254 protein-coding genes, 3 pseudogenes, 4 riboswitches and 1 other annotated feature (1 of these 262 only partly in view) are annotated in these 225509 nt (G+C 35.3%); of the genes and pseudogenes, 178 read left to right on the forward strand and 79 right to left on the reverse strand.

The genetic code is table 11. The features are described 5' to 3' along the window. Window positions 1-186 precede the first annotated feature (186 nt). The 7 genes from AC0IXC_RS10865 to AC0IXC_RS10895 all read left to right on the forward strand — a co-directional run bounded on the left by AC0IXC_RS10865 (window position 187) and on the right by AC0IXC_RS10895 (window position 3174). A complete protein-coding gene (locus tag AC0IXC_RS10865) occupies window positions 187-372 on the forward strand; it encodes a DUF5659 domain-containing protein (RefSeq protein ID WP_471652888.1) in 186 nt (61 codons plus the stop codon). A gap of 32 nt (window positions 373-404) precedes the next feature. Then, a complete protein-coding gene (locus AC0IXC_RS10870) occupies window positions 405-1538 on the forward strand; it encodes a hypothetical protein (RefSeq protein ID WP_471652889.1) in 1134 nt (377 codons plus the stop codon). Window positions 1539-1670: 132 nt separating this feature from the next. Beyond that, window positions 1671-1910 carry a hypothetical protein gene (locus AC0IXC_RS10875; protein WP_471652890.1) on the forward strand — a complete coding sequence of 80 codons (240 nt, stop codon included), beginning with the start codon at window positions 1671-1673 and terminating at the stop codon, window positions 1908-1910. Between the two features lie 31 nt (window positions 1911-1941). After that, on the forward strand, window positions 1942-2190 hold the full coding sequence (locus AC0IXC_RS10880) for a hypothetical protein (RefSeq protein WP_059037417.1): 249 nt from the start codon (window positions 1942-1944) through the stop codon (window positions 2188-2190). A gap of 22 nt (window positions 2191-2212) precedes the next feature. After that, window positions 2213-2428, forward strand: a complete 216-nt coding sequence (locus tag AC0IXC_RS10885) for a hypothetical protein (protein ID WP_471652891.1) — start codon at window positions 2213-2215, stop codon at window positions 2426-2428. Further along, window positions 2425-2619, forward strand: a complete 195-nt coding sequence (locus tag AC0IXC_RS10890) for a hypothetical protein (protein WP_471652892.1) — start codon at window positions 2425-2427, stop codon at window positions 2617-2619. The genes AC0IXC_RS10885 and AC0IXC_RS10890 overlap by 4 nt, the downstream gene beginning before the upstream one ends. 207 nt (window positions 2620-2826) lie before the next feature. Next, on the forward strand, window positions 2827-3174 hold the full coding sequence (locus tag AC0IXC_RS10895) for a hypothetical protein (protein WP_471652893.1): 348 nt from the start codon (window positions 2827-2829) through the stop codon (window positions 3172-3174). A gap of 162 nt (window positions 3175-3336) precedes the next feature. Here the strand turns inward: AC0IXC_RS10895 and AC0IXC_RS10900 are convergent, their stop codons facing one another. After that, entirely contained in the window at window positions 3337-4074 is a 738-nt protein-coding gene (locus tag AC0IXC_RS10900; RefSeq protein WP_471652894.1) for a hypothetical protein, read from the reverse strand. Between the two features lie 257 nt (window positions 4075-4331). Between AC0IXC_RS10900 and AC0IXC_RS10905 the strand changes: the two genes are divergently transcribed. The 7 genes and pseudogenes from AC0IXC_RS10905 (at window position 4332) to AC0IXC_RS10935 (ending at window position 9913) form a co-directional block, all read left to right on the forward strand. Next, window positions 4332-4982 carry a hypothetical protein gene (locus tag AC0IXC_RS10905; RefSeq protein ID WP_471652895.1) on the forward strand — a complete coding sequence of 217 codons (651 nt, stop codon included), beginning with the start codon at window positions 4332-4334 and terminating at the stop codon, window positions 4980-4982. 132 nt (window positions 4983-5114) lie between these two features. Next, entirely contained in the window at window positions 5115-5516 is a 402-nt protein-coding gene (locus tag AC0IXC_RS10910) for a hypothetical protein (protein ID WP_471652896.1), read from the forward strand. A 225-nt stretch (window positions 5517-5741) separates the two neighbouring features. Next, window positions 5742-6347: a hypothetical protein gene (locus AC0IXC_RS10915; protein ID WP_471652897.1), complete on the forward strand. Its 606-nt coding sequence runs from the start codon at window positions 5742-5744 to the stop codon at window positions 6345-6347. A 201-nt stretch (window positions 6348-6548) separates the two neighbouring features. Next, complete coding sequence (locus AC0IXC_RS10920) at window positions 6549-7181, forward strand: DUF2971 domain-containing protein (protein WP_471652898.1); 633 nt, start codon at window positions 6549-6551, stop codon at window positions 7179-7181. 40 nt (window positions 7182-7221) lie between these two features. Continuing rightward, the gene (locus tag AC0IXC_RS10925) at window positions 7222-8526 is read left to right on the forward strand and encodes a hypothetical protein (RefSeq protein ID WP_471652899.1); all 1305 of its coding nucleotides are present in this window, start codon (window positions 7222-7224) and stop codon (window positions 8524-8526) included. Between the two features lie 457 nt (window positions 8527-8983). Then, window positions 8984-9052 (forward strand): annotated as a pseudogene (locus tag AC0IXC_RS10930) (sporulation initiation factor Spo0A C-terminal domain-containing protein); the annotation flags it as partial. Between the two features lie 297 nt (window positions 9053-9349). Then, window positions 9350-9913 carry a PRK06770 family protein gene (locus AC0IXC_RS10935; protein ID WP_002033955.1) on the forward strand — a complete coding sequence of 188 codons (564 nt, stop codon included), beginning with the start codon at window positions 9350-9352 and terminating at the stop codon, window positions 9911-9913. 240 nt (window positions 9914-10153) lie between these two features. Here AC0IXC_RS10935 and AC0IXC_RS10940 read toward each other — a convergent pair whose 3' ends face one another. Continuing rightward, the gene (locus AC0IXC_RS10940) at window positions 10154-10300 is read right to left on the reverse strand and encodes a YycC family protein (protein ID WP_001247671.1); all 147 of its coding nucleotides are present in this window, start codon (window positions 10298-10300) and stop codon (window positions 10154-10156) included. Window positions 10301-10350: 50 nt separating this feature from the next. Here AC0IXC_RS10940 and AC0IXC_RS10945 point away from each other — a divergent pair, with 50 nt between their 5' ends. Further along, window positions 10351-11079: a glycerophosphodiester phosphodiesterase gene (locus AC0IXC_RS10945; RefSeq protein WP_002033957.1), complete on the forward strand. Its 729-nt coding sequence runs from the start codon at window positions 10351-10353 to the stop codon at window positions 11077-11079. Window positions 11080-11130: 51 nt separating this feature from the next. Here AC0IXC_RS10945 and AC0IXC_RS10950 read toward each other — a convergent pair whose 3' ends face one another. Continuing rightward, complete coding sequence (locus tag AC0IXC_RS10950; protein WP_001190193.1) at window positions 11131-11364, reverse strand: DUF2627 domain-containing protein; 234 nt, start codon at window positions 11362-11364, stop codon at window positions 11131-11133. A 137-nt stretch (window positions 11365-11501) separates the two neighbouring features. On the opposite strand from AC0IXC_RS10950, the gene AC0IXC_RS10955 reads away from it, so the two are divergent. The 19 genes from AC0IXC_RS10955 (at window position 11502) to AC0IXC_RS11045 (ending at window position 30134) form a co-directional block, all read left to right on the forward strand. Beyond that, window positions 11502-13574 carry a sigma-54 interaction domain-containing protein gene (locus tag AC0IXC_RS10955; protein WP_044442647.1) on the forward strand — a complete coding sequence of 691 codons (2073 nt, stop codon included), beginning with the start codon at window positions 11502-11504 and terminating at the stop codon, window positions 13572-13574. A gap of 195 nt (window positions 13575-13769) precedes the next feature. Continuing rightward, window positions 13770-14669: a phosphate butyryltransferase gene (gene yqiS / locus AC0IXC_RS10960; protein WP_002033959.1), complete on the forward strand. Its 900-nt coding sequence runs from the start codon at window positions 13770-13772 to the stop codon at window positions 14667-14669. Window positions 14670-14704: 35 nt separating this feature from the next. Beyond that, window positions 14705-15805: a leucine dehydrogenase gene (locus AC0IXC_RS10965; protein WP_002015088.1), complete on the forward strand. Its 1101-nt coding sequence runs from the start codon at window positions 14705-14707 to the stop codon at window positions 15803-15805. Between the two features lie 87 nt (window positions 15806-15892). Continuing rightward, the gene (buk, locus tag AC0IXC_RS10970; RefSeq protein ID WP_002088555.1) at window positions 15893-16996 is read left to right on the forward strand and encodes a butyrate kinase; all 1104 of its coding nucleotides are present in this window, start codon (window positions 15893-15895) and stop codon (window positions 16994-16996) included. 4 nt (window positions 16997-17000) lie between these two features. Beyond that, the gene (gene lpdA / locus AC0IXC_RS10975) at window positions 17001-18422 is read left to right on the forward strand and encodes a dihydrolipoyl dehydrogenase (RefSeq protein ID WP_002033960.1); all 1422 of its coding nucleotides are present in this window, start codon (window positions 17001-17003) and stop codon (window positions 18420-18422) included. Between the two features lie 27 nt (window positions 18423-18449). After that, window positions 18450-19451 carry a 3-methyl-2-oxobutanoate dehydrogenase subunit alpha gene (gene bfmBAA, locus AC0IXC_RS10980; RefSeq protein ID WP_002033961.1) on the forward strand — a complete coding sequence of 334 codons (1002 nt, stop codon included), beginning with the start codon at window positions 18450-18452 and terminating at the stop codon, window positions 19449-19451. Window positions 19452-19464: 13 nt separating this feature from the next. Then, window positions 19465-20448, forward strand: a complete 984-nt coding sequence (bfmBAB, locus tag AC0IXC_RS10985; protein ID WP_471652900.1) for a 3-methyl-2-oxobutanoate dehydrogenase subunit beta — start codon at window positions 19465-19467, stop codon at window positions 20446-20448. Between the two features lie 15 nt (window positions 20449-20463). Further along, window positions 20464-21789: a dihydrolipoamide acetyltransferase family protein gene (locus tag AC0IXC_RS10990; protein ID WP_340813200.1), complete on the forward strand. Its 1326-nt coding sequence runs from the start codon at window positions 20464-20466 to the stop codon at window positions 21787-21789. Window positions 21790-22129: 340 nt separating this feature from the next. Then, window positions 22130-23308 carry an FtsW/RodA/SpoVE family cell cycle protein gene (locus tag AC0IXC_RS10995; RefSeq protein WP_000831201.1) on the forward strand — a complete coding sequence of 393 codons (1179 nt, stop codon included), beginning with the start codon at window positions 22130-22132 and terminating at the stop codon, window positions 23306-23308. A 106-nt stretch (window positions 23309-23414) separates the two neighbouring features. After that, a complete protein-coding gene (locus tag AC0IXC_RS11000) occupies window positions 23415-24119 on the forward strand; it encodes a DUF421 domain-containing protein (RefSeq protein WP_088040116.1) in 705 nt (234 codons plus the stop codon). Window positions 24120-24192: 73 nt separating this feature from the next. Continuing rightward, on the forward strand, window positions 24193-24657 hold the full coding sequence (locus AC0IXC_RS11005; RefSeq protein WP_002190637.1) for an NUDIX hydrolase: 465 nt from the start codon (window positions 24193-24195) through the stop codon (window positions 24655-24657). Window positions 24658-24778: 121 nt separating this feature from the next. Continuing rightward, window positions 24779-25186, forward strand: coding sequence for a YjdF family protein (locus tag AC0IXC_RS11010; RefSeq protein ID WP_471652901.1), 408 nt, complete (start codon window positions 24779-24781; stop codon window positions 25184-25186). A 143-nt stretch (window positions 25187-25329) separates the two neighbouring features. Then, complete coding sequence (locus AC0IXC_RS11015) at window positions 25330-25743, forward strand: BrxA/BrxB family bacilliredoxin (RefSeq protein WP_002015097.1); 414 nt, start codon at window positions 25330-25332, stop codon at window positions 25741-25743. A 250-nt stretch (window positions 25744-25993) separates the two neighbouring features. Beyond that, window positions 25994-26773 carry a transporter substrate-binding domain-containing protein gene (locus AC0IXC_RS11020; protein WP_002192550.1) on the forward strand — a complete coding sequence of 260 codons (780 nt, stop codon included), beginning with the start codon at window positions 25994-25996 and terminating at the stop codon, window positions 26771-26773. A 36-nt stretch (window positions 26774-26809) separates the two neighbouring features. After that, complete coding sequence (locus AC0IXC_RS11025) at window positions 26810-27469, forward strand: amino acid ABC transporter permease (protein ID WP_002067073.1); 660 nt, start codon at window positions 26810-26812, stop codon at window positions 27467-27469. Next, complete coding sequence (locus tag AC0IXC_RS11030) at window positions 27462-28184, forward strand: amino acid ABC transporter ATP-binding protein (RefSeq protein WP_471652902.1); 723 nt, start codon at window positions 27462-27464, stop codon at window positions 28182-28184. The genes AC0IXC_RS11025 and AC0IXC_RS11030 overlap by 8 nt, the downstream gene beginning before the upstream one ends. A 100-nt stretch (window positions 28185-28284) precedes the next feature. Next, window positions 28285-29253: an aromatic acid exporter family protein gene (locus AC0IXC_RS11035; RefSeq protein ID WP_002033971.1), complete on the forward strand. Its 969-nt coding sequence runs from the start codon at window positions 28285-28287 to the stop codon at window positions 29251-29253. 16 nt (window positions 29254-29269) lie between these two features. Further along, window positions 29270-29830 (forward strand): L,D-transpeptidase, encoded by a 561-nt coding sequence (locus tag AC0IXC_RS11040; RefSeq protein WP_002067076.1) that lies wholly within the window; start codon window positions 29270-29272, stop codon window positions 29828-29830. Window positions 29831-29894: 64 nt separating this feature from the next. Beyond that, entirely contained in the window at window positions 29895-30134 is a 240-nt protein-coding gene (locus tag AC0IXC_RS11045; protein ID WP_002088543.1) for a DUF3894 domain-containing protein, read from the forward strand. 90 nt (window positions 30135-30224) lie between these two features. Here AC0IXC_RS11045 and prli42 read toward each other — a convergent pair whose 3' ends face one another. Then, a complete protein-coding gene (prli42, locus tag AC0IXC_RS11050; protein ID WP_000549036.1) occupies window positions 30225-30317 on the reverse strand; it encodes a stressosome-associated protein Prli42 in 93 nt (30 codons plus the stop codon). Window positions 30318-30505: 188 nt separating this feature from the next. Between prli42 and AC0IXC_RS11055 the strand changes: the two genes are divergently transcribed. After that, complete coding sequence (locus tag AC0IXC_RS11055) at window positions 30506-31051, forward strand: GNAT family N-acetyltransferase (protein WP_002015105.1); 546 nt, start codon at window positions 30506-30508, stop codon at window positions 31049-31051. Between the two features lie 127 nt (window positions 31052-31178). Then, complete coding sequence (locus AC0IXC_RS11060; protein WP_002015107.1) at window positions 31179-32297, forward strand: tripeptidase T; 1119 nt, start codon at window positions 31179-31181, stop codon at window positions 32295-32297. Between the two features lie 51 nt (window positions 32298-32348). Here the strand turns inward: AC0IXC_RS11060 and AC0IXC_RS11065 are convergent, their stop codons facing one another. Next, window positions 32349-32555: a hypothetical protein gene (locus tag AC0IXC_RS11065; RefSeq protein WP_000809197.1), complete on the reverse strand. Its 207-nt coding sequence runs from the start codon at window positions 32553-32555 to the stop codon at window positions 32349-32351. 142 nt (window positions 32556-32697) lie between these two features. On the opposite strand from AC0IXC_RS11065, the gene AC0IXC_RS11070 reads away from it, so the two are divergent. Beyond that, on the forward strand, window positions 32698-33936 hold the full coding sequence (locus AC0IXC_RS11070) for a DNA polymerase IV (RefSeq protein WP_471652903.1): 1239 nt from the start codon (window positions 32698-32700) through the stop codon (window positions 33934-33936). Between the two features lie 41 nt (window positions 33937-33977). On the opposite strand, the pseudogene AC0IXC_RS11075 reads toward AC0IXC_RS11070, so the two are convergent. The 7 genes and pseudogenes from AC0IXC_RS11075 to AC0IXC_RS11105 form a co-directional block, all read right to left on the reverse strand. Then, a pseudogene (locus AC0IXC_RS11075) lies at window positions 33978-34187 on the reverse strand (MgtC/SapB family protein); the annotation flags it as partial. A gap of 243 nt (window positions 34188-34430) precedes the next feature. Then, window positions 34431-34940, reverse strand: coding sequence for a hypothetical protein (locus tag AC0IXC_RS11080; RefSeq protein WP_113769827.1), 510 nt, complete (start codon window positions 34938-34940; stop codon window positions 34431-34433). Between the two features lie 12 nt (window positions 34941-34952). After that, complete coding sequence (locus AC0IXC_RS11085) at window positions 34953-35597, reverse strand: ATP-binding cassette domain-containing protein (protein WP_002143084.1); 645 nt, start codon at window positions 35595-35597, stop codon at window positions 34953-34955. Further along, window positions 35584-36444, reverse strand: coding sequence for a hypothetical protein (locus AC0IXC_RS11090; protein WP_002192555.1), 861 nt, complete (start codon window positions 36442-36444; stop codon window positions 35584-35586). Before AC0IXC_RS11090 ends, AC0IXC_RS11085 begins: the two co-directional genes overlap by 14 nt. Before the next feature lie 732 nt (window positions 36445-37176). Continuing rightward, window positions 37177-37968, reverse strand: a complete 792-nt coding sequence (locus AC0IXC_RS11095; RefSeq protein WP_002143079.1) for a hypothetical protein — start codon at window positions 37966-37968, stop codon at window positions 37177-37179. Window positions 37969-38085: 117 nt separating this feature from the next. Further along, window positions 38086-38496, reverse strand: coding sequence for a hypothetical protein (locus AC0IXC_RS11100; protein WP_002033980.1), 411 nt, complete (start codon window positions 38494-38496; stop codon window positions 38086-38088). Between the two features lie 396 nt (window positions 38497-38892). After that, window positions 38893-39144: a DUF3932 family protein gene (locus tag AC0IXC_RS11105; protein WP_000665712.1), complete on the reverse strand. Its 252-nt coding sequence runs from the start codon at window positions 39142-39144 to the stop codon at window positions 38893-38895. A gap of 189 nt (window positions 39145-39333) precedes the next feature. Between AC0IXC_RS11105 and rnz the strand changes: the two genes are divergently transcribed. The 3 genes from rnz (at window position 39334) to sdaAA (ending at window position 42560) form a co-directional block, all read left to right on the forward strand. Next, entirely contained in the window at window positions 39334-40257 is a 924-nt protein-coding gene (gene rnz, locus AC0IXC_RS11110) for a ribonuclease Z (protein ID WP_002014952.1), read from the forward strand. 746 nt (window positions 40258-41003) lie between these two features. Further along, a complete protein-coding gene (sdaAB, locus tag AC0IXC_RS11115; protein ID WP_002088527.1) occupies window positions 41004-41663 on the forward strand; it encodes an L-serine ammonia-lyase, iron-sulfur-dependent subunit beta in 660 nt (219 codons plus the stop codon). 18 nt (window positions 41664-41681) lie between these two features. Beyond that, on the forward strand, window positions 41682-42560 hold the full coding sequence (gene sdaAA, locus AC0IXC_RS11120) for an L-serine ammonia-lyase, iron-sulfur-dependent, subunit alpha (RefSeq protein ID WP_002033842.1): 879 nt from the start codon (window positions 41682-41684) through the stop codon (window positions 42558-42560). Window positions 42561-42617: 57 nt separating this feature from the next. Here the strand turns inward: sdaAA and proI are convergent, their stop codons facing one another. Continuing rightward, entirely contained in the window at window positions 42618-43457 is an 840-nt protein-coding gene (gene proI, locus AC0IXC_RS11125) for a pyrroline-5-carboxylate reductase ProI (protein ID WP_002066991.1), read from the reverse strand. A gap of 166 nt (window positions 43458-43623) precedes the next feature. Here proI and AC0IXC_RS11130 point away from each other — a divergent pair, with 166 nt between their 5' ends. Continuing rightward, entirely contained in the window at window positions 43624-44577 is a 954-nt protein-coding gene (locus AC0IXC_RS11130) for an MBL fold metallo-hydrolase (protein WP_002014957.1), read from the forward strand. Between the two features lie 9 nt (window positions 44578-44586). Then, the gene (locus AC0IXC_RS11135; RefSeq protein WP_002143077.1) at window positions 44587-45381 is read left to right on the forward strand and encodes an SDR family oxidoreductase; all 795 of its coding nucleotides are present in this window, start codon (window positions 44587-44589) and stop codon (window positions 45379-45381) included. A 29-nt stretch (window positions 45382-45410) separates the two neighbouring features. On the opposite strand, the gene AC0IXC_RS11140 is transcribed toward AC0IXC_RS11135, so the two are convergent. Further along, complete coding sequence (locus AC0IXC_RS11140) at window positions 45411-45596, reverse strand: YqzH family protein (protein WP_002033845.1); 186 nt, start codon at window positions 45594-45596, stop codon at window positions 45411-45413. A 224-nt stretch (window positions 45597-45820) separates the two neighbouring features. On the opposite strand from AC0IXC_RS11140, the gene argC reads away from it, so the two are divergent. The 9 genes from argC (at window position 45821) to AC0IXC_RS11185 (ending at window position 54305) form a co-directional block, all read left to right on the forward strand. After that, window positions 45821-46858, forward strand: coding sequence for an N-acetyl-gamma-glutamyl-phosphate reductase (gene argC, locus AC0IXC_RS11145; RefSeq protein ID WP_215590164.1), 1038 nt, complete (start codon window positions 45821-45823; stop codon window positions 46856-46858). Window positions 46859-46868: 10 nt separating this feature from the next. Beyond that, window positions 46869-48092, forward strand: coding sequence for a bifunctional glutamate N-acetyltransferase/amino-acid acetyltransferase ArgJ (argJ, locus tag AC0IXC_RS11150; RefSeq protein ID WP_012261678.1), 1224 nt, complete (start codon window positions 46869-46871; stop codon window positions 48090-48092). An 11-nt stretch (window positions 48093-48103) separates the two neighbouring features. After that, window positions 48104-48871 carry an acetylglutamate kinase gene (gene argB, locus AC0IXC_RS11155; protein ID WP_001286776.1) on the forward strand — a complete coding sequence of 256 codons (768 nt, stop codon included), beginning with the start codon at window positions 48104-48106 and terminating at the stop codon, window positions 48869-48871. Continuing rightward, a complete protein-coding gene (locus AC0IXC_RS11160; protein WP_215590162.1) occupies window positions 48868-50028 on the forward strand; it encodes an acetylornithine transaminase in 1161 nt (386 codons plus the stop codon). The genes argB and AC0IXC_RS11160 overlap by 4 nt, the downstream gene beginning before the upstream one ends. A gap of 12 nt (window positions 50029-50040) precedes the next feature. After that, window positions 50041-50991 (forward strand): ornithine carbamoyltransferase, encoded by a 951-nt coding sequence (gene argF / locus AC0IXC_RS11165; protein WP_061674752.1) that lies wholly within the window; start codon window positions 50041-50043, stop codon window positions 50989-50991. A gap of 364 nt (window positions 50992-51355) precedes the next feature. Further along, window positions 51356-52348 (forward strand): WXG100 family type VII secretion target, encoded by a 993-nt coding sequence (locus AC0IXC_RS11170; RefSeq protein ID WP_340778018.1) that lies wholly within the window; start codon window positions 51356-51358, stop codon window positions 52346-52348. 22 nt (window positions 52349-52370) lie between these two features. Continuing rightward, window positions 52371-52832, forward strand: coding sequence for an Imm30 family immunity protein (locus AC0IXC_RS11175; protein WP_002190613.1), 462 nt, complete (start codon window positions 52371-52373; stop codon window positions 52830-52832). 656 nt (window positions 52833-53488) lie between these two features. Continuing rightward, complete coding sequence (locus AC0IXC_RS11180) at window positions 53489-54040, forward strand: DUF2062 domain-containing protein (RefSeq protein ID WP_000858888.1); 552 nt, start codon at window positions 53489-53491, stop codon at window positions 54038-54040. Window positions 54041-54098: 58 nt separating this feature from the next. Further along, entirely contained in the window at window positions 54099-54305 is a 207-nt protein-coding gene (locus AC0IXC_RS11185; RefSeq protein WP_002167706.1) for a hypothetical protein, read from the forward strand. A 24-nt stretch (window positions 54306-54329) separates the two neighbouring features. On the opposite strand, the gene AC0IXC_RS11190 is transcribed toward AC0IXC_RS11185, so the two are convergent. Continuing rightward, window positions 54330-54776: a MarR family winged helix-turn-helix transcriptional regulator gene (locus tag AC0IXC_RS11190; protein ID WP_002088507.1), complete on the reverse strand. Its 447-nt coding sequence runs from the start codon at window positions 54774-54776 to the stop codon at window positions 54330-54332. A gap of 72 nt (window positions 54777-54848) precedes the next feature. Then, window positions 54849-55628 (reverse strand): GDSL-type esterase/lipase family protein, encoded by a 780-nt coding sequence (locus AC0IXC_RS11195; protein ID WP_159147054.1) that lies wholly within the window; start codon window positions 55626-55628, stop codon window positions 54849-54851. A 261-nt stretch (window positions 55629-55889) separates the two neighbouring features. Between AC0IXC_RS11195 and cpdB the strand changes: the two genes are divergently transcribed. Further along, complete coding sequence (gene cpdB, locus AC0IXC_RS11200; protein WP_215590159.1) at window positions 55890-58259, forward strand: bifunctional 2',3'-cyclic-nucleotide 2'-phosphodiesterase/3'-nucleotidase; 2370 nt, start codon at window positions 55890-55892, stop codon at window positions 58257-58259. 49 nt (window positions 58260-58308) lie between these two features. On the opposite strand, the gene nhaC is transcribed toward cpdB, so the two are convergent. Next, window positions 58309-59682 carry a Na+/H+ antiporter NhaC gene (nhaC, locus tag AC0IXC_RS11205; RefSeq protein WP_215590158.1) on the reverse strand — a complete coding sequence of 458 codons (1374 nt, stop codon included), beginning with the start codon at window positions 59680-59682 and terminating at the stop codon, window positions 58309-58311. A 277-nt stretch (window positions 59683-59959) separates the two neighbouring features. After that, window positions 59960-60179: a binding site (T-box leader), on the reverse strand. A 142-nt stretch (window positions 60180-60321) separates the two neighbouring features. On the opposite strand from nhaC, the gene AC0IXC_RS11210 reads away from it, so the two are divergent. The 8 genes from AC0IXC_RS11210 (at window position 60322) to AC0IXC_RS11245 (ending at window position 67084) form a co-directional block, all read left to right on the forward strand. Beyond that, window positions 60322-60678 (forward strand): hypothetical protein, encoded by a 357-nt coding sequence (locus AC0IXC_RS11210; RefSeq protein WP_002128995.1) that lies wholly within the window; start codon window positions 60322-60324, stop codon window positions 60676-60678. Between the two features lie 77 nt (window positions 60679-60755). After that, complete coding sequence (bioA, locus tag AC0IXC_RS11215; RefSeq protein WP_002033857.1) at window positions 60756-62189, forward strand: adenosylmethionine--8-amino-7-oxononanoate transaminase; 1434 nt, start codon at window positions 60756-60758, stop codon at window positions 62187-62189. Beyond that, window positions 62189-62917, forward strand: a complete 729-nt coding sequence (gene bioD, locus AC0IXC_RS11220) for a dethiobiotin synthase (protein ID WP_215590156.1) — start codon at window positions 62189-62191, stop codon at window positions 62915-62917. The genes bioA and bioD overlap by 1 nt, the downstream gene beginning before the upstream one ends. Then, the gene (gene bioF, locus AC0IXC_RS11225) at window positions 62883-64070 is read left to right on the forward strand and encodes an 8-amino-7-oxononanoate synthase (RefSeq protein WP_215590155.1); all 1188 of its coding nucleotides are present in this window, start codon (window positions 62883-62885) and stop codon (window positions 64068-64070) included. Before bioD ends, bioF begins: the two co-directional genes overlap by 35 nt. Next, complete coding sequence (locus AC0IXC_RS11230) at window positions 64067-64807, forward strand: alpha/beta fold hydrolase (RefSeq protein ID WP_016100653.1); 741 nt, start codon at window positions 64067-64069, stop codon at window positions 64805-64807. The genes bioF and AC0IXC_RS11230 overlap by 4 nt, the downstream gene beginning before the upstream one ends. Further along, on the forward strand, window positions 64773-65582 hold the full coding sequence (gene bioC, locus AC0IXC_RS11235; RefSeq protein ID WP_012261666.1) for a malonyl-ACP O-methyltransferase BioC: 810 nt from the start codon (window positions 64773-64775) through the stop codon (window positions 65580-65582). Before AC0IXC_RS11230 ends, bioC begins: the two co-directional genes overlap by 35 nt. Window position 65583: 1 nt before the next feature. Then, window positions 65584-66582: a biotin synthase gene (gene bioB, locus AC0IXC_RS11240; RefSeq protein ID WP_002014986.1), complete on the forward strand. Its 999-nt coding sequence runs from the start codon at window positions 65584-65586 to the stop codon at window positions 66580-66582. A gap of 181 nt (window positions 66583-66763) precedes the next feature. Beyond that, on the forward strand, window positions 66764-67084 hold the full coding sequence (locus tag AC0IXC_RS11245) for a hypothetical protein (RefSeq protein ID WP_002088493.1): 321 nt from the start codon (window positions 66764-66766) through the stop codon (window positions 67082-67084). Between the two features lie 23 nt (window positions 67085-67107). Here AC0IXC_RS11245 and ribH read toward each other — a convergent pair whose 3' ends face one another. From ribH to AC0IXC_RS11270, 5 genes are all read right to left on the reverse strand, one after another. After that, window positions 67108-67569: a 6,7-dimethyl-8-ribityllumazine synthase gene (gene ribH / locus AC0IXC_RS11250; protein WP_000230892.1), complete on the reverse strand. Its 462-nt coding sequence runs from the start codon at window positions 67567-67569 to the stop codon at window positions 67108-67110. Between the two features lie 18 nt (window positions 67570-67587). Then, window positions 67588-68781 (reverse strand): bifunctional 3,4-dihydroxy-2-butanone 4-phosphate synthase/GTP cyclohydrolase II, encoded by a 1194-nt coding sequence (ribBA, locus tag AC0IXC_RS11255; protein ID WP_341087470.1) that lies wholly within the window; start codon window positions 68779-68781, stop codon window positions 67588-67590. 12 nt (window positions 68782-68793) lie between these two features. Next, window positions 68794-69438, reverse strand: coding sequence for a riboflavin synthase (gene ribE, locus AC0IXC_RS11260; RefSeq protein ID WP_471652904.1), 645 nt, complete (start codon window positions 69436-69438; stop codon window positions 68794-68796). Beyond that, on the reverse strand, window positions 69420-70532 hold the full coding sequence (ribD, locus tag AC0IXC_RS11265) for a bifunctional diaminohydroxyphosphoribosylaminopyrimidine deaminase/5-amino-6-(5-phosphoribosylamino)uracil reductase RibD (protein ID WP_471652905.1): 1113 nt from the start codon (window positions 70530-70532) through the stop codon (window positions 69420-69422). The genes ribE and ribD overlap by 19 nt, the downstream gene beginning before the upstream one ends. Before the next feature lie 309 nt (window positions 70533-70841). Further along, a riboswitch (FMN riboswitch) is annotated at window positions 70842-70985 on the reverse strand. A 190-nt stretch (window positions 70986-71175) separates the two neighbouring features. Next, window positions 71176-71382, reverse strand: coding sequence for a CDGSH iron-sulfur domain-containing protein (locus AC0IXC_RS11270; RefSeq protein WP_001151582.1), 207 nt, complete (start codon window positions 71380-71382; stop codon window positions 71176-71178). Window positions 71383-71521: 139 nt separating this feature from the next. On the opposite strand from AC0IXC_RS11270, the gene AC0IXC_RS11275 reads away from it, so the two are divergent. Next, entirely contained in the window at window positions 71522-71767 is a 246-nt protein-coding gene (locus AC0IXC_RS11275) for a DUF2552 family protein (RefSeq protein WP_471652906.1), read from the forward strand. 10 nt (window positions 71768-71777) lie between these two features. Here AC0IXC_RS11275 and AC0IXC_RS11280 read toward each other — a convergent pair whose 3' ends face one another. Continuing rightward, window positions 71778-72701, reverse strand: coding sequence for an alpha/beta hydrolase (locus tag AC0IXC_RS11280; protein ID WP_002033868.1), 924 nt, complete (start codon window positions 72699-72701; stop codon window positions 71778-71780). A gap of 82 nt (window positions 72702-72783) precedes the next feature. On the opposite strand from AC0IXC_RS11280, the gene AC0IXC_RS11285 reads away from it, so the two are divergent. After that, entirely contained in the window at window positions 72784-73260 is a 477-nt protein-coding gene (locus tag AC0IXC_RS11285; protein WP_471652907.1) for a GNAT family N-acetyltransferase, read from the forward strand. A gap of 114 nt (window positions 73261-73374) precedes the next feature. Next, a complete protein-coding gene (locus AC0IXC_RS11290; protein ID WP_002143052.1) occupies window positions 73375-74301 on the forward strand; it encodes a LacI family DNA-binding transcriptional regulator in 927 nt (308 codons plus the stop codon). A 25-nt stretch (window positions 74302-74326) separates the two neighbouring features. On the opposite strand, the gene AC0IXC_RS11295 is transcribed toward AC0IXC_RS11290, so the two are convergent. Continuing rightward, window positions 74327-75646: a Na+/H+ antiporter family protein gene (locus AC0IXC_RS11295; RefSeq protein ID WP_002014950.1), complete on the reverse strand. Its 1320-nt coding sequence runs from the start codon at window positions 75644-75646 to the stop codon at window positions 74327-74329. 119 nt (window positions 75647-75765) lie between these two features. After that, the gene (locus AC0IXC_RS11300; protein ID WP_215590151.1) at window positions 75766-76764 is read right to left on the reverse strand and encodes an alpha/beta fold hydrolase; all 999 of its coding nucleotides are present in this window, start codon (window positions 76762-76764) and stop codon (window positions 75766-75768) included. A gap of 131 nt (window positions 76765-76895) precedes the next feature. Here AC0IXC_RS11300 and AC0IXC_RS11305 point away from each other — a divergent pair, with 131 nt between their 5' ends. Further along, the gene (locus tag AC0IXC_RS11305; RefSeq protein WP_002014948.1) at window positions 76896-77372 is read left to right on the forward strand and encodes a ribbon-helix-helix domain-containing protein; all 477 of its coding nucleotides are present in this window, start codon (window positions 76896-76898) and stop codon (window positions 77370-77372) included. 49 nt (window positions 77373-77421) lie between these two features. Here AC0IXC_RS11305 and AC0IXC_RS11310 read toward each other — a convergent pair whose 3' ends face one another. Beyond that, a complete protein-coding gene (locus AC0IXC_RS11310; RefSeq protein WP_002033873.1) occupies window positions 77422-77568 on the reverse strand; it encodes a hypothetical protein in 147 nt (48 codons plus the stop codon). Between the two features lie 169 nt (window positions 77569-77737). After that, window positions 77738-79327 carry a bifunctional metallophosphatase/5'-nucleotidase gene (locus AC0IXC_RS11315; protein ID WP_016100659.1) on the reverse strand — a complete coding sequence of 530 codons (1590 nt, stop codon included), beginning with the start codon at window positions 79325-79327 and terminating at the stop codon, window positions 77738-77740. A 201-nt stretch (window positions 79328-79528) separates the two neighbouring features. Here AC0IXC_RS11315 and AC0IXC_RS11320 point away from each other — a divergent pair, with 201 nt between their 5' ends. The 3 genes from AC0IXC_RS11320 to AC0IXC_RS11330 all read left to right on the forward strand — a co-directional run bounded on the left by AC0IXC_RS11320 (window position 79529) and on the right by AC0IXC_RS11330 (window position 81343). Then, window positions 79529-79792 carry a YqkE family protein gene (locus tag AC0IXC_RS11320; protein ID WP_002014945.1) on the forward strand — a complete coding sequence of 88 codons (264 nt, stop codon included), beginning with the start codon at window positions 79529-79531 and terminating at the stop codon, window positions 79790-79792. A 68-nt stretch (window positions 79793-79860) separates the two neighbouring features. Continuing rightward, complete coding sequence (locus AC0IXC_RS11325) at window positions 79861-80385, forward strand: GrpB family protein (protein ID WP_002143048.1); 525 nt, start codon at window positions 79861-79863, stop codon at window positions 80383-80385. Window positions 80386-80515: 130 nt separating this feature from the next. Further along, window positions 80516-81343: an aldo/keto reductase gene (locus tag AC0IXC_RS11330; RefSeq protein ID WP_002143047.1), complete on the forward strand. Its 828-nt coding sequence runs from the start codon at window positions 80516-80518 to the stop codon at window positions 81341-81343. A 58-nt stretch (window positions 81344-81401) separates the two neighbouring features. On the opposite strand, the gene AC0IXC_RS11335 is transcribed toward AC0IXC_RS11330, so the two are convergent. Both AC0IXC_RS11335 and mciZ read right to left on the reverse strand, forming a co-directional pair. After that, on the reverse strand, window positions 81402-82316 hold the full coding sequence (locus AC0IXC_RS11335) for an aldo/keto reductase (RefSeq protein ID WP_016096157.1): 915 nt from the start codon (window positions 82314-82316) through the stop codon (window positions 81402-81404). A gap of 53 nt (window positions 82317-82369) precedes the next feature. After that, a complete protein-coding gene (gene mciZ / locus AC0IXC_RS11340) occupies window positions 82370-82498 on the reverse strand; it encodes a Z-ring formation inhibitor MciZ (RefSeq protein ID WP_000870295.1) in 129 nt (42 codons plus the stop codon). A 74-nt stretch (window positions 82499-82572) separates the two neighbouring features. Between mciZ and AC0IXC_RS11345 the strand changes: the two genes are divergently transcribed. Beyond that, entirely contained in the window at window positions 82573-83112 is a 540-nt protein-coding gene (locus tag AC0IXC_RS11345; protein WP_088040095.1) for an NUDIX domain-containing protein, read from the forward strand. 23 nt (window positions 83113-83135) lie between these two features. On the opposite strand, the gene AC0IXC_RS11350 is transcribed toward AC0IXC_RS11345, so the two are convergent. Then, window positions 83136-83687 carry a GNAT family N-acetyltransferase gene (locus AC0IXC_RS11350; RefSeq protein ID WP_002033881.1) on the reverse strand — a complete coding sequence of 184 codons (552 nt, stop codon included), beginning with the start codon at window positions 83685-83687 and terminating at the stop codon, window positions 83136-83138. Window positions 83688-83813: 126 nt separating this feature from the next. Here AC0IXC_RS11350 and spoIIM point away from each other — a divergent pair, with 126 nt between their 5' ends. The 9 genes from spoIIM to corA all read left to right on the forward strand — a co-directional run bounded on the left by spoIIM (window position 83814) and on the right by corA (window position 91994). Then, a complete protein-coding gene (gene spoIIM / locus AC0IXC_RS11355) occupies window positions 83814-84461 on the forward strand; it encodes a stage II sporulation protein M (protein WP_002014939.1) in 648 nt (215 codons plus the stop codon). Between the two features lie 106 nt (window positions 84462-84567). Then, complete coding sequence (gene fur, locus AC0IXC_RS11360; protein ID WP_000392654.1) at window positions 84568-85023, forward strand: ferric iron uptake transcriptional regulator; 456 nt, start codon at window positions 84568-84570, stop codon at window positions 85021-85023. A gap of 103 nt (window positions 85024-85126) precedes the next feature. Continuing rightward, a complete protein-coding gene (locus AC0IXC_RS11365) occupies window positions 85127-85357 on the forward strand; it encodes a YqzK family protein (protein ID WP_215590150.1) in 231 nt (76 codons plus the stop codon). Window positions 85358-85363: 6 nt separating this feature from the next. Then, window positions 85364-86254: a site-specific tyrosine recombinase XerD gene (gene xerD, locus AC0IXC_RS11370; RefSeq protein ID WP_002143042.1), complete on the forward strand. Its 891-nt coding sequence runs from the start codon at window positions 85364-85366 to the stop codon at window positions 86252-86254. Between the two features lie 144 nt (window positions 86255-86398). Then, a complete protein-coding gene (locus AC0IXC_RS11375) occupies window positions 86399-87127 on the forward strand; it encodes a FixH family protein (protein WP_002088470.1) in 729 nt (242 codons plus the stop codon). Window positions 87128-87491: 364 nt separating this feature from the next. After that, window positions 87492-88676 (forward strand): phosphopentomutase, encoded by a 1185-nt coding sequence (gene deoB, locus AC0IXC_RS11380; protein ID WP_002014935.1) that lies wholly within the window; start codon window positions 87492-87494, stop codon window positions 88674-88676. Window positions 88677-88688: 12 nt separating this feature from the next. Next, window positions 88689-89510: a purine-nucleoside phosphorylase gene (locus AC0IXC_RS11385; RefSeq protein WP_471652908.1), complete on the forward strand. Its 822-nt coding sequence runs from the start codon at window positions 88689-88691 to the stop codon at window positions 89508-89510. A 7-nt stretch (window positions 89511-89517) separates the two neighbouring features. Then, window positions 89518-90822 carry a pyrimidine-nucleoside phosphorylase gene (locus tag AC0IXC_RS11390; protein WP_044442729.1) on the forward strand — a complete coding sequence of 435 codons (1305 nt, stop codon included), beginning with the start codon at window positions 89518-89520 and terminating at the stop codon, window positions 90820-90822. 209 nt (window positions 90823-91031) lie between these two features. Beyond that, window positions 91032-91994 (forward strand): magnesium/cobalt transporter CorA, encoded by a 963-nt coding sequence (corA, locus tag AC0IXC_RS11395; RefSeq protein WP_002067031.1) that lies wholly within the window; start codon window positions 91032-91034, stop codon window positions 91992-91994. 34 nt (window positions 91995-92028) lie between these two features. On the opposite strand, the gene AC0IXC_RS11400 is transcribed toward corA, so the two are convergent. Further along, complete coding sequence (locus AC0IXC_RS11400) at window positions 92029-93318, reverse strand: NCS2 family permease (protein WP_002033892.1); 1290 nt, start codon at window positions 93316-93318, stop codon at window positions 92029-92031. 134 nt (window positions 93319-93452) lie between these two features. Further along, a complete protein-coding gene (locus tag AC0IXC_RS11405) occupies window positions 93453-94124 on the reverse strand; it encodes an SIMPL domain-containing protein (protein WP_002033894.1) in 672 nt (223 codons plus the stop codon). Between the two features lie 160 nt (window positions 94125-94284). Here AC0IXC_RS11405 and AC0IXC_RS11410 point away from each other — a divergent pair, with 160 nt between their 5' ends. Together AC0IXC_RS11410 and AC0IXC_RS11415 are read left to right on the forward strand one after the other, a co-directional pair. Next, the gene (locus AC0IXC_RS11410) at window positions 94285-94704 is read left to right on the forward strand and encodes a MarR family winged helix-turn-helix transcriptional regulator (protein ID WP_002088468.1); all 420 of its coding nucleotides are present in this window, start codon (window positions 94285-94287) and stop codon (window positions 94702-94704) included. Between the two features lie 100 nt (window positions 94705-94804). Beyond that, window positions 94805-95350 carry a hypothetical protein gene (locus AC0IXC_RS11415; protein ID WP_002033896.1) on the forward strand — a complete coding sequence of 182 codons (546 nt, stop codon included), beginning with the start codon at window positions 94805-94807 and terminating at the stop codon, window positions 95348-95350. Between the two features lie 17 nt (window positions 95351-95367). Here the strand turns inward: AC0IXC_RS11415 and AC0IXC_RS11420 are convergent, their stop codons facing one another. Genes AC0IXC_RS11420 through AC0IXC_RS11435 form a run of 4 tightly spaced genes read right to left on the reverse strand, consistent with a single transcriptional unit; the run spans window position 95368 to window position 98789 of the window. Further along, window positions 95368-96453, reverse strand: a complete 1086-nt coding sequence (locus AC0IXC_RS11420; RefSeq protein ID WP_078177777.1) for an ABC transporter permease subunit — start codon at window positions 96451-96453, stop codon at window positions 95368-95370. 12 nt (window positions 96454-96465) lie between these two features. Further along, window positions 96466-97533: an ABC transporter permease gene (locus tag AC0IXC_RS11425; protein ID WP_215590149.1), complete on the reverse strand. Its 1068-nt coding sequence runs from the start codon at window positions 97531-97533 to the stop codon at window positions 96466-96468. Further along, window positions 97523-98404 (reverse strand): ABC transporter ATP-binding protein, encoded by an 882-nt coding sequence (locus AC0IXC_RS11430; RefSeq protein WP_341087476.1) that lies wholly within the window; start codon window positions 98402-98404, stop codon window positions 97523-97525. The genes AC0IXC_RS11425 and AC0IXC_RS11430 overlap by 11 nt, the downstream gene beginning before the upstream one ends. Then, window positions 98370-98789, reverse strand: coding sequence for a GntR family transcriptional regulator (locus tag AC0IXC_RS11435; protein ID WP_002033900.1), 420 nt, complete (start codon window positions 98787-98789; stop codon window positions 98370-98372). The genes AC0IXC_RS11430 and AC0IXC_RS11435 overlap by 35 nt, the downstream gene beginning before the upstream one ends. A 166-nt stretch (window positions 98790-98955) precedes the next feature. Here AC0IXC_RS11435 and dacF point away from each other — a divergent pair, with 166 nt between their 5' ends. From dacF to AC0IXC_RS11505, 14 genes are all read left to right on the forward strand, one after another. After that, window positions 98956-100146, forward strand: a complete 1191-nt coding sequence (gene dacF / locus AC0IXC_RS11440; protein WP_002088461.1) for a serine-type D-Ala-D-Ala carboxypeptidase DacF — start codon at window positions 98956-98958, stop codon at window positions 100144-100146. Between the two features lie 165 nt (window positions 100147-100311). After that, entirely contained in the window at window positions 100312-100662 is a 351-nt protein-coding gene (spoIIAA, locus tag AC0IXC_RS11445) for an anti-sigma F factor antagonist (RefSeq protein ID WP_002128957.1), read from the forward strand. Further along, the gene (spoIIAB, locus tag AC0IXC_RS11450; protein ID WP_001243400.1) at window positions 100663-101103 is read left to right on the forward strand and encodes an anti-sigma F factor; all 441 of its coding nucleotides are present in this window, start codon (window positions 100663-100665) and stop codon (window positions 101101-101103) included. 12 nt (window positions 101104-101115) lie between these two features. Continuing rightward, a complete protein-coding gene (sigF, locus tag AC0IXC_RS11455; RefSeq protein WP_002014922.1) occupies window positions 101116-101874 on the forward strand; it encodes an RNA polymerase sporulation sigma factor SigF in 759 nt (252 codons plus the stop codon). 139 nt (window positions 101875-102013) lie between these two features. Further along, window positions 102014-103540: a sodium-dependent transporter gene (locus AC0IXC_RS11460; RefSeq protein WP_002143036.1), complete on the forward strand. Its 1527-nt coding sequence runs from the start codon at window positions 102014-102016 to the stop codon at window positions 103538-103540. Continuing rightward, a complete protein-coding gene (locus tag AC0IXC_RS11465; RefSeq protein ID WP_000016829.1) occupies window positions 103540-103638 on the forward strand; it encodes a methionine/alanine import family NSS transporter small subunit in 99 nt (32 codons plus the stop codon). The genes AC0IXC_RS11460 and AC0IXC_RS11465 overlap by 1 nt, the downstream gene beginning before the upstream one ends. A gap of 116 nt (window positions 103639-103754) precedes the next feature. After that, window positions 103755-104375 carry a stage V sporulation protein AA gene (locus AC0IXC_RS11470; protein ID WP_471652909.1) on the forward strand — a complete coding sequence of 207 codons (621 nt, stop codon included), beginning with the start codon at window positions 103755-103757 and terminating at the stop codon, window positions 104373-104375. Next, window positions 104368-104784 (forward strand): stage V sporulation protein SpoVAB, encoded by a 417-nt coding sequence (gene spoVAB / locus AC0IXC_RS11475; protein WP_012261650.1) that lies wholly within the window; start codon window positions 104368-104370, stop codon window positions 104782-104784. Before AC0IXC_RS11470 ends, spoVAB begins: the two co-directional genes overlap by 8 nt. Window positions 104785-104796: 12 nt before the next feature. Then, entirely contained in the window at window positions 104797-105255 is a 459-nt protein-coding gene (gene spoVAC, locus AC0IXC_RS11480) for a stage V sporulation protein AC (protein ID WP_088040088.1), read from the forward strand. Between the two features lie 13 nt (window positions 105256-105268). Beyond that, the gene (gene spoVAD, locus AC0IXC_RS11485) at window positions 105269-106285 is read left to right on the forward strand and encodes a stage V sporulation protein AD (RefSeq protein ID WP_215590147.1); all 1017 of its coding nucleotides are present in this window, start codon (window positions 105269-105271) and stop codon (window positions 106283-106285) included. Between the two features lie 3 nt (window positions 106286-106288). Then, window positions 106289-106639, forward strand: a complete 351-nt coding sequence (gene spoVAE, locus AC0IXC_RS11490; protein WP_002143033.1) for a stage V sporulation protein AE — start codon at window positions 106289-106291, stop codon at window positions 106637-106639. 5 nt (window positions 106640-106644) lie between these two features. Beyond that, on the forward strand, window positions 106645-107214 hold the full coding sequence (gene spoVAEA, locus AC0IXC_RS11495) for a stage V sporulation protein SpoVABEA (RefSeq protein ID WP_002088445.1): 570 nt from the start codon (window positions 106645-106647) through the stop codon (window positions 107212-107214). Beyond that, entirely contained in the window at window positions 107201-108673 is a 1473-nt protein-coding gene (spoVAF, locus tag AC0IXC_RS11500) for a spore germination protein SpoVAF (protein ID WP_002143032.1), read from the forward strand. The genes spoVAEA and spoVAF overlap by 14 nt, the downstream gene beginning before the upstream one ends. 95 nt (window positions 108674-108768) lie before the next feature. Next, window positions 108769-109572 carry a Cof-type HAD-IIB family hydrolase gene (locus tag AC0IXC_RS11505; protein ID WP_002067045.1) on the forward strand — a complete coding sequence of 268 codons (804 nt, stop codon included), beginning with the start codon at window positions 108769-108771 and terminating at the stop codon, window positions 109570-109572. A 31-nt stretch (window positions 109573-109603) separates the two neighbouring features. On the opposite strand, the gene AC0IXC_RS11510 is transcribed toward AC0IXC_RS11505, so the two are convergent. Beyond that, entirely contained in the window at window positions 109604-110470 is an 867-nt protein-coding gene (locus tag AC0IXC_RS11510) for a DUF1002 domain-containing protein (RefSeq protein WP_002143030.1), read from the reverse strand. 187 nt (window positions 110471-110657) lie between these two features. Here AC0IXC_RS11510 and AC0IXC_RS11515 point away from each other — a divergent pair, with 187 nt between their 5' ends. Beyond that, the gene (locus tag AC0IXC_RS11515; RefSeq protein ID WP_002190570.1) at window positions 110658-111095 is read left to right on the forward strand and encodes a peptidylprolyl isomerase; all 438 of its coding nucleotides are present in this window, start codon (window positions 110658-110660) and stop codon (window positions 111093-111095) included. 485 nt (window positions 111096-111580) lie between these two features. Next, window positions 111581-111949 (forward strand): GNAT family N-acetyltransferase RibT, encoded by a 369-nt coding sequence (ribT, locus tag AC0IXC_RS11520; protein ID WP_000908403.1) that lies wholly within the window; start codon window positions 111581-111583, stop codon window positions 111947-111949. A 20-nt stretch (window positions 111950-111969) separates the two neighbouring features. Here ribT and AC0IXC_RS11525 read toward each other — a convergent pair whose 3' ends face one another. Together AC0IXC_RS11525 and AC0IXC_RS11530 are read right to left on the reverse strand one after the other, a co-directional pair. After that, window positions 111970-112488: a DUF309 domain-containing protein gene (locus AC0IXC_RS11525; RefSeq protein ID WP_012261646.1), complete on the reverse strand. Its 519-nt coding sequence runs from the start codon at window positions 112486-112488 to the stop codon at window positions 111970-111972. 99 nt (window positions 112489-112587) lie between these two features. Then, window positions 112588-112683, reverse strand: coding sequence for a YjcZ family sporulation protein (locus AC0IXC_RS11530; protein WP_000510194.1), 96 nt, complete (start codon window positions 112681-112683; stop codon window positions 112588-112590). Between the two features lie 169 nt (window positions 112684-112852). On the opposite strand from AC0IXC_RS11530, the gene AC0IXC_RS11535 reads away from it, so the two are divergent. The 6 genes from AC0IXC_RS11535 (at window position 112853) to phnF (ending at window position 118109) form a co-directional block, all read left to right on the forward strand. Further along, entirely contained in the window at window positions 112853-113596 is a 744-nt protein-coding gene (locus tag AC0IXC_RS11535) for a segregation/condensation protein A (protein ID WP_002143025.1), read from the forward strand. A gap of 156 nt (window positions 113597-113752) precedes the next feature. After that, complete coding sequence (gene scpB / locus AC0IXC_RS11540) at window positions 113753-114325, forward strand: SMC-Scp complex subunit ScpB (RefSeq protein WP_012261645.1); 573 nt, start codon at window positions 113753-113755, stop codon at window positions 114323-114325. A 78-nt stretch (window positions 114326-114403) separates the two neighbouring features. Beyond that, window positions 114404-115306 carry a ComEC/Rec2 family competence protein gene (locus AC0IXC_RS11545; RefSeq protein ID WP_002143023.1) on the forward strand — a complete coding sequence of 301 codons (903 nt, stop codon included), beginning with the start codon at window positions 114404-114406 and terminating at the stop codon, window positions 115304-115306. 206 nt (window positions 115307-115512) lie between these two features. Beyond that, window positions 115513-116655, forward strand: a complete 1143-nt coding sequence (nagA, locus tag AC0IXC_RS11550; protein WP_471652943.1) for an N-acetylglucosamine-6-phosphate deacetylase — start codon at window positions 115513-115515, stop codon at window positions 116653-116655. A 4-nt stretch (window positions 116656-116659) separates the two neighbouring features. Beyond that, window positions 116660-117448, forward strand: a complete 789-nt coding sequence (gene nagB / locus AC0IXC_RS11555) for a glucosamine-6-phosphate deaminase (protein ID WP_471652910.1) — start codon at window positions 116660-116662, stop codon at window positions 117446-117448. Next, window positions 117378-118109 carry a phosphonate metabolism transcriptional regulator PhnF gene (gene phnF / locus AC0IXC_RS11560; RefSeq protein ID WP_012261644.1) on the forward strand — a complete coding sequence of 244 codons (732 nt, stop codon included), beginning with the start codon at window positions 117378-117380 and terminating at the stop codon, window positions 118107-118109. The genes nagB and phnF overlap by 71 nt, the downstream gene beginning before the upstream one ends. A gap of 73 nt (window positions 118110-118182) precedes the next feature. Here phnF and AC0IXC_RS11565 read toward each other — a convergent pair whose 3' ends face one another. Then, window positions 118183-118989, reverse strand: a complete 807-nt coding sequence (locus AC0IXC_RS11565; RefSeq protein ID WP_016100674.1) for a Cof-type HAD-IIB family hydrolase — start codon at window positions 118987-118989, stop codon at window positions 118183-118185. 165 nt (window positions 118990-119154) lie between these two features. Between AC0IXC_RS11565 and glcT the strand changes: the two genes are divergently transcribed. From glcT to ptsP, 4 genes are all read left to right on the forward strand, one after another. Continuing rightward, window positions 119155-120003 carry a glucose PTS transporter transcription antiterminator GlcT gene (glcT, locus tag AC0IXC_RS11570; RefSeq protein WP_002143016.1) on the forward strand — a complete coding sequence of 283 codons (849 nt, stop codon included), beginning with the start codon at window positions 119155-119157 and terminating at the stop codon, window positions 120001-120003. Window positions 120004-120343: 340 nt separating this feature from the next. Beyond that, complete coding sequence (gene ptsG / locus AC0IXC_RS11575) at window positions 120344-122407, forward strand: PTS glucose transporter subunit IIABC (protein WP_002014901.1); 2064 nt, start codon at window positions 120344-120346, stop codon at window positions 122405-122407. A gap of 135 nt (window positions 122408-122542) precedes the next feature. Next, entirely contained in the window at window positions 122543-122806 is a 264-nt protein-coding gene (ptsH, locus tag AC0IXC_RS11580) for a phosphocarrier protein HPr (protein WP_002033915.1), read from the forward strand. Then, a complete protein-coding gene (gene ptsP / locus AC0IXC_RS11585) occupies window positions 122806-124518 on the forward strand; it encodes a phosphoenolpyruvate--protein phosphotransferase (protein ID WP_002128938.1) in 1713 nt (570 codons plus the stop codon). The genes ptsH and ptsP overlap by 1 nt, the downstream gene beginning before the upstream one ends. Window positions 124519-124614: 96 nt before the next feature. Here the strand turns inward: ptsP and AC0IXC_RS11590 are convergent, their stop codons facing one another. From AC0IXC_RS11590 to AC0IXC_RS11600, 3 genes are all read right to left on the reverse strand, one after another. Then, window positions 124615-124995, reverse strand: coding sequence for a DUF3915 domain-containing protein (locus AC0IXC_RS11590; RefSeq protein ID WP_341087483.1), 381 nt, complete (start codon window positions 124993-124995; stop codon window positions 124615-124617). 196 nt (window positions 124996-125191) lie between these two features. Further along, a complete protein-coding gene (locus AC0IXC_RS11595) occupies window positions 125192-125410 on the reverse strand; it encodes a hypothetical protein (protein ID WP_002088422.1) in 219 nt (72 codons plus the stop codon). Between the two features lie 234 nt (window positions 125411-125644). Beyond that, window positions 125645-126262: a nitroreductase family protein gene (locus AC0IXC_RS11600; RefSeq protein ID WP_002033918.1), complete on the reverse strand. Its 618-nt coding sequence runs from the start codon at window positions 126260-126262 to the stop codon at window positions 125645-125647. Window positions 126263-126572: 310 nt separating this feature from the next. Between AC0IXC_RS11600 and AC0IXC_RS11605 the strand changes: the two genes are divergently transcribed. The 4 genes from AC0IXC_RS11605 to AC0IXC_RS11620 all read left to right on the forward strand — a co-directional run bounded on the left by AC0IXC_RS11605 (window position 126573) and on the right by AC0IXC_RS11620 (window position 130366). Next, window positions 126573-127865 carry a GGDEF domain-containing protein gene (locus tag AC0IXC_RS11605; protein ID WP_002033919.1) on the forward strand — a complete coding sequence of 431 codons (1293 nt, stop codon included), beginning with the start codon at window positions 126573-126575 and terminating at the stop codon, window positions 127863-127865. Window positions 127866-128014: 149 nt separating this feature from the next. Continuing rightward, window positions 128015-129145: a serine hydrolase domain-containing protein gene (locus tag AC0IXC_RS11610; protein ID WP_340777911.1), complete on the forward strand. Its 1131-nt coding sequence runs from the start codon at window positions 128015-128017 to the stop codon at window positions 129143-129145. A 4-nt stretch (window positions 129146-129149) separates the two neighbouring features. Further along, window positions 129150-130028 carry an NAD(P)-dependent oxidoreductase gene (locus AC0IXC_RS11615; RefSeq protein ID WP_002033921.1) on the forward strand — a complete coding sequence of 293 codons (879 nt, stop codon included), beginning with the start codon at window positions 129150-129152 and terminating at the stop codon, window positions 130026-130028. Between the two features lie 5 nt (window positions 130029-130033). Beyond that, window positions 130034-130366, forward strand: a complete 333-nt coding sequence (locus tag AC0IXC_RS11620) for a DUF3909 family protein (RefSeq protein ID WP_002014892.1) — start codon at window positions 130034-130036, stop codon at window positions 130364-130366. 111 nt (window positions 130367-130477) lie between these two features. On the opposite strand, the gene AC0IXC_RS11625 is transcribed toward AC0IXC_RS11620, so the two are convergent. The 6 genes from AC0IXC_RS11625 to AC0IXC_RS11650 form a co-directional block, all read right to left on the reverse strand. Next, complete coding sequence (locus AC0IXC_RS11625) at window positions 130478-130753, reverse strand: hypothetical protein (protein ID WP_002033923.1); 276 nt, start codon at window positions 130751-130753, stop codon at window positions 130478-130480. 319 nt (window positions 130754-131072) lie between these two features. After that, the gene (locus tag AC0IXC_RS11630; protein WP_002111583.1) at window positions 131073-131585 is read right to left on the reverse strand and encodes a 1,2-dihydroxy-3-keto-5-methylthiopentene dioxygenase; all 513 of its coding nucleotides are present in this window, start codon (window positions 131583-131585) and stop codon (window positions 131073-131075) included. Beyond that, entirely contained in the window at window positions 131563-132201 is a 639-nt protein-coding gene (locus AC0IXC_RS11635) for a methylthioribulose 1-phosphate dehydratase (protein WP_012261637.1), read from the reverse strand. The genes AC0IXC_RS11630 and AC0IXC_RS11635 overlap by 23 nt, the downstream gene beginning before the upstream one ends. Continuing rightward, on the reverse strand, window positions 132198-132857 hold the full coding sequence (locus tag AC0IXC_RS11640) for a 2-hydroxy-3-keto-5-methylthiopentenyl-1-phosphate phosphatase (RefSeq protein WP_002128925.1): 660 nt from the start codon (window positions 132855-132857) through the stop codon (window positions 132198-132200). Before AC0IXC_RS11640 ends, AC0IXC_RS11635 begins: the two co-directional genes overlap by 4 nt. After that, the gene (gene mtnW, locus AC0IXC_RS11645; protein ID WP_471652911.1) at window positions 132854-134098 is read right to left on the reverse strand and encodes a 2,3-diketo-5-methylthiopentyl-1-phosphate enolase; all 1245 of its coding nucleotides are present in this window, start codon (window positions 134096-134098) and stop codon (window positions 132854-132856) included. Before mtnW ends, AC0IXC_RS11640 begins: the two co-directional genes overlap by 4 nt. Window positions 134099-134162: 64 nt before the next feature. Beyond that, a riboswitch (SAM riboswitch) is annotated at window positions 134163-134268 on the reverse strand. Between the two features lie 64 nt (window positions 134269-134332). Continuing rightward, window positions 134333-135511 carry an aminotransferase class I/II-fold pyridoxal phosphate-dependent enzyme gene (locus AC0IXC_RS11650; protein WP_471652912.1) on the reverse strand — a complete coding sequence of 393 codons (1179 nt, stop codon included), beginning with the start codon at window positions 135509-135511 and terminating at the stop codon, window positions 134333-134335. Between the two features lie 14 nt (window positions 135512-135525). Here AC0IXC_RS11650 and AC0IXC_RS11655 point away from each other — a divergent pair, with 14 nt between their 5' ends. The 4 genes from AC0IXC_RS11655 to AC0IXC_RS11670 all read left to right on the forward strand — a co-directional run bounded on the left by AC0IXC_RS11655 (window position 135526) and on the right by AC0IXC_RS11670 (window position 139347). Beyond that, complete coding sequence (locus tag AC0IXC_RS11655) at window positions 135526-136389, forward strand: carbon-nitrogen family hydrolase (RefSeq protein ID WP_002131202.1); 864 nt, start codon at window positions 135526-135528, stop codon at window positions 136387-136389. A gap of 71 nt (window positions 136390-136460) precedes the next feature. Beyond that, a riboswitch (SAM riboswitch) is annotated at window positions 136461-136601 on the forward strand. Window positions 136602-136689: 88 nt separating this feature from the next. Then, window positions 136690-137868, forward strand: coding sequence for an S-methyl-5-thioribose kinase (mtnK, locus tag AC0IXC_RS11660; protein ID WP_471652913.1), 1179 nt, complete (start codon window positions 136690-136692; stop codon window positions 137866-137868). Further along, the gene (gene mtnA, locus AC0IXC_RS11665) at window positions 137865-138920 is read left to right on the forward strand and encodes an S-methyl-5-thioribose-1-phosphate isomerase (protein ID WP_471652914.1); all 1056 of its coding nucleotides are present in this window, start codon (window positions 137865-137867) and stop codon (window positions 138918-138920) included. The genes mtnK and mtnA overlap by 4 nt, the downstream gene beginning before the upstream one ends. A gap of 289 nt (window positions 138921-139209) precedes the next feature. After that, window positions 139210-139347 carry a YvrJ family protein gene (locus AC0IXC_RS11670; RefSeq protein WP_002014881.1) on the forward strand — a complete coding sequence of 46 codons (138 nt, stop codon included), beginning with the start codon at window positions 139210-139212 and terminating at the stop codon, window positions 139345-139347. A gap of 150 nt (window positions 139348-139497) precedes the next feature. On the opposite strand, the gene AC0IXC_RS11675 is transcribed toward AC0IXC_RS11670, so the two are convergent. Continuing rightward, window positions 139498-140274: a 3-hydroxybutyrate dehydrogenase gene (locus AC0IXC_RS11675; RefSeq protein ID WP_471652915.1), complete on the reverse strand. Its 777-nt coding sequence runs from the start codon at window positions 140272-140274 to the stop codon at window positions 139498-139500. A gap of 196 nt (window positions 140275-140470) precedes the next feature. On the opposite strand from AC0IXC_RS11675, the gene AC0IXC_RS11680 reads away from it, so the two are divergent. The 4 genes and pseudogenes from AC0IXC_RS11680 to AC0IXC_RS11695 all read left to right on the forward strand — a co-directional run. Continuing rightward, window positions 140471-140803, forward strand: a complete 333-nt coding sequence (locus AC0IXC_RS11680; RefSeq protein ID WP_002014879.1) for a PadR family transcriptional regulator — start codon at window positions 140471-140473, stop codon at window positions 140801-140803. Beyond that, the gene (locus AC0IXC_RS11685) at window positions 140803-141570 is read left to right on the forward strand and encodes a DUF1129 domain-containing protein (protein WP_215590140.1); all 768 of its coding nucleotides are present in this window, start codon (window positions 140803-140805) and stop codon (window positions 141568-141570) included. The genes AC0IXC_RS11680 and AC0IXC_RS11685 overlap by 1 nt, the downstream gene beginning before the upstream one ends. Before the next feature lie 13 nt (window positions 141571-141583). Further along, window positions 141584-142348: a DUF1129 domain-containing protein gene (locus AC0IXC_RS11690; RefSeq protein WP_002143001.1), complete on the forward strand. Its 765-nt coding sequence runs from the start codon at window positions 141584-141586 to the stop codon at window positions 142346-142348. A gap of 8 nt (window positions 142349-142356) precedes the next feature. Continuing rightward, window positions 142357-142494 (forward strand): annotated as a pseudogene (locus AC0IXC_RS11695) (DNA-binding protein); the annotation flags it as partial. Between the two features lie 15 nt (window positions 142495-142509). Here the strand turns inward: AC0IXC_RS11695 and AC0IXC_RS11700 are convergent. After that, a complete protein-coding gene (locus AC0IXC_RS11700) occupies window positions 142510-143127 on the reverse strand; it encodes an ImmA/IrrE family metallo-endopeptidase (RefSeq protein WP_326996582.1) in 618 nt (205 codons plus the stop codon). Window positions 143128-143304: 177 nt separating this feature from the next. Between AC0IXC_RS11700 and AC0IXC_RS11705 the strand changes: the two genes are divergently transcribed. From AC0IXC_RS11705 to AC0IXC_RS11715, 3 genes are all read left to right on the forward strand, one after another. Continuing rightward, a complete protein-coding gene (locus AC0IXC_RS11705) occupies window positions 143305-143598 on the forward strand; it encodes a DUF3928 family protein (protein ID WP_002088390.1) in 294 nt (97 codons plus the stop codon). A 261-nt stretch (window positions 143599-143859) separates the two neighbouring features. After that, complete coding sequence (locus AC0IXC_RS11710) at window positions 143860-144309, forward strand: NUDIX hydrolase (RefSeq protein WP_012261633.1); 450 nt, start codon at window positions 143860-143862, stop codon at window positions 144307-144309. Between the two features lie 139 nt (window positions 144310-144448). After that, window positions 144449-145624, forward strand: coding sequence for an acetyl-CoA C-acetyltransferase (locus AC0IXC_RS11715; protein ID WP_002128911.1), 1176 nt, complete (start codon window positions 144449-144451; stop codon window positions 145622-145624). A 29-nt stretch (window positions 145625-145653) separates the two neighbouring features. On the opposite strand, the gene AC0IXC_RS11720 is transcribed toward AC0IXC_RS11715, so the two are convergent. Together AC0IXC_RS11720 and AC0IXC_RS11725 are read right to left on the reverse strand one after the other, a co-directional pair. Continuing rightward, window positions 145654-146379, reverse strand: a complete 726-nt coding sequence (locus tag AC0IXC_RS11720) for an AAA family ATPase (RefSeq protein ID WP_002165131.1) — start codon at window positions 146377-146379, stop codon at window positions 145654-145656. Between the two features lie 10 nt (window positions 146380-146389). Beyond that, window positions 146390-146659 (reverse strand): hypothetical protein, encoded by a 270-nt coding sequence (locus AC0IXC_RS11725; protein WP_016100683.1) that lies wholly within the window; start codon window positions 146657-146659, stop codon window positions 146390-146392. Window positions 146660-146805: 146 nt separating this feature from the next. Between AC0IXC_RS11725 and AC0IXC_RS11730 the strand changes: the two genes are divergently transcribed. Together AC0IXC_RS11730 and AC0IXC_RS11735 are read left to right on the forward strand one after the other, a co-directional pair. Continuing rightward, window positions 146806-147534 (forward strand): DUF4184 family protein, encoded by a 729-nt coding sequence (locus AC0IXC_RS11730; RefSeq protein WP_471652916.1) that lies wholly within the window; start codon window positions 146806-146808, stop codon window positions 147532-147534. A 36-nt stretch (window positions 147535-147570) separates the two neighbouring features. Further along, the gene (locus AC0IXC_RS11735; protein WP_215591315.1) at window positions 147571-148329 is read left to right on the forward strand and encodes a hypothetical protein; all 759 of its coding nucleotides are present in this window, start codon (window positions 147571-147573) and stop codon (window positions 148327-148329) included. Between the two features lie 44 nt (window positions 148330-148373). Here AC0IXC_RS11735 and AC0IXC_RS11740 read toward each other — a convergent pair whose 3' ends face one another. Next, on the reverse strand, window positions 148374-148805 hold the full coding sequence (locus tag AC0IXC_RS11740; protein WP_215590135.1) for a DUF3997 domain-containing protein: 432 nt from the start codon (window positions 148803-148805) through the stop codon (window positions 148374-148376). A 131-nt stretch (window positions 148806-148936) separates the two neighbouring features. Between AC0IXC_RS11740 and AC0IXC_RS11745 the strand changes: the two genes are divergently transcribed. The 3 genes from AC0IXC_RS11745 to AC0IXC_RS11755 all read left to right on the forward strand — a co-directional run bounded on the left by AC0IXC_RS11745 (window position 148937) and on the right by AC0IXC_RS11755 (window position 150365). Next, window positions 148937-149392: an RDD family protein gene (locus AC0IXC_RS11745; protein WP_002033806.1), complete on the forward strand. Its 456-nt coding sequence runs from the start codon at window positions 148937-148939 to the stop codon at window positions 149390-149392. A gap of 299 nt (window positions 149393-149691) precedes the next feature. Then, on the forward strand, window positions 149692-149790 hold the full coding sequence (locus AC0IXC_RS11750; RefSeq protein ID WP_002142992.1) for a hypothetical protein: 99 nt from the start codon (window positions 149692-149694) through the stop codon (window positions 149788-149790). A 65-nt stretch (window positions 149791-149855) separates the two neighbouring features. Further along, complete coding sequence (locus AC0IXC_RS11755; RefSeq protein ID WP_471652917.1) at window positions 149856-150365, forward strand: SDR family NAD(P)-dependent oxidoreductase; 510 nt, start codon at window positions 149856-149858, stop codon at window positions 150363-150365. A gap of 69 nt (window positions 150366-150434) precedes the next feature. On the opposite strand, the gene AC0IXC_RS11760 is transcribed toward AC0IXC_RS11755, so the two are convergent. After that, window positions 150435-151535, reverse strand: a complete 1101-nt coding sequence (locus AC0IXC_RS11760) for an ABC transporter ATP-binding protein (protein WP_215590134.1) — start codon at window positions 151533-151535, stop codon at window positions 150435-150437. 277 nt (window positions 151536-151812) lie between these two features. Here AC0IXC_RS11760 and malL point away from each other — a divergent pair, with 277 nt between their 5' ends. After that, a complete protein-coding gene (gene malL, locus AC0IXC_RS11765) occupies window positions 151813-153489 on the forward strand; it encodes an oligo-1,6-glucosidase (protein ID WP_088034418.1) in 1677 nt (558 codons plus the stop codon). A 38-nt stretch (window positions 153490-153527) separates the two neighbouring features. Here malL and AC0IXC_RS11770 read toward each other — a convergent pair whose 3' ends face one another. Next, entirely contained in the window at window positions 153528-155288 is a 1761-nt protein-coding gene (locus AC0IXC_RS11770) for an alpha-glycosidase (RefSeq protein ID WP_215590133.1), read from the reverse strand. Between the two features lie 324 nt (window positions 155289-155612). Between AC0IXC_RS11770 and AC0IXC_RS11775 the strand changes: the two genes are divergently transcribed. The 4 genes from AC0IXC_RS11775 (at window position 155613) to malR (ending at window position 160395) form a co-directional block, all read left to right on the forward strand. Then, window positions 155613-156872, forward strand: a complete 1260-nt coding sequence (locus AC0IXC_RS11775; RefSeq protein WP_002142987.1) for an extracellular solute-binding protein — start codon at window positions 155613-155615, stop codon at window positions 156870-156872. A gap of 64 nt (window positions 156873-156936) precedes the next feature. Then, a complete protein-coding gene (gene malC / locus AC0IXC_RS11780) occupies window positions 156937-158238 on the forward strand; it encodes a maltosaccharide ABC transporter permease MalC (RefSeq protein ID WP_002033812.1) in 1302 nt (433 codons plus the stop codon). Then, on the forward strand, window positions 158239-159081 hold the full coding sequence (gene malD / locus AC0IXC_RS11785; protein ID WP_002088365.1) for a maltosaccharide ABC transporter permease MalD: 843 nt from the start codon (window positions 158239-158241) through the stop codon (window positions 159079-159081). A 282-nt stretch (window positions 159082-159363) separates the two neighbouring features. Then, window positions 159364-160395 (forward strand): maltose operon transcriptional repressor MalR, encoded by a 1032-nt coding sequence (malR, locus tag AC0IXC_RS11790; RefSeq protein ID WP_002014809.1) that lies wholly within the window; start codon window positions 159364-159366, stop codon window positions 160393-160395. Window positions 160396-160399: 4 nt separating this feature from the next. Here the strand turns inward: malR and AC0IXC_RS11795 are convergent, their stop codons facing one another. Together AC0IXC_RS11795 and AC0IXC_RS11800 are read right to left on the reverse strand one after the other, a co-directional pair. Beyond that, entirely contained in the window at window positions 160400-161563 is a 1164-nt protein-coding gene (locus AC0IXC_RS11795) for an aminotransferase A (RefSeq protein ID WP_471652918.1), read from the reverse strand. Between the two features lie 234 nt (window positions 161564-161797). Next, a complete protein-coding gene (locus AC0IXC_RS11800; RefSeq protein ID WP_000929276.1) occupies window positions 161798-161998 on the reverse strand; it encodes a hypothetical protein in 201 nt (66 codons plus the stop codon). Between the two features lie 309 nt (window positions 161999-162307). Here AC0IXC_RS11800 and AC0IXC_RS11805 point away from each other — a divergent pair, with 309 nt between their 5' ends. Then, window positions 162308-163582 (forward strand): sensor histidine kinase, encoded by a 1275-nt coding sequence (locus AC0IXC_RS11805; RefSeq protein ID WP_002014814.1) that lies wholly within the window; start codon window positions 162308-162310, stop codon window positions 163580-163582. Between the two features lie 59 nt (window positions 163583-163641). On the opposite strand, the gene AC0IXC_RS11810 is transcribed toward AC0IXC_RS11805, so the two are convergent. Then, a complete protein-coding gene (locus AC0IXC_RS11810) occupies window positions 163642-164385 on the reverse strand; it encodes a DUF3967 domain-containing protein (RefSeq protein WP_002033817.1) in 744 nt (247 codons plus the stop codon). Window positions 164386-164621: 236 nt separating this feature from the next. On the opposite strand from AC0IXC_RS11810, the gene nucA reads away from it, so the two are divergent. Continuing rightward, the gene (gene nucA / locus AC0IXC_RS11815; protein ID WP_098776661.1) at window positions 164622-165056 is read left to right on the forward strand and encodes a DNA-entry nuclease; all 435 of its coding nucleotides are present in this window, start codon (window positions 164622-164624) and stop codon (window positions 165054-165056) included. A gap of 39 nt (window positions 165057-165095) precedes the next feature. Continuing rightward, entirely contained in the window at window positions 165096-165485 is a 390-nt protein-coding gene (gene comJ, locus AC0IXC_RS11820) for a competence protein ComJ (RefSeq protein ID WP_002088359.1), read from the forward strand. Between the two features lie 40 nt (window positions 165486-165525). On the opposite strand, the gene metE is transcribed toward comJ, so the two are convergent. The 3 genes from metE to AC0IXC_RS11835 all read right to left on the reverse strand — a co-directional run bounded on the left by metE (window position 165526) and on the right by AC0IXC_RS11835 (window position 170546). After that, window positions 165526-167814, reverse strand: a complete 2289-nt coding sequence (metE, locus tag AC0IXC_RS11825; protein ID WP_471652919.1) for a 5-methyltetrahydropteroyltriglutamate--homocysteine S-methyltransferase — start codon at window positions 167812-167814, stop codon at window positions 165526-165528. Window positions 167815-167944: 130 nt separating this feature from the next. Continuing rightward, a riboswitch (cobalamin riboswitch) is annotated at window positions 167945-168132 on the reverse strand. Between the two features lie 223 nt (window positions 168133-168355). After that, window positions 168356-168913 (reverse strand): PadR family transcriptional regulator, encoded by a 558-nt coding sequence (locus AC0IXC_RS11830; RefSeq protein WP_002128898.1) that lies wholly within the window; start codon window positions 168911-168913, stop codon window positions 168356-168358. A 91-nt stretch (window positions 168914-169004) separates the two neighbouring features. Next, window positions 169005-170546: an MDR family MFS transporter gene (locus AC0IXC_RS11835; RefSeq protein WP_002014821.1), complete on the reverse strand. Its 1542-nt coding sequence runs from the start codon at window positions 170544-170546 to the stop codon at window positions 169005-169007. A 551-nt stretch (window positions 170547-171097) separates the two neighbouring features. Here AC0IXC_RS11835 and AC0IXC_RS11840 point away from each other — a divergent pair. Next, the gene (locus AC0IXC_RS11840; RefSeq protein WP_002033821.1) at window positions 171098-171598 is read left to right on the forward strand and encodes a hypothetical protein; all 501 of its coding nucleotides are present in this window, start codon (window positions 171098-171100) and stop codon (window positions 171596-171598) included. Window positions 171599-171629: 31 nt separating this feature from the next. Here the strand turns inward: AC0IXC_RS11840 and AC0IXC_RS11845 are convergent, their stop codons facing one another. Next, window positions 171630-171863, reverse strand: a complete 234-nt coding sequence (locus tag AC0IXC_RS11845; RefSeq protein ID WP_002014824.1) for a phage holin — start codon at window positions 171861-171863, stop codon at window positions 171630-171632. Window positions 171864-172025: 162 nt separating this feature from the next. Here AC0IXC_RS11845 and AC0IXC_RS11850 point away from each other — a divergent pair, with 162 nt between their 5' ends. After that, window positions 172026-172679 (forward strand): diguanylate cyclase domain-containing protein, encoded by a 654-nt coding sequence (locus AC0IXC_RS11850; RefSeq protein WP_215590131.1) that lies wholly within the window; start codon window positions 172026-172028, stop codon window positions 172677-172679. Between the two features lie 550 nt (window positions 172680-173229). Beyond that, entirely contained in the window at window positions 173230-173892 is a 663-nt protein-coding gene (locus AC0IXC_RS11855; protein WP_002014826.1) for a YkyA family protein, read from the forward strand. Between the two features lie 32 nt (window positions 173893-173924). Here AC0IXC_RS11855 and AC0IXC_RS11860 read toward each other — a convergent pair whose 3' ends face one another. Continuing rightward, the gene (locus tag AC0IXC_RS11860) at window positions 173925-174383 is read right to left on the reverse strand and encodes a YkyB family protein (protein ID WP_215590130.1); all 459 of its coding nucleotides are present in this window, start codon (window positions 174381-174383) and stop codon (window positions 173925-173927) included. 141 nt (window positions 174384-174524) lie between these two features. Between AC0IXC_RS11860 and AC0IXC_RS11865 the strand changes: the two genes are divergently transcribed. Further along, complete coding sequence (locus AC0IXC_RS11865) at window positions 174525-176099, forward strand: Ppx/GppA family phosphatase (RefSeq protein WP_044442827.1); 1575 nt, start codon at window positions 174525-174527, stop codon at window positions 176097-176099. 108 nt (window positions 176100-176207) lie between these two features. Then, entirely contained in the window at window positions 176208-178316 is a 2109-nt protein-coding gene (locus AC0IXC_RS11870; protein WP_002014829.1) for a polyphosphate kinase, read from the forward strand. Between the two features lie 166 nt (window positions 178317-178482). On the opposite strand, the gene AC0IXC_RS11875 is transcribed toward AC0IXC_RS11870, so the two are convergent. Beyond that, window positions 178483-178719, reverse strand: coding sequence for a hypothetical protein (locus tag AC0IXC_RS11875; protein WP_002014830.1), 237 nt, complete (start codon window positions 178717-178719; stop codon window positions 178483-178485). Between the two features lie 97 nt (window positions 178720-178816). Then, on the reverse strand, window positions 178817-179674 hold the full coding sequence (locus AC0IXC_RS11880; RefSeq protein WP_215590129.1) for a metallophosphoesterase: 858 nt from the start codon (window positions 179672-179674) through the stop codon (window positions 178817-178819). Between the two features lie 195 nt (window positions 179675-179869). Here AC0IXC_RS11880 and fadH point away from each other — a divergent pair, with 195 nt between their 5' ends. The 3 genes from fadH (at window position 179870) to AC0IXC_RS11895 (ending at window position 182780) form a co-directional block, all read left to right on the forward strand. After that, window positions 179870-180634, forward strand: a complete 765-nt coding sequence (fadH, locus tag AC0IXC_RS11885) for a 2,4-dienoyl-CoA reductase (protein WP_002142976.1) — start codon at window positions 179870-179872, stop codon at window positions 180632-180634. A 256-nt stretch (window positions 180635-180890) separates the two neighbouring features. Further along, entirely contained in the window at window positions 180891-182108 is a 1218-nt protein-coding gene (locus tag AC0IXC_RS11890) for an EAL domain-containing protein (protein ID WP_002033827.1), read from the forward strand. Window positions 182109-182291: 183 nt separating this feature from the next. Next, window positions 182292-182780 (forward strand): DUF3993 domain-containing protein, encoded by a 489-nt coding sequence (locus AC0IXC_RS11895; RefSeq protein WP_002014834.1) that lies wholly within the window; start codon window positions 182292-182294, stop codon window positions 182778-182780. Window positions 182781-182805: 25 nt separating this feature from the next. On the opposite strand, the gene AC0IXC_RS11900 is transcribed toward AC0IXC_RS11895, so the two are convergent. Further along, on the reverse strand, window positions 182806-183042 hold the full coding sequence (locus tag AC0IXC_RS11900; RefSeq protein WP_002014835.1) for a glutaredoxin domain-containing protein: 237 nt from the start codon (window positions 183040-183042) through the stop codon (window positions 182806-182808). Window positions 183043-183274: 232 nt separating this feature from the next. Between AC0IXC_RS11900 and AC0IXC_RS11905 the strand changes: the two genes are divergently transcribed. The 10 genes from AC0IXC_RS11905 to AC0IXC_RS11950 all read left to right on the forward strand — a co-directional run bounded on the left by AC0IXC_RS11905 (window position 183275) and on the right by AC0IXC_RS11950 (window position 190308). After that, on the forward strand, window positions 183275-183511 hold the full coding sequence (locus AC0IXC_RS11905; RefSeq protein WP_000055151.1) for a YkuJ family protein: 237 nt from the start codon (window positions 183275-183277) through the stop codon (window positions 183509-183511). 185 nt (window positions 183512-183696) lie between these two features. Continuing rightward, window positions 183697-183846: a hypothetical protein gene (locus AC0IXC_RS11910; protein WP_002033828.1), complete on the forward strand. Its 150-nt coding sequence runs from the start codon at window positions 183697-183699 to the stop codon at window positions 183844-183846. 74 nt (window positions 183847-183920) lie between these two features. Then, the gene (locus AC0IXC_RS11915; protein WP_002033829.1) at window positions 183921-184439 is read left to right on the forward strand and encodes a ribonuclease H-like YkuK family protein; all 519 of its coding nucleotides are present in this window, start codon (window positions 183921-183923) and stop codon (window positions 184437-184439) included. Between the two features lie 127 nt (window positions 184440-184566). Next, window positions 184567-184758, forward strand: a complete 192-nt coding sequence (abbA, locus tag AC0IXC_RS11920) for an antirepressor AbbA (protein ID WP_002145987.1) — start codon at window positions 184567-184569, stop codon at window positions 184756-184758. 169 nt (window positions 184759-184927) lie between these two features. Continuing rightward, window positions 184928-185371, forward strand: a complete 444-nt coding sequence (gene cbpB / locus AC0IXC_RS11925; RefSeq protein ID WP_002014839.1) for a cyclic-di-AMP-binding protein CbpB — start codon at window positions 184928-184930, stop codon at window positions 185369-185371. Between the two features lie 177 nt (window positions 185372-185548). After that, a complete protein-coding gene (locus AC0IXC_RS11930; RefSeq protein WP_002014840.1) occupies window positions 185549-186433 on the forward strand; it encodes a LysR family transcriptional regulator in 885 nt (294 codons plus the stop codon). Between the two features lie 71 nt (window positions 186434-186504). Next, entirely contained in the window at window positions 186505-187227 is a 723-nt protein-coding gene (gene dapD, locus AC0IXC_RS11935) for a 2,3,4,5-tetrahydropyridine-2,6-dicarboxylate N-acetyltransferase (RefSeq protein ID WP_002014841.1), read from the forward strand. Between the two features lie 61 nt (window positions 187228-187288). Next, window positions 187289-188419, forward strand: coding sequence for an N-acetyldiaminopimelate deacetylase (locus tag AC0IXC_RS11940; protein WP_002033831.1), 1131 nt, complete (start codon window positions 187289-187291; stop codon window positions 188417-188419). A gap of 273 nt (window positions 188420-188692) precedes the next feature. Next, window positions 188693-189559, forward strand: a complete 867-nt coding sequence (locus AC0IXC_RS11945) for a hypothetical protein (protein ID WP_002014843.1) — start codon at window positions 188693-188695, stop codon at window positions 189557-189559. A gap of 83 nt (window positions 189560-189642) precedes the next feature. Continuing rightward, window positions 189643-190308, forward strand: coding sequence for a potassium channel family protein (locus AC0IXC_RS11950; protein WP_000504033.1), 666 nt, complete (start codon window positions 189643-189645; stop codon window positions 190306-190308). Between the two features lie 38 nt (window positions 190309-190346). On the opposite strand, the gene rnjA is transcribed toward AC0IXC_RS11950, so the two are convergent. Then, a complete protein-coding gene (gene rnjA / locus AC0IXC_RS11955; RefSeq protein ID WP_002033834.1) occupies window positions 190347-192014 on the reverse strand; it encodes a ribonuclease J1 in 1668 nt (555 codons plus the stop codon). A gap of 4 nt (window positions 192015-192018) precedes the next feature. Beyond that, entirely contained in the window at window positions 192019-192231 is a 213-nt protein-coding gene (locus AC0IXC_RS11960; RefSeq protein WP_000576436.1) for a DNA-dependent RNA polymerase subunit epsilon, read from the reverse strand. Between the two features lie 548 nt (window positions 192232-192779). On the opposite strand from AC0IXC_RS11960, the gene AC0IXC_RS11965 reads away from it, so the two are divergent. Further along, the gene (locus AC0IXC_RS11965; protein ID WP_002014845.1) at window positions 192780-193553 is read left to right on the forward strand and encodes a Cof-type HAD-IIB family hydrolase; all 774 of its coding nucleotides are present in this window, start codon (window positions 192780-192782) and stop codon (window positions 193551-193553) included. A 62-nt stretch (window positions 193554-193615) separates the two neighbouring features. Here the strand turns inward: AC0IXC_RS11965 and def are convergent, their stop codons facing one another. Then, on the reverse strand, window positions 193616-194170 hold the full coding sequence (def, locus tag AC0IXC_RS11970; protein ID WP_002014846.1) for a peptide deformylase: 555 nt from the start codon (window positions 194168-194170) through the stop codon (window positions 193616-193618). A 167-nt stretch (window positions 194171-194337) separates the two neighbouring features. Continuing rightward, entirely contained in the window at window positions 194338-194487 is a 150-nt protein-coding gene (locus AC0IXC_RS11975) for a YjcZ family sporulation protein (RefSeq protein WP_002014847.1), read from the reverse strand. Between the two features lie 513 nt (window positions 194488-195000). On the opposite strand from AC0IXC_RS11975, the gene pdhA reads away from it, so the two are divergent. From pdhA to AC0IXC_RS12000, 5 genes are all read left to right on the forward strand, one after another. Beyond that, on the forward strand, window positions 195001-196116 hold the full coding sequence (pdhA, locus tag AC0IXC_RS11980) for a pyruvate dehydrogenase E1 component subunit alpha (protein ID WP_000536893.1): 1116 nt from the start codon (window positions 195001-195003) through the stop codon (window positions 196114-196116). A gap of 3 nt (window positions 196117-196119) precedes the next feature. After that, window positions 196120-197097, forward strand: coding sequence for a pyruvate dehydrogenase complex E1 component subunit beta (gene pdhB, locus AC0IXC_RS11985; RefSeq protein WP_002033837.1), 978 nt, complete (start codon window positions 196120-196122; stop codon window positions 197095-197097). Window positions 197098-197190: 93 nt separating this feature from the next. Further along, window positions 197191-198483 (forward strand): pyruvate dehydrogenase complex dihydrolipoyllysine-residue acetyltransferase, encoded by a 1293-nt coding sequence (gene pdhC, locus AC0IXC_RS11990; protein WP_002033838.1) that lies wholly within the window; start codon window positions 197191-197193, stop codon window positions 198481-198483. Window positions 198484-198488: 5 nt separating this feature from the next. Next, window positions 198489-199901, forward strand: a complete 1413-nt coding sequence (lpdA, locus tag AC0IXC_RS11995; protein WP_471652920.1) for a dihydrolipoyl dehydrogenase — start codon at window positions 198489-198491, stop codon at window positions 199899-199901. Between the two features lie 212 nt (window positions 199902-200113). Next, the gene (locus AC0IXC_RS12000; protein WP_002088334.1) at window positions 200114-200341 is read left to right on the forward strand and encodes a hypothetical protein; all 228 of its coding nucleotides are present in this window, start codon (window positions 200114-200116) and stop codon (window positions 200339-200341) included. A gap of 1 nt (window position 200342) precedes the next feature. On the opposite strand, the gene AC0IXC_RS12005 is transcribed toward AC0IXC_RS12000, so the two are convergent. Further along, window positions 200343-200735 (reverse strand): DUF1885 family protein, encoded by a 393-nt coding sequence (locus AC0IXC_RS12005; protein ID WP_002014853.1) that lies wholly within the window; start codon window positions 200733-200735, stop codon window positions 200343-200345. Window positions 200736-200869: 134 nt separating this feature from the next. Between AC0IXC_RS12005 and AC0IXC_RS12010 the strand changes: the two genes are divergently transcribed. From AC0IXC_RS12010 to AC0IXC_RS12025, 4 genes are all read left to right on the forward strand, one after another. Further along, window positions 200870-201166: a DUF3055 domain-containing protein gene (locus AC0IXC_RS12010; protein WP_000462037.1), complete on the forward strand. Its 297-nt coding sequence runs from the start codon at window positions 200870-200872 to the stop codon at window positions 201164-201166. A 195-nt stretch (window positions 201167-201361) separates the two neighbouring features. Beyond that, complete coding sequence (locus tag AC0IXC_RS12015) at window positions 201362-201490, forward strand: GapA-binding peptide SR1P (protein WP_000536778.1); 129 nt, start codon at window positions 201362-201364, stop codon at window positions 201488-201490. A 59-nt stretch (window positions 201491-201549) separates the two neighbouring features. Continuing rightward, window positions 201550-201678 carry a GapA-binding peptide SR1P gene (locus AC0IXC_RS12020; protein WP_002033839.1) on the forward strand — a complete coding sequence of 43 codons (129 nt, stop codon included), beginning with the start codon at window positions 201550-201552 and terminating at the stop codon, window positions 201676-201678. A gap of 44 nt (window positions 201679-201722) precedes the next feature. Further along, a complete protein-coding gene (locus tag AC0IXC_RS12025; RefSeq protein ID WP_002142969.1) occupies window positions 201723-201851 on the forward strand; it encodes a GapA-binding peptide SR1P in 129 nt (42 codons plus the stop codon). A gap of 37 nt (window positions 201852-201888) precedes the next feature. Here the strand turns inward: AC0IXC_RS12025 and AC0IXC_RS12030 are convergent, their stop codons facing one another. Together AC0IXC_RS12030 and speA are read right to left on the reverse strand one after the other, a co-directional pair. Continuing rightward, window positions 201889-202719, reverse strand: coding sequence for a protein-glutamine gamma-glutamyltransferase (locus AC0IXC_RS12030; RefSeq protein ID WP_002066931.1), 831 nt, complete (start codon window positions 202717-202719; stop codon window positions 201889-201891). A gap of 618 nt (window positions 202720-203337) precedes the next feature. Next, window positions 203338-204810 carry an arginine decarboxylase gene (speA, locus tag AC0IXC_RS12035; RefSeq protein ID WP_002128878.1) on the reverse strand — a complete coding sequence of 491 codons (1473 nt, stop codon included), beginning with the start codon at window positions 204808-204810 and terminating at the stop codon, window positions 203338-203340. Window positions 204811-205193: 383 nt separating this feature from the next. Between speA and AC0IXC_RS12040 the strand changes: the two genes are divergently transcribed. Then, entirely contained in the window at window positions 205194-205463 is a 270-nt protein-coding gene (locus AC0IXC_RS12040) for a UPF0223 family protein (RefSeq protein WP_002014862.1), read from the forward strand. 80 nt (window positions 205464-205543) lie between these two features. Here the strand turns inward: AC0IXC_RS12040 and AC0IXC_RS12045 are convergent, their stop codons facing one another. Continuing rightward, entirely contained in the window at window positions 205544-206170 is a 627-nt protein-coding gene (locus tag AC0IXC_RS12045) for a YktB family protein (protein WP_002014864.1), read from the reverse strand. A 205-nt stretch (window positions 206171-206375) separates the two neighbouring features. On the opposite strand from AC0IXC_RS12045, the gene AC0IXC_RS12050 reads away from it, so the two are divergent. Next, entirely contained in the window at window positions 206376-206564 is a 189-nt protein-coding gene (locus AC0IXC_RS12050; RefSeq protein ID WP_002121995.1) for a hypothetical protein, read from the forward strand. An 88-nt stretch (window positions 206565-206652) separates the two neighbouring features. Next, window positions 206653-207444 carry an inositol monophosphatase family protein gene (locus AC0IXC_RS12055; protein ID WP_471652921.1) on the forward strand — a complete coding sequence of 264 codons (792 nt, stop codon included), beginning with the start codon at window positions 206653-206655 and terminating at the stop codon, window positions 207442-207444. Window positions 207445-207488: 44 nt separating this feature from the next. Here AC0IXC_RS12055 and AC0IXC_RS12060 read toward each other — a convergent pair whose 3' ends face one another. Next, the gene (locus AC0IXC_RS12060) at window positions 207489-207668 is read right to left on the reverse strand and encodes a DUF5325 family protein (RefSeq protein WP_000400127.1); all 180 of its coding nucleotides are present in this window, start codon (window positions 207666-207668) and stop codon (window positions 207489-207491) included. A gap of 140 nt (window positions 207669-207808) precedes the next feature. Between AC0IXC_RS12060 and typA the strand changes: the two genes are divergently transcribed. The 3 genes from typA to AC0IXC_RS12075 all read left to right on the forward strand — a co-directional run bounded on the left by typA (window position 207809) and on the right by AC0IXC_RS12075 (window position 210404). Further along, window positions 207809-209653 (forward strand): translational GTPase TypA, encoded by a 1845-nt coding sequence (gene typA, locus AC0IXC_RS12065; RefSeq protein WP_002014867.1) that lies wholly within the window; start codon window positions 207809-207811, stop codon window positions 209651-209653. Between the two features lie 158 nt (window positions 209654-209811). Continuing rightward, the gene (locus tag AC0IXC_RS12070; protein ID WP_000893662.1) at window positions 209812-210114 is read left to right on the forward strand and encodes a YlaH-like family protein; all 303 of its coding nucleotides are present in this window, start codon (window positions 209812-209814) and stop codon (window positions 210112-210114) included. A 14-nt stretch (window positions 210115-210128) separates the two neighbouring features. Further along, complete coding sequence (locus AC0IXC_RS12075; protein ID WP_002033723.1) at window positions 210129-210404, forward strand: hypothetical protein; 276 nt, start codon at window positions 210129-210131, stop codon at window positions 210402-210404. Window positions 210405-210439: 35 nt separating this feature from the next. Here the strand turns inward: AC0IXC_RS12075 and AC0IXC_RS12080 are convergent, their stop codons facing one another. Further along, window positions 210440-210640, reverse strand: coding sequence for a YlaI family protein (locus tag AC0IXC_RS12080; protein WP_471652922.1), 201 nt, complete (start codon window positions 210638-210640; stop codon window positions 210440-210442). Window positions 210641-210785: 145 nt separating this feature from the next. On the opposite strand from AC0IXC_RS12080, the gene AC0IXC_RS12085 reads away from it, so the two are divergent. Beyond that, complete coding sequence (locus AC0IXC_RS12085) at window positions 210786-211241, forward strand: PNPOx family protein (RefSeq protein WP_002033724.1); 456 nt, start codon at window positions 210786-210788, stop codon at window positions 211239-211241. Between the two features lie 246 nt (window positions 211242-211487). Further along, complete coding sequence (locus tag AC0IXC_RS12090; RefSeq protein ID WP_002088317.1) at window positions 211488-212816, forward strand: PhoH family protein; 1329 nt, start codon at window positions 211488-211490, stop codon at window positions 212814-212816. 49 nt (window positions 212817-212865) lie between these two features. Here AC0IXC_RS12090 and AC0IXC_RS12095 read toward each other — a convergent pair whose 3' ends face one another. Then, window positions 212866-213363 (reverse strand): molybdopterin-binding protein, encoded by a 498-nt coding sequence (locus AC0IXC_RS12095; RefSeq protein ID WP_016100695.1) that lies wholly within the window; start codon window positions 213361-213363, stop codon window positions 212866-212868. A 150-nt stretch (window positions 213364-213513) separates the two neighbouring features. Between AC0IXC_RS12095 and AC0IXC_RS12100 the strand changes: the two genes are divergently transcribed. From AC0IXC_RS12100 to pyc, 3 genes are all read left to right on the forward strand, one after another. Then, complete coding sequence (locus tag AC0IXC_RS12100) at window positions 213514-213801, forward strand: Fpa/YlaN family protein (protein WP_002190534.1); 288 nt, start codon at window positions 213514-213516, stop codon at window positions 213799-213801. A 125-nt stretch (window positions 213802-213926) separates the two neighbouring features. Continuing rightward, window positions 213927-215108 carry an FtsW/RodA/SpoVE family cell cycle protein gene (locus AC0IXC_RS12105; RefSeq protein WP_002033727.1) on the forward strand — a complete coding sequence of 394 codons (1182 nt, stop codon included), beginning with the start codon at window positions 213927-213929 and terminating at the stop codon, window positions 215106-215108. A gap of 333 nt (window positions 215109-215441) precedes the next feature. Further along, on the forward strand, window positions 215442-218888 hold the full coding sequence (gene pyc, locus AC0IXC_RS12110) for a pyruvate carboxylase (protein ID WP_471652923.1): 3447 nt from the start codon (window positions 215442-215444) through the stop codon (window positions 218886-218888). 86 nt (window positions 218889-218974) lie between these two features. On the opposite strand, the gene ctaA is transcribed toward pyc, so the two are convergent. Beyond that, window positions 218975-219910 carry a heme A synthase gene (gene ctaA / locus AC0IXC_RS12115; RefSeq protein ID WP_002088309.1) on the reverse strand — a complete coding sequence of 312 codons (936 nt, stop codon included), beginning with the start codon at window positions 219908-219910 and terminating at the stop codon, window positions 218975-218977. A gap of 497 nt (window positions 219911-220407) precedes the next feature. Here ctaA and cyoE point away from each other — a divergent pair, with 497 nt between their 5' ends. The 6 genes from cyoE to ctaG all read left to right on the forward strand — a co-directional run. Continuing rightward, window positions 220408-221331, forward strand: a complete 924-nt coding sequence (cyoE, locus tag AC0IXC_RS12120; RefSeq protein WP_002033731.1) for a heme o synthase — start codon at window positions 220408-220410, stop codon at window positions 221329-221331. Between the two features lie 93 nt (window positions 221332-221424). Then, window positions 221425-222474: a cytochrome c oxidase subunit II gene (gene coxB / locus AC0IXC_RS12125; RefSeq protein WP_002088304.1), complete on the forward strand. Its 1050-nt coding sequence runs from the start codon at window positions 221425-221427 to the stop codon at window positions 222472-222474. A 60-nt stretch (window positions 222475-222534) separates the two neighbouring features. Next, a complete protein-coding gene (gene ctaD / locus AC0IXC_RS12130; RefSeq protein ID WP_002014777.1) occupies window positions 222535-224370 on the forward strand; it encodes a cytochrome c oxidase subunit I in 1836 nt (611 codons plus the stop codon). Next, the gene (gene ctaE / locus AC0IXC_RS12135) at window positions 224370-224993 is read left to right on the forward strand and encodes a cytochrome c oxidase subunit III (protein ID WP_000557861.1); all 624 of its coding nucleotides are present in this window, start codon (window positions 224370-224372) and stop codon (window positions 224991-224993) included. The genes ctaD and ctaE overlap by 1 nt, the downstream gene beginning before the upstream one ends. A gap of 3 nt (window positions 224994-224996) precedes the next feature. After that, entirely contained in the window at window positions 224997-225329 is a 333-nt protein-coding gene (gene ctaF / locus AC0IXC_RS12140; RefSeq protein WP_002014776.1) for a cytochrome c oxidase subunit IVB, read from the forward strand. Between the two features lie 81 nt (window positions 225330-225410). Continuing rightward, window positions 225411-225509, forward strand: partial view of a cytochrome c oxidase assembly factor CtaG gene (gene ctaG, locus AC0IXC_RS12145; protein ID WP_326996574.1) — the beginning only. It continues 807 nt past the right edge of the window; only the first 99 of its 906 coding nucleotides appear in the window; the start codon lies at window positions 225411-225413; its stop codon lies off the right edge, out of view.

Raw genomic sequence — 225509 nt, forward strand, 5'->3', positions numbered from 1 at the left:
CAAAATCGCTATCTCATATAAGTATATATATATGAGCTAGGGAAAATGGTAGATAACTTTTTTCACTTAATAAACGAAAGAAAAGAGATGTATAAGCGCTTGCGATTTTTTATTTTAGCTGCCTTACCTACTTCGAGGTGTTCAATATAATAATACAGATAAAACATTCACTGGAGGAAATTTACAATGGAAAATAATAAAAAGAAGCGAATATTTAAAATCAATGTGGCAAATTTCTTAATTAAAAACGGTGCGGAACTGATAGAAATCAGAAGCGGGGAAGTGAAAGACGACCCAAAAGCAATTACATTCTTATTTAGAAATAATGAGAAGCTATCGGAAGCATTGTTAAATTTAAAACATCAAATTTAACTGCTTAATAACAATTAAGGAGTAATACTAACATGAAGAACCTAACAAAGAGTGAGTTTGCTGAGATGTGGAACAAAGACGGTTCTAAAAATGGTAGCGCATGGCAAAAAATTGAGAAGGAAATTAATTTGTTATGTCGTTATGAAAAAACAGGAAGGAATCGAGGAACACGTTATAACGTTTTAGAAGTATACGATGTTCCAAAGGAAAAAGTACATGGTAATGCTGGCAAAGAACCAGTAAACAAAGGTGTTATTGACAAAACTTCATTAAAATATCAAATGGCGGAAGCTCTAATTGAATTGGGTCAGCCAGAGTGTTATGAGTCTAAAAGTTATTATTTGGGAGAAATGGGACTTAAAAGCGGTAACACACAGCATATTCAAACCATGTTTGAACATCGTAACTACAGTGAACTCGATACGATAGATAAGTTTGTATTTACACAAGTACAAAATTTACAGCTTTCATTAAATCGGTTTATTGGCGGTGCTTTCGATTTAATTCGCAAGGGAACTTTTGCTGATGTTACTTTACAGGAAGAATTGTGGGTAGCATATGAAAATAAAACACATGAAGTAGCTGAAGAACTTGTAGAACTATATCCTTTATACGAAGAGGCACGAGCTGAAGCACGAGAAATTGTAAAACAAAATTATGGAAACGATATGTTTTTTACCGTGCGAGAGCGATTAATCACCGCTGAATATGAATGTCTTATTCGCAATGAGCTAAAGTACAAGCCGTTATTTGATAATGCTATAGCGTATTTTTACAAGAAATACGCTATCGATGGAAAATTGGAAAAAGCCATGATTGATTATGATTATGAAGTAGAAAATTATGACGGTGGATTGGAAAATGAACACGCTATTGATGAAGCTGTCGTGTATGATTTCTTTTGTGAATTTGTTTCCCACAGAAAAAAAGCTTCCATAAAAAATATCGACAAATTAATTGAGGAAGGTATAACTGGAGATTTCTTAAACAAGGAAATTATGATTGAATTTGCTGAAAAATTGTTCGTTTTCATGTTTTTGGATGGAAACTACACACAATTCAAACAAAGTTATGAGTCTATGATTGAAGATGTTAAAAAATCATATGAACAAAAAATCGAAGAAACTGTTAATGACGCATTATCGGAGTTAGCATGGAACTTGTGAAAACGAACTGTATCAATGGTTCGTTTTTTTGTTATGTATTCAATTTGTATACAGGATTATTTTCTCTTGTCAGTAGATTTTTAGAGACATATAATGAAATTAAATATTACCAATATATGGAAGGCGAGATGGGTGAAAAGACAAAGCGTACATTCAGCAATTGGAGCCTTAACGACGTTATTTTATGTACATCGTGATTCAGAACTTGGGATTAGAACGTTAGAACGCTACATTGAATGGGGTCTATTGAATGATACGAGATTACTGGCAGAGATATTTGAACAAACGAGAAGCTGTGATTTATTGCATGGAATAAAGCTATTCGATATGAGAGCTGCGGAACAAATTGAAGATATTTTGAGAGGAAATTGAAAATAGATATTCAAAAAGGAGGAATGACAGCATGAATGATTTATATGTTTTACAGAAATTTGATAAACGGAAATTCGTACAAGAAGAAGTCATGCTTACAGCTGATGCTCTAGCTTTCCTCGAAATATCGAGACCAAGGCTCAATATGTTAATCAAGCAAGGGAAAATAGAGCCTGTTATTCGTACTGGGGCGACGAGTGTGTTCCTACGAGATGATTTGATAAAAAAGAAAAAAGAGCTGATTGAACTTAGAAAGAAATACAGACCCTACGAATATTGAAATTACCAAAGGAGAAATACAAATGAAGAAGGAGAAACCGAAGCTAAAGAATATTTACAAGAAATCCATTGCGATTGAATTAATAAAGCTAAACCACAATTTGCATCATACGATGCGTAACCGTTCCAATGAAAAATACCAGATATTTGTCTTCGAGGAAACTCCTGAATTAATACAAGATATGCTGGCTATAGTTGAATGGCAAGAAAGATTGTATCAAGAGAAGCATAAAAAATGAGAGAAAGAATTGAAACGATATTATTATTCGTGTCGGTCATAATAATGATGATAACGTTCACTATGATGGTGTGGGACGACTTATTTCATAAAGATGATAGAACTATAAGGCAAGAACAGGAACGTGAAGAACGTCGACTACAACGTGAAGAAATGATAAAAGAATATGAAATGCAGGGACTGTATAGATAACAGACCCTTTTGAAATAACAAAAGGGTCTAATTTAAAATTATGCCCTATAACTAGCGGTTATTGTGCTGAAGGAGGTCGTGTTTCACGACTCCCTATTTCCACAAAAATTTTCAAAACATTTAATATAAATAATTTCTTACTTCCTTTTATTCTGATGTATAATTAAAATATATTCACAAAAAATACATAACTGGGAAGTGAATTCTATGGGCAAGCATATTAAAGAAACTATTGAAAATCTTACTCTTGAACAATTGCAAGCAATTGTGGCGGAGCTAGAAGTAAAAGGATTTTATACGGATGAATGTAAGATTATTAACGGTAGTGGCTTATTAAATGCATCCGGGATTGCCGATGGGGGACCTTTATTAATAAAAAGATTACAAGAAGAATTAGAATACCCCTACGGATTAGGGTATACAAGTGAATGTGATGCTCAGCGTGGTCCGGTAGCAGGTTTATGTAGCTATGATTGGTATGAAGACATTATGGATTTTAGGGAAAGAGGTCTTCTTCCGTTTATTGAAAAATTAAATAAAATTGACCCATATTAATAATTTACTATTTTAGATATTTTTAAAAGGAAGCAATAAAATACAGCTTCCTTTTTTTATAACAAGTACCTCGTGTTTCACGAGTACCTTGTATCATTATTGTTGATACAAGGTAGTAACCTGATTACCACCTGTCGCATTATAACAGGTGGCTTTTTCATATCATTCACCCTCTATAGTAAGTGTAAAACCCTCTTCGACTTTTCTTATTTTAATTTTTTCCAAAGTATCTGCGCTTTCCAAATTCAAAACATCATTACTAATGTCACCGAGATTTACTGTTAATGAATCGCCTTCTACAGGATGTGAAGTTATAACGCGATACTCTTTTTGTGCGTTGAAGAATTTTCTTTTGTAAAAGAATGCTTGAGTCATATCTTTTTCATATTCTTCTCTTTTTAATGGGGTTTCCGCATGTTCATCAAAATATTTAACAAAACCATGATATGCCCCAATTCCTTTTTCCATCAAAGCATTGTCCAGTTTCTTAAAATATTCTTTTTCATTTAATATCAATACTGGTACTCTATCAGGAAATTCTTTTTTCAGATGTTCTATTATTTCACTTTTTATTTTATCTGTATTTTCATCAACATGTTCCATTTCTTCGTCAAAAATACCAGCAAAACAAGTTAATTGAAATTGACGGACTACTTCATATGTTTGAGTAAAGAATCCTTTAGTAACATTTATTTTGTGCATTTGTCCACCTGGGAGCCCAATACTAATTTCCCCTTTTGTTGGGTCAAAATGTCGAAGGTGAGAACCTTCATATTTATCGCCAATTCCTTTATCACCATACTTTTTTTCTAAGTCGATAAAATAACCTGTATTTTTGAAATACAAATTCCCATCTAAGAACATTTGAACGTATTGTGGTTCAAAAAATTTGATTAGCATCGCAAACACCCCTTTTTCAATTTATTCCATTATATCACTAATTATGGAATATACGTTCTGTTATTGTTGTGTATTTGCACTTATATATAAAGAAACTTGACTTGAAGAAACAATATATATTTGTTCACAATTTAGACACGATTTCAGCTTTCCACTTTAGAAAGTGGTCAATACAATAGCGGTGTAAAAGACAAACAAGCGCTTGTACTACAGCTTTACATATAAAAATCAAATTAAATCAAATGGAGGAATTTATTATGTTAAATCGAGTTATCTATGGTGGACAAGTATATTACAAGGTGAATGATGTGGCGGTGTTATTTGACCTGTCACAATATAAAATGAAAAAAACATTATCAAAACAAGATATCGAAACGACAATACTTAAAGGATTTGGTCGCACTTCATTTATACTTGAAAAAAATGTGGGGAAAATTGAAATCAATAACAATGATAGAGTGAAAATCACAAAAACAGAAGTTACAGGAGGCATTGAAAAAGTAGAAGTCCAAAAAGATGAGGAAGTTCCAGCTGAAGAAACAAAAAATGAAAAAGAAGAAATGAAATCTGAAACAGAAAAAGAGGTGGAAACGACTGTTAATAATAACGATACTACGACTGAATCGGATATTGAAAAAATTGAGGAGCTTCAGGAAGAACATGAACATTTGAAACAAAAAGCTAAAGCGTTAGGTGTTAAATTCCATCGAGCTGAGGAATATAACTTACTTAATAAAATTTGTGAGAAACATATGGGCACAGGGAATAAACTTTTACATGCTACTTTAGAGGAAATTGAACAATTGAGAGCTGGTGTTTCAGAGATAGAAAAAGTGGCTGCTGAAATGAGATTGGATGAAATAATTGCTAAAAAGAAATTGGATGCCGAAAAGGAATTGATTGCATAAATTATTTCTCTTGATACGGTTCACATTTATTGTTAATATGAAATATATCGGATATGACAATATTCGACAAATTACACGAATACCTCCAATTACACGAATGAATCAAATTATAATTCAATGGAGGAATTAACAATGAAAACAGAAACAATTAACACATGGGAAAAACAGTGGAAAGAATTTTACAGTGAATCGTTAAAAGGGAATGAAGCTCATATTAACATGCTGAATTACACCAATGAACACATTGAAGAGATTTTTTCCAAGTTAGATGAGGTACGAATGATGCTTCCACATATGGCGGAAGTGATACATGTATTACATCATTCCTTAACGAATGACAATTACGATTTTCAATATCGGTCATCAGGGTTTGAAATCATGATAAACGAACACATTCAAATTTCTTTAGAACCACAAGAGGAAACAGATGCTGTAACGGAAATTGAATGTAAAGTGGAATTTGAAAATGAATGTTTATCATTCTTGATTGATGAACATGACCATGAAAAACTTAAAATTGATATGAAATCATAATAGGATTACACCAAATGCACCAGATTGACAAGCATTTCATTTTGGTGCGTTTATGATATTTGGTATTACGTTATAAATAAAAATGCGATACTGAACGAAATAAACGGTAGAAAAAATTCCGAAAAATTTTGTTTAGCCACCTTACATTTCATTTCACTTCAATACAATAGTTTTGTAATCACAAACGATTACACACAAAACATTAAATTATTGGAGGAAATTGAAATGAAAAACTTAGAAATGATGGAAGCAAAATTGGAAAGAAAACATGAAAGACAAATGAAAGCATTTAAAGAAATGGCATTTTTCTTGGAACTTGAGAAAATGGAATACCAAGTGAGCGGTTATCGTAATGGTTCTCTGTATGTAGATGCGAATGATGATGTTACATTCAAAATTTGGATTGAAAATGGTCAATATGTTCTTGAAACAGAATTTTACAGAAGTGGATTAGTCGATGATGATGGATATTATATCGGTTTTGTCTTCCTTGATAAAATTAAACGTGTAGGAGCAAAAACAATCGTGAATAACATGATTCGTATTTGCAATAACATCGACGAATTGGTGCTTGCGAAATTGGAGCAAAAAGAAATGTGGAAACGTCAGCGTGAACAAGGCGCTGAACGATACAAACAAAAAATCCGTGAAGAGGTAATTGCGGAATTACAAAACGAACAAAAAACTGCTAAAAAAGAACCAGCTAAAAAACGAACAAGAAAATCAATTAAGAAAACTGAAACAAAAGAAAAGGCACCAAGAGTTCCTAAAGTACCAGAAATTCCAAAAACACCGACGGATATTCTGAATGACCCATTCCCTGATTTCTAAAATATCTAGCCACTGTATGTAATGTGCAGTGGTTTATTTTTATATTAAAATTAAATGTTGTATAAGTGTGACAAACGGAAAGAAAAATGAATTTTAGATATGTTATAGATTTATACGGAAGCAGAGAGAATTGAATAAACTATTAAATTGTCTTAATATCAAATTATAATTATGAAAAAATATATGGGGTGAAATGATTCGATGGGATATGACTGGGAAAAATGGGAAAGAAGAATTAAATATCGCTCAGATTTGGGTGGGTATGTATATCATTTAACAAAACCCGAAGAAAATGAAGATGGAAAAATTATTATGTCAGCTTTGGATAGATTGCTTAAAATAATCAAAGAAAGGAAATTGAATGGAAGTTCTACAGAATCAGGGTTTATTATGGGAAGCAAAAAAGCAATTTGTTTTCAAGATGCTCCTATACACGGTATTGTTCAAAATATTGTTCATGAACAAGACTTTAGAAAAGAATTAGGAAATAAAGTTAGATATAGAGGAATAGGACTCGCATTTCCAAAAACATATATTTTTAAAAGTGGTGGAAGGCCAGTTTTTTATGAGAAAAAAGAAATAGCGAAAGATATTTTGCCTAAAGATGAATGGTGGAGAATTGTAAACCTTGATTTATCACAAGACGATAATATTATAGATTGGACACATGAAAAAGAATGGCGTTTACCAGAAAATGAATTTCATTTTGATTTATCAGAGGCTGTAGTTTTATTAACCAATAGAACTATATATCAAGAGTTTATTGAAAAGTGTCCTCTTGATAGTTTAAAAGAAATTGAGGGAATCGTTCAATTGGGTCCGTTAATGTATTAAATCTAAATATAGAAAATGAAAAAAGAAATGAGTGTTAAAAATGAGATTGAGATTTTCAGAATGGTTAGATAATCAAGAAATGGAAGATGAAGCGAAGGATTTATTCAGTGAGAGTGTAAAATGTTATAAAGCATCAGCATATCGAGCGGCTCTTCTTTTTTCATTTTTGGGTTTTCAAACGGTAATTAAACATCGAATGTTAGTATCAAAGACGCCAGAAAATTATAAGGATTCCGAATGGAATTACATTCAAAAACAATTACAAAATGATGATAGCTGGGAAAAGAAAATAATAGAAATTATAAAAGATAAGAAAAAGCCTGTATTTAAGTTATCTGAAGATTTATACGAACAATATTTTTATTGGAAGAATCGAAGAAATGACTGTGCTCATGCCAAAGGAAATGCCATAGATTATCCACATGTGGAGAGTTTTTGGTTATTCACAGAATCTAATTTATCAAAATTTGTGGTTAATGGTGGACAAGCACATATCATTGAACAAATTATAAATTATTTAAATCCATCTATTACTCCAGTAGGGGCAGATATTGAACCAATTACAAAGCAAATCCCGTTTGCTGTAGAATTAATTGATTACAAGGATTTTTTAGGGCAGCTATTAAAAATAACTAATACTAAGAGAGGCCCATTTCTTTTTATGCCATTAGATGCGAATTTGGCTTTGATTTGGTCAGGGCTGTTTACTTTACCAACGGATAGAACTAAAATTCTTATTGAGTTTTTAAAAGAGAACCGTGATTTTACAATGATGTTTTTGAGAAGAGATTCTACCGTTATAAAATATTTCGATGGAGAATCAGAGTTTTTGAGAGTTTTATGGAAAGAAGAATTTTCAAATTCTACGGACTATCAAATATTTATAGATATGATTCGAAATAATTTAATACCAGAAGCACAATTAGAAGAATTATTTAAACATATGTTTGAAAATATTTCGACAGAAATATTTAGCCAAAATCCTTTTGCTTTTGGAAGAAAAATAAGCGAAGTGGATATAATGATTTTAAAAGCTAAAGGATTTTTTGATGCATTTTATCATAGTGCATTTGTATGTGATAACATTGTTTATGACTTTAAGTTTGGAAATAGAAATAAAGAATTAGTGCTATATTATATTATTTATTTTGGATTCGATAATACTATAGTAAGTACTTTGAATAGTGCTATTTCCACTTCATATCCTCCTAGACATTTAAAAGAAAGTTTAAAATCTTTATATAAGTCGGATAAAGGTCTTTGGGAAGGACATAAAAATATTTGTGATGATTTAAGTGAAACAATGCCTGAATATCTAGAAGAAATTGCCTTTGAATATAAATAAAAAATTCTACTTTTATATGCCCATTATCTTAATTGATGATGGGTGTTATTTTTTGGTTTCTTTTCATTTTTATTTAGCCATCGTCCTTACATCCACCAGCATTTCAATATAATAGTATTGTAACAAGTATTATGAAATGAAAGGATGTGAACACACGCCTGTATCTCTTCTGTTTTGCTCTAAATAATTTCTTGTATAAAAACCTCCTAATTTAATTTAATGTGTCATTTGGACAGTCGTTAAAAGAAAAACGGCTGTCATTTTTTTAGTTTCTTCTATATATATGAAGTTTTTATTTTAGAAAGCTTTTCTTGTTTCCGAAACAGAGGTGATGATATAATGATTGCAATGAAACAAATTAATGAATGCATGCCAATAAACTAAAAGGGTGTGTATCAAAATATTGAATTTGAAAACGCAATGTTTATGCGTTTTTACCATATAAAATGAGTGAAACAAGCCAATATCTTCCGAGTTCATCGCAATGGTTGCGGATAAGCTAAGACTTGAACATAAGGCTAGCTGAGAGGAAAAGTAGTAAGGGATTTAAGTTTTAGTAGAGCTTAATAATTCTTGAAATTTATACTCGATATCAATTTTAAAACCAATAAACTTTTATTTAATGACCAATGAATTTTAGAATTCGTTGGTCTTTTTATTTTGTTGAGAAAAAGAGGGAGAAGTGATATCGATTTTATCAAAATTATTTGGGTAGATAAAAAGGGTTGTTTGATATTATGGAAAATAAAACCTGTTTTTAGTAATATTACATATAAGTGAGTTTTTTAAGGTAATTAAATAGGTATACAGAGGGAGAAGGGAAATGAAAAACAAAATATTAACTTGGCTAGGAATAGTAGCAGCTATGGGAGTTCTTGCTGTTGCAGTTACATTTGGAATGTTAGAGCTTGCCGATAATCCAGTAGATAAAGAAGTGAGTGCTCAAATAGATAAAAAAGAAGACCCAACGATAGTAGGTAGAGAGGTAGATGGAGTCTTTGTTGATGTGTATGTTACTGAAAATTCTACTGAAAGCGAAGTCATTACAGCGATGTATCACATGACTCATCAAAAAGTAGTGGCAGAACGAAAATCGGGATCCATCCCAATGATTCAAAATAACGCTGAAAAATTAAAAAAAATCATAAATAAGAGTAGTTTTGCGAAGAAAAATGAGCTTGTAGCAATTGCTGATAGATGGGCGAAAAAAGATTTTAGTAAAATTGTAGAAGATCACAATTTTTTCTCGGATGCTCAAGAGGGTAATGTTTGTAAAGCCACTAGAGCGATGGATGCGGTAGAAGAGCAACATTATATTTTAACTACATTCGGGGAGGAAAAAGCGAAAGAACTATACGAATCAGGGGATACTCCGCACGTTCAATAAAAAATAATATGAAGGGCTTCTAGTTTTTTTATTACCTTGCTTTAAGGGGGCAATGGTGACTTGTGAATAAATATTCTGCTTTCTTTATGACTTGTAACAAAAAAGAAGATATATAATTCATTATTAAATGATGAAGTGAAGGCTAAATCGCATCGTAGTACATCTGTTAAAGGATTTTAGTGGGGAAGTCATCCATGATATAATAGATGATAATAAAAAGCCCTGCAAAACAGGACTATATTATTCTTCGTCTTTATTTTGTTTTTCTAATTCAACTAACTTTTGGATTAAAATATGCTGTGGCATATGCATAAGTTGTTCAAGTGGAACACCTAACGCTTTTGATAGGCGGACTGCAGTGTCTGGAGAAATTTGTAATGGTCTCATAGAAGTACCTCCTTTTTCGTATAGTATAGCATAAGATTGGGGGAGTGAGGATGACTCTTATATTTGCGCATCGTGGTGCGGCGGGAACGTATCCGGAAAATACAATGATTTCATTTGAAGCAGCGGAGGCTTTCGGGGCAGACGGAATTGAACTCGATGTTCAATTCACGAAAGATGGAAAAGTTGTTGTTATTCATGATGAAACGGTGGATCGGACAACAAATGGAAAAGGTGCGGTTCGAAATTATTTATATGAGGATTTATGTAAGTTGGATGCGAGTTATAAATTCGGTGACAAAGTAGGTTTTTGCAAAATACCTCTTCTAGAAGAGGTGTTAGAATGGCTCGCAAAAACGAAATTGCTACTCAATATTGAACTGAAAAATAATAAAATCCCATACAGAGGTTTAGAAGAAGAGGTTATAACACTTGTACGTAAGTTTAGTCTAGAGGATCGGATTGTGTTTTCTTCTTTTAATCACTACAGTATGAAGCGATGTCATATGATGGCTCCTGATATTCAAACAGCTATTTTGTATCGTGAAGGTTTGCATAGCCCGTGGGCATATGCAAAAAAGATGGGTGCTACTGCAGTACATCCGAATTATCGTTATCTTCAAGATGCTATCGCTGAATTAACGATGGGAAGTGGTGTGGAGGTTCGTCCTTACACGATAAATGAAGAAACGCTTATGCGTAAATATTTTGATATGAATATATCAGCGATTATTACTGATTATCCTGAAACAGCAAGAACTTTATTACCGATAAAAAAATGAGACCTAATATAATGGTCTCATTTTTTATTTATGATATGTGAAAACTTTGTTTTATCTTCTGAAGCGTGCTTGTACTTTATTTCTCTTACGATCTCTGTGTAAGACGAAGCCGCCGAAGATATAAAACCCGAGTGCGAAGCAAAGAGCGCCGATTAAAAATTGTAACCATAATATAGGGATTGGGGAGAACAAAATCCCAAATACAGTATCTCTCATCAGTTTAATACCAAGCACGGCTAATGAAATGGGGATGAGTGCTAATAATAGAGCGAGGTAACGCTGCATACATAACGCTCCTTTTCAGATTATTTTGTGTATTTTAATGATGTTATATGGAATGGGGGTTTGTCAAGAGGTTGCTGAACGAGTAAGATAAGAATGTGAAAAATTTTGCAGAGATACTTCGAGAGGAAGTGTAATGTATGAAACAAAATGTGTTAATTGTTGGAGCAGGTGAAGGTGGGAGTACACTGCTGAGTCTGTTGCAAAATTCGAATATATTTCAAATTATAGGAGTTATTGATAGTAATCCAATTGCGAAAGGATTACAAATCGCAAAGGAATATGGGACTCCGATTGGTGATAGTGTAACTCCGTTTCTTTCTATGCATATTGATGTAATGTTTGATATGACAGGTGATTATGATTTACATAAAGTTTTATTGGGAAGCAAGCATAAAGACACCCTTCTTATACCAGGGGATATTGCAAAAATTGTTACGAGACTAGCGCACGAGAAGGAAAGTTTAATTGGAAAGCTAGAAGAACAGACGCAACAAGGGAATTTAATTTTAAATTCAACGCATGACGGTATGATTGTTATAGACCAAGAGGGACAAGTTCGTCTGTTTAATAAAAGCGCAGAGCGTATTACTGGATATAAAAAAGAGGAAGCAATAGGGAAATATATTTTAGAAGTTATTCCAACGAGTAAGTTGCTTCGTATTATACGCACGAAAAAAATAGAAGTGAATCATGAACTGACGTTAGAGAATGAAAAAAAGATTATTACAACGCGTATTCCGATATTAAAAGAAGGTGGAGAGGTTCAAGGGGCATTTGCGATTTTTAAAGACATTACAGAAGTTGTAGATTTAGCGGAAGAAGTTACAGACTTAAAAGAAATTCAAACGCTACTTGAGGCGATTATTAACTCATCTGAGGAAGCAATTTCGGTTGTTGATGAGAAAGGAAGAGGACTAGTTATAAACCCTGCTTATACGAAGTTAACGGGTTTGACTGAAGAAGAAATTATTGGGAAGCCGGCTACAACTGATATTGTGGAAGGTGAAAGTATGCATATGAAAGTACTTCGGACGCGCCGAGCGGTACGAGGAATACATATGAAGATTGGGCAAAAAAAGCGAGATGTAATTGTAAACGTAGCACCGGTTATTGTCGATGGAATATTGAAAGGGAGCGTCGGGGTAATTCGCGATGTATCAGAAATTCAAAAGTTAACAAATGAATTGAATAGGGCAAGACAAATTATTCGAACGTTAGAAGCGAAATATTCATTTGATGATATTGTTGGTGATTCAGATGAAACGACGGCAGCTATTGAACAAGCAAAACTTGGAGCGAATACACCGGCAACAGTATTGCTTAGAGGGGAATCTGGTACGGGGAAAGAGTTATTTGCACACGCTATTCATAACAGTAGTAATCGAAAATACAATAAGTTTGTACGAGTAAACTGTGCTGCTATTTCTGAGACCTTATTAGAAAGTGAATTATTCGGTTATGAGGAAGGTGCGTTTTCTGGAGCGAAAAGAGGCGGGAAACGAGGATTCTTTGAAGAAGCGAATAATGGAAGTGTTTTTTTAGATGAAATCGGAGAGTTATCTGCAAATACGCAAGCGAAGCTCCTTCGTGTGCTACAAGAAAAGGAAATTGTGAAAGTAGGGGGAACGAAAGCGATACCTATTAATGTTCGAGTGATCGCTGCGACGCACGTGAATTTAGAAAAAGCTATTTTAGAAGGGAATTTCAGAGAGGACTTATATTATCGTTTAAATAAAATCCCGATTCAAATTCCTTCCCTTCGTCAGCGTAAAGGAGATATACCAGCGATTGCAGAAAGGTTAATTCAAAAAATTAATCAAGACTATGGTCGTAATGTAGAAGGACTCACCGATTCAGCCGTTTCGTATTTACAATCATATGAATGGCCAGGGAATGTTAGGGAACTTGAAAATATTTTAGGACGAGCTATTATCTTTATGAATTATAACGAGATATATATTGATGTACATCATTTACCGCCTTTACATAAAGAAGAACAAGTAGAGACGAAACAAAATAATTTATTACCTGAATTAGAAGAGAAGGCCCTTGAACACCTAGTGACAGAATTTGAGGGGAATATTATCCGTGAATATTTAGAGAAATTTGATGGGAACAAAACGAAGACTGCAAAAGCGTTAGGAATTTCAGTTCGAAACTTATATTACAAGCTAGAAAAGTATGACTGTGCAAAAAATAGCATGCAATAAATTGCGTACCGTGCAATTTATTGCGTGGTATACAAAAAGCGACAAAACGAGACAGAATATTTCGTTGTTTTCCAAAGTATTGATTTTACTGCATTTTGAATGCGTTTTCATTATTGGTAAGACCACTTTTAAAAGTTGGCACGGTATTTGCTTAATGAATAGACGAGGGACGACGGAAAGGGTTGATTACAAAATATGAAGTTAGAACACTTAATTGATCAAGCAGCAGGACAGCCTAAAAAAACTGTGGCTGTAGCAGTAGCTGAAGATCATGAAGTAATTGAAGCTGTAGCGAAAGCAATCAAGTTACAGCTAGCTCAATTTCGTCTATATGGAAATCAAGAGAAAATAATAGGGATGCTACAAGAGCATGGGCTACAAACTTCAGAACATATTGAAGTGATTGCAGCAGCGTCAAGTGCTGAGGCTGCAGAACTTTCTGTTAAATCTGTAAGCAATGGCGAAGCAGATGTGCTAATGAAGGGGAACATCCCAACAGCAAATATTTTGAAAGCTGTATTAAATAAAGAGTGGGGACTTCGTAAGGGCAGCGTGCTTTCACATGTTGCAGCGTTTGAAGTTCCAAATTACGATCGTCTTATTTTTGTTACAGACGCAGCGATGAACATTGCACCTGATGTAACACAAAAAGCTGCTATTATACAAAATACTGTAGAAGTTGCCCAGGCAATAGGAATTGATTTGCCAAAGGTAGCGCCAATTGCAGCGGTAGAGGTTGTTAATCCTGCGATGCAAGCGACAATTGATGCAGCGATGTTAACTCAAATGAATCGCCGCGGACAAATTAAAAATTGTGTCGTTGATGGACCACTTGCTTTAGATAATGCAGTATCACAAATTGCAGCAGAACATAAAGGCATAGTAAGTGATGTAGCAGGTAAGGCAGACATTTTACTCGTCCCAACGATTGAAGCTGGAAATGTGCTATATAAATCACTCGTCTATTTTGCAAATGCAAAGGTAGGAGCGATGATTGCTGGCGCTAAAGCACCGATTGTTTTAACATCACGTGCTGATTCAGCAGAAACAAAAGTATATTCATTAGCATTGGCAGTTGCGACTGCTTCAAAATAAACCAAATAGGGTAAAACAATTAGGGGGAAACGACAATGACATTAGAAATCTTCGAATACTTAGAAAAATATGATTATGAGCAAGTGGTATTTTGTCAAGATAAAGAATCTGGTTTAAAAGCAATCATTGCAATCCATGATACAACACTTGGACCAGCTCTTGGTGGAACAAGAATGTGGACATATGATTCTGAAGAAGCGGCGATTGAAGATGCATTGCGTCTTGCAAAAGGGATGACATACAAAAATGCAGCAGCTGGTTTAAATTTAGGTGGTGCAAAAACAGTAATTATCGGTGATCCACGTAAAGATAAAAGCGAAGCGATGTTCCGTGCATTAGGACGCTACATTCAAGGACTAAACGGACGTTACATTACAGCTGAAGATGTTGGTACAACAGTAGATGATATGGATATTATCCATGAGGAAACTGATTTTGTAACAGGGATTTCACCATCATTCGGTTCTTCTGGTAACCCATCTCCAGTAACTGCATACGGTGTTTACCGTGGTATGAAAGCAGCTGCAAAAGAAGCATTTGGTACAGATAACCTAGAAGGAAGAGTAATTTCTATTCAAGGTGTTGGTAACGTAGCGTATCACCTATGCAAACATTTACACGCTGAAGGAGCAAAATTAATCGTTACAGATATTAATAAAGAAGCTGTACAACGTGCAGTAGAAGAATTCGGTGCAACAGCAGTTGAGCCAAATGAAATTTACGGTGTTGAATGTGATATTTACGCACCATGTGCATTAGGCGCAACAGTTAATGATGAAACTATTCCACAACTTAAAGCAAAAGTAATCGCTGGTTCTGCAAATAACCAATTAAAAGAAGATCGTCACGGCGACCTTATTCATGAAATGGGTATTGTATACGCACCAGACTATGTTATTAATGCAGGTGGCGTAATTAACGTAGCAGACGAATTATATGGATACAATAGAGAACGTGCATTAAAACGTGTTGAGTCTATTTATGACACAATTGCAAAAGTAATCGAAATTTCAAAACGCGATGGCATAGCAACTTATGTAGCAGCAGATCGTCTAGCTGAAGAGCGCATTGCAAGCTTGAAAAACTCTCGTAGCACATACTTACGCAACGGTCACGACATTATTAGCCGTCGCTAATCATTCATATATAACTTTTACAAAAGGTGTGGTTACCTCTTATGAGGTTCCCACTTCCTTTTAAATTTATTAGTGGAGGTAGCAACATTGTCTGTAAATCGAATTCTTGTTATTAACCCAGGTAGTACATCCACAAAGATTGGTGTTTTTGATAATGAAAGACCCGTTCTAGAAGAAACTATTCGTCATGACGTAGAACAGATTGGAAAATATAAGCGAATTATCGACCAATATGAGTTTCGTAAAGAAACGATTTTAGAAGTTCTACATTCTCATGGTATTAACATTTCAAAATTAAACGCTGTTTGTGGGCGTGGTGGATTACTTCGTCCAATCGAAGGCGGTACGTATACAGTAAACGATGCGATGTTAGAAGATTTGAAAAATGGGTTTAGTGGTCATCACGCTTCAAACCTTGGAGGCATTTTAGCATATGAAATTGCTTCTGGATTAAACATTCCTGCATTCATTGTGGATCCTGTCGTTGTAGATGAGATGGAGCCAATTGCTCGTATAAGTGGTATTGCTGGTATGGAACGCAAAAGTATCTTCCATGCATTAAACCAAAAAGCGGTTGCTCGTAAAGTAGCAGATGAATTAAATCACAAATATGAGGATTTAAATTTATTAGTTACACATATGGGCGGCGGTATTACAGTTGGTGCTCATAAAAAAGGAAAAGTTATCGATGTGAATAATGGCTTAAACGGAGAAGGACCATTTAGTCCAGAGCGTGCTGGTACAGTACCAGTAGGACAATTAGTTGAAATGTGTTTTTCTGGTGAGTATTACCGAGACGAAATGGTTAAAAAACTTGTCGGACAAGGTGGACTTGTAAGCCTTATCGGTACAAACGATGCAATTAAAGTAGAACAAATGGTTGAAAAAGGTGATCCTGAGGCAACTCTTATTTATAAAGCAATGGCGTATCAAGTTGCAAAAGAGATTGGCGGAGCTAGTGCTGTACTTCACGGGAAAATCGATGCAATCGTATTAACTGGTGGACTTGCGTACAGTAAAATTCTTGTCGATGAAATAAAAGAACGTGTTCACTGGATTGCAGATGTTATCGTACATCCAGGAGAAGATGAATTACAAGCGTTAGCAGAAGGAGCACTTCGTGTATTACGTGAAGAAGAAGCTCCAAAAGAATATATTGTACGAGAAAAACAAACAGTAGCTAGGGGTTGAGATAATGGCAAGAGAATATGATTTAGTCATCGTTGGCGGCGGTACTGGTGGATATGTTGCTGCTATTCGTGCATCACAACTAGGGTTAAAAACTGCACTTGTTGAAAAAGAAAATCTTGGTGGTACTTGTTTACACAAAGGATGTATTCCTAGTAAAGCTCTTTTACGTAGTGCGGAAGTATACGCAACTGCTAAAAAAGGAGAAGAGTTCGGAGTTATTGCAAGTAATGTAGAACTAAACTTTGCTAAAGTACAAGAGCGTAAAGAGAAGATTGTAACGCAGCTTCATAAAGGCGTTCAGCATTTAATGAAACAAGGTAAAATTGATGTGTTTGAAGGTATTGGCCGTATTCTTGGCCCATCTATTTTCTCTCCAATGCCAGGTACAATTTCAGTTGAACTTGCAAGTGGAGAAGAGAATGAAATGTTAATTCCAAAAAATGTGCTTGTTGCAACAGGTTCTCGTCCAAATTCATTACCAGGATTAGAGTTAGACGGAGAGTATGTAATGTCTTCGGATCATGCCCTAAAAATGGAAACGCTTCCTAGCTCAATCATTATCGTTGGTGGCGGTGTAATTGGTATTGAGTGGGCATCTATGCTTGCTGACTTCGGTGTAGAAGTTACTGTATTAGAATATGCGAAAAACATATTACCACTAGAAGATAATGACGTTTCAAAAGAAATGCAACGTCTATTCAAGAAAAAAGGTATTAAAGTGGTAACTGGTGCAAAAGTATTACCAGAAACATTGGTAAAAGATAATGGAGTAACAATTCAAGCTGAACATAACGGTGAGAACAAAGCATTTAAAGCAGAAAAAATGCTTGTATCTGTCGGAAGACAAGCGAATACGCAAAATATGGGCTTAGAGAACACAGATATTGTTGTGGAAAAAGGATACATTCAAACAAATGAGTTTTATCAAACGAAGGAATCTCATATTTACGCAATTGGAGATGTAATCGGTGGCTTGCAACTTGCTCACGTTGCTTCTCATGAAGGAATTGTTGCAGTAGAACATATCGCTGGTAAAGAAGTTACACCAATTGATTATTCTATGGTATCAAAATGCGTATATAGTAGTCCAGAAGTTGCTTCTGTCGGCTTAACAGAACAAGAAGCAAAAGAAAAAGGCTATAAGTTAAAAGTCGGTAAGTTCTCATTCCGTGCAATCGGAAAGGCACTTGTATACGGAGAATCAGACGGTTTTGTAAAACTTGTAGTTGATGAAGAAACAAATGACATTCTCGGTGTTCATATGATCGGACCACATGTAACAGATATGATTTCTGAAGCTGGTCTTGCAAGAGTACTTGATGCAACACCTTGGGAAGTAGCACATACAATTCATCCGCATCCATCATTATCTGAGGCGATTGGTGAAGCTGCACTTGCTGTAGATGGAAGAGCGTTACACGCATAAAAATGTGGATTTAGGAGGTTATGAAAAATGGCAGAAGTAAAAGAAAAGCGCCATGAAGAGCTTGGCTTAAGTGATGAGCAAGTATTAGAAATGTTCCGTACGATGTTACTTGCACGTAAAATTGACGAACGTATGTGGTTATTAAACCGTGCAGGTAAAATTCCATTCGTAATTTCTTGTCAAGGACAAGAGGCTGCACAAGTTGGAGCGGCGTTCGCTCTTGATAGAGAGAAAGATTATGCATTACCATACTACCGTGATATGGGTGTTGTACTAGCGTTTGGTATGACAGCTAAAGAGCTTATGTTGTCTGCTTTCGCAAAAGCTGGAGATCCAAACTCTGGTGGTCGTCAAATGCCTGGTCACTTCGGTCAAAAGAAAAATCGTATTGTTACAGGATCATCACCAGTAACAACGCAAGTACCACATGCAGTTGGTATTGCACTAGCTGGAAAAATGGAGAAGAAAGATTTAGTAACGTTCGTTACATTCGGAGAAGGCTCTTCAAACCAAGGTGACTTCCATGAAGGAGCAAACTTTGCTGGTGTACACAAACTACCTGTTATTTTCATGTGTGAAAATAATAAATACGCAATCTCTATTCCAGTTGAAAAACAATTAGCATGTAAAAACGTATCAGATCGTGCAATTGGTTACGGCATGCCTGGATATACAATAGACGGAAACGATCCGCTTGCAGTATATAAAGCTGTAAAAGAAGCAGCAGACCGCGGTCGTCGTGGTGAAGGTCCGACTTTAATTGAAGCAGTATCATATCGTTTGACAGCACATTCTAGTGACGACGATGATCGTGTTTATCGTGATAAAGAAGAGGTAGAAGAAGCGAAGAAAAAAGATTCAATTATAACATTTGCAGCTTATTTAAAAGAAGTTGGTGTGTTAACTGAGGAATTTGAAAAACAAATGCTAGACGAAATTATGCATATCGTAAATGAAGCAACAGAATATGCAGAAAATGCTCCGTATGCAGCACCTGAAGATGCATTGAAGCACGTATACGCAGAATAGGGGGGAACGTTTCATGGCTGTAATGTCTTATATTGATGCTATTACATTAGCAATGCGCGAAGAAATGGAACGCGATGAGAAAGTATTCGTTTTAGGAGAAGATGTTGGTAAAAAGGGTGGCGTGTTTAAAGCGACACACGGTTTGTATGATCAATTTGGTGAAGATCGTGCGCTTGATGCACCGCTTGCAGAATCTGCAATTGCTGGGGTAGCAATTGGTGCGGCAATGTATGGTATGCGTCCAATCGCTGAAATGCAGTTTGCTGATTTCATCATGCCAGCAGTAAACCAAATTGTTTCTGAGGCAGCAAAAATTCGTTATCGTTCTAACAACGATTGGACTTGTCCAGTTACAATTCGTGCGCCATTCGGCGGGGGTGTTCACGGTGCATTGTATCATTCACAATCTGTAGAAGCGATGTTTGCAAACCAACCAGGTTTAAAAATTGTTATCCCTTCTACACCATATGATGCAAAAGGCTTATTAAAAGCTGCAATTCGTGATGAAGATCCAGTATTATTCTTTGAGCATAAGCGTGCATATCGCTTAATTAAAGGTGAAGTGCCAGAAGATGACTATGTATTACCAATCGGAAAAGCAGATGTAAAACGCGAAGGTGATGATATTACTGTTATCACTTACGGATTATGTGTTCACTTTGCTCTTCAAGCAGCTGAGAAGTTAGCACAAGATGGAATCTCTGCACACATTCTTGATTTAAGAACGGTATATCCGTTAGATAAAGAAGCGATTATTCAAGCGGCTTCTAAAACAGGTAAAGTTCTTCTTGTAACAGAAGACAATAAAGAAGGAAGTATTATAAGTGAAGTGGCAGCAATTATTGCTGAAAACTGTCTGTTTGATTTAGATGCGCCAATCGCACGTCTTGCAGGTCCAGACGTTCCAGCAATGCCATATGCACCAACAATGGAAAAATTCTTTATGGTAAATCCAGATAAAGTTGAAAAAGCAATGCGTGAACTTGCGGAATTTTAATCGGGGGGACTATACATGGCTGTAGAAAATATCACAATGCCTCAGCTCGGGGAGAGCGTTACAGAGGGTACAATTAGTAAATGGCTCGTTAATGTTGGCGATCACGTAAACAAGTATGATCCGCTTGCAGAAGTAATGACTGATAAAGTAAATGCTGAAGTACCATCTTCTTTCACTGGTATTGTGAAAGAATTAATCGCTGGTGAAGGTGAGACGTTAGCTGTAGGTGAAGTAGTTTGTGTTATTCAAGTAGAAGGCGCAGATGAAGTAGCAGCGACAGCTGTTGAGGAAAAAACAAAAGAAGAACCAAAGGCAGATATAACTACGCCTGAAAAAGCACCGAAAGCAAAACAACCAACTGATGGAAAACCACGTTTTTCACCAGCTGTTTTAAAACTTGCGGGTGAGCATAATGTTGATTTAGATTTAGTAGAAGGTACGGGAGCAAATGGCCGTATCACTCGTAAAGATATTTTAAAGCTAGTGGAATCTGGAAATATTCCGCAAGCAGGTGCGAAGAAAGAGGAAGCGGTAGCGGTAGCAGCAGCAGTAGTAGAAGCGCGTCCAGAAGCACCAAAAGCAGCGCCAGTAGCACAAAAAGTAGAAGCTGCAAAACCAGTTTCTGTACCAACAATGCCTGGCGATATCGAAATTCCAGTAACAGGTGTGCGTAAAGCAATTGCAGCGAACATGTTACGTAGTAAACACGAAGCGCCACATGCTTGGATGATGATTGAAGTAGATGTGACAAACCTTGTGTCATACCGTAATTCAATTAAAGGTGATTTCAAAAAGCGCGAAGGTTTTAATTTAACGTTCTTTGCTTTCTTCGTAAAAGCAGTAGCACAAGCGTTAAAAGAGTATCCTCAAATCAATTCAATGTGGGCTGGCGATAAGATCGTTCAGAAGAAAGATATTAACCTTTCTATCGCTGTTGCAACAGAGGATGAACTATTTGTACCAGTAATTAAACACGCGGACGAGAAGACGATTAAAGGTATCGCTCGTGAAATTACAGAGCTTGCAGGAAAAGTACGTACGAAATCGTTAAAAGCGGACGAAATGCAAGGCGGAACATTTACAATTAATAACACAGGATCATTCGGTTCTGTTCAATCTATGGGTATTATTAATTACCCACAAGCGGCTATTTTACAAGTTGAATCAATTGTAAAACGTCCAGTAATTATGGATAACGGTATGTTCGGTGCTCGCGACATGGTTAACTTATGTTTATCACTTGACCACCGTGTACTAGATGGCCTAATTTGTGGTAAGTTCTTAGGACGTGTAAAAGAAATTCTAGAAAATACGTCAGAAAATAATACATCTGTATATTAATAAAAAGCTCGCTTATGCGAGCTTTTTATCATCTTATTTCTTCATTTGCATCCTACTATATGTACAACACTTTTCCCAGCAATCTTACAATGAACGAGTATGTATTAGAAATTTACGAAAATACATTGCTGATATATGGTATATAGATATAAAATAAGAAAAGAATAATTTTTTTGGCAAATCTTACTGACGAAACTGTAGTATAATATATTGTATTGTATGAAAAAGAGAGTTATTCTATATAAGTGTTTTATAGATAATGTGTAATCAGTCGTCAAAACATGAAGAATGTTGACTCCTGGTTTTTTATTTTGCTGTAACAATGTTTCAGGAGGATGTCATGAAAAGAAGTACCGAGTTTCTAAAAAGTTTAGATGTAAAATTAATATTAATTTTGTTAGCATTATGTGTTACGAGTATAGCTGCTATATATAGCAGTCAGCAAACTGGCCAATATGGAGAGGCAAACTTTGCGATGAAACAGGGTTTGAACTACATAATTGGAGTTGTATTGTTATTGCTTGTTGCAAGCATCGACTTAGATCAATTACAAAAATTGTCTTGGCCACTTTATATCGTCGGATTTGGTTCACTTATTCTTTTGAAAATACTACCGGTTTCCACTTTCACACCTGAAAAATTAGGTGCAAAAAGATGGTTTGTATTTCCGTTAGTTGGACAAATTCAACCATCTGAGTTTTTCAAAATTTCATTGCTTCTCGTAGTAGCAAGTATAGCAGTGAAACATAATGCACAGTATATGGCAAGGACATTCCAAACGGATTTACAATTAGTAGGTAAAATTGTGCTTGTATCCCTTCCGCCCATGGCTGTTGTATATAGCCAACCGGATACAGGGATGGTGTTCTTATATGCTGCTGCAATTGCATGTATTTTATTTATGTCAGGTATTCAGAAGAAATTGATAGCGTTATGTACAGTTATTCCAGTCACCATATTATCGGCGTTAATATTTATTTACGTAAGGTATGAGGATTTCTTCTTTAATAAGTTAGTTACGTTACTAAAACCTCACCAACAATCACGTATTTTAGGTTGGTTAGATCCATTTGAACATACAGATCAAGGTTATCAAACACAGCAATCGATTTTAGCTGTAGGTAGTGGTGGTATGGAAGGGAAAGGATTTGGCGAAGGGAACGTCTATATCCCTGAGAAGCATACTGACTTTATTTTCGCTACAATTGCCGAAGAAGGTGGATTTATCGTAGCCGCGTTAGTTGTGTTCTTGTTCCTATTACTGCTATATCGAACAATTATTATCGGTTATTCTGCTGATAATTTATTCGGTACATTATTATGTGCTGGGTCTATTGGTATATTAACAGTTCAAATATTCCAAAATATTGGTATGATCGTCGGATTAATGCCTGTAAAAGGGATTGCATTACCTTTCTTATCGTATGGGGGAAGTTCCTTATTCTCGAATATGATTATGATGGGGCTCATATTGTCCGTACGGAAAACGTATAAAAAATATATGTTTTCAGTTAAGTAAAAAAGCTAGTTCGTGTAAAAACGAACTAGCTTTTTTACATATATGCTCTTAAACGTTGCAAACTAAAACAGAATAGCAGTTTGAGACGGGTAAGGAGTGCAAAGTGATGCATATGCATATTTTTGAAGGGGCACGGCATCTTTCTAATAGTGAATGGGTTATTCGGGCTATCATAGCATACATATTTTTAATATTAGTTGCGAAAGCGATGGGGCAAAGGTCCATCGCGCAACTTCGTTTTTTAGATGTTGTATTAGTATTATTGCTTGGTGGGAATATTTCTAACGCATTATCTGATGAAAAAGTGGGGTTACTCGGCTCGATGATTACAACGTTCATACTCGTTGTACTTCACATTATAAGCTCAGTCTTAATGTTGAAATGGGATAGATGGAGACGCTTTTTAGAGCCAGCACCTATTATTCTTATACACGATGGTTCCATTGATTTTAGCAATTTGAAAAAAGCGAGAATTACGGTGGAATATTTATTTTCGGAACTTCGTATGCGAAATGTGAGCGATATTCAAACGATTAAATTAGCATTGTGGGAAGCGAATGGTGTTGTTTCTATATTTCGGTATCCAGAATATGAAGCAGTTTCGCGGCTTGATCTGAAAGTGGCGGGAAGAAGATCTCCAGTTTCTTTTGTATTAGTAAAGAATGGGAGGATTCAGCAAGATGTTCTAGCTTTAGTAGGAAAAACAGAAGAGTGGGCGAGAGAATTTCTAGAGAAGAGTGCAGAAGTCGAATCCATTATGTTAGCTACAGTAGATGAAGCTCATAAAATAAATATTTTGTTAAAAAAATGAAAAATATACGCATTTTGTCGTTTCATACATATGATACAATAGTGTGGACAACGAAAAAATGGGAGGTGTTTCCATGGGATATGTAGAGGAATTACGAAAAGTAGTTGGTCATCGCCCTTTAATTTTAGTTGGTGCTGTTGTACTCGTTATAAATGAAAGTGGATATGTATTATTACAGCAAAGAACAGAGCCTTACGGAAAATGGGGGTTGCCTGGCGGGCTAATGGAGCTTGGTGAATCACCAGAAGAAACAGCTTACCGTGAAGTATATGAAGAGACAGGAATAGAAGTAAAGAACCTCCGATTAATCAATGTATTTTCTGGAGCGAACTATTTTTCAAAATTAACAAACGGTGATGAGTTTCAATCCGTAACGACAGCCTATTATACCGATGAATACGAAGGGAATTTTGTTATGAATAAAGAAGAAGCGGTTCAGCTTACATTCTTCCCACTAACAGAACTACCTGACTATATTGTAGGATCGCATAAAAAAATGATTGGTGAATATATAAAAATTATGGGAAATAAGATATAATATAATGAAAGAGATACAAAAACACAGTTCTGGTCGGTAGTCCAGACGCATGATTTCATGTCAGTAACCTTCCCCTCCGGGATGTCCAGTATTTCTAATTTTTTTAAAGGAGGGGCTGTCAATGGATTTGACAGTATATCACGATGGTCAATTTTTCGTAGGAATTATTACGCATAAAGAAAAAGGAAAATTGTATGGAGCAAGGTATATTTTTGGAATGGAACCTTCAGATGAAGAAGTACTTATATTTGTGAATGGTCCAATGTTAGCATATTTCCAGCACGTTGCAAAATGCGGTGTGGAAGTGAAAGAAAAACAGCGTCCAAAAAATATAAAATGTACCATACGACAAGCGGCAAAAGAAGTAAATGTAAAACGTTTTACTAAGGCACAAGAAGCGATTAGTTTATCTTATGAATTGTATAAACAAGAAAAGAAAGTGCAGTCTAAAGAGAAGCGAGAAGCTGAAAGACAAAGAAGACGTTTAATTAAAGTACAAAAAGCAAAGCAAAAGCATCGTGGCCATTAAAAAAAGGTGTTAGAGCAAGGGCTCTAACACCTTTTCTATGCCTAAATACAAGTAAACTTACTTGTATTTCATAAACATTAACTGGTAAGATACAAATAGGTAGAATTAGAGGAGGGAAAAGATTGATTAACTTTAACTTTTTTATGAATGATGTTGTCCGTCAAGCGCGTGAAGAGATTGTCTCTGCGGGATATACAGAATTGACGACACCAGAAGCAGTCGAAGAAGCATTTAAAAGAAATGGTACAACACTTGTAATGGTAAACTCTGTATGTGGTTGTGCAGGTGGCATTGCTCGTCCTGCTGCTGCACATTCCGTACATTATGATAAACGCCCTAACCACCTTGTAACGGTATTTGCGGGTCAAGATAAAGAAGCAACAGCAAGAGCTCGTGAATATTTTGAAGGATATCCACCTTCATCTCCATCATTTGCGTTATTGAAAGATGGAAAAATTGTAACGATGGTAGAACGTCATGAAATTGAAGGTCATGAACCAATGCAAGTAATTGCAAAACTACAATCTTATTTCGAAGATAATTGCGAAGAACTATAAGGAAGAGAAAAAGGCGGTACGTCCACAATCAAGTGGGTGTACCGCCTTTTTTATTTAGTTTTTAAAATAATTAAACATGCAGGAAGTTGTTATTTTATGCATGTTTTTATACATTAACAACAGCTTTAATACTGTTTTTATATTTATTTTTATTTTATATATTGCATAAAAATTAAAGTGCTGATACAATACAAACATCGAATAAATATTCTATTAAACTTTTAAATATACATTATTAGGGGGAAGAAAGATGAAGAAGTTATTATCAATATCGTTTGCACTTATTTTAATTGTAAGTATGTTCAGTGCTTGTAGTAATGGGGAAGAAAAGGCTACGGGAAAAAATAAAAAAGTACTCGTTATGGGGACTTCAGCAGACTATAAACCGTATGAATACGTGGAAGCTTCAAAAAGTGATGAAATTATCGGCTTTGATGTTGATATTGCCAAATATATCGGAAAAGAACTTGGATACGAAGTGAAAGTGAAAGACATGGATTTCGGCGGATTATTAGCATCTCTTAATTCAGGAAAAGTTGATTTCGTTATGGCGGGTATGACGCCAACTGCAGAGCGTAAAAATAATGCTGATTTCACAGATATATATTTTGTTGCAAAAAATATGATCGTTTCAAAAAAGGGCTCTAATATTAAATCGTTAGAAGATTTAAAAGGGAAAAAAGTAGGAGTACAAACAGGATCAATTCAAGAAGAAAAGGCAAAAGAATTTCAGAAACAAGTCGATTTCAAAGCTGAGGGACGTGACCGTATACCAGAAATCGTACAAGAAATTAAAGCTGGTCGTTTTGACGCTGCAATTATAGAAGACACAGTTGCAAAAAATTATTTAGAAAAAATGAAAGAACTACAAGGAATTGAAATTCAAGAAGCACCAGAAGAAGTAGGTGCAGCAATTGCTCTTCCGAAAAATAGTGATAAAACAGAAGAATTTAATAAAGTAATTAAGAAAATGCAAGAAAATGGAGAAATGGATAAATTAGTGAAGAAATGGTTTGGCAGCGGAAAATAAGCTGCCTTTCACTTTTCTGTGAGGGGAATGAAAAGGATGAATCTAGATTTTTCGGCAATTACGCCTTCAATACCATATATATTAAAGGGATTAGAAGTTACATTGAAAATTGTAGCTGCATCAGCTGTGGTAGGATTTATTTTAGGAACGTTATTAGCACTTTGCAAAATTGCTAGAATACGAGTATTAAATATTGCAGCAGATATTTATACGTCAATATTTCGTGGCACACCGCTAGTATTACAATTAATGATTATTTATTTCGGTGTTCCGCAAATGATGGGTTATGAGATACCGGCCTTTTTAGCAGCTGTACTTGCATTTAGCTTAAATTCAGGTGCATATATGTCAGAAGTAATTCGTGCCGGCATTCAAGCAGTCGATAAAGGACAAACAGAAGCAGCAATGGCTTTAGGTATTCCGTACAGTAAAATGATGAGAAATATTATTTTTCCTCAAGCTTTAAAAAATATATTACCAGCACTTGTGAATGAGTTTGCGACACTTACGAAAGAGTCGGCTGTAGTAACCGTAATAGGAGCGACTGATTTAATGCGCCGTGCTTATATTGTAGGTGGTGAAACATTTAAATATCTTGAGCCATTACTTTTTGTTGGACTTATTTATTATATATTAGTAATTATTCTTACATTAGTTGGGAAAGCCATTGAAGGGAGAATGAAGAAAAGTGATTAAAATTGACAACCTTCATAAATCATTTGGGAAAAATGAAGTATTAAAAGGAATTACAACAACGATTGAGAAAGGAGAGGTTGTTGCAATTATTGGACCGTCTGGATCTGGAAAGTCAACGTTTTTACGCTGTATGAATGTATTAGAAGCGCCGACAGATGGTCACATTTGGATTGGAACGGAAGAAGTAACGAATCCGAAAACAAATATTATGCACGTTCGTGAAAATGTCGGAATGGTATTTCAACATTTTCACTTATTCCCTCATATGACTGTATTAGAAAATATTATGTATGCTCCTATCAATGTAAAAGAAGTAACGAAGCAAGAAGCTGAAAAAAAAGCTGAGAAACTTCTAGAAAAAGTGGGGTTATTAGATAAGAAAGATGCATATCCAAATCGTCTTTCAGGAGGACAAAAGCAACGTGTAGCAATTGCAAGAGCGTTAGCGATGGAACCGGAAGTTATGTTATTTGATGAACCGACCTCTGCGCTAGATCCAGAAATGGTGAAAGAAGTGTTAGAAGTTATGAAATCATTAGTTACGACAGGAATGACGATGGCAATCGTTACACATGAAATGGGATTTGCAAAAGAAGTAGCAGACCGTGTTCTCTTTTTAGATGGTGGAAAGCTCGTAGAAGATAGTAATCCGGAAGAGTTTTTTACAGCACCAAAAAGTGACCGTGCAAAAGAATTTTTGCAAAAGATATTGTAATATGTGAAGGGTACGTGAATAATAGGTAGAAAAGGATGACATTGCGTCATCCTTTTTTTATACTAACTGTAAATACGTTTATACATATAGGGGTAATGATATGTTTAAAATTGGATATAGAACAGTGAAAACAGCGCTTGGAACGGGAGCGGCAGTTTTTATTGCTCAGTTATTAGGATTAGAATTTTATAGTTCAGCTGGTATTTTAGTCATTTTATGTGTGCAAAATACGAAACGAAAATCCGTTCAAGTATCGTTGCACCGTTTTTTAGCTTGTGTATTATCGATGGTATTTGCGTTTTGTATTTTTGAAACGATTGGTTATACACCACTTGCGATTAGCGTATTACTGCTTACCTTTATTCCAACTGCAGTTATGTGCAAAATTCAAGAAGGGATTGTCACGAGTTCGGTTATCGTTATGCATCTGTATTCATTAAAGCAAATTACATGGTCTATAGTTGGTAATGAAATTGCTATATTAACGATTGGAATTAGTGTCGCTTTATTAGTAAACATGTACATGCCAAGCAGTGAGAATAAACTGAAAGAGTATCAAGGGAAAATAGAAGAGCATTTCAGAACGATTTTGTTTGAAATGGTCGTTTATTTACGGAATCGAGATAGTAATTGGAGTGGGGCCGAATTAATTGAAACAGAAATGATGCTGAAAGAAGCGAAAGATTTATCATTTAAAAAACTTGAGAATGAATTTATGCGTGAAGATGACTATTATTATCGGTATTTTGATATGCGTATGCAACAATTTGAAATTTTGGAGCGCATGATACCATTAGCTGCATCACTATCTTGGACGTATGAACAAGCTGATATGATTGCAGACGTAATTGAAAATATAGGGAATTCTATTCGACCTGAAAGTACAGGGGTCATTTCGTTAAGACAACTTCAAGAAATGCGAGAAGTATTTAGAGAAATGCCTTTACCAGTCTCGCGAGAAGAATTTGAAATACGTGCAAAACTTGTTCAACTTGTTTATGAGATGGAGCAATATTTACTCATTAAAAGTCGTTTTAAGGGAAAGGATAATATAAAAGAACTTATTTAGAAGGTAGGAACTATATATGCCGTATCTTCTTTCTTTAGTATTATGTCTTTCTCTATCACCGATCTGGCCTCTTGGTGATAACCCACGTGCTGGAGATCCTTTTATAATTGTAAATAAAGCAACGAATAAACTAGCTTATATCGATGATGGGAAGATCCAAAAGGTTTTTCCAGTAGCGACAGGGAAAACAAATGAATTAACCCCAGAAGGAACCTTTGACATTGTATTGAAGGCGAAGGATCCCTATTATATTGCGAAGGATATTCCTGGGGGCTCTCCAAAAAATCCACTTGGATCGAGGTGGATGGGATTTAATGCAAGAGGAACGGATGGAAGTAAGTATGGGATACACGGGACAAACCAGCCTAGTTCAATTGGAAAATATATTTCGCAAGGATGTATAAGAATGAAGAAACATGATGTGGAATATTTGTTTGATCGTATTCCAATTGGAACGAAAGTATCGATTGTGAAATCGAAAAAAACATTTCAGCAATTGGCGAAGGAAAAAGGGGCCATAGTATTTGGAAAAGTCAACGAAACGGTTGGCTTTTTCTTTTATTATAAGTTGTCTTGACATGTGTACATAACCATGCGTTAATGAGAATATATAAAGATAATTGAGTAAAGGGGTTGCTCATATGTATTTAAATCCAAAAATTTCTTACATGCAGTTTTGTGTTGGTTTTCTATTTGTTATTACATTCATATTGGCAACTTTTAATATATGTTCTTACGTTGTAGCGATTGTATTTATGGCATTACTCAATCTTACTTTTGTTATTGGGGCATTTCAGCAGAAACAATATACAAGTTTTGTAATAGCACTTGTAATGGCCTTTTCCTTTAGCATTGTAGCAATTGTAATATATATAAAATAAAATGTTCATTACAAGATAGACTATCTCGATTTCGAGATGGTCTATTTTGTATGTGTAAGCAGTAAAAAAAGGACGAGTGAATCGTCCTTTTTACCAAAACATACTTGCGCCAGTAAGTAATGTTGTTACAAGCATAGAAATTAGCATTATATAAACCATAATTTTTTGAGCTTTTTTATGCATCGTTAAACCTCCTTGCAAATCAGTACAATTTCATTGTAACGAGAAATGAAATTGTGGACAAGGGGAGAGAAAGGACAAAATTCGGGAAGGGGGTGCAAAATATTACAGGAAATTTGAGCATACGTAGAGAATATGTTAAAAGATAGATTATTAATTTTTTGTTATGCAAGCTGAAGAATGGAGATACAATGATGAAAATATACGAGACAGATCGTTTACATTTAAGAGAAATTGATGAGTCGTATGCGGAAAAAGTTCTTCAATATTACGACAAAAATCGTGAATTTTTAAAAGCGTGGGAAGAGTATAGACCGGAGGGGTTTTTCACGTTAGATTATCAAAAGAAAAAGTTACAAAAGGATAGAAAAGAGTTCGCGGAAGGCAAGATTATCAGGCTTTGGATTTTTAAAAAGGGTGATGATACAAAAATTATTGGATGTATTTCATTTAATCTAATTGTTCGCGGAATTTATCAATCTTGTGTACTCGGTTATAAATTAGATAAGGAAGAATTGAATAAAGGTTACACAACAGAAGCGCTTAGAAAAGCAATTCAAGTTACCTTTGAAGAATTTCATTTACATCGTATAGAAGCACCAATTATGCCACGAAATTTAGCATCAATACAAGTAGTGACGAAGATAGGATTTCAATATGAAGGTGTATCTCGAAAAATGCTAATGGTAAATGGCATCTGGGAAGATCATATGCGCTGGGTATTGTTAAACGAGTAATAGAAGGCAGATGGGTATCTAGATGTGTTAACCATCTGTTTTTTGTCTTGTATTTCGAAACTTTTGCGAAATTCTGTTATAATTAATGTTGTTACATACATAATGGTAGTGCAGGAGGCGCAGTCTTATGATTAATCAAGAACGTTTAGTAAATGAATTTATGGAGTTAGTACAAGTAGATTCTGAAACAAAATTTGAAGCAGAAATTTGCAAAGTGTTAACAGAGAAATTTACTGCTTTAGGTGTAGAAGTATTTGAGGATGACACGATGGGTGTGACTGGTCATGGTGCAGGTAACTTAATTTGTACTTTACCAGCAACAAAAGACGGTGTTGATACAATTTATTTCACTTCTCATATGGATACAGTAGTTCCTGGTAATGGAATTAAGCCTTCTATTAAAGATGGATATATCGTATCAGATGGTACTACAATTTTAGGAGCCGATGACAAAGCTGGATTAGCATCTATGTTTGAAGCAATTCGTGTCTTAAAAGAGAAAAACATTCCTCATGGTAAAATTGAATTTATTATTACAGTTGGAGAAGAATCTGGTCTTATTGGCGCAAAAGCGTTAGATCGCGAGCGCATTACAGCAAAATATGGTTATGCATTAGATAGTGATGGAAAAGTTGGTGAAATTGTAGTTGCAGCGCCAACACAAGCGAAAGTGAATGCGATTATTCGCGGGAAAACAGCTCATGCTGGCGTAGCACCAGAAAAAGGTGTATCTGCAATTACTATCGCAGCAAAAGCAATCGCAAAGATGCCACTTGGTCGTATCGATTCTGAAACAACTGCAAATATTGGACGTTTTGAAGGTGGTACACAAACAAATATCGTTTGCGATCATGTTCAAATCTTTGCAGAAGCTCGTTCTTTAATAAATGAGAAAATGGAAGCACAAGTTGCAAAAATGAAAGAAGCATTTGAAACAACTGCAAAAGAAATGGGTGGTCATGCAGACGTTGAAGTAAACGTTATGTATCCAGGATTTAAGTTTGCTGCTGGCGATCACGTTGTAGAAGTCGCGAAACGTGCAGCTGAAAACATTGGTCGTACGCCTTCTCTTCACCAAAGTGGTGGCGGAAGTGATGCGAACGTAATCGCAGGACATGGTATCCCAACAGTTAACTTAGCAGTTGGTTATGAAGAAATTCATACAACAAATGAAAAAATTCCTGTTGAAGAATTAGCGAAAACAGCAGAATTAGTTGTAGCTATTATCGAAGAAGTAGCGAAGTAAGTAATAAAGTCAAAAAGACGTGTGAACCAATTATGGTTTACACGTCTTTTTTTATTTTGATTCAATTGCTTTCACAAGGCGGATAAGCCAATATAAGAAGACCCACGGAAGTACATAAGTTGTTGTAAAACGTATGAAATGAGAGAAGATTCCTAAAGCGTAAATGTTAATGTTAAAAAGGGGAAGTAACAAATAATTAATCGCAAGGATTACTATAATAATAATAAATACATAATTGAGTTTATTATGTTGTTTCATAACGATTCACCTCCTTTACAATAATATCCATTTGTTACGTACAGTATAGCAAAAAATAGATAGAGAAAACCCAATAATTATTATAACGCGTAAAGAAATTTGATATAATGAAGGAACGAATGTTCTTTAAGGGGTGAGTAGTATGCGAGAAATGTATCCGAAAAATGGACGTGTTATTTTACATGTAGATATGAATTGTTTTTTCGCATCAGTTGAAATTGCTCATGACCCATCATTACAAGGAAAGCCATTAGCGATTGCGGGGAATGAAAAAGAGAGAAAAGGGATTATCATAACATGTAGTTATGAGGCGAGAGAATATGGAATACGTACGACGATGCCTCTATGGGAAGCGAAGCGATTATGCCCGCAATTAGTTGTGAGGCACCCTAATTTTACATTATATCGAGAAGCTTCATTTCAAATGTTTCAAATTCTTTCCCGTTTTACAGAAAAAATACAACCGTTTTCTATAGATGAAGGGTATTTAGATATTACAGATTGCTATGCGCTCGGTTCGCCTCTTGAAATAGCGAAGATGATTCAACAAGCGTTACTAACAGAGTTACAGCTTCCATGTAGCATTGGGATTGCCCCAAACCTTTTCCTAGCAAAGACTGCTTCAGATATGAAAAAACCTCTTGGAATTACAGTACTTCGAAAACGTGATATCCCAGAAATTATTTGGCCACGATCAGTTGCAGAGATGCATGGAATCGGAGAGAAAACAGCTGAAAAACTAAAAGACATTCATATACATACAATTGAACAGTTAGCAAAAGGAGACGAGCATATCATTCGCGCTAAAATTGGAAAGCACGGTGTTGATTTACAAAAACGTGCAAAAGGTATGGATGACAGGGAAGTTGATCCGAATCAAATGGGACAACATAAAAGCGTTGGAAATTCGATGACTTTCTCAAAGGATATGGACGAAGAAAAAGAATTACTTGATATGTTAGAAAGATTATCGAAATCAGTAAGCAAAAGGCTACAAAAACGAACTCTCGTTAGTTATAACATTCAAATTATGATTAAATACCATGATCGTCGCACGATAACACGGAGTAAACAATTGAAAAATGCAATATGGGAAGAACGAGTTATTTTCCAAGCAGCATCACGTTTATGGAAGCAACACTGGGATGGTGATTCTGTTCGTCTGTTAGGTGTTACAGCTACTGAATTAGAATGGAAGACAGAATCAGTGAAACAGTTAGATTTGTTTTCATTCGAAGAAGATGCGAAAGAAGAGCCGTTACTTGCTGTTATTGATCAAATTAATGAAAAGTATGGAACACCTCTTTTACAGAGAGGTAGTCAATTATTGCGTAAGCAAGAAAAGTCGTTTCAGCAAAAATTAGAAAATAAGTTTATGTAGAAGGTGGCATGAAGCAGTAAATATCATGCCACCTTTCATATTTAACTCGCTTCCAAATCTAATGAAGTCTTCCAACCTGCGGCAGTAACGCCAGATTCTAATAACATTCTACTTACTATTTTCTCAATTAAGACGGCTGTATTTGTATTGCAATGTAATGTAGCTCGTATAGATACTTTTTGGTTAGAATCAACGTCTTCACTATACAATTCCTTTAAACCGATACCTTCTGAACTTACCATGTGCATAAGAGAATCTTAAAAGTGTTTTTATACTTTTTTGCCTTAAAGGATTTGCTAAAATCTAAAATGCCAATAGAACCTCTTTCGGGGCTCTATTGGCATTTGTAGATTGATAACGTATATTTTTCATATTTGCACCACAGTAGGAATATTTTCTTTGTTTAATAGTAAGAGCAAGGTTATATATTACAAACCATCTGATGGAAAAGGTGATTTCATCTCATTCCAGAAATCAACAAGCAAATTAGGCTTTTAATTATTAGGTAAATCTAATATGTATTTTATTTTCTTACCATTTTTTTCGCCTAGATATACTAACTTCACCGGTGTACTAAGTGCAACACCCCAGCTTTCTCTCATTTTCATTGTTACAATGCCTTTATGATTTTGTAAACTCTCCCATGAAACTATTGTTTTCCTTGTACTCTCATTAAACATTCCATTCGTCTTGTTAACACCTTTTAAAGGTGCTAATATATGCAAATCTGTAAAAATTGTTTGTTCCGTTTGCGTGTTATTTGTTGCCTCAATATCAAAAACATAATGAACTTCTTTATTTCCGTTATCATCAATTACTTGTTTCTTCTTGAAAGAATTAATGCTAAATTTAAATATATCTGTATTAAATGATTGACCTAGATTAATATTCTCTGATTTCACAATATAAGATTCATTTAAATTATTTACTACCTGATATCTCCAACATGCCCCTAATATAAAAAATGTACAAATAATCATAAAAACATATCGTTTTTTATTCATATCTTTCTCCCTCTACATCTCTGAAGATAGTGATACTTTACCATTTTCAACTAGGAATATTCTGTCTGCAATTAAATTTAATGTTTCACTATCATGACTCGCAACTAATATAGTTGTACCTGTAGACTTTAAATCTAATAAGATTTTAGTTATATCCCTAATTCCATTTTCATCTAAAGCGTTTGTAGGCTCATCTAAAATTAATAACTTAGGATCTTCCATAATTGCTTGTGCTATACCCAATCTTTGTTTCATTCCAAGTGAATATTTTTTTACTTTTCTTTTATCTTCTGGATTTAATCCTACGAGCTCCATTGTTTCACTAATTGTTTTATCCGTTATTTTATTTTGAATAGAAGCTAATAGTTTTAAGTTTTTAAATCCTGTATAGTCTGGAATGAATCCTGGATATTCAATGATAATGCCTGTATTTTCAGGAAACGGATGATCAATACCAATTATTTTTTTATCTATTAATATTTCACCACTATCTATTTTCATCAATCCTAATAAAGCTCTAAAAAGCATTGTTTTACCTGAACCATTTCTCCCTTTAAAACCATAAATCTTTCCCTTTTCTAATTCAAAATTAACATCATTTAAAATAATATTACCTTTTAGCATTTTAGAAACATGCTTGGCCTCAATGTATATCATCAGAATCATCCTTTCTATTAACAAATTCAAATGTTTTCCCTACCCAATAACCACTTATCCATAGAAAAAAAGTGCACAAAAGAAAATAGGAAATAGAATATAGAAAATGTTCATTATTAACGTAAAATAAACTCTTACGGATTAACATACTATCGAATGGATTACATATAACCGGTATAAATATAGTTATGGTAATAATCACTATAATCAATATATATGAAATGACACTTTTGAATTTAGTAGACACAATTAAATAAACCCAAACTAATAAGGAAGATGTTATTAGTTGTAAAGTAAAGCTTTTTATAACAAAAATGGTTTCTTTTAAATGATTATAAATTTTAGGATTAATATTTTCTGTATATATCCCCCAGTTAAATTGATAAGAACAAAAAATACCTCCCCAGAAGAACACGGCAATATAAAATAATAAAGTTATACAAATAGTTAGTATACCTGTACTAATAAATTTGCTAAACAATACTTGATACCTAGACACTTTCCTTGCTAAAAGATACGGTGTCTGTTGTATAAAATCAGCTCTTACATAAGTACCTAATATAAAACAATAAGATAATTGTAATATAAGCCATGTTACTGGAAGCTGGAATCGCCCCATTTCAACTTCTTTAAAAGATATCCCTTTTAGTAATTCATATAAAACATCAAGAATTGTTATAGCATTTGAAGGCAGTTCTCTATACAGGGCTGATTGCTTTAATAAAAATACCTCTCCCAAAACCAACACACTATAAATAATAAATGATATTATAAATCTTAATTTCATAATATGAATGCTTAATATTAAATCCCTTTTTACCAATTTATAAAAAATACTATTTTTCATCGTAATTAATCACTTCCGTTATATAAGTCCATCCGATGTAAACAAATATTCAATATAGCAAATGAAATACTAATAATCCCTAACATAAAACCCAATTTCATCAAGATTATATCTATTAGAAACCAATCTTTTTCTTGAAAAATCAAACCTTTTGACCAAAATAAAGAGAAATTATATTTTTTTTCTAACAACTGATCTATCGTAATAAGGAAGTAAATAGTAAAAATACAAATAGCTTTATTTTTAATGAAAAAAACTAGTATTTGTGCAAAAATGCATATTGCTACAGTTACTAGCCATAACGATACTATAAAATATGTAATTACTAACCAATTTGAAGATGGGAGCAACCAAATCACTATTTTTTCTTTCACAATAAAAAAATTAATTCCTACAATTAACAGATAGATACTTGAATAGATGATTGTTAGACTTACAATTTTTATGATTAAATGAAAACAATATGATTGACGAGTGTTATGTCTAAAATACATATAAACATTCTTATCCGTATAATTAAATGAATAGAAAAAAAGCAACAATAATGGAAGATAACTAAATAACACTATTTTCATATCTCTTGAAGTACTAAGAAATGAAAACAAAGAATCATTAGATAAAAAGTAAAATGATCTAATGAGGTGAATAGACACACCAACTATAAGAAATAAAATATTAATCACAAATAACCCTCGTTTTTGAAACAACTCTAATAAATACATTTTTAAAAGGTTATAAAATAACATGTCTTTTTACTCCTCTTAAAAATAAAATTATCGATAAAATAAAAATCCCTATTAACACTAAAATAGAAACAATAATATTGGCTCCATGATATATATGGGATTCAGATAAGAAATATATAGGAGCGAGGGGCATAGGATAAAATAAATTAATTATCATTAAAAAAAGTTGTAATAAAAAAGCACTTAATAAAGTTACAAAAGTATGCTTGGCATAAAAGGACATACTAAGAGAAAACAAAGCAAATGCTCCTCCATAAACAAAAGCAATAACTGTATATAACATCATGTGAATAAAAGGATGAGTGAAATAAATGTTAATAAAAAAGGTCGCTCGCTCATACATCCCTATATTGGAATTTAAAACTTCATCAGGATTTACATTTGGAAGAAACATAAATGATAAAAAAATGTTTAAAATCAATGGAATAATAACAACAAAGCCACCGATAAAAAAGGTTTTACTAAACAGCTTAAGAAAATACATTTTATAATTACTTCTTATAATTACAAACAAAAAAGATCCATTTTTTTTATCTTCCTGAAAGATCGATGAACTAGGTAAACTTGCAATAACTGGAAGTATAAAGAAAAATAAAAAGGAAGGTGTTACAATACTATTAATTCCCATCCAAGTTGTATATGGAGTGAAGATAACATCCTTTTTATCGGCTAGTGGAATTACATAATATAATATATATACACAAGATAAGGCTATTCCTAACATAAGCGAAAAATAAAAATTCCTATTATTCATTCTTTCATTAAAATAAGTACCCATGTTTCACCTCTTAAAAATTCAAATATACTCCTCGTAACATTTAAAATATGTAATGTTACGAGGAAAGGCTTACAAGAATATAAAGTATTATATTTATAAGTTCATTTTTTTATATAATTATTTACGAATACTATCCGGGCTCCAAACACCGCTTGCTGTACCCTCAGCCCATCTTCTGGTATCAATTTTAACCTTGATACCAGAATTATATTTCTCAACTGCTAAATTGTATAAGAATTCTTCTTGACCATCACGCATTTTGTATGAATGACCATCCGAAACATCAGTACCATCTTTTAATGCAGCCCAGGCATTGAAATATCCATCTAATCCCGACATGTTGTCTACCCTCATATAATAAGCCGTTTTATTATATTTAGGTTGAGATGGTGTTTCATCATTAGGACTGTAAACACGATATACATTTGACCAGGGTCTATCTTCATGATTAGACTTTGCTGCTGCTGATGCTGCAAAGCTTGACAAGGCAATTCCTGCCGTTAAAGTTAGAACTGTTATTTTTTTCATTTTTTCTCCTCCTATTCTTTTACTTGTAAGCCCTTAAAAAATATAGCACACTAAATAAAATAATATATATAGATTTACTAATATTAATATTTCTTTAATATTAGCTATAACTTTTTAACAAATATCTTATAAAAAATATCATTACACAAAGTTTTTCAACCAATAAAAACTGTTTTACTTATAGATATTAAATAAAAACAAGATATTTACAAAAAAAAATACAATATAGTTGCTTCAATTGCGCTACAAGCAAAAGGATTATTTAATAAATCAAGTGGAAAGATAATTTTAGATGAATTTGATCGGAGTATGTATACAGATTTTCGGACAGAAGATGATTGTTTGTTAAGTAAGTATAAATAAAAAAGCACTGTAACCAGTGCTTTTTATTATAGATTATGAGATTGTAGGATTTTCAAAAATAACAATTTCTGAGTTACTTGTTGTTGAAACGCGTTGTGCGTAATATGTTAAAGCTGAAGAAATATATGTTGGTAACGTCTCATTTGTATGTGATGTTGTATATTCATGGATTAATTCTTTTAAAGTCGTCCATTCTAATTGTGCTGGGTGATCAGAAACGAAAGAACTTACCCAGCGATCAAATGAAGATGAAAAATCAGTTTGTAAACGAAATACTTCTTTCATAATAAAACGCTCCCTTAAAATGTAGTACAATCATTTTACCACAAAATACGAACGATAGCTAAATTTTTTAAGTATAATGTTCGTGTTATATAGTTGTCTAGATGATTGGTTATACAAATTCAATTTGCCATTTGAAATAACATTCCGTAAGATGAAAGATAGATTATATAAAGAGCTGGAGGAAAGAAAGTGGAATTTGTATTTTTAGGGACTGGTGCAGGTGTTCCTTCAAAAGGAAGGAATGTTTCAGCAATTGCTTTGCAGTTGTTAGAAGAACGAGGACAGACTTGGTTATTTGACTGTGGCGAGGCGACGCAACATCAAATACTACATACGTCTGTACGTCCACGCCGCATTGAAAAAATATTTATTACGCATTTACATGGCGATCATATTTTTGGATTGCCGGGTTTATTGGGTAGCCGTTCGTTTCAAGGTGGAACAACAAAATTAACAGTGTACGGACCAAAAGGAATTAAACAATTTATTGAAGTGGCATTATTAGTAAGTACGACACACGTTAAATATCCACTTGAAATCGTTGAGATTACGGAAGAAGGTATTGTGTTTGAGGATAATGAATTTTGTGTAGAAACAAAAAGGTTATCACATGGAATTGAATGCTTCGGATATCGAATTGTAGAGAAAGATATACAGGGAGCTCTTTTAGTGGATAAGTTACTGGGAATGGGTGTGAAACCTGGTCCAGTTTTTAAACGCTTAAAAGATGGTGAAGTAGTTGAATTAGAGAATGGCACAGTGTTAGATGGAAAAGATTTTATTGGCCCACCTCAAAAAGGAAGAGTTATTACAATTTTAGGCGATACACGATATTGCGAAGCGAGTAGAGAGCTTGCGCAAGATGCTGACGTACTTGTTCATGAAGCGACTTTTGCGGCAGAAGATGAACAACAAGCGTATGATTATTTTCATTCCACATCTAAGCAAGCTGCGAGTATTGCACTTCAGGCAAATGCAAAACGCTTAATATTGACTCATATTAGTTCTCGTTATCAAGGAGATACATATAAGGAATTATTGAAAGAGGCAAGAGAGCTATTTTCTAATACAGAAATAGCTACGGATTTAAAATCATTTCCAGTAGAAAGATAATAATGTTGTGAAAAAATGGTGACGATAGGTTGCCATTTTTTTTATTTCTAAAAAAAATTAAAAATAAAACTGTTATCATTTTATTTTTATATAGGATGACACAGAAAGTTTTAATGATGTGAAGATATAGGATAAAAATACATAATACCGATTATTTAGAAAAACTGTTATATAAGTCAGACGACATACGAGTGGTACAAGTAGCGAAAATGGAATTTTATTCAGAACTTTTAAAATTCATTAAAAGTAAGCGTTTTATTAAAAACAAGCTATAATGAGGGCAGATTATAATTTATTGTAGGCTACATGCGTTTTAGCCATTTGTCATAACAAGTGAAGTTGACTAAATCGTGAGAGAGCAACATGGAAATTATAATAGGAAGGATATTACTATTATTTGTACTAAGTCTTTTTTCCCTTTTTTAGCTTTAAAATATCAAAAGGTATGAAAGCAATGGGAGTTTCACTTGTTTATGCTATGCTTGTAAGGGGTTCTGTGTTAAACTTTGGATTGCTACCAGACTTTATTGTGGACTATCTTATATTATTTTTAAATGCAGGTAATGCTAAGTTTCTTATTTATTATTATAACTGGTATTATTTCAGGATATATTGCTTCACTGTTATTCAAAAACTATCCAATTCTTACAGCGGAATAAATTCGTGGTACGACTGGAACAGCAACCGATTCGGTAGCTTAATAGAATAGTAAATAATTTTTTCATAGAGGTTTAGGGGGAGTTATGATGAAGTATCGCTCAGTGTTTGATATTATTGGTCCGGTTATGATTGGTCCATCAAGTTCACATACAGCAGGCGCGGCAAGAATGGGGCAAGTTGCTCGTCAGCTGTTTCGTCATGAACCAGAGAGAGTTAGCATTTCATTATATGGTTCATTTGCAAAAACATACCGTGGTCACGGTACGGATGTAGCGCTAATCGGTGGAATACTAGGATTTGAAACAGATGATTTACGTATTCCAAGTGCGTTAGATATTGCAAAAGAACGCGGGATTGAAGTGGAATTCATTGAAGAAGATGCAAATGCTCCGCATCCAAATACAGCGAAAATTCGTCTGTATAAAGGTGAAGAGGAAATTGAAGTTGTTGCTTGCTCAATTGGTGGCGGTAAAATTGAAGTTGTAGAATTAAACGGATTCGATCTTCAATTAACAGGCACGAGTCCAGCACTACTTATTGTAAATAACGATCGCTTTGGTGCTATCGCAGCTGTAGCTTCAATCCTTGCTAAGCATGAGATTAACATAAGTACAATGAGTGTTTCTCGTAAAGAAAAAGGAAGAAGAGCGCTTATGGTCATTGAAACAGATGAATTATTAGCAGATGAAGTAATTGCGGAAATAAATGGGCAACAAAATATTTGTCAAGTAACTATTATGGATTAATTGCAGGGGGGACACACCATGTTTCGGAACGCAGCGGAACTAGTGGCGCAAGCTAAAGAGCAAAATGTAAAAATCGCAGAAATTATGATTCAATGTGAAATGCAAACAAGAAATATCTCACGTGAAGAAGTAATTGCTGGAATGGAAAAGAACTTAGTCGTGATGGAACAAGCAGTAGAACGCGGTATTCGTGGTGTAAAATCACCGACTGGTTTAACTGGCGGGGATGCTGTGAAAGTCCAAGCGTATATGCAGAGTGGAAAAGGCTTATCTGGAGATACGATTTTGGACGCAGTGAGTAAAGCTGTTGCGACAAATGAAGTAAATGCGGCGATGGGAATTATTTGTGCAACACCAACAGCAGGATCTGCTGGAACAGTGCCAGGTGTACTGTTTGCACTGCAAGAAAAATTACAGCCGACACGCGAAGAAATGATTGAATTTTTATTTACAGCAGGAGCTTTCGGTATGGTTGTTGCGAATAATGCTTGTATTTCTGGCGCGGCAGGAGGTTGCCAAGCTGAAGTAGGTTCAGCAAGTGGAATGGCAGCTGCAGCAGCAGTTGAGATGGCTGGTGGAACACAAGATCAAGCAGCTACAGCGATGGCGATTTCATTAAAGAATATGCTTGGTTTAGTATGTGATCCTGTTGCAGGGCTTGTAGAAGTACCTTGTGTAAAACGTAATGCAGCAGGAGCTGCGAATGCCATGATTTCAGCTGATTTATCATTAGCTGGTGTAACTAGTACAATTCCATGTGATGAAGTCATTGAGGCGATGTTTAGAATTGGACAAACGATGCCAGTAGCACTTCGTGAAACAGCAGAAGGTGGCCTTGCAGCAACACCGACAGGTCGTCGTTTGCAAGAAGAGATTTTTGGTAAGAGTAATAACTAAAAGCATATCATATGATTAAAGTAAAAACGGAGCTCAAATAAAGTTGAGCTCCGTTTTTTATTTTTCTTTTGCTATTTCTTCTAATGTTTTTCCAAGATCGTGTGATCGTTTCGTTGCTTGTGTAATACATGAGATTAATGCTTGTTGAAAATTATGCTCCTTTAATACTTCAATACCTGCTTCAGTTGTTCCGCCAGGAGAAGTAATTTCTTTTCGCAAAATAGAAGGGTGTTTTTCGCTTGCTTTTAGCATTTCAGCAGAACCAATCATCGTCTGAAGAATAAGAGATTTTGCAACATCTTCTTTTAAACCAATTTTTTTTGCTGCCTCTTCCAGTGCCTCTACCACGTAATAAATATAAGCTGGTCCACTTCCAGATAATGCAGTGATAGCATGCATATCTTCTTCTTCTACAACAGAGACGAGACCAATCGTTTCAAATAAAGATGTTGCAGTGCGAATATGTTCCTCCGTTGTGTGTTCTGAAGGTGAGATAGCGGTAGCGGATTTTAAAATGGCTGCAGATGTATTTGGCATTGCACGAATAATCGGAACGTCTTTTTGAAGTAGGTTTCTAATTGAATGAGTAGAAACACCTGCTAATAATGAAATAATAAGCAAGTCATTATTTATGTATTCTTTAAGAGGAATAACCGCTTCTGCGACATCTTTTGGCTTCATAGCTAGAAAAAGAATATTTGCATCAGCAAGTAATTCCTTTTTATTATGTGTACCTTTGACACCGTATTTTTTATGTAACTCCTGTAATCTTGTCTCGTTAGAACGATTACTTACAGTGACGTGTTCTCCCTTAACAACATTTGCGTTTAATAAGCCACCAATAATCGCTTCGGCAATAGAGCCTGCACCGAGAAAGGAAATGTTTTGCATAGACATGATGTGCCTCCTTTAAATTTGGTTAGAAATACTTATAAATGTACATACATTCGTTTTTTTATGGAAAAGACCTCTTTTTATCTGAAAATAATGACAAATTTATAGGGAAGTTGTAAACTGAAGAGGTATTCATTTTTGAACCGGAAAAAGACAGGGGGGGCTAAGCATGACGGCGATTCATCGAATGGAGATTCCTGTTCCATTTGCAGTTGAGACAGTGAATGTGTTTTTAGTTGAGGGAGAAACATTAACGTTAATTGATACAGGGACAAATACAGAAGAAGCAAAGAAAGCACTAGAAAGTCAATTAGGTGCATTAGGATATAAGATAGAAGATATTGAAACGGTAGTGATTACGCATCACCATGCGGATCATTGCGGACTTTTAAATACATTTTCTGAAAAAGTAAAGATTATCGGACATCCTTGGAATGAACCGTGGATTACACAGAATGCTGAATTTTTAAAGAGGTATCATGAATTTTTTAAAGAGACAGCCTTGCAGTTCGGCGTTCCAGCAGTATTTCTGAATGGTGAGGCGTTATTGACGACGAAGACACTTAAATATTCTTGTAATAGATCGTTAACACATACCGTGAGAGAGGGAGATCGTATAGATTCCTTACCTGGATTTACAGTGATTGAAACCCCGGGTCATGCTTCCACTCATATTTCATTATATAGAGAATCTGATGGAATATTAATTGGTGGGGATGCTCTCATTAGTCATATTTCTTCAAATCCAATATTAGAACCACCATATGAAGGGCAAACAGAAAGAGCGCATCCTTTATTGCAGTACAATCAAACGTTAAAACGTTTAAGTGAAATGAATATTTCACGGATTTTATCAGGGCATGGGGAAGATGTTCTGAATGTGAAACAACTTATTGAAACAAGATTACAAAAGCAAGAGACACGTGCTTTTAAAGTGCTTGAATTATTAAAGGAAAAGCCAATGACAGCATTTGAGGTGTGTGTAAAACTATTTCCGGTATTATATAAAGAGCAATTACCACTTACTATCTCAGAAACTGTTGGACAATTAGACTTTTTAGCATATAATCAACAGGTGATGATTGATGAATCTTCACAACAATTGATTTATTATGCAAAGTAGGTGACAGCAATGACGGGACGTTTACAAGAAAAAGTAATCGTCATTACAGGTGCTTCTAGTGGAATTGGAGAGCAAGTGGCAATGCAGGTTGCAGAGCAAGGGGCGACGCCGGTATTAATGGCTCGAACAGAAGAGAAGCTACAAGCATTAGCAGACAAAATTAAAGTAACTTATAATACGCCTTGCTATTACTATGTATTAGATGTAAGTGAAGAAACGAAAGTACAATCTGTTTTTTCAAAGGTATTACAAGAAGTAGGACGTATTGATATATTGGTAAATAATGCTGGGTTTGGTATTTTTAAAACGTTTGAAGATGCTTCAATGGATGAAGTAAAGGATATGTTTCAAGTAAATGTATTTGGATTAGTAGCTTGTACGAAAGCGGTATTACCTAATATGGTAAAAAGGAACGAAGGACAAATTATTAATATTGCTTCATTGGCTGGAAAAATTGCAACTCCGAAGTCGAGTGCTTATGCAGCAACAAAACACGCTGTATTAGGATTTACGAATAGTTTACGTATGGAGTTATCTAACACAAATGTATATGTAACAGCAATTAACCCAGGACCGATAGATACGAACTTTTTTGAAATAGCCGATCAATCAGGTACATATGTGAAAAATATGGGACGTTACATGTTAAAACCAACATATGTAGCAGAACAAATCGTAAAGGCGATGCAAACGAAAAAACGTGAAGTAAACTTGCCGAAGTGGATGGGAATGGGGCCAAAGCTCTACGCATTATTCCCAGGTTTATTTGAACGCGTTGCAGGCAAATCATTAAGTAAAAAATAGGAGATTTCCATATGGAAATCTCCTATTTTTTATTTTCCAGTCACATAATCGTAAACGATATCCTCAACAGCCTCGTATACATCAATTTCAGTATTTAAATGAATTATCATTTGAATATGTTTAATTAGCATTTCCTGATCCTCTTTTGAAACAGGATTACATTGATATTGCCGAAAACTTTTTATAATCATTTTCTCAATTAATTTTTTATTCATGTTTTTCCCCGCCTGTATGTATACATGTATTGTTTTATTGTACTTGAAGTGAAATGAAAATACTACTATGCACTAATTTTGCATAAAAATCCACTTGTGTATATTGCTTTTATAGCGAGATTAATATTTTGAAGTTTTTTAAAATTATAAATATTTAATTGACTTTATAATTATGCAATATTATAATCAAACTTAATTTAAAGAATAGATATGAGGAGGAGCTTATGAAAGTCGCAATTATTGGAGCAACTGGATATGGAGGTATTGAGTTAATTCGGTTATTAGAGCAACATCCATATTTTTCGATAGCATCTCTCCATTCTTTTTCACAAGTCGGTGAATTTATAACAAATGTATACCCGCATTTTCGAAATGTTCTTGTCCATACGTTACAAGAAATTGATGCGGAGAAAATAGAGAAGGAAGCTGAAATTGTATTTTTAGCAACCCCAGCGGGAGTATCGGCAGAGTTAACACCAAAATTATTGGCAGTAGGTTTAAAAGTAATTGACCTATCTGGAGACTTTCGTATGATAGATCCCTCGTCATATGAATTGTGGTATAAAAGGCCAGCTGCACAGGAAGAACTTCTTAGGAAAGCAGTATATGGATTAAGTGAATGGAAAAGGCATGAGATCCAAAATGCAAATTTAATTGCAAACCCAGGATGTTTTGCTACAGCTGCATTATTAGCGGTAGCGCCGTTAGTACGTAGCGGCATAATTGAAGAAGCTTCGATTATTATTGATGCGAAATCAGGAGTATCTGGAGCGGGCAAAACGCCAACAACAATGACTCACTTTCCTGAGTTATACGATAACTTACACATTTATAAAGTTAATCAACATCAGCACGTTCCTGAGATTGAGCAAATGCTTACAGAGTGGAATCGTGAAACGAAGCCAATCACGTTTAGTACACATTTAATACCGATATCACGAGGGATTATGGTTACACTTTATGCGAAAGTGAAAGAGGAAATGAAAATAGAGCAACTTCAAAAGTTGTATGAAGAAACGTATGAATACTCAGCTTTCGTTCGAGTTCGCTCGCAAGGAGAATTTCCAAGTCCGAAAGAAGTAAGGGGCTCAAATTATTGTGATATTGGGATAGCTTACGATGAAAGAACAGAAAGAGTTACGGTCGTTTCTGTTATAGACAATATGATGAAAGGTGCGGCAGGGCAAGCAGTTCAAAATGCAAATTTATTAGCGGGACTAGAAGAGACAACGGGTTTACAGCATATGCCGCTTTATCCATAAGGGGGAAATTATGATTAAAGCATCGTCTATTACAAAATTAACAAATGGTTCAATTGTTACACCAAAAGGCTTTTTGGCAATCGGTACTGCAAATGGTCTGAAAAAGGTGAAAAAGGATTTGGGTGCAATCGTTTGTGAGGTGCCAGCATCATGTGCCGCTGTGTATACAACAAATCAAATACAAGCAGCGCCGTTGCAAGTAACGAAGGAGAGCATAGCAGCAGAAGGGAAATTACAAGCAATTGTTGTAAATAGCGGCAATGCAAATGCTTGTACGGGGATGAAAGGATTGCAAGATGCTTATGAGATGCGAACATTAGGAGCGGAACACTTTGGAGTAAAAGAAAAGTACGTCGCAGTCGCTTCAACAGGTGTAATTGGAGTACCTTTACCGATGGATATCATTCGAAAGGGAATTGAATCTCTTGTGCCAACAAAGGAAGTAAGTGAAGCTTATTCTTTTTGTGAAGCAATTTTAACGACAGATCTTATAACGAAAGAAACTTGCTATGAGATGATAATTGATGGGGAAGCAGTGATCATTGCTGGGGTCGCAAAAGGTTCAGGGATGATCAAACCGAATATGGCAACGATGCTTAGTTTTATTACAACAGACGCCAATATAGAGCATGAAGTATTGCAAACAGCATTATCACAAATTACGAATCATACGTTTAATCAAATTACGGTGGATGGAGATACTTCTACAAATGATATGGTCATCGTTATGGCAAGTGGATTATCAGAAACGAAAACGATGAATATGGAACATGAAGACTGGGAAACTTTCGTAGTTGCTTTACAAAAGGTATGTGAAGATTTAGCGAAAAAAATTGCACAAGATGGTGAAGGTGCTACGAAGTTAATAGAAGTAAATGTGTTAGGGGCTAGAACAAATGAAGAAGCAAAGAAAATTGCAAAGCAAATAGTCGGTTCGAGTCTTGTGAAAACAGCGATATATGGTGAAGACCCAAATTGGGGGCGAATTATTAGCAGTATTGGACAAAGTGAAGTAGAGATTAATCCGAATACAATTGATATTACTCTTCAATCTATCGCTGTGTTAAAAAATAGTGAACCTCAAATGTTTTCTGAAGAGGAAATGAAAAAGAGATTACAAGAACATGAAATTATTATTGATGTGTATTTACATTTAGGAGAAGAGAACGGATCAGCTTGGGGCTGTGACTTAAGCTATGAATATGTGAAAATAAACGCTTGTTATCGTACATAAGGAGAGGGAAGATGAGCGATTATATTGTAGTGAAATGCGGCGGTAGTATGTTGGATCAATTAAATGATGTGTTTTTTGATTGTATAAAGAAATTGCAACAAAAGTATAAGGTAGTGATTGTTCATGGTGGTGGTCCAGAAATTGATGCCAAATTAAAAGATTGTAACATCAAAGTAGAGAAAAGAGATGGGTTACGAGTAACACCAAGAGAAGTTATGGATATTGTTCAAATGGTGCTATGTGGAAGTACGAATAAAAAACTCGTAATGAATTTACAAAAGCATAATTTACTTGCGGTAGGTTGTTCAGGATGTGACGGCAATTTACTTCAAGTTCAACCTGTCAGCAAGGAGATAGGATATGTGGGAGAAGTAAGTTATGTCGAAACAGCCTTACTAAAAGGGTTAATAAATATGAATTATATTCCTGTTATTGCTCCAATCGGGATAAATGAAAATGAGATTTATAACATAAATGCGGATAATGCTGCAGCTGGAATTGCGGCAGCATTATCTGCAAAGGAACTCATTTTTATTACAGATGTAGATGGAATATTACATGAAGGAAAATTAGTAAAGAAAACGGACGAATTTGAAATTGATACTTTTATTGAAAAAGGGGTTATTACAGGCGGGATGATTCCGAAAGTACAGGCGGCACTAGCGTCATTAAAAATGGGAGTGCAAAAGGTAAGTGTCGTGAATGGTACAAAAGACTTTGCTGAAGTTACTGGAGAGTGTATTGGAACGACGGTAACGAAAGGAGTGAGTATCGTATGACAAGCCATCTTTTTCAAACATATGGAAGAAGAGAAATTGAATTTCTAAAGGGCAATGGGGCGAAAGTTATTGATAAAAGTGGTGAGCAATATTTAGATTTCACTTCTGGTATTGGAGTATGTAACTTAGGACATTGTCATCCTACGGTTGTAAAGGCGGTAGAAAAGCAACTTAGAAATATATGGCATATATCTAACTTATTTACGAACTCCTTACAAGAAGAGGTCGCATCATTATTAACAGAAGATACAGTATTAGATCATGTGTTTTTTTGTAATAGCGGGGCGGAGGCAAATGAAGCGGCTTTAAAGCTAGCACGTAAGCATACTGGAAAATCTCTCGTAGTAACATGTGAGCAATCTTTCCACGGGAGAACATTTGGAACGATGAGTGCAACAGGGCAAGATAAAGTGAAAGAAGGATTCGGTCCATTACTTCCGTCTTTTTTACATATACCATTTAACGACATACGAGCATTAGAGGAAGTAATGAATGAAGAAGTTGCGGCGGTAATGGTAGAAGTTATTCAAGGAGAAGGAGGAGTAATATTAGCTGATCCATCCTTTTTGAAGGAAATTGAAAAACTATGTAATCAGTACAATGCTCTTTTTATTATAGATGAAGTACAAACTGGAATAGGCAGAACAGGAACACTATTCGCTTATGAGCAAATGGGAATAGTTCCTGATATCGTTACCATCGCAAAGGCGCTTGGGAATGGTATTCCAGTTGGAGCGATGATTGGCCGAAAAGAACTAGGTTCTTCTTTTACTGCCGGGTCACACGGTTCAACTTTCGGTGGGAATTATATTGCTATGACTGCAGCGAAAGAAGTATTGCAATTCATTAAGGAACAATCGTTTTTTAAAGAGGTACAGGAAAAGGGCGAGTACGTATTAAAGAAATTGCAAGAAGAATTACGACACGTTGAATGTGTTCAAAATATTCGTGGTAAGGGACTTATGATTGGAATCGAATGCAAGCATCAGGTTGCAAATGTCATAGAACAACTAGAAAAAGCAGGACTTCTCGTATTACAAGCAGGGCCTAATGTTATAAGACTATTACCACCACTTATTGTAACGAATGAAGAGCTAGAACAGGCAGTATATATGATAAAAAAAGTGGTTTGTACAAAAAATGCATCAATCATATAAGGGGGAAATTTCATGTCAACTGTACAAGTACCGAAATTAAATACGAAAGATCTTTTAACACTAGAAGAATTGACGCAAGAAGAAATCATTTCTTTAATTGAGTTTGCTATATATTTAAAAAAGAATAAGCAGGAGCCTTTATTACAAGGAAAAATATTAGGGCTCATTTTTGATAAACATTCAACTCGTACTCGCGTATCTTTTGAAGCAGGAATGGTACAGCTCGGAGGACATGGCATGTTTTTAAGTGGGAAAGAGATGCAAATTGGAAGAGGGGAGAGCGTTTCAGATACTGCGAAAGTGTTATCTCATTACATTGACGGGATTATGATACGTACATTTTCACATGCGGATGTAGAAGAGCTTGCAAAAGAATCGAGCATACCTGTAATTAATGGATTAACGGATGATCATCATCCATGTCAAGCGTTGGCAGATTTAATGACGATTTATGAAGAAGTGAAGACATTTAAAGGAATTAAATTGGCTTACGTAGGTGATGGGAATAACGTATGTCATTCATTGTTGTTAGCGAGTGCGAAAGTCGGAATGAATATGACTGTTGCAACGCCTGTAGGGTATGAACCGAATGAGGAAATTGTAAAAAAAGCGTTAGCGATTGCTGAAGAAACAGGAGCTGAAATTGAAATTTTGCATAACCCTGAACTAGCGGTGAGTGAAGCGGATTTCATTTATACTGACGTTTGGATGAGCATGGGGCAAGAGGGAGAAGAAGAGAAATATACTTTATTTCAACCTTACCAAATCAATAAAGAACTTGTTATGCATGCGAAGCAAACATATCGTTTCTTACACTGTTTACCTGCCCATCGTGAAGAAGAGGTAACAGGAGAAATTATAGATGGACCACAGTCTATCGTATTTGAGCAAGCTGGTAATCGATTACATGCGCAAAAAGCATTATTAGTAAGTTTATTTAAAAATGTAGAAGAGCCTTCCTAAATGATGTGCACCCCAATTGTTAGACACGAATAACAATTGGAGGTGTATTTTTTTATGGTTAAATTCTTACTAGAAGAAAAAGTAAATGAAATAAAAACATATTCCATTCAGTATACACTGAATGTACTTAATTATATGGATAGACGAGGGATATCCATTAGAGAAATAGCTACTTAATTTTTTATCTAACCTTTTGGGCCCTGTTCACCAGGAAGGCTCTTTCCTTTACTTCACATACACATAGGCTTCATTTGTTGTTAAGCAGGTTTTATGTTATATAAAGACTTTTGGTTAGCCTGAAGTTTCCGTATTTACATTTTTTTCTTTTTATCTCATAACTTTAATTGGGAGAGGGAGGAAAAAAATGGTTCAAATTAAAGTAACACCTGAAATGCTAGAAGAAGTTGCTAATCGTGCAAGTAATACTCGAATCGCATTAGAATCTATACATAATAAATTATGTAATGAAATAGATCAATTGTGTTTTCAGTGGATTGGTGCCTCCAATCAACAGTTCATTCAAATGTTCAATGATGCGCGACCAAAAGCTTTTAAATCTATTCATTCACTTGTAAAAGTAGAAGAAGATTTGAAACGAATTGCTGAGAAATTCCGCAATACAGATAATCAAGATGTTACAATGGAAAAAGGTGCAATGTGTGGACCGCTATCATTAGAAAAAGAGGGTTTTGATGGTAAAAAACTAGCTAGGGATATAGCGGGTGAAATAAGTGGGGAGTATGATGTTCGTCGTGTTTGGGATGGTATTGATCCATCTACTGGCGAAAAACTTTCGGGGTGGGAACGTGCTGGGGCAGGTGTCATGGCTGTAGCCGGCCTTACACCCTTTGGAAAGATAGCTAAAGTAGGAAAAGGAGTTAAAATGACTGCTAAGGCTACTGAGGCTGTGAATAAAGCTAAAAAAGTACCTGTGGAGAAAGTCAATGGAGTTAATGGTGCGGATAAAGCTCTATTGACTAATGAAGGAAAAGTTGGAACCTATAAACAACTTGTGAAACAAGGAACTGCTTTTGATAATATTACTCCACATCATATGCCTTCTGCACAGAAAATGAAACAAGCTGGTATAAAAAGGAATGATGGTGTGAGTATGAATATGGAACAACCTCATCCTGGAACTGGTGGGAGACATCGTGAAACATATACATATGGTCTATCAGGAGAAAAATCGCAGGCGTATTTAAACCTTAGCTTTCGTGAGGCCTTATCTCATGATATCTTGGATGCTCGAAAAATTTATATAAAAGATGGTTTATATACTGCTGAGATAAGAGAAGGTTTAAGAGAAGTTATTAAAAGAAACAAAGAGCTGTATCCGCATTTATTTGATAAATAAAACATGGAAAGGATGATTACCTTTGGATATTAAGAGTCATTTAAAAAGACTATATGATAATCGTTTATTAGAAAATGAAAATGAGATACGAGATTTTAATGAGTCATTAATGGAAGTAATAGAGTACAATGACGTCTCTGTTATTACAGATTTATGTTTAGTTCTGGATGATGAGACTGAGCAATTTGAGGTTATGTTTGGTTTGATTCATGGAATAGAGAGCTTATATAAAAATAACATAGAAGAAGGACTTGTATGTATTGTTAAAGCTTTTCCAAAGATGATTAACTCAGCTAAAGAATGGGTAGAAATTTTACATTATAGAATTCTTAATCACCCTCAAGTAAGATTAGCATATGGAAAAGTACTTTCGGGATTTGATCCATCAATTACGATTAGTATTAAAGAATTATTGATTGATATAAAAAATGAAGACCCTGATATGTTTAGTGAATCTGTTAATGAGGTAATTAAGAGCATCTAACCATCTAATGTTTAAAGTTGAAACGATATATAAGCACATAAGGCAAGCTAACAGAAAAGAATTTATTATTGGAGTGGAAAGAAAAAGAATAAGAATAAGCTATTAAAAAGTACATACTCCATGATGGTTGTACCATCATGGAGTACTGTGTGCAATGATAGAATAGAAAAACGAAGTACGAGCTTAGGCGAGATGACATTTTACTGGATGATGAATATAAACACATGGAATGGACATAAAACTAATGAAATCGTACAAACTCGTAAGTTTTAACGCAGTAGTTGTCACAACATATAAAGGCTGTCAAACTGTTACTACAAAACTTAGAAATCTATGCTACTTAAAAACAGATGAACTTAAAGCACTGGGTTGTCGATTAAAGGCAACAAGTGCTTTTTTCGTCTTGATATAAAAATAAATGACATGGGACAAACATTAGGAGAATAAATAAGAAAAAAGCTGTCCAACTAAAGTGCACCTCAAATTTTTAGACACGAATAACAATTAGAGGTGTGCTTTTTTATATTGAAATGTCGTATGTATATTTGGTTAACCATCTCTATATCATTTATAATAAAAAGAGTAAACTACATTTATTTTTCATATCATGTAAGGACATACTAGATAGAAAAAATATAGTTAAAGAGATGATGAATTTGAAAACAACTAAGAAAACATATTCGTTTTTTCAGCGGATGTGGAGAATATTAAAGTTTCAATATTATAAGTTGCTTCGATCACCAGAAGGAGCAAAGAAAGTGTCGTTAGGTTTTGCGATTGGATTTGGTTTAGAAATGTTGGTAATTTATACGGCATCGCTCGTATATTTAATATTTTATCCAATTGTCAGGTTAGCAAAAGGATCTTTTCCAGCCGCAGTCATTGGTAATATTATTGGGAAAATATCGTTTCTCCCAGTATTTTTATTTCCGTTTGCTTATGCGTTAGGGAAAATGATTTATCCATTTGATGTACAGAAAATACATCATGAACCATTTACGATATCAGATTTGTTTTCGAGCCATATTTTTACGATGTTAAAGAGCTTATTACAGAGTGAAGTATATGTATTAATTGGTATGACGATAATAGGAATTGTGTTTGGGGTAATTTCATATTTCGTTGTGCATTATTTATATGAAAAGAATCGTAAGTTACGTTTGAAGAAAAGAAAGAAACAAGTGAGAGAACCACTTGTTCAAATATAAAGAATGTCACATTCATTTTCTCCTTTGAATATGTTTAAGAAAAAGGGGGAGAGAATGAATGTATTATTATTACGTACCGCAAGTATACCCATATGTAAATTATTATCCGGTTTATGATATGAGTAGACAATACGAGTTATATCGACAACAACAATTACAGCAAATACCACAAATACCACAACAACAGCCTACGCAAGAACAAAAACCATATTTAACGACATGGCCGTATTCAAATGTATACTATGGTAATTATTACGAATCATAAAGCTGCTTCTATTTAGAAGCAGCTTTATGCGTTTGTTTTCAAAATTAAATTTTGAATGGTTTTAAGAGAATAAATGAGCTTTTCACGCTCTTCCTCAGATAATGTTTGAAAATTTTCTTTTAGTTTTCCTAAAATGAATTGCTGATACTGACTTACTAACATTTTCCCTTCAGTTGTTAGGGAAATTAAAATGACCCTTCGATCTTTTTCGCTATAATGACGCTCTATTAGCTCTTCTTGAATAAGTTTGTTTAATAGAGGGGTCATGTTAGGCCGTGAAATCGCTAGCCGCTTGCCAATTTCTGAAACTGCTAATGTACCATTTTCATGCAAAAGCAGTAACACTTGCGTATGTGATGGCGGCATATGTCTTTGAGAAGAAAACTCTCCAGGAAGCATAAATTTGCGATAAAAAAGAGGCACTAGCGAAAGAAGATGATCAACAATACGTTCCCACTCGCGTGATTCCATATAACGGCCCCCTTCTACTATCATTGTAACAAAAAAGACAAGGTATAAAAATAGAATTGTTTCATGGTAGCCTTAATATTTGTAGGATAACACTTGCTTTGTAAATGTATTGGCAATAATCGTATAACCGTTATCATTTGGGTGTACTTGGTCAAATAGTAAATCTTTTTTATCCTTCGATATTAATTTGCGAATTGGTAAAACAATCGACGGTTGATGTGCTTTTGAAATAGAATAAATAGAATCATTCCAACCATCTAAAAACATATCTGCATAACTTGCGATGGAGTCATCTAGTTGTAAAGGGTTATAGAGTTCAGATAGAATGAGTAAAGCATTCGGATTTTGATCTCGAACGGTCTTTACAATGTTTTTTACATCCGTTTCAAAACGGGCTTTTTCTTTATTTAACATTTTAATACCATCTATAACACCTACATCACGATTTAAGCGGAATAAATTATTTGCTCCAATATTAATAGTAATTATATTTGCTTCCCTAATTTTTTGTTGAACTTCTTCTGACTGGACTTTTTTAACGAGACGATCTGTAGTGAGACCATTTACACCGAGGTTTTCTACCCTAATTGGTTTATGAATTTGTCCTTCTAATTGTTTAGAAGCTAATTCGGCAAATCCCCCTTGTGTAGATCCATATCCTTTTGCAAGTGAATCACCTAATACGAGGTGATAAAAGGAATCATTCGTTTGCTTATCAATCCAACTGGGAGCAGATGTTTTTTCTGTTTTTCTTTCAATTTCTTTTTGTTTTGTCTCATCGTTCTTTTCAAAATAAGAATAAGAAATGATTAGAAGGAGGAGACAAACAATTGTTAAGATGACTTTTTTCATAAATTCATCCTCCTTGTAATTGGTAATTGTATCATATTCAGCAGTATAAGCAATGTAAGGGCATATTATATATTTATGAAAATTTTACAGAAAATTTGTAGAAGTGTGTCAAAAAATATTGACGATATGAAAGCACTTTAGATATGATAATGTCAGATAAGGTGAAGATTATCGCTCTAATAGAAGAAAAAAGGTATGTGGTTAGAGACTGATAGAGATTCACTTCATTATTTTGGGGTAATTGTATAAGGGGGATTTTTTGTGAAAAAGTCAAAAAAAATGCTAGCTGGAGCAACACTTGCTATTGGCGTTATAGCACCGCAAGTGTTGCCAACAACAGCTCAAGCAGAGGAAAAAGCTGGGGAGAGTACAGTTAACTTACGAATTTTAGAAACATCAGATATTCACGTTAACTTAATGAATTACGATTATTATCAAACGAAAACAGATAATAAAGTAGGTCTCGTGCAAACTGCAACACTTGTTAATAAAGCACGTGAAGAAGCGAAGAACTCTGTCCTATTTGATGATGGGGATGCATTACAAGGGACACCGCTTGGAGATTATGTAGCGAATAAAATAAATGATCCGAAGAAGCCTGTGGATCCTAGTTATACACATCCATTATATCGTGTAATGAATTTAATGAAGTATGACGTCATCTCTCTTGGGAATCATGAATTTAACTACGGTTTAGATTATTTAAACAAAGTGATTAGTAAAACAGAGTTCCCGGTTATTAACTCGAACGTTTATAAAGACGATAAAGATAATAATGAAGAGAACGACCAAAACTACTTTAAACCATATCATATTTTTGAAAAAGAAGTAGAGGATGAATCTGGTCAAAAACAAAAGGTGAAAATTGGTGTAATGGGATTTGTTCCACCTCAAGTTATGAACTGGGATAAAGCAAATTTAGAAGGAAAAGTAAAAGCGAAAGATATTGTTGATACAGCGGAAAAGTTAGTTCCAGAAATGAAGGCGCAAGGTGCGGACGTTATTGTTGCATTAGCCCATTCAGGTGTCGATAAGAGCGGCCGTAGCCCAAAAATGGAAAATGCTTCGTATTATTTAACAGAGGTTCCTGGTGTAGATGCAGTATTAATGGGACATTCACATACTGAAGTGAAGGATGTATTTAATGGTGTTCCTGTTGTAATGCCTGGTGTTTTTGGAAGTAACTTAGGTATTATTGATATGCAATTGAAAAAGGTAAACGGAAAATGGGAAGTACAAAAAGAGCAATCGAAGCCGCAACTTCGTCCGATTGCTGATAGTAAAGGGAACCCATTAGTACAATCTGATCAAAGATTAGTTAATGAAATTAAGGATGATCATCAAGCGACAATTGATTATGTGAATACAGCTGTAGGAAAAACGACAGCGCCAATTAATAGTTATTTCTCATTAGTACAAGATGATCCTTCTGTACAACTTGTGACAAATGCACAAAAATGGTATGTAGAAAAGCTATTCGCTGAAAACGGACAATATAGTAAATATAAAGGAATTCCAGTATTATCTGCAGGAGCACCATTTAAAGCGGGTGGCCGAAACGGTGCTACATATTATACGGATATTCCAGCAGGGACATTAGCAATTAAAAACGTAGCGGATTTATATGTATATCCAAATACATTATATGCTGTAAAAGTAAATGGGGCACAAGTGAAAGAATGGCTTGAAATGTCTGCAGGTCAGTTTAATCAAATTGATTCAAAGAAAACAGAAGAACAGCCGTTAGTAAATATAGGCTATCCTACATATAACTTTGATATTTTAGATGGCTTAAAATACGAAATTGATGTAACACAACCGGCGAAATACGATAAAGATGGAAAAGTTGTAAATGCAAATACGAATCGTATTATAAATATGACGTATGAAGGGAAGCCAGTAGCTGATAATCAAGAGTTCATCGTCGCTACAAATAACTATCGTGGAAGTAGCCAAACGTTCCCAGGTGTAAGTAAAGGGGAAGTTGTATACCAATCACAAGATGAAACACGTCAAATCATTGTGAAGTATATGCAAGAAACACCAGTTATTGATCCAGCAGCAGATCAAAATTGGACGTTTAAGCCGATTGTTGCAGATAAATTAAATACAACATTTGATTCTTCACCAAATGCACAAAATCATATAAAGAAAGATGGGAAAATATCATATGTTGGACCATCTGAAAATGAATTTGCTAAATATGCAATTGATATAACGAAGAAGAATGATGATAAGGAAACTGGTGGAGAGAATCCAACAACACCGCCAACAGGTGAAGGCAATAACGGAGAAAATCCAACGACACCACCAACAGGTGAAGGCAATAATGGAGAGAATCCAACGGCACCGCCAACAGGTGAAGGCAATAACGGAGGAAATCCAACGACACCACCAACGGATGAAGGTAATACTGTTAATGAACCAAAACAAGATGGAAACAACGCGGGATCTGGACAAACTACAACAGATAATCAAAATGAAAAAGAAACAACGAAAGTAAGTGAAGGTAAAGAAGAACGTGATTTACCGAAAACAGGTACAAGTGTTGCTTCTACAATTGGAGCAGGTCTGGCGTTTGTTGGAGCGGGATTACTTATGTTATTTAGAAGAAAGAAAGCGAATAGATAGCGGAGAAATATAAAAAGGATTACCGATTAAGGTAATCCTTTTTATTATATTATGAAACTGGTACTGCTTTTTCTTTCTTCCATGAAAGACCAAATCCAGTGAAACCAACAATAATTGTTAAGACCGGGCAAGCTAAACAGAAGATTGCGAATGGAACGTAATCAAATGTCGGAACGCCAAGGACGTTCGATAAGAATACGCCACTTACTCCCCATGGTACGAGCGGGTTAATAACTGTACCTGCATCTTCTAATACTCGTGATAAATTACGACGTTCTAAACCGACTTCATCGTATTTGTTAGCGAATGCTTGTCCTGTTAAAACGATTGATAAGTATTGTTCGCCAAGTAAGAAGTTTACACCAATTGCAGTTGAAGCAGTAGAAATAATTAAGCGTGTGCTATTTTTTACGAAGCTAGAGATGATATTCATCAGCTGCGTGATAATGCCCATTCCTTGTAGTAATCCTCCCATACAAAGAGCTAGGAAAATAAGTGCAATCGACATCATCATACTTTGTAGACCACCACGAGATAGTAAGCTATCAATGTCTTTAATACCAGTTTTAGAAACGTAACCGTCTTGCATAATTTTCATTAAATCAGCTAAAGAAGTGCTAGGTTTAAAAATAAAGAGAATAATAATTCCTACCACAATTCCTGCAAGCAATGTTGGAACTGCTGGAACCTTTTTAAATGCGAATAGGAACAGTAATAAAATTGGAATAAGTGTAACGATAGAAATCGTTGTGTTTTTTTCTAACGTGCTAATAAAGTTTGTGAAGTCAACGTCTCCACTAGTACCGCTTCCTAAAATGAAAAATGCGATAAAAGCAATAATGAAAGCAGGAACTGTTGTCCAAAGCATGTTGCGAATATGCTCAAATAAATCTACACCTGTTACAGCAGGAGCTAAGTTTGTTGTATCAGATAAAGGAGACATTTTATCTCCAAAGAATGCACCAGAAATAATTGCACCAGCGATCAGAGCTGGATCGTATCCGAGAGCACTACCCATTCCCATAAAGGCAAGTCCTACAGTTGCGGCAGTTGTAAATGCACTACCGATACTCGTTCCAACAATTGCACAAACAACAAAAACAGTTGGGACGAAAATTTTAGGAGATACAAGCTGGAATCCGTATACCATTAAAGTTGGAATTGTTCCAGCTGCGATCCAAACACTAATTAATACGCCTACAAGTAAGAAAATAAAAATAGATGGAATACCAGCTGAAACACTACTTATCATTCCTTTTTCCATAGTAGACCAAGAGATTTTTTTCATAAATCCAAATGCTAATAAAAGAACGATACCAAATAAAATTGGGATGTGTGGTGAAACTTCTAATTTGATAACACTAAAGCCAATACAGAAAAAAATAAAAATTGTTAAAAGAACAGATTCAATTTTTGAAACCATTGTTTTCCCCTCCTAAGTAATTTAAAATAGCTCTTTTTTATATAAAATTCGCCAATATTGTATATTTCCTTCTAAAATTTAGAATTTTGTGACAAATTACCGGTAATTGTCAACATCTCAATATGATACGGAAATGATTGGATAAAAAAACGCCCCTGCATATAATTATGCAGGGACGAAGAAATCGCGGTACCACCCTAGCTTGTGAAAGGAGTGTATCACAAAATAAAGGGTCATATGATATGCGCTCATAAAATAAAAACGCCCCTGCAATATATGCAGGGACGAAAAATTCGCGGTACCACCCTAAATTGTGAAACAGTTTCATTTCACCACTCTTTAGACATAACGGTCTAAACCGTCTTTCACTACTCCTCACGTTTCGTAAAAGAAGCTCCAGGGGGTAATTCATAAATCGCTCTGTACTGGTTCGCACCGACCACCAGCTCTCTGAAATCAGAAAACGAAATACTACTAAATCCTATCAACGCCGATTCATATGATGTTAGTTAAATTTTTATCATATATTCATCATACATGTCAATAAAAACATTCGATATTTTTTTAGGGAAATAAAGGAGAAATGTTTTTCATACTGTAAAAATGTGCGTTATAATGAATTTGAAAGGGGAGGAAAGAGTGAAGAAAAAAATAATTCTTTTTACCACCTTACTAGTCGTTGGCGGAAGTGCTGGAATTTACACAGCTTTTGCAGCTGAATCAGAGCAGTCGAAACAAAAGCAAATACAGCAGTCAGAAGTGAAGAAAGTGAAAGAAACTGAAGAGAAGAAATCGATGGAAAAAGCAGCTACTAAACTAGGAGTTTCTACTGAGGGGAAAACAAAAGAAGAGGTTACAAAAGAAGTAGATACCGCTAGATTTGAGCAGCGCCATGATTTGTTAATTGAGCATGCTAAGCAACTTGGAATTGATACAGAAGGAAAAAAAGATGAAGAGATTATTTTAGAAATTGGAAAGATACAACATGGAAAGTAGAACAACTTATCGTATGATAAGTTGTTCTTTTTTGAGAACTGTTTGATTTAAAAATAATTGACAGTCATTTGTTTTTAATGTTAACTATATTTATAAATAAGTTAACATTAGGGGTGACAATTGTGGCTGTTAATAGTAACACGAGTGAAAAATCGTCTTATACATATGAAGAATTATCGAAGAAGAATAAAGATTACGTATGGCACCCATTTACACAAATGAAAGATTATTTAGAAGAAGATCCTGTCATTATTGAACGTGGAGAGGGAAGAAAGCTATACGATGTAAATGGAAATGAATATTGGGACGGTGTTTCATCTATTTGGTTAAATGTTCATGGGCATCAAGTACCAGAACTAGATGAGGCAATTCGCGAGCAATTAAATAAAATTGCTCATTCTACTATGCTAGGACTTGCTAACGTTCCATCTATTTTATTAGCAGAAAAAATAATTGAAGTTGTACCAGAAGGTTTGAAGAAAGTATTCTATTCAGACTCTGGTTCTAGCGCCGTTGAAATTGCAATTAAGATGGCCTTTCAATATTGGCAGCATAAAGGAAAACCGAAAAAACAAAGATTTGTTACATTAAAAGAAGCATATCACGGTGATACGATAGGTGCTGTTTCAGTAGGAGCAATAGACTTGTTTCACCAAGTGTATAGCTCACTATTATTTGAGGCAATTAAAATGCCGTATCCATATACATATCGTTCTCCTTATGGAGATAATAAGGAACAAATTGTAAAGAAACATTTAGAAGAAATGGAAGAAATGCTACAAGAAAAACATGAAGAAGTAGCAGCTATTATTGTGGAGCCATTAATGCAAGGTGCTGGTGGGATGATTACAATGCCAAAAGGATACTTAAAAGGGCTTCGCGATTTATGTACAAAATACAATGTATTATTTATTACAGACGAGGTAGCGACTGGATTTGGGCGTACCGGGAAAATGTTTGCATGTGAACACGAGGATGTGACGCCAGACATTTTAACAGCCGGAAAAGGTTTAACAGGTGGTTATTTACCGGTGGCAATTACGGTAACGACAGATGAAATTTATAATGCCTTTTTAGGAGGCTATGAAGAACAAAAAACGTTTTTCCATGGTCATAGTTATACAGGGAATCCGTTAGGGTGTGCCGTAGCAATTGCAAATTTAGAACTATATGAAAAAACTAATTTAATAGAAGATGTTGCGCATAAAGCAGAATATGTAGCGGCACAATTAGAAGCTCTTAATGAATATAAGCACGTAGGAGATATTCGTCAGTGTGGGCTAATGGTTGGTATTGAACTTGTGAAGAATAAGGAAATGAAAGAATCGTTTGAATGGACAGAAAGAGTCGGCGTTCAAGTATGTAAACGTTCAAGAGAGCTGGGCATGATATTGCGACCACTCGGTAATACGATTGTATTTATGCCTCCTCTTGCATCTACGGTGGCTGAGATTGATGAGATGTTACGCATTTTATATAAAGCAATCTCGGATGTTACGGAGGGAGAGTAATGAGTGGTTTCTTTATAGCAGCAACGGATACAGAAGTTGGCAAAACGGTAGTGACAGGAGCATTGGCAGGTATATTTCGAGAGCGTGGACATAATGTTGGTGTATATAAACCGTTGCAAAGTGGACATGTTGCATCAAATCCTGAGGGTGATGCAGCAAGATTAAAAGCATTATCGGGTGTACCGACAAAAGAAGATGAAATTTGTCCTTATTCCATTGAAGAACCACTTGCTCCGAGACTTGCTATGAAAAGAGCTGGAAGGACGGTAATGTTAAAAGAAATTACTGCTCACTATAATGAACTACTAAAAGAGTTTAATAGCCTATTGGTAGAAGGAGCTGGTGGGCTTGCCGTCCCATATACAGAAGACGCTTTAGTGATTGATTTTGCAAAAGAATTAGAGCTCCCTCTTATTGTAGTAGCGCGTCCGACACTAGGGACAGTTAATCATACTGTCTTAACAATTTCTTATGCAAAGGCACACGGTTTAACAGTAGCGGGTGTAATTTTGTCTGGTTGTAAAGAATGTGAAAAAGAAAGAGTGCAAGAAAATAAAATAATGATTGAGGAGTTAAGTGGCGTGCCGGTTTTAGGGTTATTACCATTCCTTGAAGGAGAGTTTACAAAGGAAGAATTATTAGGGGCGGCAAAAGAGCATATTATGATTTCAAAATTAGAGGAGCTCATCCAAAATGAATCAAATGTGGCGCACGCATCTTCAATCTAAAGTAGAACAATTAAAGGAGCAAGGGCAGTATCGTAATTTACATGTAACAGAGAAAGCGGAAGAGACATGGCTTATTCGAAATGAGAAAAGGATGCTAAATTTAGCATCAAATAATTATTTAGGGTTAGCTGGAGATGAAAGGTTGAAAGAAGCTGCTATTGCCTGCACAAGAAAATACGGAACTGGAGCGACAGCATCTCGTCTCGTTGTAGGAAATTATCCACTGTATGAAGAGGTTGAGAGAAGTATATGTGATTGGAAAGGTACTGAAAGAGCATTAATCGTAAATAGCGGGTATATAGCAAATGTAGGTGCTATATCTGCTTTAGCCTGTCGTCACGATATGGTTTTTAGTGATAAATTAAATCACGCAAGTATTGTTGATGGAATTATATTAAGCGGAGCAGAGCATAAAAGATATCGTCATAATGATTTGGATCATTTAGAAAAGATGTTGCAAATAGCGTCACCAGAAAAGAGAAAATTAATCGTAACAGATACGATTTTTAGTATGGATGGAGATATTGCATATTTGAGAGGCTTAGTTCAGCTGAAAGAGAAATACGGGGCGATCATTATAGTTGATGAAGCACATGCAAGTGGAATATATGGAATCGGTGGAGCAGGATTATCTCATGTAGAAAAAGATATTGCTCAAAAAATTGATATACATATGGGGACGTTTAGTAAGGCTTTAGGGTGTTATGGTGCGTATTTAACGGGTGATTCCATTTATATAGAGTATTTACAAAATATGATGAGAAGCTTGATTTTTACTACAGCTTTACCACCAGGAACATTAGGGGCGATCCGAAAAGCAATTGAAATTGTGAAAGAAGATAACGAAAGAAGAGAGCGACTTATAGAGAATGGTGCATATTTCAGGACGCATTTACAAGAAGCTGGTTTTGATATTGGAAATAGCTCAACTCATATTGTACCGATTGTAGTTGGGTCAAATGAAAATACTTTACGGTTTAGTGAAAGGTTACAAGAGGTAGGTATCGCAGCCATTGCAATTCGTCCGCCGACTGTTCCAGTTGGTAGTTCTCGAATCCGTTTTGCAGTTACGTCACAACATACAATAGCCGATTTAAAATGGGCTATTCAGCATATTATACGCATTGGCAAAGAAGAGGGGTTTTTAGTATGAAAGAGCTAAAGCTTATTTTTATTCCAGGATGGGGAATGGAAGAAGGTGTTTGGACTTTGGTTCTGCCGTATTTTAAAGGATATTCTGTTCAATGTATAGATTGGCGTAACGTGAAAGAACAAAGTGAATTTGCGGGGCGAATAATAGATGTAGCGCAGGATGAAAATGTAATTTTAGTTGGATGGTCACTAGGAGCGTTAGCGGCAGTACAAGCTTATAAAAAGATTAAGGCCCAAGGTATGGTACTAATTGGTGGTACCGCTAAATTTACCAATACAAGTGACTATACAAGTGGATGGAATTCCTTGCATGTAGAACGTATGAAAAAGAATTTAACGAGAAAAAAAGAAGATACTTTGAAGCGTTTCTATGAAAATATGTTTATAAAAAGTGAGCTGAGGGAGAATACGAGTTTTGAAGAGATTGCGCAGAAGTTTAAAGGAGACTCGATTCAGTCTTTACAATTAGGCTTAGATTATTTAATAGAAACAGATATGAGAAATGAAGTAATAGATATGAAAGCCCCGCTGTTACTCCTTCATGGAGAGCAGGATGTAATATGTCCATTGTCTGCAGCCCATAGTATGGCGAATAATACGAATGCCAATCTAAAAGTAGTAAGCGGTGCTGGGCATGCATTATGTGTAACGAATTTTGAATATTGCGCAAATGAAATTATTCAATTTGTAGAGGGGATACGACATGATCAACAAAACGTTACTGCAAAAACGGTTTAACGGGGCGGCTGTATCCTACGATCAATATGCAAATGTACAAAAAAAGATGGCGCATTCGTTACTTTCTACATTGAAGGAACGATATAGTGAAACATCATCGATACGTATTTTAGAACTTGGATGCGGGACAGGATATGTAACAGAGCAATTATCAAATTTATTTCCGAAAGCTCATATTACAGCTGTGGATTTTGCTGATGAGATGATTGCAGTCGCGAAAACTAGAAAAAGTTTGGGGAATGTGATGTTTCGATGTGAAGATATTGAACAATTAAAATTAGAAAATCCATATGATGTCATCATTTCAAATGCTACATTTCAATGGCTTAATGATTTAAAAGAGACAGTGAAAAATTTATTTAACTATTTGTCTGAAGAAGGAATATTATTATTTTCCACGTTTGGTAATACGACTTTTCAAGAATTGCATACGTCTTTTCAGCGTGCTAAGAAAGAAAAGGGGATACACAATTGTACTTCAATAGGACAACGATTCGTTTCGAAAGAACAGTTAGTGAATATATGCAAAAATCCATTAGGAAATGTACATGTTTCTGAAACGTGTTACATAGAAAGCTTTACAGAAGTTAGGGAGTTTCTACATTCTATTCGAAAAGTAGGGGCAACCAATAGTAATGAAGAGTCTTACTGTCAAAGCCCTTCACTCTTTCGTACGATGCTTCGTATATACGAAAGAGACTTCACGGGAAAAGAAGGGATAATGGCAACATATCATGCTTTATTTACGTATATAACAAAAGAGGGGAAGAGATGAAATGAAACAAGTACAAACAAAAAGGGATTGGAAAAAACTTGCATACGACGTAGTAGAAGAGAAAATGATTACGAAAGAAGATGCAATTGCAATATTAGAAGCTGATGATACAGAGGTTTTAGAAATTATGAATGCAGCTTACATCATTCGCCATCATCATTTTGGTAAGAAAGTAAAGTTGAACATGATTATAAATACGAAATCTGGATTATGTCCTGAAGATTGCGGGTATTGTTCACAGTCTATTATTTCAGAAGCACCGATTGATAAGTATGCATGGTTAACACAAGAGAAAATTGTTGAAGGAGCGCACGAAGCAATTCGTCGTAAAGCAGGTACATATTGTATTGTTGCATCTGGTCGTCGTCCGACGAATAAAGAAGTAAATCACGTTATTGGAGCAGTTAAGGAAATTCGTGAAACGACAGATTTAAAAATTTGCTGTTGTTTAGGATTTTTAAATGAAGATCAAGCAGGTCAGTTAGCAGAAGCTGGTGTGCATCGTTATAATCACAATTTAAATACGCATGCCAACAATTATGATAGCATTTGTTCAACGCATACGTATGACGATCGTGTTGATACAGTCCAAAAAGCGAAGCAAGCCGGTATTTCTCCATGCTCTGGAGCAATTTTCGGAATGGGAGAAACGATTGAACAGCGCGCTGAAATTGCATTTGAATTACAACGTTTAGATGCGGATTCTATTCCATGTAATTTCCTTGTTGCTGTAAAGGGTACTCCGCTTGAAGGACAAAAAGAATTAACACCTGTAGAATGTTTAAAAGTGCTGGCGATGATGCGTTTTGTAAATCCAACAAAAGAAATTCGTATTTCAGGTGGTCGAGAACTTAATTTACGTTCTGTACAGCCACTTGGTTTATTTGCAGCAAACTCTATCTTTGTCGGGGACTATTTAACAACAGCTGGACAAGAGCCGACTGCGGACTGGGGTATGATTGAAGATTTAGGATTTGAGATTGAAGAATGTGCGCTATAAGATAGATGAAAAGCAAACTCTTTAAAGGGGTTGCTTTTTTTTGTAAATAAAATGTAATAAAAGTCCATTAACGCTTGATAGTAGTCACTTTTGGACGAGAAAAATAATTTTGTGGACGAATTTTCCAAGCCCTAATTGTACATAGTAAAAATGTAATTTATATCGGGTTGGAGGATTTTACATGTACAAATACATATTAACTATTATGACCTGTCTGATTTTAATAAAAGCGATAAGTGCTGATCCAGTTAAGGCGGCTGAAAATCCTGAACAAAAAGAAATGCAACAAAGAATTGAACAGCATTTTCGAACGAAAGCTGAACATTTTGGGCTTGAAACAGAAGGAAAAGATTTAAAAGAAGTGAGGAAGGAAATTTCTATTATAGAAGAAGCGGAAAAGAGAGAAAATGTGTGGAGAACAGCACAAGCTCTTCGTATAAAAACAGAAGGAAAAACGATGGATGAATTAATAGAAGATGTACGAAAAAAGGTGAGAAAATAAAAAAAGAGGCCGTAGCCTCTTTTTTAAGCCCATTGTTTTGATAAATGAGCCATTTCGATCGCAGCAACTGCCGATTCATATCCTTTATTACCAGCTTTTGTACCCGCACGTTCAATCGCTTGTTCAATTGTTTCTGTCGTTAATACACCGAAAATAACTGGAATGTCCGTTTGTAGTGATAAAGACGCAACACCTTTTGCTACTTCATTACAAACGTAATCGTAATGTGTTGTAGCACCGCGAATTACTGTACCTAATGTAATAACAGCATCATATTTTCCGCTATTGGCCATCTTTTTAGCGATTAAAGGAATTTCAAATGCACCAGGAACCCATGCAACATCAATATCATTCTCTTCTACACCGTGACGCTTTAATCCATCTAAAGCTCCGCCAAGTAACTTACTTGTAATAAACTCATTAAAACGTCCAACAACAACCCCAACTTTTAATCCTGTACCAACTAAATGACCTTCGAATACCATAATGTATCTCTCCCTTAATTATAAGTTTAGTAAATGTCCTAATTTGCTTGCTTTCGTTTGTAAATACGTTTTATTTTCTTTTTTTGTTGGCATTTGCAACGGTACACGCTCGGTTACTTCTAAATCGTAACCTTGTAAGCCAGCAATTTTTCGTGGATTATTCGTTAATAATCGTAAACTTTGTAAGCCTAAATCTTTTAAAATTTGAGCGCCAATACCGTAATCACGAAGATCAGCTGGGAACCCAAGTTTTTCATTTGCTTCTACAGTATCTAACCCTTCTTCTTGTAACTTATAAGCGCGAAGCTTATTCAGAAGGCCAATTCCTCGTCCTTCTTGTCTCATATAGAGAAGAACACCTTTTCCTTCACGCTCAATTTGAGCAAGTGCAGCATGTAGCTGTGGTCCGCAATCACAGCGGCACGAACCAAATACATCTCCTGTTAAGCATTCTGAATGAACGCGTACAAGTACAGGTTCGCCTGTTGAAATATCACCTTTTACGAGCGCGATATGTTCTTTCATATCTAATGAGTTAGAATAGCCAATTGCATGGAAAGTACCGAAATCTGTAGGTAATGTAATTTCCACTTCTCTTGTCACAAGTGTTTCGTGATGGCGGCGATAAGCAATTAAATCTTCTATTGTAATCATTTTTATATCAAATTGTCTTGCGCACTCTAGTAAATCAGGTACACGTGCCATCGTACCGTCCTCATTTATAATTTCGCAAATGACTCCAGCTGGTTCTGCTCCGCAAAGTTTGGCTAAATCGACAGCGGCTTCTGTATGACCAGCACGGCGCAGTACACCGCCTTCTTTCGCAATTAATGGAAAGATATGTCCAGGGCGATTGAAATCAGAGCCTTTTGATGCAGGGTTTAACAATTCTTGTATCGTAGTTGCACGTTCATGAGCACTAATCCCTGTTGTTGTAGAAACATGATCAATGCTGACTGTAAACGCAGTGTGATGTGAATCTGTATTATGAGATACCATTGGTTCTAACTGTAGACGTTCTGCGTACTCCTCCGTAATCGGTACACAAACGAGACCACGACCGTGTGTAATCATAAAATTAATCGTTTCTGGTGTAATGTACTCTGCTAAAGCAATAAAATCGCCTTCATTTTCTCGGTTTTCATCATCACATACGATAACGACTTTTCCTTGTTTTAAATCTTCTAGAGCTTCTTCAATACGATGAAACATTGTGCTTCCCCCTTATAGAAATCCGTTTTCTTGTAAAAAGTTTTCGGTCATTGACCCTGTTCTTTTTACTGGCTTTGAAATAAAGCGTTCAATATATTTTCCAATCATGTCACACTCAATGTTTACGATGTCCCCGGCTTTTTTTTCTCCGATTATAGACTCGCTTACTGTGTGCGGGATGAGTGAAATTGTAATTGAAGATTCGTCTATATCAAATATTGTTAAGCTAGTGCCATCAACAGCAACGGATCCTTTATGCAAACAATAGCGTAGTAATTCATCAGAAATTGCTATTTTGTAATAGATGGCATTGTAATGTTGTTTTTTAGTTAAAATCGTACCGATGCCATCGATATGTCCGGTGACGAAATGTCCACCGAATCGTCCGTTTGCAGCCATCGCCCGCTCTAAATTCACCTTGGCACTTGGCTTTAGCATACGAAGTGATGTTGCTTTCATTGTTTCAGGCATTGCGTCGACAGTGAATGAAGTAGTCGTAAAAGTAGTTACTGTTAAGCAAATGCCGTTAACTGCGATACTATCACCTAATTTGACATCCGATAAAATTTGCTTTGCGCTAATAGTTAGCTTCATTGCTTCATCACTTTGAGTCATGCTTGATATCGTTCCTAACTCTTCTACGATTCCTGTAAACATTCCGTCACCTCGCTTTTTAAGGTTGCAACAATTTTTATATCATTACCGATTTGTTTCATCTCTTGAATTGTTAAGGAAAGTGCATCTTGTAACTTCGAAAAACCAGCTCCGCCAAATAAGGTGGGTGCATCTTTTCCACCAATTAATTTCGGGCTTATATAGGTCACGATTTCATTAAAACTATTTGTTTTTAAGAAGTTTGCATGCACCGTTTGACCACCTTCAACGAACAGAGAAAGAATTTGTTTCTCACCGAGCAGGGATAGGACATCTTGTATTTCAATTTGCTGTGTTTTCATTTGGAATACAGCTATATTGTTAGATTTATAAGACGCTATTTTCTCTTTGTTTACATCCTTACCGACAATAATCCATGTCGGAGTTAAGCCATCTGTTATGACATGAGAAGATGGCGGCGTTCGTAAGTGGGTATCTAAAATAACGCGTATAGGATGTTTACCTCCGTTTGGAATTCGTGTTGTTAAGTGTGGATTATCAGTTAGAACTGTATTCACACCGACTAGAATAGCATCATGTATATGACGATATTGGTGAACGTCAGCGCGTGCTTCTTCGCCTGTAATCCACTTACTTTCACCGGTTATAGTTGCTGTTTTTCCATCTAAGCTCATTGCTGTTTTTATTGTTACAAAGGGACGTTTCGTTTTCATATAGTGAAAAAAGTATCGATTTAATAAAGTGGCTTCCGCCTCAAGAACACCAGTAGTTACCTCGATTCCAACTTCTTCTAATCTCCTTTTTCCATTTCCGGAAACGAGTGGATTGCAATCAAGAGTAGCAATTACAACACGCTGAACTCCTTTTTCAATGAGTAATTCACAGCAAGGGGGTGTTTTTCCAAAATGGCTACACGGTTCAAGTGTTACATAAACGGTAGCGTCTTTTGCTCTTTCACCAGCCATGTGAAGAGCATGAACTTCAGCATGTTCTTCACCAGCACGCATGTGGGCACCCATTCCAACAATTTTTCCATCTTTAACAACAACGGCACCAACCATAGGATTTGGGCTTGTTTGTCCCGATGTTCCTTGTGCTAACTGCAAGGCAATCCTCATATATTCTTGATCTGTCATTCTTTTCACCTCTCCTGAAAAAATCAAAAAACCCCAAGGATTTTATATCCTTGGGGTTTGGGAGACGTGATTTCTAGAAATATAGTTCGAATACGAAAGTATAGGAAAGAAACCTAACGATGACTGATATTTTGGCATAAGGAAAAAACCTAGCAAAATATCAAATTCTTTCAACGCTAGTCGTATCTTTTTATTTCAGTATAGAAACATAACTATACAAAATAAAACATATATAAAGATTCAAAATGAAACTTTAAAAATATGCATACTGAAATAAAAGTGTATTCGCTATATAAAATTACTAGAAAACATATCCTTCTCCCATCCAGACTATACTGTCGGCCCTAGAGTTTCACTAGATCCACCGTTTTCGCGTTGAAAACGGGTCACGGACTTAGAAGCTATCGCTTCATCACCGCCGGTTGGGAATTTCACCCGACCCCGAAGGATGTTGTTTGCTCACATTATAGCACAAAAAAGAAAAAAGCATAGTAAAAAATGTTCGAATGTGAAGAATTGTTTGAAAATATATGCCGATTTGAATGGGGACGAAAGTAATAGAAATGTGGAAAGGGGAAGGGCTGTATAGGCTTTGATCAAAAGAAAAAACATACACAAATAAATGTGCATGTTCTTTAAATATTTATTCTGCCTCTGGTGCTCTAACAACAGACTCGAATTTGCCTTTATGCGAAGCATCGCAATAAGGCATGTTTTTTGATAAACCACAACGACATAAAGAAAATGCTGGTTTTGCTGGGAATACATTCCCTTGTGAGTCAACTAATTCCACGTCCCCTGTAACGCGAAAAGAGCCATTATCATTCACTTTAATTTGTACTTTTGCCAACGTTATCCCTCCTTTCCAAACGCTTACTCTCATCATATAATTAGGGAGAGTACTTGACAATATAAAAAGAGCACTTTGTTTGAGAGAGAAGAGAGTGTTATAATAGTTTGTATAACTGACTAGAGTAAGGTGACGAAAGATGGATAAAAAATTACACGCACTACAAAATATTGCAAATGAGCGCACATGGGCATCATTTTTGAATGATAATCATCCATATAGTTTACTTCATTGGTCAATCGCAGGTGTAGGACAAGAACCGAAAGATGTTTGGTTACTTCAAGATGAGGTAACTTTTCAAACGACGGAATTCCCAACGCTAGACGAGGCAGTAAAGTGGATTTCTGAAAATATGGAACAAGTTACAGACATTTTAGCGCAGTAAAAAAACAGGCTTATGCAAGCCTGTTTTTTGTTTCTTTTACATATGTGTTTAAAAATTGATCGATGGCATCTTCGTACTCTTCTTTATTTTCATTATAAGAGCAAGCGTGTGCACCATGTTCTGCAATATAAAGCTGTTTATTATTTTCTTTCGCTTCATAAAGTGATTTCGTCATATCAGATAAAATATAGTCATCATCTTTACTATGAATAAAGAGAACCGGATTGTTAATATTTTTTATACAATCAATTGGTGAAACTTCACGAATTGTATAGCCATCACGAACTTTTAAAAAGGCATTTGCTAAAGGTAATAAAGGCCATTTTGGCAAATGAAACTCAACTTTCAAACGATGTTGTAACTGTCCATAAAAATCAGAGAAAGGACAATCAGCAATATAAAAATCAGCACCATCTTCTACAAATCCTGCATATTGAAGAAGAGTTGCAGCGCCCATAGATTCACCATGAATTCCGAGTGTAATATTCGTTCCGAAACGATCTTTTAGCCAGTCAACTACTGACTTTAAATCATGTTTTTCATAATAGCCATAACTTGTTGTTTTACCACCGGTTTTACCATGACGGCGATGATCATAAATAAATACGTTATATCCTCTATTTAAAAATAAGTTTGCATATTTAACGGAATTCATTTTATTTACAGTCACACCGTGGCAAAAAATCATAAATTTATTGGAATGACCAGCTGGCATGTAATATCCGTGAAGTTCGTATCCGAATTGAGAAGGGATGTGAACCTCTTCTTTTTGAATAGCCTTAAAATCGTCCAAATGAAAATGCTTTTTCGTTTCGCGTTCTAAAACTTCTTCCTCTGTTTTTTTCTTCAAGTACATAACTTTATTTGTAAAGAAAATCCCAATCGCAGTTAGTGCACCTAGTATAGTAAACAATGCTGTAAAAAAACGTTTCATACTTTACCTCATCCTCCAAATACCTCTACATGTGATACACTAACATTGTATCACAATGATGTGAAAAGGGGAGAAATCGTGTATGGTTCATATACAAAAAATCACACCAGAAATGAAAGAAGTAATTCAGGATTTTATGTGTGAAAACTGGGGAAGCTCAATGATGGTCTCGCGAGGCAGAGTACATCAATTAGAAGAATTACCTGGTTTTATTGCACTTAGAAATAACAGAATAGTGGGAATTGTAACATATAAAGTGATAGAAAACATGTGTGAAATTGTATCGTTAAATAGTTTTGAGGAAGGGAAGGGGCTTGGTACAAAACTGGTGGATTGTGTATTGCGAGTGGCAAAAGAGAACGAATGTAAAAAATTGTGGCTTATTACGACGAATGATAATATGAACGCACTTCGTTTTTATCAAAAACGTAACTTCATGATGACGGACTTGTATATTGATGCGGTAAAGGAAGCACGAAAAATAAAGAAAGAAATTCCGTTTATTGGTTATGATAATATCGCGATTTCACATGAAATTCAGCTGGAGTATATTTTCTGAGTAGAGTGGAAATTGTGTAACAATTTTCAGAAATATAAAACAATAACCTTGACGAATGTTATATTTTGGTTTAATTTAAAATTGTAATCTATTACCATATTAAGGGGTGACGATGTGGCAACTATACGTGATGTTGCAAAATTGGCCGGTGTTTCAGTCGCAACCGTTTCAAGAGTCATTAACGAAAAAGGATATGTCCATGAAGATACGGTCAAACAAGTAAAAAAAGCAATTGAAGAATTACATTATAGACCGAATGCTACAGCAAAGCCTTTATTTAAACAGCCTTCAACGGTGATTGCATTACTTGTAGATAATTTGCATAATCCATCATACATCACTTTGCTCCGTTTCGTTGAGGAAATAGCATACAAAGAAGGGTATCAAGTAATAGTTTGTAATATAGAAAATAAGAATAGATACATAGATATGTTGGAGCAAAATAACATTGCAGGCGTTATAATGACGAAATCTGTTTTTCGAAGTATAGGAGAAATCTCACTTCCTTTCGCTGTGCTTGAAGAACGACAATCTCTTATGAGCTATTATGAAAGTGGACAGAAAGCTGTTTCTTTATTAAAAGAGAAAGGCTGCCAGTTTCTTGCTTATATCGGTGAGGGAGTAAAGAGTGAAGAAATGGAAGAGCATGTGGCAGGATTTCTAGATACTGCTTGGAAAGAAGGACTTTCTTATCGAGAGGAAATTGTACAAGGGTATACGAATCAACAGTTTCTTGAATTGTTACAAAAGCATCCATACATAGATGGGGTTGTAGCTTCAAGTGATAAGGTCGCTATTGAGCTAATCAGGGCGGCGAAAACTCTTAATATTCATATACCAGGTAAGTTACAAATCATTGGATTTAACGGGAGTGTAGAGGGTGAATGGATAAGTCCATCATTAACGACGATTGGAAGTTATATCGAAGAAAATGGGGAAATAGCTTTTCAACAGTTAATAGGAAAAATAAAGAAGAAACAAGTGCGACAAGAAGAAGTGGAAACAGAATTTAGGTGCATTGAGAGAGAAACAACAAAGTAAAAGGTGCGTTTTTAAAACGCACCTTTTATAGTGTAATTGCGGCAATAAAGCCGAATATAAGTAACGGTATATTATAGTGTAGAAATGTTGGGACACATGTATCCCATATATGATGGTGCTGACCATCAGCATTTAAACCGGACGTTGGTCCAAGTGTACTATCAGATGCTGGAGAACCTGCATCACCAAGTGCACCAGCTGTACCGATAATTGCGATTGTAGCCATGGGACTAAATCCGAGCTGGACGCATAATGGTACGAAAATTGTTGTTAAGATTGGGATGGTTGAAAAGGAAGAGCCAATTCCCATCGTAACGAGAAGTCCAATAATGAGCATAAGAAATGCAGCAAGCGGTTTATTATTTCCGATTATATGTGCACTCGTTTGCACAAGAGATTCAACATGTCCAGTTTTTCGAAGAACAGCGCCAAATCCAGCGGCAGAAATCATAACAAATCCGATAAAGGACATCATACGCATTCCACTCGTTAAAATAGCATCGGCTTCTTTAAGAGGGAGGCTACCGCTAACTGATAAGACGATAATACCTGCTAAAGCACCAAAAATCATTGATTCTGTTGCTAATTGCACAGTTAATGTAGCGAGTATTGATAATAAACCCAAAGTAATGCTTCTTTTCGTATAGGGAACGATTTCATTCTGTGCAGAATGAATTTGTTCTGTTTCATATGTACGTGGTTTTCGGTATGTAATGAAAACCGCTACACATAATCCGATAATCATACCGATTGCTGGAATAGTCATCGCTTTTGGAATAAGTGCGACATCAAACGTAAGACCGCTTTGCGCAGCATTTGTTTGCAATACGTCATGATAAATTTTTCCGAACCCTGCTGGAACCCACATGTAAGGGGTAATTAACCCAAATGTAATAAGACATGTTACAAGCCTACGATCCACCCTCAGCTCATTTAATACTTTTAAAAGTGCTGGAATTAAGATTGGGATGAAGGCGATATGAACAGGGATAATATTTTGTGAGAAACAAGCCATTGTTAAAATGATAAATAATATAAGTATTTTAGAATAGACTTGTTTTTTCGTGTCTTGTTCGTTGCCGATCCATTTTAAAGCTGATTGGATCATTGCATCAGGAAGTCCTGTTTTTGAAAGGGAAATAGCAAATCCACCGAGCATTGCGTAGCTTAATGCGATAGGAGCACTGTTCCCAAGGCCGGCTGTAAAAGTACTGATTGTTTCTGAAATACCGAGTCCGCCGATAAGTCCGCCTGTTAAAGCTCCAACGATAATGGCGACAATGACTTGGACACGTAACAAACTAAGCAGTAGCATGACTGCTACTGCGATGAGTACAGCGTTCATAATAAATGTAATCTCCCTAATTTTTATTCTGTTAAGGCAAGCAAGTGTTTGTAGTGACATATACTTGCGACATATCATTATAAAATGTTTTCTATGAAATGTAAAAGCGCCTTTTGTTATTAATGTTGAAAAGATAGTTCTTGTTTAATTGATTGTAAAGATTTAGCGAATAACTCAGGCTCTTCTAAATCTGGAGAATGTGCCGAGTTTGGAAACCAAATCATCTTTTTAATAGGAGCTTGAATGACATCGCAATATTGTTGAACGAGTGCATAAGGAGTTTGATAATCATAGCGACCAGAACAAAAATAAACAGGAATAGATAAACTTGAAATAGATGAAAAGAAATCGATTGTCAGCATCTCTTCCCATAAAACTCCGGATTTTAAATTTCCTGCGAGAAATTTGAACCAATCTAATAGCGTATATTCAGGAGAAAAGAAGCCTTTTCGTATGAAAGAAAAGGAAGATCCATTTTGGATTGCTCCTCCAAATGTACCAAGCCACTTTCTTTGAATAATGAGGCGTCTCGTATCTAAAAAGGGTGGTTTCCCTAATTTTAAAAGAGAAGCTAATGCCTTTTTATGGTCATGTTTTTTGGCAGAGCTAATTAAATGTTGATATAGTAATTCTTCATTTTGCTTCATATGTACGATTTGACCGATGCCGATGTATGCTTCTATATATTCGGGACATTGATTAGCGATTTGTAGTCCGATAATACTTCCCCAAGAATGACCAGCGAGAAATAGTTTTTGCTTATTAAAGCGTTTGAGAAGATATTGAATAACCTTTTTTGCATCTGAAAAAAATTGATCAATCGTAAGATTTGTTTGGATGTCCCGCCATAAAAAGGATTTACCTGCCCCTCGCTGATCCCAATTAATAACGATAAAGTGCTTTTCTAACTCTTTTTGAAAATGGCGAATAAAGCCGATTTGTGCCATACCAGGGCCGCCGTGACAGCATAATAAAATAGGCTGGTCCACGTTTTGGCCGCGTATAAGGAGAGATTGTTTCCGGTCATTAATCATAACGCTTTCTATCGTAGCGATACTGTTAGGGATTAGTTGCTTCTTTTCGTTGTAAAACTGAGGGGTATGGCTACGAAAAAGCATATGTAAACCTCCTTTTCTTAAATGGTATGAATCGCACAGGCTCTTTCTTTTGCATATACTACTAGAAAATCATTGTATCATAACATACTGGTTTGATTTCAAGTTTAGGCGATTAAGAGAGGAGGGAGAATATGACGATTGGAGAAATTATTGATTCTTTAAATAGACGCGAATCAATCGCTATTATAGCGAAACGGCTTGAAATGAGCCCATATACATTATCAAAGAAATTAAGGGTGATTGGATATGAATATGATGGAGAGCAGAAAAAACGTATCTTTATAGGTGATGGTGAAGAGCCACGTCATTTGCAAATCCAAGAAGCTACTGCCCTTCAATATGCAAAAACAGACTATCAATTACTAATTTATGAACAGTTACAAAGCATTTATGAATTGCTAAGAAAAAGAGAAGAAGTAAGTGTTCAAATTATAAGTAAGAGCACAGAGAAAAAGAAACGAACCTTTTCGATTAATATAGAAGTATTAGCAAGACTAGATGTTATATCGGAATCAAAAGGGATTCAAAAGTCTAAAATTGTAGAAGAAGCACTACAGGAATTTTTGCAACGGTATGATGTTAATCATGAAACGTATCCAGAGAAATAAAAGAAAGGATACTATGTTCCATATAAGAGCGTGTATCCTTTCTTTTATTTCATTTTTTGTTTTGTTTCGAAAAGTAATATAGGAACCAAACGGCATGATTTTGTTCATCAGCTGCTGCGCTCCGAAATGTTTCTTTCACTTGTTGATTTGTCGTTTCGTCGATACAATGTATCGTCATTGTTTGATAGAAATACATACAAATCTTCCCATTATAGTTTTCTATATACTACGAAGAAACAAGGGGCTATGTGCGTATCCTTTACTGCACTAGAAGAATGACAATACGTATGACTCTAAAAGAAGAAGCTCCTTGCATATAAAAGGAGCTTCTTCTTTCGAGTGTCACGCACTAGTTTGAATAGTATTTAATTGTTTTTTTGAATACGTCCATCAATAATCGGCTGAATTGGTTCTGTCACTTGTTTTACATAATCGACTAATGCTTCAAAATCGTTTGGACCAGTTTCAGCATTTTTTCCATTTTTAAAGGATACGAATCCATCACCGCCAGAAGCTAGGAAAGCATTTGCAACTACGCTATACGTTTTAGAGGGAACTAATTCTTCACCATTTGTTAAACGGATATTCGTAACCTTTTCGTTATTTGGTTTATTTGCATCCCAAGTGTATTGAATACCTGAAATTTGAAGCATTCTCGTTGCTCCTTTTTGCCATTGTTGATTTAATATATCACGAATATCTTGACCTGTTAGATCTACTTTAATTAATTGGTTTCCGAAAGGCTGAATGCCGTATAATTCGCCCCATGTAATATCTCCAGCGTCTAGATCATTACGAATTCCACCAGGATTCATAAGAGCGATTTGTGTTTGCATAGTTTGGCGCTGGGCATCCGCAACTAAATTTCCAAGTGTAGATTCACCAGCATCGTTTTGTTTACGGTCGATAGGTGCTGTAGATTTTCCGACTACTTCATTTACAAGAGGTGCGATTTTTTCTTTATATTGATCTAACTTTTGTTTTACTTGTTTATCAGGCTCTACACCTTCATGGTACGTTGTAATAACTTCAGCTTTTTTCTTCACAATATCTTTTGTTTTTCTATCAATTGTTACATCTACGTCCGAAAAAGCCATTCCGTAAGAATTCGCTTGCACGATAAGTTTATTATTTACAGTACCATTTACGTACGTATGACTATGTCCGCCGAAAATAACATCAACTTCGGGATCTGTTTCATTTGCAATGCGAGTAAGGTCACCGTTTGTTACACCAGTGTCATCAGTTGTACCTCCAACATGTGCAAGGACTACGATAGATTTAACACCGAGACGCTTTAATTGCTGAGTAGATTTATTAATAGCTTCTACTTCATCAGTAATTTGTACATTCTTTAGCATAGTTGGCATAACGACATTCGGTGTATCCGTTGTAACAACTCCGATGAATCCTACAGGAACTCCATCTACCATTTTTACAGTAAATGGTGGTAAAAATAAGCGGCCAGTTGATTTATTATAGAAGTTTGCAGCGACATAAGGGAAGTTTGCTCCTTTGAAATTCCCTGTTTTTTCATGATATCCACCATAAATGAGACGTCGCATTTCATCAATGCCTTCATCAAATTCATGATTTCCAATTGTACCAACATCAAACTTTAAATCATTTAAAAATTCAATAGTTGGTTCGTCCTGTAATAAAGCAGAAACTGGTGGGCTAGCTCCGACGATATCTCCAGCATGTACGAGAAGTGTATTAGGGTTTTGTTTTTTGCGTTCTTTTAAATAAGTAGCTAAGTAATCAGCACCACCAGCTTCTTTATTGTTAATTTTTTTTACAGTATCTAGTTGACCATGTAAATCATTAATACCAAGCATTTGTACGTCTATGTATCGGTTTTGTTCGGCAGGAGTCTGAGATGGAGGAGCGGCGAATACGCTTGAAAAAGTAATAGTACTTAAAACAGCAACAGCAGGAATAATTTTTTTCCACATAATTAATTTCTCCTTTTTTTATAATCTGACATCATACGACATAATTTTAATAGATTACTAGGATTATATCCATATAAAAATTTAGTTTTTTCGAAAAATTAACATATTTACAAAAGATAAATAATAGAGTAGGGAACCTTTTTTATTGTCGATTTCGCCGTGTATCCTCTATAATGGAGAAAAAAGTAAAAGGTGAATAGTATGAAGAAAAAGAAGCAAAGACAAACACAAAGACACTCTCAAATGAATCAACCAGAGAAAGAATCACTTACACTAGGTGATCAATTGAACGATTCGTTAATGCAACAATTAAAGAATAAGAAAAAAGAGTTGCAAGTGAGAGAAGAGAAAAAAGAGGCAGCAGAACAAGAAAGAAAGCGTAAGGAACAAAAAGAACGTGAAAAGAATAAATCATTTGAAGAACTGTTAAGTGAAAGTAGCCTTACTTGGAAAGACTTTAAATAATAAAAAGATGGTCAGTGAAATGCCGCTGATCATTTTTTTGACGAGTTTGTAAGAAAAGGGGAGTTAGAATGAGGGAAATTGTAGTCGTTCCGTATGAAAATCATTGGAGTGAGAAATTCCAAATGGAAGCCGAAAGATTAAAATCGGCGATGCCAGAAATGGTGAAAGTCCATCATATTGGAAGTACGTCAGTGCCAGGACTGGCAGCTAAACCAATTATAGATATGATTATGGAAGTAGAGAGTATCGACAGAGTAGATCATTGGAATGAACGTTTTAAAGAGCTTGGTTACATCGTAAAAGGGGAAAATGGTATTTCAAGACGTCGTTATTTTATTCATGGGACTGAGGAAAAACGCTCGTATCACTTACACGTATTTGAAAAAGGAAATCCTGAGATAGTAAGGCATTTAGCATTTCGTGATTATATGATGGCTCATTGTGAAGAAGCAGAAGCGTATGCGACTTTAAAGAAAGAACTAGCTGAAAAATATACATATGATGGCACGTTGTATACAGAAGGAAAAAATGAATTTATACGTAATGTTGATGAAAAAGCGAAAGAATGGAAAGGAAATAAAGTGAATGACTGAGTTCACTTTATTTTTTTAAATGTGTATAAAAGTATTATGTAAACTGTACGTATGTTTTGACTTTTTGGATGAATCTTGTTGAAATAAAGTTGTGGTTTATAAAAATGTAACAATGAAAGGGAGAAAGACTGTGCATATTCCAACAACTACACTTCATAATGGTGTGAAAATGCCGATGATTGGTCTAGGCGTTTATAAAGCGAAAGAAGGCGACGAAGTTAAACAAGCAGTAAAAACAGCGTTAGAAGTTGGATACCGTTCGATTGATACAGCAACTGTATATGAAAATGAAAGCGGTGTCGGAGAAGCGGTTCGTGAATCTGGAATCCCGCGAGAAGACTTGTTTATTACAACAAAAGTTTGGAACGACGATCAAGGGTACGAGGAGACGCTCGAGGCGTTTGAAAAAAGTTTAAAGAAATTACAAATGGAGTATGTAGATTTATATTTAATCCATTGGCCGATAAGAGGGAAGTATGTTGATACGTACCGTGCTTTAGAAAAGCTATATGAAGAAGGTAAAGTGCGCGCGATTGGTGTTTCTAATTTTCATAAACATCATTTAGAACTGTTATTACCAAATTGTAAAGTGAAGCCGATGGTCAACCAAGTAGAACTTCATCCGATGTTAGCGCAATTTGAATTGCGTGATTTCTGTCAAGGTGAGCAAATTCAAATGGAAGCATGGAGTCCTTTAATGAGAGGCGGCGAAGTATTCCAGCATCCAATTATTCAGGCTATTTCTAAAAAATATGAAAAGTCACCTGCACAAGTTATATTAAGATGGGATATTCAAAGTGGGATTGTGACTATTCCTAAATCTGTTACGCCATCTCGTATTAAAGAGAACCTTACTATTTTTGATTTCTCATTAACTGAAGAAGAGATGGATCAAATTAATACGTTAAATCGTAATTTACATGTAGGAACGAATCCTGATAAATATGATACGTTATAAAAAAAGACTGCCGCCTAGTGTTGGGGGGCAGTCTTTTGCTTTTATCGGTATCAATATTTTAGCGATGCAAAGCATATGAATCATACTTAACAATCTTTTGAAGTTGTACATATTCTTCTTTTGTTAAAGATAACTGTTGGCTAGCTTGTATATTTTCTTGCAATTGTTGAATAGAGCTTGCACCAGGTATAACAGCTGCAACAGTTTCGTTATGTAAGCAATATTGAATAGCTGTTCCTGTTAAAGAGCTTTCTCCGATTATTTCTTTTACACTCGCGAGTGTCGAATATAACTCATCGTAAGAATAAGAGAGGTAATCTTTTTCTTTTACTCTTTCTATCTTTCTTGCATTATTGTTAGTTAAAATCCCTTTTGCAAGTGGTCCGCGAGCAATAACGCTAATTTGCTGTTCATTAAGAAACGGGAACCATTCTTCAGGGCGACGATTTAAAAGGCTGTATTCCATTAATATGCTAACGATATTTGATCGTTTTGCATACTCACGAATGACATTTGGACGTATAGAAGAGATACCATAATGACGAATAATCCCTTCTTTTTTTAATTCTTCAAAGGCTTCAACTGTTTCATCTATAGGATCTTCAATCGTCCCGCCATGCAGTTGATATAAATCAATATAATCTGTTTGAAGTCTACGTAAACTCTCTTTTACTTCGGTCTTTATATAAGCTTTAGAAGGATCCCAAGACCAACCATTTTTTTCTTCTGTCCATCGATTTCCAACCTTTGTTGTAAGAACAATTTGGTCGCGTTTTCCTTTCAGAGCTTTTCCAACAAATTCTTCATTTAATCCATAATCGTATAAGTCCGCTGTATCAAAAAAATTAATTCCTAAATCGATTGCCTCATCGATAATACGCATAGCTTCAGCCTCAGATGCACCGAGAGACATACAGCCAAATCCAATTTCCGTAACATATAAATCTGAGTTTCCTAATTGACGTTTTTTCATAGGTCAACCTCCTTACCTTTATTGTACGAAAGGGGAAGGAGGTTGACAAACGTTTACTTTTTATTTGCTGTAATCCACTCTTGTACAGTTGTATACTCTTTTCCATATTGTTTTAGCTTATGACGAATTTGCCATGCTTTGCCGACTAAAGTGACGCGATTTGGTAAAATGTAAACTTTCATTTCTATCACGCTCCTTTCAATGTGGTAAAATGTATGAAGAACGATTAGGAAATAGAACAGGGAGATGAAGTAGTATGAGTAATCTTGCAGAAAGAACAGTAAAAACTGAACCGATTTTTGATGGTAGGGTTATAAAAGTTCGTGTTGATGATGTAGTATTACCAAATGGAGAAATGAGTAAACGTGAAATCGTAAATCACCCTGGGGCAGTTGCTATTATTGCTATTACTGATGAGGGGAAAATTGTACTCGTTGAGCAGTATCGTAAAGCTCTCGAAAAGGCAATTGTGGAAATTCCTGCTGGGAAGTTAGAACCGGGGGAAAAGCCAGAGGTAACAGCAGTTCGTGAATTAGAAGAAGAAACAGGATATGTATGTGAAAATATGGAGCTTATTACATCTTTCTATACATCACCTGGTTTTGCAGATGAGATTTTATATGTATATAAAGCGACAGGATTAAAACAAAAAGAAAATAAAGCAGCTTTAGATGAAGATGAATTTGTGGAATTAATGGAAGCGTCATTAGAAGAAGCGATTGATCTTATGAAAGACCTTCGTATACATGATGCTAAGACGATGTTTGCAGTACAATATTTACAATTACAAAAATAAACACTCGCCTAAGGCGAGTGTTTTTAGTTGATTTTTGCATATACACGTGCATCGCGTAAGCTGCCATCGGGTGCTAGGAAATCATTTTCCATTGTACCTTCTAAAATAAATTCTAGACGTTCTGCTAAGTTACATGCGTTTATATTTGTTGCATCAGTACGAATTTCAATTCTTCTAGCACCTAGTTTATCAAATGCAAATTGAATCGCACCTTTAATGGCTTCTGTCATATAGCCATGCTTTGTATAAGCGCTATGTAGCCAAAAGTGAAGTGAAAACTTTGGAATATCCCAGTTTTCAGGCTTGAGCGTAATAGCGCCGATGAATGTACCAGATACTTTATCGTATAAGTGGAAATCAAGTGTTTCACGAAGTAAAAACTGTCCGTGAGCTTCGCGAACAATTTCTTCAGCACGTTCTTCTGTTTCAGCTGTAATTGGCATCCATGGTAATAAGTCTTCTAGCGAAGCTTGGATTGCTTCATATACCTCTGTTCCATCACCTGGAAACGGCTTACGTACTTGCAAGCGCTCAGTTTGAAATAATGTTGGAAAATCTAATAATAATGGTTTCAAGAGAAATCCCTCCTATTCTCTACTTTTTAGTTTAGCAAAGTAGAGCGGAATTTCAATGCTAATTCGTCATACTTTTTTTCTTTCTTTCATACATTTTTAGTAAGAGTGTGAACGGAGGGAAGGAAAATGTGGCGAAAAACGTGGCAAGACCGTGTAATGTCTCACATACAGGAAAATTCTTCACTATATATATTTAATGCGGTTTTATTACTGATGGGAGTAATATTTGGAGCGATTCTTGTGAATAGTTTACAAATAAACCAAAAGCAAGATTTATCATTTTATTTACAGCGTTTTTTTGGACAAGTTTCTAAAGGAGAATTTGCTGTCGCAGGCGAAATGTTTCGAGAAAGTTACTTTTCGCAATTAAAATATATCGGCTTTATTTGGATTTTGGGGATTTCAATTATTGGGTTGCCGCTCATTTTTATCTTACTATTTTTAAAAGGGGTAGTTGTTGGATTTACAGTAGGTTTTTTAGTAAGTCAGCACGGATGGAATGGACTATTATTAGCATTTGTATCTGTATTGCCACAAAATTTAATTATAATTCCTGTATTTCTCGTAATGACAACAATTGCTGCAAGCTTTTCCTTACGCATGATTAGGCATCAATTTATTCGGAAAATAACTGAGCCACTATTACCGTTATTAATTCGCTATACATGCTTTTTTCTCGTGATTGGAGCGGTATTAGCTATTGCTTCCAGTGTCGAAGTGTATGCATCACCAGTTTTAATGAAAGAAGTTGTGGAGGCTATTAACAAACAATAAATGTTTTTTGAGAATAATTATCAATTTGTTTTTATTGTTTTTCTTTTGACAGGAGCCCTTCTTCTGATATAATGGTGTAAGAGTGGCGAGGAGGGAGTAGTACCGAATGGAAGAAAGAATTGAACGAATTAAGAAGCAATTACATGCAGCGAGCTATAAATTGACACCACAACGTGAAGCAACAGTTCGTGTGCTGCTAGAAAATGAAGAAGATCATTTAAGCGCAGAAGATGTATACCTCCTTGTAAAAGAAAAGTCGCCAGAGATCGGATTAGCAACCGTTTATCGAACTTTAGAGTTATTGTCTGAGTTGAAAGTTGTCGATAAAATTAACTTTGGAGACGGTGTTTCGCGTTATGACTTACGCCAAGAAGGTGCACAGCGTTTCCATCATCATTTAATCTGTACACAATGCGGTGCTGTACAAGAAATACAAGAAGATTTACTTGGTGAAGTGGAGAATAAAGTGGAACGAGACTGGAGCTTTAAGGTGAAAGATCATCGTTTAACATTCCATGGGATTTGTAAAAATTGTCAAGAAAATGAAACGGATGAAAAATAACCTTTTCCTATTTAACTAGGAAGAGGTTTTTTATTTGAATAAGGTATAAATTGGTGAAAGCTTGGCATATGTTGTAATAACTTATATTTTGGAGGAATTTACAATGCGCCGAGCTTTAAAATTAACTTTTGATGGGATAAAAGTATTTTTATTATTTACAAGTTGTACGATTTTGTTTTATTTCGCTATACTATGGATAAATGAAGAATATGAAAGTTACCATCGTTATGAAAAGCCAAAAGAAGAGACTGTAGAAAAAGTATCAGGGAATGAGGAGCCGGAAAAGGATGCTTTCGTAAATAGAATGATGTTTTTCTATGAAAATGGGGAGTAGTGTAGATTGGAAGATCAATTAAAAGATTTTATTCATTATATGATTGTTGAAAAAGGTTTAGCGAAAAATACAGTTGTATCTTATGAACGCGATTTAAAAAGCTATGTGAAGTATTTGCAAAATGTAGAACAAACGAAGACGTTTCATGAAGTGACACGCTTGCATATTGTTAACTTTTTGCAGTATTTAAAAGAAAACGGGAAATCTTCAAAAACATTGGCGCGTCATATTGCATCGATTCGTTCGTTTCATCAATTTTTACTTCGTGAACGAGCAGTGGAGCATGACCCATCGGTACATATTGAAACGCCACAAGGGGAACGGAAATTACCAAAAGTATTATCAATCGACGAAGTGGAAGCATTGCTTCAAACACCGAAAACGGCAAGTGCTTTTGGGATTCGTGATAAGGCAATGTTAGAGTTGTTGTATGCAACAGGACTTCGTGTTTCAGAATTAATTGCATTAAATTTAGAAGATGTGCACTTAACGATGGGATTTGTTCGCTGTATCGGGAAAGGGAACAAAGAAAGAATTATTCCACTAGGAAGCTTAGCGACAGAAGCGATTCAAAAGTATATTGAAAAAGGAAGAAGAGAATTGATGGGTAAAAAAGCAGTAGATGCGCTCTTTTTAAACCATCATGGTAATCGATTATCGAGACAGGGATTTTGGAAAATTTTAAAACGGCTAGCGAAAGAAGCGAATATTGCAAAAGAGCTTACACCGCATACGTTGCGTCACTCTTTTGCTACGCATCTATTAGAAAATGGGGCAGACTTACGTGCTGTGCAAGAAATGCTTGGACATGCAGATATTTCAACGACGCAAATTTATACGCATGTTTCAAAAGCTAGATTAAAAGATGTATATAAACAGTTTCATCCGAGAGCATAGTTACTATGCTCTTTTTTTCATAGATTCAAAAGGCTATAGTACTTCACAAAAACTTCACAAACATTTCGTACATTGTTTTCAGCAGAAGACTAGAATATTACAATGTATTTCCTCTATACTAAATAAGGTATGAAGGAGGAAATGATGATGAAAAAACTTATTATGACTTTATTTATCGCGATGCTAGCATTGGCTGGCTGTAATACAAACAAAGAAGAACCGAAAAAAGAACAGAAACTGGAAGCTATAAAAGTAGCGGTTCAAACGAATCCGAAAGAAATTAAACCTGGTGAAAAAACAGAAGTACAAGCACTTGTTACACAAGGAAAAGAAAGAGTAACGGATGCTGATGATGTAAAGTTTGAGATTTGGAAAGATGGCGACGAGAAACACGAGATGTTAGATGGTAAGCATAAAGGAAAAGGTGTTTATGCAGTAGAGAAAACATTTGAAACTGATGGAGTATATCATATTATTCCTCATACAAATGCACGTGAAATGCATGTTATGCCAGAAACAAAAGTCGCTGTAGGAAATGCAAAAGTAGAAGATGCGAAAAAAGAAGAAGGTCATGGGGATCATAAAAGTGATACGATGATACATCTTATGGCTGGTGATATTAAAGCAAATGCTGAATCAACAATGAAAGTTCATTTGAAGCAAAAAGAAGAAGCGTTAACTGGTGCTGAAGTACAACTTGAGATTTGGAAAGATGGTGTTGAAAAGCACGAATTTATTCCGGCGAAAGAAGGAAATAAAGGAGAGTATGAAACGAAACATACTTTCAAAGAAAACGGTGCTTACAAAGTGAAAGTTCATGTTAAAAAAGGTGAACTACATGAACATAAAGAAGAAACAGTAGAAGTAAAATAAAAAGTAGCTCTTTAGAGCTGCTTTTTATTTTTATATTAGGAAATATGTTATAAAATGATTAGCACTTCTTTGCAGAATGGATTACAATAGAAGGGTAAAGAAAATGAGGAATTCTACGAAAATGTATTAAAAAGAAAGCGTAAACATGTTATGATATCAATATCAGATGTCTGACATCTGACTTGGAAAAACCTAGAAATGTTTTTTATTCGTTTGAAAGTAAAACGAAAAAGTTAGAGAATGATTTAAAGCAGTACTGTTTAATAATGAGGACGAAAGATAATTCCCATTGATAACAGTTTCACTTTATAGCGTTTTGAACATACTACAAGAAGTAGAACTGAACATATAGGAGGTTGCAGTTATGAATAAATATAAACGTATTTTCCTAGTCGTAATGGACTCTGTGGGAATCGGTGAAGCACCAGATGCTGAGCAGTTTGGTGATTTAGGTTCTGATACAATTGGTCATATCGCTGAACATATGAATGGATTACACATGCCAAACATGGTGAAATTAGGCCTTGGTAATATTCGTGAAATGAAAGGAATCTCTAAAGTAGAGAAACCGCTTGGATATTATACAAAAATGCAAGAGAAATCTACAGGTAAAGATACAATGACAGGTCACTGGGAAATCATGGGCCTTTACATTGATACACCATTCCAAGTGTTTCCTGAAGGATTCCCGAAAGAATTACTTGATGAATTAGAAGAAAAGACAGGTCGTAAAATTATCGGTAATAAACCAGCTTCTGGAACAGAGGTACTTGTTGAGCTTGGTCAAGAACAAATGGAAACAGGTTCTTTAATTGTTTACACTTCTGCTGATAGTGTATTACAGATCGCAGCTCATGAAGAAGTAGTACCACTTGAAGAGCTATATAAAATTTGTAAAATCGCACGTGAATTAACATTAGATGAGAAGTACATGGTAGGGCGTGTTATTGCTCGTCCGTTCGTTGGAGAGCCAGGAAACTTCACACGTACACCAAATCGTCATGACTATGCGTTAAAACCATTTGGTCGCACAGTAATGAATGAACTTAAAGATAGCGATTATGATGTAATTGCTATTGGTAAAATTGCTGACATTTATGATGGAGAAGGTGTAACTGAATCACTTCGTACGAAATCAAATATGGATGGAATGGACAAGCTTGTAGATACATTAAATATGGACTTTACAGGTATTAGCTTCTTAAACTTAGTTGACTTTGATGCCTTATTTGGTCATCGTCGTGACCCACAAGGGTACGGAGAAGCATTGCAAGAATATGACGCACGTCTTCCAGAAGTATTCGAAAAACTAAAAGAAGATGATCTATTATTAATTACAGCAGACCATGGTAATGATCCAGTACATCCTGGTACTGATCATACACGTGAATATGTACCGTTATTAGCATATAGCCCAAGCATGAAAGAAGGCGGACAAGAGTTATCACTTCGTCAAACATTTGCTGATATTGGTGCAACTGTAGCAGAAAACTTTAATGTTAAAATGCCAGAACATGGAACAAGCTTCTTAAACGAGCTAAAGAAATAGGGGGATAAACAGATGAATCGTGAACTAATTACAAAATCAGCTTCATACTTAAAAGAGAAATTTCAAGAGACACCACAAGTAGGACTAATCCTTGGATCTGGACTAGGTGTATTAGCAGATGAAATCGAGAACGCAGTAACAGTACCATACAGTGAAATCCCTGAATTCCCAGTTTCAACTGTAGAAGGACATGCAGGTCAACTTGTATTCGGTACACTTCAAGGTTTAACAGTAGTAGCAATGCAAGGACGTTTCCATTTCTACGAAGGATACGATATGCAAAAAGTAACATTCCCAGTTCGTGTTATGAAAGAACTAGGTGTAGAAACAGTTGTTGTAACGAACGCAGCTGGTGGTGTAAATACATCATTTGAACCAGGCGATCTTATGTTAATTTCAGACCATATTAACTTCATGGGTACGAACCCATTAATCGGACCAAATGATTCTGAAATGGGTGTACGTTTCCCTGATATGTCTACATCATATACGCCAGAACTTCGCGAAATGGCGAAACAAGTTGCAGCAGATCTAAATATTAAAGTACAAGAAGGTGTATATGTTGGAATGACAGGTCCTGTATATGAAACACCTGCTGAAATTCGTATGCTTCGTACACTTGGCGGAGATGCAGTTGGTATGTCAACAGTACCGGAAGTAATTGTAGCTCGTCATGCAGGTATGAAAGTACTAGGTATTTCTTGTATTTCAAATATGGCAGCTGGTATTTTAGATCAACCACTTCACCACGATGAAGTAATTGAAACGACAGAACGTGTTAAAGCTAATTTCTTAGCATTAGTAAAAGCAATTGTAAAACAAATGAAGGGGTGACTTCACAATGAGAATGGTGGACCTAATTGCAAAAAAACGTGATGGACATGCATTAACGACAGAAGAAATTAACTTTATCGTTGAAGGATACACAAATGGTAGTATTCCAGATTATCAAATGAGTTCACTTGCAATGGCAATTTTCTTCCAAGATATGAATGATCAAGAACGTGCAGATTTAACGATGGCAATGGTAAATAGCGGTGATACAATTGACTTATCAGCCATTGAAGGGGTAAAAGTAGATAAGCATTCAACGGGTGGAGTTGGTGATACAACGACACTTGTATTAGGTCCATTAGTAGCTGCTTTAGGTGTACCAGTTGCGAAAATGTCTGGACGAGGTCTAGGACATACGGGTGGTACAATTGATAAATTAGAAGCAGTACCAGGATTCCATGTGGAAATTGAAAATGATGAATTCATGCGTCTTGTAAATGAAAATAAAATCGCTGTTATTGGTCAAAGTGGAAACTTAACACCTGCTGATAAAAAGTTATATGCGCTTCGTGATGTAACTGCAACAGTAAATTCAATTCCTCTTATCGCTAGCTCAATTATGAGTAAGAAAATTGCTGCTGGTGCAGATGCAATTGTTCTTGATGTAAAAACTGGAGCAGGCGCGTTTATGAAAACGGATGAAGATGCAAAGCGTTTAGCAGAAGCAATGGTACGCATCGGTAATAACGTTGGTCGTAATACGATGGCGGTTATTTCTGATATGAGTCAGCCGCTTGGTGAAGCAATTGGTAATGCATTAGAAGTACAAGAAGCAATTGATACATTACAAGGTAAGGGACCGAAAGATTTAGAAGAGTTATGTTTAACACTTGGAAGTCAGATGGTGTACCTTGCTGGACAAGCTTCATCTTTAGAAGATGCACGTGAAAAGTTAATTGAAGTAATGAACAATGGTAAAGCGCTAGAATCATTTAAAACGTTCTTATCCGCGCAAGGCGGCGATGCATCTGTTGTTGATGATCCTTCTAAATTGCCACAAGCACAATTTAAAATTGAAGTGGAAGCGAAAGAAGACGGTTACGTATCGGAAATCGTTGCAGATGAAATCGGAACAGCAGCAATGCTTTTAGGAGCAGGGCGTGCAACGAAAGAATCTGAAATTGATTTAGCAGTTGGTCTAATGCTTCGCAAAAAAGTAGGCGATAGCGTGAAAAAAGGTGACTCTCTTGTTACAATTTACGCAAACCGCGAAAATGTTGAAGACGTAAAAGCGAAAATTTATGAGAACATGAAAATCGCTAAAGGTCACGTAGATGCACCAACTTTAGTACACGGTATTGTAACGAAGTAATAAAGTGAAACTTTAATCAGTGGGGGCTTTATCCCCACTGATTATTAGCCTTCACCAATCGGGCATTTACGAGCAGACCGACCCAGACCTAACTTCTTTGCTTTCGCTGAATTTTGAGGTAGGGATCTTACTGCCCGCAAATAGCGGGATAAAAAAAGCTGAGGAGATTTCTCCTTGGCTTTTTTTACTATTTTTTGTTTATAATAGTAATGGGTGAAATTATGATTAGAATTTGTGCAATAACGAAAAAAAATGAAGTTTTATATGATGTTTCGCTAGAAGAAACGAAAAAAGAGAACATCATATGGTATTGGCTTGATTTATATAAGCCAACGAAAGAGGAGTATACATATATTTTACAAGATCACTTCAAGTTCCATCCCCTTGCAATTGAAGATTGTGTAGAGTATGTACAGAGACCAAAGGTAGATTTTTATGATGGATATAACTTTTTAGTTCTTCATGCATTCGGAGAAGACGGATTAGAACCGCATGAAATCGATTTATTTATTAGTGATCGATATATAGTCTCTTTCCATTTCTCTCATAACAATGCGATTGAAAGAGTATGGAAAACGCTCGGTGAAAAGAAACGTATTAAGAAGAGTCCTTTGCATGTAGCACATACAATTATTGACCAAATTGTAGATGATTATTTCGCACCTGTTTATTACATCGAAGACCATTTAAATGCAATTGATGATAATTTAACGGGTGAGACAGCAGGAAGTGTGCTAGAAGAAGTATTTGATATTCGTGCAGATTTATCTAAGCTAAGGCGTACGATTATTCCGATGCGTGATTTATTGTATCGTATATTAAATTCAACACGTTTTTACGGTATAAGCGATCATGAAATTTATTTTAAAGATATACATGATCATTTGCTTAAACTGACAGAGATGATTGAAGCGAGCCGTGAATTAACAGCAGATATTCGAGATAGTTACTTTTCGTTGAATTCCCACCATATGAACAATATTATGAAAACATTAACTGTTTTCTCAACTATTTTCATGCCGTTAACATTTATTGCAGGGGTATACGGCATGAACTTCGCACATATGCCAGAGCTTGGCGGGAAGTATAGTTATTTTATTTGCTTAATTTTAATGGCATTAATTGGCGGCGGAATGATGGCTTGGTTTTATAAAAAAGGTTGGTTTAAGTAAAAAAAACACCGAGGATTTCCTCGGTGTTTTTTTCTTAGCCAATAGCGTGTAATACGAACATGGCTAAGAATAAGCATGTAATAATATACATGGACGGTGCGACTTCTTTACGCTTTCCAAGTGCAACTTTCAAGATAGGATAAGCGATAAATCCGAACGCAATGCCATCAGCGATACTATATGTGAGCGGGATCATAACGATAATTAAAAACGCTGGAAATCCTTCTGAAAAGTCGTTCAGAGGAATTTGTTGAATGCTTGTAATCATCAGCCCGCCAATAATAATTAAGATTGGTGCAATGGCACTGTCAGGAATTATTTTGACAAACGGAAGCGCAAACAGTGATGCGAAGAATAACAACCCTGTAACGATAGACGTCAGACCTGTCTTCCCGCCTGCAGTAATACCTGCGGCACTCTCTACTGTTGAAACGGTAGGGCTTGTGCCAAATAGACCACATGTCATTGCTGAAATTGCATTTGCTTGGTAAGCACGTGGGAATTTACGATCATCTTCTAATAAACCATGTAAAAGTCCCATGTTCTCAAAAATAAGCACCATGCTTAAGGAGAATGTTGCAATCCAAAATGGCAAGGAAGAAAGTTTCCCAAATGACATAGCTCCAAACACATCGCCATAATTAGCGAATGAAAACGAACTATTTCCCATTTGACTCGTATCAACAAGACCAAACAGCCATGCAATACCAGTTCCAATTGCAATCGTCCATAAAAAGCTTCCACGTACGTTACGCGCAAATAGTACAAGTGCGACAATAAGAGTAAGTAGTGTGGCAAGAACGACAGGACTACTTAATTTTCCCATTGCAACAGCAGTATTAGGATGCGAAACGACTAAACCACCTTTTTGCAAGCCGATGAAAGCTAAAAACAACCCGATGCCGACAGTGATCGCTTCCTTTAATGACTTTGGAATCGATACCGAAAGCACGCGAGCAATCGGTGTAAAAGCAGCAATTGCAAAAATAATACCGGCGATAAAAACAGCTGCCAATGCTTCTTGCCAAGTTAAACCGAGCGTATGCACAGCAGTGTACGTGAAGAATGCATTTACACCCATACCAGGGACAAGAATAGCAGGTGCATTTGCCCAAAATGCCATGAGTAGACATCCGACAAATGAACTAAAAACAGTTGCCAAAATTCCTGCCTCAAGAGGAATGCCGGCATCTGATAAGATTGACGCATTTACAATCATAATATAAACAATTGTGAAAAATGACGTGACTCCAGCTAAAACTTCTTGTTTTGGTGATGTTTGGTGTAAGTCTAATTTAAATGTTCTTTCAAGTATTCCTTTCATGTTAAACCTTCTTTTTCATATCCCTCTCCCACCCGTGATATCTCTTATGTAAGAGCTCACCGTCCTTTATTATATCAGAACATCATGTTTTTACAACAACGAAAATGATAACGGTTACTTATAAATGAGTTTATTTATAAATACGTAAAAATTGCCCGGATAGATGAAATGATTTCTAGTTCTCCTGATTGAATGGGCGGAGCTGCTTGCGCATGCAAAGTAGCATATGATGAGATCTCCCGTGGTAATTGGGCAGATTCTTCAACGAGTGAGAGGGGAACAGGATTAATATTTAAATTGTAAGTACTCGCAATTGTGCGAGCTTTGTCTACTGCTTGTTGCAGAGCTTGAATGAGAGCTTGCTCATAATATTTATTTGGATGAGATATTCGAAAACGTAATCCTTTTGCTACGTTTGCACCATTTGTAACGGCTATATCATATACTTCCCCTGCTTTTTGCACATTTAAAACGGTAATTTCATACAAATGCTCCACACGGTAGCCTTGTAGTAATGCTTTATCATTTACATATTCGTATTGAGGAGTAATTGTATAAGAAATGGTTTCTATATCTTTATCGGCAATACCTAGCTGTTTGAGTGCATCAAGCAATTGTTTCGATTGCACTGCATTTTCTTCTTGCGCCTGTTTTACATTTTTACTATCTGTTCGAATGCCCAGTGTTAATATGACAACATTTGGTTTTGCCTTTATAATGCCTTCTCCTTGTACAGTAATAGTAGCTTCTTTACCAGTATTCGTCGTACGGATATTATGTAAATACGGATTCATTCCACTTTGCATTTATGCTCACCATCCTTTTTTATATGTATATGTGTGAACAAAAAAGAAAATCTTATGAAAAAAGTTACATAAATGAGAATGTTGAGGGAAGAAAGCATATACAATATAGGTATTTATAGATTATAATATGTGTAAATATGATAAAAAAGGGACGAGGCTAGTGAACGAAAATAGAGAAACACTGATTTTAGATTTATCTGCATCATTTCGAAAGATGATACGTTTATTACAAAATGATATTAATACACGTTTTTCAGAGCATATGCCATATAATGAATTCTCTGTATTACGTGCGTTATTTTTAAAAAGTCCACAGATGGCTTCGCAAATTGCGAGTGAAGTAAACGTAACCTCCAGTCATATTACAGCTGTAACAGATCGTCTCGTGCGAAAAGGGTTTGTTGAAAGAAAACGTTCAAATTCGGACCGTCGTATCGTATACTTAGAAATTACTGAAAACGGACGAGAAGTAACTGAAAAGCTTGAAGCTGTGCGTAAAGAATATTATAAAGAGAAATTTAAAGGTTGGAGCGACCAAGAGATAGAAATGGTTTTAGAACTATTTGGCCGCGTATTATAATAAATGAGGATAGGAAGCGAGAGCTTTCCTATCCTTTTTCTTTTGAATAAAAATATTTTGAAACTCCGATACTTTAATTAAACAGATCGGAGGAAAGATTATGAAATATATTGCTGCACTTACCATTTTACTTGGAAGTTTTTTCTGCTTTCATACATTCATGTACGCTGATACCCCTATCCAAGTGGTGCAAAAAGAAGTGAAGTACATTGAGAATGATAATACCGTCTTGTATTCGAAATTATGGGTTCGTTCTATGCAAAACGCAGTATTATTTCATCATAGCGATAATGTTCGTAATCAGGACACTTTGCGTAATGTAACAAGTTCATCGCTCGTTAAAGCGAAGCAATTACCATTTAAGAAAGCATCAATGTACATTCCAAGATTATCGCAATACGTATCAAAAGCAGGGAAAGAAAATATTCAAGTGCACTACATTGCGGTGCACTATAATGTGAAAAAAGAAAATGCGTATCAATTAAATGGTATGAACTATTTTCTGCAAGTATTTGTGAAAGAGCGCGGCGAATGGAAAATTGCTGAAAGTGTAGTCGCGCCGACAGAGCAAATTGTGAAAAATGGTGATGGATTTGGGATGAAAGAAGAGATGGTGTATGGAGATAGGAGAGAGAATGTGAAATAACCTCCTTTTGAAGGAGGTTATTTCACACGCCAAGAAAATTTAAATTTTAATAAGCGAGATAATAGTAGGTAGACTATCGTACTGGTCCCTATAAAACCAATATAATAGTTCAAGATAGAGCGACTTCCTCCTGCTACCATTCCTCCAAACATTCCAATAAAGATTACACAACATATCATACATAGTTTTTTGAGCTTCGGATATAATAGAAAGTTTCCATTTTGTTCATTAGGTGATCTTGTATATAAGTACATTCCTAAAGGTAATAGAATAAGTATATTTGCGATTGGACCAATAAGTTTCGTCGCTGAAGGAATATACGTAAAATTCGGCTCGTCATGACGTACGCCATGTTCATCAGTATAAGCACGTTGAGGATCATAATTAAAATCAATATTGAATTCGCGAACTGGTGCTAAAATACTCACTTTTTCTATTACTGAGCCATAACGACCTACATTTTCCTCCGTATAGAAGGTATGGTTGGAAATAAGTCCAACCGTATGAATGGAAATAATCCCGACAATTAGAGTAGGCAAAATAAAAGGGAATCCAAGTATAGCGACACTGAAGAATCCTTGTGAGACCATATTACCAGCAATTGTTCCTATGCATAATGCAAGTGTATAGATAGCAATTAAGACGATAACCATGTATAAGAAATAAGTATGAAATGGTGAAAATACTTGATACTTATTATGAAAGGTTGTCTTTTTCATAATAGCAAAAAGTCCCCAATTCAATATAACGATAGCTACAATATTACACACACCAAAAAGCCATTTCGTTATAAAGAGATCTTTCCGTTTAAATGGCATGGACCATAGAAAGTCGCTTGATTGATTTTGACGTTCCCATCCAATAAGGATGCAGGCTAATGCAATGAGGATTGCTCCTTGAACCATGATAGCGTCAGTAAGTGAAAGATGATAATTGTACCGGAATATATATTTCCATTTGTTATTATCATGTAAATAGTTTAGTTGCTCTGCGGCTGCCAAATAGTATTTATATGATAGTATGTAGAAACTTACTAACCAAAATAGCCAAACCATATATTTACTTTGTTTGTATGTGTGCATCCATAATGCTTTTTGAAACATAGGATCTCTCCTTTAAAAAACTTTATAGTTTGTAAGACGTGATAGTAAAAAATAAGTGACGATTCCAACTAAAAAGAATCCAACATAGTAACTAAATAATAAATCAAAACGTTTTAACATTTGGCCACCTATTAATGCGAAATATAAGATAGTACTCCATATCCAGATTGAGCGGTATTTTTGAAAAAGGAAGATTTTCTTATTATTTTCATTTGGTGATCTTGTATAAAGAAACATACCGATGAATAAGCAAAAAATTGTATAGAAGATAGGAACAAGAATTGCTTTGGCAGAGTAGTAACTATGAGAAGTAGGACCTTTCTGTATCACTTTGCCATGCTCCTCATACGATTGGGCACTAGGATGGTAATTATAATTAATTGAAAAGTTTAATATAGGACCTGAAATGTCGGTTTTTCTATTGAGTTCATAAATTTTTTCAGAACTTGCATAACTTTTATTCCCTTGTATTGCATCAGCGTGAATCGTAAAGAAAAAGAGTAAGAGTGAAAAGACTCCCATTCCCATTACGCAAAAAGTAATGCTAAAGATGCTTTGTGAAATAATACTGCCAGTAAATGTGCCAATACATAAAGAGACAGTATAGATAGCAATATATGAAAAAATTGCATAAAGAAAATATCGATGAAACGGTTCGAACGATTGATATTCAAAGTGGATTGTAGATTTATAAATAAAATACATAAGACCCCAATTGATAAGAAGTGATATTACAATGAAAAATGCACCGAAAATCCACTTTGATAAGAACATATCACGCCTTTTAAATGGTAACGTCATAAATAAATTCCCATTTTGATTACTTCGCTCCCAACCTATTAATATACAGGCTAGGGCGATTGTAATAATACCCAACCAAAAGCTATCAGAAGAATGAAAAGAATAATGATAGTAAAACTTTTTTTCACCCATGCTTTCTGGATGGAGAAAGAGAGACTGTTGATCTTCAGCTGCTTGATAGTATCTGAAAGATAAAAAATAAAGTGAACTAAAGAAAAATAGTAACGCAGCATATTTCCCGCGCTTCCAATTCCACATCCACAACGCCTTATGAAACATACCCATCCCCCTCAAGTGTCGTAACGAAGACATCTTCAAGTGACATTGATAATTCTTCAATGAGTATTGGTTGCTCTTTATAAAACTTCTCCAGTGTTGTAGCCACATTTTCCTTAATTAAGATTGTATATACTTTTCCTGTTTGGTTTAATATTTTAATATTGCTTAAGTTTTCTAGTTTTTGAGGTAATGAACGTTCATAAGCAACTTGTATTTTGGCAAATCGTGATTTTGCATCATCTAGTGATGTAATAGAATCTACTGTATGTCCTTTTAAAATAATGATTGTATCGGCAATTTTTTCAACTTCATCTAAATGGTGAGTGGAGATGAAAATTGTAATTTCTTTTTCTGCTACTTCTTCAACGAGAAATTGTAGAATCTGTCTTTTAACGATAGGATCAAGTCCGTTTGTCGGTTCATCTAAAATGACATATTCTGCTTTTGCAGCGAAAGCTAAAATGATCGCAAGCAGTGCTTTCATTCCTTTTGAGTAACTACGAATACGTTTGTTTGGTAAATTAAAACGTTCTAATATTTCATAAAAATACTGTTCATCAAATGCTGTATAAACCGCTTTATAAAACTTTACGATTTCCTTCACTGTATATCCGTTTAATATGTTAGTAGAATCTGGAACGTATACAACTTTTTGTTTAATTTCAGGATGCATATGAACATCTGTATCCTCATATGTAACAGTTCCTTCATCGGGGTCTAAAATGCCGACCATCGTTCGTAATAAAGTTGTTTTCCCTGCGCCATTTCTTCCGAGCAATCCGACGATACTACCTTTTTGTAATGTGAAAGAAACATCGTCTAAAATCGTTTGGTTATCAATTGTTTTCTTCAAGTTTGTCACTTTCAACATCTGTATTTCCTCCAATCTCTTTATAGTATGAATCTATCCAATCGTGAATTTTATCTTTCGTAATCCCAAGATAAGAGGCTTCTAGTAATAATTGATGAAATTGCTTTTCAACCATAGCGATTTTCCTTTCGTCTAATGTTGGGGTAATCGATTGGGCTACAAATGTTCCTTTTCCTCGTAATGTTTCAATAATCCCTTGTCGCTCTAATTCTTGATAAGCTTTACTTACTGTATTTGGATTTATAACGAGCAAAGAAGCAAGCTCGCGTACAGAAGGAAGTTTATCACTTGGAGCTAACATATTTTTTAGTACGAGCTCTTTTATATTTTGAACAATTTGTTCCCATATCGGAGTGTTGCTTCTTGGATCAAGTTGAATATGCAAGAGCAATGTCTCCTTCCTGATGAGTATTAAGTGTACTACTACGTGTAATACACTTAATACAATATAGGCAATGAATTTATTTGTCAACTGAAAATAATAGAAAAATATGGTATTAAAAATGTATAAATTGGAAAAAATAAGTTTGATATAGAATGGAGGGTTAGTCATGAAGCGAGTTTTTGGAATACTTGTTTGTTTCATGTTATTGCTTTCTGGTACTTCAGTTAGTTTCGCACAATCTGAGAAAACGAAGCAGGAAAAAACAGAAGAAACCACGCCGAAGTTAGCGGAACAAGCATCGTCAGCGATCGTAATTGAGCAAGATACAGGTAAAGTTTTGTTTGATAAAAATCCAAATGAAAAGTTACCACCTGCTAGTATGACAAAGATTATGACAATGCTATTAATTATGGAACAAGTTGAAAAAGGAAAACTAAAACTAAACGATAAAGTTAGAGCGAGTGAACACGCAGCTTCAATGGGCGGATCACAAATTTTTCTAGAACCTGGGGAAGAGATGACTGTAAATGAAATGTTAAAGGGCATTGCAATTGCATCTGGAAATGATGCATCGGTTGCAGTAGCTGAGCATATCGCTGGTTCAGAAGAAGGTTTCGTAAATATGATGAACAAAAAAGCGAAAGATCTAGGATTGAAAAATACACATTTTCAAAATCCGACAGGTCTTCCAGCGAAAGATCATTATTCTACAGCGAATGATATGGCTATTATGGCGAAAGAGTTGATGAAGTATCCACTTATTCGAAAATACACAGGTAAATATGAAGACTATTTACGTGAAAATACGGATAAGAAGTTTTGGCTTGTTAATACGAATAAGCTAGTACGTTTTTATCCTGGAGTAGATGGAGTGAAAACAGGCTTTACGACAGAAGCGAAATATTGTTTAACGGCATCGGCTGAGAAAAATGGTATGCGTGTTATTTCAGTTGTAATGGGAGCACCTACATCAAAAGAGCGGAACAATCAAGTAACGAAGCTTCTTGATTATGCATTTGGACAATACATGACAAAGAAATTATATACACGTGGTGAGAAAATTAAGACTGTACAAGTAGGAAAAGGTAAGGAAGAAAAAGTAGATTTAGTTGCGTCAGACAATGTGTCTCTTCTTATGAAGAAGGGCGAAAATATGGACAAAGTTAAACAAGAAGTGATTGCTGAAAAGAAAGTGAAGGCACCGATTAAAAAAGGTGATGCACTTGGCACACTTGTTATTAAAAGAGATAAAGATGTTTTATTAAAACAAACAATTGTAGCGAAAGAAGATGTTGAGGCAGCGAGCTGGTGGGAGTTATTTAAAAGAAGTTTTGGGATGTTTTCAACATCAAAATAGCGGCGAAAATTTTGATGTTTTTCTGTTCGTATTTACTGAAATAATTGCTGAAAGGTTTCACTTTATGACGAAATAGTTCTTCTTTTGTCAGTAGGAAGGATTCTGATTTTATATCACGAAAATCTTATGTTAATGAGTAAAGTTTGAGCATAAGGAGGAAATCGTGTGAGTCTTTCCATGCATTTAGAAGTAAAACGTGACGTCTTATGTGTGAGGCTAGAGGGCGAGTTAGATCATCATACTGCTGAAGAGTTGCGAACGAAAGTCACAGATATGATTGAGACACATGGTGTTCATCATATTATTTTGAGCCTAGAGAACTTAACATTTATGGATAGTTCTGGTTTAGGCGTTATATTAGGCCGATATAAACATGTAAAGGGATTAGGTGGAGAGATGGTTGTCTGTGCAATTTCACCGCCCGTTAAACGTTTATTTGAAATGTCAGGTCTATTCAAAATTGTTCGTTTAGAAGAAAGTGAAGCGCATGCGCTCGCGACGTTGGGGGTGGCGTAGATGAGAAATGAAATGAACCTTCAATTTTCAGCGTTAAGTCAGAATGAATCATTCGCTCGTGTTACGGTAGCTGCTTTTATTGCGCAATTAGACCCGACGATGGAAGAACTAACAGAGATTAAAACAGTTGTGTCAGAAGCGGTTACAAATGCAATTATTCATGGGTATGAAGGAAATGCAGAAGGTGTTGTTTATATTTCAGTGATTTTGGAAGAAGCGATGGTGAAACTCACGATTCGAGATGAAGGGATTGGTATCTTTAACTTAGATGAAGCAAGACAACCCCTTTTTACAACTAAACCTGAATTAGAGCGTTCCGGAATGGGATTTACTATCATGGAAAATTTTATGGATGAAGTAGAAGTTATTTCAAACGAATCTTTCGGGACAACAATCCATTTGACAAAATACTTATCAAATAGTAACGCTCTATGCAATTAAGGAGAATAGCCAATGGACATAGAGGTCAGAAATGAGAAGAAGAAACCTCAGTTAAAGGACCACGAGCTAAAAGCGTTAATTCAAAAAAGTCAAGATGGAGATCAACAAGCGAGAGATACAATCGTTCAAAGTAATATGCGTCTCGTATGGTCGGTTGTACAGCGATTTCTTAATCGAGGATACGAACCAGACGATTTATTTCAAATTGGATGTATTGGACTCTTAAAATCGGTAGATAAATTTGATTTATCTTTCGACGTGAAATTTTCAACATATGCAGTTCCAATGATTATCGGTGAAATACAACGATTTTTACGTGACGATGGATCAGTGAAAGTAAGTAGATCTTTAAAAGAAACAGGAAACAAAGTCCGAAAGATGAGAGACGAGCTTTCGAAAGAATTTGGAAGGGCTCCAACGATTAATGAGGTAGCACAGGCTCTTGAACTAACGCCGGAAGAAGTTGTTCTGGCGCAAGAAGCGAGTCGTGCTCCTTCGTCGATACATGAAACCGTGTATGAAAACGACGGAGATCCAATTACTATTTTAGATCAAATTGCAGATCAATCGGAAACGAAATGGTTTGATAAAATTGCTTTAAAAGAAGCAATTAGAGAATTGGATGAACGAGAAAGGCTAATTGTGTATTTGCGCTATTATAAAGACCAAACCCAATCAGAAGTAGCGGAGCGCATAGGCATTTCGCAAGTACAAGTTTCAAGACTTGAAAAGAAAATATTAAAACAGATGAAAGATCGAATAGATGAATAGCTATCTATTCGATTTTTTTTTATTGTCACGAAAAGTAGAAGATTCCAACTATCGCTAAAAAATTTACAGAATTTATTGATAATTTAGTTAATTTAAACTATAATCCAAGTATGAACTTGTCACAAAGGGGGAAGGAAACATGGAAACGAGGCAACAATGGGGAACTAGGGCTGGATTTATTTTTGCAGCAATCGGTTCCGCTGTTGGACTAGGGAATATATGGCGTTTTCCTTATACAGCGTATGAAAATGGGGGAGGCGCATTCTTTTTACCGTACTTATTTGCATTATTAACGACTGGTATTTCATTGTTAGCTTTCGAGTTTGCTCTTGGGCATCGCCATCGTGGTTCGGCGCCACTTACATTCTTCCGTATTCATCGACGTGCTGAATTTATTGGATGGTGGCAAATGTGTGTGACATTTATTGTTTCAACATATTACGCTGTAATCATTGCTTGGTCTATTTCGTATACGTACTTTGCAATTACTGGAGCATGGGGGAAAGACACGCAATCATTTTTATTTAAAGAATATTTACATGTTGCAGATAAGCCAGGACAATTCGGGGGGCTCGTACCAGAAGTATTAATTCCGTTAGCTCTCGTTTGGATTATTGTGCTTGGTGTTGCGTTTAAAGGAGTTAAAAAAGGAATCGAAGTTGTTAACCGTATTTTTATTCCTTTACTAGTTGTTATGTTCCTTATTATCGTTGTTCGTGCAGTGACGATGGAAGGTGCGATGCAGGGGCTAGATGCATTTTTTAAACCAGATTGGAGTCGTATTTTTGATGGGAAAGTATGGCTTGCTGCTTACGGTCAAATTTTCTTTAGTTTATCTTTAGCATTCGGAATTATGATTACGTATTCTAGTTATTTACCGAAAAACTCAGATACAACAAATAATGCTTTTATTACAGGATTTGCAAATTCAGGATTTGAATTATTGGCAGGTATTGGTGTCTTTGCAGCTCTTGGATTTATGGCGAATAACATGGGGGTACCGGTTGATAAAGTAGCTAGTGCTGGTGTAGGACTTGCATTTGTAGTATTCCCGCAAATTATTAATGAGTTACCGATGTCGCCGTTATTTGGTGTATTATTCTTCTTATCTCTAACTGTTGCTGGAATTACATCACTCATTTCACTTGCAGAAGTATGCTTTGCCGCTGTATCTGAAAAATTCAGCTTGAGTCGTCAAAAGACGATTGGAATTATGGGAACGCTATTAGTATTAGTTTCTCTTGTTTTTGCAACACGTGGTGGACTTATGTTCCTAGATGTTGTTGATTACTTCGCTAACAATTTTGGATTGATTACAATTGCACTCGTTGAAGTAGTTACAATAGGACTAATCTTGCGCCGTTTACCAGTTTATCAAAATCATGCAAACTTTGTATCTGATATAAAGTTAGGAACGTTTTGGAGAGTGAGTTTACTCGTTATTACTCCACTTATGTTAGGGTATATGTTAATTGATGGTACAATCCAAAACATTAAAAAGAACTACGGAGGTTATCCAACAGAGTTTGTTGTAACGTATGGTTGGTCGATAGCGGCAGCATTCCTTCTAGTCGCGTTAGTTATTGGTCTGAAAAAATGGAATGCACAAATACATTCAGACTCTGTCCAGCTTGAAAAAGAATGGAAGGACCGAGGTGTTTCATGATGAGTGGATCAGCGATTATGATGATGGTTATAGGTATGGTAGTCATTTGGGGAGGACTTGCATTAAGTATTGCAAATTTATTTAAGAAAAAGGCATAAACTAAAAAACATCTGTACCGAAATGGTACAGATGTTTTTTTATGAAAAAATTGTATTAGAAAAAAATTCAATAACCATACTACAACTACGAGGAAGAGTGAAGGGGTGAATGGAAATTGGAAGGAACAATTTATATTAAAATGCGCAATCGCTTAAGAGTGTCTCCTACGTATGAAGTAAGGTTGAGCGATGTTGCTCAACTTGCCGGAGATTCTTTTGTAGTTGAGTCGTTACAAAATGAGATAGTCTACAACATAACAGCACATGATAAGACGCATGTTGTAATTGATGTCATGAAAGTAATTGAGATTATTCAACAAAAAGCATCTCATGTACAAATTAATTTACTGGGTTCTGGACAAACTCTTGTTGAAATTATATACGAAAAAAAGAAAGTGCATCCGGTTTTCTTCGGACTTGTATGGTTGTTACTTTTCATTGGAGCGGCCCTTGCGATCATTTATTTCCATGAAGATGTAAGTATGCAACAAGTACACCAGCGGTTATATTACATGATTACTGGAGAATTTAAGGCGCAACCACTTTTATTTCAAATTCCTTATTCACTAGGTCTTGGATTAGGTATGGTCTTATTTTTTAATCATGTATTTCAAAAGAGAATTAATGAAGAGCCGAGCCCGTTAGAAGTTGAGATGTTTCAATATCAGCAGTCGCTTGATCAATATGTAATTGTTCATGAAAACAAGGATAATATGAAACAGATTGCTGATGATTGAGTGTGCATTTGTTGTATTAATTGGCTTAGCTGGAGGGATTGCAGTAGGTAGCGGATATGTCGCGTTTTTAGCTGTACTTGGTATAATCCCTCGTTTAGCTCAATTAACGAGAAGTGGAAAGCATATTCAATATTTTGAGTGGGCGGTCATTGCGGGTACTTTAACTGGGGCTTGGTGTAGTTTGAAAAATATTACATTTCAAACGTCACAATATTGGCTTGTTATATTAGGGATATTTTGTGGCACATTCATTGGAATGCTCGCTGCGGCATTAACAGAAGTATTAAATGTTTTACCTATTTTAGCGAAACGAGTCGGGGTAGAGGGGAAAATTGTTGTTTTACTCGTTGCTCTTGTACTTGGAAAAGTAATAGGCTCATTGTTTCACTGGATTTATTTCGTAAAGTAGGAGGCAATATATATGACAAGGCGAAAACTGAAAGATGATTACATAAATAAAGTGAAGGAGTACCATCCAAAGCCAAACTATTTGCTAAATTGTGTGAAGGCATTTCTTGTAGGTGGGCTCATTTGTACAGTCGGAGAAATATTGATGAAATTTTATATACATTATTTTCACTTTAGTGAACAAGAGGCAGGAAATCCGACAGTTGCAACGCTTGTTTTATTTTCGGCGATTTTAACAGGGTGTGGTGTATATGATAAAATCGGGCAGTTTTCTGGAGCGGGATCAGCAGTACCAGTTACTGGATTTGCGAATTCTATGGCGAGTGCCGCACTAGAACATAGGAGTGAAGGGATTGTTCTAGGAATCGCTACTAACATGTTTAAGCTTGCAGGAAGTGTCATTGTATTTGGAGTCGTCGGTGCATACATTATCGGGTTAATAAGATATACATTTCAAATTTTAATGTCTTAAAGGAGGGGTGGGTATGAGATTGACAGGAAAACAAACGTGGGTATTTCAAAATGATATCTTCGTGAATGCAACTGGTACTGCTGTCGGTCCGAAAGAAGCTGAAGGCCCTCTTGGAAAGGATTTTGATATTTCATATTCTGACTTACATTGCGGAGAGGAAAACTGGGAACTTGCTGAACGAAGGTTAATGTCAGACTCAATTCAACAAGCGATGCAAAAAGGGAATATAAAAAAATCGCAAATTGATTTCTTTTTAGCGGGAGATTTATTAAACCAAACAGTGACAGCAAATTATGTTGCTCGTGAGTATGGTATTCCTTTTTTAGGGATGTTCAGCGCTTGTGCGACGTCAATGGAAACTTTGGCGATTGGATCAGCTTTTATAGATGGTGGATTTGCGAATCGTATTTTAGCTACAGTAAGTAGTCATAATGCGACGGCTGAAAGACAATTTCGTTCCCCAACAGAATACGGAGGACAAAAGCCAGGGACAGCAAACTCAACTGTTACCGGAGCAGGGTCAATATTAATTAGCAATGAGGCGAGTGCAATTAAAATAACAGCAGCAACAATTGGTAAAGTGCAAGATTTAGGAATTGCTAATCCTTTAGATATGGGATCAGCGATGGCACCATCTGCTGCTCATACAATTCAACAACATTTTGAAGATTTGAGAAGAAGTGCAGCTGATTATGATCTTATTGTTACTGGTGATTTATCGGCTGTTGGGACACCAATTGCGAAACAACTTTTACTTGAGGAAGGGTATGATTTGGGGAATGTATACAATGATTGTGGATTAATGATTTACAATTCAAATCAAGAAGAAGTGTTTGCAGGGGGCAGTGGTTGTGCTTGTTCAGCTGTTGTAACATACGGCCATTTATTGCGTGAAATGCAAAAAGGGAATTTACAAAGAATTTTTGTCGTTGCAACTGGAGCTCTATTAAGCCCCATGATGATACAACAGAAGGAAACGATTCCAACGATTGCGCATGGTGTTGTGTTTGAAAGAGTTAAAGGAGAGTGAATTGTGGATTTTATATATGCATTTCTTGTAGGAGGAGCTATTTGTGTAATTGGACAAGTGTTGCTAGATTTCGCAAAGTTAACACCGACACATTTAATGGCAACTTTTGTAGTCGCCGGAGCTATTTTAGACGGATTCGGATTGTACGATAAGCTTATAAAATTTGCAGGTGCTGGGGCAACAGTCCCTATTACAAGTTTTGGACACTCACTATTGCACGGGGCAATGCATGCGGCAGAAAAACATGGATATTTAGGAATTGGAATCGGTATGTTTAGCTTAACGTCTGCGGGGATTTCAGCAGCGATATTATTTTCATTTTTTGTTGCACTTATATGTAAACCGAAAGGATAAATCAAATGAGACGAAGGGTTGTTTTGGTCACAGATGGAGATGAATATGCAAAGCGGACAATTGAGCTGTTAACAAAGGAATTTGGGGGGAGGTGTATTTCAGCATCGCAAAGTAATCCGACCAAATTGACAGGGAAGAAAGTTGTTGAGCTTATTATGCAAACGCCATATGACCCTGTATTTGTCATGTTTGATGACAGCGGATTTATAGGAGAAGGATCTGGTGAAAAGGCGTTAAAGTATGTCGCAACACATAAACAAGTTGATGTACTCGGTATTTTAGCAGTAGCATCTAATACACATCATTGGGAATGGGCGCGTGTAGATGTAAGTGTAGATCGGAATGGGAATTTGACAGAATATGGCGTTGATAAATTTGGACTCCCAGATGGTGAAATTGGCAGGATTAGTGGGGATACGATTTATTGTTTAGATGGTCTGAATGTTCCTGTCATAGTGGGGGTCGGTGATATTGGCAAGATGTGCGGAAATGATGAATGGGAGAGAGGATCACCTATTACTAGAAAAGCGATTCAATTAATTTTGGAAAGGAGTGGCTTTTATGACGAAGCCTAAAAAAGTGAATATCCCGATTTCATCTTTTTTAAGTGATAATGAAAATTATTTAAAGCAAACAGTTGGACTTGGTGTTACATACGATGTTGGTATTCGTAAATTTAAAATTTTAAATAAAGAAATTGGTGTGTTATTTGTAAATGGACTTTGTGATACGAATTATATTATCCCTATTTTAGAAGAAGCGGTGGATACAAATGAAATAAGGGATGTAGAAGAAGATACAGTAAAGCTTTTAGAGAATCGTTTAATTCATCAACAAGTAAGTAAAGTAAAAACGATGGATGATGTAATGCTCCAAGTATTATCAGGACTCATTGTTATATTTGTGGAAGGTGAAACTGAAGCGTTCGCAATAGATGTTCGTAGTTATCCGGGCCGGACACCGACAGAACCAGATACAGAAAAGGTAGTGCGTGGTGCAAGGGATGGATTTGTTGAAAATATCGTTGTAAATACAGCGTTAATTCGTAGAAGAATACGCGATCCACGTCTTCGAAATGAAATGATTCGAGTAGGGGATAGATCGCAAACGGATATTTGTATTACATATGTACAAGATGTTGCAAATCCGGATTTAGTGAAGATTATAAAACAAGAATTAAATAATATTGAAGTAGATGGGATTACGATGGCGGATAAAACGGTAGAAGAATTTGTAGTGAAACAAGGTTATAATCCATTCCCGCTTATCCGATACACAGAGAGACCAGATGTAGCAGCAAATCATCTGTTAGAAGGACATGTGTTAGTACTCGTTGATACATCACCAAGTGCTATGATCACTCCAACAACATATTTTCACCATTTACAGCATGCAGAAGAGTTTAGACAAAATCCAGCTGTAGGTACATTTTTACGTTGGGTACGTTTTTTAGGTGTTATATTTTCGCTATTCTTACTGCCATTTTGGCTAGTTTTTGTTTTTGATCCGACTCTTTTACCGGAAAGTCTTGCTTTCATTGGACCAAATAAGATGACGCATTTACCGATTTTATTACAAATTTTGATGGCTGAAGTCGGACTCGAATTTTTAAGAATGGCTGCCATTCATACACCGACATCATTGTCGTCGGCAGCAGGATTAATTTCTGCCATATTAATTGGTCAAATTGCAATTGATGTAGGTTTGTTTGTACCAGAAGTTATTTTGTACGTAGCAGTTTCTATGATTGGAGCATACGCTACGCCAAGTTATGAGTTAGGGCTTGGGAATAAGATTGGAAAATTGTTTGTCATTATTTTAACAGGCATATTTCATGAAATGGGATTTGTCATTGGAATGACGATATTGATTCTATTTTTAACATCTATAAAAAGCTTGCAAACACCGTATTTATGGCCGTTTTTACCGTTTGATTGGGGCGCGTTAACGAAAATTTTACTTCGTCCAACTATGTCTAGTTTAAAGGTTCGTCCAAGTATTGTAAGACCTCAAAATGTGCGAAGACAAAAATAAGCGGGATTATGCTCCGCTTATTTTTTATTGAAAATTTATTGTTTTTTTAACAAAAATCAAACATTTTTTTTGTACAATTAGAGTAGATATTGTGTATGGAAGGGGAAGAGGACATGATTAAACTATTTGTAAGTGATTTAGATGATACACTCGTTTACAATATGAATGATATGCAAAAAGAAGATGAACGAGCGCTTTGTTGGCTAGCTGAAAACGGGACAAATATTTGTTTTGCCTCTGGCCGTTTTACTCACCGAATTGATGAGGCGGTAAAAAGGTTTTCGTTCCCGTATTACACAACTAGTTTAAATGGAGCGACAATGATACTACCGGATGGAAAAGTATTTCATGAATCGAGTTTTGAAGATGGGGTTGCCCAGGAAATATATCGATATATACATAAAAAGGGACTAGCAGATATTGTTTGTGCAAATGAGCAGCGATATACAAAAAGGAAGAATGAACATCACCATACTTTTGAAGAGTATATGGGAGTGCATATTGCTGAAATCGAAGAGTTAGAAGAGGAATTTGGGAAGACTGTACATCCTGCGAAATTATTTGTTTTTGGCGAAGAAGAAAAAATTGTAGCATTAGATCAAGAGTTGAGAGATACATTTCATAGCGAAGCGGAAGTCTTTATATCGGGTAAGCGATATGTTGACATTATGCCAAGAGGTGTAAGTAAAGGAAGCGCTCTGAAGCGATTAATGGAACATTTACAAATTGAAGCAAATGAAGTTGCATGTATTGGAGATTCTTTCAATGATATTTCTATGTTTGAAGTAACCCCGCACTCCTTCACCCTCCATCATGCTCATCCGTATGTGAAGGAGAAAGCAAATCATGTTGTCCGTTCGGTTGAAGAAGCTATTATGAAATTACCGTTACTTGTATAAAAAAGAAGCTCGTCACTGGCGAGCTTCTTTTTTACTTGAATAAAGATTTAACGAAATCAATGATACTAGAGAAGAAATCTTTTACTTTATCTAGGAAACTTTGCCCTTCATCAGATCCTAAGAAGGCAGACACATGGTCTTTTGCTTTTTCTAATTGGCTACCAACTTGGTTCCAATCGATATTAAGATTTTTCATTTTATCAAATAACGATACTAAGTTATCTAACTGTTCATCTGTTAATGTAATGCCAAGTTGATCAGCAATTTTTTTAATTAATGAACGTAAATCTTCAGTGGTTTTGGGCTGTTCTTTTGCAATTTCTTCTTTAATTTTTGCAACAAGTTGAACTGCTTTTTCTTCGCCGATTTTATCACCGAGCTGGGCTGTTTGTACCATTTCTTCATTGGCTACTTTTTTTACTTCTTCAGGAATGGCTTTGTTTGATGTTGTTTCATAGGCCTTCATTAAACCTGTTAAAGCAGCAGTTCCTGAAACTTTAAATGGTGCAGTAATTTGAATCTCTGCATCTTTCACACCTGCTGTAATAAGTGCATTTGTGTACATTGCATCTGTTATCGAATTAATGTTTTTTGAGCGTACAATGAGACCTGACCCTGGTTTTGTGTATGTAATCATAGAAGAGGAAATTGCTCTCGTACCAATTTGCGCTTTTGGAACGATGCCCTCTAGAAATTTATGTTCTTCCGCATTAGATACAGTAATAATTTGTGCATCTTTTGGTGCTTTCATTTCTTTCAAAAGATCTTGTTTCTGTTGTTCAGATAAGTTTTCTCCTAGTGTAACAATTGATTCTCCCTCAATGATGTCTGCAAATGAAGCTGTTGGCATAATAAATACGGCTACAGCTAATAGCAGAGCTAGTAATTTCGTTTTCACGAAAAATCGCTCCCTTTCTCTTTCTTAAATTTTCGGGCAACACAGTTATTATAGTATATTTTTCTTATTTGTCACCTAGCTTCTTCCACATTTCAAAAAAGAAGTATGCAGATTGTCGGATTCTTTTTGTTTCTCGTCATGAATATGGTAATATAGTGCTGAGATAGTTGAAAGGAGACATATACATATGAAAACTTTAGGATACATATTAATGGAAAATGGCGAAAAAATCGATTTAGAATTTTTCCCAGAAGAGGCACCAAAAACAGTAGAAAACTTTAAAAAATTAGCAGAGCAAGGATTTTATGATGGTGTGACATTCCACCGCGTTATTCCTGGCTTCGTAAGCCAAGGTGGAGACCCAACAGGCACAGGTGCAGGTGGCCCAGGTTACTCTATCCCATGTGAAACTGATGGAAATCCTCATAGACATCTTGTTGGATCACTTTCTATGGCACATGCTGGTCGTAATACAGGTGGTAGCCAATTTTTTGTTGTTCATGAGCCACAACCGCATTTAGATGGCGTACATACTGTATTCGGTAAAGCAACAAGCGGTATTGAAACGGTATTAAACATGCGTCAAGGCGATGCAATGAAAGAAGTTAAAGTTTGGGAAGAATAAGTTACGAGAAAAAGAGAGCGATTTTGCTCTCTTTTTTTATTTCCTATAAACAGGGATTGGTATATATTTTAAAGTATATGACACAAATAGGACGGCTACTAACGTTAAATTATATTGTTCATGAGAACAAACTTTTAACAAAATACATAGGATGGAGTACGAATTATATGCTTCAATAAATGTATTTCTCTTAACATATTGCTTTTGGTAGAACTACTTTGTTCAAAAATGGTTAATAAGTGAAATGTGATGAGAAAGGGATTTTCCTTTTAGTTCCTATATAGTATTGTCTCTTTTTTGAGCGGTGTAATAGAAAGAAATAGCGTGGAAACATATATTTGACTTTCTTCTTAACGCTTTGTATGATTATCAAGTTGTTTCAGCCCCTTCTCACTCTGGTAAAAATATTGTAGAATGAATGTGATATGAAAAGAGTGATTGAGGGGATAAATAGTTTGTAACTTTTGTAAGAAGGGATAAGGGTTATGTTAATTCGTTTTAAAAAAAGTTATGAAAAAATTGCAATGGGGCTTCTTTCATTTATGCCAACTGAAAAAGATGTGAAAACATTACAATTGACAATGAAAGAATATGAAGCGAAAGAGGATTGGCAATTGTATTTGTGGAAACAAAATGAAGATTTTGTTGGGATAATGGGGATTATAAAAAAAGAAGATCAGGTATTGGAAATTCAGCATTTGAGCGTGAATCCGTCTCACCGTCATATGGGGATTGGGACGAAGATGGTTCAAGAGCTTAAGAGTAAATTTCTTGAGTTTACAATTTGCGGAAATGAGCAAACAGCAAGTTTTTGCAAAAAGTGTAAAGAGCTTGAACAAAATATACATTCATGAAAGCAGGGATAAGTAGTTTATTATCTCTGCTTTCTTTTTTGTAGTTGCTCGTGTCGCTCAGAAATGACTTCTGTTCGATCACGCAATGTGTGCTTACTTATGATGTATTCACCAGGAATGACGTTCACATCTTTCCAAGAGAGGTTTTGTTTCTTACATAACTGTATGCATTGTTTTTCTAACGATACGTCTAATAAGGGTAAAAATAACGGCGCAAAAATTTCCTTTTTGTGGATAGAGTGTAATCTTTCATTTAATAAGAACATAAGTTGTTTATGATCTATTCCTAATTGATGTAAAGATGTACTGTTCTTTTCTAAAAGTGCTATTGCGCTTTTTATCATCTTCTCTGCACCATTCCAGTTGGATCGTCTGTGATGGTATAAGGAAACAGCAATTTGAATGAGACCGACTAAGTAATTGTCGCGTTCGCCTCTAGGTTTTAATTTCCAATACTCTTCTAATATTTCATGACATTCAAAATAATCATAGTCTCCGTGAAAATGAATTAAAAATTGTACGTACTCGGTAGGATACATTTTATTCGCTCCTGTCTAACGGTTATATGTACAGTTTATCATAGAAATATTAACAATAAGCGACTAGGGAAATATCCCTAGTCGCTTTATTGCGTCCTATTAGCAGAAGCAAGCTGCTCCTACAATGATTAGTAAAATGAACAGTACAACAAGTAATGCGAACCCACCGCTAAAACCGCAATCAACGTGACCCATAGTTTTTTGACCTCCTACATTGTTCTTACTACATTGTTATCATATGAAGCGGTGGGCATTATGACATGGGCATAGGTCTATTTTTAATTAAATTTCTTAAAAAGGTTGGATAGAACATGAGTATGCTCTATACTTATGGTGTTATAGAAAAAATGTGGTGGGATGCTTTGTGCAGTATAATTTTAAAGTAGAGGCTTTTGAAGGGCCTTTAGATCTATTGTTACACTTAATAAATCGTTACGAAATTGATATATATAATATTCCTGTAGCGAAAATTACAGAGCAATATCTATCTTATGTCCATACGATGAAAGAATTACAATTAGATGTTGCCAGTGAGTATTTAGTAATGGCTGCAACGTTATTACAAATTAAAAGTAAAATGTTGTTACCGAAACAAGAAGAAGATGTACCTGATAACGGTGAAGACTTTATAGATGATCCTCGTCAAGAATTGATGGAGAGGTTAATTGAATATAAGAAATATAAGCAAGTTGCTACTGAGTTAAAAGAAAGAGAACAAGAAAGAGCACAGCTATATACACGTCCGCCAATTGATTTTACATCATTTCAACAAGAAGAGGAGACAAGCTTACCTCTTGATGTTACGTTATATGATATGTTAGCGGCATTTCAAAAGCTAATGCGTCGTAAAAAAGCAAAAACCCCCGTAACAACGCGAATTACTCGTCAAGAAATACCAATTGCACAGCGAATGACTGATATTCTACAACAGTTAGAAGTAAGAGGCGGTCGTCAAAGCTTTTATGATTTGTTTGCTGATGAAGAACGTGAAATAATGGTTGTAACATTTTTAGCGGTTCTTGAGCTAATGAAAAATCAACAAATCATAATTGAGCAGGAACATAATTTTGATGAAATTTTCGTATCAAGCTCTAATAAATCCGTATAGAGTTGATGTGAAGATGGGATAGAAATATTTTATCTCATGTTAGGTTTTAATGTATCGTTTGGAACGAGAGAAGAAATATTGAACCGAACGCATTTACTGTGATTCGGTTTTTTTATGTGTGTTTTTTATGGGAAATAGGAGGAAGGAGTTCGTAAAATGGATAGAAAAGAACAAAAAGCGATTATTGAAGGGCTTTTATTTGTTGCAGGTGACGAAGGGATTTATCCGGAACAGATAGCTAAAGTTCTGGAAGTTGAAGTGGAAGAAGTACTAAACAGTATAGAGGAAATGCAAAAAGAATGCGAAGGATCGAATCGCGGTTTGCAAATTGTACAATATGCAAAAGTGTATCGTTTTGCAACAAAGAAAGAACATGCTTCGTACTATCAAAAATTAATAGATACTCCAACCGCGGCTTCACTTTCTCAAGCAGCTCTTGAAACGTTGGCAATCGTTGCGTACCGTCAACCGATTACAAGGACAGAAATGGAAGAGATTAGAGGTGTGAAAACGGACAAGGCATTACAAACGTTAGTTTCACACTTACTTATAAAAGAAACGGGAAGAGCGGAAGGACCAGGGCGCCCTATTTTATACGGAACGACGAAAGAATTTTTAGATACGTTTGGTTTGAAAACATTAGATGATTTACCACCTCTTTCGGAAGAAAATGAACAAATGAATGAAGCAGATTTATTCTTTGGTTCTTTACAGGAATTATCAAAATAAAAGCTTAGCATTTTGCTAAGCTTTTTTTGTATATCAATTACAGAGCGTGCCATACTAAATGAAAAAAGGAGACGAGTTATGAAAGGTGTACGGAGTATTCTATTGTTGGTTTCTGTTTTATTATGTTTTTCGTTAAACAGCGCATCGGCTAAAAGATATATGATGTCTATTCATACTGCGTCTTCTATACATATGCATCGGCAACATTTTGGTAAAATGAAAGTGAGTTTTTTAAAAGTTGGACAAGGTGATGCGACACTTATTACATTGCCAAATGGTCAAACGATGTTAATAGATGGGGGCCCTTATGAAGCAGGAGAGGTTATTATTCAAAAACTAATTGAAAAAGGAATTAATCATTTAGATGTGATTGTAAGTACTCATCCTGATATGGACCATATAGGGGGGCTTATTCCAATTGTAGAACAAATGCCGGTTTCACTCGTATTAGATAGTGGAAAAACATATAGTTCATTTACTTATCATACGTATCGGAATAATATTAAAAAAAGGGGCATACCTTTCATTTCAGTGAAGGAAGGACAATATATACCGTTAGATCCACATGTTTCTATACAAGTATTAAACAATGGTAAATCGAAAGACGAGAATAACGAGTCCTCAATTGTGTTAAAGATTCGATATGGTAAAGCGGACTTTTTATTAATGGGTGATGCTGATATACGGACGGAAAATGAAATATTAAAGCAATTTGATGTACATGCAGATGTATTAAAAGTTGGGCATCATGGCTCGTATACTTCAACGAGTGAAACATTCTTAAAAAAAGTAGATCCACAATTCGCTATTCTTTCGTACGGGAGTAGAAATCCGTATGGGCATCCTCATCAGAGTGTAGTAAGACGATTAAAACAGCGTGGTATAATGATATATGGAACAAACAAGCGAACTGTGGAAATAGAAACAGATGGTGAACATATTACTATGGGGGCAAGCGGTCTTATGCCATTACTTAAGTAACTAATTATATAAGAGGTTATTATCCATTTTGGTAAAAATGGATAATATATATTAGAATGAAAAAGAAATCAATTTCCTTTTTTCGCTGAACGAAGAGGAAATTTCATTAGAATGTATAGACAACTACTTGTGTGTATATTAAGATGGAATTAGGCGAATAAGGTAATAATAATAAGTAGGTATTTCATGGGAAAGGGTCGATGAAAATGAAAACGCAAGTTGTCATCAATGCCAAAATTTATACAGGTAAAGAAGTAGTGGAAAACGGATTTATTCGTTACACAGAAGCAGTTAAAGAAATTGGTTTGATGGCTCAATATGTATCACAAGAAAATGAAACTGTGTTAGATGTGGCAGGAAAGATTGTGATTCCAGGTATGATTGATGTTCATATTCATGGTGGATACGATATTGATGCGATGGATGCAAATAGCGATGGATTAGTAACTCTTGGTAAAGAAATGTTAAAAGAAGGAGTTACAACTTACTTCCCAACAACAATGACACAAGCTCCAGAAGCGATTGAAGCGGCGCTAAGTGCTGCGAAGGAAGCGAAAGACAAAGGAGCACATTTCGAATATATTCACTTAGAAGGACCATATGTTTCAAAAAAACGTGCGGGTGCACAACCACTTGAACATATTGTTCCTGCGAGTATCGAGCAATTTAAACAATGGCAGGAAGCAAGCGGTAATCTAATTAAATTGGTAACATATGCACCGGAAGAAGAAGGTGCGTTAGAGTTTGAACAGTATCTTGCTGAAATAGGTGTTGTTGGCACAATGGGGCATACAGATGCAATTGATGCACAACTGAAAAATAGAAAAATTACACATGCAACACATTTATACAATCAAATGCGTGGATTACATCATCGTGAACCAGGAGTTGTTGGTCATGTGTTATTAAATCCAGATGTAATGGTTGAAGTAATTACAGATGGTATTCACATTCACCCTGATATGGTGAAATTAGCATATAAATTAAAAGGACCGAAAAAAGTAAGTGTCATTACAGATGCAATGCGTGCAAAAGGTCTTGAAGAAGGATTATATGAGCTTGGCGGACAGCCAGTACATGTAAAAGATGGCAGTGCCCGATTAGAAGATGGAACGTTAGCTGGTAGTATTTTAAAAATGGATCAAGCTTTCCGAAATGTAATTGAATTTACAGGATGTTCAATCGAGGAGGCAGTGTTAATGACATCAGTTAACCAAGCAGAAGAATTTGGATTAAATAATAAAGGTGCGTTAGCGGTAGGTAAAGATGCAGACTTTGTTGTTATGACTGAAGAATTACATGTATATGATACGGTTCGTTTAGGAATTCATATGAAGGAAGGGAAGTAATTAGATGAATATTCTAGTTGTAAAAACTCCAGAAGAATTAGCAGAAGCAGGTTATAAGTTAATTAAAGAGGTTGTAAAATCAAAAGAAAATCCAACTTTAGGAATGGCTACAGGAAGCTCTCCATTAGGTATTTATGCAAAAATGCGAAAAAATAAACTTGATACAAGTCATGCAACCACTGTAAACTTAGATGAGTACGTAAATTTACCACACGAAGATAAAAACAGCTATCACTATTTCATGCAAGAACAGTTGTTTGATCATCTTCCATTTAAACAAACTTATGTACCGAATGGGATGGCAAGTGATTTAGAGGAAGAGTGCAAGCGTTATGAAGGCATTCTAGTAGCTAACCCAGTTGACTTACAGATTCTTGGAATCGGTGAAAACGGTCACATCGGATTTAATGAGCCAGGAACACCATTTAATTCTCCAACTAACATTGTAGAATTAACAGAATCTACACGCCAAGCAAACCTTCGCTTCTTTGAAAATGAAGAAGATGTGCCGACTCATGCGATTACAATGGGAATTGGAAGTATTATGAAAGCGAAACAAATTCTTCTTGTTGCTATGGGATCTAAAAAGGCAGAAGCTATTAAAGAATTATTGCAAGGTGAATATAGTGAGGCGTGTCCTGCTACAGTTTTACAACGTCATCCGAATGTAACCGTAATCGCAGATCCAGAAGCTCTATCTTTATGCAGTGAGGCGATTGCTGATGAACATCGACAAGTATTCACCATTTCCGATTTATTATCAGATTCAAGAGTGGGTGAAACAGCTAATTGAGGAAGGCGAATGGAAGCCGGGAGATAAAATTCCATCTGAGAATGAACTTTGTGATAAGTTCGAAGTGAGTCGTATGACAATCAGACAGGCGATTAATAACTTAGTGGAACAAGGTTATTTATACCGGAAACGTGGGATTGGAACGTTCGTCCAACTTCCGAAAGTGGAGCAAAAGTTGCAAGGAATGACGGGATTCACAGAAGATATGATATCTCGTGGTATGAAACCGAGCAGCCAGTTATTAAGTTTCCGCCTAGTTCCAGCTACTGCTAAAATAGCAGACCGGCTGAGAATACAAGAGGGAGAATCGGTTTATGAAGTGAGACGTACGCGCTTAGCTGATGACGAACCGATTGCATTTGAGACGACATATTTGTCGCCAACTCTTGTGAAAGATATTAACGAAGAAATATTACAACAATCTTTATATGAACATTTAGAGAAAAAACTGGGCTTTAAGCTTGTTCGCGCTACTCAATCAATTGAAGCTTCAATTGCAACGGATAATGAAGCTGAACATCTGCATATTCCTAAAAAGGCGCCTGTACTTGTAATGCGTCAATGGTCATATGCAGAAGGTGAGTTACCGTTAGAGTATGTGAAATGTATTTATCGTGGGGATCGTTACAAGTTTATTACGAACATCGCACGTAACAAGTAATATATTTCAGTTTGCGAAGTACAGTGAACTTTGATGTTTTCAACATGTAAAGAAATAAAAATACGACTCATCCTTATAAGGAGTGAGTCGTATTTTTATTATGAGAAATTACGTGGTTAACAGCATCTTTAACCGTATTTACTACATAGTGAGCGTGCTCTTTTACTGCGTCATCTGCTTGAGACATAGCAAAACTGTGAGGAGTTAAAGAGAACATTGGAATATCATTATAAGAATCCCCTATGCAAGCAATTTCCTCTGGTTGTATTTGAAATTCTTTTAATAAAATAGAAATAGCAGAACCTTTACTAATATTAGGTGGCATTACATCTAAACATTGTTCTGCTGAAATGAAGGTGCTAACTTTTCCGTGAAATTTTTCATCAATTTTGTTCTGAAGGAGTTGTAAGCTTTCCTTCGTTCCACCGATAGAAATTTTATTTGGAAAAATTGTATCATCAATTTTCTGTAATAGATTAGGTTCTTCAACAGAAGTCATCGTTACTTGTTGTTCAAGTTCATGAATAAACGGTGTTTTTTCTTCAATGTAGTAGTTATGTTCATCACTTACATAACGGAAATAAGGGTCTTCATTTGTCATAGCTAACAAATCTGGAAGAATGCTGGAATCGAAAGTTGCAGATAATAGCTGTTTATTTTCATGTGTATATACAAAAACACCATTTACACTAATGCGATGGAAATTTGTATTAACCGCTCTCATTAGGTCTGCAATTTCATTATCAAGTCTTCCAGAAGCAAAACAAAGAATTACATTTTGTTCAGCTAAGCTGCGTAAAGCGATAACATCTTTTTCGTCGATAAAACCTCCGTGTTGCATCATCGTTCCATCAATATCACTTACAAACATTTTAATCATGTTGCAATCTCCTTTCTATGTACAGTTGCCCTTACATTATACGCATCATATACAAACATGTCTAAAAAATGAATTTTTATTAAATGGTAGATGTTTTATATTGACGAAAAAGAAGAATGTTCTGTAACATAAAAGTAGGCTATTTAAGTACGAGGGTGGTGTTATATGAGTAATTATCTAGAAATTAAAAAAGTTTTAAATAATAATGTCATCATTGCTAGCCATCCTGAACACGAGGAAGTAGTAGTGATCGGTAAAGGAATCGGATTTGGGAAAAAGGCTGAAGATGTGTTGGAGCAAGAACAAATTGAGAAAATGTTTGTTTTAAAAAATGAACGTGATCGAGAACAATACAAACTTTTAGTACCACATGTGAGTGAAAAGCTAATTGAATTGATGAATGATATTATGTTATATATTCAAGAAAAAGCGGAGTCTCCATTAAATGAACATATTCATATCGCTTTAACAGATCATATTTCTTTTGCAATTAAAAGGCTGAAACAAGGACTTACAATAGATAATCCTTTTTTAGTTGAAACGAAAATGCTATATCCAGAGGAATATAAAATTGCTGAAGGCGTTGTGCAACTTTTAAATTCTCGTTTGCAAATTACATTGCCAGAAGGGGAAGTTGGCTTTATCGCACTTCACATTTACAGCTCGCTTACAAACTCTGATTTATCTTCTGTTAATCAAAATTCTCGTCTTATTGCACAACTTGTGTCTTTAATTGAGACAAGCCTACAAATTACATTAGACCAAGAAAGCATTCATTATTTACGCCTTATTCGCCATTTACAATATGCTATTGAGCGGGTGAAAAAAGGAGAAAAAGTAGAAGAAGCACAGAGTTTTGCTGATTTATTAAAGTTGGAATATCCAGTTTGTTATAATTTGGCGTGGAAACTAGTCAAAGTAATGCAGAAAGAATTACAACTTCCTGTATATGAAGCGGAGAGTATTTATTTAACGATGCATTTACAACGATTAGTGAAAGTAGAACATGTGTAAAAAGACATATATTTTTGTCTAAAATGAAAACGTTAAAAAAAATGATTGAATCGCTTACAATAGTTATGTATAATAACTATTGCAAAGTTATACAAAATTCGACAAACACATTAAGGTAAATAACGAAAACGTTTGCTTTAATTATAGTGAACTTATACGTAATCCTATTTTTGACACGTGTTACTGATTCGATCAGGCATGAGTGGAGAAAAGTTGGGAATGTAAGCTAAAGAAAGGGACATACTACCCTTTGTATAGCTATCGTTCTATCTTTTTTTTCCTCATGCCTTTTTGGCGTTTGTCGAAAAGTATCAATATAGATAAGAGAGGAAGGGTTTCCATGTTTAAGAAGATCTTTGGTGTTCTTCAAAAAGTCGGAAAAGCGCTTATGCTTCCAGTAGCGATTTTACCGGCAGCAGGTATTTTACTTGGATTTGGTAATGCATTTCAAAATCCACAACTAACAAATGTTATCCCTGCTTTAAAAGCAGATTGGTTCGTAATGGTTGCAAAAATTATGGAACAATCTGGCGATATTATTTTCGCTAACCTTGCGCTATTATTCGCAGTTGGGGTAGCGATCGGTTTAGCTGGTGGAGACGGAGTAGCTGGTTTAGCAGCGTTCGTCGGATACTTAATTATGAACAAAACGATGAGTGTGTTCTTAGAAGTAGATAAACTAGTGAAAGTAACAAGCACTGGAACAGATCCAGTAAAAATTGGATTTTCAGATCCAGCATATGCAAACGTATTAGGAATTCCAACGCTGCAAACAGGAGTGTTTGGTGGTATTATCGTCGGGATAGTAGCGGCATATTGTTATAATAAATACTTCAACATTGAATTACCATCATACTTAGGTTTCTTTGCAGGTAAGCGTTTCGTACCAATCGCAACTGCAACATTCTCTTTAGTGGTAGGTATTATCATGTGCTTCATTTGGCCATACATTCAGGGTGGCTTAAATACGTTCTCACATCAAATGATTGATGCAAATAGAACGATAGCAGCATTTATATTCGGTTTAATCGAACGTTCATTAATTCCATTTGGATTACATCATATTTTCTATTCACCGTTCTGGTTCGAATTCGGTCAGTATACAAATGCAGCTGGCGAATTAATCCGTGGTGACCAAAAAATCTTTATGGCACAGTTAAAAGACGGCGTAGAATTAACAGCAGGTACATTTACAACTGGTAAGTATCCGTTCATGATGTTCGGTCTTCCAGCAGCAGCTTTAGCAATGTACCATGAAGCACGTCCGGAAAATAAAAAATTAGCAGCTGGTATTTTAGGATCTGCTGCATTAACATCTTTCTTAACAGGTATTACAGAACCACTTGAATTTTCATTCTTATTCGTAGCACCAGTATTATTCGGAATTCATGCAGTATTCGCTGGTCTATCATTTATGACAATGCAAATTTTAGGTGTTAAAATTGGTATGACATTCTCTGGTGGTTTAATTGACTTCATATTATTCGGTGTACTACCAGGTCGTACGGCATGGTGGTGGGTAATTATTGTTGGTCTTGTACTAGCAGTGATTTACTACTTCGGATTCCGTTTCGCAATCCGTAAATGGAACTTAAAAACACCTGGTCGTGAAGTAGCGAATGCTAATGAAGGCGCAGGGAAAACAGAAGCAGGAGAACTTCCACGTGAAGTATTAGTAGCACTTGGTGGTAAAGAAAACATTGCTTCGTTAGATGCTTGTATTACTCGTTTACGCGTTCAAGTTAACGAACAAAAAAATGTAAATAAAGACCGCTTAAAAGAGCTTGGAGCAGCCGGTGTACTTGAAGTTGGAAATAACATTCAAGCTATTTTCGGACCGAAATCTGACACATTAAAATCACAAATTCATGATATTATGTCAGGTCGTACACCTCATGTTGAAAAAGAAGCGCCTGTAAAAGTGGAAGAAGCTCCTCAACAGGTTGATGAAAATGAAACAATCGTTTCACCAATTGAAGGGAAAATCTTACCGATTACAGAAGTACCTGACCAAGTATTCTCAGGGAAAATGATGGGAGATGGATTTGCGATTGAGCCAACAGAAGGAACAGTAGTTTCTCCGGTCAATGGTGAGATTGTAAATGTATTCCCTACAAAACATGCGATTGGTATTCAGTCTGAAGGCGGAAAAGAAATTTTAATCCACTTCGGTATTGATACTGTAAAATTAAATGGTGAAGGCTTTGAAGCGCTTGTAGCACAAGGTGATAAAGTGAAACAAGGACAACCATTATTAAAAGTAGATCTTGCATTTGTAAAAGAAAATGCACCATCTATTATTACACCAATCGTCTTTACGAATTTACAACAAGGGCAACAAGTCGAATTGAAAAAAGATGGAAATGTTAAGAAGGGCGAAAACGCTATTATTGACATTCAGTAGGAATTTGACGCAAAATGTTTATAATTATAATAGGCGATGTGGTTGACCGAACATCGCCTATTATATACAATAGATGATGTAGTACTCACGTCTATACAACTAAAAAAATACTGTATTTGAAGGAGATAAATTATCATGGAAAAAATCTTTAAAGTAACTAGCGACTCAGGAATTCATGCTCGTCCAGCAACTCTACTTGTAAACACTGCAAGCAAATTTGGTTCTGACATCAACTTAGAGTATAACGGAAAAAACGTTAACTTAAAATCAATCATGGGTGTTATGTCTTTAGGAATTCAACAAGGCGCGGAAATTAAGGTCACTGCAAATGGTGATGATGCAGCTCAAGCACTAGCAGCTATCGAAGAAACTATGAAAAACGAAGGATTAGGAGAATAATGACTCTTAACATTCAAGGGATCGCTGCATCAAGTGGGATTGCTATTGCAAAGGCTTTCAGACTTGAGAATCCTGAATTTAACATTGAAAAGAAATCAATTACAGACGAAGCTGCTGAAATTGCACGCTTAGACGCTGCGCTTGAGAAAGCAAAATCTGAACTAGAAGCTATTAAGGACCATGCTTTTGCTGAGCTAGGTGCTGATAAAGCTGCTATCTTTGAAGCACATTTATTAGTATTAAATGATCCAGAATTAGTGAATCCAGTAAAAGATAAAGTAAATGGCGAAAAAGTAAATGCTGAATTTGCAATGGATGAAGTTGCATCAATGTTTATTTCTATGTTTGAAAACATGGATAACGAATACATGAAAGAACGTGCTGCGGATATTCGCGACGTAACAAAACGTGTTCTTGCACATTTACTAGGAATTAACTTCTCAAACCCTGGTACAATTTCTGAAGAAGTAATCATCATTGCTGAAGATTTAACACCATCTGATACAGCTCAGTTAAACCGTAAGTATGCAAAAGGTTTCACAACTGATATCGGTGGACGTACATCTCACTCTGCAATTATGGCTCGTTCTATGGAAATTCCAGCTGTTGTTGGTACGAAAGTTGTTATGGAGAAAATCCAAAACGGCGATATCGTAATCATTGACGGTTTAGATGGAGAAGTAATTGTAAACCCATCTGAAGAAACTCTTCGTTCTTTTGAAGAAAAGAAAGCGAAATTTGAAGAGCAAAAAGTTGTATGGGCAAAATTAAAAGACCAAGCAACTGTAACAAGTGATGGACATCACGTTGAGCTTGTTGCTAATATCGGAACACCAAATGATGTACAAGGTATTATCGATAATGGCGGAGAAGGCGTTGGTTTATACCGTACAGAATTCTTATACATGGGCCGTGACAATCTTCCAACAGAAGAAGAGCAGTTCGAAGCGTATAAAGCAGTTCTTGAAGGTGTAAAAGAAGATCAACCAGTCGTTGTTCGTACACTTGACATCGGTGGAGATAAAGAACTTCCATACTTACATTTACCAAAAGAAATGAACCCATTCTTAGGATACCGTGCAATTCGCTTATGTCTTGATGAGCAAGATGTGTTCCGTACACAACTTCGTGCATTACTTCGTGCTAGCGTATACGGTAACTTGAAAATTATGTTCCCAATGATTGCAACTCTTGATGAGTTCCGTCAAGCGAAAGCAATCTTATTAGAAGAGAAAGCAAAACTTGTAGAAGCGGGTACAACTGTTTCTGATTCTATTGAAGTTGGTATGATGGTTGAAATTCCAGCTTCAGCAGTATTAGCTGATCAGTTCGCAAAAGAAGTTGATTTCTTCTCTATTGGAACAAATGACTTAATCCAATACACAATGGCTGCAGACCGTATGAACGAACAAGTAGCTTACTTATACCAACCATATAACCCATCTATTTTACGTCTTGTAAAAATGGTTATCGATGCTGCTCATAAAGAGGGCAAATGGGCTGGTATGTGTGGTGAGATGGCGGGAGATTCACTTGCTATCCCATTATTATTAGGATTAGGCTTAGATGAGTTCAGTATGAGTGCAACATCTATCCTTCCTGCAAGAACACAACTAAGCAAGTTGTCAAAAGCAGAAATGGAAACATTAGCAGAAAAAGCATTAACAATGTCAACTGCTGAAGAAGTTGTTGAATTAGTTAAAAGCATATAATAGTAAAAAAACCTGAGTCGATTTGAAATCGGTCTCAGGTTTTTTCTATGAGAAAAGTAAATCTTGTTTTCTTACTATAGAGGATAAGGAACAGAATTAGATAGCGATTGCAACGATATCAGTTGGGCATACACGTAAAATACCAGTAAAAGTATTACGATTTTGATTGTTCTTATCGTCTTTATTGTTATTGTTATCTTTGTTGTCTTTGTCATTACGAGCTAAAGCAGAGAAAAGAGCAACGCCGTTAGCGAAACCTTCAAAAATTACATTGTTGAATGTTCCGTTACCTCTAATGCTTAAAAGAGAAAGCTCTGTTCCAACTGAAATGCTAGCAAGTACGTTACATACAGCTGTTTGTTGTGGTTTTACCTCTTTCTCTTTCTCGCGATGATCGCGATGGTCGCGATGGTCACACTCTCTTTCACGATGATGACAGTCTCTAAAGTTATCACAGCATCCAAATGATCCAAACATAATCCTCATCACCCCCTTCACACTTATAATCTATGTAAGTTCGGTAGTTAGTGACTGGACAGATAATGGAAATTTTTCTAGGGGATTTTCTCATTTTAAATGACTAGATGGGTATTTAGTATGGAATGATGTTTAAAATAGGGGAAATGTCACAAAAAAATGTAAAGACCACCGAAATGAATGAATTAGGTAGCCTTTACACTTTTTTACTTTTATATAAAACGATGATATATACAGGAAGAGCTAAGAGTAGTGGTGCAATGGATCGTGCAGTATGTTTTTCTGCTTCTAATTGTAACGCTTCTTCTTTAGGGAATTGTAACACTGATATGTTTGCAGCATCGCCAATAAAATATAGCAGTAGTACAGTTACTATGTAACTCAAAAGTGCGATAAAGCTTCCGTATGAACTCAATGAAAATCCCTCTCTTGTTATCTATTTGTTATCATTGTATCACAATTGTAACAAAAATACACGGTTATATTTCAATGCTTTAACAAATTTCGACACAAAACGCCATATTTGTTTATGGTGATAGCGTGAAAATTACAATTTCTCTATGTATAGATGTCGAATAATACATTGTAATATTACGGATGTGTGACAGAATATAAAAAAGCGAAGGTAATGAAATTACCTTCGCTTTTATTATTTCGCCCATTCACTTACTTGTTCTACGCTCATGCGCGGTGCAGGGTGACCTTTTAAAGTTGATTCACCAATTGTAATAAGCATAATTGGTACGTAACGAGATGAAACATTGAATTCTTCCATTAATGCCTGTGGATTGAAGCCACCAATAGCGCAAGTATCCCAGCCAGTTGCTTTAGCAGCAAGCATAAGTTGCATTGCTGCTAAAGCAGCATTTGAAAAGGCAGCATCTCGTGGGTATTGCTCACGAGTATATGCAGATTCAATATTTTTAGCTAAGCGCTCTTTTGCGTCTGCTTTCATAAATCCTTGTTCTACAATTGGACCGTAAACAGGTTCAACATTTTTATATGCCTCTAAATCACCTAAAATAGCGACTACGGCAGAAGCATCAAGAATTTGTTGTTGGTTATAAGCAATTGGGTGTAATCGTTTTTGTACATCTTCGCCTTGGAAAACAAGGAATTTCCAGTGTTGCAAGTTCCAAGCAGAAGGTGCTTGCGCAGCTGCTTTTAAAATTTCATGTAACTCTGTAGATGAAATTTCTTTTTCAGGGTTGAATGCACGTGTAGATGTGCGTTCATATAAAACGTTAAAAAAGTCGTTGTTTGTCATTATATATCCTCCAAATTACATATCAACTTAATATAAAATAAATGTAATATACTCTACTTACATTTTGTAAGTTATTGAATTTAAGAATATAATACCTTTATTTTAATTGTCAAGTTTTAAATAGTAAGGCAGGGCATTCATACAAACGATACAATTCATATAATCATAAACTAAAAAAGGAATTTCCAGAGCAGATAAGCGAAGATAACATTCTCAATTAGCTTGTTAATATGAGTTCCTCACAATTCTTTATAAAATGATTGTGAGGAATTCAGTAAAACAAGATATATGAAGTGAGTGAAGACTAGTGATGAACATACTACATTTTTTATTAGAGAATACTGTTTTCCAAAATGTATTACAAGATCTTCAGTTGAATGTCCTTTATATAGAAGATGGATGTACACATCAACAAACGATAGAAAACGTCCATCCAAAATGTATGTTTATAGCAAATAGTTTTGAAGAAGGAGAAATATTGTTTCATAGAACTAGACCACATATTGTAATTATGTATGTAACAGATTTTGCTCAAATAAAATATATAAAGAATATATATAATTCACAGAGCACATTCATTATCATTTGGGATCAACAGATAGACAATCAGTTTGCAGATTTACTACTGTTAGGAATACGTAATATTGTTATAGCACCAGTAACCCCACAAGTAGTACTAGAGGAAGTGAATAAGAGTTTATATCAGCTTTCTTTAGTGCGACAAGTAAGTTTACAACAAGAATTGCTTCAAACGATGTTTGATTTTCAAAATGATTTATTATTTATAGTAGAAGATGATGAGATTGTTGATTGTAATACGAATTTTTTACAATTCTTCGGACATGATAATTTATTTACGTATCGTGAACAACATTTAGTGTTTGCAGAACATCTTATTAGAGAGAACGGATATTATTCGACGACTCACGATATAACATGGCTGGATGATACTTTATCAAATGGAAGAAGAATTAAAATGTACAATTATGAAGGAGAAGCATTTACTTTTCTATTACGTGCGACACCATTACCAGAAGACTTATCGCGATTTATAGTAAAATGCACAGAGATTACAGAATTAGATGAAATCTATCAAGAGCAAGAAAGATTGGCTATGATAGATTCATTGACAGAAATATATAATCGCTTGAAATTCCAACAAATATTGGAGACAGAGTGGGAGAATGTATTACGTAATGATGAAAAAGTTGCACTTATTTTGTTTGATATAGATAATTTTAAATCAGTAAATGACACATATGGTCATGATTTTGGCGATTTAGCATTAGTACAACTTGCAGATCTTATGAAATCTAAAGTTGAAGATCAACATGTATTTGCAAGATGGGGAGGAGAGGAATTTATAATATTAGTGACAAATACGGTAGAAAAAGAAGCGTTTCAAGTTGCGGAATCATTGCGATTTTTCATTGAAACAAAGCATTTCTCTGGAATTTCGAAATTAACAGCGAGTTTTGGAGTTGCGTTATATGAGCAAGGGATTACAAGAGAAGAGTTAATGCAAAGAGCGGATATTGCGTTATATGAAGCGAAAAAAAATGGGAAAAATCAAGTATGTATATATAGAAAAGAAAAAATGTGATTTTTCGCAACAAATTGTTGCGATTTTTTTTTATTACTTGATAATAGAATATGGGGGACCATTTTAACCGAGAAGCTCCCACTTTAAGTAAGCTCGCAAGAGAGACTAAGTGGTGGGTAGTTCACATGAAGTAATTACGGAGGAACAATATGATAAAAAAAATAATGGTTATGGCTTCACTGTCTGCTGTAGTTTGCGGCGGAGTATACTATTTTCTCTATAGTCCCGATCCAAAGGAACAAGCAGTATTAACAACAAAGGTAACTCCCGCTATTGAGTCAGAGGTACAGGATAATATAGAAGAAGTACAAAAAATTGATTATGCTAGTATATCTCAAAAGTTAGATCAGTATTTAGTAGGAAAGCAATTTAATGGGACAGTTTTGGTGACAGATAAAGAGCATGTTATATTGAATAAAGGATATGGATATGCTGATGTTCAAAATAAAATAGAAAATACGCCTCAAACAAAATATCGTATCGGTTCTATTACGAAAACAGTTGTTGCTACATCCATTCTACAGTTACAAGAACAAGGGAAGTTAAATATCCAAGATAATGTAAATAAATACATTCCTTCATTTCCAGCAGATAAACACATCACGTTATATCACTTATTAACGCATACATCTGGTTTACCGGAAAATGGGAAAGGGAAGGTTAATGTAGCTTCACGTATAAATTTAGTAACTTGGATTGGAAGTCAAAAATTAGAGTTTCCACCAGGAACAGGTTGGAAGTATACGGATTATAATTATATGGTGCTCGCTTATATTATAGAAAATATAACGAAAAAGCCTTTAGGAGACTATGTAAAAGAAAATATATTTACAAAGGCCGAGATGCATGAATCAGGTATGGGAAATATGGTGCCTGGAGATAAAAACTTCACGAAGGGGTATGTGAAGAAAGATCAAGAGCTTGTACTAGCACAAAAATTAGGGATGGACTGGCTATATGGATCGGGTGAGATGTATACGACAGTAGGGGATATGAAAAAATTAGATGAAGCGATTATAAATGGAAAGCTTCTTTCTGAACAAAGTATACAAGCGATGTTTACACCTTCCCAAGAAAGAAAATATGCATTTAGCTTTTACATATATCCAGATTATTTCCATAACCATGGTGTACTATCTGGTTGGAACACTTTCAATAATTTTAATAAAGAAAAAGGAACTTTTGTTATTTTATTTTCAAATGTGAAAAATAGTATGGATGATGATTTTAATAAAGAGTTCCGAAAGATGGTAAATGATTTATTAGAACAAAGGGGATGAGAAGATGGAAAATAAAAATTTATCAATAGGTTTCATTGGTATTGGTGTAATGGGAAAAAGTATGGTCAACCATTTAATGCAAAGTGGTTATAAAGTATATGTATATAATAGAACGAAGGAAAAAGCGGATTCTTTAGTGCAAGAGGGTGCGACTTGGTGTGATACACCGAAAGCGTTAGTAAAGCAAGTTGATGTTGTTATGACGATGGTTGGTTATCCTCATGATGTAGAAGAAGTGTACTTTGGGATTGATGGAATTTTAGAACATGCAAATGAAGGTACGATAGCAATTGACTTTACAACATCTACACCAACATTGGCAAAACGTATTAATGAAGTTGCGAAAAGCAAGAATATATATACATTAGATGCACCAGTATCTGGCGGGGACATTGGGGCTAAAGAAGCAAGACTAGCAATTATGGTCGGTGGAGAGAACAGAATATATGATATTTGCTTACCTCTATTTGAAAAACTAGGAACAAATATTCAGTTGCAAGGCCCTGCTGGGAGTGGACAACATACAAAAATGTGCAATCAAATAGCAATTGCTTCTAACATGATAGGAGTATGTGAAGCGGTAGCATATGCGAAAAAGGCTGGACTTAATGCAGATAAAGTATTAGAGAGTATTTCGACAGGAGCAGCAGGTAGCTGGTCATTAAGTAATTTAGCTCCTCGAATGTTAAAAGGAGATTTTGAACCTGGCTTTTATGTAAAGCATTTTATGAAAGATATGAAGATTGCTTTAGATGAAGCTGAAAAATTACAATTACCAGTACCGGGTTTAACCCTAGCGAAGGAATTGTATGAAGAGCTAATCGCAGATGGAAAAGAGAATAGCGGAACACAAGTATTATACAAAAAGTATATAAGGGGGTAAATGGAATGGATCTCCAAAAGTTTGACGAGATGATTGATGCTGTGCAGCGAGCAACTTGTGTACAGATTAATGATAAGCAAAAAGAAGCTTTTAAACAAAAATACGATTTTGGACCAGATTTTGAATATGGAAGAGATGAGAAAGGACATTATGTTATCCGAAGCTCGAAAAAGATGTTAGAGGAAATGGAGTTTTATTTGGCATTGAAATATGATCGGGATGGAATTGTCCTTTATATGCATGCTGAGATTGAAGGGACATGTCATGTATCCGTTAGCTACAGTGAAGATGCACTTCATTTGCAAGAATTGTTTCAATTTCTAGAAGAAAATAAATAAAAAGTCCTCATTTGAGGACTTTTTATTTATTTAGGCAGGCATAATATTTAAGTTGGATAATTTATCCGGCTATTTGTGTGCAGTAAAACTCCCACTGATTAAAGTTTCACTTTATAGGCTGGAAGCGCGGCGGCATCGTTCAATTGGGAATGGAATAACTTGGGCAATGTGATTAGGGCCGAGCTGTTTTGCGCGAGCATGGCGTAGTATATAAAATGCGCACAGAATAGAAACAGGAATAGCACCATATAAACCAAAAAATAAAGCGCTTACACATGATGCAGCAAAACCTAAAACACCAACTTCTAATTCTTCCATAATAGCTCCTAAAATGACAGGAATAGCTCCGCATGTAACTCCTAGTATAAGTGCGATAAGTAAACTCATGATTATCCCCCTCTGTTTGCAATATTCATTTCCTTCTTATTAGTTGTAGTATATCATACATAAAACAGAATTTTCAGAAAAAATTCAAAAAAAGTTCAATAAATGTTCAAAAAATATTCCGGAATGTACTTGATAAAGTGGAATTATGATTCGAGATATTTGATTTGAACAAGCGAAAGGGACAAATCATTTTAGTAAATAAAAAATCAGGCTTACTTCAATGTTATGAAATAAGCCTGTTCCATAGGAGGATGTATATATGTAGAGTGAATAAAAGGTTGGAAAAGGGGTTCCAAGTTCTTTTATTCAACTAGCTACCTTAATAAATTGGAACCCAACCTTCTGTTGTAACAAAAATACGAATAGCTACAACTTGGCGATCATCTTGTAAGGTGAAATAGTGTCTTGCATTTTCAGGCACAGATATAAGATCACCAGGCTCGAGTTCAACGTCAAAGAATCGACCATCTTTTCCTTCAATAGCGAAGATGCCATGACCGCTGACAATAAAGCGAACTTCATCGTCAGTATGATGGTGTTCTTTTTGGAAATTAATTAATAACTCGTCAAGGTTAGGTGTGCTATTTGAAAGTGAAATCACATCATATGCTTTATAACCTCTGCGCTCTGAAACATCAGCAATTTCTTTTGAAAACAACGTTAATATTTCAGCTTTGTTTTCATCTGTTAAGGAGTAATTTTCTTTTAAATGAGTAGGAAGTTTAGAAATATTCCATTTCTCATATAAAACATCTTCTCCTTGTAGAAAGTTTGATACTTCTACTTCATTTTCAATACGAGTATTTTCCTCATGAATACGAATTTGCGCCATTAGAAACGCCTCCTTGAATTGATAATAATTTTATATGAAATTGGAATAAAAACTCATAAGCTTCTAATCTTTTTTTTGCATCAAAGCTATCACGGCCCCATACGGTAATGCCATGGTTTCGAATTAATACTGCTCCTGAATCTCCTTGTATATGCTTTCGGAATTTCTCTCCAAGCGTCGGGATATGAGCATCATTTTCGATAATAGGAATGTTAATCGTTGCACCTTCTTCCCAAATATCAAGAGCTTTAATAATCTCTTGATTTTGAAGGGTGACTGCATCACTATACAAATTTGTGATGACATTGTTATCAGTTGTATGAACATGAAGTACGCACCCGGCGTTCGTATTGTTATAAATATGTGTATGCAATATTGTTTCTGCCGAAGGGCGTAACTCAGTTTCTAAAACGGGAATTCCTTGATGATTTACTAATAAAAAATCATCTGGAGTGGTTTTTGTTTTATCTTTGCCACTTGCTGTAATAAGAAAAGTAAGGGGATCATGACTGACTTTTATAGAAATATTTCCACTCGTTGCTGGAAACCAATTCCGAGTTGTTAATTCTTTTTTAATTTCACTTAAGTCATACCATTGACGAAAAAGTTGTTTCATAATTTCACCTCCAACAAATGTTTTAGTTCAGCTAGAACATCGTGAAATGTTTCAAACGGTGTATAAGCAATACGATTTTCTTCACACTTTGTAATAAGGAAGTCACGGGCGAATACTTTATCTGCTTGTTTTGTTGCTTGTAAATCAGTAATAGAATCTCCAATCACAATATGAAAATCATCTTTAGAGCTTAGTTTACGAATTAATGATGATTTACAGAGACCACAACTATGCTGACATTGCTCGTCACAAGGGTGCGGCCATTTCACTTCAACAAATTCTCCTGAAAAGTCAGTTGCATTACAATAAATTTGTTCTTTAGGGATTATTTCTTGTAAGAGTGGATAGACGAAGAAATCCATTCCACCTGATATAACGTAAAAGGAAATGTTATTTTCATTAATGAATTGTATGAATTCATGAAAACCTGTACGGATTTCAGCAGTTTCTTGTAAAAACTGAATAATATCATCGTGTAGATTAATAGGTATTAATCGAAATAATTGAGAAACACCTTCTTGAATAGAAAGTTCTTGCGATAAAATTTTTTGCTTTATTTCCTCTGCTTCTGGTGGTGCGAATTTTTCCATAATGGACATGATATTATCGTTATTTGTAATCGTACCATCGAAATCACAAAATACTTGAATACTCATAATTTCACCTCATGAGAAGGATTTCCCCATATTTGTAGTGCGCTATGCAAATTTATTTCATCCACTTCATGGAGTGGTTTACCTTGTAAAGTAGCTTCAATTGCAGCACGGAAAGCTTTGCCACCACCTTGAGCTCCATTTGGATGCCCATGAATCCCGCCGCCGGCATTAATAACAACATCCTTACCAAAATCTCGTAAAATAAAGGGAACGAAACCAGGATGAATTCCAGCAGATGGAACAGAAAAACTTTTCTTGAAATAGTGGTCTTCCTCAGTTAATGCTGCTGTAATGAGAAGAGCTTCCTCTTTTTCTAATGCAACGTTGCCGTATGGTGATGGGAATAAAGAGAAATCAGCACCAGCGTAACGTAGTAATTTTCCAAGTAGTAATGGAGAAGAGAAACCGTATAGTTTCGATGATGAATATGCGCCACTTAAAGCAGGGTGTGCCATAATAGGAATTGGAATTTCATCGTCTTCTACAAGTGCTTGCAGTACATCTAATCCATAAGAAAATACATTAAATAAAAGAATGTCTGCTCCAGCTACCACCGCACGTTTCGCGTTTTCTTTTAAATCATAAGTTCGACCTGTTAAATTTACTGCGTATAAAGTTTTATGCCCGTAAGTTTCGTATACAGATTGTAAAACTTCTTTACCAGATTCAATTCTTTTTATAAGTGGTGTTAATGAGTTTTCGAATAAAATTTCATCATCTTTTACAATATCTACGCCTCCAATTGCCTGATCGCGTAGTTGAGTTTTTAAATATCCAATATTCCGTCCTATCATCCCTTTGAAAATACTCATTAGAAGAGGTCGATCTTGAACTTGTAAAAGGTTTCGGATGCCTTCAATTCCAAATTTTGGTCCAGGGAACTGTTTCTTTAATTCGTCTGAGAATGTTAAATCAATTAGTTTAATTTCTCCATCTAACGAAAGTTTTCCAAATGTTGTTGTCAAAATGGCTGGTAAGTCAGGGCTAAAGTTCAGCGATGGATAATGAATTTTAATGAGTCCACGTGATACTTTTTTGCCAAGATAAGAGTTAATATGTTCTTGTTCGTCTAACGCTTCAATATGAATGACATTGCCTTTATGTTGTTTTAATTGTTCTTGTAATAAGTGTGGTAAATGAGTCCATGAACCAATTGTTAAACCGATTGCAATTTGTTCTGCTTTCTTTTCTAAGTTGTGAGAATCATCGTGGATTAAATATGTCGCTATAATTCCGCTCATTGTTATACCCTCCTAGTTAAATAAAAAAACCTCTCAGCTAAGGAGAGGTTTTTTTACAACCAGCTCCTTATCTGTCAGCATAATGCTGCGAGAATTAGCACCGTGTCTACAATTGTAGATCGGTTGCCGGGTTTCGTCGGGCTCGTCCCTCCACCTGCTCTTGATAAGAAGTATTTAGAAATGTTTAAATTTTTAAGATAACTGAATTTTGTCAGATATTTTTTATGTTGTCAATTACTTTTTGAAAAAATTTAATTTATCAATTCGATTAATTGCTTCTCGTAATCTATCTTCCGTATGCAAGAGACCAACACGGACATACCCTTCGCCGTGCTCACCAAATCCAACACCAGGAGCAACTGCAACGTGTGCTTTTTCTAGTAAAATGTCAGAAAATTGCTCAGATGTATATCCTTTTGGAACAGGAAGCCATGCAAAGAATGATCCTGTTGGAATGTTTACTTTCCAACCAATTGAGTGACAAGCTGAAATAAGAGCATTTCTCCGAGATTCATAACTATTAACAAGATCTACCACACAAGACTGCGAGCCTAATAGTGCTTCGCGGGCAGCATCTTGAACTGCACCAAAAATACTAACATACATATGATCTTGCAATAGGTTAATAGTTTCGATGACACTTTCATTTCCTACTGCAAAAGCAATACGCCATCCAGCCATATTGAAAGTTTTCGATAAAGTGTAAATCTCAATACCTGTATCTTTAGCTCCGTCTGCTTGCAAGAAACTAACAGGCTTTTGACCATCGAATCCGATAGCACCGTAAGCAAAATCGTGAACAACTAATATATTATGTTTATTAGCAAAATGAATGGTTGCATCAAAAAAATCTTTTGATGCAGTAGCACCGGTAGGGTTATTTGGATAGTTTAAAAACATTAACTTTGCTCGCTCCGCAACAGAGTCATCAATTTTTGTATAATCCGGTAAAAAATTATTTTCTGCAATAAGCGGCATTGTTTCAAATTGTGCTTTTGCTAAAGCAACTCCTGATAAATAATCTGGATAGCCTGGATCTGGAACGAGAATAGTATCACCAGGGTTTGTAAAACAAACTGGTAATTCTACTAATCCAGCCTTTCCGCCAAACAAAATAGCAACTTCAGTTTTTGGATTTACTACTACATCATATTCACGTTGATAGAATGTTGCCACGGCTTCTTTTAAGCTTTCGTGTCCGCGAAATGGCGGATATTTATGATGAATGGTCTTTTCAGCAGCATCTTGTAAAGCTTTAACGATATGCTGCGGTGTTGGTTGATCTGGATTACCTTGACCTAGATTAATAACATCGTGACCAGCTGCAACGACTTTGTTAACTTTTGCAACAAGTGAAGCGAAAAATTGTGTTGGCAATGATGTTACTATCTCAGAAGGTTGAAATAATTTCATACTTTCCACCTCTTTTGAAAGTTGTTACAATTCTAGTGACAAATGATATAATCTTTCCAGTATTTTGTAAAGAAAAAAATGAGAATGGGGCTGAAAAAATGAAAGTCGCATGTATTCAAATGGATATTGTCTTTGGAGATGTAGAAAAAAATATTGAGAACGCTAAAAAAAAAATAAGTGAAGCGATGAAAGAAAGACCAGATGTTATCGTCTTACCAGAACTATGGACAACAGGATATGATTTAACGAGACTTTCTGAAATTGCAGATACGGATGGATTAGAAACGAAAGAAAAGTTGAAAGAATGGTCGAAGCAATATGGTGTACATATTGTTGGTGGTTCCATAGCAAAGCAAACAGAGCAAGGGGTTACAAATACAATGTATGTTGTAAACAATGAAGGGAATCTAGTCAATGAATATAGTAAAGTACATTTATTTCAGCTGATGGATGAACATAAATATTTAGTTGCTGGTAATGAAACAGGTGAATTTAAGTTAGATGATGTAGAGTGTGCTGGTACAATTTGTTATGATATTCGTTTTCCAGAGTGGATGCGCGTTCATACTGCTAAAGGTGCAAAAGTTTTATTTGTTGTAGCAGAATGGCCATTAGTACGTTTAGCACATTGGCGTTTGCTTTTACAGGCGAGAGCAGTTGAAAATCAGTGTTATGTTGTTGCGTGCAATAGAGCAGGAAAGGATCCGAATAATGAGTTTGCAGGTCATTCTCTAATTGTGGATCCTTGGGGTGAAGTTGTGGTAGAGGCAAATGAAGAGGAATCAATTTTATTTGGAGAACTTAAATTCGAGAAAATTAAAGAGGTACGTAAAGGAATTCCGGTTTTTGCAGATCGTCGTCCAGAATTATACAAATAAAATGTTGACAAGTGATTTTTATTCTTGGTATAGTCTTCATCATAAAGTTAAAAATTCTAAAAATTATAAAACTCTTATCAAGAGCAGGTGGAGGGATTTGGCCCGATGAAGCCCAGCAACCGACCGTAATACCATTGTGAAATGGGGCGTTTATGACGCCAAAAGGCACGGTGCTAATTCCAGCAGAAAGTAAACTTTCTGGCAGATAAGAGGGGAGAAGATAAACTTCAAACCTCTTTCTTTGTGGAAAGGGGTTTTTCTATTTTAGAAAAACCTCTGAATGAAAAGGAGGAGAAGACGATGGGATATTATTCATTAACTGAAACAACAGCTATACAATATGCGAAAGAACACGGTTATTTTGAAAAGAAAGCAAATGTAGTTTGTCATGAAATTGGAGATGGAAATTTAAATTACGTGTTCAAATTAGATGATGGAGAGAAGTCTATTATAATAAAACAAGCACTGCCATATGCGAAAGTAGTTGGTGAGAGCTGGCCACTGTCTATAAAAAGAGCGACGATTGAAAGTAAAGCATTACAAATTTTTGCGAAGTATGTGCCAGAGTATGTTCCGGTAGTGTACAGTCATGATGAAGAGTTAGCAGTTACAGTAATAGAAGACTTATCAAGACTAACAATTACAAGAAAAGGATTAATAGATGGAGAAGGATATCCACTTTTATCCCAGCATATCGGTCGTTTTCTAGCACATGTTTTGTTTTATACTTCAGATTTCGGTTTACAGTCAGAAGAGAAAAGGGTACTAGAAGGTACATTTGTAAATCCAGACCTTAGTAAAATTACAGAAGATTTAGTTTTTACGGATCCATTTGGACATTATGATACGAATGATTATGAGTCAGATTTACAGTCAGTGATTGATGAACTTTGGAGTGACAAAACTTTAAAACTAAAAGTAGCACAATATAAATATAAGTTTTTAACGAGAAAAGAAGCGCTTATTCATGGTGATTTACATACTGGTAGTATTTTTTCATCACCTTCTGAAACGAAAGTGATCGATCCAGAATTTGCAACGTACGGTCCATTTGGATTTGATATCGGTCAATTTATTGCAAATCTATTATTAAATGCTTTATCTAGAGAAGAAGAAAAGAGAAGTGTACTATTTTTCCATATAGAAAAGACATGGAGTTATTTTGTAGAAAACTTTACGAAGTTATGGATTGGAGAAGGTGTAGAAGCATATACGAAAGAAAAACAATGGTTACCAATTATTTTGCAAAATATCTTTACTGATGCCGTCGGATTTGCCGGATGTGAACTGATTCGTAGAACAATTGGCTTAGCTCATGTAGCGGATTTAGATGGGATAGCAAATAAAGAAAATAGAATTCAAGCTAAAAAACAAGCGTTATCCTTAGGTAGAGAACTAATAAAATATGAAGCCAAGTGTGCTGATATTCAACTGTTTCGAACATTATTTCAACAGACAGTTGGAGGCGTAAAAGCATGAGTACAATTATTACTATTCCGAGATCTGTAAGTTGGAAAGGCGATGCAATTGCAGTATTGAATCAAACAAAGTTGCCGCATGTCACTGAATACAAAACATTAACGAATATTGAAGAGGTATGGAAAAGTATCATTATGTTAGAAGTACGAGGAGCGCCTGCAATTGGAATTGTAGCTGCGTTTGGTTTGGCGCTTGCGGCAAAGAAATACGATGCTATAAATATCTATGAGTTTCAGAAGAAATTTAATAGAGATTGTAACTATTTAGGAACATCACGCCCGACAGCAGTCAATTTATTTTGGGCAATCAATCGTATGAGAGAATCTATTCGAGAGATTACTACAATAAAAGAAGCTCAAAAAATATTAGAAGAAGAAGCGCTTCATATTCAGCAAGAGGATGAAATGGTGTGCCGAAGTATTGGAGAACATGCTTTAACATGTTTTAAAGACGGTGATAAAATTTTAACAATTTGTAACGCTGGAAGTATTGCAACTGCTAGATATGGAACAGCATTAGCCCCATTTTATATTGGGAAAGAGAAGGGTGTGCGTTTACATGCGTATGCGTGTGAAACGAGGCCGGTTTTACAAGGTGGTCGTTTAACGACATGGGAATTGAAACAAGCAGACATTGATGTAACGCTTATTACGGATAATACTGCAGCACATGCAATTCGAACGAAAGAAATTAATGCGATTATCGTAGGGGCAGATCGAATCGTTGAAAACGGTGATACTGCTAATAAAATAGGAACATTAAATTTAGCTATATTAGCAAAGTATTTCGGTATCCCATTTTACGTTGCAGCACCGTTATCTACATTTGATACTACGAAACAAACAGGTGCTGAAATTGTCATTGAAGAAAGAGATGAAACAGAAGTTACGAAAATTTTTGGGAAACAAGTGGCGCCACTTGGAACACCTGTATTTAACCCTGCATTTGATGTAACACCGCATGAATTAATTACGGGGATTATTACTGAGAAAGGTATTTTACGTGGAGATTATAAGCAAGAAATTACATCATTATTTGAAAAAATAAGCTAACTGCTCAGTCGCTATATAAAAAAACGGTAGAAAAGCATGTTTTTAAATGGTCGAGAGGGACTGGCTATGTATAGGAGCGGTAAGTGCCTGTTCCTACCACGCGCAACGTTTTAAAACAAAGAAAGGTAGCAAGGTGTAGGACCATTTGTATCTTCATGGTAGCAATCTATATGCTGAAAAATGAAATGTATGGCTGAGTAGTTAAAAACAAGCTAATAAAAAATAGCTTGTTTTTTATGCCTTAAGTCTTCGTTTCCTCTTATTTATGTAATGAAGGGAGGAGAGAAAGATGGAAGAGTGGATCGGGATGATAGGTAATGTGGGCTTTCCAATTGTTGTAACGCTATATTTACTACATCGCATTGAAAGTAAATTAGACGGAGTGATTGTAGCAATTGAGAAGCTGCCTAAACAATTACTAAAGTAGGAAGATCCTCGCGATAGAAAGTAAAATAAAGTTTGCTCGCGAAGAGCAAACTTTATTTTTTATCCCGCATTAATGGGCAGTAAAAGCCCGATTGGTGAAGGCTAATAATTAGTGGGGATGAACAAAACCCCCACTGATTAAAGTTTCACTTTATTGAGCAGTATAACCACCATCGATAACGACAGCTTGACCAGTTATACCTTTTGCTTTTTCACCCGCTAAAAACATAGCATAATCAGCAATTTCTTGTACTTGTAGCAAACGTTTCTGTGGTACAAGAGGATAAATGACATCTTCTAAAACATTTTCAAGTGGTACATTTCGCGTAGTTGCTAAGTCTTGTAGTTGATTTCGTACAAGAGGGGTATCAACATATCCGGGACAAAGAGCATTTACAGTAATTCCATGAGTTGCTCCCTCTAAAGCAGCAACTTTTGTTAATCCAATTACACCATGTTTCGCACTATTATAGGCAGCTTTTCCAGCGAATCCAACAAGTCCGTTAATCGAAGCAACATTAATAATACGACCATATTTTTGCTTTTTCATAATCGGAAAGGCATGTTTGATGGCGATAAATGGAGCGATTTGCATAATTTTAATAAGAAGCTCGAATTTATCAGTTGGAAAATCTTCAATCGGTGAAACATGTTGCATTCCTGCGTTGTTAATTAATACATCTAATGAGCCGAAGTGAGTAACTGTTTGAGAAATTGCTACTGTAATTTCTTCTTCAGATGTAACGTCACATTTTAAACCAATGGCTTGATAGCCTTCTTTTTGCAATTGTTCAGCAGCTTCTTTCGCACGTTCTTCAAGACGATCACTAATCACAACTTTAGCACCTTCTTTTGCGAAAGCACTTCCCATTTCATAACCAATACCGCTCGCAGCACCTGTTAAAAAGACAACTCGATTTGTAACCATGATGAAAAACACTCCTTCATAATAAAAGTTCTCTTATTGCTCTATTTAGAGAGGTGATAATAAAATTCCTGCAAACATTTGGAAAAATATTGCTAGCTATCTTGTTTTGCAAAGTAGCGTTTGCTATACTATTTTGTAAAGCAAGATACTTACGCTTATCTATCTTGTAAAACAAGATAGTGGGAGGATTTGAAATATGTCGACAAGTCAAATGCTGAAAGGGATTTTAGAAGGATGCTTACTTGCTATTATTTCTGAAGGTGAAATATACGGTTATGAAATGAGTGAAAGATTAGCGAAGTATGGTTTCACAATGGCGAGTGAGGGAAGTATTTATCCGTTATTAATACGAATGCAAAAGGAAGGATTAATAACAAGTGTAATGAAGGAATCTCCATCTGGTCCAAAGCGAAAATATTATACATTAACAGAAAAAGGCGAGGAAGCACTGGATGAATTTATGGATCGCTGGGAAGCGATGCAAAGTAGTGTAGAGCGTCTACTTGAAGGGAAGGGGAGAAAAAAATAATGTTATCAAGTGAAGCACGAAATTTTTTATTAGAAATGAGATTATTTTTAGCGGCAAAGAGTGTGAAAGAAAGCGATATTGAAAATTTTATAGAAGATGCAGAGTTGCATTTAATAGAAGGTGAGAGTGACGGAAAAAGTGTAGAAGAAATTTTCGGAAGTTCACCGAAAGAATATGCCAATGAACTTGTAAAAGTGATGGAAAGAGATAGACAGGAAACGTGGAAGCAAATTGGATTTACGGTTATGAATATCGTTTCGTTTTGGATTATTGCTTCTATTTTAATAGTTAATAATGGGATTTTACAGATTTCGCTTATTCAATGTATTGGCTATAGTTTTACATTGATTGTAGCTGTAATGGGTCCTAATTTTCTACTTCGTAAAATGACCTTTGTAACAAGCTTTACAAAAACATGGTTTTCAATGTGGTTTTTAGTCATGATAGCGCCAATGTTTTTATTAGGAGCGGTTACGATATTGGATGTGTTATATCCTACAAAGATGGTTACATTCACTCAAGTGCAAAGTTATATATTAGGTGGTGGGATTTTTATTATCACAGTAGCGATAAATATGTATTTTGAAGGATGGTTTAAAAACTTATATTTAATTATTCCACTTTCTATTATGTTAGTGTTTAAAACATTTACATCAGAAGATCTCGTGCCAATGTTATTTCAAATTATATGTTTATACGGAAGTTTGTTTATTTTAATCTTCCTTGAAATTATGATGAAGGCGAATAGAAGAGTAACGGTTAAATAAGGGAGGGGTTATCATGCAGATTTCTAAAGAAGGAGAAAAGTTTTTAATCGATACGAAAGTGTATTTAATAACAAAAGGAATTAAAGAAGAAGATGTGGACGCTTTTATAGAGGATGCAGAACTTCATTTAATAGAAGGTGAGAAAGAGGGAAAGACGGTAAGCGATATATTCGGTGATTCACCAAAAGAATATGCGGAAGAATTAGCGAAAGAAATGGAGAAGGATAAAGGCGGGAGTATAAAGAGTATTCTTGCCATGATAATTGGTATTGGCGGGTATTGGATATTAACTCATATTTTATTTAATAATCCGAATCAGCAATTTACACTAACGAATATACAGTTAATTGGCTATCCTATCGTTTTAATCATTACGATTATTGGAACCATTGTTGCGTTTAGAATGTCTTCTTTTAAAAATAAATTTGTAGAGTTCGGGATTATTTACATAATAGTAATGGTTCCCATTTTATTATTAGTATTATTGATGTTTGTTGATAAATGGTACGGTACACCTATTTTGCAATTGTCGACAATGCAAACATATATATTAGCAGCAAGTATCTTTTTATTACTTTTTGTTGGAGAAGTGTATGTCCTTGGTTGGATGGGTGTTTTGGTGCTAATTGTTCCTTTAGCGATTATGTTTATATTTAAAGAATTAGAAGAAAAAAATGTGTTTTGGGGAATTGCAAAGATATTACTTATGTATGGAAGTATATATGGATTAATGAGATGGTCTTTAAAAATTGAAGAGAGAAAAAGTGTAAACGAGTAGTTCAAAAAAAGTGGCTGCTCTGGATATACAAAAAATTATTTCCAAAGAAATACTATATTTTGATTTTTAGAGGGATTCGGTTTAGGTGTATAGTTGTATCCTTTGCAGCCGGTATATCGTTTATTAATTGGAATAAATTGCTTTAAACAGTAACAAGATCGTTACTGTTTTTTTCTTTGTAATAAGAGACTTTGTAAAGAGAGCGCTTTTTGTTCATTTGTTAATAATGAATTGATGTGAACGTTATTAGGGCTAGGGACTATAGGGTACATAAGGTTCGATGGTGAATGGTGATGTTCAGAACCGGTTGGAGAGTGGGGATCTGCGTGCGTAAGTTTTCCATGAATTCGTCTTGTAAATAAAATATGACCAATTTCGTGAGCGAGGGTGTATATATTTTTCATTGGAGCAGCTGAGTTTGTTAAAACGATGTAACCAGTAAGTTGTTGTTGTTTCGCTAGAGAGTAAGCGCAAGCGATTACTGCGGTTTCTTTGAAATAATCACTACCAATATAACAAATATAAAGGTCGCATTCAGGAGCTTCGTTAACACAAGTTTGAAAAAAAGATGATAATTTTTCCTGACTTTGAATGGAGTTTTTATAACTAATTTCCCGATTAGAAAAACGGAAAAGCTCGTTTAGTACAATTACTTCTTTAATGTTAAATGTAATGGGATGCCAAATTGATTCTGCAACTGCTAAATCTTTTGCAATACGGTCGTCAGAAATATCGGCGCCTGGAGTAATGCAAACACATATATTAACGTATGAATTCATAAGGAACACCTCAAATGAAAAAATTCTTTCTATAATATATGTGGGGGAAAGGTCCTATGTATGGATAAACGCCTTGTTTATTACACGAATATATAGACTATAAGTCGAAAAAATTTCATAGTTCTATAACGTAGTATGGTCTGCTTTTTGATATAGTAAAGAAAAGGGGGAGAATATATGTATACATTAAAAATCGTTTCAGACAGAGAAGCTCTGTATCAATTTGCGAGCTATGTAAGAGTTGTGCAAGGGGTTGAAGATGTATATGTAGAGGTGGGAGAACCTTTATATGAACATCCATTAATGAAGTTTTATGTACATATTACAATTGAAGAAACATATGATCAGCATAAAGCATTGCAAGAAATAGCTAGGTTAGTAGAATTAGGGCGTTTTACATATGTCCATTATCATAATGAGGAAATTGAAGAAGCTTTTGAAGTTGTAAAATACGAAAGCTTTAAGAAATAAAGTGAAACTTTAATCAGTGGGGGTTTTGTTCATCGCCCACTGATTATCAGCCCTCACCAATAGGGCTTTTATGGGCAGCCCAATCCCCACCTAACTTCTTTACTTTCGCTGAATTTTGAGGTAGGGGTCTTACCGCCCGCAAATAGCAGGATAACGGTAAAAAAAGGAAGTGGAAGCTTCCTTTTTTATTGAAAATTACAGCAACAAAAGAAAGAGAATTTTGTTATGATAAGGAAGGGTGAGGAAAGGGGAGTTTACATATTGGGGTATATTGAAGAGTTACGCAAAGTAGTTGGTACGAGACCACTTATTTTAGTAGGATCAGCAATTATTATATTAAATGATAATCAAGAAGTATTGCTTCAATATCGTTCAGATACATATGATTGGGGCGTACCTGGTGGGGCAATGGAACTGGGAGAAACGACAGAAGAAACTGCTCGTAGAGAATTATTCGAGGAGACGGGACTAAACGCGAAAATTATGCAATTTCTTGGCGTTCTTTCAGGAAAGGAAGTTTATTTCCGTTATCCAAATGGAGATGAAATTTTTAATGTGATTCATCTGTATCAGGCACATCATGTAAGCGGAGAATTAAAGCTCGATCATGAAGGGTTAGAACTTCAATATTTTCCAGTAGATAAGTTACCAAAATTGAATGAAACGACAGAGAAGATATTACAAAAATTCTTATACGCATTGACAGAATAGAAGGTTAATTCCTTCTATTTTTATTATATTAAATATTTTGATTTTTTGGTATGTTTATAGTATGATAATTTTAGACATACAACTTATGGAATTTCACCTACAAACTTACTAGGGTACATAAGAGAGGGGCAAGTACAAAATGCATAATGTTGTCATTACAGCTGCAGTTCGTTCACCAATTGGAACTTTCGGAGGAGCACTAAAAAATATAACACCAGTAGAATTAGCTGTTCCTGTACTTCAGGAAGCTGTAAAAAGAGGCGGAGTAGAGCCACATGAAGTTGATGAAGTAATTTTAGGTCATTGTATTCAAAGAACTGATGAAGCAAATACGGCAAGAACAGCTGCATTAGCGGCAGGATTTCCTGACACAGTTACTGGTTATACAATTCAACGTCAATGTTCTTCAGGTATGCAAGCAATTATGTCTGCTGCAATGCAAATCCAATTAGGTGTAAGTGATATTGTTGTTGCAGGTGGAGTAGAAGCAATGAGCTCGAGCCCTTATGCATTAAAACAACACCGCTGGGGACAACGTCTACAGCACGGAGAAATTCGTGATACGGTGTGGGAAGTTTTAGAAGATCCGATTCACCATATTATGATGGGTGAAACAGCGGAAAATTTAGTTGAACAATATGAAATTACAAGAGAGGAACAAGATGAAGTTGCGCTTCGTAGTCATACATTAGCGTTGCAAGCGATGGAGTCTGGATACTTTGACGATCAAATTGTTCCTATTACAATAAAAGAACGTAGAAAAGAAGTTGTATTTGCGAAGGATGAACATCCACGTGCAGATATTACAGCGGAAAAATTAGCAGGATTAAAACCAGCTTTCCGTAAAGACGGATCAGTAACTGCAGGAAATTCATCTGGTCTTAATGACGGAAGTGCAGTTCTAGTATTAATGAGCGAAGAAAAAGCAAAAGAAAAAGGCTTACAACCGTTAGCTCGAATTGTTGGATATTCAGTAGCGGGAGTAGATCCGAAAATTATGGGTATTGGACCAGCACCAGCAATTCGTAAAGGATTAGAAAAAGTAGATTGGTCATTAGAAGATGCAGATTTACTTGAAATTAATGAAGCTTTCGCTGCACAATATTTAGCTGTAGAGAAAGAGTTAGGGTTAGACCGTGAGAAAGTGAATGTAAACGGTAGTGGTGTAGGACTTGGACATCCAATTGGTTGTACAGGAGCTCGTATTACGGTAAGTTTAATTCACGAATTAAAAAGACGTGGATTAGAGAAAGGTATTGCCTCTCTATGCGTTGGAGGCGGTATTGGAGTAGCTTTATTTATAGAAGCATTATAAAAAAGAGGCAGCGATTGCTGCCTCTTTTTTTATGACTCAAATAAGTGATGAAATAATCGATCGCGATTTTCAAAGAAAAGTTTCGTCGTTTGGTAATGCTCCGTTTCTTCTAATGTCGATTCGTGAATCCCTTCTTGAGTTAAAGAGTATATAGTAGATTCAGGATAAGCCATTAAAATGGGAGAATGCGTTGCGATAACAAATTGTGAACCTTGTTCAGCTAGTTCGTGCATGCGAATGAGCATTGAAAGTTGTCTCATTGGGGATAAAGCTGCCTCAGGCTCATCTAAAATGTATAAACCTTGTCCTGAAAAACGATTCATAAATAATGAGAAGAAGGATTCGCCGTGTGATTGTTCGTGAAGTGAAACGCCGCCATAAGATTTTATAGCATCTATTTCATCGATATAAGAAGCAACGTTATAAAATGATTCAGCGCGAAGAAAGAAACCGTCGTTTGGTGTATTGAAACTTTTTGAAATTCGAAGATATTCATGTAAAGATGAATGAGAATCGTTTGTGCTAAAACGGAAATTCTTCGTTCCACCTTCTGCATTAAAACCTAAAGCAATTGCAATTGCTTCCAGTAATGTTGATTTACCTGTCCCATTCTCTCCAATAATGAATGTTACATTTGGGTGGAAAGCTAGTGATTGCAAAGTTCGAATAGCGGGTAGACAGTAAGGATATGCGGAAAAGCTAGGGATATTTTCTTTTTTTAATGTGACATTTTTTAAAAAGGGTACGTCAATCAATATATAAACCTCAATTCATAACGGATTTTGATTCTAAAAAAGCGGCAAATACTAATGTAATACAACTTGCTAATAGTACTGTATATTGAAGTGCGCCAAAACCGAGACCTTCCCAGCCGAAAGTCATTCTCTTCCATATGAAAATGAAAAGAACGCTCATAAAACCAAAGAGGGCAGGCATATATTTTATAATTTTCAAGTGCTTCCATATAAAGAAGCCAATGTATGTACTTAAAAACAAGGTAGACAGAACAAGAGAAAATACAAGTGTTAACGACACGTGATCCCCCTTATTTTCTGAATATTTTATGTGAATTATAACATTTAAACTATCATATTCCAATGTGAAAATAAATATTGCATAGAGATTATTCATGTCGTTATGATAGTATGTATTCTATTGGAAATATGAAGAGGAGTATTAATATGCCGTTTACATTCGCACATCCAGCAGCTGTTCTCCCTTTTGCTAAGAAACATTCTAGTTATATTTCGGTGACGGCTCTTATATTGGGTAGTATGGCACCTGATTTTGAATATTTTTTATATTTTAGGCCATACGGTGTTATTGGCCATACATGGGTTGGTTTCTTCTATTTGAATTTACCACTCGTTTTTTTATTAGCATATGCATATCATCGTATTTTAAAAGGACCGTTTATAACACATTTACCTAAGCCTTTTGCTAGTTACTATAAATATGTAGTAGATGGGAAGTGGGGGCTATATACTTGGAAGGACTTTTTTGTATTTTGCTATTCTGCTTTATTCGGTATGGTGACGCATGTCGTTTGGGATGCTTTTACTCATAAGACAGGCTATTTTGTTATGAAAATACCGCTGTTACAGCAAGAAGTATATAGTATTCCAATTTATAAGTTTTTACAGCATGGGAGTACATGTTTTGGTCTACTATTACTAATATATGTACTATGGAAATATAGGAGGGAAACTGATCAAGATACTAGTTTAACTTCGGAAAAAAAGAAATATTGGGCTTCATCTATCGTTGTGGCGGCCATTATATTTATCGTTCACGCGTTATTAGACCCCTATTTTCATATTTTCCAAATAGGAGGTATAATAGTATCTGGACTGACAAGTTCGTTTTGTGGACTTCTTATTGTTTCTATAGTTTACAAATCAAGGGACTAATATATTTTAATGAATGATAGTGTTAGGAGAAATTAAATCATGAAAGCATGGAAAAGTATTTTTGTTTTATGTAGTTTTCTTCTTATGTTAAGTGGTTGCTTCCATCAAGAAGAAAAGAAGGCAGAACCTAAAAAGAAAGAATCTATTCCAGAAACAAAAGAGTATGGTGGGCGTGAGCTTAAAAAAGTAGGACAAAAAGTGAAAGAAAAAGGGTGGGGGACATTTGAATTAAAACAGATTCATTCTGTGAATCAGACATTTGAAGTAGCCCCAATGAAAATTCACGTACAAGATGTTAAAGTTATCTCATTATCACAAATGAGCAAAGAGGCAAAAAATACATTGAAAGTGTATACTGCATTAACTCCTGAAGAAGTAAAGCGTAGATTGGGAGATAAAGTGAGTCAAGAAGATGCTGAATTATATGCATCGTTAAGTGGAACAGAGATTAGCGATACGATTCGGTATGTTGAAATTACATATAAGGTAGAGAATAGTGGAGATAAGAACATGCAATTTTTCTCTATGAATGATGTTGCTATAAATGACAAACAACATTTTAATGTAGCGACTCAAAACTTTTTATATGATGAAGATACGCTCGTTGGTACAAAGAGTGTTTCAAGGGAAGATTATAGGCCTGGTGAGACACGAGAAGGAATTATCGGTTTAATACTTGATGATGGAAAAGAAAAAGTAAAGGATATTAAGTTTACGACAGATGATTTAGCAGCAGGAGACACAAATGAAGCTGTTAAAGAACCGCAAACTTTTAATATTTCACTCTCTAAATAAAGTGTCTTTATAATAATTTAAGCAAAAACAGTCAGCATAAAAAGTTATGCTGACTGTTTTTTTAGCTCTTTCACATATGAATCTACACTTTGAAAAGGCACTGTAATTTTAAAAGCATCTTTTTGCTCGTTAAATTGTTTTTCATTATAAGGACCAAATCGTTTATTATGCTTTACATCGATAATCCAATAATGTTCAATTTTTTTATTTGTAATTGCTGCGTCAGGATTGTTTGGATCTGATTTTTCCTCAATTTGCTTTGTGAGAATGTATTTATCGTCCCAAGCAATTTCTGTAATTTTTGCAGGGATGTATTGTGTAGCATATACAGCATCCTGAGAGGGGAAAAGTTCAAATGCATCTCCAGAAGTATGGATGAGTTCATATTCATCGTTAATTGTATAAGTTAAATGGTTTGTATTGCCTGTACAACCTGTTAATAAGAGTGCGGCAAATAGGATTATCCATCTTTTCAATATGGGAACCTCCTTTATAATGCTGTTGTAACACATTGTACAAGAAAAGTAAGCGAAACGCCAGTTTACAATGTTTTTTAGAAGTGGTACGATGAAACGGGTAAAGAAGGATATGAAGGAGTCGACACAAAATGAAGTTAAAGATGCATCGTCCAGCGCTTGTAATGAATCGCATAGGTGCTTCCCTTATTGACATGTTTTTAATCTCGGTTACGTACGGTGCAGTAGTAGCTATTATTACAGGAAACTATAGTGCTATTTTTGATCGTTTTAATATAAGTTTAGGTGACTATAGATATGACCTTACACTTGTTTTCGTATTAATGGCTATAAATTTTATTCTGTTACCTTTTCTTTGGAACGGTTCTACACTTGGTAAAAAGGTAACAAGAACAAAAATAATCTCGTTAACAAGTGAAAAACTAACGTTACAAACATTAATAATACGATTTTTGGTATTATTATTACCAAGCATATTATTACTTGGAGTCCCATTAATATGCAATGTATATATGATGTTATTCCGCAAAGATAATTGTGGCTTCCATGATTTAATTGCAAAGACGAAAGTGATGAGTCTTGTATAATTAATATTTAGATTATACGTGCTACTAATGAAATAAGACTTTTTATCGTTTGTATATAAAAAGTCTTATTTTTAATTTCGTGAAAAATTTCATCATTCTCTTATTTTTTCATAAAATTAGATAAATGGAATTGATATAGGGTGGATATCTCCTATATAGTACCTTCCATATTACGGAAGGATGTTTAAAGAAGCTGTAGCTAATTCAAACATCCTATTTTCGCTTTGAATAGATTGAAAATTAAGAGAATGATATAATGGATATAAATAATATCGTTATATAACAAAGGGGGATTTGGAATGACTGGAGGTAGCTTAATATTTTGGGGAATTCTTATTTTTATTGGTTTAACCTTCGATCAATATAATAGTAAGAAAAAAAAAGAAACAGAAAAGTAATCGCTTACAAGTTGTGGAGTAAACTTTTCCTGCTTGCGGACTAATCTAATAAAGGAGTATACTGAATGACGGTAAGACATATAGAAGGGGTAATGAAAATGAAGCTTGCAGGAAAAGTTGCCATTGTAACTGGTGGTGGCATCGGTATTGGACGTAGTACAGCTCTTTTGTTGGCTAAGCAAGGCGCAAAAGTAATTGTGACGGACATTGATCAAGAAAGTGGACAAGCAACAGCCGAGGAAATTACGGATTTAGGCGGAGAAGCACTTTTTGTATCCTACGATATGGGGAAACAAGGAGATTGGCAACGTGTTATTAGTTTTGCTATGGAGGCATACAGTCGTATTGATATGCTTTTTCAAAATGCTGGTCTATATAAAATAGATTCTATTTTTTCTCGCCAACAAGAGAACGATTCCAATGTACTTTGTATTAATGACGTTTGGATAGAGATAAAACAATTAACGTCATCTTTTATGAAACAGCAAGAAGAAGTGGTGCTTAGTGATTTACCTGTTTTTGGTATTATTAGCACGAGAGGACAAACATTTCATACAATAGAAGCCCTAGTATAATAATGGAAAACCGCCCCCAGTATATATGTGGACGGTTTTTTTGTATGTTCTATTATAGAACTTTATTTTTTAACGAATACGTTGTTCGGTTTGGCTATCAAAGAAATGTGCTTTATTCATATCAAAAGCAAGTTTAATTTGGTCACCAGGTGAAAAAGTATGTCTTGCATCAACACGTGCTGCAAAATCTTGATTTCCAAGTTTCATATATAAAATGGATTCAGCCCCTAACAACTCTGCAACTTCAATTTTCGTTGTGAAAGTAGTAGCTTGTGAAGCTTCTAAAAATAATAGTTCATCATGAATATCTTCTGGACGAATACCTAAAACAATTTCTTTATTTACATAGCCTTGTTCGCGTAATAACTTCATTTTTCCTTCAGATACTTTAAACTTTAGTGAACCGTCTATAACGAAATCGGTTTCAGTTAATTTTCCACGGAAGAAATTCATTGCGGGTGAACCGATAAAACCACCAACGAAAATATTTTCAGGTGTTTCATATACTTCTTTTGGAGTTCCAATTTGTTGGATTTTGCCGTCTTTCATAACAACAAGGCGTGAAGCCATTGTCATTGCCTCAGTTTGATCATGTGTTACATAAATTGTCGTTGTGCCAAGGCGGTGGTGTAATTTAGAAATTTCTGATCGCATTGCAACACGTAGTTTAGCGTCTAAGTTTGATAATGGTTCATCCATTAAGAAGACTTTTGCGTCTCGAACAATTGCTCTACCTAATGCAACACGTTGACGTTGTCCACCTGATAAAGCTTTCGGTTTTCTATCTAAATATTGTTCAAGTCCTAAAATTTGAGCTGCATGTTTCACTCGACGGTCGATTTCATCTTTCGGTATTTTTCGAAGTTTTAATCCAAATGCCATATTATCATACACACTCATATGTGGATAAAGAGCGTAGTTTTGGAAGACCATTGCGATATCTCGATCTTTTGGAGGAACATCGTTCATTAGCTTACCATCAATTGAAAATTCTCCTTTTGAAATATCTTCAAGTCCAGCTACCATTCGTAGTGTTGTAGATTTTCCGCATCCAGAAGGACCAACGAATACGATAAATTCTTTATCTTGAATGTGTAAGTTAAAATCTGTTACGGCTGTTACGTTATTATCATATATTTTATAAATATTTTCTAATTTAAGTTCTGCCATGATATTTCCCCCTAGAAAGTTTATGCAAACGTTTTCTTTGAATTTATTATAAACGAATAGATTCAAAAAAGAAATAAAAACACTATAAAAAAATAAAACGTTTTCATTATTCCTATGAATATATAATAAGTTTCACATGTTTTATTAGAAAAAGAAAATAAATATTGTAAGCGCTATTTTAAATTTGGATAGAATCTGTTATCATTCAGTAATGAAAACGTTTGCGCCTTAAAAAAAGAAAAAAGAATCAATAGTATAGATGAAATGGGGTAGCATAATGGGAAAACAATGGTGGAAAGAAAGTGTAGTATATCAAATTTATCCTCGTAGTTTTATGGATAGTAATGGTGATGGTATAGGTGACCTTCGTGGTATTCTTGCGAAGCTAGACTACTTAAAAGAATTAGGTATTGATGTAATTTGGTTATCACCAGTCTATGAATCTCCAAACGATGATAATGGTTACGATATAAGTGATTATTGTAAAATTATGAACGAGTTCGGAACAATGGAAGATTGGGATGAACTATTACATGAAATGCATAAACGTAATATGAAACTTATGATGGACTTAGTTGTTAATCATACTTCAGATGAACATAATTGGTTTATTGAATCATGTAAATCGAAAGATAATAAATATAGAGACTATTATATATGGCGCCCTGGAAAAGAAGGGAAAGAGCCGAATAACTGGGGAGCAGCATTTAGTGGGTCTGCATGGCAATATGATGAGATGACAGATGAATATTATTTACATCTGTTTTCTAAAAAACAGCCAGATTTAAACTGGGATAATGAAAAGGTAAGACAAGATGTTTATGACATGATGAAGTTTTGGTTAGAAAAAGGAATTGATGGGTTCCGTATGGATGTTATTAATTTTATTTCTAAAGAAGATGGCTTACCATATGTTGAAACGGATGAAGAAGGATATGTTTCAGGGCATAAACATTTTATGAACGGTCCGAACATTCATAAGTATTTGCATGAAATGAATGAAGACGTATTGTCTCAGTATGACATTATGACGGTTGGGGAAATGCCTGGTGTAACGACAGAAGAGGCTAAATTGTATACAGGGGAAGCTAGAAAAGAACTACAAATGGTATTCCAATTTGAACATATGGATTTAGATTCCGGAGAAGGTGGGAAATGGGATGTAAAACCATGCTCACTTCTTACTTTGAAACAAAATTTAACAAAGTGGCAAAAAGCATTAGAACAAACAGGATGGAATAGCCTTTATTGGAATAACCATGACCAGCCTCGCGTTGTATCTCGTTTTGGTAATGATGGAGCTTATCATACTGAATCAGCGAAAATGTTAGCGACAGTACTTCATATGATGAAAGGGACACCATATATTTATCAAGGAGAAGAAATCGGAATGACAAATGTTCGATTTGAATCAATTGATGAATACCGAGATATTGAAACACTAAATATGTATAAAGAGAAAGTTATAGAGCGCGGCGAAGATATAGATAAAGTGATGCAGTCTATATATATAAAGGGCCGAGATAATGCTAGAACTCCGATGCAGTGGGATGATAGAGAACATGCTGGATTCACAACGGGTGAGCCTTGGATTGCGGTAAATCCTAACTACAAAGAGATTAATGTGAAACAGGCAATCCAAGATGAAGAATCAATTTTTTATTACTATAAAAAATTGATTGAATTACGTAAAAATAATGAAATAGTTGTGTATGGAACATATGATTTAATATTAGAAAATAACCCTTCTATTTTTGCTTATGTAAGAACATATGGAGAAGAAAAGCTTCTGGTGATTGCAAACTTTACTGCAGATGAATGTGTATTTGAATTGCCTGAGGACATTATTTATAGTGAAGCAGAGTTATTAATACACAATTATGATGTAGAAAATGTATTGATAGAAAACATTACATTACGACCATATGAAGCAATGGTATTTAAATTGAAATAAGAAAAGCCTTATGCCACCCTGGCATAAGGCTTTTACTATTACCATTTTAAAATAGAGAATCCATACGGTGGAAGTGTAACTTGTAATACACTTGCTTCCGCTGAAAATTCTTCGTTTGTATAAATGTTAATTATTTTCTTCCTGGTAATATGAAGAGGGAGTGAAGTTGTAACTTCACTGTTAGTAGGATTTAAAACGAAAAAGATAGTTTCATCTTCATATGTTTTTGTATAAGAAATATAATTATGTTCATCATTTGCCTCAATGAATTGAAAAGTACCATTTCCTCCAAATGCTTTATGTTGTTTCCGTAATGAAATTAATGTTTGTATATGTGTAAATAAAAGAGTATCTTGTTCTTTTTCATCCCATATCATACATTTGCGGCAGTCAGGGTCCATTCCACCATCCATACCGATTTCATCGCCGTAATAAATACAAGGAGAACCGATGAAAGAAAGGTGAAATACATAGAGTAACTTTAACTTATTTTTATCCCCGTTACATGTTGCTAAAATTCTAGGTGTGTCATGACTGTCTAATAAATGAAATGCCGCTTCATTTACATTCATAGAGTAGGAATGTAGAGAATCGGTAATTTGTTTCATAAATTCACTTGCATGAATGGATTCGTTAGCAAAGTAAGAAAGTAGAGCGTTTGTAACAGGATAGCTCATTACAGCATCAAATTGGTCACCTTGTAGCCATGGGAGTGCATCGTGCCAAATTTCACCTAAAATATATACTTCAGGATTTAATGCTTTTATTTCACTTCGGAATTCTCTCCAAAAACTGTGATCGACTTCATTTGCTACATCAAGGCGCCAACCGTCTATATTGAATTCTCTTACCCAATAACGCCCTACTTCAAGTAAATATTCTTTTACATCTGGGTGTGCTGTATTTAATTTAGGCATATACGGTGTAAATGCGAAAGTATCATAATTAGGAAGTGGCTCGGTTATGATTGGAAATTCATGAATATGGAACCAATCTTTATAGGCGGAATTTTCACCTTGTTCCAGCACGTCTTGAAATTTATCAAAGAAGTACCCGCTATGATTAAAAACAGCGTCGAGCATTACTTTTATACCATGTTTATGACACGCCTGAACGAGTTCTTTGAAATTTTCTTTCGTCCCAAATTGTGGATCGATTTCCATGTAATCAATTGTGTCATATTTATGATTCGAATGAGCTTTGAAAATAGGAGTGAAATATATTCCGGAAATTCCAAGCTTCACAAGGTAATCAAGGTTTTGAATAATACCAGCAAAATCTCCGCCGAAAAAATTAGTTGGAGTTGGTTCGGTACTTCCCCAAGGGAGGGTGTTTGCTGGATTTAATGTGTTATCCCCGTTAGCGAATCGTTCTGGGAAAATTTGATACCATACTGTGTCTTTAATCCAGGATGGTGCCCTGAAAACGTCTTTTGCATGAACAAATGGAAAGCAGAAAAAGTTACCGACATCGTCATTTGGAATATTAGAAAAAAATCCTCGTTCTGTATAAATAAAAGTTTCTACGTCGTTTTTTAATTCGAATCCATAACGTAAGCGTTTAAATTTTGGTTTGATTGAAACGGACCAATAATCAAATAACTCAGTAGATCCAGTTTTTTTCATCGGTGTACTTGCTGTAATCCATTTCCCGTCCTGCCATTCGTACGGGTCCCCGTAGATGAGAGCGGCGTTGTGCACATCATCTCTTTTTGTGTGTATTCGGATGTGAATTGTTTTTTCGTCGTAAGCGTATGCATAATTATCTTTTGGCCTATGATAGATCGCTTCTTTGAGCATATAGAAAATCCCCCTTTAATATCTCTATACATATAGTTCCCGTAAATGAAATAATAAAGATTATGTTGCAAACGATTGCCTTCCACATAACTTTAATATTGCTTATAAGAGTAGTATTCATTTTATGTAAAGTCAATGAATAAAGAGTGTGATAAGATTATTTTGAAAATTAATATTTGCAAAATGAATAAAAGGATGTATAATGATAGACAAATAGCGCAAACGTTTTCATAGATTTAGATATTGTTTGCGCTTCTATTAAACAATTAAATGCAAACGTTTTCAATTAAAGAGGTACATAGACAATTTAGGGAGGTTTTTGGGATGAAGAAAGCATTATCACTATTAACGATTTCAGCATTGTCAATTGGCATGTTATCTGCATGTGGACCGAAAGATTCAGGAAAAAAAGAGGAAAGTAAAGCGAAGAAAGACTATGATCTTCTCGTTTGGGAAGATGATAAAAAAGGTGTTGGTTTAGAACCAGCAGTGAAAAGCTTTGAGGAAAAATATAAAGTAAAAGTAAAAGTTGTTGAAATGCAAATGACAGATCAAGTGAAGAAGTTACGCCTTGATGGACCAGCGGGGACGGGACCAGATGTTGTAACATTGCCACACGATCAAATCGGAAATGCAGTAACAGAAGGCTTACTTTCTGAAGTAAAAGCAGATGATGCTGTGAAGAGTAAATTTACTGACTTATCAATAAAGGCACAAACATACAACGGGAAATTATATGGTTTACCAAAAGCAATTGAAACACCAATTTTTATTTACAATAAAAAATTAATGCAAAAAGCTCCAGAAACGATGGACGAGCTATTTAACTTCTCAAAAGACTTTACGAAGGATGGCAAGTACGGATTTTTAACATTAGGAGATAACTTCTACTTTGCTAACGCGTTTATGGCAGGTATGGGCGGATATGTATTTGGTGAGAAAGACGGAAAGCCAAATGCAAGTGATGTTGGATTAAATAATAGCGGAGCAGTACAAGGTGCTGAATATCTTCAAAAATGGTACAAAGAAAAGTTATTCCCGAAAGGTATTATCGGTGAATCTGGTGGACCTGCTGCTGATGGATTATTCAATGAAGGAAAAGCAGCATCTATTATGAACGGACCGTGGGCGTTCCAAGCGATGGAAAAGAACGGAATTGATTATGGTGTTGCTCCAATGCCAAAATTACCAAATGGTCAACCGATGAAAACATTTGTTGGGGTAAAAGGATGGCATGTAACAAGCTTCTCTAAACAAAATGATTTAGCTACAAAATTCACTGAGTGGGTAACAAATGAAGAAAACGCAAAAATTAGATTTGAGAAGACAAAAGAGATTCCTCCAGTAAAATCAGTAATGGAAGATCCAATTATTAAAGATAATGAAGCTGCAAAAGCAGTTGCAACTCAATCAGAAAATGGAATTCCAATGCCGAATATTCCAGAAATGCAAGAAGTATGGAAACCAGCTGGAGACGCGCTTCAGTTAGTAGTTACAGATAAAGAAGCACCAAAAGCAGCACTTGATAATGCAGTGAAGCAAATTAAAGGGAATATTGAGGCAAACCACAGCAATAAAAAATAAGGTGAAATTCGTGCCTCTACTATAAGAGGCACGAATTCTCTCCCAGAAAAAAGGGGGAAGGAACATGCAAACATCTATGGAACCAGCAAACGGCTTAAAAGGTTCAAAACATAGGAAAATGGCAACCATGTTATCAATCATTCCAGGCATAGGCCAAATGTATAATAAACAATTTGTAAAAGGCCTTATTTTTCTAGTATTAACAGGTTCATTTATTGTAGCATTTACTGATTTATTAAATATGGGATTATGGGGAATTGTAACACTCGGTACAGAAGTTCCACGTGACCATTCTGTCTTTCTATTAGTGGAAGGGATCTTGGCACTTATCGTCATCGTGTTTGGACTCGGAATATATGGATTTAATTTATATGATGCATATCAAAACGGGAAGAAACGTGATATAGGAACCCCATTAAACTCTGTAAAAGAGCAATACCGTAACTTATTAGATCAAGGTTTTCCATATTTAATGGTTTCACCAGGATTTCTATTACTAATCTTTGTAGTTGTATTTCCAATCATTTTTGTAATTTTAATTGGATTTACGAACTATGACTTATATCACTCTCCTCCAGCTAAATTAGTAGATTGGGTGGGCTTTAAAAACTTTATTGATATTTTCACATTACCAATGTGGAGAGAGACATTTTTAAGTGTATTTTCTTGGACTGTCATTTGGACATTTGTTGCAACAACATTACAAGTTGCACTTGGTATTTTCTTAGCGATTATCGTAAATCAGCCTGGTATTAAAGGTAAGGCAATTATTCGAACAATTTTCATTTTACCGTGGGCTGTTCCAGCATTCGTATCTATTCTTGTCTTCTCGGGTATGTTTAATGAAACATTTGGAGCAATTAATAATCAAGTATTAGCTTTATTCGGGATTGAAAAGATTGCTTGGATGACAGATCCGTTTTGGGCGAAGATTGCTTTAATTATGATCCAAACGTGGCTCGGTTTCCCATTCGTCTTTGCAATGACAACAGGTATATTGCAATCGATTCCAGGAGAATTATATGAAGCTGCTACAGTAGATGGAGCAACTGCTTGGCAACAGTTCCGTAAAATTACATTGCCACTTGTTTTATACGCAACAGCACCAATTTTAATTACACAATATACGTTTAACTTTAATAACTTTAGTATCATTTATCTATTTAATGGCGGAGGTCCTGCTGTAGCGGGGCAAGATGCAGGTGGAACGGATATTTTAATTTCATGGATTTATAAGTTAACGATGACTTCAGCGCAGTACGGAAAAGCAGCAGCTCTTACAATGATTTTATCGTTAATCGTTATTACAGTTGCGTTATGGCAATTTAAGAGAACAAAATCATTCCAAGAAGAGGATATGATGTAAATGAATATTAAACGACAAAAGATGTTACGTCTTTCATTAAGTTATTTGGTTATCTTCATAATGTGTGCGATTATTTTCTATCCATTACTATGGATTATTGGTTCATCGTTTAATCCAGGAGATAGTTTGTCTGGTTCTAGCATTATTCCAAAAAATGCTACGTTAGATCATTATCGTAAGCTACTTGATCTTGATTCAAGTAATTACTTACTTTGGTATAAAAATACGTTAAAAGTTAGTGTTATGACGATGATTTTTTCGGTGTTAGCAATTAGCTTTACTGCTTATGCATTTTCGAGATATCGTTTTGTCGGAAGAAAAAATGGTTTATTAACATTTTTAATTCTACAAATGATTCCGAACTTTGCAGCGTTAATCGCACTATATGTATTAGCACAGTTAACAGGATTAATTGATACACATCTTGCATTAATTTTAATTTATGTAGGTGGAGCAATTCCAATGAATACTTGGCTTATGAAAGGGTATTTTGATACGATTCCGAAAGAGTTGGATGAGTCAGCCCGCATGGATGGAGCAGGACACTTCCGTATTTTTTGGCAAATCATTATGCCGCTTGCAAAGCCAATCGTAGCGGTTGTAGCATTATTCACTTTCATCGGTCCATTTACAGATTTCATTTTAGCAAGTATTATTTTACGCACGCCGGAAAATTACACTTTAGCAGTTGGACTCTATGAAATGGTAGCGAAGAAATTTGGTAATGAATTTACGACGTTTGCGGCTGGTTCCGTATTAATTGCAATCCCGATTTCGATTTTATTCTTATCACTACAAAAATACTTTATTTCTGGTTTAACAGCTGGAGGTACGAAAGGATGAGAAATGGGACATTATGTCCCATTTTTCTTTTCATCTCTCTATAAAAAAATTATAGAGAGATGAAAAGAGATTTGACATCGCATATGAAAAGAAGTGAAATAAATAGTATATTATAGTATAGGAAAAAAGAGCTATATCCCTTACAATACATGGAGAGGGAGAATATGATAAGTTTTGCAAGATAGAATAAATAAATGACAGTTTATGACTTCTCCTATGACTTGCAACGGGTGCAAGATAAAATATATGAAAATGGCAGAGAAGTGAAAGGAGGGGATTTTTATGACAGTTACAATTAAAGATGTGGCGAAGAAGGCGAACGTAGCACCATCAACTGTTTCTCGTGTAATTGCTGATAATCCAAGTATAAGTGAAAAGACAAAGCGCCGTGTTCGAAAAGTAATGAGTGAATTAGGATATCATCCAAATTTAAATGCAAGAAACCTTGCGAACCAAACGACGAAGACACTTGGTCTTGTTATGCCGAGTTCTGCAAGTAAAGCTTTTCAAAATCCATTTTTCCCAGAAGTTATAAGAGGAATTAGTTCATTTGCACATGTGGAAGGGTATGCGCTTTATATGTCGACTGGTGAAACGGAAGATGAAATTTTTAATGGTGTTGTAAAAATGGTACAAGGGCGTCAAATCGGTGGTATTATTCTTTTATATTCAAGAGAGAACGATCGGATTATTCAATACTTGCATGACCAAAACTTCCCGTTTGTTTTAATTGGAAAACCATATGATCGAAAAGATGAAATTACATATGTAGATAATGACAATTATACAGCTGCAAGAGAAGTAGCGGAATATTTGATTTCATTAGGCCATAAACAAATCGCATTCATCGGCGGTGGATCAGATTTACTTGTAACGAGAGATCGTTTGGCGGGGATGAGTGATGCTTTGAAACTAGCAGATATTCTATTGCCGAAAGAGTATATTTTACACTTTGATTTTTCAAGAGAGAGTGGTCAACAGGCTGTTGAGGAATTAATGGGACTAAAGCAACCACCGACGGCAATTATGGCAACGGATGATTTAATTGGACTTGGCGTGTTAAGTGCGCTTTCTAAAAAAGGATTTGTTGTACCGAAAGATGTTTCGATTGTAAGCTTTAACAATGCTTTATTATCAGAAATTGCTAGTCCACCACTTTCGACAGTTGATGTGAATATTTATCAATTAGGGTATGAAGCGGCAAAAGCTTTAGTTGATAAGGTGGAGCATTCTGAATCTACTTCAAAATGCATTATTATTCCGCATAAATTATTGAAGCGTCAAACTTGTGATCATTATGCAACAAAAAGCTAAGAGTTTAACTCTTAGCTTTTTTCTTTAGAAAGGCTTCTAAACGGTCACAGCCTTCTTTTAAAGTTTCGATACTGTAAGCATAGGAAAGGCGAAGGTAGCCTTCACCGTATTCGGAAAATGCGGTTCCAGGAACAACGGCTAGCCCAGCTTCTTTTACAAGATCAAGTGCAAAATCAAATGATGAAGATGTTAAATGTCCAACATATGGGAATAAATAAAATGCACCTGTTGGCTTCTCAACCGTTAAACCCATTTGAATGAGTCTATTATACACGTAATCACGGCGTTTTTTGTATTGATAGCGCATCATCTTCGGTGCATCTTTAGCAGCTGTTAAAGCTTCGATTGCAGCATACTGAGCGATTGAAGTAGCACATGTAACATTGTATTGATGAACTTTTAATATGTGTTTTGCTAAATATTCTGGAGTAAATAAAAGTCCGATACGCCAACCAGTCATAGAATGTGATTTTGATAAGCCGTTAATGACAATAGTCTTATCACGCATTTCTGGGAAATGAGCGATAGATGTGTGTTTGTCTTCATATACAAGTTCGCTATAAATTTCATCGGAAAGAACGAAAATATTTTTATCTTTTAAGATAGATACAATATCTTCTAATTCTTCTTTTGATAAGGTAACACCAGTTGGATTAGAAGGATACGGTAAAACGACGCATCTTGTTCGTTCTGTAATTGCATTTCGCAGAGCTTCAGCTGTTAAACGAAATCCAGTTTCACGAACATCTATAAAAATAGGAGTTGCACCACATAGTCGAATAATCGGCTCGTAACCAGGGTAAATAGGAGCAGGTAAAATTACTTCCGTTCCTGGTTCTAAAATAGTTCGGAATGCAACATCGATCGCTTCACTAGCACCGATTGTAACAATGGTTTCGTTTTCAGGTGAATAATGTAAATTGTAGTTGTCCTTTACAAAGTTACAAGCTGCCTTGCGTAATTCTAGTAAACCAGCGTTATGTGTATAGCTTGTATAATTTTCTGTAATGGCCCGTTTAGCTGCTTCTTTTACTAGAGAAGGTGTAGGGAAATCGGGTTGCCCAATTGTTAAAGAGATAAGATTATCATAGTTTTGAATCATATTAGAGAACTGACGGATTCCAGAAATTTGGATGTCCTTCACTCTAGGATTAATGAATTGTTCCATTGTATCTCCCTTTCTTCCGTTTGAAAATTAAGTTCATTTTATCATATTTTCAACTATTACGCTTTGTTTATAAAATTTCCCCCGCTATTTGTGAAAGATAAGAATCGTATCTTAAAATTCAGTGGAAGTAAGAAATTATGTGAGGATTCAAATGTCTATAAGAGTATAAGCTGTGTGAGTTAATTAAAGTTTCACTTAAGCATAAACACAAAAAAAGCCGCTGCAAGCGACTTTTTAATAACCGTATTCCCAATCTATTTCATCTTCGTTCCAAAGTACGGAAGATACTTTGCCAAGATGGACAACGGATTCATTTACAGCACATGTACAGTCTTCGTCCCCTGCTTTATGTTGCAATTCTTCGTATACTGATTTTTCAACGTTTTCTAGCACAACCAAATTTTCTTCTTTTAAAACAAGCGTAGTACCCGCCATATTTATCTTCCTCCTACTAAAGTAATGATCACTTATTTGTAAACATAGATAGTATGGATTATATGCTGTATTTTGCGATAGTTGTCCGTCTAGTGAAGTGTTTTTTATTTTCTTTGTAATCCGTATTCATTGTATACTGCACGAAGGAAATTTGGTACAGGGTTTACAATCATTTCGGAAATTTGTAACATTTATTATTAGTTGTTAACAAATAATTAACAAAGATGTTAAGAAAAATCAAAATTTTGAAACAAATAGACTTATAAAATGATATAATCATATCAAAATACATATAGGGGATGAGAGGCTATGGAGCTGATTCGTGATTTAATGATCCAAATTGCCATCATTATTTTACCACTATTTTTATATGAAGCGATTCGTTTAAATCGTTATCAAGGAATGCTTCCGAAGCCTAATCGCTACTTTATTATGTTTTTATCTAGCGTTACACTCGTTCTCTCCATGACATACTCTATTTGTTTTGGTACCGTTTGCGGATACAATTTTCATCCAGTCCCAATTGTTAGTGGTTTTTTATATGGTGGGATTGTTGGGCTCATCCCTGCCATTATTTATGTTGCATATGAATGGATTTTTAAGGGGCTTAGTTGGTTGCCTATGGTAGAAGTTATATTTCTTTCGATAATTCCATTATTTTTGTCAAAGAAATGGTCTCTTTTTTCAAGAGATAAGAAGCTAATATTAGCTTTTATGATTGCATCATTTTATGTTCTTGTTTCATTAGTAGTCGGGATGTTGAATGTCCTTTTAGAAACAGGTTTTACACCGTACATATCTAATCTATATAGTGGGTATATATTTGCATCACTTATTATGGTTATGACAATGGTATTTCAAGTGTATTTGACTGAGTATTTAAACGAAAATGCATTATTGCGTACAGAAATGCAAAAATCAGAAAAACTTAATATTGTAAGTGAGTTAGCTGCAAGTGTTGCACATGAAGTTCGAAACCCTCTCACTGTTGTACGAGGGTTTATTCAATTGCTAGAGAGTACAGAAGACGTAAAAAACAAAGATTATATGCGTCTCGTATTAGCTGAACTGGATCGTGCTGAACAGATTATTTCAGATTATTTAAATTTAGCAAGGCCCCAAATTGAAAAAAAAGAACATATTTGTTTATCAGCACAATTAATTGAAATGACAACTCTTATGTCATCATTTGCAGCGATGCAGGGCGTTTATTTGCAAGTTGAGATTTCTGAGAGCCTTTATACTATCGGCGATAAGACGAAATTGAAGCAAGCTATTATGAATGTTGTTAAAAACGGTATTGAAGCAATTCAAGGAAACAAAGGGTATTTAAAAGTAACAGCTATTCAAAAAGATGAATTGATAATAATAAGAGTTAAAGATAGTGGTGTTGGAATGACAAAAGAACAGTTAGTAAGGCTTGGACAACCGTATTATTCTTTAAAAGAAAAAGGAACAGGATTAGGCCTTATGGTAACATTTAGTATTTTACAAGCGCATAATGGCACATTGGAATATAAAAGTGAAAGCGGAAAAGGAACTGAAGCTATTATTATATTGCCAGCTGTACGATATAAGGAATAAAAGTTACCGATAGAAGGTAACTTTTTATTTTATCGTGCATTAGAAAAAGATACAAAATTTCATTCATTTATTTTTTCTTGTTTTGTTCGAACGAATAAACTTTTAAATGATTGAAAGAAGCTTTGCTCTTTTGAGGCGGCGACTAATCTTTTTGTTTCTTGAATTTCGCGAATAACTTGCATAAGTTGTGTATCACGGTTGCTATCTTTATTGTAAATTTGATTGACAAGTTTATTCATTTTTTCTTCTTGTTTGGATTCTCGCTTATACATATGATTCATTAATAAGTCCATTTTTTCTTTTTGGAGTGCATCTGTTTGAGCGGCGTGAACAACTAGATCTTGTAACATTTTTTCTTGTGAGCCTTCTTTTACATAAACTTGTTGCATTAGTTCATCTAATTTCTCGTCTTTTAAACGATTTTGTGTAATGAGAGTAGAGTTTTGATGAATAATTGCTTCATTTAATTGAGCAAGCATTTCAAGTTTTAGCATGAACTCCTCAAAGTTACGCCCATCTTCTTTTGGTTGCACTTCTTGTTTATCTTGAATAACAGGTACAGGTGGGGCATCTTTTTCTTTTAAAATAATAGGTATTGTTTCTGAAATGTCTTCTTGTAATGTAGCAGCTCTTTCATGTATAGATTTCAATAGTTTTAAATCATCCAATTTATAAATACGAGCATCAGCTGTTTTTGAAATGATATAACCGTGTTCCTCTAAGAGTTGGCTATATTTTCGGACTATATGTTTTGGGATACCTGTTTTATTTGTAACATCTTTCGTTTTATAAATAGCTTCCATGATAGTTCCTCCCCAAAAAGTATCGTATATATCATTTCAACCTTTTATGTGGACTTCCTTTGAAAAAGAATGTCGGAAGGTTATTAGTTTTCTACAGCATTAGTGAAAAGATGAAGAAAAATGAATGTTTTTGGCGGAATGGAGAGGAAGAGCTAAAATAATGTCTGAAAACATACATAGAAGAAGTTTGTTATAATAACTGAGGAAAAGAAATTGGTAGGAACACGGAGGTACACATGAAGCAATTTAAAGGTATTATCATTTCAATTATTGCAATTCTTTCTCTTTTGGTAGCGGTATATGAAGTACTTGTGCCAGAGGAGGCAAGTACTAAAAAAACAACTACGTATGATCAAATTCTAGAGTTCCCGAAAGAACGATATCCAGAGACCGGGAAACATATAACGGATGCTATAAAAGAAGGACATTCGGAAATGTGTACAATTGATCGTAATGGTGCAGCGGATAGAAGGAAATTATCGTTAGCGCCATATCCGACGAAGAAAGGTTATGATCGTGATGAATGGCCGATGGCGATGTGTAAGGAAGGCGGAAAAGGAGCTCATATTGAATATATAAGTCCAGCAGATAACCGCGGTGCAGGTTCTTGGGTAGGGAATAAGCTAGACAAATATCCAGATGGTACGCGTGTGAAATTTGAAGTGAAATAGTAATTGGCATACATTTCATAGTGGAGGAGAGGGATAGTTATGGAATTAACAATTTCATATTCGCAATTAATGATAATGAACTATGATGGTCAGCAGCCTTATGTAGATTGGACTCCTGAAGATTTTGAAAGAGGCTATGCTGAGGTGGATGGAGCTATTATTTTTGAAGCAATCTCTGACTATACTTGTGAAGTGGAAGTTACTTGTGGAAATCATATTGAGAAAGAAGAAGTGGTTAGAACGATATCAGTTCCTTTCACAGTGAAGAATGAAGAAGTATATATAACAAGTATTCTTTCTAATAAATATCATATTCCTATTCCGAACGGGGAATATATGATAGTCTTGCAGGCAACTCCTCTTGAAGAGCCATCAGACGATGAATTGTATAAAGTACAATACGACTTCTATTTTGAGAGTGTAGAATAAAAAAACGTGTTATCCTTCAAAAGGATAACACGTTTTTTTATTATGCGTTTGTTTTTAGGAGAGAACGAGCGTCTTTTGCTGCCTGAACCATGTGCTCTAAAGCAGGTATAACTTCCTCAGTTCTTCGTGTTTTTAAACCACAGTCTGGATTAATCCAGAAATATTTAGGGTCACATACTTGTAAAGATTGTTCTACGATTGTGAACATTTCATCTTTACTTGGGACACGTGGGCTATGAATATCATATACCCCTAGACCAATTCCTTTTTCATATGTTGTATGCTTTAATGTATTAATAAATTCTCCATGACTTCTTGATGTTTCGATAGAAATAACATCTGCGTCTAACGCTCGAATTGCATCTACAATATCTTCGAAGTTACTATAACACATATGAGTATGAATTTGTGTTTCATTTTCTACAGAAGATGTTGCTAAAAGGAATGATTGAACTGCCCATGTAATGTATGCATCCCAATCTTTTTCTTTTAACGGCATACCTTCACGAAGTGCAGGTTCATCGACTTGGATTACTCTAATTCCGGAAGATTCAAGTAATTCAATTTCATGACGAAGTGCTAATGCAATTTGATATGATACTTCTTTTCTTGAAATATCATTTCGAACGAATGACCAATTTAAAATAGTGACAGGTCCAGTTAGCATACCTTTTACTACTTTCTCCGTTAAGCTTTGTGCATATACAGTTTCTTTAATAGTCATTCCACTTATAAAGGCAACATCACCATAAATAACAGGTGGTTTTACGCAACGAGAACCGTATGATTGTACCCATCCGTTTTTAGTAAAGGAGAAACCAGCAAGTCTTTCTCCAAAATATTCCACCATATCAGTTCTTTCGAATTCACCATGTACTAGTACATCAAGACCAATATCTTCTTGGTAACGAATCCACTTTGCAGTTTCTTTTTCAATGAATTGATTATATTGTTCATTTGTAATATCGCCGTTACGCCACTGTTTACGTGTTTGACGAACTTCAGATGTTTGCGGGAAGCTACCAATAGTTGTTGTTGGTAACAATGGTAATTGTAAAGCTACTTGCTGTAGTTCATATCGTTTTTCAAATGGAAGAGGACGTGAGAAATCATCTTCTTTAAGTGATGTACGTGCCACTTTTACATCTTCACGATTACGTGCAGCTGATGAGCGGATTGCATGATGTGCATTACGATATGTTGTTAAATCGCTACCGATGCTTTCTACACCTTTAGTAAGAGCAGAATGGATAAGGACTAGTTCTTCTAATTTTTGATTAGCAAATGCAAGTGCATCAAATAATTCACTTGTTAAGTGCGTTTCTTCCGTTTTATCAATTGGAGTATGCAATAAGCTACAAGAAGGTTGAACAATTAAACCTTTTGCTGTGATTTGATTTTGTAATGTTGTAAATAAAGAAAGTACATCATCAAGATCAGCTCTCCAAATGTTACGGCCATCTATACAACCGATAGCTAAAATTTTATCAGCTGGGAATCCGTATTTTGAAATAGCATTTACATTACCTTCTTTGCCATGAACAAAGTCTAATCCAATACCAGAAACAGGGAATGCAATAATTTCTTCATAGTTCTCTTCTACACTATCAAAATATGTTTGTAGAAGAAGATTCGCATTTGGAACCTCTTTATGAATAGCTTCGTAAAGTTCTTTCGCTTGATTAATTTCATCTTTTGTTAAAGATGCGAAGATTGGTTCGTCAACTTGAATAATTTGTGCTCCAGCTGCGTGTAATTCAGAGAATAATTGTACATAAGGTGCAACTAGCTCTTTTAAAATAGTGGCAAATTGCTCTTCGTTATAACCTTTTGCTAGTTTTAGGAATGTATAAGGGCCTAAAATAACTGGTTTTCCATCAACGCCTAACTCTTTTTTCGCTTCTTCATATAAACGAAGAGGGCGATTGTCTTTTAAAGAGATTTGTAATCCTTCTTCATATTCAGGAACAATGTAATGATAGTTTGTGTTAAACCATTTTGTCATTTCAGAAGCAACGTGATCTTTAGAGCCGCGTGCCATTGCAAAATATACATCAAGGTAAGAGGTAAACTCTGAAAAACGTGACGGGATGAAACCTAACATGTAGGCCGTATCCAGAACGTGGTCATAATATGTAAAATCGCCAACTGGAATTAATTCAATTCCCTTTTCTTGCTGTACTTTGACGTGTTGAAGGCGAATTTCTTTCATTGTCGTTAAAAATTGTTCTTCATCAATTTTATTGGACCAAAAAGCTTCCAATGTTTTTTTCCACTCTCGTTGTAGTCCGATACGTGGATAACCTAAGTTACTTGTTTGAATTGCCATTTTAAATTCCTCCCTAATTGAAAGTAAGCATTTCCGTTTACTCGGAAATACCTATAACAAAAAGCATAAAGGCATAGAAAAATAAGCCTTCCTTTTTGTTCTTAACACCTCATCATCATCCGTGAGTCTATCAGTGTTGTTAAAATAGGCAGGTATCCTGACTTATGCTTCATATAATTTCTTTCACCTTCCCGTTTTCACAGTGGCACAAAAAAGAAATCTCAGCATTTACAGTGGCGGGACCGTGTTGGAGTTTCACCAAACTTCCCTTTTAAACACGAAGTGAAATATTCGTGTACCTATTTTCCTTTTGAAAGGAATTTAACAAGCGATATGATATTGAAACAAATTCTAACACAATTTTCGGAATTTTGTCCACTGTTTTAAAATAAGAAAATTCTAAAGTTTTTTATTTCTTTTTATTCGGAAAATTAAGTTTTTTTGATGTTTATTTATTATTAAAATGAGGGTGTTTTGAGTTGCGAGGAATAATTATAGTGTTAAGTTTTTCTAAAAGAGGAGGCACCTCTTTTAGAAAAACTTAATCATTATCTACACCTATTTCTGAAAGACGACCTGCAGTTGCATCTTGTAAGAGCGTGTTTAGCCAACGTAATTCAACATTAATATGCTCAATGACGCTTTGTAGAATATATAGTTGAGCACGAGGAACTAGTTGTTTATTATGATCGTATATCGTTTGCATTGTATGTAAATAGAGCATTGTATCATCTCTCTTTTTTTTCAAAATAGGAACTAGAGCTTGTTCGTCGCTAAAGTGAGCGAAAGAGAGCGCTGAATAAATAGGTTTATATATTTGGTTTTTCGCTTCAAATTGTTTTAATAATAAGGTGTGGAAAAGGGCTTTTCCTTCCTCTGTTATATGGAAGATTGTTTTATCTGGTCTATTCGTATCTCTAACAATATTGGTAATGCTAATCGCACCTTGTTTTTCTAATTGCTCGAAGGCGTAGTATAGCGATCCCTTGGCATATTTAATATAACAATCCATTTGTCTTTCTTTCATTATGTGCTGCACTTCATAGGGATGTTTATCTCCTTCGAGTAACAAGCCGAGAATGACTAACTTCATGCTCATGCTGTCTCAACTCCTGTATATAGAAACTTTATATATATTATAAACGGTATATCCTCTTTCATAAAGGGATATACCGTTTCGTTTTTCTATATTAGCTTACTTGTTTTTGTTTTTGCTTTGTTTTTGGTCCTGTTAAAAGACGTTCATTTCCCATAAGTAAAATACAAATTATACTTAGCGTAGCTGGGATAAGTGCCCAGAAAAATGTATTAGCAATAGATGTTGCAAGAGCCTCTTTAATTCCGCTCAGTACTTCAGGAGGTAGCTTTTCAGTAGCGTTTGGTGATAATAAAAAGCTTGTGTCTCCACCTTTAGGAGCCATTTTTTCTAGTTCAGGAGGGAAGACTGCTTTTAATTTATCAGTGAAAACATGATTTTGAATCGTACCGAAAATCGTGACGCCAAGGGTCATTCCAAGTGAACGGAAGAATGAGTTCGTGGATGTAGCAGAACCGCGATCTCTCATTTCTAGTTTGTGGATAGATGCCATACTTAAAACTGAGAAGGAGAATCCAACTCCAAGTCCAGCAAGCACCATAAACATTGTTACGAGTGTACGAGGTGTTTCCATAGTTAAAGTACTTAGTAAATAAATACCAAGAACGAAGAAAACTCCAGATACTGTCATGATGTTACGATAACTTGTTCGTGAAGCTAATTGTCCACCAGTTTGACTTCCGATTACAGATCCTACCATCATAGGTGTCAAAATTAATCCAGCATTTGAGGCTGAACCACCGAGAACACCTTGAACGAAGATTGGAATATAAACTGTACAGATGATAAAAGCTGCGCCATAGAAAAAGGCAACACCTTGGCTAGCTGCAAATAAAGGTTTTTTAAATAAATGGAAAGAAATAATAGGCTCGGTTGCGTTTCTTTCTACGAAGAAGAAAATAATAAGCAGAATAACAACAGTGGAAAATAAACCAATAATCACATTAGAGTCCCATGCATATTCTTTACCACCAAGTTCTAAAGCAAACATTAAGCAAACGATACTAATGACAAGCGTAATAGCACCAGCCCAGTCAATTTTTTGTTTTCGATATTCTAGAGACTCGCTATAGTATTTAGTAATGAAGAAGAAGGAAATAAGTCCTAACGGAATATTAATATAGAAGACCCAGTGCCAACTTATATAATCTGTAATGTAAGCACCTAATAAAGGTCCGAAAACACTAGATGTTCCGAAAACAGCACCAAATAGTCCGGTCATTTTTCCTCGTTTTTCAGGCGGGAATATATCATACATAATTGTAAATGCGATAGGCATAAGAGCGCCGCCACCAATTCCTTGAATGGCTCTATAAATACTTAGTTGTTCAATACTTGATGCTGTCCCGCAAAGTGCAGAACCAAATAAGAAGAGAATTAATCCGCCAATAAAAAAGCGTTTCCGTCCGTACATATCAGACAGCTTACCGAAAATAGGCATTCCGGCCATTGTTGCTACCATGTAGGCGGATGTGACCCAAACGAATTTGTCGAACCCTCCTAAGTCTCCGACAATCGTTGCCATCGCAGTTGCGACGATTGTGTTATCCATTGCTGCCATTAGAATACCAAGTAGTAAACCAGCAACAACAAATTTTGTTTTACTTGAATCGTTTTTTGATAGTTGTGCTTCCAAAAGTAGTCCTCCTTTAATAAAAATTAAACTAACTTAAGTTTTTTAGTGCAATGCATAAAAAAACTTTATGTACAGTTTGTATCGTTCCTCTTCATTTAATAAAAAATTGCACTGACATGATATAAAGGATGGAAATCATAAATTATATTATAGTCAAATTTGACTAAAAGGCAAATGTTTTCTACCGCCAAATTATTTTATGCTGCTTTAACTGCCCGTTAAAGCCCGATTGGTAAAAGCTAATAATCAGTGGGTGATGGACAACCCCCCCACTGATTAAAGTTTCACTTTATTATATTGACCAAAAGAGAGTAAGAATTTATTTTGTTATGTAGTCAAGGAAGGAAATTGTAAAAAATATTTAATAAAGTATAACCTGTGTCAACCTATTAAAAATGGTTTTTTCTTTATATTGTCGAATAGGATAAAAGGAAAAGAAAAATTTAATATGATTTGTAACAAGCTAAATATTTTTTCTAAGTGTAGTTCATTGCATCGAGAGGCAGAATACAGTTGTATAGATGATATATCTGGAATGAGGTGAATATATTATGAAAATATGGAAACGAATTTCGGATCAAGGAAGGTATTCTATACCGTTACAGCCGGTTTTGTGGATTGATGGTTCTAAAAAGGACACGGAAGCATCCGATGTAGCAGTCACATTGCAAATCCGTAGTATGTATAAAGAAAAATTTTCGTATGAGATGATCTATGATGTTAATGACATACTAATTATTCGACTTGAAGTTGAAAATAAAGGCGTTGAAATGATTTCGCGAGTAGTTGTAAGTCATATGATTCGTGATTATTTCGCGTATATCCCAAACTCTTTAAAAGCAGATAAGGGAATAAGTGAGTTTTTATTTCAGCTTGTAAGGTGGCGAATCGATAATTTATCACCGAATGAAAAGGTAGAATTAATTTGTCAAATAAAAGCAAATAAAGATAAAGCTCCTCCCAATTCATTATTTCAGGCTACATATACATTTCAATATAAAGGTGTATCATATGGACCGCTACAAACAAATGAAGTGGTTGTCAGAAAATGATAAGAAGGAACCTGTGCGAAAGGTTCCTTCTTTAATGAAGATTGTGCTTCTTGAGTAATTTCTTTTGTTCCACTCCCTTTTTTCCAATATAGTTATTTTTGTATCCAAAATATAGAATGAATAGAAATGAAATAACATTTACTATAGCGTCAATTTGATCGTTTGTAATGAAGTTTATTCCGAAAGAGTTAAATAGTAATTTTAATGATAACAAAAAGCCAGCTAGTAAGCGCATAATATCTAATAGATTTTCTTTTTGAGGCATATAGGTCACTCCTTCCTAAAAACGATATATAGTATATATATGAAATAAAATAGAAAAGGTATACAAGCTTAAGTAGAAATGTACATTAAATATGTACATTTTTTATTTTATAGAAAAACATTATTGTTATAGAAACATATATTGGTATAAAAGGGGGAGAGTATGAAACATAAAGGGAAAATTAGTGGATTATTACTTGGGAACACAGTTGCGGTTACAGAATGGATTGCACTTCAGGATGTAATTGCTAAGCTAGATTCGAGATCATTTTTAACCGTCTTTATTATTTATATATTGCAAATGATACTAAGCTATTATTTTGGACATTGGTACGATAAAAGAACGAATACGCGTGTAAATATTGAAGTAGGAGGAATGACGAATAACGATTTTGTCGTTGATTTTTTTGGAAAAGTAGCTGCTTTATCAGAAAGAGATTCTCGTAATATTACAGTGTATATTCTTTCCGTAAAAGAATGGGATGTATTAAAAGACACAGTGCAAGAAAAAAAGTTAGATGAGCTAGTCCGAAGAGTAGAACGTACAATTGTAAAGACAGTTCGAAAAGGCGATGTAGTTACGAGGTGGGATGAAAATAAATATGTTATCGTAGCTGTTGATAATGGCTATGAAAAGTCAACAATAACAAGTAGATTAATCAAAAATATTCAAAATGAAATAGCGAATGATTTATTAAGTGTCACACTATTATTTGGGGCTGCAAGTTATCCTATAGAAGGGAAAACTTTTGAAGATTTGTTTAGAAAGGCACAAAATCAATTGTATAATTATAGAAACTTGCAAAGTCATGAATGAAACTTTGATTTAAAGAAGTATGATATAAAGATTTTTTGTAACATTTTTTTGTCTTTTGTTACAAGAAAACTTTTTTTTGTAACAAAAGTCTTTAAAAATATATGAAATCAGCATATAATTGTGTGTGGATGTGTCAATGCATTTTGCACAATGTTTTCAGTTTAAAAGTGTAGAGGAAAACATGCTCTACACTTTTCCTTTTTAAGAAATTAAAAGAATCTTTGTAAGAGTTGCGAGGTCCCCTTTGCACTATGTAAAATGGACAAAGAGGTTATTTGATAGAAAGTGAGAAAGGGAATGATAGACGTGAGAGGTCAACGATCATCTTTTATCAGGTGAAACATTATAGTGTTTCTTGCAGTAGGTAAGATTAAGGAAAATACCTTTATGTTTTAAGACATTACATAATTTTAAGTACGAAAATTGTACAAGCAGTATAAATAATTATTGATGATCTTCGTAAAAAGATGCGAGCGTGAAATAGCTAACGAAGTTACATGTTTTTCATGGGATTTTTGGCACGATGGTCGTTTATTAATAGGGGGAAAAGATGTTGAAATATAATAAATTAGCAATTGTAACTGCATTATCAATGACTTTACTAGCTGGTTGTTTTGGCCCAAAACCAGAAGAGGAGCTATATGTTGCATTTGAAAATGCTGCCAAGCAAGAAAAAACAATGTTTGAAGATGCGAAAAAATTAGAGTCATTAGAGAAAGAGGGTCAAGTATTATATAATCAAATTGTCCAAGAAGGAAAAGATAATAATCAGGCTGTTAAGGATAAGCTTGATCAAGCGGTGAAAAATACAGCTGAACGAGAAAAAGTTCTTATTAAAGAAAAAGAGGCGTTAAATAAAGCGCAAGAAGAAGTGAAGTCAGCTGATAAGCATGTGAAGAAAATTGAAGATAATAAATTAAAAGAACAGGCTGATAAAGTAAAGAGTACTTATGAGAAACGACATGATTCATTCCAAAAGATGTACGATAGCTATAATAAATCTTTAAAGCAAGAAAAAGAATTATATACAATGCTACAAGATAAAGGTACAAAATTAAAAGATATTAGCGAGAAAGTAAAGGTAGTAAACCAAGCATATAAAGATATTGAGACAGAAAAAGATAAGTTTAATGAATATACGAAATCATATAATACAGAAAAAGTTGCATTCTATAAACAAGCTAATATTAAAATTAAGGAAGATAAAAAATAAAACAGTTTGGCCTAATATTAGGCCAAACTGTTTTATTTTTTTGTATAGGTACGGCTATACCATGGAACTGGTTCGCTTAATTTTTTTTCCTGTTTTAATGCTTCAGGACCAATATAATCTTGAAGTGTTTTTTTTGCTATTGTTAAAGATAAGGTTGTTTTCGGATTTCGATAGGAGGATTCAAGGTGACCAAGATGCGGTAGGGTGCGAAAATCATCTTTCGTAGGAGGGATATGGAAAAAATAATCACCTAAACGTATAAGAACATCGGATTGTTGTTGACTAAAACGTGGATTTCTAGAAAAATGTAATCCTTCTTTGATAGCCTTTTTTTCAGTAATTAAGCGTTCTAAAGCAGCCTTTTTTAACCAATATAAGTACTTAGGGTTAGTTGCAGCTTTAGCATGACGATTCACAACGAAAATAGATTGAGCTAGTCTATTAATAGAATGTTGATTATGCAATGGAGATTGTGGTTGTGAAGGTTTCATATTGACTCTCCTTTCAATTTTTCCTTATTATAGCATAAATAAAATGGGTTTTTATTATATGCAAAAAGTAATTGTATATATTTTCAATATTAAAGCAATATTGTTACAAAAAACAACTATTTTGTATAATAGTGATAGAATATGTTTCAGAAATTTGATAATGAAAGAGTGAGAAGTTTGAAAGAAATATTAAAATTACAATATGCCATTATAGATATTGGATCTAATACAATGCGTTTAGTTATTTATGAAAAGCAAAATGGAGGTTTTTATAAAGAAATTGAAAATACGAAAGTGGTTGCTCGGTTAAGAAATTATTTAATCGATGGTGTTTTGAATGAAGAAGGTAAAGAAGTATTGTTACAAACATTATTTCAATTTCAAGAAAGTACAAAATTCCATCAGTTGCATCATGTACTTTGTGTTGCAACGGCAACAATTAGACAGGCTGAGAATCAAGAGGAGATTAAAAAACTTGTTGAAGGACAAACAGACTTTACTCTTAGAGTATTATCAGAATATGAGGAAGCACGTTACGGCTATTTAGCAGTTATGAATTCTACTTCGTTTTCGGAAGGAATAACAGTAGATATTGGTGGCGGAAGTACGGAAGTTACATATATTAAAAATAGAGAGATTTTAGAGTACCATAGTTTTCCTTTTGGTGCGCTTTCTTTAAAACATCTATTTATTAAAGGTGATATTCCTACTAAAGATGAATTAGAGGAAATTCGAGAGTATTTAGAGTGTCAATTTCGAACGTTACCATGGTTAATTGATAAGAAATTGCCTCTTATTGCAATTGGTGGTAGTGCGAGAAACTTAGCGAAAATCCACCAAAATTTAACAAACTATCCTATAGCGGGAGTACATTTATACAAAATGAAAGAAGAAGATATTGAAAATGTAAAAGGTGCATTGGAAAAACAATCGTTTATCGAACTTCAGAAAATGGAAGGATTGGCAAAAGATCGAGCTGATACAATTATTCCAGCGGTTGAAGTATTTCATAAGCTTGTAAATATTATAGAAGCAACGGCATTTGTATTAAGCAAAAAAGGATTAAGAGAAGGTGTTTTCTATGAAGAGTTGACGAAAGATTTAGGGATTTCATATTATCCGAATGTAGTTGAAGAAAGCTTACATTTGTTATCACACGAATATGAAATGGATATGGAATTTGTCATTCAACTTATTAAACATGGAAGATTGATTTGTAAACAACTCGAAGAAATGGGACTGATTTCTGTTTCAATAAAAGACTGGGAAGCATTCCATCAAGCAGCGAAAGTATTTAATATTGGAAAATATATAGACGAAGAAGCGAGTCGTTTACACACGTTTTATTTATTGGCAAATAAAACAATTGACGGCATGATGCATAAAGATCGAGTGAGGTTAGCGCTTATTGCATCTTATAAATCAAAAATGCTATTTAAACAACATTTATCTCCATTTGAAGGTTGGTTTGATAAAAGCGAACAAAAAAAAATCCGCCTATTAGGCGCTGTTTTACAATTTTCAGCTGCTTTAAATGTAAGACAAAGATCGCTTGTTGATACGATATCCATAACAGAAAATAAAGAAGGATTAACGTTTAGAATTTTATGTGAGCAATCGGCATTAGCGGAAAAAGTACAAGCTGAAAAACAAAAAAAGCAGCTAGAAAGAGTATTGAAAACAAATATTCACTTATCATTTGAATCAAAACGTTAAGTTGTACGGATGTCTTTACAGAAAATTAACACTTTGGAATATTGTAATTTGATAAAATGAAAGTAACTAAATTATAGTGAAAAAGTTTCAAAGGGAAGTGTGAAGAGAATGGAATTGCTAAAGGGGAATTTAGTAAATTTAAATGATACAGCGTATTATAATAATCGTGAATTAAGCTGGCTAGCATTTAATGAACGTGTACTACAAGAAGCGCAAGATGAAAATAATCCACTATTAGAAAGACTAAAGTTTATTAGTATTTTTAGTTCGAATTTAGATGAATTTTTTATGGTGCGCGTAGCAGGTTTGAAAGATCAAGTAAGTGCGGGATTTAATCAGCCAGAAAATAAAGCAGGTTTAACACCAAAGAAACAGTTAAATAAGATTGCGATAAAATCGCATGAGTTAATGACTGTGCAGTATGAAACGTTTAAAAATTATGTATTGCCAGCGCTTGAACTAGAGGGGATTGAGCGTTTAACATTCCATGATTTGACGAAAGAGCAAAGGGAATTTATCGAGGAGTATTTTGATGAACAAATATTTCCGGTTTTAACCCCTGTATCTATTGATGCGTATCGTCCATTTCCAATGTTATTAAATAAAAGTTTGAATTTAGCTACTATTTTATATGATGAGCAACAGGCTGAGGAAGAAAATCGTACGAAGTTAGGAATTGTACAAGTGCCTTCATTACTGGAGCGTTTCATATTTTTACCGAGTGAAGGGCAAAAACATAAATTTATTTTATTAGAAGATGTAATTAGTGGTTTTACTCATAAACTATTCACAGGATATAACGTATCGCCTGTTACTCGTTTCCGTATTACACGTAATGCGGATTTAACGATCCATGAAGAAGGTGCACGCGATTTATTAAAAGTAATTGAAAAAGAATTGAAAAAGCGTAAGTGGGGAGCTGCCGTTCGTTTAGAAGTTGGTAAAGAACACATTGATGAAAGAGTGTTAGCGTTATTGTATGATGTGTTAGAAGTAAAAGATGAAGATGTGTACATGATGGATGGACCGTTAGATTTAACATGTTTATTCTCCTTATATAAAAAATTAGCGCCTTTATATGAACATCTAGTATATCCGGCTCTTATTCCTCAACCTCCTCAAGATTTAGGTGATGAGGAAGATGTATTTGAAAAAGCGATAGAACATGATATTTTATTACACCATCCCTTTGAGTCGTTTCAGCCAGTCGTTGATTTTGTCCGTGATGCGGCAGATGACTCGAATGTACTTGCGATTAAACAAACATTATATCGTGTAAGTGGAGATTCTCCAATAATTCAGGCGCTGAAGGTAGCAGCTGAAAAAGGAAAACAAGTGACGGTATTGGTTGAGTTAAAGGCAAGGTTTGATGAAGAGAATAATGTTCATTGGGCTAAAGAATTGGAACAGGCCGGATGTCACGTTATTTACGGAGTAAGTCACTTGAAAACGCATAGTAAAATTACGTTAGTTGTAAGAAGAAGAAACGGAAAAATTGAAAGGTTTGTACATCTTGGAACCGGAAATTATAATGATGCAACAGCGAAGTTGTATACCGATTTTGGATATATTACATCGCGAAAAGACTTTGGTGTAGATGCAACAAATTTCTTTAATTATTTGAGTGGTTATACAAAAAAACCGCATTTTCATCATTTATCTGTTGCCCCGTTTGATATAAGAGAGCAGTTTATGGAGTTAATAGATGAGGAAATCCGTTATCATAGACAATATGGAAATGGATATATTATCGCTAAAATGAATTCGTTAACAGATAAACCGTTAATAAAAAAAATGTATGAAGCATCACAAGCTGGGGTAAGGGTAGAGCTCATCGTTAGAGGGACATGTTGTTTAAGACCTGGGATTCCAAATGTAAGTGAAAATATTCGTGTAGTTAGTGTTGTTGGAAGATATTTAGAACATAGTCGTATTTATTATTTCCATCATAATGGAGATGAAAAAATATATTTATCTTCAGCTGATTTGATGACGCGAAATATGGAAAAACGAGTAGAAATATCCTTCCCAATTTTAGATATTGAAATGAAAGCGAGAATAAAGGCAATTTTACAGCTGGTTTTAGCTGATAATGTGAAAACACGTGAACAAAATAAAGATGGTGACTATTATTATATAATTAATAGTAGTATAGAAGAAATTGATAGCCAAGTGAATTTATTTAAGATGGCGTATCAAAATACAGACGCTGAATAGTGTGAAAAAAGTAAAAACCTCTTATTGAATTTAAGAGGTTTTTACTTTTTTTCTCTACTCATATATTCTCAAAATGGAAGGATGAGTAGAGAGAATAGTTTTTATTATAGGCGTGTGATGAGTCGGTTCGTTGAGAGAAAAACATTAGAAGAATGGTTGGTTTAAATTAATAATAGTATGGTTGTTGACAAGGCCCTCCGTAACAAGGAAAAGGTGCTGGTGGTGGGAAAGGCGGTGGATAAGGCGGATAAAACGGTCTAGGCCCGAAAGCTAATGCTCCGCCTAGCAGTCCGCCAGCAATTCCAGCTAGAAATGGAACACCGAAAAATGGAAAGAAGCGTGAGTCGCCTGCTGGGCCAAAAGGTGCTGAACGAACTGGGATCGGTTGATAATATGGATACATGAACAAACCTCCTTTACTGGACTCATTTTTATCATATGGTGGACCAAGCGTGGATGAGCGAGTACAAGGAAGGATATGTAAGGAAATAGGCGAATTGTTACGAATGTTGTAGGATGAAGAGTGTAATTTCAGGTTTTGACATAAAGCGGAATGGGACACGTGTTCTTCCAATACCTCGATTGACATAGAGAGTCAAACCTTGAATGTTATAGAAACCTTCAATATATTCTTTTGCAAGCGACGGGGTAATAATAGCACCTAAAAAAGGAATTTGTACTTGTCCGCCATGGCTATGACCAGAAAGTTGAAGATTGATTGGATATGTAGCGATTTGTGGCGCGATATCTGGTTCGTGAACGAGAACAATTGTATAAATATTTTGTTTTGCATGTTGTAAAGTTTCCGCTATTTTTGGTTTACCCAGTAGCATATCATCGAGTCCGAAAATAGAAATTTCACTATTATCCAGTAAACGAATTCGCTTTTCGCTATTTTGCAAAAGTTCAAATCCAGATTCGCGCATGATGTGATCATAGTATTCAGTTCCATATCCGCCATGGTCGTGGTTACCATAAATAGAAAATTTACCGAAGGGTGCCTGTATATTCTTTAAAATGGATGCAACAAAAGAAGCCTCGGTATATGTTTGGTAATCATCAATGAGATCACCAGTAAAAAGGACAATATCTGGCTTTTCAGCATTAATCTTGGAAACGATTTGAGATAAATGTTGGAGAGAGAAATAGTATCCTAGATGTAAATCGCTAAATTGAAGGATCTTCATACCATGAAAACCTTTTGGTATGAGTGGTGATTTAAGTGTGTGTTGCGTAAAAGAAAGCAAATAGGGCTCTATATATTTAGCATAATAATAGCCGATGCTTGCGGTTATAAATGAACATAGACAAGTGCGCATTCCAGATTTTAAAAAATTTCTTCTTGTAATTTTCTTCATATACAGGTTACTCGAACCTCCCTTCAGTTTTTTAAAAATATATTTTAAATACTAAAAAAGTAGTATAGATTACGAAAAAAATGAACGAAAAGAAACCTCTTTACGTTAAAATATCAGAAAAATTGAAAAATATAAAGATTTCTATCAAATAAAGTGATAAAATGAATGTGTATTCATTTTTTGGAGGGGATGTATGTGAAAGAGAAGGTAGTTATTATAACAGGTGGATCAAGTGGAATGGGAAAAGGGATGGCGATACGTTTTGCGAAAGAAGGGGCACGTGTTGTTATTACAGGGCGTACAAAAGAAAAGCTAGAAGAAGCAAAGTTAGAAATTGAACAGTTTCCAGGCCAAGTATTATCTGTACAAATGGATGTACGAAATACTGATGATATTCAAAAAATGATTGAACATATTGATGAGAAGTTTGGACGAATTGATATTTTAATAAATAATGCAGCTGGAAACTTTATTTGTCCAGCAGAGGACTTATCTGTGAATGGCTGGAATTCGGTAATTAATATTGTATTAAATGGTACATTTTATTGTAGTCAGGCTATTGGGAAATATTGGATTGAAAAAGGTATAAAAGGAAATATTATTAACATGGTGGCAACTTATGCATGGGATGCAGGCCCAGGGGTTATCCATTCGGCAGCAGCTAAAGCTGGTGTATTAGCGATGACAAAAACTCTTGCTGTTGAGTGGGGACGTAAATATGGAATACGAGTTAACGCTATCGCACCAGGACCAATTGAACGTACAGGTGGTGCCGATAAATTATGGATTTCAGAAGAAATGGCTAAGCGTACAATACAAAGTGTCCCACTTGGTAGGCTGGGGACACCAGAAGAAATTGCGGGTCTAGCTTATTATTTATGTTCAGATGAAGCTGCATACATAAATGGAACTTGTATGACAATGGATGGTGGCCAGCATTTGCATCAATATCCATTTTAAAAGGGATGAAAAAAACGAATGATTTATTCATTTCTTTGTGGTAAAATATGACGAAATTGTGACACTTAAAAGAAATGTGTTTACAAGAGGGGATATATACGTTATATTTAAGACCTCTTTTTTCTTCATAGTAGAATTGCTAATTCCCCTTAGCATTTTACCCCTCTAATCCCTTCAGGAAAACTGAAGGGATTTTTTATTATTTTTCCGTAAATATCGTGTTATAATTTTTGAAAAGTAAAGGGAGGGAAGCACGTTGATAGATGCATTAGATGTAATGAGTAACTTGGATAAAGTCCTTCCTTATTATCAAGCTATTTTTAGTGCTGATGAGCATACAATAATTGGATATGAAGTTGTAGGACGAATTCAAACAGAAGAGGGCATACAAAGTTTAGCATCTTTCTTCCATGATGATTCTATTCCGAGTGAGTTCCAACTTGAAGCGGATAACATCATCGTAGAAAAAGCGTTAAATAGGTATTTAGAAACGGATCAAAAATTATTATTATTTATACATCGGAATGCTAATGTATTAATGAATGATGAAGATGAAAGTTTACTTCAACTTTTGCTGATGTATGAAGAACAAGGTTTGAACTTACAACGCATTGTTCTGGAAATAACAGAACATGAATGTAAAGAAGATATAGAACAATTTAATCATTTACTCATGTATTATCGTACATATGGTATTCAAATTTCGATTAATAAAGTCGGAACGGGTACAAGTAATTTAGAGCGTATTAGCGTGTTAGCACCGGATATTTTAAAAGTAGATTTAACAAATTTAAGGCAAACTGCACTTTTACAATCTTATCAAGATATTTTATATTCCTTATCTTTACTTGCTAGAAGAATTGGTGCGACATTGTTATATGAAGAAATTGATGCTTTTTATCAACTACAATATGCTTGGAAAAACGGTGGTAGGTATTATCAAGGTAATTATTTGAAAGAATGTTTACCTGATTTTATTGAAACGAATGTTTTAAAAGAGCGACTTGGTAATGAATGTCATCAATTTATTCTGCATGAGAAGAAGAAGTTGCAAAAAATTTATAATTTAACAGAGATGTTACGTGATCGAATTGGTGATGTTCTGTCAAAACAAAAAAAGAATGAAGATATAAATGATTGGTTATTACAATTTAGCCAAAGCATATCACAATATAGTTTTCGGATATTTATTTGTAATGAAGATGGTTTTCAACAATCGGGTAATATTATGAAAAAAGATGGTGGATGGATCATTATGCCAGAGTATTATATGAAGAACTGGAGCTGGCGCCCGTATTTTCTAGAAAATATAATGAAAATGCGTTTTGAGAATAAGGCAAGACTTTCAGATTTATATGCTGATATCGAAACTGGTGAAATGGTACGAACATTTTCATTCCCGATTGATGATGAAAACTTTTTATTTATAGATTTATCGTACGAATATTTATATGAAGAAGATGTTTTATTTTAATGCACGAAGAGATTCGTGTATTTTTTTGTTTGTTTTTATCATAAATTGGTAATAGTGAACATGATGATGAAAATGCTGTCTATCGTTGTAAAGATTTTACGAACGAAATCATCCCTTTCTTTGCATAATCATTGTTACAATGAATACTACAAAGACAAGCTCTTTTAAAAGGAAGGTGAAAAAATGAAGAAATATGGAATATGGTTTGTTCTATTTATATGTGTTGCCTTTCTAGTTGGCTATAGTGTCACAACTGTTTTAGGAAAAGAAGAAGTGAAAGTGGATCGGAAAGAAGTGTTTACAACGATACAAAAAGGTTATGAGACGCAATTTTCAATCCGCGGGAAGCAAATACCTATGAATAAGATGATAGAGACGTTATCACCATATTTTACAAATAATTTCCTTCAAGTTTTTACAGATGAAAACAGTAGAAATGAAAAACAAAGTGGTGAATATTTACTTCCAGCAAAAGAAGCTCCGTTTTCTTTTAATTCAGAAACAAAAATGTCTTATGATGAAGAACATAAAAATTTATATGTCTATGAGCGGACAAAGAGTGGACAATATCAAATTGTGACATTGCAAAAGGATAATGGAAAATGGAAATTAGCAGGGTATCATGAAAGTCAGGAACTATTGACTGAAATAAAAAGGTTACAACAATTATGAGAATAGGAATAGGTGTTGCCTATTCCTATTCTATACCGAGTAGCTGTTGCAATTTTTCAATTTGAAAACCTGCCACAACTTCTTCGTCAATTACAACTGTTGGAGTTGAATAGGATTCATAGTCATATAAAAGACGATTGCGTGCAGCAGCGTCTTTTTTTATGTCAAATTCTTCATATACAACGTTATTATGTTTTAAAAATTCTTTTACAATGGTACAAGGCGGACAATCAGGTTGTGTATAAACCTCAATTTTTTTCATTGTAATTCCTCCCTTTTTCTGTTGTTTATTATATTCTGCCAGTATAAAAAGCGCAATAAAGAAGTAAAAAGATGATCTTTCATCTTTTTACTTCTTATTTCGACAAATTTTAGTTGAGTTTCTGGCCAAGAACCTTTATCCTAGATTGTGGAACGTTTTTTCTGTTATGACGGATAGAATGAGTATAGCTGTAAAACCTATTGGTAGGAAGATCAGAGAAAGGAGAGATTTCATGTCTCTACTCCAAGGAATTTTAACTCGACTTGTTAGTCTACAAGAACAAGCTGAAAGCGGTGAAGTAGCACAACGCTATTTTGAAGTGAACGGTGAGCGCAAATGTAGCGTGAAATTTTTCGATAAAAGTGAAATGTATGAGTTAGAAGTGTATCAACAAGGTGAAAAACCTCAAGTGTATCAATTCGATAACATCGATATGGTTGCAATTGAGATTTACGATATCATTTCTTGATACATATAAAAAAGGTACTGCCAAATGGCGGTACCTTTTTTAGTTATATTAATTAATGGGCTATATAGGTAGTAGAAGTTGTAATTTAAGTCGCGATTAAATAAAAGAGTTTTTACAAATGTATATGTATAGGAATTTTTTATTTTTCCTACAATGATAGTAAATATTAATAGGAGGTGCAAAGGATGGAACGCTTACCGATTGTTATTTGTCCTAATTGTCACAGTCATGCTGAAATTAATCACGTATTAACCGCCCAGTCTAATCAAAATGTAATATATACATGTAGATTTTGTAATTATGTAATTCGAAATATTGAAACGAATAAAGGGTAGTAAGTTATAATTTTTGTTTTTGTCCCATACAATGAGAATACGAAAAGTCTGTCTAATTGAAAGGACGTGACTATGTGGACGGTGAGCATACATTTTATAATGTTTCAGAGAGACATTTGAATTTTGATATGGTATTTAACCGTATTTGTAGTTTCATTGAAAAGGATCCGCGAAATTTATATCGATTATCTATTGGGACAGACTCACAAGCGCATCAAAAGGATACGAGGTTTATTACAGCGATACATATTCATCGTGTTGGAAAAGGAGCATGGGGATGTTTGCATCATAAATCAGTGAAAAATAAACCAGCAACGTTGCGAGAGAAAATATATTTAGAAACACAGTTTAGTCAAGAAATCGCCTATCTATTTACTCCCAATCATATACAAGCGATATGGGATTTATTGCACCCATACGCTCAAGATGGAGCAGGATTCATAATGGAAATTCATTTAGATATCGGGAATGATGGTTTAACAAAAGAATTTATTTTAGATATGACGATGAAAATTCAAGCAATGGGATTAACAGCAAAAATTAAACCAGATGCTTATGCGGCATTTAGTTATGCAAACAGATATACGAAATAATGTGAAATGATGTCTATATATTCGCAGTCGTTAAGTATTTCTAACAAAAACTGAATATTACATCTGTTAAATAGACTGAAAAATTTATATAATGAGAGTGATGATGCGAGTGCAAGGAGAGGAGCATATGGAAAAGGAATTTGTTTTAACAAGAGAAGAAGAAAATTTATTGTTGGATATTCTGTTTCAGCAAAATTACGCGAGCGAAATTTTAGCGGTGGAGCTTACAGACATTGAGAATGGTTTAAAACAGACAGATGTGACGCAATATAAAAAAATCACAAGATTGTTTTACCGATTAAAAAATAAAGGGTATTAAGCACTACCGGAATGGTAGTCTTTTTTTTATGTTATATGCTAAAATAGTTATGTATTTTTATTTTTATTAGAAGAATGTCAGGACAAAATAATAATATGAAAACGCTATCATAAAATGTGAATAGGATCGGAGAATATTAGCAGGAAAAAGGGAAAATGGGGGATGTAACATGATTAGTATTCCGAAAGACGAGTTTCAACAAATTCTTGTGAAGGATTTAATGATTTCATCAGATAAAGTAGCACATGTACAAATAGGGAATGGTCTAGAACATGCTTTACTCGTTCTTGTGAAATCTGGATATTCGGCGATTCCTGTTTTAGACCCTATGTATAAACTACATGGGTTAATTAGTACTGCTATGATTTTAGATGGTATTTTAGGATTAGAGCGCATTGAGTTTGAAAGACTTGAGAATATGAAAGTGGAACAAGTGATGAAGGAAGAGATTCCAGTTCTTACGTTAGAAGATTCTTTTGCAAAAGCTTTAGAAATGACAATTGATCATCCTTTTATTTGCGCTGTCAATGAAGAAGGTTACTTCGAGGGTATTTTAACACGGCGGGCTATTTTAAAATTGTTGAATAAAAAAGTGAGACAGCATAATCGATAACGTAGGGAAAGTGACTTCACAGAAAAGGCGAAGTCACTTTTTTTCGTGCATATCAGTTGTGTATGTATTATATTTAAAAAGACATAAAGCATAAGAAAAGTTTGAACTAACAAACCGTTCTAATGTATAAAAGTATGCAATTAAATTAAGGATGAAATACTTATTAAAATTAGGTGTATGGAAGCTAAGGAAAGAGGGAGAAAGTTGCAAATTGATGATTTTCAAATGATGGTTGTGTTAGCTCAGGAATCAAATATGAGAAAAGCGGCGGAACGTTTATTTGTTTCCCAACCTGCGCTTAGTCAACGATTACAATCTATGGAGAAACAATGGGGAATGAAATTTTTTATTCGTTCACAAAAAGGATTAACAATTACACCTGAAGGGGAAAAAGTTGCAAATTATGCAAAAGAAATGTTACAACGGGAAGAGGGTATTAAAAGTGAACTGGCTCTTTTTAGAACCGAAACATACGGTACGTTAAAAATAGCTGTTGCATCAGTCATTGGGCAATATTGGCTTCCACCTGTTTTGAAAAAGTTTGTGCATAAGTATCCTTCTGTGAAGATATCTCTGTTTACTGGCTGGAGTAGTGAAGTGCAAAAGCAATTTTATGAAGGAGACGTTCATGTTGCTATACTGAGAGGATCACAAGAATACAAAGGGCAGAAACAACAATTATTTGAAGATGAATTATATTTAGTTGATAAAGAAATAAAAGATATTTCGATGTTAAAAGAGACAAATAGACCATTTATTCAATTTAAAAGTGATTCGACCTACTATGGACAAATACAAAATTGGTGGTATGGATTATTTTCAAATCCACCTAAGCGAACGATTGTAGTTGACCAAATTGAAACGTGCAAACAGCTTGTTTTAAATGGAATAGGTTATGCTCTTTTACCTTCGACTGTTTTAAAAGAAGTGCAGGAAAATATGTATAAAACACCTGTTCAATTAACGAGAGAAACATGGTTATTGACGAGTGACTCGGCAAGGCAGTTGAAGCAAGTACAAGCATTTTTAGAAATTATAGAAGAAATTCAAATGGAAAAATAAGATTATTGTCTTGCTACTCGCTCTATCGTTTGGTAGAGTAACATTATAAATGGATTTAGGAGGCAACAAGAATGAAAATGATGGACGCTAACGAAATTATTTCGTTTATTCAAAACAGTGAAAAGAAAACTCCTGTAAAGGTATACATAAAAGGGGATTTAAAAGAGGTAACATTCCCTGAAACAGTACAAGCATTTGTAAATAAAAAATCTGGTGTATTATTCGGAGAATGGTCTGAAATTAAGACAATTCTTGATGAAAATAACAAGCACATTGTTGACTATGTAGTTGAGAATGACCGTCGTAATTCTGCAATTCCAATGCTTGATTTAAAAGGTATTAAAGCTCGTATTGAGCCAGGCGCGATTATTCGTGACCATGTAGAAATTGGTGACAACGCTGTTATCATGATGAATGCAACAATTAACATTGGTGCTGTAATTGGTGAAGGTACTATGATCGACATGAACGCAGTGCTTGGTGGACGTGCAACAGTTGGTAAGAACTGTCACGTAGGTGCAGGTGCTGTACTTGCCGGTGTTATTGAGCCACCTTCTGCAAAACCAGTTATCGTTGAAGATGATGTTGTAATTGGTGCAAATGTAGTTGTTCTAGAAGGCGTTACAGTAGGTAAAGGTGCAGTTGTAGCAGCAGGAGCTGTTGTAACAGAAGATGTGCCTCCATATACAGTTGTTGCGGGAACTCCGGCACGTGTAATTAAAGAAATTGATGAGAAGACAAAAGCAAAAACTGAAATTAAACAAGAGCTTCGTCAATTAAACCCAGAGAAATAAAAAATAAAAAGCGTAAGAGCATGAATGTGCTCTTACGCTTTTTATAGATAGAGGTGCAAAAATGACAGTAAGCAAATTTGTCCAAGTTCGTAGAGATTTACATAAAATTCCGGAGATCGGATTTAAAGAGTGGAAAACACAACAGTATATTTTAGATTATATAGGAACGCTTCCTAATGAATATTTGGAAGTGAAAACATGGAAAACAGGTGTAATTGTTAAAGTAAATGGAAAAAATCCAGAAAAAATAATAGGTTATCGTGCAGATATAGACGGTCTACCAATTACAGAGGAAACTGGATATGAATTCTCTTCTGTCCATGAAGGAATGATGCATGCATGTGGACATGATTTGCATGCAACAATCGGTTTAGGACTTCTAACAGCGGCTGTAAGCGAAAGAATAGATGATGATCTTGTGTTTATATTCCAACCAGCTGAAGAAGGTCCAGGTGGTGCACTTCCTATGTTAGAAAGCGATGAGTTAAAAGAATGGAAGCCTAATATGATTCTTGGACTTCATATTGCGCCTGAATACTCTGTGGGAACAATTGCGACAAAAGAAGGTTTATTATTTGCGAATACATCAGAGCTATACGTTGATTTAAAAGGAAAAGGTGGACATGCTGCATATCCGCATACAGCAAATGATATGATTGTTGCAGCGAGTCATCTCGTTACACAACTTCAATCAGTTATTAGTCGTAATGTGAACCCTCTTGACAGTGCGGTAATTACAATTGGGAAAATTACAGGTGGTACAGTTCAAAACATTATCGCAGAAAAATCTCGTTTAGAAGGAACAATTCGAACGCTATCAGTGGAATCAATGAAACGTGTTAAAAGCCGAATTGAGGCAATTGTTGCGGGAATAGAAGCTTCTTTTCAATGTGAAGCTGTTATTGACTACGGAGCGATGTATCATCAAGTGTATAACCATGAGGAGCTAACGAGAGAGTTTATGCAATTTACACGTGAACAAACGACTATGGACGTAATTACGTGTACGGAGGCAATGACAGGTGAAGACTTTGGTTATATGCTTCGAGAGATACCTGGATTTATGTTTTGGCTTGGAGTAAATTCAGAATATGGTTTACATCATGCGAAATTAAAACCAGACGAAGAGGTTATTGAGAAAGCAATTGTATTTTTAAATCAATATGTGAAGTGGAAGGGAAATAGAAAGTGAACTTACTCGCTAATTGTGCAATAGTTTAGAGTGGGGACTTCTTAGTTCAGAGACGAAAACATCTTTCGTATTCGTTAGTGTTAGACATCTTCATACAAATGAGTAAAGTTAAATTTGACGTCTTAATAATGAGCAGGGGGTTTTTAGCCACTGCTCATTATTAATTATTGCTAATAGGGAAGATAATTATTTAACTACCCTATATATGTTTACTTTTAGTATGAAAAGTGTGTAAAATCAATGTGATACATAGAAAAAAGGGTGGGGAATTACGTGCAAATTAGCAGTGCGATTTTATGTTTCGTCTTATATGCATATGTTATTATTGCGGCGGTTTATTTTGGGATAAGTTTTTACGCCTATCGTTTAGCAAATAATAGTGAATATGAAGAAACATACAAATGGGTGAAAAGATATTTGTCACCTGTACTAGAAATTATGAATGGATTTGTTCTTTTTTTATTTATTGGATTAATTGCTTTCTCAACGAGTTTAGTAGGGAATAAGACTACGTTATTTGTACTAGGTATCATTATTTTTATGCTATTAGGAATTCGGATTGGTAATACGGTGTTTTGGAACGAAAGAAAAATAGATGGTTGGACAGGGATGTTTATTCCATGTATGTTAGCTGCAATTGTGACGAATATAGAACATGAATATTATCAATTACATTTTTGGCTTATCATTGTTTTAACAATCCTCTCTGTTTTGTATATAAGTACTGTCGTGCTAACATACATCGCAAATGAAAAAGGAGATGCAAAAGGTGCGCACTTCTTTAGAGGGCGTGCATTATTATGGAGTGTGCCGACGATGGCAGTTATAGGAATTATTGCGATATTAGTAAATGGATATCAATTTACTAATTGGCAATTGTTTTTAGAAACTTGGTGGATCTTCATTGTTTCGCTTGTAGCTTTTTTAGGCGCAACACATTATTTATTTCATCAACATCATTACATATTGGCACTGTTATTCGCATTTACACAACTTTTATTTGCTTTTTTCGGACAAGAAACGCTATTGTTCGTTTTTGAAACATTTAGTTCATTTGGAAATATATTTGTATTTGGTATGTTAATTTTCGGTATCGCGTTTTATTTACAACAGTATTTTTATATGCAAAAACAAAAATAAGAAGTATATACAGGTTTTTGTAGCGAATTTAAAGTATGTTACAATAAAAGTACATAGTATTTGATGTTATTGGAGGAATTCCTGTGGGCGAAAAAGAGAAAGAATTTGCTGTTATTGGGCTTGGCCGTTTTGGTGGAAGTATTTGCCGTGAATTAGCTCAATTAGGTATGGAAGTAATGGCAATTGACTCAGATGAGGATAAAATTAATGAGTTTGCAAATATAGCTTCGCATGCTGTAATTGCAGATTCAACAGATGAGATGGTATTAAAAAGTCTTGGTATTCGTAATTTTGATCATGTAGTCGTTGCTATTGGAGATAATTTGAATTCAAGTATTTTAACAACGTTAATTTTGAAAGAATTAGGTGTGAAAAATATTACTGTAAAAGCTCAAAATGACTATCATGAAAAAGTGTTAAGTAAAATAGGGGCAGATCATATTGTGCATCCAGAACGAGATATGGGAAAAAGGATTGCTAATAATATCGCATCAAGTAATGTGTTAGATTACCTAGAGCTTTCAGATGAGCATAGTATTGTAGAGATTATCGCAAATAAAAAAATTGATGGGCACTCTTTAATTGAATTAGATATTCGTGCGAAGTTTGGTTTGAACATTGTAGCAATTAAACGTGGGAAAGAAGTTATCGTATCTCCTCGAGCTACAGAAAACGTTCAGGCGGGAGATATATTAATTGTAATTGGTCATGACGATGAAGTAGATCGTTTTAAGCATTTTTTAAGATAAGAGAAAAGGACAATGCCGAGGAGGCATTGTCCTTTTTCTTATATTTCCATAATGATTGGTAAAATCATTGGACGACGTTTCGTTTTTTCGTATAGGAATGGTGCTAATGTGTCTGTAATCTCATTTTTAATTTCAGACCATTGTGTTGTTTTTCGCTCCATTACTTTTTCTAAATGTGTTGTAATTAATGTTTGAGCATCGTTGATTAAATCGCTGCTTTCACGCATATAAACGAAACCACGCGAGATGATATCAGGTCCTGCTGCAACTTTAAATTCTTTCATATCAATGCTTACAACTACAATAACAAGTCCTTCTTCAGAAAGAATGCGACGATCACGTAATACGATATTACCGATATCTCCAATACCATTTCCATCGATATAGACAGAGCCAGATGGGATTTTCCCAGCTACGCTTGCTTCATCAGAACGTAAAGCAAGAACATCTCCATTATCCATAATGAAACAATTTTCTTCTGGAATACCACAATCATTCGCTAATTTCATATGCATACGTTGCATACGATATTCACCATGAATTGGCATGAAATATTTGGGCTTAATAAGACGTAGCATTAACTTTTGTTCTTCTTGTCCACCGTGTCCACTCGTATGAATATTTGAGAGTTTACCATGGATTACATCAGCACCAGCGCGGTACAACATGTTAATTGTACGACTTACACTAATTGTATTGCCTGGGATTGGTGAAGAAGAGAAAACAACTGTATCGCCAGGGATAATTTGAATTTGACGATGTGTACCATTGGCAATACGTGAAAGTGCTGCCATCGGCTCCCCTTGACTACCTGTACATAACATAACAACTTTATTAGCTGGTAGGCGGTTTAGCTGAGCTGTGTCTATGAATGTATCCTTTGGACACCGGATATAACCAAGGTTTTGTCCGATTTCAATAGCCGCTTCCATACTTCGACCGAATACAGCTACTTTACGATTGTTTTCAACAGCAGCCTCAACAACTTGTTGTAAGCGATGGATATTCGATGCAAAGGTTGCGAATATAATACGACCGTCTACTTTGCGGAATATATCTTGAATACTATCACCAACGCGGCGCTCAGACATCGTAAAGTTTGGCACTTCACTGTTTGTACTATCAGATAAGAGACAAAGTACACCGTCTTTTCCGATTTCGGCCATTTTTGTTAAATCTGCTGGCTCACCTACTGGTGTAAAATCAAATTTGAAATCACCTGTATGAACGACTTGTCCTTGAGGTGTTTTCACAACAACTCCGTATGAATCCGGAATACTGTGAGTTGTACGGAAGAAGGAAACAGATGTCTTTTTAAATTTAATAACATCATCTTCTTGAATTTCATAAAGTTTTGCTTTACGAAGTAATCCGTGCTCTTCTAATTTGTTTTTTATTAGGGCAATTGCTAATTTTCCGCCGTAAATTGGAATGTTTACTTGACGTAATAGATAAGGAATTCCACCGATATGATCTTCGTGACCATGTGTAATGAATAATCCTTTAATTTTATCTTCGTTTCGCACAAAATAAGTGTAATCTGGTATTACATAATCGATCCCGAGGAGTTCGTCTTCTGGAAATTTAATTCCAGCATCAATTATAATAATTTCATCTTGAAATTGAACAGCATATGTATTTTTACCGATTTCACCAAGACCACCGAGGGCAAAAACGGCAGCTTGATCATTTTTTAGGAATTTCATATGACTATACGATCTCCGCTAATATTAAATCAGCGTTTTGTTTTTCATATTCAAGATGAGCACCAGTAACAGACTGAACGAACTCGATATTATATGCGAACTTATTTAATTTTTTACGAACATCCTTTTGAGACGTAGCCTCTAAATATAAAACTTTTGTATTTTCACGTACTGGGACCTCAGTTAATTTTTCTTGATAAAATACTTTAAAAATCATTTGGAAAACCTCTCCTTGTCTATGTTTTGCATTATCTGTTACTTATTATAAAGCAAACAGTCACGATTTTCATGTTTTTTCGAATGAGAATGAAGAAAAAGCCCGAAATGGGCACAATTTAAGCGATTGTCTTCTTACGGACTAAATCGTTTAAATAACGCTTGAGCTTTTTCTTCAGCTTCTTCAGCATGATTACTCCTTCCTTTCCTTATTTAAAACATGCATATTACTAATGATAACTCTGTCTCCCATACAAGAAAGAAGATTAGAAGTGAATAGTGAATCTTGTTCTTTTTAGTATAGTGTAAGTTATCTTGTAGTAACGATTAGTAGCCGTTAGTTATAGATATAGTATGAGGAAGAATAGAAAAGAAAATTCATCCGAACAAGTATCCACATTTTTTCACTAATAGTATATGCACATTTCATAAATAAGGTCAGAAAGTGAACGCTTTCTTCACAGATGTTTAATATGTTATACTTTTTTTTGAAATTTGAAAAGTGATAATCAAAATAGGAATATAGAGTGCCAGAAAGGATTTTGACAAATGAATGATAAAATTGTCTTTTTTGATATTGATGGAACATTATTAGATCATGATAAGAAAATTCCGCAATCTACAAGAGATGCAGTAAGAGATTTACAAGAAAAAGGTGTGCATGTAGCGATTGCGACAGGGCGTGCGCCATTTATGTTTGAAGATATTCGTGAGGAACTCAATATACATAATTATGTTAGTTTTAACGGGCAGTATGTTGTATTTGAGGATGAGGTATTATTTAATAATCCATTACATCCTGATGCTCTACATAAGTTTACTCAGTTTGCAAAACAAGAAGGATATCCACTTGTATATCTTGACCATCAAGAAATGAGAGCGTCAGTGGAATATCATGATTATGTAAAAGAAGGTTTTGGAAGCTTACAATTCGAGCATCCGGCATATGAACCTGATTTTTATGAGAAACGCGATATTTATCAAACGCTTCTTTTTTGTGAAGTAAACGAAGAAGAAAAGTTTATTCATCATTATCCAGATTTTCATTTTATACGCTGGCATGCATATTCAATGGATATTATCCCTAATGGTGGTTCTAAGGCAAAAGGGATTGAGAAGTTTATTGAGAAAATAGGATTTAATCGTGAACAAGTATATGCATTTGGGGACGGATTAAATGATTTAGAAATGATTGAAGCAGTAGGAACGGGTATTGTGATGGGGAATGGTCATGAGGATTTGAAAAAACTTGCTAATTATGTGACAAAAGATGTTAATGAAGACGGTATTTATCACGGATTAAAGTGGGCTGGCTTGTTATAAGTAAGTGTGGAACCCATTTCATATAATAAAAAGGCGGAAGGTTAACTTCCGCCTTTTTACTATTATCGCTCGAGAGGTTTTGAATCATCGGGAGCCACAAATGGATTGTCTTTATTAATATGGTCATAGAACATAACACCGTTTAAATGGTCGATTTCATGTTGGAATACAATTGCTGGTAAACCTTTTAATCGCAGTTTTACGTCTTCACCGTTAATCGTTGTTGCCTTTACTGTAATTCTCGTGTAACGAGGGACATAACCAGGTACTTCACGGTCTACAGATAGACAGCCTTCACCATTTTGTAAATATGTACGTTCAACAGAATGACTAATGATTTTTGGGTTAAATAATGCGTAGCTATATAACGTATCGTTCGTATCAGTTACATGAACCGCAATCATTTTCTTTGAAATACCGATTTGCGGAGCCGCTAATCCGATTCCGGGGCGTAAATTATATTTTTCAGCCATTTCAGGGTCCTGGCTATTTATTACAAATTCAATCATTTCTTTAAGAGTATTTGTATCTTCCTCGCTAGCAGGTAAGGAGACCTCTTCTGCGACGTCGCGCAAAATAGGATTTCCTTCACGAATTACCTCATTCATTGTAAGCATATGTAATCTCTCCTTTCTCCTTTAGTCTACCAAAGGAGATAAAAAAAGTCATCGGCAAGTAAGGAAGAGCTACTTGGAAACAAATCTTCTACAGATAAGTTATGTAATAAAAAGAAAAGACGGCAAAGCCGTCTGTTTCTTTCCATAGTTGTTTCATTTTACATTAATTAGCGAATGCAAGCAGCACCAACGATAATTAAAAGGATAAACAACACAACGATTAAGGCGAAGCCGCTTCCAGATCCGCCACAAGAACCGCCATAACCGTAGGAAGGATATGAACAAGTTGTTGGATAGCAATATGAGTATCCGTACATGAGATGACCTCCTTTATCATTTCCCGCTAATACTGCGGTTACTATAATGTATGGAGGAATGATCAGAAATGTATAGGTATTTACCTATAAAAGGAAGAAGTGTTTGTATAATTTTCTTGAGAAGAGAGAAAAACTAAGGAGAATTAAATCGTTTACATATTATTCTAAGAGAAAAAATAAGTTAAAAAGGGAATAATATAACAGCAGGTTATTGCTTACTAATACAGATGTGAAAAATAAAAACACGTTTGTGTAGAGGAAACCGGCATATTATTTATAAAAAAACGTATTCAAAGTAATTGACATCGTAATTAGAATAGTTGTAAACTAAAAAACGTGATCAAGATTGTATTAATATGTTTTTGAAAAAACATTAGTACAGATTGTTAGGTACACAAAATTATTCTCAACCGACAAACAAATTTGTTGGTTTACATTGTTGCGCTTTCAGTCTAGCTAATAGATAGTGAAAGCGTTTCAGAATATGGTTCAAGAGAGGAAGAGGTGAACGGAATGGGTACTAAAACAAAAAAGACCCTATTTAATGTTGATGAGCAAATGAAAGCTATCGCAGCTCAATTTGAAACATTACAAATTTTAAATGAAAAAGGCGAAGTTGTGAATGAAGCAGCTATGCCTGAATTATCTGATGATCAATTAAAAGAATTAATGCGCCGTATGGTGTATACTCGCGTACTAGATCAACGTTCTATTTCTTTAAACCGTCAAGGACGTTTAGGTTTCTACGCACCAACTGCTGGACAAGAGGCTTCTCAATTAGCAAGTCATTTCGCACTTGAAGCAGAAGATTTCATCTTACCAGGATATCGTGACGTTCCACAATTAGTGTGGCACGGTCTACCATTATACCAAGCATTCCTATTCTCTCGTGGACATTTCATGGGTAACCAAATGCCTGAGAATGTAAATGCACTTGCTCCACAAATCATTATCGGTGCGCAAATCATCCAAACTGCTGGTGTTGCGTTAGGTATGAAATTACGTGGTAAAAAATCTGTTGCAATTACTTACACTGGTGACGGTGGTGCTTCACAAGGTGACTTCTACGAAGGTATGAACTTTGCGGGTGCATTCAAAGCTCCAGCAATCTTCGTTGTACAAAACAACCGTTATGCAATCTCTACTCCAGTAGAAAAGCAATCTGCAGCTAAAACTGTAGCACAAAAAGCAGTAGCAGCAGGTATTTACGGAATTCAAGTAGACGGTATGGATCCATTAGCTGTATACGCAGCAACTGCTTTCGCTCGTGAGCGCGCAGTAAATGGCGAAGGTCCTACTTTAATCGAGACTTTAACATTCCGTTATGGTCCACATACAATGGCTGGTGATGACCCAACTCGTTACCGTACAAAAGATATCGAAAACGAATGGGAACAAAAAGATCCAATCGTACGCTTCCGTGCATTCTTAGAAAACAAAGGCCTATGGTCTCAAGAAGTTGAAGAGAAAGTTATCGAAGAAGCAAAAGAAGATATCAAACAAGCAATTGCTAAGGCTGACCAAGCTCCAAAACAAAAAGTTACTGATTTAATGGAAATCATGTACGAAAAAATGCCTTACAACTTAGCTGAACAATATGAAATTTACAAAGAAAAGGAGTCGAAGTAAGCCATGGCTCAAATGACAATGATTCAAGCAATCACTGATGCTTTACGCGTTGAAATGAAAAATGATCCTAACGTACTTGTGTTTGGTGAAGACGTTGGTGTAAACGGCGGAGTATTCCGTGCTACTGAAGGTTTACAAGCTGAATTCGGTGAAGATCGTGTAATGGATACTCCACTTGCAGAGTCTGGTATTGGTGGACTTGCAGTTGGACTTGCACTTGAAGGCTTCCGTCCAGTTCCAGAAATCCAATTCTTCGGTTTCATTTTTGAAGTAATGGATTCAGTTTCTGGTCAATTAGCTCGTATGCGTTACCGTTCTGGTGGACGTTGGACTGCTCCAGTAACAATTCGTTCTCCATTCGGTGGTGGTGTTCATACTCCTGAACTACATGCTGATAGCTTAGAAGGATTAGTGGCACAACAACCTGGTCTAAAAGTTGTTATTCCATCTACTCCATACGATGCAAAAGGTCTTTTAATCTCTGCGATTCGTGACAACGATCCAGTTATCTACTTAGAGCATATGAAATTGTACCGTTCATTCCGTCAAGATGTACCAGAAGGTGATTACACAATTGATTTAGGCAAAGCTGACATCAAACGTGAAGGTACAGATGTATCTGTTATCGCTTATGGTGCTATGGTTCATGCTGCATTAAAAGCTGCTGAAGAACTTGAAAAAGAAGGTATCTCTTTAGAGGTTGTTGACTTACGTACAGTTCAACCATTAGATATCGAAACAATCATCGCTTCTGTTGAAAAAACAGGCCGCGTAGTTGTAGTTCAAGAAGCTCAAAAACAAGCTGGTATTGCAGCTAACGTTGTAGCGGAAATTAACGACCGTGCAATCTTAAACTTAGAAGCTCCAGTTGTACGTGTTGCAGCTGCTGATACAGTATTCCCATTCTCTCAAGCTGAGAGCGTATGGTTACCAAACCATAAAGATATTGTTGAAGCTGTTAACAAAGTAATGAACTTCTAATTTTTAGTTTTTCATGTGCAAAAGAAATCAGCACATGCTGGTTTCTTTTGTACATATTCCATAATAATGAAATGAATTAGGGGGCTGAATTCCGTGGCATTTGAATTTAAACTACCAGATATCGGTGAAGGTATCCACGAAGGTGAAATCGTAAAATGGTTTATTAAACCAGGCGATGAAGTAAATGAAGATGATGTACTTCTTGAAGTACAAAATGATAAAGCAGTAGTAGAAATCCCTTCTCCTGTTAAAGGTAAAGTACTTGAAGTACTTGTAGAAGAAGGAACAGTTGCAATTGTAGGAGATACATTAATTAAATTTGATGCTCCTGGATACGAAAACCTTAAATTTAAAGGTGACGATCATGATGAAGCTCCAAAAGCTGAAGAAGCAGCAGTAGAAGCTCCAGCAGCGGAAACTACTCCAGCAGCAACTGCAGAAGTAGTAAATGAGCGTGTAATCGCTATGCCATCTGTTCGTAAATATGCTCGTGAAAAAGGTGTAGACATTCATAAAGTAGCTGGTTCTGGTAAGAACGGCCGTGTTGTGAAAACTGACATCGATGCATTTGCAAATGGTGGACAAACTGTAGCAGCAACTGAGGCTCCAGCAGCAGTAGAAGCTACTCCAGCAGCAGCAGCGAAAGAAGAAGCACCAAAAGCACAACCAATCCCAGCTGGTGAATATCCAGAAACTCGTGAGAAAATGAGTGGTATCCGTAAAGCGATTGCGAAAGCAATGGTTAACTCTAAGCATACAGCTCCTCACGTAACATTAATGGATGAAGTAGATGTAACAGAACTTGTTGCTCACCGTAAGAAGTTCAAAGCTGTTGCAGCTGACAAAGGTATTAAATTAACTTACCTTCCATACGTTGTAAAAGCTTTAACATCTGCATTACGTGAATTCCCAATGTTGAATACTGCTTTAGACGATGCTTCTCAAGAAATCGTTCATAAACATTACTTCAACATCGGTATCGCAGCTGATACAGACAAAGGTCTATTAGTACCAGTTGTTAAAGATACAGATCGTAAATCTATCTTTACTATCTCTAACGAGATCAATGAACTTGCTGGTAAAGCACGTGATGGTCGTTTAGCTCCAACTGAAATGAAAGGTGCTTCTTGCACAATTACAAACATTGGTTCTGCAGGTGGACAATGGTTCACTCCAGTTATCAATCACCCAGAAGTAGCAATCCTTGGTATCGGCCGTATCGCTGAGAAACCAGTTGTGAAAAACGGTGAAATCGTTGCAGCTCCAGTATTAGCATTATCTCTAAGCTTTGACCATCGTTTAATTGACGGCGCAACTGCTCAAAAAGCATTAAACCAAATTAAACGTCTATTGAATGACCCACAATTATTAGTAATGGAGGCGTAATAACAATGGTAGTAGGAGATTTCCCAATTGAATTAGATACAGTCGTTGTTGGTGCAGGTCCTGGTGGATACGTTGCGGCAATTCGTGCAGCACAATTAGGTCAAAAGGTAGCGATTATTGAAAAATCTAACCTTGGTGGCGTATGCTTAAACGTTGGATGTATTCCTTCAAAAGCGTTAATCAATGCAGGTCATCGTTATGAGAATGCAATGCATTCTGATGACATGGGTATCACTGCAGAGAACGTAAAAGTTGACTTTACAAAAGTTCAAGAATGGAAAAACGGCGTAGTTAAGAAATTAACTGGCGGTGTTGAAGGCCTTCTTAAAGGTAACAAAGTTGAAATCATTCGCGGTGAAGCTTACTTCGTAGATGCTAACACATTACGCGTAATGACTGAAGATGCAGCACAAACTTATACGTTTAAAAATGCTGTTCTTGCAACTGGTTCTACACCAATCGAAATTCCAGGATTCAAATACTCTAAACGTGTTATCAACTCTACAGGCGCTTTAAGCTTACCTGAAATTCCTAAAAAACTTGTTGTAATCGGCGGCGGTTACATCGGTATGGAATTAGGTACTGCATATGCTAACTTCGGTACAGAAGTTACTGTAGTAGAAGCTGGCGACGAAATCTTAGCTGGTTTCGAAAAAGCTATGAGCTCTGTTGTTAAACGTGCTCTACAGAAAAAAGGTAACGTAAATATCCATACAAAAGCTATGGCTAAAGGCGTTGAAGAAACAGAAAATGGCGTAAAAGTTAGCTTTGAAGTTAACGGTGAAATCCAAACTGTAGAAGCAGATTACGTATTAGTAACTGTAGGTCGTCGTCCAAACACTCAAGAAATCGGTCTTGAGCAAGTTGGAATTAAAATGACTGACCGTGGCATTATCGAAATTGATGAGCAATGCCGTACAAATATTTCAAACATCTATGCAATCGGTGATATCGTTCCTGGACCACCATTAGCTCACAAAGCTTCTTACGAAGGTAAAGTAGCTGTTGAAGTAATTAGTGGCCATGCATCAGCAATCGATTACATCGGAATTCCTGCAGTATGCTTCACTGATCCAGAATTAGCATCTGTTGGTTACACTAAGAAACAAGCTGAAGAAGCAGGAATGACAGTAGCTGTATCTAAGTTCCCATTCGCTGCAAACGGTCGTGCGTTATCATTAAACAGCACTGACGGTTTCTTACAACTTGTAACGCGTAAAGAAGATGGTCTTCTTGTAGGTGCACAAGTTGCAGGTGCAGGTGCTTCTGATATTATCTCTGAGATTGGTTTAGCTATCGAAGCTGGAATGACAGCTGAAGATATCGCTCAAACAATCCATGCTCACCCAACATTAGGTGAAATCACAATGGAAGCAGCGGAAGTTGCTCTTGGAATGCCAATTCACATTGTAAAATAATTTAAGTAATGTAAATACCCCATCTCTTATTTAAAGAGATGGGGTATTTTTATTTTCATAAAATGACTTGCAAGGTCTTTATATGTACTTGTCGAATGAATATATAATACTTTAAATGAACCGTTAGCATATATGCCGTTATATAATATGTAATTGATTCAAACTTAATCCCATATATTAATAAAATAGAGCATGTCAAAGGAGAAGGTTCCATGAGAATATTACATGTTATATTTTATCATTTTCTATTATGGAGTGGTTTTTCCATTGTATTAACATTATCGAATGGTGATAAGTTTCATTATAAAGTAATTCTCTTTTTCGTATTTCTTTATTTGGCATATGTGATTGCATGTTTTGTATTACACGTAAGAAAGCAGGCATTATTCCTTACGTGTTCAAATTGCATACTTTTTTTAATCATATTCTCTATTTTTTAAATTAACGTTTATAGAAATACATTGTTCTTCCATTAAATAGTTGTAACTCTCCTTCTAATTTCTTCGCTAGAAAACGGCTAAATTCATTTGCTTTTCCTTTATCACCAAATGTTGCTGTAGTAGGCAAAGAAACCTGAATAAAAGATTGTTCCTTTTCTATTCCAATCCCAACATAAATAGAATCATATCGATCGTGACTCGATTGGAGTTTTAATGTTGTTGCTGATGTATCTAATATTTCATAAGGAAAAGCTGTATTTGTATAAGCATAATTAATTTGATCACCAGTCTTGGAAGTAACGGTTTTATAGTTATGAAAAAGGTGTTTAACATCTTCTATTGAAACAGATTGTTGATTGGATTTAGGTACAAGTGTGATAAAGGCGTGTTGCATACAAATTCCCCCTTAGCTTAGTAGAATAATATCATTCTACATCCTACTGAATTTTTTGACAATTAAAAGGAGTATTACTTTTTTTGTTTAATATATTAATGAGTAGGAAGTGTTATTTAGAAAGGTGGAAACTCATGTTTGAAAAATTGTATGATGAGCATGAAAGTGTGAAGGTACGATTTTTAGGATTTATGACGCATGATACACGTTATGATTTTGGAGTTATTTATACAAATATGTTTTTTGGAAAGCCACTTATTGTTTGTATGCAAACAGGGAGATCTACTTTGCTTGGGAGAGATGATGTAGAAAATGTTCCATATATACAGGAAACTTTTAAGTTAGGATCGGAAGAGGAGGCGGAGGAGTTAGCTCAGTTTTTTAAATTTCTTGTTCCGTCTACTTCTTTGCATGCGGAGTATGAAGAATAATTAACAAGAAACAGTCGTACGTATGAGATATGGCTGTTTTTTTGTGTTAATATCGCATACTAATTTAATTTTAAAATATTTAATGTGTTATACTAAAAACCTATTGACGTAAAAAGTATAACATATTAAAATAAAGACAGAAAGTTAAGCGGTTACAAAAGTTTTTGGGATTATAAACTTAGGGGGAAATGAAAAATGGGAACAATCGTATGTCAAGATTGTGAAGGTACAATTGCACACTTCGAGGATGAGAAAGTAACGGTACTTTACGGGAAATGTGGATCTTGCGGATGTGATCACACAGAACATACAAAAGCCCAATAATTGATAGGAAATTGACAGCTAAAAGTTTTTAGGACCATAAACTTAGGGGGAAATGAAAAATGGGAACAATCGTATGCCAAGTTTGTGAAGGAACAATCGGACATTTTGAAGATGAGAAAACGACAGTACTTTATGGGAAATGTGGTTCCAATTGTGACTGTGCTAGTAGAGACAATGCGAAAGCTTAATCATATATAAGTAGATTATTCTTTAAACTCAGGGGGAAATGAAAATGGGAACAATCGTATGCCAAGTTTGTGAAGGAACAATCGCACATTTTGAAGATGAAAAATCAACAGTACTTTATGGGAAATGTGGATCTCATTGCGAATGTGACCATACAGAACATACAAAAGCTTAATAATTAAGAAAAAACGCCTACACATGTAGGCGTTTTTTTAATAGATTGTAGTTGTATGCCCGACTGTTGCAACAATTGCATCATCTCTAATAGGAATAAATCCTATTGATGTTTGTGGTGTGTTAGGAGGGGCATATTGACTCATCATACGGCTATCAATACGAGTAATAAAATCGGTTAAATAAGCTGAAATAAAAGCATAAGGAATCCTTCGTTCATTTAATGAATAAATAATTTCCTCTTTCGTTTTTACGCCTACGCCATGTCCGTAAAAAAAGAAGTTTCCTAGATAGATTGTATTTTCTCCTTGCCACTCAATCGTAGCTGGATTAACTTGTGGATTTTTAAAGTAAACGAGGTCACCTGGAACGATATCGCCACTCGTTTTTGTTATGAGCTTTAAGTCGCGATCGTAGTCCCATGTATAAAGTAAGAGGTTTGCGAATAGACGGTTGAAAGTTTTTTCCTCATATAATGATAGTAATGCTTTGTAAAAAATGATAATCATTGCGGTGGCACATTCAGTTCCATATAGTTTTCCGTTTTTAAAAATATCTTGGATGGCAATGGAAGGGGCTATGTTTGGGAGTAGTTGAAATCCGCCAAGTGATGTTCTTTCCCAAAACTGAGGGTTGCAAAAAGATTGTTGAAACGTACGAAACTGAAATCCACTTTGAAAAAGTTCTAGCGCGGAAGTAATAATATTAACTCGTAAATTAAGATCAAAGCTGAGTTCATCGGCTGTTCGGAAGGAATAAACTTCTTGATTTCCCGCCATTATGGATAAAATCTGTTGTTTTTCAGCTGCAAATGGCTCATATTCATTTGTGATATAAGGGTGTACAATAGAACGGCCTATCACAATCATAATGGTATCCCCACCTATACGTTACAGATTTCGCGATACGGGAAAGCCTATATTGGACTTTAGACATAGGATGAAAGTATCGCTTTTTCATAGAAAAACATTTATCCCGCTATTTGCGGGCAGTAAGAATTCCACCTCAAAATTCGGCTGGAGCCCTGCTGCCCGTAAACGCCCGATTGGTGAAGGCTAATAATCAGTGGGGATGAACAAAACCCCACTGATTAAAGTTTCACTTTATATTTTGGTAGACTTTAACTACAGACAAGTACAAGTCTTTAAAACGCCAATGTGTTCTTTGAAAAAAGATAGCATAGGGAGTTCGATAGCCGAATTCAAGCTATCGGTAAAATGATATGTGTCGTCAAGAACAAGACGCTAAAACACCTGAACACGAATCTGTACGGTATGGTATAGTACAGTAGCTCACGAACCTATACGGTCTGTTGTGAGAGTGGTGATGGCACACCGCAATCTTGCACGTCAGCGATACCAGAAATGGACTTCGCCTTAGGTAGCAAGAATCCCACTGATGTTAGTCAGCTTGCCCCATTAGGGTGGGAATGTCAAATTCTTTAGTATCGTATGAAAAAAAGAGAAAAAAGGTGAAAGAAAAGCCTATCAACTGATAGGCTTGTACTCTTTAATAACACGTAATGTTTGTAATGTCATATCTTCAGGACCTTGTACAGGTAACCCAGCTTCTAAATTTTTAAGAATATACTCTAAGTTATCTTGTGTAATAATTTCCCCCGGAGTAAAGATTGGAATCCCTGGCGGATAAACCATAACAAAATCAGCTATAATACGACCTGCTGCGTTTTCAAATGGAATGACTTCTGTTTCTGAATAAAAAGCATCTCTAGGAGAAAGTGCTAGCACAGGTATTTCAGGTATTTCTACTTGTACTTGAACACCTTTGTCTGCTCTATTTCTATATGTTGCTGCTAAATCTTGTAATGCTGTAATAAGTGTATCTGTTTCACTTTCTGTATCTCCAAATGTGATAAGACAAAGTATGTTATATAAATCAGAGAGTTCTACTTCAATGTTGTAATGTTCTCTAAGCCATACTTCAGCCTGATGGCCTGTAATACCTAAATCTTTTACAGATACAATTATCTTTGTAGGATCATAGTTAAAAGTAGCATCTGTTCCTAGCATTTCTTTTCCGGGACAATAAAGATGCTCAATAGCATTAATAGCATCACGAACATGCTCAGCTAATTGTATTGTTTGTTCTATGAGAGCTGTTCCTTCTGTAGCAAGACGTTTTCTAGCAACATCAAGGGATGCTAACAAAATGTAAGAAGTTGATGTAGTCGTAAGCATGCTAATAATGGATTGGACATGCTTTACGTTCACAAGACCTTCTTTTACATTAAGAATAGAGCTTTGGGTTAAAGACCCACCTAATTTGTGAACACTTGTTGCTGCCATATCTGCACCTGCTTGCATAGCTGATATTGGTAGTTCATCATGAAAATGGATATGAACACCGTGAGCCTCATCAACAAGTACAGGAATATCGTAAGAATGAGCTAATTCTACAATCTGCTCTAAATCTGCAGCAAACCCAAAATATGTTGGATTTATAACAAGTAAGCCTTTCGCATCTGAGTGCTCTTCAAGAGCCTTTTTGACAGATTGAATTGTGATCCCATGTGAAATACCGAGCTTCGGATCAATCTCAGGATGCATGAAAATTGGTTTTGCACCTGAGAAAATAATAGCTGACATTACTGATTTATGCACATTCCGTGGCACGAGGATTTTATCCCCAGGACCGCACACGCTCATCACCATTGTCATAATTGCACCACTTGTACCTTGAATAGAAAAGAACGTATGATCTGCACCGAAAGCAGCGGCTGCTAAATCCTGTGCTTCTTTAATCATACCTTTTGGATGATGTAAATCATCGAGCGGCGCAATATTAATTAAATCAATTGCTAATGCATTATGCCCAATAAATTCGCGAAATGTAGGATCCATGCCCTGTCCTTTTTTATGACCAGGAATATGGAATTGAACTGGATTTCGCTTACTGTGCTCAACTAAAGCGGTAAACAATGGTGTTTCGTATTGGGACAATCTATACACCCCTTCTTCTTCGTAATATTTATTAGAGTTTGTTTTATATGATTTCATCTGATTCTAAAAGGAAATTAAGATGACAAACTTTTAGAACTTGACTTGTTTTTCTGCCATTCGCAAAAGCCTTTTTTGGGATGGTAGTCTCACTTTATTCTCTATAAAACAAAAGCATTATATCACCAATAATTATAGATGTATAGAAAAATCGCATTTTCAAGGTGAGTATGTTTAATAGTTATATTTTAAATACTGCAAAGAGGAAGACAATTCCATTGAAATGGATAAATGGTGTATAATGCAGAGTGGCTATAGTGAAGAATAAAAGGTTGTCTTAAAGGTAGCATAATGGAAAAAGAAAGAATACTGAATGAGGTGCAAAAATGGAATATCAATATCCACTTGATTACAATTGGTCAAATGAAGAAATGGTAGCAGTTGTAAAGTTTTATGAAGCGATTGAAAAGGTATATGAAAAAGGAGTTTTGAGAGAAGATTTGATGGAATTATATCGTCGTTTTAAAGAGATTGTGCCATCGAAGGCAGCGGAGAAAAAAATTGATAAAGAATTTCAAGAAGTAAGTGGATATTCTATATATCGTACGATTCAAAGAGCAAAAGAAGTAGCGGAAAAAAAGATTGTAAAAATGTAAAAATATTTTGAAAATTAAAATGCAAAGTGCTATAATGTGATAACAACTAAAAACGGACAATATAAATTGTCCGTTTTCTACTATCGATTACAAAGTGCATATAAAGGAAGGAGTGGTTGCATCGTAGATTCAATCTTAGCAAGGAATTGTTCGTTGGTCATTGCTGAAAACTCCTCTGGTGATATATGAATACCGACTAATAACTCTGCTTTTTTCACAGTAGCTAAACGTTCAATCATCTTTTGTAAGTCTTCCGTTTCAAGCGTTTTATGTAGTTTTACACCTGGTTTAGTATGGTCAATGGACCAAACGAAGTCATTTGGAATATTTGTTTTTAAATCATTTAAATGTTCTAAGAAGGCGTGAGCCGTCTCCACTTTTTGTGGACACTCATAGATTAAACCAAAGTATATGAAGGCGTGAGTACCCCATAAACCAATTTGAAAGTGTGGTAACATTTTATATCCACGTTTATTTGTTGAAAAAGCAACCCAAGTATCGTTTGGTGGATTGACTTTGCGGCGTGCATGTTTTGCTACATGGTAGAAAAAGTTTTCATCAGTTTGTTGTGATAAATATTCTGCAAATTGTTCCCCTAAAGCTTCTAGCTTAGGATGAATATTCGTTTTAATTGCGCTCATTCGTTCTTCAAGACCATCAACAGTAAAGACTTCAAAATCAGTTGATGTGAATGTTTGTAGTGTCATGATTGTTCCTCCAACTCCTATTTTGTTTTAATTTTAGCATAGCTTGTACTATTCATAAAAAAAACATCACAAAAAAATTTAAATAAAAAAATATAATTTTGTTGCATAGATGATTTATCCAACATAGTATAGTATAAAACAAAAAATCAGAAAATTGAATCAATTCTAGTCCGAGGGCAGACGAATATTGGGAGGAGGCAAAAAAATGAGACAGGTGATTAATGCGTTAAAGAGAACAGATGCTGAAAAGAGAATTCCGGTGCTACGTTTGGAGCTAGATTATGAATTAGCAACTTTATATGATGCGATGATGGATAACGACAAACAGAAAAAAGAAGAGTGCGTACAAAAATTAGAAGTGTTAAGACTTGAAATGATCCGTTTAGAAGCGTAATAATAGTATATGTATAAATAATTAGTTGGTGCGAACCTTATAAAGGGTTCGTTTTTTCTGTGAACAGTATAGATCGGAGTGTTTAAACATGCAAGAAGTATGGAAAGACATCGATACACACGCGAAACAGTGGATTCGAGAAGCCGGAGAACAATTAATGGCGTCACTGAAAAAAACACTTATTATAGAAACAAAGTCAAATGCAGCTGATCTAGTAACAAATATGGACCGAGAAACGGAGCAGTTTTTAATTGGGAAAATTAAAGAAACATTCCCACATCATAATATTTTAGGAGAAGAAGGCTATGGAGATGAGATTACCTCTTCTAATGGGGTTGTTTGGTTAATTGATCCAATTGATGGCACGATGAACTTTGTTCATCAAAAAAGAAATTTCGCAATCTCAATCGGGATTTATGAGAACGGTATCGGAAAGATTGGTCTTATTTATGATCCAGTTCATGACGAACTATATCATGCGGTAAAGGGAGAAGGGGCTTTTTGCAATGATTTAGCTATTCCCATGTTGGAAAAAGGAACGGTAGAGCATGGAGTTATAGCTTTGAATGCGATATGGCTTACTGATAATCCATTGCTTAATATGGAAAAAATGATGATGCTCGTTAAGAAGGCGAGAGGTACGAGGTCATATGGTTGTGCAGCGTTAGAAATGGTATATGTTGCCATGGGAAGATTAGACGCATATGTAACACCGCGCTTATCGCCATGGGACTTTGGCGGGGGACAGATTATTGTAGAGGAAGTTGGCGGTAAAGTGACAACGTTCTTGGGAACGCCTCTTTCTATTGTAGAGAAAAGCAGTGTGTTAGTGGCAAAACCAGGAGTATACGAAGAATTATTACCATTTGTATCGCAATAATGAAAAAAAGTAAGAGGCATAAAGAAGCTTCTTACTTTTTAATGTTATTGCGATTTACGCATTTTTCTTTTTGTTACAAAACCGTATCCAACTGTAACAAATGTGCCGATAATGCAAATAATAATGCCGATGGGACTATTTTCAGCAATCATAATTCCGATACCAATTAAGAAGATAACACCGATAATTGCTGTTAATAAAAAGCGATATTGAATGTGTTCCATTTCTTCACCCTCCAATCTTATTTTACTTTCACAAAAGTAAGAATACAACTATATTTTCATTCTTGATTTTATTTTGATTGCCATTGTATCCCCTTCGCTCTTATAATAGAGAAGGATTAAAAAGACATTAGGAGTTGGACATGTTGAAAAAACGACAAGATTTACGAAATATAGCAATTATTGCCCACGTTGACCATGGTAAAACAACACTTGTTGACCAGTTATTACGTCAAGCGGGGACGTTCCGCGCGAATGAACATATTGAAGAACGCGCAATGGACTCAAATGATCTAGAAAGAGAACGTGGTATTACAATTTTAGCGAAGAATACTGCGATTCACTATGAAGATAAAAGAATTAACATTTTAGATACACCTGGTCACGCTGACTTCGGTGGAGAAGTAGAACGTATCATGAAAATGGTTGATGGTGTTCTACTTGTAGTTGATGCATATGAAGGTTGTATGCCACAAACACGATTTGTTTTAAAGAAAGCTCTTGAGCAAAACTTAACTCCAATCGTTGTTGTAAACAAAATTGACCGTGACTTCGCTCGCCCTGATGAAGTAGTTGATGAAGTAGTTGACTTATTCATCGAACTTGGTGCAAACGAAGATCAATTAGAGTTCCCAGTTGTATTTGCATCAGCAATGAACGGAACAGCAAGCTTAGATTCAAATCCAGCAAATCAAGAAGAGAATATGAAATCATTGTTTGACACAATCATTGAACATATTCCAGCACCAATTGATAACAGCGAAGAGCCACTTCAATTCCAAGTAGCACTTCTTGATTACAATGACTATGTTGGTCGTATTGGGGTTGGACGCGTATTCCGCGGTACAATGAAAGTAGGACAACAAGTTGCATTAATGAAAGTTGACGGAAGTGTAAAACAATTCCGTGTAACTAAATTATTTGGTTACATTGGATTAAAACGTCAAGAAATTGAAGAAGCAAAAGCTGGAGATTTAGTAGCTGTTTCAGGTATGGAAGACATTAACGTAGGTGAAACGGTATGTCCGGTTGAGCATGAAGAGGCTTTACCATTATTACGTATTGATGAGCCAACATTACAAATGACATTCCTTGTAAATAACAGCCCATTTGCAGGTCGTGAAGGTAAATTCATTACTTCTCGTAAAATTGAAGAGCGTCTTCGTTCACAATTAGAGACAGATGTAAGTTTACGTGTAGATAATACAGATTCTCCTGATGCATGGATCGTATCTGGACGCGGAGAGTTACATTTATCTATCTTAATTGAAAACATGCGTCGTGAAGGTTATGAACTACAAGTATCTAAGCCTGAAGTAATTATTAAAGATGTCGATGGCGTAAGAAGTGAGCCTGTAGAGCGCGTACAAATCGATGTTCCTGAAGAATACACTGGTTCTATTATGGAATCAATGGGCGCACGTAAAGGTGAAATGTTAGATATGGTGAATAACGGAAACGGTCAAGTTCGCCTTACTTTCATGGTTCCAGCACGTGGGTTAATTGGTTACACAACAGAATTCCTAACATTAACTCGTGGTTATGGTATTTTAAACCACACATTTGATTGCTACCAACCAGTACATGCTGGACAAGTGGGTGGACGTCGTCAAGGTGTTCTAGTTTCACTTGAAGCAGGAAAAGCATCACAATACGGTATTATGCAAGTTGAAGACCGTGGTGTAATCTTCGTTGAACCAGGTACAGAAGTATATGCTGGTATGATCGTTGGAGAACATACACGTGAGAATGATTTAACAGTTAACGTTGTAAAAATGAAACAACAAACGAATATTCGTTCTGCAACGAAAGATCAAACTTCAACAATGAAAAAACCACGCTTAATGACTTTAGAAGAGTCATTAGAGTACTTAAACGATGATGAGTTCTGTGAAGTAACTCCAGAATCAATTCGTCTACGTAAAAAGATTCTTGATAAGAGTGAGCGCGAAAGAGCTGCTAAGAAAAAGAAATCTGTAGAAGCGTAAAAATAAAAAAACAACTACCTTTATAAAAGGTAGTTGTTTTTTTATTTTGTTTATTTTTAGAATATTTATTCTTTTTTGTGGACAGTATTTTTTTTGCGAGTTACTCTTGTATTAAGTACATAAAGAAAATTTGTTTTTATGAGAAGGGAGGAAAGATAGTGTTAGAAAGAATGTCATTTTTCGCGAAATTGTGCAAAGTTGATGAAAATCCAGAACTAGGGATGTGGTTACTTTATGGAACAATTATTATATTGAGTGCACTTGTATATAATTTAGGATTTGCAAGGAAGCTATCAGTGCTAAAAAATATAGTAATATACATATCTTTAGCAATTGGATGCACGGTATTAACTTTCTTTGCAGTTTTTTTACCAGTTGGAGAGGGGCTCGTTGTAGCGGCGATTGTACTTGGAATTTATAGATTACGTTTACGTCAAGCGAAACAACAAAAGGCAGGGTGAAAAGGGGGAGTTTCATGCGCTCGGTACAAGATGCACTATATAATTGGTTAACAATTAAAACGGTTGCGGAAGCGCGTCCAGATGATAGCGCTGCACAAGAAACGTATGTATTATTTCGAAATATGATATATGAAGAGCATAAATTACGAAATGTAGAAGTGGAAAAGAACGAGGAAATGTATTTAATTACATATGAAATTGATGGAGAAATAAGGTGTGCAAGATTTCCAGTAGAAGCCATTGATTGTTTTTTGGATCAGATGAATCGTGAACCAGAAAAATACAAATAAGTCCTTATCTATATGATTAAGGACTTATTTACGGTTTACCAATCGTCTTCTACTTTTTTATCACGATATAATCGGAAATTACCACTTGCATGGCGTTTCATAGTACGCTCTGCAATGCGTTCCGTACATTCCATGCACATATATGTATGAATAGGGCGATTACGCAGTTTTTTTGCCATAGGATTTTCGTCATCTAACATATCTTTTTTATCACAAATCATACATCTGACTCTCATTTCGTCACCTCAATACGAATTCTATCAGTATAAGTATATCATGGAAGCATAATGTTTTTGAATAATAGCGGGAAAAAATAATATTTTCGCAATTCGAAAAATAGGTTATGATAAGGATATATAAATAATATTTGGAGGTGGAAATATGGCGAATGTAGTTGAGCCTACATTGACAGGTGATTTAGTACAATCTTTGCGTAAAGAGTGTATCGTTATGATAGCAACAACAGATTTCGAAAAACAAATTCCTAACGTAAGTGCTATTTCTTGGGTATATGCAGTGAGTGAAACTAGTATTCGATTTGCGGTAGATCAACGCTCACGTATTGTGGGGAATATACGGCATAGTGCAGGGGTTGTATTGACTATAATGGCGAATGAATCCGTATTTTCCATAAGTGGTGAAAGTAAAATTTTAACAGATAGAATGGAAGGGATTCCTCTAAAATTAACGGTAGTAGAAGTGAATGTACAAGAAGTTCGTGATGTTATGTTTTATGGTGCGAAACTTGCTACTGAACCAACATATGAAAAAACATATGATCTTCGAGCAGCTAAAAAGCTTGATAACCAAGTATTAGTAGGAATGAAAGAATTATAAAGAAGATGAATAGGAACATCGTTCATAAACTTTTACAAGTGAGTATTGTGATTTAATGTGAAAAATTATAATAAAAAGTAATATATTGAATAGAAATGAATAAAAAATAAAGAAAAGGTTTAATTTCTATGAGTTTCGATTCTACCTCGTTTTTACGGTACATATAATTATAACAATGGTTCGTCCATATTTTATGGATGAAACCCTTGTTCTACAAATTTAAAAGTGGAGTCAGGGGGTAACAGGTTGGATAAAATTTATGTGTTAGATACGAATGTACTTTTGCAGGATCCTTTATCTATTTTTTCATTTGCAACAAATGAAGTAGTGATTCCAGCAGTTGTATTAGAAGAGGTTGATTCGAAAAAACGTTATATGGATGAAGTAGGACGAAATGCTCGCTATGTATCTAAGTTAATCGACAAATTTCGCGAAATAGGGAAGCTGCATGAAAGTATTCCGTTAGAAAACGGCGGTACATTTCGTATTGAATTAAATCATCGCTCGTTTGTTCAACTGCAAGATATTTTTGTAGAAAAAACAAATGATAATCGAATTTTAGCGGTAGCGAAAAACCTCTCTTTAGAAGAACAAGAAAAAGAGGACGGGAAATCAGTTATTTTAGTAAGTAAAGATGTACTCGTAAGGGTAAAAGCTGATGCAATCGGATTGCAGGCCGAAGATTATTTAAGTGACCGAGTAATCGAAGTGGAAAATATATATTCAGGATTTTTAGAAGGGTATATATCAAAAGAACAGTTAGATTATTTTTATGAAAAAGGTGAACTGCCTTTATCTGAAATCGCAAATCATCCTTTTTATCCAAATCAGTTTGTTGTAATGAAAGATGCACTAGGGGGTTCTAGTTCTGCACTTGGGATTGTGGATCATTTAGGTAAGAAGGTAAAAAAACTTATTTTTCACAATGAACAAGTGTGGGGGATACGCCCACGAAACGTGCAGCAAATTATGGGATTAGAATTGCTACTTCGGGAAGATATTCCACTTGTAACGTTAACAGGGAAAGCCGGTACAGGAAAAACGTTACTTGCATTAGCTTCGGGACTAATGCAAACGGAAGATTTAGGATTATATAAAAAGCTACTTGTCGCGAGACCAATTGTACCGGTAGGGAAAGATATAGGCTATTTACCAGGAGAGAAAGAGGAAAAATTAAGACCGTGGATGCAGCCGATTTTTGATAATCTAGAGTATTTATTCAATACGAAAAAGCCTGGGGAGCTAGATGCTATTTTAGCTGGAATGGGTTCGATTGAAGTAGAAGCGCTTACCTATATACGCGGGAGAAGTATTCCAGACCAATTCATTATAATTGACGAGGCACAAAATTTAACGAAGCATGAAGTAAAGACGATATTAACAAGGGTAGGCGAAAAAAGTAAGATTGTATTAATGGGGGATCCTCAGCAAATTGATCACCCGTATTTAGATGAATATAATAACGGTTTAACATATGTTGTAGAGAAGTTTAAAGAACAACGTATTAGTGGTCATGTAAAGTTTGTTAAAGGAGAGCGTTCTAATTTAGCACAACTAGCAGCGGATTTATTATAAAAAGGAGTGAGCTTAAGCTCACTCCTTTTTTGCCTTTTAATTATACAATTTAAATGATTGTAAATTTACGGATGTTACGAATCGGATTTTGTCTATTAGATCCATCATGGAAATATAGATGAACAGGCCCGTCTTCTCGTAATGGTTTACCTTCTTTTGAAAAACCGAGAATAGCTTTATGGGCTGTTTCTAACGGAAGTGTAATTGTATTGTCTGTGGTTGCAATTTCGACATGAGTAGCATCTTCTAAAATTTCAGCATTTTTTAGAAATGGATGAAGTGGTATGCCAAATGTCCCGTTAATAAGCTGTTCTTTTTTATATTTCTTTACACTTTGTTGTATTGGCGGGAAGGCAGCACCATCACGGATTTCGCGATCCCAATGCTCTGAAGTATGTTTTAAGTATGTTTCTAATTCGGATGAGTCTTCTCTAGTTTCATCAAAGTAAGTTGTCAAATCTATTTTTCGATCATCGAAAATCCATACAGTTGGATCGATAGTGATTGGAAAACGAACTTTTCCATTAATAAATAAAATTTCGCTCATTGTTGTTCCCCCATTTGTGTTATACTCCCACTTTTCAGTATAATAGTATTAGGCACTGTTGTCACAAAAAATGTTTCTATTGCAATTTATTAAAACTATCGCTAATATTAATAGATATGAGAGAGTAGGACGGAAACGGAGGGAATCAATTTGGCGTCTGAGACAGTATCAAATCATCAGGAAAAGGCACTAGCCCTTCTACAAGCGGATGCAGAGAAGATTTTAAGACTTATTAAGGTACAAATGGACAATCTTACAATGCCGCAATGTCCATTATATGAAGAAGTTTTAGACACACAAATGTTTGGACTATCCCGCGAGGTCGATTTTGCGGTTCGCCTTGATCTTATTGGAGAAGAACAAGGGAAAGCAATGTTAGGAGAGCTCGAACGTGAGTTGTCTGCACTTCATGAAGCATTTACAAACAAACAACAATAACGGGTTCAAATAAGGGGGCTCAAACTGAAATAGTTTGGGCTTTTTATTTGTATAATAAAGAAGGAAGAACCTATATACATATGGAATACAACAATAATTAAATTGAAACAGAAAGAGGAAATGAAATGAAAAAAGTATGGAAATCGATGGATTATTCCTTATTACTTCCTCTTGTTATCTTATGTGTGCTGGGAGTAATAATGGTATATAGTTCTAGTTCCATTGTTGCGATTTCGTCGAGACATAACTGGCCAGCAGATTACTTTTTTAAAAAACAATTATTTGCTCTAGCTGTTGGAACGATAATGTTAGCGATTATAGTTGCCATTCCTTATAAGTTGTGGAGAAAGCGAATAGTTTTGATCGCAATGGGAATAGGGAGTATTGGTCTATTAGCAGCAGCCTTTCTTTTCGGTCAGGTCATAAATGGTGCAAAAGGATGGATATTAGGTATACAACCAGCTGAGTTTGTGAAAATAACGGTTATTATTACGCTAGCAAACTTTTTTGCTAAGAAACAAGAAACGCAAACAGCTTTTGTACAAGGGATAATTCCTCCTCTAGCTGTTGTCGGTGGAGCGATGGGATTAATTTTACTTCAAAATGACTTAGGGACCGATATACTAATAGGTGGAACTGTACTGATTATGTTCTTTTGTTCAGGAGTTAATGTTAATTTAAGTATAAAGCGATTCCTCTTAACGTCTATAATATGGATTCCAGCGTTATATTTTATTGGGAACTATAAGTTAAGTCAGTACCAAAAAGCTCGGTTTTCAGTTTTTCTTGATCCATTTAACGATCCTCAAAATGATGGGTTCCAATTAATAAATTCTTTTATTGGAATTGCTTCAGGAGGGCTAAATGGTCGAGGGTTAGGGAACAGTGTGCAAAAATATGGATACTTACCAGAACCGCAAACAGATTTTATTATGGCAATTATATCTGAAGAACTTGGATTTATAGGCGTAGCTGTCATTTTAATCTGTTTACTACTTATTATTATTCGGGCATTTAGGGTTGCACAAAAGTGCAGAGATCCGTTTGGAAGTTTAATAGCAATTGGAATTGCAAGTTTGTTTGGAGTTCAAACTTTTATAAATGTTGGTGGTATGTCTGGGTTAATACCGCTTACAGGGGTACCATTACCGTTTATAAGTTATGGTGGTAGTTCTTTATTGGCTAATTTACTTGCAATGGGTATACTGTTAAATATTGCTAGTTATGTAAAACGACAAGAGAAACAACAAAACAAATTGACTAACGAAATAGAACAAGGTGGACCGCATCTTGTTGTTGTAAAATAAAAAACACATTGAGCTCTAGAGTTCAATGTGTTTTTTATTTTGTTAGATTTTAAATGTGATACAATATTGATTGTTATAAAACGAAAAGTATATTACATTTAAGTGAATGTGATATACAATATTGTTGTTAGAAAAGGAAGAGGTATGCTATACTATTTTTGTGAAACAAATCGATCAGAAAACTTATCATTTGTTGAAAAATAAGGTATGATGGATAAAAATAAAGTGAAGCTTTCTAAGTATAATATAATGTAGAAAGTGAAGAACTTCACGCTCTTTAGAGTGTGTATGTATTTTATCTCTAGAGTGGTAGGAAAATAGAGGGGGAAAATCATGACAAAGCTGCAACGTATTCAAAAAGTATTGGTAGCTAACCGTGGAGAGATAGCAATTCGTGTGTTCCGAGCATGTTCAGAACTTGGATTAAACACAGTTGCGATCTATTCTAAAGAGGATAGCGGTTCTTATCATCGCTATAAAGCCGATGAGTCCTATTTAGTTGGGGAAGGGAAAAAGCCAATTGATGCTTATCTAGATATTGAAGGCATTATTGAGATTGCGAAAAGTAATCATGTAGATGCAATCCACCCTGGATATGGTTTCTTGTCAGAAAATATTCAATTTGCAAAACGTTGTGAAGAAGAAGGGATTATCTTTATCGGTCCAAAAAGTAAGCATTTAGACATGTTTGGAGATAAAGTTAAAGCAAGAACACAAGCGCAGCTAGCACAAATTCCAATTATTCCTGGTAGTGATGGTCCAGTAAATTCAATAGAAGAAGTTGAAGAATTTGCTGAAAAGTATGATTACCCGATTATTATTAAAGCATCCCTTGGTGGCGGCGGTCGCGGTATGCGTATTGTACGTGCTAGTGAAGAGTTAAGAGAATCGTATAATCGCGCGAAATCAGAAGCAAAAGCAGCCTTTGGTAATGATGAAGTGTACGTTGAAAAATTCGTTGAAAAACCTAAACATATAGAAGTACAAATTTTAGCAGATGAAGAAGGTAATGTTGTTCATTTGTATGAGCGTGATTGCTCTGTACAACGACGCCATCAAAAAGTAGTTGAAATTGCACCGAGCGTGTCGCTTTCAGATGATTTGCGTCAGCGTATTTGTGATGCTGCAGTAAAGTTAACGAAAAATGTAAATTATTTAAATGCTGGAACGGTAGAATTCCTTGTAAAAGGTGATGAGTTTTACTTCATTGAAGTAAACCCACGTGTTCAAGTTGAACATACGATTACAGAGATGATTACAGGAGTGGATATCGTTCAATCGCAAATTTTAATAGCTGATGGACATGCATTACATAGCAAAATGGTAGGTGTTCCTAAGCAAGAGGAAGTGGTTGTGCATGGATTTGCAATCCAATCTCGTGTAACAACAGAAGACCCACTTAATAACTTTATGCCTGATACAGGAAAGATTATGGCGTACCGATCAGGCGGTGGTTTTGGTGTTCGTCTTGATACAGGTAATAGTTTCCAAGGTGCAGTTATTACACCGTACTACGATTCTTTACTTGTAAAAGTTACTACTTGGGCACTTACTTTTGAACAAGCCGCTGCAAAAATGGAACGTAACTTAAAAGAATTCCGTATTCGTGGTATTAAAACAAATATTCCATTCCTAGAGAATGTAGTAAAACATAAAAACTTCTTATCAGGAGAATATGACACTTCATTTATTGACGCGTCACCTGAACTATTCTTGTTCCCGAAACGTAAAGACCGCGGAACAAAAATGTTAAATTATATTGGTACAGTAACAGTAAATGGATTCCCTGGAGTAGGGAAAAAAGAGAAACCAATTTTCCCAGATGCTCGTATACCAAATGTGATACACTCAGAGCCAATGCAAAATGGAACGAAACAAATTTTGGATGAGCGTGGAGCGGATGGATTAGTAAAGTGGGTACAAGATCAAAAGCGTGTACTTTTAACTGATACAACATTCCGTGATGCACATCAGTCATTACTTGCAACTCGTGTTCGTACAAAAGATTTACATCACATTGCAGAGCCGACAGCGAGAATGTTACCAAACTTATTCTCAGCAGAAATGTGGGGCGGTGCAACGTTTGATGTTGCATATCGTTTCTTGAAAGAAGATCCATGGGAACGATTACTAGATCTTCGTGAAAAAATGCCAAACATTTTATTCCAAATGTTACTTCGTTCTTCAAACGCAGTTGGATACAAAAACTATCCAGATAATTTAATTCAAAAATTTGTAGAATGTTCCGCGCAAGCCGGAATTGATGTGTTCCGTATTTTTGATAGCTTAAACTGGGTAGAAGGCATGAGAGTTGCAATTGATGCTGTACGAGATACTGGTAAGATTGCAGAAGCAACAATGTGTTACACAGGAGACATTCATGATCCGTTACGCAGTAAATATGATTTAAATTATTATAAAAATTTAGCAAAAGAGTTGGAAGCATCAGGAGCTCACATTTTAGGAATTAAAGATATGGCGGGCTTACTAAAGCCAAACGCAGCATATGATTTAGTTTCAGCATTAAAAGAGACGGTGTCGATTCCAATTCACCTGCACACACACGATACGAGCGGAAATGGTATTTTAACGTATACGAAGGCAATTGAAGCAGGTGTTGATATTGTCGATGTAGCGGTGAGTTCAATGGCTGGTCAAACGTCACAACCAAGTGCGAATACACTATACTATGCGTTAGGTGGAAACGAAAGACAGCCAGATGTTAATATAGACTCATTAGAAAAACTATCTCATTATTGGGAAGATGTACGAAAATATTATGCTCCATTTGAAAGTGGTATGAATGCTCCTCACACAGAGGTATATATGCATGAAATGCCGGGTGGACAGTATAGTAATCTTCAACAACAAGCAAAAGCGGTTGGCTTAGGAGATCGCTTTGATGAAGTTAAAGTGATGTATCGCCGTGTTAATGATATGTTTGGCGACATTGTAAAAGTAACACCATCATCTAAAGTTGTCGGTGATATGGCATTATTTATGGTTCAAAATCACCTAACAGAACAAGATATTTTAGAACGTGGACATGCTATGGACTTCCCAGGATCTGTTGTTGAAATGTTCTCTGGAGATTTAGGACAACCATATGGTGGTTTCCCGAAAGAATTACAAAAAATTATTTTAAAAGGGAAAGAGCCATTAACAGTAAGACCGGGTGAATTATTAGAACCAGTAGATTTCGATGCTTTAAAAGAAGAGTTATTCCACAAACTTGGACGCGAAGTAACAATTTTTGATGTAGTCGCATATGCATTGTATCCAAAAGTATTTATGGACTACGAAAAAGTTGCTGGGATTTATGGAAATGTATCTGTGCTTGATACACCGACATTCTTCTATGGTATGAGACTTGGTGAAGAAATTGATGTGGAAATCGAGCAAGGTAAAACATTGATGGTTAAACTAGTTTCCATTGGGGAGCCACAGCCAGATGGAAATCGTGTGCTTTACCTGGAGTTTAATGGACAACCGCGTGAAATCGTAGTGAAAGATGAAAACGTGAAATCAACTGTTGCACAGCGTGTGAAGGGGAATCGTGAAAATCCAAATCATATTAGCGCAACGATGCCGGGAACTGTTATTAAAGTAGTTGTAAAAGAAGGCGATGAAGTGAAAAAAGGTGATTCCATGGCAATTACAGAAGCTATGAAAATGGAAACGACGGTTCAAGCGCCATTTAGTGGTAAAGTGAAAAAAGTATATGTAAATGATGGGGATGCAATTCAAACGGGAGATTTACTCATTGAATTAGATCATTAAAATAAAGAAAAAGAGCTGTGCGAAAGCAGCTCTTTTTTGTGTGTAAATAATACCTTGCCGAATTGGCAAGGTATTATAGTTTTACTTTATTTTGTTTGCTTAGAAGTTGATTCAGTTTCTTTTGCATTGACTGTACTTCTTGTACCTATCATAACTAAATAGCATAGTACAGCAAACAGGCAAGAAATGAAGAGCGAATGTAATAATGCCATTGCTAAACTAGCATTTGTAAATACGACCAAAATCCCTACTATAGCTTGAAGTGTAACAAGGATAAATGAAATAATCCATCCCCAGTATACTACACGCTGCTGCTTGTAATGGCGAATAGCGATAATCATCGCATATAGTATCCAAGCGAAAATTAACATCGCTGCAACTCTATGTCCCATTTGAACCCACTCATGTAGTTGAGTTGGCATAGGTCTACTTTTGCTACATAAAGGGAAGTCTGGACAGGCTAAGGTAGCTCGTTCGTGACGTACTAAAGCTCCTGTGTAGACAACGATATAACTGTAAATTGTTACACCATAAATATGAAATTTCATTTTTTTGTCCATAATAAGTGAACGTGCATCAAATTTCTGATCAATTTCAAAAATAAGACACGTTAACAAGATGACAGAAGCAAATGAAATTAAGGAAATACCGAAATGAATAGCTAATACAGCAGGCATTTGACCCCAAACAACCGCCGCCGCCCCCATTAATGCTTGTGCAACTAAAAATACGAAGGATAAAATTGCTAACGTCTTTGTTTCGCGCACATGTTTATAATATTTCCAGGACAAGATACAAAGAAGAGTAACAAGGATTCCGGCTGATCCAGATGTTAAGCGGTGACTTAGCTCAATAATAGTCTCCATTGATAAATTAGATGGAACAAATTCACCGTTACAAAGAGGCCATGATTTGCCGCATCCTTGGCCTGAACCCGTTTTTGTAACTAAAGCGCCTCCTAGTAAAACTACTAATAAATCGAGACTTGTAATGACTGCTAACCATTTAATAAAGCGTTGCAATCTCTTTCACCATCTTTCTGCTATGAAGTTATTGCGAAATATTTTCATTCCATTATGTATAGAATAAAACGTGCTACAGTCCTATGATATATAAAAAATAATAAAATAGCAAAGAAATGGAGGGCGAGGACAACGTACGTATTATAAAGAAAAAAATGGGATTTAAAATACATATTTTAGGAGGAATTCAGGCTGTTTTGAAAAGAAATGGGGAGAATACATGCTAAATATGACAAAATAGTTTATTATAGAAGATAACATCATGTTATGATAAGGATAAATTAGAATAAAGTTTTTTAATGTTTGACACAAAAAGTTCATGTTTTCTTCACAAAATGTTCGGGAAATGTGATTTAATATATTGGAGTATGGGCGTAGATTAGTAGTAGAATGGGTTAACAATATTTCTACTGTAATAATATTGCTATATAGAAGCGAAATATTTCACATGAAATATATGCTTAGAAAGATGATAGGTTTAAGAGGGGGTTAAAGTGATGAACCATGCAACAAGTGAGCTGCATGATGAGTCAGCTGTTTCAATTGTACCGGAAACAACTCGGTTACAAGATTTATCAGCGCTCGTTAAAATGGGGATTGTAAACTCAAATACACTTACTGTATTTACAGGATTTTGGTTGGCTTTACATTTTAATGGATTGAGTGTTATGGACAATCTAGATAAGTTATTTTTCACAATCGTTGGTTCGGCATTAATTATGGCAGGGGTATGTTGTTTAAATAACTACATTGACCGAGATATCGATCCATTAATGGAAAGAACAAAAAATCGTCCAACGGTAACAGGTAAATATAAACCTGGCTTTGCACTTGCATTTGGACTTGTAATTTTACTTCTTGGCTTTGCATTTTTATTACTTACTACACCGATGGCAGTGTTAATCTCATTTATTGGTGCCTTCACATATGTTGTTTTATATACGTTATGGACGAAGAGAAAATATACGTTAAATACTGTTGTAGGTAGTATATCAGGAGCAGTTCCACCTTTAATTGGATGGGCGGCAATTGATCCGTCTTTAAATCATCCAATTGCTTGGATGTTATTTTTAATTATGTTTATTTGGCAAATCCCACATTTCCTCGCATTAGCGATGAAGCGTGTTGATGAATATCGAAATGCAGGAATCCCAATGCTTCCTGTTGTACAGGGATTTGATATTACGAAACGTCAGATTATGATTTGGACAGTATGTTTATTACCACTACCATTTTATATGAGTGGACTTGGAATAACATTCATGGTAATTGCAACATTGCTTAACATCGGATGGATCGCATTAGGGCTTTATGGCTTCCGTCAGCAAGATGACATCAAGTGGTCCGTAAAAATGTTTGTTTATTCCCTGAATTACTTAACAATCTTATTTGTGTCAATGATTGTAGTTACATTCTTCTAAGACAACGACATGATTGGATTTCTTTACGTTGAGATTTACTTTACTTAACTATAAAGTACAATCTAATTCACAAAGAAAGTGGGGGTTGTTTGTATGAAGAAACAGTGGCGACTGCTTTCGTTCGTTTCACTGCTGGCTTTACTGTTAGGGGGATGCGGTAAAGCTTTTCAGTCTACTTTAATTCCGCAAGGGGAAGTAGCAAAAATGCAATATGATTTGCTCTTGCTAGCGAGTGCAATCATGGTAGGAGTAGTACTTGTAGTTACTATTATTTTCTTATATGTAATTGTGCGTTTCCGACAAAAAAAGGGTGAGGAAGATTATATTCCAGAGCAAGTTGAAGGAAATCACAAACTAGAAATTATATGGACAGTCATTCCGATTATTCTTTTGTTAATCTTGGCTGTTCCGACTGTTACATATACATTCAAGCTTGCTGATGTAAGTGCGATGGAGAAAAAGAATATTGATAAAGATACTATCGTTGTTGATGTAACAGCGAATCTTTATTGGTGGGAATTTTCTTATAAATCAGAAAAAATAGTAACTTCTCAAGATTTAGTTATCCCCACAGGTAAGAAAGTGTATTTGAATTTGAAGGGTGCCGATATTAAACATTCGTTTTGGGTTCCATCTTTAGCTGGGAAAATGGATACAAATACAGATAATGTAAACAAAATGTGGTTAAAGGCAGATAAATCGGGCACTTATAATGGTTTTTGTACAGAGTTTTGTGGCCCATCACATTCTTTAATGCAGTTCAAAGTGAAAGCTCTGGATGAAAGCGAGTACAAAAAGTGGCTTGCTGACATGAAGAAGATTGATGGAAAAAAAGAAGTAGCTTCTACAAAGGCGCAAGAGGGTCAAGAAATATTTAATAAAAGCTGTATTGGTTGTCATGCAGTTGGATCAAATGATAGTAGACCACCTTCTGCTCGTATCGCACCGAACTTAGCAAACTTCGCAGATCGCGATATGGTTGCTGGTATTGCCGAAAATAATGAAGAGAACTTAAAAAAATGGCTCAAAGATCCTGAAAATATGAAACCAGGTAATAAAATGACTGGTAAATATGGCAACTTAACGGATGATCAAATTAATGCATTAAATGCATATTTACAAACGTTAAAGATTGAAAAATAAAGAGGGATCATTTGCGAAGGGGAGGTTGAAAACGTGAGTTCTGTAGCAAAAAAACAGGGGATGGGTGCTGTCATATGGGATTATTTAACGACAGTAGACCATAAAAAGATTGCCATTCTCTATTTAATTGCAGGTGGATTGTTTTTTGTAATAGGTGGAATAGAAGCACTATTTATTCGCCTGCAGTTAGCGATTCCTAACAATGCTTTTCTTGTTGGGGATGCTTATAATCAAGTATTAACGATGCACGGTACAACAATGATTTTCCTCGCAGCTATGCCACTCGTGTTTGCATTTATGAACGCCGCTGTACCACTTCAAATTGGAGCACGTGATGTGGCGTTCCCGTTTTTGAATTCGCTCGGATTTTGGTTATTTTTCTTTGGTGGATTATTTTTAAATTTAAGTTGGTTTTTAGGAGGAGCGCCTGATGCAGGGTGGACATCGTATGCATCTTTAGCTTTAGCCTCTAAAGGACATGGTGTTGATTTTTATGTACTCGGCTTGCAAATATCAGGTATTGGTACATTAATTGGAGGTATTAACTTCCTTGTTACAATTATTAATATGCGCGCGCCAGGGATGACGTACATGCGCATGCCGATGTTTACATGGACAACATTTGTAACATCTTCACTTATTTTATTTGCATTTCCACCATTAACTGTAGGATTAGGACTTTTAATGTTAGATCGTTTATTTGGCACAAGTTTCTTTAATCCGGCACTAGGCGGGAACACGATTATATGGGAGCATTTATTCTGGATCTTCGGTCATCCGGAAGTATACATTCTTATACTCCCAGCTTTCGGAATATTCTCAGAAATATTCGCCACATTTTCGAAAAAACGATTATTCGGTTATTCCTCTATGGTGTTCGCGACAGTATTAATAGGGTTTTTAGGATTTATGGTATGGGCGCATCATATGTTTACTGTTGGTCTTGGGCCTGTTGCAAATGCTATCTTCTCGGTTGCAACAATGGCGATTGCAGTTCCAACGGGTATTAAAATATTTAACTGGCTCTTTACAATGTGGGGTGGAAGTATTAGGTTTACAACACCAATGATGTGGGCGGTAGCTTTTATTCCATCCTTCGTTATGGGTGGAGTTACAGGTGTTATGCTTGCTTCTGCACCAGCTGATTATCAGTTTCATGATAACTATTTCGTAGTAGCACACTTTCATTATGTAATTGTTGGTGGTGTTGTATTTGGTTTACTTGCAGGTGCGCATTATTATTGGCCACTTATGTTTAATAAAGTATTAAATGAAACATTAGGTAAGATAACATTTTGGTTATTCTTTATCGGTTTCCATTTAACGTTCTTTATTCAGCATTTCCTAGGTCTAATCGGTATGCCGCGTCGTTACTACACATATCTTGAGGGCCAAGGGTTGGAAATGGGGAATATGATTAGTTCTATCGGAGCTGTGTTTATGGCTCTTGGAACGATTGTTCTTTTATTCAATGTAATAAAAACAACGGTATCAAAAGAGAAGGCTGGCCGTGATCCATGGGATGGACGTACATTAGAATGGACAATGCCAGCACCTACACCGGAATACAATTTTAAACAATTGCCATTTGTTCGCGGGTTAGATCCGTTTTGGATTGAAAAACGTGAAGGTAATAAAGAGATGACAGCAGCGGAACCAGTTGGTGATATTCATATGCCAAATGCTTCATTTTCACCATTTATCATTTCTCTAGGCTTATTCATAGCAGCATTCGGTGCGATGTATATGCAGGGTGGCAAAGATAAATTTTGGTTATTAGTAGCGATTATCGGTTTAATCATTACGTTTGGTACAATGTTCCTTCGTTCAGTAATTGATGATCATGGATATCATATTCATAAGGAAGATTTAGATGATAAGGGGGGCAAGGCGTAATGCATGTAGATGAGAAATTAACGAATGAAACATTTCCAGCAGAGCCTGAAAAAGCAACCCTTGAGGGGAAAAATAAGTTTGTTGGTTTTTGGTTATTTCTTGGAGGCGAAACAGTGTTGTTCGCTTCCTTATTTGGCACATATTTAGCGTTAAAGAACTCTACAAATGGTGGACCAACATCTCAAGAGATGTTTCAAATGCCACTCGTTTTCATTATGACGATGCTTTTGTTAACAAGTAGTTTAACGAGTGTATACGCAATGTATCATATGAAAAATTTTAACTTTAAGAAAATGCAACTTTGGTTACTTGTAACAGTGTTGCTTGGCTTAGGATTTTTGGGGTTTGAAATATATGAGTTTTATCATTATACGCATGAATTTAAGCATACTATGAGAAGTAGTGCATTTGGTTCTGCATTTTATGCTCTTGTTGGTACACACGGGCTCCACGTGTTGTTTGGATTATGTTGGATTTTAACATTAATCTTTAGAAACGCGAAGAGAGGCTTAAATTTATACAACGCACCAAAGTTTTATGTTGCATCAATTTATTGGCACTTTATTGACGTAGTTTGGGTGTTTATTTTCACTGTAGTATATTTGATGGGAATGGTGGGATAAACAATGGCGGTTAAGCAAACGAATAATCCTAAGGTGGATCTTGTTTATCGGAAGAGAAAAAGTGCAGAGGAAATGAAGCACCAAGTTGTTACATTTTCACTAATGATTTTTTTAACATTAGTTGCATTTGCAGCGGTGGCATATCCGAAAACATTTAGCCCGATTTTTTCGGTTCCATTTATATTATTGTTAGCAGTCATTCAAGTTATATTTCAGTTATATTATTTCATGCATATGAGTCATAAAGGGCATGAAGCGGCGAGTTTCTTCTTGTACTCTGGATTGTTAATTGGTTTATTAACAATATTAGCCTTTATGACAATTGTGTGGATTTAAACAGTGATAGTAGGGGGCTCTGATATATCAAAGCCCTCTTTTTATATGAAATATAAGAATTTTGAAAAGGTAGGTGTGGAAATGGAAAACTTATGGGTATTTGGTTTTCAAGCTTTATGGAGTCCAATTTTTTTATTATTTATGATCTCGATTCTTATTAGTTATTTTTTAATTATTGGA

Source organism: Bacillus sp. AC266, from assembly GCF_979253805.1.

Excerpts from the sequence above, each read along its gene's own strand:
- AC0IXC_RS11045 (WP_002088543.1), top strand. The coding sequence starts at position 29,895 with ATGTATTTAAATCCAAAAATTTCTTACATGCAGTTTTGTGTTGGTTTT.
- argJ (WP_012261678.1), top strand. The coding sequence starts at position 46,869 with ATGATTAAAGCATCGTCTATTACAAAATTAACAAATGGTTCAATTGTT.
- AC0IXC_RS11795 (WP_471652918.1), bottom strand. The coding sequence starts at position 161,563 with ATGGAACAATTCATTAATCCTAGAGTGAAGGACATCCAAATTTCTGGA.
- AC0IXC_RS11745 (WP_002033806.1), top strand. The coding sequence starts at position 148,937 with ATGAAGTTAAAGATGCATCGTCCAGCGCTTGTAATGAATCGCATAGGT.
- phnF (WP_012261644.1), top strand. The coding sequence starts at position 117,378 with ATGAACATCGACAAGTATTCACCATTTCCGATTTATTATCAGATTCAA.
- malL (WP_088034418.1), top strand. The coding sequence starts at position 151,813 with ATGGGAAAACAATGGTGGAAAGAAAGTGTAGTATATCAAATTTATCCT.
- AC0IXC_RS11090 (WP_002192555.1), bottom strand. The coding sequence starts at position 36,444 with ATGAAAAATAGTATTTTTTATAAATTGGTAAAAAGGGATTTAATATTA.
- AC0IXC_RS11775 (WP_002142987.1), top strand. The coding sequence starts at position 155,613 with ATGAAGAAAGCATTATCACTATTAACGATTTCAGCATTGTCAATTGGC.
- AC0IXC_RS11630 (WP_002111583.1), bottom strand. The coding sequence starts at position 131,585 with ATGGCGCAAATTCGTATTCATGAGGAAAATACTCGTATTGAAAATGAA.
- cyoE (WP_002033731.1), top strand. The coding sequence starts at position 220,408 with ATGAACCATGCAACAAGTGAGCTGCATGATGAGTCAGCTGTTTCAATT.
- AC0IXC_RS12095 (WP_016100695.1), bottom strand. The coding sequence starts at position 213,363 with ATGAGCGAAATTTTATTTATTAATGGAAAAGTTCGTTTTCCAATCACT.
- AC0IXC_RS11390 (WP_044442729.1), top strand. The coding sequence starts at position 89,518 with ATGAGAATGGTGGACCTAATTGCAAAAAAACGTGATGGACATGCATTA.
- spoIIM (WP_002014939.1), top strand. The coding sequence starts at position 83,814 with ATGTGGCGAAAAACGTGGCAAGACCGTGTAATGTCTCACATACAGGAA.
- AC0IXC_RS11910 (WP_002033828.1), top strand. The coding sequence starts at position 183,697 with ATGGAACGCTTACCGATTGTTATTTGTCCTAATTGTCACAGTCATGCT.
- AC0IXC_RS11685 (WP_215590140.1), top strand. The coding sequence starts at position 140,803 with ATGTTATCAAGTGAAGCACGAAATTTTTTATTAGAAATGAGATTATTT.
- AC0IXC_RS10905 (WP_471652895.1), top strand. The coding sequence starts at position 4,332 with ATGTTAAATCGAGTTATCTATGGTGGACAAGTATATTACAAGGTGAAT.
- AC0IXC_RS11105 (WP_000665712.1), bottom strand. The coding sequence starts at position 39,144 with ATGAAAGAAGTATTTCGTTTACAAACTGATTTTTCATCTTCATTTGAT.
- AC0IXC_RS11400 (WP_002033892.1), bottom strand. The coding sequence starts at position 93,318 with ATGAAAGGAATACTTGAAAGAACATTTAAATTAGACTTACACCAAACA.
- ctaD (WP_002014777.1), top strand. The coding sequence starts at position 222,535 with ATGGGTGCTGTCATATGGGATTATTTAACGACAGTAGACCATAAAAAG.
- AC0IXC_RS12020 (WP_002033839.1), top strand. The coding sequence starts at position 201,550 with ATGGGAACAATCGTATGCCAAGTTTGTGAAGGAACAATCGGACATTTT.
- AC0IXC_RS11310 (WP_002033873.1), bottom strand. The coding sequence starts at position 77,568 with ATGTATTTCTATCAAACAATGACGATACATTGTATCGACGAAACGACA.
- AC0IXC_RS10880 (WP_059037417.1), top strand. The coding sequence starts at position 1,942 with ATGAATGATTTATATGTTTTACAGAAATTTGATAAACGGAAATTCGTA.
- AC0IXC_RS11675 (WP_471652915.1), bottom strand. The coding sequence starts at position 140,274 with ATGGTTACAAATCGAGTTGTCTTTTTAACAGGTGCTGCGAGCGGTATT.
- AC0IXC_RS12060 (WP_000400127.1), bottom strand. The coding sequence starts at position 207,668 with ATGGAACACATTCAATATCGCTTTTTATTAACAGCAATTATCGGTGTT.
- AC0IXC_RS10915 (WP_471652897.1), top strand. The coding sequence starts at position 5,742 with ATGAAAAACTTAGAAATGATGGAAGCAAAATTGGAAAGAAAACATGAA.
- AC0IXC_RS11320 (WP_002014945.1), top strand. The coding sequence starts at position 79,529 with ATGAAGAAAAAGAAGCAAAGACAAACACAAAGACACTCTCAAATGAAT.
- ribE (WP_471652904.1), bottom strand. The coding sequence starts at position 69,438 with ATGTTTACAGGAATCGTAGAAGAGTTAGGAACGATATCAAGCATGACT.
- AC0IXC_RS12040 (WP_002014862.1), top strand. The coding sequence starts at position 205,194 with ATGGAATATCAATATCCACTTGATTACAATTGGTCAAATGAAGAAATG.
- bioB (WP_002014986.1), top strand. The coding sequence starts at position 65,584 with ATGAAACAAGTACAAACAAAAAGGGATTGGAAAAAACTTGCATACGAC.
- AC0IXC_RS11870 (WP_002014829.1), top strand. The coding sequence starts at position 176,208 with ATGGAATTGCTAAAGGGGAATTTAGTAAATTTAAATGATACAGCGTAT.
- malC (WP_002033812.1), top strand. The coding sequence starts at position 156,937 with ATGCAAACATCTATGGAACCAGCAAACGGCTTAAAAGGTTCAAAACAT.
- AC0IXC_RS11420 (WP_078177777.1), bottom strand. The coding sequence starts at position 96,453 with ATGTTTCAAAAAGCATTATGGATGCACACATACAAACAAAGTAAATAT.
- AC0IXC_RS11130 (WP_002014957.1), top strand. The coding sequence starts at position 43,624 with ATGACGGCGATTCATCGAATGGAGATTCCTGTTCCATTTGCAGTTGAG.
- ctaF (WP_002014776.1), top strand. The coding sequence starts at position 224,997 with ATGGCGGTTAAGCAAACGAATAATCCTAAGGTGGATCTTGTTTATCGG.
- scpB (WP_012261645.1), top strand. The coding sequence starts at position 113,753 with ATGGATAGAAAAGAACAAAAAGCGATTATTGAAGGGCTTTTATTTGTT.
- AC0IXC_RS10945 (WP_002033957.1), top strand. The coding sequence starts at position 10,351 with ATGACTCTTATATTTGCGCATCGTGGTGCGGCGGGAACGTATCCGGAA.
- AC0IXC_RS11530 (WP_000510194.1), bottom strand. The coding sequence starts at position 112,683 with ATGGGTCACGTTGATTGCGGTTTTAGCGGTGGGTTCGCATTACTTGTT.
- spoVAD (WP_215590147.1), top strand. The coding sequence starts at position 105,269 with ATGAGATTGACAGGAAAACAAACGTGGGTATTTCAAAATGATATCTTC.
- AC0IXC_RS10920 (WP_471652898.1), top strand. The coding sequence starts at position 6,549 with ATGGGATATGACTGGGAAAAATGGGAAAGAAGAATTAAATATCGCTCA.
- AC0IXC_RS10955 (WP_044442647.1), top strand. The coding sequence starts at position 11,502 with ATGAAACAAAATGTGTTAATTGTTGGAGCAGGTGAAGGTGGGAGTACA.
- AC0IXC_RS11590 (WP_341087483.1), bottom strand. The coding sequence starts at position 124,995 with ATGTTTGGATCATTTGGATGCTGTGATAACTTTAGAGACTGTCATCAT.
- AC0IXC_RS11285 (WP_471652907.1), top strand. The coding sequence starts at position 72,784 with ATGGTTCATATACAAAAAATCACACCAGAAATGAAAGAAGTAATTCAG.
- proI (WP_002066991.1), bottom strand. The coding sequence starts at position 43,457 with ATGTCTATGCAAAACATTTCCTTTCTCGGTGCAGGCTCTATTGCCGAA.
- AC0IXC_RS11730 (WP_471652916.1), top strand. The coding sequence starts at position 146,806 with ATGCCGTTTACATTCGCACATCCAGCAGCTGTTCTCCCTTTTGCTAAG.
- pdhA (WP_000536893.1), top strand. The coding sequence starts at position 195,001 with ATGGGTACTAAAACAAAAAAGACCCTATTTAATGTTGATGAGCAAATG.
- sdaAB (WP_002088527.1), top strand. The coding sequence starts at position 41,004 with ATGAAGTATCGCTCAGTGTTTGATATTATTGGTCCGGTTATGATTGGT.
- deoB (WP_002014935.1), top strand. The coding sequence starts at position 87,492 with ATGAATAAATATAAACGTATTTTCCTAGTCGTAATGGACTCTGTGGGA.
- AC0IXC_RS11135 (WP_002143077.1), top strand. The coding sequence starts at position 44,587 with ATGACGGGACGTTTACAAGAAAAAGTAATCGTCATTACAGGTGCTTCT.
- pdhB (WP_002033837.1), top strand. The coding sequence starts at position 196,120 with ATGGCTCAAATGACAATGATTCAAGCAATCACTGATGCTTTACGCGTT.
- mtnA (WP_471652914.1), top strand. The coding sequence starts at position 137,865 with ATGAGTACAATTATTACTATTCCGAGATCTGTAAGTTGGAAAGGCGAT.
- AC0IXC_RS11295 (WP_002014950.1), bottom strand. The coding sequence starts at position 75,646 with ATGAACGCTGTACTCATCGCAGTAGCAGTCATGCTACTGCTTAGTTTG.
- AC0IXC_RS11845 (WP_002014824.1), bottom strand. The coding sequence starts at position 171,863 with ATGCCTCAAAAAGAAAATCTATTAGATATTATGCGCTTACTAGCTGGC.
- AC0IXC_RS11305 (WP_002014948.1), top strand. The coding sequence starts at position 76,896 with ATGACGATTGGAGAAATTATTGATTCTTTAAATAGACGCGAATCAATC.
- AC0IXC_RS12050 (WP_002121995.1), top strand. The coding sequence starts at position 206,376 with ATGAGACAGGTGATTAATGCGTTAAAGAGAACAGATGCTGAAAAGAGA.
- mtnK (WP_471652913.1), top strand. The coding sequence starts at position 136,690 with ATGGGATATTATTCATTAACTGAAACAACAGCTATACAATATGCGAAA.
- AC0IXC_RS11565 (WP_016100674.1), bottom strand. The coding sequence starts at position 118,989 with ATGATTAAAATGTTTGTAAGTGATATTGATGGAACGATGATGCAACAC.
- mtnW (WP_471652911.1), bottom strand. The coding sequence starts at position 134,098 with ATGAGCGGAATTATAGCGACATATTTAATCCACGATGATTCTCACAAC.
- AC0IXC_RS10910 (WP_471652896.1), top strand. The coding sequence starts at position 5,115 with ATGAAAACAGAAACAATTAACACATGGGAAAAACAGTGGAAAGAATTT.
- AC0IXC_RS10890 (WP_471652892.1), top strand. The coding sequence starts at position 2,425 with ATGAGAGAAAGAATTGAAACGATATTATTATTCGTGTCGGTCATAATA.
- AC0IXC_RS11705 (WP_002088390.1), top strand. The coding sequence starts at position 143,305 with ATGTATACATTAAAAATCGTTTCAGACAGAGAAGCTCTGTATCAATTT.
- AC0IXC_RS11750 (WP_002142992.1), top strand. The coding sequence starts at position 149,692 with ATGACTGGAGGTAGCTTAATATTTTGGGGAATTCTTATTTTTATTGGT.
- AC0IXC_RS12010 (WP_000462037.1), top strand. The coding sequence starts at position 200,870 with ATGTTTGAAAAATTGTATGATGAGCATGAAAGTGTGAAGGTACGATTT.
- coxB (WP_002088304.1), top strand. The coding sequence starts at position 221,425 with ATGAAGAAACAGTGGCGACTGCTTTCGTTCGTTTCACTGCTGGCTTTA.
- bfmBAA (WP_002033961.1), top strand. The coding sequence starts at position 18,450 with ATGGCAGAAGTAAAAGAAAAGCGCCATGAAGAGCTTGGCTTAAGTGAT.
- AC0IXC_RS11505 (WP_002067045.1), top strand. The coding sequence starts at position 108,769 with ATGGAAGGGGAAGAGGACATGATTAAACTATTTGTAAGTGATTTAGAT.
- AC0IXC_RS12075 (WP_002033723.1), top strand. The coding sequence starts at position 210,129 with ATGCGCTCGGTACAAGATGCACTATATAATTGGTTAACAATTAAAACG.
- AC0IXC_RS11860 (WP_215590130.1), bottom strand. The coding sequence starts at position 174,383 with ATGAAACCTTCACAACCACAATCTCCATTGCATAATCAACATTCTATT.
- ribT (WP_000908403.1), top strand. The coding sequence starts at position 111,581 with ATGTTAATTCGTTTTAAAAAAAGTTATGAAAAAATTGCAATGGGGCTT.
- AC0IXC_RS12045 (WP_002014864.1), bottom strand. The coding sequence starts at position 206,170 with ATGACACTACAAACATTCACATCAACTGATTTTGAAGTCTTTACTGTT.
- AC0IXC_RS11015 (WP_002015097.1), top strand. The coding sequence starts at position 25,330 with ATGAATGATGTTGTCCGTCAAGCGCGTGAAGAGATTGTCTCTGCGGGA.
- AC0IXC_RS11840 (WP_002033821.1), top strand. The coding sequence starts at position 171,098 with ATGAAAATATGGAAACGAATTTCGGATCAAGGAAGGTATTCTATACCG.
- AC0IXC_RS11805 (WP_002014814.1), top strand. The coding sequence starts at position 162,308 with ATGGAGCTGATTCGTGATTTAATGATCCAAATTGCCATCATTATTTTA.
- AC0IXC_RS11335 (WP_016096157.1), bottom strand. The coding sequence starts at position 82,316 with ATGAAAAAACGTCAATTAGGAAACTCAGATTTATATGTTACGGAAATT.
- argC (WP_215590164.1), top strand. The coding sequence starts at position 45,821 with ATGAAAGTCGCAATTATTGGAGCAACTGGATATGGAGGTATTGAGTTA.
- AC0IXC_RS11065 (WP_000809197.1), bottom strand. The coding sequence starts at position 32,555 with ATGAAACAACATAATAAACTCAATTATGTATTTATTATTATTATAGTA.
- AC0IXC_RS11425 (WP_215590149.1), bottom strand. The coding sequence starts at position 97,533 with ATGTTTCATAAGGCGTTGTGGATGTGGAATTGGAAGCGCGGGAAATAT.
- spoVAB (WP_012261650.1), top strand. The coding sequence starts at position 104,368 with ATGATTGAGTGTGCATTTGTTGTATTAATTGGCTTAGCTGGAGGGATT.
- AC0IXC_RS10925 (WP_471652899.1), top strand. The coding sequence starts at position 7,222 with ATGAGATTGAGATTTTCAGAATGGTTAGATAATCAAGAAATGGAAGAT.
- AC0IXC_RS10870 (WP_471652889.1), top strand. The coding sequence starts at position 405 with ATGAAGAACCTAACAAAGAGTGAGTTTGCTGAGATGTGGAACAAAGAC.
- AC0IXC_RS12030 (WP_002066931.1), bottom strand. The coding sequence starts at position 202,719 with ATGATTGTGATAGGCCGTTCTATTGTACACCCTTATATCACAAATGAA.
- AC0IXC_RS11700 (WP_326996582.1), bottom strand. The coding sequence starts at position 143,127 with ATGAATTCATACGTTAATATATGTGTTTGCATTACTCCAGGCGCCGAT.
- AC0IXC_RS11715 (WP_002128911.1), top strand. The coding sequence starts at position 144,449 with ATGCATAATGTTGTCATTACAGCTGCAGTTCGTTCACCAATTGGAACT.
- AC0IXC_RS10990 (WP_340813200.1), top strand. The coding sequence starts at position 20,464 with ATGGCTGTAGAAAATATCACAATGCCTCAGCTCGGGGAGAGCGTTACA.
- nagA (WP_471652943.1), top strand. The coding sequence starts at position 115,513 with ATGAAAACGCAAGTTGTCATCAATGCCAAAATTTATACAGGTAAAGAA.
- AC0IXC_RS11800 (WP_000929276.1), bottom strand. The coding sequence starts at position 161,998 with ATGGCGGGTACTACGCTTGTTTTAAAAGAAGAAAATTTGGTTGTGCTA.
- AC0IXC_RS11230 (WP_016100653.1), top strand. The coding sequence starts at position 64,067 with ATGAAAGAGCTAAAGCTTATTTTTATTCCAGGATGGGGAATGGAAGAA.
- AC0IXC_RS12085 (WP_002033724.1), top strand. The coding sequence starts at position 210,786 with ATGGCGAATGTAGTTGAGCCTACATTGACAGGTGATTTAGTACAATCT.
- AC0IXC_RS11405 (WP_002033894.1), bottom strand. The coding sequence starts at position 94,124 with ATGCAAAGTGGAATGAATCCGTATTTACATAATATCCGTACGACGAAT.
- AC0IXC_RS11300 (WP_215590151.1), bottom strand. The coding sequence starts at position 76,764 with ATGCTTTTTCGTAGCCATACCCCTCAGTTTTACAACGAAAAGAAGCAA.
- corA (WP_002067031.1), top strand. The coding sequence starts at position 91,032 with ATGGGTGAAATTATGATTAGAATTTGTGCAATAACGAAAAAAAATGAA.
- rnjA (WP_002033834.1), bottom strand. The coding sequence starts at position 192,014 with ATGAAATTCCTAAAAAATGATCAAGCTGCCGTTTTTGCCCTCGGTGGT.
- AC0IXC_RS11190 (WP_002088507.1), bottom strand. The coding sequence starts at position 54,776 with ATGGAATCACGCGAGTGGGAACGTATTGTTGATCATCTTCTTTCGCTA.
- spoVAF (WP_002143032.1), top strand. The coding sequence starts at position 107,201 with ATGACGAAGCCTAAAAAAGTGAATATCCCGATTTCATCTTTTTTAAGT.
- bioF (WP_215590155.1), top strand. The coding sequence starts at position 62,883 with ATGAATCAAATGTGGCGCACGCATCTTCAATCTAAAGTAGAACAATTA.
- AC0IXC_RS11280 (WP_002033868.1), bottom strand. The coding sequence starts at position 72,701 with ATGAAACGTTTTTTTACAGCATTGTTTACTATACTAGGTGCACTAACT.
- AC0IXC_RS10895 (WP_471652893.1), top strand. The coding sequence starts at position 2,827 with ATGGGCAAGCATATTAAAGAAACTATTGAAAATCTTACTCTTGAACAA.
- AC0IXC_RS11345 (WP_088040095.1), top strand. The coding sequence starts at position 82,573 with ATGAGTAATCTTGCAGAAAGAACAGTAAAAACTGAACCGATTTTTGAT.
- ptsP (WP_002128938.1), top strand. The coding sequence starts at position 122,806 with ATGACTCTTAACATTCAAGGGATCGCTGCATCAAGTGGGATTGCTATT.
- comJ (WP_002088359.1), top strand. The coding sequence starts at position 165,096 with ATGGAATTAACAATTTCATATTCGCAATTAATGATAATGAACTATGAT.
- AC0IXC_RS11100 (WP_002033980.1), bottom strand. The coding sequence starts at position 38,496 with ATGAAAAAAATAACAGTTCTAACTTTAACGGCAGGAATTGCCTTGTCA.
- abbA (WP_002145987.1), top strand. The coding sequence starts at position 184,567 with ATGGAAAAGGAATTTGTTTTAACAAGAGAAGAAGAAAATTTATTGTTG.
- lpdA (WP_002033960.1), top strand. The coding sequence starts at position 17,001 with ATGGCAAGAGAATATGATTTAGTCATCGTTGGCGGCGGTACTGGTGGA.
- AC0IXC_RS11515 (WP_002190570.1), top strand. The coding sequence starts at position 110,658 with ATGAAAACTTTAGGATACATATTAATGGAAAATGGCGAAAAAATCGAT.
- bioA (WP_002033857.1), top strand. The coding sequence starts at position 60,756 with ATGTTAACTATATTTATAAATAAGTTAACATTAGGGGTGACAATTGTG.
- AC0IXC_RS11140 (WP_002033845.1), bottom strand. The coding sequence starts at position 45,596 with ATGAATAAAAAATTAATTGAGAAAATGATTATAAAAAGTTTTCGGCAA.
- nhaC (WP_215590158.1), bottom strand. The coding sequence starts at position 59,682 with ATGGTTTCAAAAATTGAATCTGTTCTTTTAACAATTTTTATTTTTTTC.
- yqiS (WP_002033959.1), top strand. The coding sequence starts at position 13,770 with ATGAAGTTAGAACACTTAATTGATCAAGCAGCAGGACAGCCTAAAAAA.
- sigF (WP_002014922.1), top strand. The coding sequence starts at position 101,116 with ATGGACATAGAGGTCAGAAATGAGAAGAAGAAACCTCAGTTAAAGGAC.
- AC0IXC_RS11245 (WP_002088493.1), top strand. The coding sequence starts at position 66,764 with ATGTACAAATACATATTAACTATTATGACCTGTCTGATTTTAATAAAA.
- AC0IXC_RS11930 (WP_002014840.1), top strand. The coding sequence starts at position 185,549 with ATGGAAGCTAAGGAAAGAGGGAGAAAGTTGCAAATTGATGATTTTCAA.
- AC0IXC_RS10900 (WP_471652894.1), bottom strand. The coding sequence starts at position 4,074 with ATGCTAATCAAATTTTTTGAACCACAATACGTTCAAATGTTCTTAGAT.
- AC0IXC_RS11160 (WP_215590162.1), top strand. The coding sequence starts at position 48,868 with ATGACAAGCCATCTTTTTCAAACATATGGAAGAAGAGAAATTGAATTT.
- typA (WP_002014867.1), top strand. The coding sequence starts at position 207,809 with ATGTTGAAAAAACGACAAGATTTACGAAATATAGCAATTATTGCCCAC.
- AC0IXC_RS11055 (WP_002015105.1), top strand. The coding sequence starts at position 30,506 with ATGATGAAAATATACGAGACAGATCGTTTACATTTAAGAGAAATTGAT.
- AC0IXC_RS11855 (WP_002014826.1), top strand. The coding sequence starts at position 173,230 with ATGTTGAAATATAATAAATTAGCAATTGTAACTGCATTATCAATGACT.
- AC0IXC_RS12000 (WP_002088334.1), top strand. The coding sequence starts at position 200,114 with ATGAGAATATTACATGTTATATTTTATCATTTTCTATTATGGAGTGGT.
- AC0IXC_RS12025 (WP_002142969.1), top strand. The coding sequence starts at position 201,723 with ATGGGAACAATCGTATGCCAAGTTTGTGAAGGAACAATCGCACATTTT.
- AC0IXC_RS10935 (WP_002033955.1), top strand. The coding sequence starts at position 9,350 with ATGAAAAACAAAATATTAACTTGGCTAGGAATAGTAGCAGCTATGGGA.
- bfmBAB (WP_471652900.1), top strand. The coding sequence starts at position 19,465 with ATGGCTGTAATGTCTTATATTGATGCTATTACATTAGCAATGCGCGAA.
- AC0IXC_RS11525 (WP_012261646.1), bottom strand. The coding sequence starts at position 112,488 with ATGTATCCTACCGAGTACGTACAATTTTTAATTCATTTTCACGGAGAC.
- prli42 (WP_000549036.1), bottom strand. The coding sequence starts at position 30,317 with ATGCATAAAAAAGCTCAAAAAATTATGGTTTATATAATGCTAATTTCT.
- AC0IXC_RS11605 (WP_002033919.1), top strand. The coding sequence starts at position 126,573 with ATGAACATACTACATTTTTTATTAGAGAATACTGTTTTCCAAAATGTA.
- AC0IXC_RS11975 (WP_002014847.1), bottom strand. The coding sequence starts at position 194,487 with ATGTACGGATACTCATATTGCTATCCAACAACTTGTTCATATCCTTCC.
- AC0IXC_RS11010 (WP_471652901.1), top strand. The coding sequence starts at position 24,779 with ATGGATTTGACAGTATATCACGATGGTCAATTTTTCGTAGGAATTATT.
- AC0IXC_RS11850 (WP_215590131.1), top strand. The coding sequence starts at position 172,026 with ATGAAACATAAAGGGAAAATTAGTGGATTATTACTTGGGAACACAGTT.
- AC0IXC_RS10885 (WP_471652891.1), top strand. The coding sequence starts at position 2,213 with ATGAAGAAGGAGAAACCGAAGCTAAAGAATATTTACAAGAAATCCATT.
- AC0IXC_RS11960 (WP_000576436.1), bottom strand. The coding sequence starts at position 192,231 with ATGATTTTTAAAGTATTTTATCAAGAAAAATTAACTGAGGTCCCAGTA.
- AC0IXC_RS11035 (WP_002033971.1), top strand. The coding sequence starts at position 28,285 with ATGTTTAAAATTGGATATAGAACAGTGAAAACAGCGCTTGGAACGGGA.
- AC0IXC_RS12080 (WP_471652922.1), bottom strand. The coding sequence starts at position 210,640 with ATGAGAGTCAGATGTATGATTTGTGATAAAAAAGATATGTTAGATGAC.
- dapD (WP_002014841.1), top strand. The coding sequence starts at position 186,505 with ATGAAAATGATGGACGCTAACGAAATTATTTCGTTTATTCAAAACAGT.
- sdaAA (WP_002033842.1), top strand. The coding sequence starts at position 41,682 with ATGTTTCGGAACGCAGCGGAACTAGTGGCGCAAGCTAAAGAGCAAAAT.
- AC0IXC_RS11025 (WP_002067073.1), top strand. The coding sequence starts at position 26,810 with ATGAATCTAGATTTTTCGGCAATTACGCCTTCAATACCATATATATTA.
- AC0IXC_RS11325 (WP_002143048.1), top strand. The coding sequence starts at position 79,861 with ATGAGGGAAATTGTAGTCGTTCCGTATGAAAATCATTGGAGTGAGAAA.
- cbpB (WP_002014839.1), top strand. The coding sequence starts at position 184,928 with ATGATTAGTATTCCGAAAGACGAGTTTCAACAAATTCTTGTGAAGGAT.
- lpdA (WP_471652920.1), top strand. The coding sequence starts at position 198,489 with ATGGTAGTAGGAGATTTCCCAATTGAATTAGATACAGTCGTTGTTGGT.
- AC0IXC_RS11640 (WP_002128925.1), bottom strand. The coding sequence starts at position 132,857 with ATGAGTATTCAAGTATTTTGTGATTTCGATGGTACGATTACAAATAAC.
- AC0IXC_RS11635 (WP_012261637.1), bottom strand. The coding sequence starts at position 132,201 with ATGAAACAACTTTTTCGTCAATGGTATGACTTAAGTGAAATTAAAAAA.
- AC0IXC_RS11095 (WP_002143079.1), bottom strand. The coding sequence starts at position 37,968 with ATGGGTACTTATTTTAATGAAAGAATGAATAATAGGAATTTTTATTTT.
- AC0IXC_RS11415 (WP_002033896.1), top strand. The coding sequence starts at position 94,805 with ATGAAATATATTGCTGCACTTACCATTTTACTTGGAAGTTTTTTCTGC.
- AC0IXC_RS11625 (WP_002033923.1), bottom strand. The coding sequence starts at position 130,753 with ATGAGTTTACTTATCGCACTTATACTAGGAGTTACATGCGGAGCTATT.
- spoIIAB (WP_001243400.1), top strand. The coding sequence starts at position 100,663 with ATGAGAAATGAAATGAACCTTCAATTTTCAGCGTTAAGTCAGAATGAA.
- AC0IXC_RS11830 (WP_002128898.1), bottom strand. The coding sequence starts at position 168,913 with ATGAGCATGAAGTTAGTCATTCTCGGCTTGTTACTCGAAGGAGATAAA.
- argB (WP_001286776.1), top strand. The coding sequence starts at position 48,104 with ATGAGCGATTATATTGTAGTGAAATGCGGCGGTAGTATGTTGGATCAA.
- AC0IXC_RS11040 (WP_002067076.1), top strand. The coding sequence starts at position 29,270 with ATGCCGTATCTTCTTTCTTTAGTATTATGTCTTTCTCTATCACCGATC.
- AC0IXC_RS11185 (WP_002167706.1), top strand. The coding sequence starts at position 54,099 with ATGTATTATTATTACGTACCGCAAGTATACCCATATGTAAATTATTAT.
- spoVAEA (WP_002088445.1), top strand. The coding sequence starts at position 106,645 with ATGAGACGAAGGGTTGTTTTGGTCACAGATGGAGATGAATATGCAAAG.
- AC0IXC_RS11080 (WP_113769827.1), bottom strand. The coding sequence starts at position 34,940 with ATGAATAAAAAACGATATGTTTTTATGATTATTTGTACATTTTTTATA.
- ptsH (WP_002033915.1), top strand. The coding sequence starts at position 122,543 with ATGGAAAAAATCTTTAAAGTAACTAGCGACTCAGGAATTCATGCTCGT.
- AC0IXC_RS11615 (WP_002033921.1), top strand. The coding sequence starts at position 129,150 with ATGGAAAATAAAAATTTATCAATAGGTTTCATTGGTATTGGTGTAATG.
- AC0IXC_RS11460 (WP_002143036.1), top strand. The coding sequence starts at position 102,014 with ATGGAAACGAGGCAACAATGGGGAACTAGGGCTGGATTTATTTTTGCA.
- ctaE (WP_000557861.1), top strand. The coding sequence starts at position 224,370 with ATGCATGTAGATGAGAAATTAACGAATGAAACATTTCCAGCAGAGCCT.
- mciZ (WP_000870295.1), bottom strand. The coding sequence starts at position 82,498 with ATGAAAGTTTACATTTTACCAAATCGCGTCACTTTAGTCGGCAAAGCA.
- AC0IXC_RS11965 (WP_002014845.1), top strand. The coding sequence starts at position 192,780 with ATGAATGATAAAATTGTCTTTTTTGATATTGATGGAACATTATTAGAT.
- AC0IXC_RS11465 (WP_000016829.1), top strand. The coding sequence starts at position 103,540 with ATGAGTGGATCAGCGATTATGATGATGGTTATAGGTATGGTAGTCATT.
- AC0IXC_RS11680 (WP_002014879.1), top strand. The coding sequence starts at position 140,471 with ATGTCGACAAGTCAAATGCTGAAAGGGATTTTAGAAGGATGCTTACTT.
- AC0IXC_RS11905 (WP_000055151.1), top strand. The coding sequence starts at position 183,275 with ATGTCTCTACTCCAAGGAATTTTAACTCGACTTGTTAGTCTACAAGAA.
- AC0IXC_RS11610 (WP_340777911.1), top strand. The coding sequence starts at position 128,015 with ATGATAAAAAAAATAATGGTTATGGCTTCACTGTCTGCTGTAGTTTGC.
- ptsG (WP_002014901.1), top strand. The coding sequence starts at position 120,344 with ATGTTTAAGAAGATCTTTGGTGTTCTTCAAAAAGTCGGAAAAGCGCTT.
- AC0IXC_RS11865 (WP_044442827.1), top strand. The coding sequence starts at position 174,525 with ATGTTTCAGAAATTTGATAATGAAAGAGTGAGAAGTTTGAAAGAAATA.
- AC0IXC_RS11060 (WP_002015107.1), top strand. The coding sequence starts at position 31,179 with ATGATTAATCAAGAACGTTTAGTAAATGAATTTATGGAGTTAGTACAA.
- nucA (WP_098776661.1), top strand. The coding sequence starts at position 164,622 with ATGAAGCAATTTAAAGGTATTATCATTTCAATTATTGCAATTCTTTCT.
- AC0IXC_RS11070 (WP_471652903.1), top strand. The coding sequence starts at position 32,698 with ATGCGAGAAATGTATCCGAAAAATGGACGTGTTATTTTACATGTAGAT.
- AC0IXC_RS11430 (WP_341087476.1), bottom strand. The coding sequence starts at position 98,404 with ATGTTGAAAGTGACAAACTTGAAGAAAACAATTGATAACCAAACGATT.
- AC0IXC_RS12005 (WP_002014853.1), bottom strand. The coding sequence starts at position 200,735 with ATGCAACACGCCTTTATCACACTTGTACCTAAATCCAATCAACAATCT.
- AC0IXC_RS11375 (WP_002088470.1), top strand. The coding sequence starts at position 86,399 with ATGATGAAAAAACTTATTATGACTTTATTTATCGCGATGCTAGCATTG.
- AC0IXC_RS11690 (WP_002143001.1), top strand. The coding sequence starts at position 141,584 with ATGCAGATTTCTAAAGAAGGAGAAAAGTTTTTAATCGATACGAAAGTG.
- AC0IXC_RS11875 (WP_002014830.1), bottom strand. The coding sequence starts at position 178,719 with ATGTATCCATATTATCAACCGATCCCAGTTCGTTCAGCACCTTTTGGC.
- AC0IXC_RS11620 (WP_002014892.1), top strand. The coding sequence starts at position 130,034 with ATGGATCTCCAAAAGTTTGACGAGATGATTGATGCTGTGCAGCGAGCA.
- malR (WP_002014809.1), top strand. The coding sequence starts at position 159,364 with ATGACAGTTACAATTAAAGATGTGGCGAAGAAGGCGAACGTAGCACCA.
- AC0IXC_RS10940 (WP_001247671.1), bottom strand. The coding sequence starts at position 10,300 with ATGAGACCATTACAAATTTCTCCAGACACTGCAGTCCGCCTATCAAAA.
- AC0IXC_RS11940 (WP_002033831.1), top strand. The coding sequence starts at position 187,289 with ATGACAGTAAGCAAATTTGTCCAAGTTCGTAGAGATTTACATAAAATT.
- def (WP_002014846.1), bottom strand. The coding sequence starts at position 194,170 with ATGCTTACAATGAATGAGGTAATTCGTGAAGGAAATCCTATTTTGCGC.
- AC0IXC_RS11365 (WP_215590150.1), top strand. The coding sequence starts at position 85,127 with ATGCGCCGAGCTTTAAAATTAACTTTTGATGGGATAAAAGTATTTTTA.
- glcT (WP_002143016.1), top strand. The coding sequence starts at position 119,155 with ATGAGTAATTATCTAGAAATTAAAAAAGTTTTAAATAATAATGTCATC.
- bioD (WP_215590156.1), top strand. The coding sequence starts at position 62,189 with ATGAGTGGTTTCTTTATAGCAGCAACGGATACAGAAGTTGGCAAAACG.
- ribBA (WP_341087470.1), bottom strand. The coding sequence starts at position 68,781 with ATGTTTCATCGTATTGAAGAAGCTCTAGAAGATTTAAAACAAGGAAAA.
- AC0IXC_RS10965 (WP_002015088.1), top strand. The coding sequence starts at position 14,705 with ATGACATTAGAAATCTTCGAATACTTAGAAAAATATGATTATGAGCAA.
- metE (WP_471652919.1), bottom strand. The coding sequence starts at position 167,814 with ATGGCAATTCAAACAAGTAACTTAGGTTATCCACGTATCGGACTACAA.
- AC0IXC_RS11195 (WP_159147054.1), bottom strand. The coding sequence starts at position 55,628 with ATGAAAAAAGTCATCTTAACAATTGTTTGTCTCCTCCTTCTAATCATT.
- AC0IXC_RS11005 (WP_002190637.1), top strand. The coding sequence starts at position 24,193 with ATGGGATATGTAGAGGAATTACGAAAAGTAGTTGGTCATCGCCCTTTA.
- nagB (WP_471652910.1), top strand. The coding sequence starts at position 116,660 with ATGAATATTCTAGTTGTAAAAACTCCAGAAGAATTAGCAGAAGCAGGT.
- AC0IXC_RS11275 (WP_471652906.1), top strand. The coding sequence starts at position 71,522 with ATGGATAAAAAATTACACGCACTACAAAATATTGCAAATGAGCGCACA.
- AC0IXC_RS10995 (WP_000831201.1), top strand. The coding sequence starts at position 22,130 with ATGAAAAGAAGTACCGAGTTTCTAAAAAGTTTAGATGTAAAATTAATA.
- AC0IXC_RS11170 (WP_340778018.1), top strand. The coding sequence starts at position 51,356 with ATGGTTCAAATTAAAGTAACACCTGAAATGCTAGAAGAAGTTGCTAAT.
- AC0IXC_RS12015 (WP_000536778.1), top strand. The coding sequence starts at position 201,362 with ATGGGAACAATCGTATGTCAAGATTGTGAAGGTACAATTGCACACTTC.
- AC0IXC_RS11810 (WP_002033817.1), bottom strand. The coding sequence starts at position 164,385 with ATGGAAGCTATTTATAAAACGAAAGATGTTACAAATAAAACAGGTATC.
- AC0IXC_RS11900 (WP_002014835.1), bottom strand. The coding sequence starts at position 183,042 with ATGAAAAAAATTGAGGTTTATACACAACCTGATTGTCCGCCTTGTACC.
- AC0IXC_RS11650 (WP_471652912.1), bottom strand. The coding sequence starts at position 135,511 with ATGAAATTATTTCAACCTTCTGAGATAGTAACATCATTGCCAACACAA.
- dacF (WP_002088461.1), top strand. The coding sequence starts at position 98,956 with ATGAAGCGAGTTTTTGGAATACTTGTTTGTTTCATGTTATTGCTTTCT.
- AC0IXC_RS11670 (WP_002014881.1), top strand. The coding sequence starts at position 139,210 with ATGGAAGAGTGGATCGGGATGATAGGTAATGTGGGCTTTCCAATTGTT.
- AC0IXC_RS11600 (WP_002033918.1), bottom strand. The coding sequence starts at position 126,262 with ATGACAAACAACGACTTTTTTAACGTTTTATATGAACGCACATCTACA.
- AC0IXC_RS11315 (WP_016100659.1), bottom strand. The coding sequence starts at position 79,327 with ATGTGGAAAAAAATTATTCCTGCTGTTGCTGTTTTAAGTACTATTACT.
- AC0IXC_RS10950 (WP_001190193.1), bottom strand. The coding sequence starts at position 11,364 with ATGCAGCGTTACCTCGCTCTATTATTAGCACTCATCCCCATTTCATTA.
- AC0IXC_RS11085 (WP_002143084.1), bottom strand. The coding sequence starts at position 35,597 with ATGATATACATTGAGGCCAAGCATGTTTCTAAAATGCTAAAAGGTAAT.
- AC0IXC_RS11000 (WP_088040116.1), top strand. The coding sequence starts at position 23,415 with ATGCATATGCATATTTTTGAAGGGGCACGGCATCTTTCTAATAGTGAA.
- AC0IXC_RS11880 (WP_215590129.1), bottom strand. The coding sequence starts at position 179,674 with ATGAAGAAAATTACAAGAAGAAATTTTTTAAAATCTGGAATGCGCACT.
- AC0IXC_RS10865 (WP_471652888.1), top strand. The coding sequence starts at position 187 with ATGGAAAATAATAAAAAGAAGCGAATATTTAAAATCAATGTGGCAAAT.
- AC0IXC_RS11020 (WP_002192550.1), top strand. The coding sequence starts at position 25,994 with ATGAAGAAGTTATTATCAATATCGTTTGCACTTATTTTAATTGTAAGT.
- bioC (WP_012261666.1), top strand. The coding sequence starts at position 64,773 with ATGATCAACAAAACGTTACTGCAAAAACGGTTTAACGGGGCGGCTGTA.
- AC0IXC_RS11760 (WP_215590134.1), bottom strand. The coding sequence starts at position 151,535 with ATGGCAGAACTTAAATTAGAAAATATTTATAAAATATATGATAATAAC.
- AC0IXC_RS11545 (WP_002143023.1), top strand. The coding sequence starts at position 114,404 with ATGAAAGGTGTACGGAGTATTCTATTGTTGGTTTCTGTTTTATTATGT.
- argF (WP_061674752.1), top strand. The coding sequence starts at position 50,041 with ATGTCAACTGTACAAGTACCGAAATTAAATACGAAAGATCTTTTAACA.
- AC0IXC_RS11895 (WP_002014834.1), top strand. The coding sequence starts at position 182,292 with ATGAAGAAATATGGAATATGGTTTGTTCTATTTATATGTGTTGCCTTT.
- fur (WP_000392654.1), top strand. The coding sequence starts at position 84,568 with ATGGAAGAAAGAATTGAACGAATTAAGAAGCAATTACATGCAGCGAGC.
- AC0IXC_RS11770 (WP_215590133.1), bottom strand. The coding sequence starts at position 155,288 with ATGCTCAAAGAAGCGATCTATCATAGGCCAAAAGATAATTATGCATAC.
- AC0IXC_RS11385 (WP_471652908.1), top strand. The coding sequence starts at position 88,689 with ATGAATCGTGAACTAATTACAAAATCAGCTTCATACTTAAAAGAGAAA.
- AC0IXC_RS12105 (WP_002033727.1), top strand. The coding sequence starts at position 213,927 with ATGAAAAAAGTATGGAAATCGATGGATTATTCCTTATTACTTCCTCTT.
- ribH (WP_000230892.1), bottom strand. The coding sequence starts at position 67,569 with ATGGTATTCGAAGGTCATTTAGTTGGTACAGGATTAAAAGTTGGGGTT.
- AC0IXC_RS11755 (WP_471652917.1), top strand. The coding sequence starts at position 149,856 with ATGACGGTAAGACATATAGAAGGGGTAATGAAAATGAAGCTTGCAGGA.
- AC0IXC_RS12055 (WP_471652921.1), top strand. The coding sequence starts at position 206,653 with ATGCAAGAAGTATGGAAAGACATCGATACACACGCGAAACAGTGGATT.
- pyc (WP_471652923.1), top strand. The coding sequence starts at position 215,442 with ATGACAAAGCTGCAACGTATTCAAAAAGTATTGGTAGCTAACCGTGGA.
- spoVAC (WP_088040088.1), top strand. The coding sequence starts at position 104,797 with ATGACAAGGCGAAAACTGAAAGATGATTACATAAATAAAGTGAAGGAG.
- malD (WP_002088365.1), top strand. The coding sequence starts at position 158,239 with ATGAATATTAAACGACAAAAGATGTTACGTCTTTCATTAAGTTATTTG.
- ribD (WP_471652905.1), bottom strand. The coding sequence starts at position 70,532 with ATGACAGATCAAGAATATATGAGGATTGCCTTGCAGTTAGCACAAGGA.